General features: G+C 72.9%; 197 protein-coding genes, 2 tRNA genes, 2 rRNA genes and 5 pseudogenes (2 of these 206 only partly in view). 129 read left to right on the top strand and 77 right to left on the bottom strand.

What is annotated here, in order from left to right:
• The 4 genes and pseudogenes from FHX73_RS04900 to FHX73_RS45510 form a co-directional block, all read left to right on the top strand.
• Positions 1-542, top strand: a 23S ribosomal RNA gene (locus FHX73_RS04900) (it extends 2578 nt beyond the left edge of the window).
• A 108-nt stretch (positions 543-650) separates the two neighbouring features.
• Positions 651-767 (top strand): 5S ribosomal RNA (rrf, locus tag FHX73_RS04895).
• Between the two features lie 691 nt (positions 768-1458).
• A pseudogene (locus FHX73_RS47625) lies at positions 1459-2034 on the top strand (DEAD/DEAH box helicase); the annotation flags it as partial.
• Between the two features lie 255 nt (positions 2035-2289).
• Positions 2290-3195, top strand: a complete 906-nt coding sequence (locus FHX73_RS45510) for a tetratricopeptide repeat protein (RefSeq protein WP_246213771.1) — start codon at positions 2290-2292, stop codon at positions 3193-3195.
• 85 nt (positions 3196-3280) lie between these two features.
• Here FHX73_RS45510 and FHX73_RS04885 read toward each other — a convergent pair whose 3' ends face one another.
• Positions 3281-4654: a DUF1015 family protein gene (locus FHX73_RS04885; RefSeq protein ID WP_145903528.1), complete on the bottom strand. Its 1374-nt coding sequence runs from the start codon at positions 4652-4654 to the stop codon at positions 3281-3283.
• A 213-nt stretch (positions 4655-4867) separates the two neighbouring features.
• Here FHX73_RS04885 and FHX73_RS04880 point away from each other — a divergent pair, with 213 nt between their 5' ends.
• Positions 4868-5410 (top strand): tetratricopeptide repeat protein, encoded by a 543-nt coding sequence (locus tag FHX73_RS04880; RefSeq protein ID WP_145903526.1) that lies wholly within the window; start codon positions 4868-4870, stop codon positions 5408-5410.
• Positions 5407-6432, top strand: a complete 1026-nt coding sequence (locus FHX73_RS04875) for an HAD-IIA family hydrolase (protein WP_145903524.1) — start codon at positions 5407-5409, stop codon at positions 6430-6432. Before FHX73_RS04880 ends, FHX73_RS04875 begins: the two co-directional genes overlap by 4 nt.
• 25 nt (positions 6433-6457) lie before the next feature.
• Here FHX73_RS04875 and FHX73_RS04870 read toward each other — a convergent pair whose 3' ends face one another.
• Positions 6458-6805, bottom strand: a complete 348-nt coding sequence (locus tag FHX73_RS04870) for an SCP2 sterol-binding domain-containing protein (RefSeq protein ID WP_145903522.1) — start codon at positions 6803-6805, stop codon at positions 6458-6460.
• A gap of 122 nt (positions 6806-6927) precedes the next feature.
• Between FHX73_RS04870 and FHX73_RS45505 the strand changes: the two genes are divergently transcribed.
• The 4 genes from FHX73_RS45505 (at position 6928) to FHX73_RS04850 (ending at position 9712) form a co-directional block, all read left to right on the top strand.
• On the top strand, positions 6928-7674 hold the full coding sequence (locus tag FHX73_RS45505) for a hypothetical protein (protein ID WP_211786142.1): 747 nt from the start codon (positions 6928-6930) through the stop codon (positions 7672-7674).
• The gene (locus FHX73_RS04860; protein WP_246213354.1) at positions 7667-7900 is read left to right on the top strand and encodes a hypothetical protein; all 234 of its coding nucleotides are present in this window, start codon (positions 7667-7669) and stop codon (positions 7898-7900) included. Before FHX73_RS45505 ends, FHX73_RS04860 begins: the two co-directional genes overlap by 8 nt.
• Positions 7901-7920: 20 nt before the next feature.
• On the top strand, positions 7921-8727 hold the full coding sequence (locus FHX73_RS04855; RefSeq protein ID WP_145908069.1) for a TlyA family RNA methyltransferase: 807 nt from the start codon (positions 7921-7923) through the stop codon (positions 8725-8727).
• A gap of 82 nt (positions 8728-8809) precedes the next feature.
• Positions 8810-9712 carry an NAD kinase gene (locus FHX73_RS04850; protein WP_145903520.1) on the top strand — a complete coding sequence of 301 codons (903 nt, stop codon included), beginning with the start codon at positions 8810-8812 and terminating at the stop codon, positions 9710-9712.
• Between the two features lie 49 nt (positions 9713-9761).
• Here the strand turns inward: FHX73_RS04850 and yczR are convergent, their stop codons facing one another.
• Positions 9762-11264 carry a MocR-like transcription factor YczR gene (gene yczR, locus FHX73_RS04845; protein WP_145903518.1) on the bottom strand — a complete coding sequence of 501 codons (1503 nt, stop codon included), beginning with the start codon at positions 11262-11264 and terminating at the stop codon, positions 9762-9764.
• Positions 11265-11401: 137 nt separating this feature from the next.
• Here yczR and yczE point away from each other — a divergent pair, with 137 nt between their 5' ends.
• The 3 genes from yczE (at position 11402) to FHX73_RS04830 (ending at position 15118) form a co-directional block, all read left to right on the top strand.
• A complete protein-coding gene (gene yczE / locus FHX73_RS04840) occupies positions 11402-12031 on the top strand; it encodes a membrane protein YczE (protein WP_145903516.1) in 630 nt (209 codons plus the stop codon).
• A 75-nt stretch (positions 12032-12106) separates the two neighbouring features.
• Positions 12107-13840: a DNA repair protein RecN gene (gene recN, locus FHX73_RS04835; RefSeq protein ID WP_145908068.1), complete on the top strand. Its 1734-nt coding sequence runs from the start codon at positions 12107-12109 to the stop codon at positions 13838-13840.
• Positions 13841-13945: 105 nt separating this feature from the next.
• Positions 13946-15118 (top strand): glycosyltransferase family 4 protein, encoded by a 1173-nt coding sequence (locus FHX73_RS04830; RefSeq protein WP_145903514.1) that lies wholly within the window; start codon positions 13946-13948, stop codon positions 15116-15118.
• Positions 15119-15162: 44 nt separating this feature from the next.
• On the opposite strand, the gene FHX73_RS04825 is transcribed toward FHX73_RS04830, so the two are convergent.
• Positions 15163-17139 (bottom strand): glycoside hydrolase family 15 protein, encoded by a 1977-nt coding sequence (locus FHX73_RS04825; RefSeq protein ID WP_145903512.1) that lies wholly within the window; start codon positions 17137-17139, stop codon positions 15163-15165.
• A gap of 691 nt (positions 17140-17830) precedes the next feature.
• On the opposite strand from FHX73_RS04825, the gene FHX73_RS04820 reads away from it, so the two are divergent.
• From FHX73_RS04820 to FHX73_RS04775, 10 genes and pseudogenes are all read left to right on the top strand, one after another.
• Positions 17831-19465: a CTP synthase gene (locus FHX73_RS04820; protein ID WP_145903510.1), complete on the top strand. Its 1635-nt coding sequence runs from the start codon at positions 17831-17833 to the stop codon at positions 19463-19465.
• Between the two features lie 97 nt (positions 19466-19562).
• On the top strand, positions 19563-20186 hold the full coding sequence (locus FHX73_RS04815; RefSeq protein ID WP_145903508.1) for an NUDIX domain-containing protein: 624 nt from the start codon (positions 19563-19565) through the stop codon (positions 20184-20186).
• A gap of 144 nt (positions 20187-20330) precedes the next feature.
• Complete coding sequence (locus FHX73_RS04810) at positions 20331-22106, top strand: tetratricopeptide repeat protein (protein ID WP_145903505.1); 1776 nt, start codon at positions 20331-20333, stop codon at positions 22104-22106.
• Positions 22107-22437: 331 nt separating this feature from the next.
• On the top strand, positions 22438-23556 hold the full coding sequence (ald, locus tag FHX73_RS04805; RefSeq protein ID WP_425461361.1) for an alanine dehydrogenase: 1119 nt from the start codon (positions 22438-22440) through the stop codon (positions 23554-23556).
• A gap of 284 nt (positions 23557-23840) precedes the next feature.
• Positions 23841-24998, top strand: a complete 1158-nt coding sequence (locus FHX73_RS04800) for a ParA family protein (RefSeq protein WP_344571208.1) — start codon at positions 23841-23843, stop codon at positions 24996-24998.
• Positions 24999-25039: 41 nt separating this feature from the next.
• Positions 25040-25567 carry a hypothetical protein gene (locus FHX73_RS04795; RefSeq protein WP_425461431.1) on the top strand — a complete coding sequence of 176 codons (528 nt, stop codon included), beginning with the start codon at positions 25040-25042 and terminating at the stop codon, positions 25565-25567.
• 50 nt (positions 25568-25617) lie between these two features.
• Positions 25618-26487, top strand: a pseudogene (locus FHX73_RS04790) (segregation and condensation protein A); the annotation flags it as partial.
• Between the two features lie 215 nt (positions 26488-26702).
• Positions 26703-27260 (top strand): SMC-Scp complex subunit ScpB, encoded by a 558-nt coding sequence (gene scpB, locus FHX73_RS04785; protein ID WP_145908065.1) that lies wholly within the window; start codon positions 26703-26705, stop codon positions 27258-27260.
• Between the two features lie 55 nt (positions 27261-27315).
• Positions 27316-28581 (top strand): pseudouridine synthase, encoded by a 1266-nt coding sequence (locus FHX73_RS04780; RefSeq protein ID WP_145903499.1) that lies wholly within the window; start codon positions 27316-27318, stop codon positions 28579-28581.
• A gap of 189 nt (positions 28582-28770) precedes the next feature.
• Entirely contained in the window at positions 28771-29748 is a 978-nt protein-coding gene (locus FHX73_RS04775; RefSeq protein WP_145903497.1) for a helix-turn-helix domain-containing protein, read from the top strand.
• A 22-nt stretch (positions 29749-29770) separates the two neighbouring features.
• On the opposite strand, the gene FHX73_RS04770 is transcribed toward FHX73_RS04775, so the two are convergent.
• The 3 genes from FHX73_RS04770 to FHX73_RS04760 are packed head-to-tail and all read right to left on the bottom strand — an operon-like array spanning position 29771 to position 33888.
• Positions 29771-30133, bottom strand: a complete 363-nt coding sequence (locus FHX73_RS04770; protein WP_145903493.1) for a DUF952 domain-containing protein — start codon at positions 30131-30133, stop codon at positions 29771-29773.
• A 25-nt stretch (positions 30134-30158) separates the two neighbouring features.
• Positions 30159-31727 carry a mucoidy inhibitor MuiA family protein gene (locus FHX73_RS04765; RefSeq protein ID WP_246213353.1) on the bottom strand — a complete coding sequence of 523 codons (1569 nt, stop codon included), beginning with the start codon at positions 31725-31727 and terminating at the stop codon, positions 30159-30161.
• A 46-nt stretch (positions 31728-31773) separates the two neighbouring features.
• Positions 31774-33888: a DUF4139 domain-containing protein gene (locus FHX73_RS04760; RefSeq protein ID WP_246213352.1), complete on the bottom strand. Its 2115-nt coding sequence runs from the start codon at positions 33886-33888 to the stop codon at positions 31774-31776.
• Between the two features lie 216 nt (positions 33889-34104).
• Here FHX73_RS04760 and FHX73_RS04755 point away from each other — a divergent pair, with 216 nt between their 5' ends.
• From FHX73_RS04755 to der, 3 genes are all read left to right on the top strand, one after another.
• The gene (locus FHX73_RS04755; RefSeq protein WP_145903488.1) at positions 34105-35190 is read left to right on the top strand and encodes a prephenate dehydrogenase; all 1086 of its coding nucleotides are present in this window, start codon (positions 34105-34107) and stop codon (positions 35188-35190) included.
• Positions 35191-35307: 117 nt separating this feature from the next.
• On the top strand, positions 35308-36024 hold the full coding sequence (gene cmk / locus FHX73_RS04750; RefSeq protein WP_145903486.1) for a (d)CMP kinase: 717 nt from the start codon (positions 35308-35310) through the stop codon (positions 36022-36024).
• Between the two features lie 178 nt (positions 36025-36202).
• Entirely contained in the window at positions 36203-37648 is a 1446-nt protein-coding gene (gene der / locus FHX73_RS04745) for a ribosome biogenesis GTPase Der (RefSeq protein WP_145903484.1), read from the top strand.
• A gap of 111 nt (positions 37649-37759) precedes the next feature.
• Here the strand turns inward: der and FHX73_RS47620 are convergent, their stop codons facing one another.
• The 3 genes and pseudogenes from FHX73_RS47620 to FHX73_RS47495 all read right to left on the bottom strand — a co-directional run.
• Entirely contained in the window at positions 37760-38389 is a 630-nt protein-coding gene (locus FHX73_RS47620; protein WP_145903482.1) for a hypothetical protein, read from the bottom strand.
• 163 nt (positions 38390-38552) lie between these two features.
• On the bottom strand, positions 38553-39338 hold the full coding sequence (locus FHX73_RS04735) for a hypothetical protein (RefSeq protein WP_425461430.1): 786 nt from the start codon (positions 39336-39338) through the stop codon (positions 38553-38555).
• Positions 39339-39665 (bottom strand): annotated as a pseudogene (locus tag FHX73_RS47495) (hypothetical protein); the annotation flags it as partial.
• Between the two features lie 593 nt (positions 39666-40258).
• Here FHX73_RS47495 and FHX73_RS04730 point away from each other — a divergent pair.
• From FHX73_RS04730 to FHX73_RS04690, 9 genes and pseudogenes are all read left to right on the top strand, one after another.
• Complete coding sequence (locus FHX73_RS04730) at positions 40259-41002, top strand: LysM peptidoglycan-binding domain-containing protein (protein WP_145903478.1); 744 nt, start codon at positions 40259-40261, stop codon at positions 41000-41002.
• Positions 41003-41378: 376 nt separating this feature from the next.
• Positions 41379-41621 carry a transglycosylase family protein gene (locus tag FHX73_RS04725; RefSeq protein WP_342795280.1) on the top strand — a complete coding sequence of 81 codons (243 nt, stop codon included), beginning with the start codon at positions 41379-41381 and terminating at the stop codon, positions 41619-41621.
• A gap of 69 nt (positions 41622-41690) precedes the next feature.
• Positions 41691-42698, top strand: coding sequence for a ribokinase (locus FHX73_RS04720; RefSeq protein ID WP_145903474.1), 1008 nt, complete (start codon positions 41691-41693; stop codon positions 42696-42698).
• Positions 42695-43435, top strand: a complete 741-nt coding sequence (locus FHX73_RS04715) for an alpha-ketoglutarate-dependent dioxygenase AlkB family protein (RefSeq protein ID WP_145903472.1) — start codon at positions 42695-42697, stop codon at positions 43433-43435. Before FHX73_RS04720 ends, FHX73_RS04715 begins: the two co-directional genes overlap by 4 nt.
• A 192-nt stretch (positions 43436-43627) precedes the next feature.
• Positions 43628-44509 (top strand): acyl-CoA thioesterase, encoded by an 882-nt coding sequence (locus FHX73_RS04710; protein WP_145903470.1) that lies wholly within the window; start codon positions 43628-43630, stop codon positions 44507-44509.
• A gap of 117 nt (positions 44510-44626) precedes the next feature.
• Positions 44627-45409 carry a DUF1684 domain-containing protein gene (locus tag FHX73_RS04705; protein WP_145903468.1) on the top strand — a complete coding sequence of 261 codons (783 nt, stop codon included), beginning with the start codon at positions 44627-44629 and terminating at the stop codon, positions 45407-45409.
• A 60-nt stretch (positions 45410-45469) separates the two neighbouring features.
• A complete protein-coding gene (locus FHX73_RS04700) occupies positions 45470-46753 on the top strand; it encodes an MFS transporter (RefSeq protein ID WP_145903466.1) in 1284 nt (427 codons plus the stop codon).
• Positions 46754-46872: 119 nt separating this feature from the next.
• Positions 46873-46946 (top strand) — tRNA-Pro (locus FHX73_RS04695).
• Between the two features lie 246 nt (positions 46947-47192).
• Positions 47193-47555, top strand: a pseudogene (locus FHX73_RS04690) (transposase); the annotation flags it as partial.
• Here the strand turns inward: FHX73_RS04690 and FHX73_RS04685 are convergent.
• The gene (locus tag FHX73_RS04685) at positions 47536-48027 is read right to left on the bottom strand and encodes a hypothetical protein (protein ID WP_145903461.1); all 492 of its coding nucleotides are present in this window, start codon (positions 48025-48027) and stop codon (positions 47536-47538) included. The pseudogene FHX73_RS04690 and the gene FHX73_RS04685 overlap by 20 nt on opposite strands.
• A 102-nt stretch (positions 48028-48129) precedes the next feature.
• Here FHX73_RS04685 and FHX73_RS04680 point away from each other — a divergent pair, with 102 nt between their 5' ends.
• Complete coding sequence (locus FHX73_RS04680; RefSeq protein WP_145903459.1) at positions 48130-48549, top strand: Scr1 family TA system antitoxin-like transcriptional regulator; 420 nt, start codon at positions 48130-48132, stop codon at positions 48547-48549.
• A 153-nt stretch (positions 48550-48702) separates the two neighbouring features.
• Here the strand turns inward: FHX73_RS04680 and FHX73_RS04675 are convergent, their stop codons facing one another.
• Positions 48703-48960: a hypothetical protein gene (locus tag FHX73_RS04675; protein WP_145903457.1), complete on the bottom strand. Its 258-nt coding sequence runs from the start codon at positions 48958-48960 to the stop codon at positions 48703-48705.
• A 765-nt stretch (positions 48961-49725) separates the two neighbouring features.
• On the opposite strand from FHX73_RS04675, the gene FHX73_RS04670 reads away from it, so the two are divergent.
• Both FHX73_RS04670 and FHX73_RS04665 read left to right on the top strand, forming a co-directional pair.
• Positions 49726-51162 carry an amino acid permease gene (locus FHX73_RS04670; protein ID WP_145903454.1) on the top strand — a complete coding sequence of 479 codons (1437 nt, stop codon included), beginning with the start codon at positions 49726-49728 and terminating at the stop codon, positions 51160-51162.
• Between the two features lie 9 nt (positions 51163-51171).
• On the top strand, positions 51172-51699 hold the full coding sequence (locus tag FHX73_RS04665; RefSeq protein ID WP_145903446.1) for a universal stress protein: 528 nt from the start codon (positions 51172-51174) through the stop codon (positions 51697-51699).
• 133 nt (positions 51700-51832) lie between these two features.
• On the opposite strand, the gene FHX73_RS04660 is transcribed toward FHX73_RS04665, so the two are convergent.
• Complete coding sequence (locus FHX73_RS04660) at positions 51833-53062, bottom strand: pyridoxal phosphate-dependent aminotransferase (RefSeq protein ID WP_425461360.1); 1230 nt, start codon at positions 53060-53062, stop codon at positions 51833-51835.
• 327 nt (positions 53063-53389) lie between these two features.
• Between FHX73_RS04660 and FHX73_RS04655 the strand changes: the two genes are divergently transcribed.
• From FHX73_RS04655 to FHX73_RS04575, 17 genes are all read left to right on the top strand, one after another.
• Positions 53390-54154 carry a class I SAM-dependent methyltransferase gene (locus tag FHX73_RS04655; protein WP_246213350.1) on the top strand — a complete coding sequence of 255 codons (765 nt, stop codon included), beginning with the start codon at positions 53390-53392 and terminating at the stop codon, positions 54152-54154.
• A 63-nt stretch (positions 54155-54217) separates the two neighbouring features.
• Positions 54218-55438 (top strand): methionine adenosyltransferase, encoded by a 1221-nt coding sequence (gene metK, locus FHX73_RS04650; protein ID WP_145903442.1) that lies wholly within the window; start codon positions 54218-54220, stop codon positions 55436-55438.
• On the top strand, positions 55435-56979 hold the full coding sequence (gene mtnA, locus FHX73_RS04645) for an S-methyl-5-thioribose-1-phosphate isomerase (protein WP_145903440.1): 1545 nt from the start codon (positions 55435-55437) through the stop codon (positions 56977-56979). The genes metK and mtnA overlap by 4 nt, the downstream gene beginning before the upstream one ends.
• Complete coding sequence (gene mtnB / locus FHX73_RS04640; RefSeq protein WP_145903438.1) at positions 56976-57638, top strand: methylthioribulose 1-phosphate dehydratase; 663 nt, start codon at positions 56976-56978, stop codon at positions 57636-57638. The genes mtnA and mtnB overlap by 4 nt, the downstream gene beginning before the upstream one ends.
• Positions 57635-58213 (top strand): 1,2-dihydroxy-3-keto-5-methylthiopentene dioxygenase, encoded by a 579-nt coding sequence (locus FHX73_RS04635; protein ID WP_145903436.1) that lies wholly within the window; start codon positions 57635-57637, stop codon positions 58211-58213. Before mtnB ends, FHX73_RS04635 begins: the two co-directional genes overlap by 4 nt.
• Positions 58210-58935: an acireductone synthase gene (mtnC, locus tag FHX73_RS04630; protein WP_246213349.1), complete on the top strand. Its 726-nt coding sequence runs from the start codon at positions 58210-58212 to the stop codon at positions 58933-58935. Before FHX73_RS04635 ends, mtnC begins: the two co-directional genes overlap by 4 nt.
• A gap of 31 nt (positions 58936-58966) precedes the next feature.
• Positions 58967-59779, top strand: coding sequence for an S-methyl-5'-thioadenosine phosphorylase (locus tag FHX73_RS04625; protein ID WP_145903435.1), 813 nt, complete (start codon positions 58967-58969; stop codon positions 59777-59779).
• Positions 59780-59832: 53 nt separating this feature from the next.
• On the top strand, positions 59833-60183 hold the full coding sequence (locus tag FHX73_RS04620) for a cupin domain-containing protein (protein ID WP_170304846.1): 351 nt from the start codon (positions 59833-59835) through the stop codon (positions 60181-60183).
• Positions 60184-60195: 12 nt separating this feature from the next.
• Complete coding sequence (locus tag FHX73_RS04615) at positions 60196-61557, top strand: class I tRNA ligase family protein (RefSeq protein WP_145903431.1); 1362 nt, start codon at positions 60196-60198, stop codon at positions 61555-61557.
• A 77-nt stretch (positions 61558-61634) separates the two neighbouring features.
• Positions 61635-63122 (top strand): FAD/NAD(P)-binding protein, encoded by a 1488-nt coding sequence (locus FHX73_RS04610; RefSeq protein ID WP_145903429.1) that lies wholly within the window; start codon positions 61635-61637, stop codon positions 63120-63122.
• Positions 63119-63739: a GNAT family N-acetyltransferase gene (locus FHX73_RS04605; RefSeq protein WP_145903427.1), complete on the top strand. Its 621-nt coding sequence runs from the start codon at positions 63119-63121 to the stop codon at positions 63737-63739. Before FHX73_RS04610 ends, FHX73_RS04605 begins: the two co-directional genes overlap by 4 nt.
• Positions 63736-65670, top strand: coding sequence for an FAD/NAD(P)-binding protein (locus tag FHX73_RS04600; RefSeq protein WP_145903425.1), 1935 nt, complete (start codon positions 63736-63738; stop codon positions 65668-65670). The genes FHX73_RS04605 and FHX73_RS04600 overlap by 4 nt, the downstream gene beginning before the upstream one ends.
• Positions 65667-67082 carry an MFS transporter gene (locus FHX73_RS04595; protein ID WP_145903423.1) on the top strand — a complete coding sequence of 472 codons (1416 nt, stop codon included), beginning with the start codon at positions 65667-65669 and terminating at the stop codon, positions 67080-67082. The genes FHX73_RS04600 and FHX73_RS04595 overlap by 4 nt, the downstream gene beginning before the upstream one ends.
• A gap of 65 nt (positions 67083-67147) precedes the next feature.
• Positions 67148-67552: a cobalamin B12-binding domain-containing protein gene (locus tag FHX73_RS04590; RefSeq protein ID WP_425461359.1), complete on the top strand. Its 405-nt coding sequence runs from the start codon at positions 67148-67150 to the stop codon at positions 67550-67552.
• Positions 67549-70806, top strand: coding sequence for an FAD/NAD(P)-binding protein (locus FHX73_RS04585; RefSeq protein WP_170304845.1), 3258 nt, complete (start codon positions 67549-67551; stop codon positions 70804-70806). Before FHX73_RS04590 ends, FHX73_RS04585 begins: the two co-directional genes overlap by 4 nt.
• Positions 70803-72452 carry an AMP-binding protein gene (locus FHX73_RS04580; RefSeq protein WP_145903419.1) on the top strand — a complete coding sequence of 550 codons (1650 nt, stop codon included), beginning with the start codon at positions 70803-70805 and terminating at the stop codon, positions 72450-72452. Before FHX73_RS04585 ends, FHX73_RS04580 begins: the two co-directional genes overlap by 4 nt.
• Complete coding sequence (locus FHX73_RS04575) at positions 72437-73642, top strand: MFS transporter (protein ID WP_145903417.1); 1206 nt, start codon at positions 72437-72439, stop codon at positions 73640-73642. Before FHX73_RS04580 ends, FHX73_RS04575 begins: the two co-directional genes overlap by 16 nt.
• A gap of 101 nt (positions 73643-73743) precedes the next feature.
• Here the strand turns inward: FHX73_RS04575 and FHX73_RS04570 are convergent, their stop codons facing one another.
• The 3 genes from FHX73_RS04570 to FHX73_RS04560 form a co-directional block, all read right to left on the bottom strand.
• On the bottom strand, positions 73744-74115 hold the full coding sequence (locus FHX73_RS04570; RefSeq protein ID WP_145903416.1) for a hypothetical protein: 372 nt from the start codon (positions 74113-74115) through the stop codon (positions 73744-73746).
• A gap of 12 nt (positions 74116-74127) precedes the next feature.
• Positions 74128-75345: an MFS transporter gene (locus tag FHX73_RS04565; RefSeq protein ID WP_170304844.1), complete on the bottom strand. Its 1218-nt coding sequence runs from the start codon at positions 75343-75345 to the stop codon at positions 74128-74130.
• A 108-nt stretch (positions 75346-75453) separates the two neighbouring features.
• Positions 75454-76044 carry a cupin domain-containing protein gene (locus tag FHX73_RS04560; protein ID WP_145903412.1) on the bottom strand — a complete coding sequence of 197 codons (591 nt, stop codon included), beginning with the start codon at positions 76042-76044 and terminating at the stop codon, positions 75454-75456.
• A 641-nt stretch (positions 76045-76685) separates the two neighbouring features.
• Here FHX73_RS04560 and stsA point away from each other — a divergent pair.
• Complete coding sequence (stsA, locus tag FHX73_RS47615; protein WP_425461429.1) at positions 76686-76814, top strand: StsA family sactipeptide RiPP; 129 nt, start codon at positions 76686-76688, stop codon at positions 76812-76814.
• Between the two features lie 86 nt (positions 76815-76900).
• Here stsA and FHX73_RS47610 read toward each other — a convergent pair.
• Positions 76901-77080 (bottom strand): annotated as a pseudogene (locus FHX73_RS47610) (restriction endonuclease); the annotation flags it as partial.
• A gap of 603 nt (positions 77081-77683) precedes the next feature.
• Here FHX73_RS47610 and FHX73_RS47605 point away from each other — a divergent pair.
• Positions 77684-77875, top strand: a complete 192-nt coding sequence (locus FHX73_RS47605) for an SEC-C metal-binding domain-containing protein (RefSeq protein WP_145903408.1) — start codon at positions 77684-77686, stop codon at positions 77873-77875.
• A 283-nt stretch (positions 77876-78158) separates the two neighbouring features.
• Here the strand turns inward: FHX73_RS47605 and FHX73_RS04545 are convergent, their stop codons facing one another.
• Positions 78159-79418: a hypothetical protein gene (locus tag FHX73_RS04545; protein ID WP_145903407.1), complete on the bottom strand. Its 1260-nt coding sequence runs from the start codon at positions 79416-79418 to the stop codon at positions 78159-78161.
• 344 nt (positions 79419-79762) lie between these two features.
• On the opposite strand from FHX73_RS04545, the gene FHX73_RS04540 reads away from it, so the two are divergent.
• Positions 79763-81220, top strand: coding sequence for a hypothetical protein (locus FHX73_RS04540; RefSeq protein ID WP_145903405.1), 1458 nt, complete (start codon positions 79763-79765; stop codon positions 81218-81220).
• Positions 81221-81354: 134 nt separating this feature from the next.
• Here the strand turns inward: FHX73_RS04540 and FHX73_RS04535 are convergent, their stop codons facing one another.
• Entirely contained in the window at positions 81355-82512 is a 1158-nt protein-coding gene (locus FHX73_RS04535; RefSeq protein ID WP_170304842.1) for a site-specific integrase, read from the bottom strand.
• 649 nt (positions 82513-83161) lie between these two features.
• Positions 83162-83632, bottom strand: coding sequence for a LuxR C-terminal-related transcriptional regulator (locus FHX73_RS47600; protein WP_145903401.1), 471 nt, complete (start codon positions 83630-83632; stop codon positions 83162-83164).
• 5 nt (positions 83633-83637) lie between these two features.
• On the opposite strand from FHX73_RS47600, the gene FHX73_RS44495 reads away from it, so the two are divergent.
• The gene (locus tag FHX73_RS44495) at positions 83638-84021 is read left to right on the top strand and encodes a transposase (RefSeq protein WP_170304841.1); all 384 of its coding nucleotides are present in this window, start codon (positions 83638-83640) and stop codon (positions 84019-84021) included.
• 20 nt (positions 84022-84041) lie between these two features.
• On the top strand, positions 84042-85046 hold the full coding sequence (locus tag FHX73_RS04525) for an IS3 family transposase (RefSeq protein WP_170304840.1): 1005 nt from the start codon (positions 84042-84044) through the stop codon (positions 85044-85046).
• A gap of 216 nt (positions 85047-85262) precedes the next feature.
• Here FHX73_RS04525 and FHX73_RS04520 read toward each other — a convergent pair whose 3' ends face one another.
• Together FHX73_RS04520 and FHX73_RS04515 are read right to left on the bottom strand one after the other, a co-directional pair.
• The gene (locus tag FHX73_RS04520; RefSeq protein ID WP_145903397.1) at positions 85263-85445 is read right to left on the bottom strand and encodes a hypothetical protein; all 183 of its coding nucleotides are present in this window, start codon (positions 85443-85445) and stop codon (positions 85263-85265) included.
• A 255-nt stretch (positions 85446-85700) separates the two neighbouring features.
• Positions 85701-86351 carry a very short patch repair endonuclease gene (locus FHX73_RS04515; protein ID WP_246213348.1) on the bottom strand — a complete coding sequence of 217 codons (651 nt, stop codon included), beginning with the start codon at positions 86349-86351 and terminating at the stop codon, positions 85701-85703.
• Between the two features lie 341 nt (positions 86352-86692).
• On the opposite strand from FHX73_RS04515, the gene FHX73_RS04510 reads away from it, so the two are divergent.
• The 8 genes from FHX73_RS04510 to FHX73_RS04475 all read left to right on the top strand — a co-directional run bounded on the left by FHX73_RS04510 (position 86693) and on the right by FHX73_RS04475 (position 101066).
• On the top strand, positions 86693-87010 hold the full coding sequence (locus FHX73_RS04510; RefSeq protein WP_145908059.1) for a CU044_2847 family protein: 318 nt from the start codon (positions 86693-86695) through the stop codon (positions 87008-87010).
• On the top strand, positions 87007-91206 hold the full coding sequence (locus tag FHX73_RS04505) for a trypsin-like peptidase domain-containing protein (protein WP_246213347.1): 4200 nt from the start codon (positions 87007-87009) through the stop codon (positions 91204-91206). Before FHX73_RS04510 ends, FHX73_RS04505 begins: the two co-directional genes overlap by 4 nt.
• Before the next feature lie 179 nt (positions 91207-91385).
• Entirely contained in the window at positions 91386-93947 is a 2562-nt protein-coding gene (locus FHX73_RS04500) for a Z1 domain-containing protein (protein WP_145903395.1), read from the top strand.
• Positions 93944-94969: a PD-(D/E)XK motif protein gene (locus FHX73_RS04495; protein WP_145903393.1), complete on the top strand. Its 1026-nt coding sequence runs from the start codon at positions 93944-93946 to the stop codon at positions 94967-94969. The genes FHX73_RS04500 and FHX73_RS04495 overlap by 4 nt, the downstream gene beginning before the upstream one ends.
• Complete coding sequence (locus FHX73_RS04490; protein WP_145903391.1) at positions 94966-96948, top strand: hypothetical protein; 1983 nt, start codon at positions 94966-94968, stop codon at positions 96946-96948. The genes FHX73_RS04495 and FHX73_RS04490 overlap by 4 nt, the downstream gene beginning before the upstream one ends.
• Positions 96945-97841, top strand: coding sequence for a hypothetical protein (locus FHX73_RS45500; protein ID WP_211786141.1), 897 nt, complete (start codon positions 96945-96947; stop codon positions 97839-97841). Before FHX73_RS04490 ends, FHX73_RS45500 begins: the two co-directional genes overlap by 4 nt.
• Positions 97841-99703 (top strand): DNA cytosine methyltransferase, encoded by a 1863-nt coding sequence (locus FHX73_RS47490; protein ID WP_342795279.1) that lies wholly within the window; start codon positions 97841-97843, stop codon positions 99701-99703. The genes FHX73_RS45500 and FHX73_RS47490 overlap by 1 nt, the downstream gene beginning before the upstream one ends.
• Before the next feature lie 10 nt (positions 99704-99713).
• Complete coding sequence (locus FHX73_RS04475) at positions 99714-101066, top strand: DNA cytosine methyltransferase (RefSeq protein WP_145903388.1); 1353 nt, start codon at positions 99714-99716, stop codon at positions 101064-101066.
• Between the two features lie 1249 nt (positions 101067-102315).
• On the opposite strand, the gene FHX73_RS04465 is transcribed toward FHX73_RS04475, so the two are convergent.
• Complete coding sequence (locus tag FHX73_RS04465; protein WP_170304838.1) at positions 102316-103218, bottom strand: LuxR C-terminal-related transcriptional regulator; 903 nt, start codon at positions 103216-103218, stop codon at positions 102316-102318.
• Positions 103219-103743: 525 nt separating this feature from the next.
• On the opposite strand from FHX73_RS04465, the gene FHX73_RS04460 reads away from it, so the two are divergent.
• From FHX73_RS04460 to FHX73_RS04425, 8 genes are read left to right on the top strand one after another with little or no spacing between them, the layout of a single operon-like run.
• A complete protein-coding gene (locus tag FHX73_RS04460) occupies positions 103744-104445 on the top strand; it encodes a heme oxygenase-like domain-containing protein (protein ID WP_145903386.1) in 702 nt (233 codons plus the stop codon).
• A 1-nt stretch (position 104446) separates the two neighbouring features.
• On the top strand, positions 104447-105721 hold the full coding sequence (locus FHX73_RS04455; protein WP_342795278.1) for an ATP-grasp domain-containing protein: 1275 nt from the start codon (positions 104447-104449) through the stop codon (positions 105719-105721).
• Positions 105690-107060, top strand: a complete 1371-nt coding sequence (locus tag FHX73_RS04450; protein WP_145903384.1) for an ATP-grasp domain-containing protein — start codon at positions 105690-105692, stop codon at positions 107058-107060. The genes FHX73_RS04455 and FHX73_RS04450 overlap by 32 nt, the downstream gene beginning before the upstream one ends.
• Positions 107057-108175 carry an LLM class flavin-dependent oxidoreductase gene (locus tag FHX73_RS04445; protein WP_246213346.1) on the top strand — a complete coding sequence of 373 codons (1119 nt, stop codon included), beginning with the start codon at positions 107057-107059 and terminating at the stop codon, positions 108173-108175. Before FHX73_RS04450 ends, FHX73_RS04445 begins: the two co-directional genes overlap by 4 nt.
• Positions 108169-109500: an MFS transporter gene (locus FHX73_RS04440; RefSeq protein WP_211786140.1), complete on the top strand. Its 1332-nt coding sequence runs from the start codon at positions 108169-108171 to the stop codon at positions 109498-109500. The genes FHX73_RS04445 and FHX73_RS04440 overlap by 7 nt, the downstream gene beginning before the upstream one ends.
• On the top strand, positions 109497-110057 hold the full coding sequence (locus FHX73_RS04435) for a flavin reductase family protein (protein ID WP_145903383.1): 561 nt from the start codon (positions 109497-109499) through the stop codon (positions 110055-110057). Before FHX73_RS04440 ends, FHX73_RS04435 begins: the two co-directional genes overlap by 4 nt.
• Positions 110050-111033, top strand: coding sequence for a 2-hydroxyacid dehydrogenase (locus FHX73_RS04430; protein ID WP_145903382.1), 984 nt, complete (start codon positions 110050-110052; stop codon positions 111031-111033). Before FHX73_RS04435 ends, FHX73_RS04430 begins: the two co-directional genes overlap by 8 nt.
• Positions 111030-112028: a hypothetical protein gene (locus FHX73_RS04425; protein ID WP_145903381.1), complete on the top strand. Its 999-nt coding sequence runs from the start codon at positions 111030-111032 to the stop codon at positions 112026-112028. The genes FHX73_RS04430 and FHX73_RS04425 overlap by 4 nt, the downstream gene beginning before the upstream one ends.
• A 145-nt stretch (positions 112029-112173) precedes the next feature.
• Here FHX73_RS04425 and FHX73_RS04420 read toward each other — a convergent pair whose 3' ends face one another.
• The 9 genes from FHX73_RS04420 to FHX73_RS04380 are packed head-to-tail and all read right to left on the bottom strand — an operon-like array spanning position 112174 to position 121473.
• On the bottom strand, positions 112174-113685 hold the full coding sequence (locus FHX73_RS04420) for an aminopeptidase P family protein (protein ID WP_145903380.1): 1512 nt from the start codon (positions 113683-113685) through the stop codon (positions 112174-112176).
• Positions 113682-114209 carry a MaoC family dehydratase gene (locus tag FHX73_RS04415; RefSeq protein ID WP_145903379.1) on the bottom strand — a complete coding sequence of 176 codons (528 nt, stop codon included), beginning with the start codon at positions 114207-114209 and terminating at the stop codon, positions 113682-113684. Before FHX73_RS04415 ends, FHX73_RS04420 begins: the two co-directional genes overlap by 4 nt.
• Positions 114206-115561, bottom strand: a complete 1356-nt coding sequence (locus FHX73_RS04410; protein ID WP_145903378.1) for a hypothetical protein — start codon at positions 115559-115561, stop codon at positions 114206-114208. Before FHX73_RS04410 ends, FHX73_RS04415 begins: the two co-directional genes overlap by 4 nt.
• Positions 115548-116531, bottom strand: a complete 984-nt coding sequence (locus tag FHX73_RS04405; protein WP_145903377.1) for an ornithine cyclodeaminase family protein — start codon at positions 116529-116531, stop codon at positions 115548-115550. Before FHX73_RS04405 ends, FHX73_RS04410 begins: the two co-directional genes overlap by 14 nt.
• On the bottom strand, positions 116528-117415 hold the full coding sequence (locus tag FHX73_RS04400; protein WP_145903376.1) for an HpcH/HpaI aldolase/citrate lyase family protein: 888 nt from the start codon (positions 117413-117415) through the stop codon (positions 116528-116530). The genes FHX73_RS04405 and FHX73_RS04400 overlap by 4 nt, the downstream gene beginning before the upstream one ends.
• Positions 117412-118653: an 8-amino-7-oxononanoate synthase family protein gene (locus FHX73_RS04395; RefSeq protein WP_145903375.1), complete on the bottom strand. Its 1242-nt coding sequence runs from the start codon at positions 118651-118653 to the stop codon at positions 117412-117414. Before FHX73_RS04395 ends, FHX73_RS04400 begins: the two co-directional genes overlap by 4 nt.
• Entirely contained in the window at positions 118653-119474 is an 822-nt protein-coding gene (locus FHX73_RS04390) for a cupin-like domain-containing protein (protein ID WP_211786282.1), read from the bottom strand. Before FHX73_RS04390 ends, FHX73_RS04395 begins: the two co-directional genes overlap by 1 nt.
• A 59-nt stretch (positions 119475-119533) precedes the next feature.
• A complete protein-coding gene (gene dmpG, locus FHX73_RS04385; protein WP_145903374.1) occupies positions 119534-120547 on the bottom strand; it encodes a 4-hydroxy-2-oxovalerate aldolase in 1014 nt (337 codons plus the stop codon).
• The gene (locus tag FHX73_RS04380; protein ID WP_145903373.1) at positions 120544-121473 is read right to left on the bottom strand and encodes an acetaldehyde dehydrogenase (acetylating); all 930 of its coding nucleotides are present in this window, start codon (positions 121471-121473) and stop codon (positions 120544-120546) included. Before FHX73_RS04380 ends, dmpG begins: the two co-directional genes overlap by 4 nt.
• Positions 121474-121533: 60 nt before the next feature.
• On the opposite strand from FHX73_RS04380, the gene FHX73_RS04375 reads away from it, so the two are divergent.
• The 3 genes from FHX73_RS04375 to FHX73_RS04365 all read left to right on the top strand — a co-directional run bounded on the left by FHX73_RS04375 (position 121534) and on the right by FHX73_RS04365 (position 124918).
• A complete protein-coding gene (locus tag FHX73_RS04375) occupies positions 121534-121830 on the top strand; it encodes a hypothetical protein (RefSeq protein ID WP_145903372.1) in 297 nt (98 codons plus the stop codon).
• A 361-nt stretch (positions 121831-122191) separates the two neighbouring features.
• A complete protein-coding gene (locus FHX73_RS04370; protein WP_145903371.1) occupies positions 122192-123457 on the top strand; it encodes an MFS transporter in 1266 nt (421 codons plus the stop codon).
• A 60-nt stretch (positions 123458-123517) separates the two neighbouring features.
• On the top strand, positions 123518-124918 hold the full coding sequence (locus FHX73_RS04365) for a hypothetical protein (protein WP_145903370.1): 1401 nt from the start codon (positions 123518-123520) through the stop codon (positions 124916-124918).
• A 91-nt stretch (positions 124919-125009) separates the two neighbouring features.
• On the opposite strand, the gene FHX73_RS04360 is transcribed toward FHX73_RS04365, so the two are convergent.
• Positions 125010-125960 (bottom strand): tryptophan 2,3-dioxygenase, encoded by a 951-nt coding sequence (locus FHX73_RS04360; RefSeq protein WP_170304837.1) that lies wholly within the window; start codon positions 125958-125960, stop codon positions 125010-125012.
• Between the two features lie 729 nt (positions 125961-126689).
• Here FHX73_RS04360 and FHX73_RS04355 point away from each other — a divergent pair.
• The 8 genes from FHX73_RS04355 to FHX73_RS04320 are packed head-to-tail and all read left to right on the top strand — an operon-like array spanning position 126690 to position 133952.
• Entirely contained in the window at positions 126690-127787 is a 1098-nt protein-coding gene (locus FHX73_RS04355; RefSeq protein WP_211786139.1) for a M20/M25/M40 family metallo-hydrolase, read from the top strand.
• On the top strand, positions 127784-128698 hold the full coding sequence (lysX, locus tag FHX73_RS04350) for a lysine biosynthesis protein LysX (protein ID WP_246213345.1): 915 nt from the start codon (positions 127784-127786) through the stop codon (positions 128696-128698). Before FHX73_RS04355 ends, lysX begins: the two co-directional genes overlap by 4 nt.
• Entirely contained in the window at positions 128698-130014 is a 1317-nt protein-coding gene (locus tag FHX73_RS04345; RefSeq protein WP_145903368.1) for a DegT/DnrJ/EryC1/StrS family aminotransferase, read from the top strand. The genes lysX and FHX73_RS04345 overlap by 1 nt, the downstream gene beginning before the upstream one ends.
• Entirely contained in the window at positions 130011-130853 is an 843-nt protein-coding gene (locus tag FHX73_RS04340; RefSeq protein ID WP_246213344.1) for a transketolase, read from the top strand. The genes FHX73_RS04345 and FHX73_RS04340 overlap by 4 nt, the downstream gene beginning before the upstream one ends.
• A complete protein-coding gene (locus FHX73_RS04335; protein WP_145903367.1) occupies positions 130850-131866 on the top strand; it encodes a transketolase family protein in 1017 nt (338 codons plus the stop codon). The genes FHX73_RS04340 and FHX73_RS04335 overlap by 4 nt, the downstream gene beginning before the upstream one ends.
• A 1-nt stretch (position 131867) precedes the next feature.
• Positions 131868-132038: a lysine biosynthesis protein LysW gene (locus FHX73_RS04330; RefSeq protein WP_246213343.1), complete on the top strand. Its 171-nt coding sequence runs from the start codon at positions 131868-131870 to the stop codon at positions 132036-132038.
• Between the two features lie 13 nt (positions 132039-132051).
• Entirely contained in the window at positions 132052-133077 is a 1026-nt protein-coding gene (gene argC, locus FHX73_RS04325) for an N-acetyl-gamma-glutamyl-phosphate reductase (RefSeq protein WP_145908047.1), read from the top strand.
• Positions 133074-133952, top strand: a complete 879-nt coding sequence (locus FHX73_RS04320; protein WP_246213342.1) for a [LysW]-aminoadipate kinase — start codon at positions 133074-133076, stop codon at positions 133950-133952. Before argC ends, FHX73_RS04320 begins: the two co-directional genes overlap by 4 nt.
• Here FHX73_RS04320 and FHX73_RS04315 read toward each other — a convergent pair.
• Positions 133944-135029: an acyl-CoA dehydrogenase family protein gene (locus FHX73_RS04315; RefSeq protein WP_145903366.1), complete on the bottom strand. Its 1086-nt coding sequence runs from the start codon at positions 135027-135029 to the stop codon at positions 133944-133946. The genes FHX73_RS04320 and FHX73_RS04315 overlap by 9 nt on opposite strands.
• The gene (locus FHX73_RS04310) at positions 135026-136171 is read right to left on the bottom strand and encodes an acyl-CoA dehydrogenase family protein (RefSeq protein ID WP_246213341.1); all 1146 of its coding nucleotides are present in this window, start codon (positions 136169-136171) and stop codon (positions 135026-135028) included. The genes FHX73_RS04315 and FHX73_RS04310 overlap by 4 nt, the downstream gene beginning before the upstream one ends.
• 156 nt (positions 136172-136327) lie before the next feature.
• Here FHX73_RS04310 and FHX73_RS04305 point away from each other — a divergent pair, with 156 nt between their 5' ends.
• Positions 136328-137863: an amino acid adenylation domain-containing protein gene (locus FHX73_RS04305; protein WP_145903364.1), complete on the top strand. Its 1536-nt coding sequence runs from the start codon at positions 136328-136330 to the stop codon at positions 137861-137863.
• On the opposite strand, the gene FHX73_RS04300 is transcribed toward FHX73_RS04305, so the two are convergent.
• From FHX73_RS04300 to FHX73_RS44490, 5 genes are all read right to left on the bottom strand, one after another.
• On the bottom strand, positions 137841-138596 hold the full coding sequence (locus FHX73_RS04300; RefSeq protein WP_145903363.1) for an SDR family NAD(P)-dependent oxidoreductase: 756 nt from the start codon (positions 138594-138596) through the stop codon (positions 137841-137843). The two genes, FHX73_RS04305 and FHX73_RS04300, sit on opposite strands and share 23 nt — an antisense overlap.
• The gene (locus FHX73_RS04295; protein WP_145903362.1) at positions 138593-138787 is read right to left on the bottom strand and encodes an MbtH family protein; all 195 of its coding nucleotides are present in this window, start codon (positions 138785-138787) and stop codon (positions 138593-138595) included. Before FHX73_RS04295 ends, FHX73_RS04300 begins: the two co-directional genes overlap by 4 nt.
• On the bottom strand, positions 138784-139566 hold the full coding sequence (locus tag FHX73_RS04290; RefSeq protein ID WP_145903361.1) for a thioesterase II family protein: 783 nt from the start codon (positions 139564-139566) through the stop codon (positions 138784-138786). The genes FHX73_RS04295 and FHX73_RS04290 overlap by 4 nt, the downstream gene beginning before the upstream one ends.
• 34 nt (positions 139567-139600) lie before the next feature.
• Positions 139601-146494 carry an amino acid adenylation domain-containing protein gene (locus FHX73_RS04285; RefSeq protein WP_170304836.1) on the bottom strand — a complete coding sequence of 2298 codons (6894 nt, stop codon included), beginning with the start codon at positions 146492-146494 and terminating at the stop codon, positions 139601-139603.
• A gap of 250 nt (positions 146495-146744) precedes the next feature.
• Complete coding sequence (locus FHX73_RS44490) at positions 146745-146999, bottom strand: phosphopantetheine-binding protein (RefSeq protein ID WP_170304835.1); 255 nt, start codon at positions 146997-146999, stop codon at positions 146745-146747.
• Between the two features lie 476 nt (positions 147000-147475).
• Between FHX73_RS44490 and FHX73_RS04275 the strand changes: the two genes are divergently transcribed.
• Entirely contained in the window at positions 147476-149308 is a 1833-nt protein-coding gene (locus FHX73_RS04275; protein WP_145903358.1) for a RiPP maturation radical SAM C-methyltransferase, read from the top strand.
• A 61-nt stretch (positions 149309-149369) separates the two neighbouring features.
• Positions 149370-150650 (top strand): MFS transporter, encoded by a 1281-nt coding sequence (locus FHX73_RS04270; protein WP_145903357.1) that lies wholly within the window; start codon positions 149370-149372, stop codon positions 150648-150650.
• A gap of 99 nt (positions 150651-150749) precedes the next feature.
• Here FHX73_RS04270 and FHX73_RS04265 read toward each other — a convergent pair whose 3' ends face one another.
• Positions 150750-151913, bottom strand: a complete 1164-nt coding sequence (locus FHX73_RS04265; protein WP_246213339.1) for an FAD-dependent oxidoreductase — start codon at positions 151911-151913, stop codon at positions 150750-150752.
• A 141-nt stretch (positions 151914-152054) separates the two neighbouring features.
• Here FHX73_RS04265 and shc point away from each other — a divergent pair, with 141 nt between their 5' ends.
• From shc to mqnC, 9 genes are read left to right on the top strand one after another with little or no spacing between them, the layout of a single operon-like run.
• Positions 152055-153914: a squalene--hopene cyclase gene (gene shc / locus FHX73_RS04260; RefSeq protein WP_211786138.1), complete on the top strand. Its 1860-nt coding sequence runs from the start codon at positions 152055-152057 to the stop codon at positions 153912-153914.
• Positions 153915-153929: 15 nt separating this feature from the next.
• Entirely contained in the window at positions 153930-154670 is a 741-nt protein-coding gene (gene ubiG / locus FHX73_RS04255; protein ID WP_145903354.1) for a bifunctional 2-polyprenyl-6-hydroxyphenol methylase/3-demethylubiquinol 3-O-methyltransferase UbiG, read from the top strand.
• Positions 154667-155575, top strand: coding sequence for a prenyltransferase (locus tag FHX73_RS04250; protein WP_170304833.1), 909 nt, complete (start codon positions 154667-154669; stop codon positions 155573-155575). Before ubiG ends, FHX73_RS04250 begins: the two co-directional genes overlap by 4 nt.
• Position 155576: 1 nt before the next feature.
• Complete coding sequence (locus FHX73_RS04245) at positions 155577-156626, top strand: polyprenyl synthetase family protein (protein WP_145903352.1); 1050 nt, start codon at positions 155577-155579, stop codon at positions 156624-156626.
• Positions 156623-157957: a cytochrome P450 gene (locus FHX73_RS04240; protein ID WP_145903351.1), complete on the top strand. Its 1335-nt coding sequence runs from the start codon at positions 156623-156625 to the stop codon at positions 157955-157957. Before FHX73_RS04245 ends, FHX73_RS04240 begins: the two co-directional genes overlap by 4 nt.
• The gene (locus FHX73_RS04235; RefSeq protein ID WP_145903350.1) at positions 157954-159210 is read left to right on the top strand and encodes a flavin-dependent oxidoreductase; all 1257 of its coding nucleotides are present in this window, start codon (positions 157954-157956) and stop codon (positions 159208-159210) included. The genes FHX73_RS04240 and FHX73_RS04235 overlap by 4 nt, the downstream gene beginning before the upstream one ends.
• 31 nt (positions 159211-159241) lie before the next feature.
• Positions 159242-160417 carry an aminofutalosine synthase MqnE gene (gene mqnE, locus FHX73_RS04230; RefSeq protein WP_145903349.1) on the top strand — a complete coding sequence of 392 codons (1176 nt, stop codon included), beginning with the start codon at positions 159242-159244 and terminating at the stop codon, positions 160415-160417.
• On the top strand, positions 160414-161283 hold the full coding sequence (locus tag FHX73_RS04225) for a menaquinone biosynthetic enzyme MqnA/MqnD family protein (protein WP_145903348.1): 870 nt from the start codon (positions 160414-160416) through the stop codon (positions 161281-161283). Before mqnE ends, FHX73_RS04225 begins: the two co-directional genes overlap by 4 nt.
• Positions 161284-161321: 38 nt before the next feature.
• A complete protein-coding gene (gene mqnC / locus FHX73_RS04220) occupies positions 161322-162530 on the top strand; it encodes a cyclic dehypoxanthinyl futalosine synthase (RefSeq protein ID WP_145903347.1) in 1209 nt (402 codons plus the stop codon).
• A 29-nt stretch (positions 162531-162559) separates the two neighbouring features.
• Here the strand turns inward: mqnC and FHX73_RS04215 are convergent, their stop codons facing one another.
• The 18 genes from FHX73_RS04215 to FHX73_RS04130 form a co-directional block, all read right to left on the bottom strand.
• A complete protein-coding gene (locus FHX73_RS04215) occupies positions 162560-162832 on the bottom strand; it encodes a DUF6059 family protein (RefSeq protein ID WP_145903346.1) in 273 nt (90 codons plus the stop codon).
• Positions 162833-162909: 77 nt separating this feature from the next.
• Positions 162910-163773, bottom strand: a complete 864-nt coding sequence (locus FHX73_RS04210) for an LLM class flavin-dependent oxidoreductase (protein WP_145903345.1) — start codon at positions 163771-163773, stop codon at positions 162910-162912.
• Between the two features lie 4 nt (positions 163774-163777).
• Positions 163778-164149 carry a SchA/CurD-like domain-containing protein gene (locus tag FHX73_RS04205; RefSeq protein ID WP_145903344.1) on the bottom strand — a complete coding sequence of 124 codons (372 nt, stop codon included), beginning with the start codon at positions 164147-164149 and terminating at the stop codon, positions 163778-163780.
• A gap of 59 nt (positions 164150-164208) precedes the next feature.
• On the bottom strand, positions 164209-164958 hold the full coding sequence (locus tag FHX73_RS04200) for an SDR family NAD(P)-dependent oxidoreductase (protein WP_145903343.1): 750 nt from the start codon (positions 164956-164958) through the stop codon (positions 164209-164211).
• Complete coding sequence (locus tag FHX73_RS04195; RefSeq protein WP_145903342.1) at positions 164955-165947, bottom strand: amidohydrolase family protein; 993 nt, start codon at positions 165945-165947, stop codon at positions 164955-164957. Before FHX73_RS04195 ends, FHX73_RS04200 begins: the two co-directional genes overlap by 4 nt.
• A gap of 44 nt (positions 165948-165991) precedes the next feature.
• Positions 165992-166630, bottom strand: coding sequence for an NAD(P)-dependent oxidoreductase (locus tag FHX73_RS04190; protein ID WP_145903341.1), 639 nt, complete (start codon positions 166628-166630; stop codon positions 165992-165994).
• Positions 166627-167544 carry an NAD(P)-dependent oxidoreductase gene (locus FHX73_RS04185; RefSeq protein WP_145903340.1) on the bottom strand — a complete coding sequence of 306 codons (918 nt, stop codon included), beginning with the start codon at positions 167542-167544 and terminating at the stop codon, positions 166627-166629. Before FHX73_RS04185 ends, FHX73_RS04190 begins: the two co-directional genes overlap by 4 nt.
• Positions 167544-169172: an outer membrane protein assembly factor BamB family protein gene (locus FHX73_RS04180; protein ID WP_145903339.1), complete on the bottom strand. Its 1629-nt coding sequence runs from the start codon at positions 169170-169172 to the stop codon at positions 167544-167546. The genes FHX73_RS04185 and FHX73_RS04180 overlap by 1 nt, the downstream gene beginning before the upstream one ends.
• 45 nt (positions 169173-169217) lie before the next feature.
• Positions 169218-169616 (bottom strand): nuclear transport factor 2 family protein, encoded by a 399-nt coding sequence (locus FHX73_RS04175; protein WP_145903338.1) that lies wholly within the window; start codon positions 169614-169616, stop codon positions 169218-169220.
• Positions 169617-169674: 58 nt separating this feature from the next.
• The gene (locus FHX73_RS04170; protein WP_145903337.1) at positions 169675-171111 is read right to left on the bottom strand and encodes an NAD(P)/FAD-dependent oxidoreductase; all 1437 of its coding nucleotides are present in this window, start codon (positions 171109-171111) and stop codon (positions 169675-169677) included.
• A 7-nt stretch (positions 171112-171118) separates the two neighbouring features.
• Positions 171119-171508 (bottom strand): antibiotic biosynthesis monooxygenase family protein, encoded by a 390-nt coding sequence (locus FHX73_RS04165; RefSeq protein ID WP_145903336.1) that lies wholly within the window; start codon positions 171506-171508, stop codon positions 171119-171121.
• Positions 171508-172755 carry a beta-ketoacyl synthase N-terminal-like domain-containing protein gene (locus tag FHX73_RS04160; protein WP_145903335.1) on the bottom strand — a complete coding sequence of 416 codons (1248 nt, stop codon included), beginning with the start codon at positions 172753-172755 and terminating at the stop codon, positions 171508-171510. The genes FHX73_RS04165 and FHX73_RS04160 overlap by 1 nt, the downstream gene beginning before the upstream one ends.
• Entirely contained in the window at positions 172752-174029 is a 1278-nt protein-coding gene (locus FHX73_RS04155; RefSeq protein ID WP_145903334.1) for a beta-ketoacyl-[acyl-carrier-protein] synthase family protein, read from the bottom strand. Before FHX73_RS04155 ends, FHX73_RS04160 begins: the two co-directional genes overlap by 4 nt.
• Positions 174026-174889, bottom strand: coding sequence for a cupin domain-containing protein (locus FHX73_RS04150; RefSeq protein ID WP_145903333.1), 864 nt, complete (start codon positions 174887-174889; stop codon positions 174026-174028). Before FHX73_RS04150 ends, FHX73_RS04155 begins: the two co-directional genes overlap by 4 nt.
• 5 nt (positions 174890-174894) lie before the next feature.
• Positions 174895-175161: an acyl carrier protein gene (locus tag FHX73_RS04145; RefSeq protein WP_170304832.1), complete on the bottom strand. Its 267-nt coding sequence runs from the start codon at positions 175159-175161 to the stop codon at positions 174895-174897.
• 58 nt (positions 175162-175219) lie between these two features.
• Positions 175220-175552 carry a TcmI family type II polyketide cyclase gene (locus tag FHX73_RS04140; protein WP_145903331.1) on the bottom strand — a complete coding sequence of 111 codons (333 nt, stop codon included), beginning with the start codon at positions 175550-175552 and terminating at the stop codon, positions 175220-175222.
• Between the two features lie 36 nt (positions 175553-175588).
• Complete coding sequence (locus FHX73_RS04135; RefSeq protein ID WP_145903330.1) at positions 175589-176035, bottom strand: ester cyclase; 447 nt, start codon at positions 176033-176035, stop codon at positions 175589-175591.
• A 39-nt stretch (positions 176036-176074) separates the two neighbouring features.
• On the bottom strand, positions 176075-176542 hold the full coding sequence (locus FHX73_RS04130) for a hypothetical protein (protein ID WP_145903329.1): 468 nt from the start codon (positions 176540-176542) through the stop codon (positions 176075-176077).
• Between the two features lie 192 nt (positions 176543-176734).
• On the opposite strand from FHX73_RS04130, the gene FHX73_RS04125 reads away from it, so the two are divergent.
• From FHX73_RS04125 to pqqE, 10 genes are all read left to right on the top strand, one after another.
• Positions 176735-177733, top strand: a complete 999-nt coding sequence (locus FHX73_RS04125) for a thiamine pyrophosphate-dependent dehydrogenase E1 component subunit alpha (RefSeq protein ID WP_211786137.1) — start codon at positions 176735-176737, stop codon at positions 177731-177733.
• A 21-nt stretch (positions 177734-177754) separates the two neighbouring features.
• A complete protein-coding gene (locus tag FHX73_RS04120; RefSeq protein WP_145903328.1) occupies positions 177755-178768 on the top strand; it encodes an alpha-ketoacid dehydrogenase subunit beta in 1014 nt (337 codons plus the stop codon).
• A 38-nt stretch (positions 178769-178806) separates the two neighbouring features.
• A complete protein-coding gene (locus tag FHX73_RS04115) occupies positions 178807-179307 on the top strand; it encodes a quercetin 2,3-dioxygenase (RefSeq protein WP_145903327.1) in 501 nt (166 codons plus the stop codon).
• A 173-nt stretch (positions 179308-179480) separates the two neighbouring features.
• Positions 179481-180110, top strand: coding sequence for a response regulator (locus tag FHX73_RS04110; protein WP_246213338.1), 630 nt, complete (start codon positions 179481-179483; stop codon positions 180108-180110).
• Positions 180111-180234: 124 nt separating this feature from the next.
• Positions 180235-181860: an outer membrane protein assembly factor BamB family protein gene (locus FHX73_RS04105; RefSeq protein ID WP_145903326.1), complete on the top strand. Its 1626-nt coding sequence runs from the start codon at positions 180235-180237 to the stop codon at positions 181858-181860.
• Positions 181861-182054: 194 nt separating this feature from the next.
• Positions 182055-182183 (top strand): pyrroloquinoline quinone precursor peptide PqqA, encoded by a 129-nt coding sequence (gene pqqA / locus FHX73_RS04100; protein WP_145903325.1) that lies wholly within the window; start codon positions 182055-182057, stop codon positions 182181-182183.
• A 10-nt stretch (positions 182184-182193) separates the two neighbouring features.
• The gene (gene pqqB / locus FHX73_RS04095) at positions 182194-183096 is read left to right on the top strand and encodes a pyrroloquinoline quinone biosynthesis protein PqqB (protein WP_145903324.1); all 903 of its coding nucleotides are present in this window, start codon (positions 182194-182196) and stop codon (positions 183094-183096) included.
• Positions 183093-183857: a pyrroloquinoline-quinone synthase PqqC gene (gene pqqC / locus FHX73_RS04090; RefSeq protein ID WP_145903323.1), complete on the top strand. Its 765-nt coding sequence runs from the start codon at positions 183093-183095 to the stop codon at positions 183855-183857. The genes pqqB and pqqC overlap by 4 nt, the downstream gene beginning before the upstream one ends.
• Entirely contained in the window at positions 183847-184116 is a 270-nt protein-coding gene (gene pqqD / locus FHX73_RS04085) for a pyrroloquinoline quinone biosynthesis peptide chaperone PqqD (protein ID WP_145903322.1), read from the top strand. The genes pqqC and pqqD overlap by 11 nt, the downstream gene beginning before the upstream one ends.
• Positions 184104-185240, top strand: coding sequence for a pyrroloquinoline quinone biosynthesis protein PqqE (gene pqqE, locus FHX73_RS04080; RefSeq protein WP_145903321.1), 1137 nt, complete (start codon positions 184104-184106; stop codon positions 185238-185240). Before pqqD ends, pqqE begins: the two co-directional genes overlap by 13 nt.
• Positions 185241-185302: 62 nt before the next feature.
• Here the strand turns inward: pqqE and FHX73_RS04075 are convergent, their stop codons facing one another.
• The 8 genes from FHX73_RS04075 to FHX73_RS04040 all read right to left on the bottom strand — a co-directional run bounded on the left by FHX73_RS04075 (position 185303) and on the right by FHX73_RS04040 (position 200597).
• The gene (locus FHX73_RS04075; RefSeq protein ID WP_145903320.1) at positions 185303-186592 is read right to left on the bottom strand and encodes an erythromycin esterase family protein; all 1290 of its coding nucleotides are present in this window, start codon (positions 186590-186592) and stop codon (positions 185303-185305) included.
• The gene (locus FHX73_RS04070) at positions 186592-187611 is read right to left on the bottom strand and encodes a methyltransferase (protein ID WP_145903319.1); all 1020 of its coding nucleotides are present in this window, start codon (positions 187609-187611) and stop codon (positions 186592-186594) included. Before FHX73_RS04070 ends, FHX73_RS04075 begins: the two co-directional genes overlap by 1 nt.
• 94 nt (positions 187612-187705) lie before the next feature.
• Positions 187706-188872 (bottom strand): RCC1 domain-containing protein, encoded by a 1167-nt coding sequence (locus FHX73_RS04065; protein WP_145903318.1) that lies wholly within the window; start codon positions 188870-188872, stop codon positions 187706-187708.
• A complete protein-coding gene (locus tag FHX73_RS04060) occupies positions 188869-190107 on the bottom strand; it encodes an acyltransferase family protein (RefSeq protein WP_145903317.1) in 1239 nt (412 codons plus the stop codon). Before FHX73_RS04060 ends, FHX73_RS04065 begins: the two co-directional genes overlap by 4 nt.
• An 84-nt stretch (positions 190108-190191) precedes the next feature.
• Positions 190192-192114, bottom strand: coding sequence for a glycosyltransferase family 39 protein (locus FHX73_RS04055; protein ID WP_145903316.1), 1923 nt, complete (start codon positions 192112-192114; stop codon positions 190192-190194).
• Complete coding sequence (locus FHX73_RS04050; protein WP_145903315.1) at positions 192111-193694, bottom strand: MDR family MFS transporter; 1584 nt, start codon at positions 193692-193694, stop codon at positions 192111-192113. Before FHX73_RS04050 ends, FHX73_RS04055 begins: the two co-directional genes overlap by 4 nt.
• 40 nt (positions 193695-193734) lie before the next feature.
• A complete protein-coding gene (locus tag FHX73_RS04045; RefSeq protein WP_246213337.1) occupies positions 193735-195384 on the bottom strand; it encodes a (2,3-dihydroxybenzoyl)adenylate synthase in 1650 nt (549 codons plus the stop codon).
• Positions 195381-200597, bottom strand: a complete 5217-nt coding sequence (locus FHX73_RS04040; protein WP_246213336.1) for a type I polyketide synthase — start codon at positions 200595-200597, stop codon at positions 195381-195383. The genes FHX73_RS04045 and FHX73_RS04040 overlap by 4 nt, the downstream gene beginning before the upstream one ends.
• A 236-nt stretch (positions 200598-200833) precedes the next feature.
• Between FHX73_RS04040 and FHX73_RS04035 the strand changes: the two genes are divergently transcribed.
• Genes FHX73_RS04035 through FHX73_RS44485 form a run of 5 tightly spaced genes read left to right on the top strand, consistent with a single transcriptional unit; the run spans position 200834 to position 205033 of the window.
• Complete coding sequence (locus FHX73_RS04035) at positions 200834-201679, top strand: GNAT family N-acetyltransferase (RefSeq protein WP_145903314.1); 846 nt, start codon at positions 200834-200836, stop codon at positions 201677-201679.
• Between the two features lie 57 nt (positions 201680-201736).
• The gene (locus FHX73_RS04030) at positions 201737-202783 is read left to right on the top strand and encodes a medium chain dehydrogenase/reductase family protein (protein ID WP_145903313.1); all 1047 of its coding nucleotides are present in this window, start codon (positions 201737-201739) and stop codon (positions 202781-202783) included.
• A complete protein-coding gene (locus FHX73_RS04025; RefSeq protein WP_145903312.1) occupies positions 202780-203604 on the top strand; it encodes an SDR family NAD(P)-dependent oxidoreductase in 825 nt (274 codons plus the stop codon). Before FHX73_RS04030 ends, FHX73_RS04025 begins: the two co-directional genes overlap by 4 nt.
• Before the next feature lie 8 nt (positions 203605-203612).
• Entirely contained in the window at positions 203613-204824 is a 1212-nt protein-coding gene (locus tag FHX73_RS04020; RefSeq protein ID WP_145903311.1) for a cytochrome P450, read from the top strand.
• Positions 204821-205033 carry a ferredoxin gene (locus FHX73_RS44485; protein WP_170304831.1) on the top strand — a complete coding sequence of 71 codons (213 nt, stop codon included), beginning with the start codon at positions 204821-204823 and terminating at the stop codon, positions 205031-205033. Before FHX73_RS04020 ends, FHX73_RS44485 begins: the two co-directional genes overlap by 4 nt.
• Before the next feature lie 82 nt (positions 205034-205115).
• Here FHX73_RS44485 and FHX73_RS04010 read toward each other — a convergent pair whose 3' ends face one another.
• From FHX73_RS04010 to FHX73_RS04000, 3 genes are all read right to left on the bottom strand, one after another.
• Complete coding sequence (locus FHX73_RS04010; RefSeq protein ID WP_145903309.1) at positions 205116-206114, bottom strand: hypothetical protein; 999 nt, start codon at positions 206112-206114, stop codon at positions 205116-205118.
• Between the two features lie 189 nt (positions 206115-206303).
• Positions 206304-206711 carry a nuclear transport factor 2 family protein gene (locus tag FHX73_RS04005; RefSeq protein ID WP_145903308.1) on the bottom strand — a complete coding sequence of 136 codons (408 nt, stop codon included), beginning with the start codon at positions 206709-206711 and terminating at the stop codon, positions 206304-206306.
• 65 nt (positions 206712-206776) lie between these two features.
• Positions 206777-207367 (bottom strand): DUF2269 domain-containing protein, encoded by a 591-nt coding sequence (locus FHX73_RS04000; protein ID WP_145903307.1) that lies wholly within the window; start codon positions 207365-207367, stop codon positions 206777-206779.
• 181 nt (positions 207368-207548) lie between these two features.
• Between FHX73_RS04000 and FHX73_RS03995 the strand changes: the two genes are divergently transcribed.
• The 4 genes from FHX73_RS03995 (at position 207549) to FHX73_RS03980 (ending at position 211569) form a co-directional block, all read left to right on the top strand.
• Entirely contained in the window at positions 207549-208706 is a 1158-nt protein-coding gene (locus FHX73_RS03995; protein ID WP_145903306.1) for a sensor histidine kinase, read from the top strand.
• 4 nt (positions 208707-208710) lie between these two features.
• Positions 208711-209376 carry a response regulator gene (locus FHX73_RS03990; protein WP_145903305.1) on the top strand — a complete coding sequence of 222 codons (666 nt, stop codon included), beginning with the start codon at positions 208711-208713 and terminating at the stop codon, positions 209374-209376.
• A gap of 184 nt (positions 209377-209560) precedes the next feature.
• Positions 209561-209986: a COX15/CtaA family protein gene (locus FHX73_RS03985; protein ID WP_145903304.1), complete on the top strand. Its 426-nt coding sequence runs from the start codon at positions 209561-209563 to the stop codon at positions 209984-209986.
• A complete protein-coding gene (locus FHX73_RS03980) occupies positions 209986-211569 on the top strand; it encodes a multicopper oxidase family protein (protein WP_145903303.1) in 1584 nt (527 codons plus the stop codon). Before FHX73_RS03985 ends, FHX73_RS03980 begins: the two co-directional genes overlap by 1 nt.
• Positions 211570-211673: 104 nt before the next feature.
• Here FHX73_RS03980 and FHX73_RS03975 read toward each other — a convergent pair whose 3' ends face one another.
• Complete coding sequence (locus tag FHX73_RS03975) at positions 211674-212249, bottom strand: DUF2269 domain-containing protein (protein ID WP_145903302.1); 576 nt, start codon at positions 212247-212249, stop codon at positions 211674-211676.
• 91 nt (positions 212250-212340) lie between these two features.
• Positions 212341-213480, bottom strand: coding sequence for a sensor histidine kinase (locus FHX73_RS03970; RefSeq protein ID WP_145903301.1), 1140 nt, complete (start codon positions 213478-213480; stop codon positions 212341-212343).
• 562 nt (positions 213481-214042) lie between these two features.
• Between FHX73_RS03970 and FHX73_RS03965 the strand changes: the two genes are divergently transcribed.
• The 4 genes from FHX73_RS03965 to FHX73_RS03950 all read left to right on the top strand — a co-directional run bounded on the left by FHX73_RS03965 (position 214043) and on the right by FHX73_RS03950 (position 219409).
• Entirely contained in the window at positions 214043-215317 is a 1275-nt protein-coding gene (locus FHX73_RS03965; RefSeq protein WP_145903300.1) for a sensor histidine kinase, read from the top strand.
• A gap of 293 nt (positions 215318-215610) precedes the next feature.
• Positions 215611-216054 carry an SHOCT domain-containing protein gene (locus FHX73_RS03960; protein ID WP_145903299.1) on the top strand — a complete coding sequence of 148 codons (444 nt, stop codon included), beginning with the start codon at positions 215611-215613 and terminating at the stop codon, positions 216052-216054.
• A complete protein-coding gene (locus FHX73_RS03955; protein WP_246213335.1) occupies positions 216051-216842 on the top strand; it encodes an ABC transporter ATP-binding protein in 792 nt (263 codons plus the stop codon). Before FHX73_RS03960 ends, FHX73_RS03955 begins: the two co-directional genes overlap by 4 nt.
• The gene (locus FHX73_RS03950; RefSeq protein WP_145903298.1) at positions 216839-219409 is read left to right on the top strand and encodes an ABC transporter permease; all 2571 of its coding nucleotides are present in this window, start codon (positions 216839-216841) and stop codon (positions 219407-219409) included. Before FHX73_RS03955 ends, FHX73_RS03950 begins: the two co-directional genes overlap by 4 nt.
• Positions 219410-219470: 61 nt before the next feature.
• On the opposite strand, the gene FHX73_RS03945 is transcribed toward FHX73_RS03950, so the two are convergent.
• The 4 genes from FHX73_RS03945 to FHX73_RS03930 all read right to left on the bottom strand — a co-directional run bounded on the left by FHX73_RS03945 (position 219471) and on the right by FHX73_RS03930 (position 222270).
• On the bottom strand, positions 219471-219815 hold the full coding sequence (locus FHX73_RS03945) for a phospholipase (RefSeq protein ID WP_145903297.1): 345 nt from the start codon (positions 219813-219815) through the stop codon (positions 219471-219473).
• Between the two features lie 17 nt (positions 219816-219832).
• A complete protein-coding gene (locus FHX73_RS03940; RefSeq protein ID WP_145903296.1) occupies positions 219833-221221 on the bottom strand; it encodes a DUF4331 domain-containing protein in 1389 nt (462 codons plus the stop codon).
• 94 nt (positions 221222-221315) lie between these two features.
• Entirely contained in the window at positions 221316-221636 is a 321-nt protein-coding gene (locus FHX73_RS03935; protein WP_145903295.1) for a hypothetical protein, read from the bottom strand.
• Positions 221637-222199: 563 nt separating this feature from the next.
• A tRNA-Cys gene (locus FHX73_RS03930) sits at positions 222200-222270 on the bottom strand.
• Positions 222271-222772: 502 nt separating this feature from the next.
• Here FHX73_RS03930 and FHX73_RS03925 point away from each other — a divergent pair.
• The 7 genes from FHX73_RS03925 to pdxS all read left to right on the top strand — a co-directional run bounded on the left by FHX73_RS03925 (position 222773) and on the right by pdxS (position 230432).
• Positions 222773-224050 carry a diaminopimelate decarboxylase gene (locus tag FHX73_RS03925; protein WP_145903294.1) on the top strand — a complete coding sequence of 426 codons (1278 nt, stop codon included), beginning with the start codon at positions 222773-222775 and terminating at the stop codon, positions 224048-224050.
• A 3-nt stretch (positions 224051-224053) separates the two neighbouring features.
• On the top strand, positions 224054-224671 hold the full coding sequence (gene pdxH / locus FHX73_RS03920) for a pyridoxamine 5'-phosphate oxidase (protein ID WP_145903293.1): 618 nt from the start codon (positions 224054-224056) through the stop codon (positions 224669-224671).
• 82 nt (positions 224672-224753) lie between these two features.
• Positions 224754-225443: a YggS family pyridoxal phosphate-dependent enzyme gene (locus FHX73_RS03915; protein WP_145903292.1), complete on the top strand. Its 690-nt coding sequence runs from the start codon at positions 224754-224756 to the stop codon at positions 225441-225443.
• Between the two features lie 28 nt (positions 225444-225471).
• A complete protein-coding gene (locus FHX73_RS03910) occupies positions 225472-227610 on the top strand; it encodes an oxidoreductase (protein WP_145903291.1) in 2139 nt (712 codons plus the stop codon).
• Positions 227603-228655: an anthranilate phosphoribosyltransferase gene (trpD, locus tag FHX73_RS03905; RefSeq protein WP_145903290.1), complete on the top strand. Its 1053-nt coding sequence runs from the start codon at positions 227603-227605 to the stop codon at positions 228653-228655. The genes FHX73_RS03910 and trpD overlap by 8 nt, the downstream gene beginning before the upstream one ends.
• Positions 228655-229443 (top strand): indole-3-glycerol phosphate synthase TrpC, encoded by a 789-nt coding sequence (gene trpC / locus FHX73_RS03900; RefSeq protein ID WP_211786134.1) that lies wholly within the window; start codon positions 228655-228657, stop codon positions 229441-229443. The genes trpD and trpC overlap by 1 nt, the downstream gene beginning before the upstream one ends.
• 77 nt (positions 229444-229520) lie before the next feature.
• On the top strand, positions 229521-230432 hold the full coding sequence (pdxS, locus tag FHX73_RS03895) for a pyridoxal 5'-phosphate synthase lyase subunit PdxS (protein WP_145903289.1): 912 nt from the start codon (positions 229521-229523) through the stop codon (positions 230430-230432).
• Between the two features lie 81 nt (positions 230433-230513).
• On the opposite strand, the gene FHX73_RS03890 is transcribed toward pdxS, so the two are convergent.
• Positions 230514-230686, bottom strand: partial view of a B3/B4 domain-containing protein gene (locus tag FHX73_RS03890; RefSeq protein ID WP_145903288.1) — the 3' portion only. It continues 520 nt past the right edge of the window; the window shows 173 of its 693 coding nt (coding positions 521-693); its start codon lies off the right edge, out of view — the gene reads right to left on this strand; the stop codon is at positions 230514-230516.

Raw genomic sequence — 230686 nt, 5'->3', positions numbered from 1 at the left:
CGGGTCGAGCAGGTGCGAAAGCAGGGACTAGTGATCCGGCGGTGGCTTGTGGAAGCGCCGTCGCTCAACGGATAAAAGGTACCCCGGGGATAACAGGCTGATCTTCCCCAAGAGTCCATATCGACGGGATGGTTTGGCACCTCGATGTCGGCTCGTCGCATCCTGGGGCTGGAGTAGGTCCCAAGGGTTGGGCTGTTCGCCCATTAAAGCGGTACGCGAGCTGGGTTTAGAACGTCGTGAGACAGTTCGGTCCCTATCCGCTGTGCGCGTAGGAGTGTTGAGAAGGGCTGTCCCTAGTACGAGAGGACCGGGACGGACGAACCTCTGGTGTGCCAGTTGTCCTGCCAAGGGCATGGCTGGTTGGCTACGTTCGGGAGGGATAACCGCTGAAAGCATCTAAGCGGGAAGCCTGCTTCGAGATGAGCACTCCCACCTCCTTGAGAGGGTAAGGCTCCCAGTAGACGACTGGGTTGATAGGCCGGATGTGGAAGCCCTGTAAGGGGTGGAGCTGACCGGTACTAATAGGCCGAGGGCTTGTCCTCAGACGCTCGCGTTCACTGTGTGGTTCCCGGGTAGCGAACAGCTATCGCCGGCGAACTAGTAACACTACTTTCAACTGAAAAGTGTGTTCGCTGAATACCCGATAGGGTTTCGGTGGTCATAGCGTGAGGGAAACGCCCGGTTACATTCCGAACCCGGAAGCTAAGCCTCACAGCGCCGATGGTACTGCAGGGGGGACCCTGTGGGAGAGTAGGACACCGCCGAACAATTCTTCATAGGCCGTGGCCCCAGCGATGAGCTGGGGCCACGGCCTTTTTGTTTTCCGAACACCTGCTGAATCGGTCCGCCCGCCGCCGCTCCAGGCGCGGGGCCGGACCCGATGCTTGACAATGAAAGTGGTGCCTGGCACCGCCCCTGAGGCGGCCGGCACCCCGCCGCGAAGAACGCACCGCCTTCCAGGCCCGCGGCAACGTAGATGATGTAGAAGGAGTTACCGCGATGCCCAACCCGCCCCAGGACCGCCCCGAACGACGCTCCGGCGACGGCCGAGGCTACGAGCCGCGCTCCCGTGGCGGGTGGTCGAACGACCGCGGCCCGCGCCGGGACGACCGCGACGGCGGCCCCCGTCGTGACGACCGTCCGTCGTACGGCGACCGCGACCGTGGCCCGCGTCGCGATGACCGCCCTTCCTACGGCGACCGTCCGTCCTACGGTGACCGCGACCGTGCGCCGCGTCGTGACGACCGCCCCTCCTACGGCGACCGTCCGTCGTACGGCGACCGCGACCGTGGCCCGCGTCGGGATGACCGTCCGTCGTACGGTGACCGCGACCGTGCGCCGCGTCGTGACGACCGCCCCTCGGGTGACCGTGGTGGGTTCCGTCGTGACGACCGCCCGTCGTTCGGCGACCGCGACCGTGGCCCGCGTCGGGATGACCGTCCGTCGTACGGCGACCGCGACCGTGCGCCGCGCCGTGACGACCGCCCCTCGGGCGACCGTGGTGGGTTCCGTCGTGACGACCGCCCGTCGTTCGGCGACCGCGACCGTGGCCCGCGTCGTGACGACCGTCCCTCCTACGGCGACCGTGACCGTGCTCCGCGCCGTGACGACCGGCCGTCCGGTGACCGTGGTGACTTCCGTCGTGACGAGCGGCCCTCGGGCGACCGCGGTGGGTTCCGTCGCGACGACCGCCCGTCGTACGGCGACCGTGGCCCGCGTCGGGATGACCGCCCCTCGTACGGCGACCGCGACCGTGGCCCGCGTCGTGACGACCGTCCGTCGTACGGTGACCGTGACCGCGCGCCGCGTCGGGATGACCGGCCGTCCGGTGACCGTGGTGACTTCCGTCGTGACGAGCGGCCCTCGGGCGACCGCGGTGGGTTCCGTCGCGACGACCGCCCGTCGTACGGCGACCGTGGCCCGCGTCGGGATGACCGCCCCTCGTACGGCGACCGCGACCGTGCTCCGCGTCGTGACGACCGTCCCTCGTACGGCGACCGCGACCGTGGCCCGCGTCGTGACGACCGTCCGTCGTACGGTGACCGTGACCGCGCGCCGCGTCGGGATGACCGGCCGTCCGGTGACCGTGGTGGGTTCCGTCGGGACGACCGTCCGTCGTACGGCGACCGCGACCGGGGTCCCCGTCGTGAGGGTGGCCCGCGTGGTGAGCGTCGGCCCTATGGCGACCGGCCGTCGGGCGACCGTGGTGGGTTCCGTCGGGATGACCGTCCGTCGTACGGCGACCGCGACCGGGGTGGCTACGACGACCGTCGCGGCACCCAAGAGCCGGTGCACCGCCTTCCGATCCCGGAGGACGTCACCGGTGCGGAGATCGACGCGGACGTGCGCCAGGAGCTGATGAGCCTGCCGAAGACGCTGGCCGACGACGTCGCCCGCAACCTGGTCATGGTGGCCCGCCTGCTCGACACCGAGCCGGAGGAGGCCTACAAGTTCTCCCGGGTCGCGCTGCGGCTCGCCTCCCGCGTGCCGTCCGTCCGGGAGGCCGCCGGCTTCGCCTCCTACATGACCCAGCGTTACTCGGAGGCGCTGACCGAGTTCCGCGCCGCCCGCCGGATGACCGGCCGTGCCGACCTGTGGCCGGTCATGGCCGACTGCGAGCGCGGCCTGGGCCGCCCGGAGAAGGCGCTGGCGATGGCCGGCGAGCCCGAGGTCAAGCAGCTGGACAAGGCCGGCCAGGTCGAGATGCGCCTGGTCGCGGCCGGTGCCCGCGGCGACATGGGCCAGTTCGACGCCGCCGTGGTCACCCTGCAGAGCCCGGAGCTGGCCTCCAACGCGGTGCACCCGTGGACCGCCCGCCTGCGCTACGCCTACGCCGAGGCGCTGATCGCCGCCGGCCGCGCCGACGAGTCCCGCGACTGGTTCGCCAAGGCGGCCGAGGCCGACCCGGAGGGCAGCACCAACGCCGACGAGCGCCTGGCCGAGATCGACGGCCTGGAGTTCGTGGACGCGCTGGACCCCGAGGCCGAGGAGCTCGCCGAGGAGACTGCCGAGGAGCCGGTCCGCCGTCCCGCCCACGACCCCCGCGACGAGGGCACCGACAAGGTGATCTTCGAGGAGGACGAGGACGTCGAGGAGTTCTACGACGAGGACGACCTGGAGATCGAGGAGGCCTCGGCCCAGGAGGTCGACCAGATCGACCGGGACCGCGAGGCCCGTCGCTCCGAGCGCGACTGACGACCGGTCAGCTTGAAACGGGGTGGCCCCCGACCCGCCGCACGCGGGTCGGGGGCCACCCCGTTCTGCGTTCGCGCCCGGGCGCTCAGCCCAGGTCGAGACTGCGCAGCACCAGCCCGGTGGCCGGCTTCGGGCCGAACGAGGTGGACTTGCGCGGCATGGTCACGCCCTGCTCGGCCAGCCGGCGCACCACGCCCTCGTCCACCGGGTGCAGCAGCACCGCCGTGCCGCCGGCCCGCGCGGCCTCGCGCTCCGCGGCGGCGGCCGTGTGCAGGTAGCCGATCTCCTCGGCGCGGTCCGGCACCCGCCAGACGTGCTCCAGCAGCACCTCGTGCAGCACGGTCGCGTCCAGGTGGCGCCACTCCTCGGGCTTGTCCCGGGTGACCGTCGCGTCCAGCAGGGCCCGGTCGGGCCCGGTCAGCAGGAACCGGTCGCCGGTGCCGCCGGTCAGCACGAAGGCGTTGCCGCCCTGCCCCTTGGCCGCCGCCAGCTCGGCCAGCGCCTCGGACAGGTCGCCGGCCAGCCGGCGCAGCTGCCAGCCGTCCTGCTCCTGCTTGAGCGCCGCCACCGCCTGCTCCGGGGGCAGCCGGTAGAGCACCCGGTGGATGGCCCGCACCCGCAGCGGGTAGCGGGCGGTGTCCACCAGCAGCACCATGCCCCGGTCCCACGGGCTGAACGGCAGGTGGCGGTGCTCGCGCTGCAGCCGCAGGTACATCTCCCAGCGGTGGTGCCCGTCCGCGATCAGCGCCCGGCAGGTGGCCAGGTCGCGGCCGATCTCGGCCAGCTCGGCCGGCTCGGTGACCGCCCAGAGCCGGTGCCGGGTGCCGTCCGAGGTGGTGGTGGTGAACAGCGGCTCCCCGGTCACGGCGCGCTCGATCACCCCGGACGCACCGCCCTTGCCCCGGTAGGTGAGCAGCAGCGGCTCCAGGTTGGCCCGGGTGGTGCGCATCAGGCCGACCCGGTCGGCGACCGGCCGGGGCATCACGTCCTCGTGCGGCAGCACCACGCCGACCTCGCTGCCGCTGACCGCGAGCGCGCCGATCAGGCCGCGCTGCAGCAGCTCGCCGCTCGGGCTGTCGGCGGCGGTGAGCTGCTCGTACACGTAGATCGCCGGGCGCGGGTCCGGGGCCAGCACGCCCTCGCGCCGCCAGGCGGCCAGCAGCCGGGCGGCGTGCCGGTAGCGGGTGTCCCGGTCGGGGCGCTCGCCGGTGTCGTCCGGCTCGGGGCGCGGCAGGATGAGCCGGACCACGTTGTGCGGGTCGGACGTCTCCAGGCCGATCCGGCGGTGCGGGTCCACCACGTCGTACGGCGGCGAGGTGACGGCGGCCAGGCCGCCCACCCGCTCCGGCACGTACCGCAGGCCGCGGAACGGCGAGAGCGACAGCCCGGCGGTGGCGACGTGCCCGGGGTCGCCGGGGCCACCGGCGGCGGGCTCGGGTCCGCGGTTCGGTCCACTCATCAATCTCTCCCGAGGGTGTCCGGCCGGTCGGCCGGTGGAGACTCAGTCGGTCCGGTGCCGCGGTGGTGCCGTGGCGCCGGGGGTTCCAGGTGCACGAGGTGTCCACTCCGCTGCGCGGTGGAGCTGGTCAATCTGGGAAGGGTATCGGGGACAGAGGTTGTTCCCAGACCTTGACGAAGAATCCGTCGTCCACGGAACGGAACGAGGGCGGGCATGAGTGCTGGACAGGGGCAGGCCGGCGGCGGGGCGGGCGAAGGGCCGGTGACGGACGAGGGCCGACCCGCCGGCGACGTCTACGAGTGGTTCCGGCGCGGTGAGCAGCTGCTCGCCGAGGGGCATCCGGCGGCGGCCGAACAGCTGCTGGCCAGGGCGGCCGCGGCCGAGCCGGACTCCAAGCGGATCCGCGAGTCGCTGGCCCGGGCGCAGTTCGACGCGGGCGCCTACGCCTCGGCGCTGGAGAACTTCCGGGCCGTCGCCCAGGCGGATCCGGCGGACGACTACGCTCAGTTCGGCTGGGGCGTCACGGCCGCCCGGCTGGGCGACTTCGAGGCCTCGGTGGAGCACCTGGCACTGGCGGTGGCGATGCGGCCCAAGGACGACCGCTACCGCCGGGCGCTGCGGCAGTCCCGGGCCACCCTGGCGGCCCGGGCCGGCGCCTACGGCCCGCTGCTGCCCGGGGCACCGGGCTTCGTGCCCCAGCAGCCCGGGGACTCGACCGCCCCCGACGACCCGACCGACGAGGATGACCAGGCATGACGACCGCTCAGCTGCCCGCCGCCAGCGCCCAGCCGCTGGCCGCCGCCTACGACACCGCGCTGCTCGACCTGGACGGCGTGGTGTACGCGGGTCCGGCGGCGATCGACCACGCGGTCGAGGCGCTGGACCAGGCCCGGGCCGGCGGAATGCGGCTCGCCTACGTGACCAACAACGCCTCCCGGCCGCCCCGGGTGGTGGCCGAGCACCTGACCGAGCTGGGCGTGCCCGCGCAGCCGGGCGACGTGATCAACTCCGCGCAGGCCGCCGCCCGGCTGGTCGCCGAGAAGGTGCCGGCCGGCGCCAAGGTGCTGGTGATCGGCGGCGCGGGCCTGGTCGAGGCGCTGGCCGAGCGCGGCCTGGTGGCCGTCGAGCGGATGGCGGACGGCCCGGCGGCGGTGGTGCAGGGCTTCGACCCGTCGGTGGGCTGGGAGCGGCTCGCCGAGGCCGCGTACGCGGTGCAGGCCGGACTGCCCTGGGTGGCGTCCAACCTGGACCTGTCGATCCCGACCGCGCGCGGCGTGGCCCCGGGCAACGGCACCCTGGTGGCGGCAGTCAGCGCCGCCACCGGCGTCACCCCCGAGGTGGCGGGCAAGCCGCTGCCGCCGATGCACCGGGAGACCGTGCTGCGCACCGGCGCCGTGCGGCCGCTGGTGGTCGGCGACCGGCTGGACACCGACATCGAGGGCGCGTTCAACGGCGGGGTGGACAGCCTGCTGGTCTTCACCGGCGTGACCACCCCGGCCCAGCTGTTCGCCGCCCCGGCCGAGCACCGCCCGACCTACCTGGCCGCCGACCTGCGCGGCCTGCTCCAGGCGCACCCCGAGGTGGCCGCGCTGCCGGACGGCGGCTTCGAGTGCCGTGGCCGGCAGGCCCGGGTGGTCGACGGCGAGCTGCGGCTCGGCGGCACCGGCGACGACCGTTACGACGGGCTGCGGGCGCTCTGCGCGGCGGCCTGGGCGGCGCTGGACCGCGGCGGCGAGCCGGCCGACGGGCGCAAGGCGCTGGCCGAGCTGGGCTTCTAGCCGCCGGCGTCCCGGGCGGTCCGGGTCAGAGCAGGGCGCGCAGTCGCAGCAGGTCGCGGATCCCCGCCTCCAGCCTGACCCGCCCGGCGGCCCAGGCCTTGGCGAAGTTCAGGCCGCCGCCGACCAGCGCGACCAGGTCGTCGCTGGTCATGGTGAGCCGGATCGCCGCCTTGCCGTCCGGGGCGCCCGGGGACTGCACCACGTCGGTGATCCGGCCGTCCCGCAGGTTGCCGGTGAAGGTCAGGTCGAGATCGGTCAACCAGCAGCTCAGCGACCGGTCCAGGGCGGCGGCGCCGCGCACCTTGCCGTCGGCGCCGGCCAGGTTGCTGCTGAGCTTCTCCAGTGCGGCGCGGCACTGCTCGGGGTCGGCCATGGTCTCGCTCTCTCTGGTCCGGGCGGCCAGGTCACGCTAACCCACGGGATCGGTGCCGCGCGGCAACCGGGTCAGGGGGTAGCGTCATGACCGGGCAACGGTCCGTGGAGGAGGCAGCGGGAATGCGGCAGACGATTCGGCAGTGTGTGGACCTGGCCGCCGGCTTGGCGGAGGAGGCCGGCAAGCGGGTCGTGGTGACGGCCGCCGGGCTGCTCGACAAGGCCGGTGTGGACGTGGTGGCGGCGGAGCGCACGGTGAGCACGCTGGCCCAGGAGGTGGTGACCGTCTCCCGGGGCGGCATCGACCTCGCCGTCGGCCTGGCCAGGGCGGAGGCGGAGAAGGCGGTCGAGCGGGTCGGCAAGCTCGGCGACCAGGTGGTGAAGGTCGGCGTCGTCCTGGAGTACCTGGAGGGCAAGCTCCGTTCGCTGGAGGACCTGGGCGGCACGGCGGTCCCGCGGCAGGCGGAGCCGGAGCCGGAACCCGCGCCGGCGGCCCGGGCTGACGGGTTGTTCGGGGCGGACTGGGCGGCCGAGCCGGAGCCCGAGCCGGAGCCGGAGCCGGAGCCCGAGCCGGTGCGCGGGCGGGGTGCGGAGTCGGCCTTCGAGGTGCCGGTGGCGGTGGTGGAGCCGGCCCGGAAGACCGCGGCCAGGAAGGCCGCTGCCGAGAAGCCCGCCGCCAAGAAGAGCGCTGCGAAGAAGACGGCCGTGAAGAAGACGGCCGTGAAGAAGACCGCGGTCAAGAAGACGGCGGCCCCCGCGAAGAAGGCCACCGCCGCGAAGAAGACGACCGCGGGCGGCGCGGAGGGCGCCGTCCGCAAGGCCGCCCCGCGCAAGCGCACCCCGAAGCAGCCGGGGGAGCAGGATGTCTGAGCACCCCGGTACCGAGTCCGTCCCCGCCGCGACCCCGCTGCTCTGGGCCCCCGAGCCGGAGCCGCTGGGCGTGCCGTTCGAGCCCACCGGCCACCCCGAGGTGGACGCCGAGCTGGCCGGTCTGGAGCGGCTCGACGGGGTCCCGACCGTCGAACACCCGGCGGTGTACGAAAATGTGCAGCAGAGGTTGAACACGATCCTCACCTCGCTGGACGAGCACGCTTAGGAGCTGAACCACCCGTGGCAGTGGCACGACGCCGACTCGACGCCGAACTGGTCCGCCGCAACCTGGCCCGTTCGCGCGAGCACGCCAGCGAGCTGATCGCCGCCGGGCGGGTGAGCGTCGGCGGCACCGTGGCGACCAAGCCGGCCACCCAGGTGGAGACCTCGGCGGCCGTGGTGGTCGCCAAGGACGACAACGACCCGGACTACGTCTCCCGCGGCGGCCACAAGCTGGCCGGGGCGTTCCAGGCGTTCGTCCCGCAGGGCCTGGTGGTCGAGGGCCGCCGGGCGCTGGACGCGGGCGCCTCCACCGGCGGTTTCACCGACGTGCTGCTGCGGACCGGCGCGGCCCGGGTGCTGGCGGTGGACGTCGGCTACGGCCAGCTGGCCTGGTCGCTGCAGAGCGACGACCGGGTGGTGGTGATGGACCGCACCAACGTCCGCGAGCTCACCCCGGAGCTGATCGGCGGCGAGCCGGTGGACCTGGTGGTCGGCGACCTGTCGTTCATCTCGCTGGGCCTGGTGCTCCCGGCGCTGGCCTCCTGCGCGGCCCCGGACGCCGACCTGGTGCTGATGGTGAAGCCGCAGTTCGAGATCGGCAAGGAGCGCCTGGGCAGCGGCGGAGTGGTCCGCAGCCCCCAGCTGCGGGCCGAGATGGTCCGTCAGGTGGCGGGGCAGGCCTGGGAGTTGGGACTGGGCGTCCGGGCGGTCACGGCCAGCCCGCTGCCGGGTCCTTCGGGTAATGTCGAGTACTTCCTGTGGCTGCGGCGCGATGCCGGCCCGCTCGATCCGGCCGAGGCGGACCGGGCGGTGGCCGAGGGACCGAAGTAGCCGGACTGGCCCTGGATAAGCTGCCGTTCTGGTGCGGCAGGGGGCCGAGAGGGGGGACCCGGTGGACGTAGGGAGAGGGCAGTTGAGCGAAGCACGTACGGTCTTCCTGATCGCGCACACCGGCCGTGAGACCGCGCTGCGCAGCGTCGAGCAGCTGGTGCAGGGCCTGCTCAAGGCCGGGCTGAAGATCAGGCTGCTGGAGGCCGAGGCGGTCGACCTCGACCTCCCCGAGGGGGTCGAGACGGTGTCGGCCGGGCCGCACGCCGCGGAGGGCTGCGAGCTGATCCTGGTGGCCGGCGGCGACGGCACCCTGCTGCGCGGCGCCGAGCTGGCCCGGGACAGCGGGCTGCCGATGCTCGGCATCAACCTGGGCCGGGTCGGTTTCCTGGCCGAGGCGGAGCGGGACGACCTGGCCGTGGTGGTCGAGCGGGTGGTGGACCGCACCTACGAGGTCGAGGAGCGGCTCACCCTGGACGTGCTGGTGCGCACCAACGGCGACGTGGTGCACCAGGACTGGGCGCTGAACGAGGCCTCGGTGGAGAAGGCCTCCCGGGAGCGGATGCTCGAAGTGGTCACCGAGGTGGACGGCCGCCCGGTCTCCAACTTCGGCTGCGACGGCGTGGTGCTCTCCACCCCGACCGGTTCCACCGCCTACGCCTTCTCCGGCGGCGGCCCGGTGGTCTGGCCGGAGGTGGAGGCGCTGCTGATGGTGCCGATCAGCGCGCACGCGCTGTTCGCCCGTCCGCTGGTCACCTCGCCGGACTCGGTGCTGGCCGTGGAGGTCATGCCGAAGACCCCGCACGGGGTGCTCTGGTGCGACGGGCGGCGCTCCTTCGAGCTGCCGGCCGGGGCCCGGGTGGAGGTGCGGCGCGGGCAGGTGCCGGTGCGGCTGGCCCGCCTGCACCGGGCGCCGTTCACCGACCGGCTGGTGGCGAAGTTCGCGCTGCCGGTGACCGGCTGGCGCGGGCGCACCGGCAACTGCTGACGGGTCGTGGGGCTGACGGACCGTCGGCCCCACGAACGCCCACGGCGCCTCAGAAGGCCGGCGCCGCCGCCTCGCCCGGGCCGCCGGCCGCCCAGCCGCCGTCCCGCAGGGCCAGCTCGGCGGTGGCGGCCAGCCGCTCGACGGTCCGCTCGGCCGCGGCCGGCGGCACGGTGAGCGGCAGCCGGACGTAGCCCTCGAAGGCACCGTCCACCCCGAACAGCGAGCCGGCCGCCACCCGCACCCCGGTGCGTTCGCCGGCCCGGGCCAGTGCCGCGCCGGAGAGCCCGCCGGTGTCCAGCCAGAGGGTGATCCCGCCGGCCGGCTCGGCGAAGCGCCAGTGCGGCAGCCGCTCGCGCAGCGCGGGCAGCAGCGCCCCGGCGGCGGCCCGCAGTTCGGCGAGCCGCAGCTCGCGCAGCTCGTCCACCCGCTCGCCGAGCAGCTGGGCGCAGATCAGCTGCTCCAGCACCGGCGTGCCGTGGTCGCGGCGCAGCCGCTCGGCGGCCAGCCGGCGCACCAGCGCGGGCGCCGCGCGCAGCCAGCCGACCCGCAGGCCGCCCCAGGCGAGCTTGCTGGCCGAGCCGACGGTGACCACCTGGGCGTCGCGGTCCAGCGCGGCGACCGGGCGGGGCAGCGAGTCGGCGGGCACGTTCCAGGCCAGTTCGGCCATGGTCTCGTCCACCACCAGCAGGGTGCCGGCGGCGCGGGCGGCGGCGAGCAGTTCGCGGCGCTGCGCCTCGTCGATCAGCGCGCCGGTCGGGTTGTGGAAGTCGGGGACGACGTAGCCGAGCCGGGGCGCGGCGCCGTGCAGCACCTGGCGCCACTCGGCCAGGTCCCAGCGGGGCAGCGCCTGCGGGGTGTCGCGCTGCTGCGGCACGGCGACCAGCCGGGCGCCGGCGCGGCGCAGCGCGCCGAGTGCGTGCGCGTAGCCGGGGGACTCGACGGCGGCCCGCTCGCCGGGGCGCAGCAGGGTGTGGAAGAGCAGGTCGAGGGCGCTCATCGCGCCGCTGGTGACCAGGATCTGGTCGGGGGTGGTGGGCAGTCCGCGGTCGGTGAAGCGGCGGGCCACGGTCTCGCGCAGCACCGGCAGGCCGCTCGGGTAGTGGCCGTGCCCGTTGGTGTAGGCGGGCAGCTGTTCGACGGCGCGGGCGGCGGCCTCGCCGAACAGGGGCTGCGGGGCGGTGGGGGAGGCGACGCCGAGGTCGACCAGCCGGCCGTCGTCGCCGGGCGGCAGCGGGAAGAGCGCGTCGGCGGGCGGGCGGCAGCCGTCGGGCAGTGCCGTCCAGCTGCCGGCGCCGCGCCGGCTGTGCAGGAAGCCGGTCTCCCGCAGGTCCTCGTAGGCGGCGGCGATGGTGGTGCGGCTGAGCGTGAGGGCGCCGGCGAGTTCGCGTTCGGCGGGCAGACGGGTGCCGACGGGGAGCCGGCCCTCGGCGACCAGCAGCCGCAGTTGCCCGGCCAGGGCCCGGTAGGCGGGGCGCTCGGGGCCGTTGCGGCGGGCGGTGCGGAGCAGCCGGGCGAGCGCCGGCGGGGCGATGGTGCTCTGCCACTCGGTCATGACGACCAGTCCACCTCACTCTGATTGGCCCTGTCGCAGCGGCATGTGGACTTCCCATGATGGCAGAGCGGCCTGCACCGGCCCACGACCAAGACGCTCAAGACGACCAAGAGTCAGAAGGAGCCAAGGAGCCCCAGATGGCGATCTTCGCGCTGCCCACCGACCGTTCCGAACTGCCCCGGCGGCTGCCCCAGCTCCTCGCCGGCCTGCTGCTCTACGGCGCCAGCATGGCCGTCCTCTACCGGGCGGGCCTGGGCCAGGCGCCGTGGTCGGTGCTCAACCAGGGCGTCGCGGACCTGCTGCACCTGGACCTGGGCGCGACCGTCCTCGCGGTGGGCCTGCTGGTGCTGCTGCTCTGGATCCCGCTGCGGCAGCGGCCGGGCATCGGCACGATCGGCAACGTGCTGCTGCTCGGCGTGGCGATGGACGGCACGCTGGCCCTGCTGCCGACCCCGGCCGGACTGCCCGCCCGGGCCGGCCTGCTGGTCGCCGGCCTGCTGCTGAACGGCATGGCCACCGGCCTCTACATCGGCGCCGGGCTCGGCGCGGGCCCGCGCGACGGCCTGATGACCGGCCTGCACCGGCGCACGGGCCGCTCGCTGCGCCTGCTGCGCACCGGCATCGAACTGACGGTGCTGGCCACCGGCATCCTGCTCGGCGGCACCGCGGGCCTGGGCACCGTGGCCTACGCGCTGACCGTCGGCCCGCTGGCACAGTTCTTCCTCCGGGTGTTCACGCCGGCTCCGGCCCGCACCCGGAACGAATGAACTTCGCGGCGAGAGGTTGTCCTTCGTCGCGCTGCGGGTCCGCCTTCTCGTAAGGTCGTCTCCGTGTTGGACGAGATGCGGATACGGGATCTGGGCGTCATCGACGATGCGGTGGTGGAACTGGCCCCCGGGTTCACCGTCGTGACCGGCGAGACCGGCGCGGGCAAGACCATGGTGGTGACCAGCCTCGGCCTGCTGCTCGGCGGCCGGGCCGACCCCGGCCTGGTCCGCGGCGGTGCCGAACGCGCCGTGGTGGAGGGCCGGCTCGACCTGCCCGCCGGCTCGCCGGCCGCCGCCCGGGCCGCGGAGGCCGGCGCCGAGCTGGACGACGGCGCGCTGCTGATCAGCCGCACCGTCTCCGCCGAGGGCCGCTCCCGGGCGCACGTCGGCGGCCGCTCCGTGCCGGTCGGCCTGCTGGCCGAGCTCGGCGAGGACCTGATCGCCGTGCACGGCCAGAGCGACCAGCAGCGGCTGCTGCGCCCCGCCCGCCAGCGCGGCGCGCTGGACCGCTACGCCGGCCAGTCGGTGGCCGAGCCGCTGGCCCGCTACCGCACCGTGCACCGCCGGCTGCGCGAGGTGGCCGACACCCTGGAGGAGCTGACCACCCGGGCCCGCGAGCGCGCCCAGGAGGCCGACCTGCTCCGGTTCGGCCTGGACGAGGTGGCCGCCGCCGAGCCGGTGGCCGGCGAGGAGGTCGAGCTGGCCGCCGAGGCGGAGCGGCTCGGCCACGCCGACGCGCTCTCCTCCTCCGCCGCGCTGGCGCACGCCGCACTGGCCGGCGACCCGAGCGACCCCGACCTGGTGGACGCCGGCACCCTGCTCGGCCAGGCCCGCCGTGCGCTGGAGTCGGTGCGCGGCCACGACGAGCGGCTGGCCGCGCTGGCCGACCGGCTCACCGAGGTCGGCTACCTGCTCGCCGACGTGGCCGGCGACCTGGCGCTCTACGCGGACGACCTGGACGCCGACCCGGCCCGGCTCGCCGTGGTCGAGGAGCGGCGCGCGGTGCTGGCCCAGCTGATCCGCAAGTACGGCTCCGCCGAGGGGGGCACCGCCGAGGTGGTCGCCTGGGCCGAGCAGGGCGCCCTGCGGCTGGCCGAGCTGGACGGCGACGACGACCGGATCGGGGAGCTGGCCGAGGAGCACACCCGGCTGCGCGCCGAGCTGGCCGGGCTGGCCGCCGAGGTGTCGGCCGCCCGGCAGGCCGCGGCGGGCAAGTTCGCCGAGGCGGTCTCCGCGGAGCTCACCGAGCTCGCCATGCCGCACGCCCGGGTCACCTTCGACCTCACCCGGTTGGACGACCCGGCGGGCCTTGAGCTTGACGGCCGCACCGTCGCCTTCGGCGCGCACGGCGTGGACGAGGTCGAGGTGCTGCTCGCCCCGCACCCGGGCGCCTCGCCCCGCCCGATCGCCAAGGGCGCCTCGGGCGGTGAGCTGTCCCGGGTGATGCTCGCCGTCGAGGTGGTCTTCGCCGGCGCCGACCCGGTGCCCACCTACCTCTTCGACGAGGTGGACGCGGGCGTCGGCGGCAAGGCCGCGGTGGAGATCGGCCGGCGGCTGGCCAAGCTGGCCCGCAGCGCCCAGGTCGTGGTGGTCACCCACCTGCCCCAGGTCGCCGCCTTCGCCGACCGGCACCTGGTGGTGGAGAAGACCAACGACGGCACCGTGACCCGGAGCGGCGTCAAGACGCTGACCGACGAGGAGCGGGTGCGCGAGCTCTCCCGGATGCTGGCCGGTCTGGAGGACTCCGAGCTGGGCCGCGCGCACGCGGAGGAGCTGCTGGCCTCGGCCCGGGCCCCCAGGGAGGCCTGAGGCCTCCCGTGGTGCCGACTGTCCAAGAGCACTCGGCACCTGGCATGGTGGCGACCGGACCCTCATCCAACGGGTCCTCAACACAGCGAGTCGGAGCGAGACGACGTGGACCTTTCCTCCGTCAGGAGCGGAGCGGTTGACCGGGAGACGGGTCAGCTGCACGTGGTGCTGGTGCTGTCGGCCGGCAGCGGCGGGATCGGCGCCCATGTGCGGTCGCTGGCCCAGGGCCTGACCGCGCACGGCGTCAAGGTGACGCTGTGCGCGCCCGCCGACTCGGACCGGCTCTTCGGCTTCTCCCGCACCGGAGCGGTCTTCCACCCGGTGGAGATCACCGCCACGTCCGGGGCGCGCAGCGACGCCACCGCGATCGGCGAGCTGCGCCGCGCCTTCACCGGAGCCGACCTGGTGCACGCGCACGGCCTGCGGGCCGGCCTGCTCTCCGACCTGGCGCTGCGCACCGCCGGCCGGCTCCCCGGCCTGCGTCCGCAGACGCCGCTGGTGGTGACGTTCCATCACGCGCTGCTCGCCACCGGCCTGGAGCGTCGGCTGCAGCGGCTGATGGAGCGTCGGGTCGCGCGGGCCGCCGACCTGGTGCTCGGCGCCTCCTCCGACCTGGTCGCCCGGGCCCGCGAACTGGGCGCCACCGACGCCCGGCTCGGCCCGGTGGCGGCACCGCCGCTGGCCCCGGGCGAGCTCTCCCACGAGCAGGCCAGGGCCGCGCTGCTGGGCCCCGGCGAGTCGGGCCGCCCGCTGGTGCTGGCGATCGGCCGGCTGGTGCCGCACAAGGGCTTCGGCCAGCTGCTGGAGGCCTCCCGGGAGCTGCTCGGCGGGCCCGGCCCGGTGCCGCTGGTGCTGCTCGCCGGGGACGGCCCGGAGGCGGCCGAGCTGCGCGAGCGGATCGCCGCCGAGCAGCTCCCGGTGCGCCTGCTCGGCCACCGCACCGACGTGCCGGAGCTGCTGGCCGCGGCCGACGCGGTGGTGATCAGCAGCCGCTGGGAGGCCCGCTCGGCGGTCGCCCAGGAGGCGCTGCGGGCCGGGGTGCCGCTGGTGGCGGCGGCGGTCGGTGGCATCCCGGAACTGGTCGGGGACGCCGCGGTGCTGGTGCCGGCCGGCGACCCGGCGGCGCTCGGCGGCGCGGTGCGCGCGCTGCTGGCCGACCCGCAGCGGCTGGCGGCGCTGTCGAAGGCCGGCCCGGCGCAGGCCGAGACCTGGCCGGACGAGGCCGCCACGGTCGCCCAGGTGCTCAGCACCTACGACGAGCTGGTGCAACACGCCTGAGCCGGGCCCGCCGGTCGGCGGACCCGGCCGCGGTCAGGTCGCGCTCAGACCGGCAGGCGCACCGGCTGGCCGGCCGGCTGGCCCTGCGGCGCCAGGTAGGCCGCGCCGCAGGCGGTCAGCCGCAGCGCGGTGTCGATCAGCGGCACGTGGCTGAAGGCCTGCGGGAAGTTGCCGACCTGCCGCTTGAGCCGGGGGTCCCACTCCTCGGCGAGCAGCCCGAGGTCGTTGCGCAGCGCCAGCAGCCGCTCGAACAGGTCCCGCGCCTCGGCGACCCGCCCGATCATCGCCAGGTCGTCGGCCAGCCAGAACGAGCAGGCGAGGAACGCGCCCTCGTGGCCCGACAGCCCGTCGACGTTCTTGGTGGTGTGGCCCTGGACCTCGTCGTGGGTCGGGTAGCGCAGCACGAAGCCGTCCTCGGTGGAGAGTTCGCGCTGGATCGCCTCGATGGTGCCGATCACCCGCTTGTCGTCCGGCGGCAGGAAGCCGACCTGCGGGATCAGCAGCAGCGAGGCGTCGAGCTCGCGGCCGCCGTAGTACTGGGTGAAGGTGTTGCGCTCCGGGTCGTAGCCCTTCTCGCAGACGTCCGCGTGGATCTCGTCGCGCAGCGCCCGCCAGCGCTCCAGCGGGCCCTCGGTCTCGGTCTGCTCGATCAGCTTGATGGTGCGGTCCACCGCGACCCAGGCCATCACCTTGGAGTGCACGAAGTGCCGGCGCGGCCCGCGCACCTCCCAGATCCCCTCGTCGGGGGCCTTCCAGTGCTCCTCCAGGTAGCTGATCAGCCGCAGCTGCAGCAGGTGGGCGTGGTCGCTGCGGGACAGGCCGGTCATCTGGGCCAGGTAGAGCGCCTCGACCACCTCGCCGTAGACGTCCAGCTGGAGTTGGCCGGCCGCGCCGTTGCCGACCCGGACCGGGGAGGAGCCCTCGTAGCCGGGCAGCCAGTCGAGCACCGACTCGTTCAGCTCGCGCTGCCCGGTGATCGAGTACATGATCTGCAGGTTCTCCGGGTCGCCGGCCACCGCGCGCAGCAGCCACTCGCGCCAGGCCCGGGCCTCCTCCCGGTAGCCGGTGCGCAGCAGCGAGGAGAGGGTGATCGCGGCGTCCCGCAGCCAGGTGTACCGGTAGTCCCAGTTGCGCTCGCCGCCGATGTCCTCGGGCAGCGAGGTGGTGGGCGCGGCCACGATCCCGCCGGTGGGGGCGTAGGTGAGCGCCTTCAGGGTGATCAGCGAGCGGACCACGGGGTCCCGGTAGGGGCCCTGGTAGGTGCACTGGGCGACCCAGTCCCGCCAGAACTCCTCGGTCAGCGCGAGCGAGCCCTCCGGGTCCGGGGCCTCCGGCGGGGCCAGGTGGGAGTGCTGCCAGGTGAGCGCGAAGGTGACCTTCTCGCCGGCCGAGACGGTGAAGTCGGCGTAGGTGGTCAGGTCGCGGCCGTACGTCTCCGCCGCGCCGTCCAGCCAGACCGAGTCGGGGCCGGCCACGGCGACCGTGCGGTGGCCGCCGTCGGGCTCCTCGACCCGGTGCACCCAGGGCACGACCTTGCCGTAGCTGAACCGCATCCGCAGGGCCGAGCGCATCCGGACCCGGCCGCTGACGCCCTCCACGATCCGGATCATCTGCGGCACCGGCTCCTGCTCGCTCAGGTGCCGCGGCGGCATGAAGTCGATCACCCGAACGGTGCCGCGGGGGGTGTCCCACTCCTGTTCCAGGATCAGCGAGTCGTCCCGGTACCGGCGCCGGTCGGCGGGCACGGCGGGGGCGGCGGCGCTGATCGGCGGCACCTTGAGTTCACCCGCATCGGTGAAGGGGGCGCGCGGCGCGGGCGCGATGGACACCGGGCCCACCGGGGCGGCCTCGGCCGGGCCGATCCGCCAGAACCCGTGTTCATCGGTGCCGAGCAGGCCCGCGAAGACGGCGGGGGAGTCGAAGCGGGGCAGGCACAGCCAGTCCACCGCCCCGTCTCTGCTGACCAGGGCGGCGGTCTGCATGTCCCCGATGAGTGCGTAGTCCTCGATACGGCCGGCCACGTGAATCTCCAGTTCGCGGTAGTGCTCGGCGGTCGCCGACCGGGGCGGGAGCGGATTCTGCGGAGCCGGGGTTGACGCGGGCCCGGACCGGGGGTCCCCGGTGTCCGCTGGTGGCGGTGGTCGGGAACCGGCCGCGCGGAGCCGGTCGGGGCTCCTGGGCCTGGGCACTGCGGGGAACTGGTGGTGCGGGGGAGTCCGGTCGCGCAGCGGGGACCACGGGGTGTCGTCCGGTCCCCGGGTCCTCTGCGTTGCTCTGCTGTCGGCGATGCGTCCGTGCAGGATACGACGACGGAACGGGGCTCAGCACCCGGAAACGATCAGGTACGGCCGTCTGCTCACGGTCTCGCCGCGAAAGTAGCTCAGCCGGGTGAGGACGCCTGGTGGACGGGGCATCCGGCGGTGATCATTCCGGGCCAGTGCGGACTGATCCGATCGGCCCCCCACACCCCCTCCACATCACCCGGGCGGGTCAGTGCGGAGGTGTGTGACCGCGTGCCGTTCACCTCGCTGATACCCTGGTACCCCGTGGACTGGTGGGATCAACCGCCCCGGACCTGCTGACTGACGACCCCGGTTACGGCCGGCGGAAATCGAAGGCGTCCGCATCCACCAGCGTCAGCATCGACACGCGAACCACGGGAGCCCCCTCTTGGCACAGCCCCATTCCGGCAAGGCGGCACACGGCCGCGCCGTGACGACCAAGCACCTCTTCGTCACCGGGGGTGTCGCCTCCTCGCTCGGCAAGGGGCTCACCGCCTCCAGCCTCGGTGCCCTGCTCAAGGCGCGCGGCCTGCGGGTGACGATGCAGAAGCTCGACCCCTACCTGAACGTCGACCCCGGCACCATGAACCCGTTCCAGCACGGCGAGGTGTTCGTCACCGACGACGGCGCCGAGACCGACCTGGACATCGGTCACTACGAGCGCTTCCTCGACACCAACCTGCACGGCTCGGCCAACGTGACCACCGGCCAGGTGTACTCGACGGTGATCGCCAAGGAGCGGCGCGGCGAGTACCTGGGCGACACCGTCCAGGTCATCCCGCACATCACCAACGAGATCAAGTCCCGGATCCGCCGGATGGCGACCGAGGACGTGGACGTGGTGATCACCGAGGTCGGCGGCACCGTCGGCGACATCGAGTCGCTGCCGTTCCTGGAGGCCGTCCGCCAGGTGCGGCACGAGGTCGGCCGGGACAACGTGTTCTTCGTGCACGTCTCGCTGCTGCCCTACATCGGCCCGTCCGGCGAGCTGAAGACCAAGCCCACCCAGCACTCGGTGGCCGCGCTGCGCAACATCGGCATCCAGCCGGACGCGGTGGTGCTGCGCGCCGACCGCGAGGTGCCGCAGGCGATCAAGCGCAAGATCTCGCTGATGTGCGACGTGGACGAGGAGGCCGTGGTCGCGGCCATCGACGCCAAGTCGATCTACGACATCCCCAAGGTGCTGCACGGCGAGGGCCTGGACGCCTACGTGGTGCGCCGGCTCGACCTGCCGTTCCGGGACGTGGACTGGACCACCTGGGACGACCTGCTGCGCCGGGTTCACGAGCCCCAGCACATCGTCAAGGTCGCGCTGGTCGGCAAGTACATCGACCTGCCGGACGCCTACCTCTCGGTGACCGAGGCGCTGCGGGCCGGCGGCTTCGCCAACAACGCCCGGGTCGAGATCAAGTGGGTCACCTCGGACGAGTGCGAGACCCCCGAGGGCGCCCGCGAGCAGCTCGGCGACGTGGACGCGATCTGCATCCCCGGCGGCTTCGGCGACCGCGGCGTGAACGGCAAGGTCGGCGCGATCACCTACGCCCGGGAGAACAAGATCCCGCTGCTCGGCCTGTGCCTGGGCCTGCAGTGCGTGGTCATCGAGTCGGCCCGCAACCTGGCCGGCCTGCCGGAGGCCAACTCCACCGAGTTCGACCCCACCACCAAGTTCCCGGTGATCTCCACCATGGCGGAGCAACTGGCGATCGTGGACGGCAAGGGCGACCTGGGCGGCACCATGCGGCTCGGCCTCTACCCGGCCAAGCTGGCCGAGGGCTCGATCGTCCGCGAGGTCTACGCGGGCGAGCAGTACGTCGAGGAGCGCCACCGCCACCGCTACGAGGTCAACAACGCCTACCGGGCCGACCTGGAGAAGACCGGGCTGCAGTTCTCCGGCCTCTCGCCCAAGGGCGACCTGGTGGAGTACGTCGAGTACCCGCGCGAGGTGCACCCCTACCTGGTCGCCACCCAGGCGCACCCGGAGCTGAAGTCGCGCCCGACCCGCCCGCACCCGCTCTTCGCGGGTCTGGTGGCGGCGGCCATCAAGATCAAGACCGACGCCCAGTAGGACCGCGTGTTCATCGAACGGCGGCTGCCCGGTACCCCGGGCGGCCGCCGTTCGGCGTTAGATTGTGTCGTACTGACGAGAAGGGGAGAGCTGACACATGGTCAAGGACGTGGCGGAAGAGTGGGAGGTGCGGTCCGCCGAGCGGCCGTTCCAGGGGCGGCTCACCGGGGTCAGCTCGGACGAGGTGCGGATGCCGGACGGCTCCTACGCCCGCCGGGACTACCAGACCCACCCCGGCTCGGTGGCCGTGCTGGCGCTGGACGAGGAGCGCCGGGTGCTGCTGGTGCGCCAGTACCGGCACCCGGTGCGCCAGCGGCTGTGGGAGCTGCCGGCCGGCGTGCTCGACGTGCCGGGCGAGAACCCGCTGCACGCCGCGCAGCGCGAGCTCTTCGAGGAGGCCTACTGCAAGGCGGGCCACTGGCGGGTGCTGGTGGACTTCTACACCTCGCCCGGCGGCAGCGACGAGGCGGTGCGGATCTTCCTGGCCACCGAACTGGGCGAGGCCGAGGGCGAGCGGTTCGACGCGCACGGCGAGGAGCTGGAGATCGAGACCGCCCGGGTGCCGCTGGCCGAACTGGTCGAGCTGGTGCTGGCCGGCGAGCTGCACAACCCCACCCTGGTCAGCGGCGTGCTGGCGCTGAGCGCCGCGCTGGCCGGCGCCGGCCCCGACGGGCTGCGCCCGGCCGACGCGCCCTGGCCGGCCCGCCCGTTCGGCGCGTAGCGGCCGCCCGCCGCCGGGCGGGTGATTCGACACCTGGTCATACCGGTGTCCCCTCGGCACCCGGCCCGCCGCGAACTACGCTTCGCACACGGGAAGCTGGCGACTGGGTCGGGAGTGGCACTGGTGGCGAGGAAGACGGCGACGATGGACGCTCGGCCTGCCCCCGTGCAGGGGGCCGGGCCCGAACCGTTCGCCGGGCGGAGCGCGGAACTCGCCGCACTCACCGCCCAGCTGCGCGCCCCCGCGACCGGCCGCGGCTGCCGGGTGCTGCTGGTGGTCGGCCGGCCCGGCGCCGGCCGCACCGCGCTGGCCCGGCGGTTCGCCCGCACCGAACTGGGCGGCCGGCAGCTGCTGACCGCCCACCTCGCCGACCCCGACGGCACCCCGCACGCCCCCGGCGCGGTGGCCCGCCGGCTGCTCGCCCTGCTCGGCCGGAGCACCCGGGCGCTGCCGCCGGCCGGGCCCGGGGCGGCCGACCCGGCCTGCGCCGAACTGCGCGCCGCGCTCACCGGCCGGGACACCCTGCTGCTGCTGGACGACGTGCCGGACGCCGAGCACCTGGCCCCGCTGCTGCCCGAGGAGCCGCGCTGCCTGGTGCTCGCGGTCTCGGCGGGCCCGCTCACCGCGCTGGCCGACCGCTTCCCGGTGGACCCGGTGATCCTGCGCGGGCTGGACGAGGCGGCCGCTGTCGAGCTGCTCACCGCGCTGGTCGGCGGCACCCGGATCGGCTGCGACCCGGTGGCCGCCGCCGAACTCGGCGAGGCCTGCGCCGAGCGGCCGGCCCCGCTGCGGCTGATGGCCGGCTGGCTGCGGGCGCACCCCAAGGCGGCGGTGCCGGAGGCGGCGGTGGCGCTGCGCGCGGTCGAGGGGGCGGCCGATCCGCTGGCCGCCGCACTGCTGCTGCGCTACCGCGCGCTGCCGGTGGCGCAGGCCCGGATGCTGCGGATGCTCACCCTGGCCCCCGGCGGCCGGGTCGATCCGCGCACGGCCTCCGCGCTGGCCGGCTGCCCGGCCCCCGAGGCGGTCGCCGTCCTGCACGCGCTGGCCGAGCAGGAGCTGCTGGACCAGGCCGATCCGGCGGCCGACGGCACCGCCCGCTACCGGCTGCCCGGGCGGCACTTCGCCCGGCTGCTGGCGTTGCGCGAGGAGCACGACCGCCCGGCCGCCGTGCAGTTGGCCCGGGCCCGGCTGCTGGAGCGGCTGATCCGGCTCACCGACTCGGCGCGGGCGCTGCTCGACCCGGCGGTGCCGGCGCCCGACCCGCTGCCCGGGCCGCTGCGGTTGCGCAGCGCGGAGCACGCCCGGCGCTGGCTGGCCGAGGAGTGCGAGTGGCTGCTGGCCGCCGCCGAGCAGGCGCTGGCCCGGGCGGACCTGGACGGATCGGTGGGGCGGCTGGTCGGCGCCCTGCTGCGGACCCTGCCGCTGGCCGCCGAGCACGGGCTGCCGGCGGGTGAGGCGCACCGGCTGCACGCGCTGGTGCTGGCGCTGGCCGAGCGCCAGGGCGCGCCGCGCCGGGCCGCGGCCGCGCTGCTCAACCTGGGGGACCTGCGGGCCGCGGCCGGTGAGTGGGCGGTGGCGGCGGAGCACTACCAGGCGGCGGTGGCGCACACCCGGCAGCCGCGGGACGACGCCGCGGCGGCACGCGCGCTCGAAGGTGTGGGGGAGTGCAGGAGGGCGCTCGGTGAGGCGGTGCGCGCCGCCGACGCCTACGGGCGGGCGCTGGCGCTGCGCCAGGGGCTCGGCGACGGGGCCGGCCAGGCCAGGCTGCTGACCCGGCTGGCCGAGGCGCACGCCGCCCAGCGGCGGTTCGACGAGGCGGTCCGGGAGTACCGCTCGGCGCTCGGCCTGCTGCGCCGGCTCGGCGACGAACGCGGGGCCGGCGCGGTCGGCCGGGCGCTGAACCGGCTGTCGGCGTCCTGAGCCGGGGGCGAACCGGTCGGCCCCGCCCCGTCGACCGGGCCTGACCTGCGAAGCTCCTCCCGTGACCCTTGTGCACTATGGGAGATTTGCCCGATCTGCCAGAGTTTGCCAGGAAGATCCGATGGGAAGCCTACGAATCTGCCAATGAGCTCAAGAGATTTATTCAGATTGGAAGGCTGACGGATGCGCTGTCCTTCATTACACTCGACATTGGTCGCGCAGTGAAGCGTGCCCCGGCCGGGCCGTGCCCTTGCCGGAGGCATGCCCGTGCGGCCCCCCGCCGGTCTTCCTTCCGGTCGGGGCTCCCATGGCAAGAGGGACGTGTTTAACCGTGACCAAGGTCGGCATCCCCCGCGAGGTCAAGAACCACGAGTACCGCGTGGCCATCACGCCCGCCGGCGTGCATGAGCTGGTCCGCAACGGCCACGAGGTCTACATCGAGGACGGTGCCGGCATCGGCTCCTCGATCCCGAACGAGGAGTACGTGGCCGCCGGTGCCACCATCCTCGGCACCGCCGACGAGGTGTGGGCCACCGCCGACCTGCTGCTCAAGGTCAAGGAGCCGATCGCGCAGGAGTACCACCGCCTGCGCAAGGGCCAGACCCTCTTCACCTACCTGCACCTGGCGGCCGACCGGGCCGGCACCGACGCGCTGGTCGCCTCCGGCACCACCGCGATCGCCTACGAGACCGTGCAGACCGCCAACGGCGCGCTGCCGCTGCTCGCCCCGATGTCCGAGGTCGCGGGCCGGCTGGCCCCGCAGGTCGGCTCCTACCACCTGATGCGCCCGGCCGGCGGCCGCGGCGTCCTGCCGGGCGGCGTGCCCGGCACCCACCCGGCCAAGGCCGTGGTCATCGGCGGCGGCGTCTCCGGCTGGCACGCGGCCACCATCGCGATCGGCATGGGCTACGAGGTGACCCTGCTGGACCGCGACATCAACAAGCTGCGCGAGGCCGACAAGATCTTCGGCACCAAGATCAAGGCCATCATGTCCAACTCCTTCGAGCTGGAGAAGGCCGTCATCGAGGCCGACCTGGTGATCGGCGCCGTGCTGATCCCGGGCGCCAAGGCCCCCAAGCTGGTCACCAACGAGCTGGTCTCCCGGATGAAGCCGGGCTCGGTGCTGGTCGACATCGCGATCGACCAGGGCGGCTGCTTCGAGGACTCGCACCCCACTACGCACGCCGAGCCGACCTTCCAGGTCCACAACTCGGTCTTCTACTGCGTGGCCAACATGCCGGGTGCGGTGCCGAACACCTCCACCTACGCGCTGACCAACGCCACCCTGCCCTACGTGGTCGAGCTGGCGAACCGGGGCTGGAAGGAGGCGCTGCGCCGGGATGCCGCGCTGGCCAAGGGCCTCAACGTGCACGAGGGCCAGATCACCTTCCCGGCGGTCGCCGAGGCCTTCGGCCTGCCGTCCGTCTCCCTGGAGAACGTGCTCGCCTGACGAGCCCTCAGCTCCGCGCGCGTCAGCTCCCAGTGCTGCGCGCACCCGTCGCAGGCCCCCGATCGGCAGCAGCCGGTCGGGGGCCTCGGCGTGCGTCAATCCACCGTGAGTCGGGTCACCCACCTCTTGACAGAACCCGGTCGGATGGCCGACACATCGACTCCACTACCGTGGATTGTGTTGCTGCGAACGCCCGGAACGGCCTAGAGTCGCAAACCGTCGGCATGGTGTCAGGCTGACGAATCGACATAATGCCCTGGATGCCCAAGGAGGTAAGACGACTTGTGAATGAGTCGACATTTGCTCCCGGGGGTGGTCAGCCTGGTCTGGCGGAGCACGGCTCCGGACAGCCGACCGACGACACCGGGGCCGCCCGTTCCACCGTAGGCGCCGAGGAGATCGGCACCGTCGCCGTCCGGACCTTCGAGGCCCGGCAGGCCGCCGCGCACACCCACGTCTACGAAGCCGACCTGTCGGCCCAGCAGCTCGGCTACAGCGACTTCGCCTACGGCTCCTACGACGACCCGGACGCGGAGTACGAACCCGACCCGGAGTACGCCGCCACCCTGGCCCCCGACGCGGCCCGGCAGCGCCGCGAGCGGATCGGCCCCACCGGCCGCCCGCAGCCGTACTTCCCGATCCCCGCGCCGCTGGCCGAGCACGGCCCCGCGCAGATCATCGCGATGTGCAACCAGAAGGGCGGCGTCGGCAAGACGACCTCCACCATCAACCTGGGCGCCGCGCTGGCCGAGTACGGCCGCCGGGTCCTGCTGGTCGACTTCGACCCGCAGGGCGCGCTCTCGGTGGGTCTGGGCGTCAACCCGATGGAGCTCGACGTCACGGTCTACAACCTGCTGATGGAGCGGGGCCTGACGGCCGATGAGGTGCTGCTGAAGACCGCCGTGCCCGGCATGGACCTGCTGCCCTCCAACATCGACCTGTCGGCCGCCGAGGTGCAGCTGGTCAGCGAGGTGGCCCGGGAGTCCGCGCTGGCCCGCGCGCTCAAGCCGCTGCTGCCGGACTACGACTTCGTCATCATCGACTGCCAGCCCTCGCTGGGCCTGCTGACGGTCAACGCGCTGACCGCCGCGCACAGCGTGATCGTGCCGCTGGAGTGCGAGTTCTTTGCGCTGCGCGGGGTGGCGCTGCTCACCGAGACGATCGAGAAGGTCTGCGAGCGGCTCAACCCCGACCTGCGGCTGGACGGCATCCTGGCCACCATGTACGACTCGCGGACCGTGCACTCCCGCGAGGTGCTGGCCCGGGTGGTCGAGGCCTTCGGCGAGCACGTCTTCCATACCGTGATCGGGCGGACCGTCAGGTTCCCGGAGACCACGGTGGCCGGCGAGCCGATCACCACCTACGCCACCAACTCGGTGGGCGCCGCCGCCTACCGCCAGCTCGCCAGGGAGGTGCTCGACCGGTGCCGCCCCGTCGAGTGAGCCTCCCGGGGGCCGACGAGCTGTTCCGCACCACCGGGGGGATGGCGCTCTCGCCCTCCCTGGCAAGCCGTCAGAACGCCGCCGAGCCGGCGGACGGCAGCGGTGCCCAGCAGCCTGACGCCGCCTCGGCTGACGCTCCCTCGGCCGGCACCACCGCCGGACCCGCCGCCGCCCCCGGCAAGGGGGTCCCCCCGGCCGAAGGCTGGGGGAGGGTGCCCGGCGGCCGGACCGCGGAGAGCGCCGCCGCCCCGGCGGCCCGGACGGCCCAGGCCGGCCCGCCGGCCGCCGCCCCCGGTCCGGAGGAGGCCGACGGCAACCTGCGGCGCCGCCCGCGCACCCGGGCGCCGCGCCGCCCCAGCGGGCGGGAACGGCACGACGAGAAGATCACCGTGTACGTCTCCGCCGAGGAGCTGATGGACCTGGAGCACGCCCGCCTGGTGCTCCGCGGCGAGCACGGGCTGGCGGTGGACCGCGGCCGGGTGGTGCGCGAGGCGATCGCCGTCGTGCTGGCCGACCTGGAGCAGCGCGGTGAGGCCAGCATCCTGGTGCGAAGGTTGCGCGGCCGCTGAGCGCGTAGCGGCTCGACCGGGCGGTGGGCGTGTGAAGATGGACCGCCATGCCCAGCACCGCCCCTGACCAGGACGCTTCCGAAGCCGCCGCCGAACAGCCGCGCGCCGGTTTCACCGTCCGGCTGGCCAATTTCGAGGGTCCGTTCGACCTGCTGCTCTCGCTGATCGCCAAGCACAAGCTGGACGTCACCGAGGTCGCGCTCTCCCGGGTCACCGACGAGTTCATGGCGCACATCCGGGCGATGGGGCCGGACTGGGACCTGGACCAGGCGACCGAGTTCCTGGTGGTCGCGGCCACCCTGCTCGACCTGAAGGCGGCCCGCCTGCTGCCCGCCGCCGAGGTCGAGGACGAGGAGGACCTCGCCCTGCTGGAGGCCCGCGACCTGCTCTTCGCCCGGCTGCTGCAGTACCGGGCGTACAAGCGGGTGGCCGCGGTGTTCGAGCAGCGCTGGGCCGACGAGGCCCGCCGCCACCCGCGCACCGTCGGCCTGGAGCCGCAGCACGCCGAACTGCTGCCCGAGGTGGTGATCCACGTCGGGCTGGAGCGGTTCGCCCAGCTGGCCGCGAAGGCGATGACGCCCAAGCCCAAGCCGGTCGTGTACGTGGACCACATCCACACCCCGCCGGTGAGCGTGCGGGAGCAGGCCCAGCTGGTGGCGGAGCTGCTGGCGGCGCGCGGTGCCGCCACGTTCGCCGAGCTGGTGGCCGACGCGGACGGCTCGCTGGTCGTGGTGGCCCGGTTCCTGGCGCTGCTGGAGCTCTACCGGGAGCGCGCGCTGGACTTCGACCAGCCGGAGCCGCTGGGCTCGCTGATGGTCCGTTGGGTGGCCGAGGCGGACCGGGCGGCGATCGAGGTGACCGACGAGTTCGACCGGCCCCCGGGCGAGGACGCCGGCCAGGAGAGGGAGAAGAAGCGGTGAGCGAGCAGCGGCCGGTGCGGCGCAGCCTCGGGCTGCCGGGGCAGGTGCGCGAGGACGAGTGGCTGGAGCCGGCCCACGCCGGCGAGCCGGAGGTGCTGGTGCCGGAGCCGGCGGCCTCGCCGGAGGCGCTGCCCGAGCCCGAGCCTTCGGTGGAGCCCGCGGAGCAGCTAGGGACCGCCGAGGTGGCCCTCAGGCCCGGTCTGGAGGCCGTCCTGATGGTGGCCGACGAGCCGATCCCGGAGGCCCGGCTGGCGGACGTGCTGGAGCACCCCAGGGCCGAGGTGGCCGCCGCGCTGCGCGAGCTCGCCGCCGAGTACACCGCCCAGGGCCGCGGCTTCGAGTTGCGCCTGGTGGCCGGCGGCTGGCGCTACTACAGCCGCGCGGAGTGCTCCGCCGCCGTGGACCGCTTCGTGCTGGACGGCCAGCAGGCCCGGCTGACCCAGGCCGCGCTGGAGACATTGGCGGTGGTCGCCTACCGTCAGCCGGTGTCCAGATCCCGCGTCTCGGCGGTACGCGGTGTGAACTGTGACGGCGTGATGCGTACCCTGGTACAGCGAGGCCTGGTGGAAGAGACCGGGACCGAGCCCGAAACAGGTGCGATCCTGTATCGGACGACGAGCTACTTCCTGGAACGGATGGGGCTGCGCGGCCTGGACGAACTGCCGGAGCTGGCCCCCTTCCTGCCCGAGGTCGACGACGTGGAAGCGGAGTCCCTCGAAGGCACGGCGATCGCGGACGCGGTGGCCGCCGCGAGCGCACGGGAAGTGGAGTGAGGTCGGCCGGCACGACTTGCACTTCCCGATGGAACGACGAACGTACGGACATTTGATGCGTAGTAGCGGTAACGGCAGGAACAGCGGCGGCGGCGGTCGCGGCGGCAGCAGCGGCGGTGGTCGCGGGGGCGGCTCCTACGGCGGGGGCCGCGGCGGCAGCGACTCGCGGGGCGGCTCGTCCCACGGCGGTGGCTCGCGGGGCGGCTCGTCCTACGGCGGCGGCTCCTCGCGCGGCGGCCAGGGCGGCCAGGGCGGGAGCCAGGGCCGCGGTGGCCGCGACTCCTACGGCGACCGGGGCCGGCAGGGCGGTGACCGCCGGGACGACCGGCGGGACGACCGCCGCTACCCCGACCGCCCGCTGCGCCCGGAGGAGCGCCGCTACGACCGCCCCGAGTACGGCGGCGGCCCGAACGCCACCCCGGCCCGCGGCGGCTACGCCGGCCGTCGGCCCGGCCCCGCGCCGCGCCCGCGCCGGGAGGGCCAGGGCGCCCCGGGCGACCCGCGCCGCCAGCCGCCGCAGCGCTCGCGCGAGCTGCAGGCCAAGATCGAGGACGCGGTGCTGCGCCGGCACGACAAGCCGGCCGGCGGCGAGGCCGCCGAGCAGGGCGAGCGGCTGCAGAAGGTGCTGGCCCGGGCCGGCGTCGGCAGCCGGCGGGCCTGCGAGGAGCTGATCGAGCAGGGCCGGGTCGAGGTCAACGGCCGGCTGGTCACCGAGCAGGGCAAGCGGGTCGACGCGCAGAACGACGAGATCAAGGTGGACGGCCTGACCGTCGCCACCCAGTCGTACCTGTTCTTCGCGCTGAACAAGCCGGCCGGCGTGGTCTCCACCATGGAGGACCCGGACGGCCGCCAGTGCCTGGGCGACTACGTGACCAACCGGGAGACCCGGCTGTTCCACGTGGGCCGGCTGGACACCGAGACCGAGGGCATCATCCTGCTCACCAACCACGGCGAGCTGGCCCACCGGCTGACCCACCCCCGGTACGGCGTGACCAAGACCTACCTGGCCGCGATCCAGGGGCCGATCCCGCGCGACCTGGGCAAGCAGCTGGCCAAGGGCATCGAGCTGGAGGACGGGTTCGCCCGCGCCGACAGCTTCCGGGTGGTCTCCAACGTCGGCAAGAACTACCTGGTCGAGGTCACCCTGCACGAGGGCCGCAAGCACATCGTCCGCCGGATGCTGTCCGAGGCCGGCTTCCCGGTGGAGAAGCTGGTCCGCACGCACTTCGGCCCGATCGCGCTCGGCGACCAGAAGTCCGGCTGGCTGCGCCGGCTGACCAACCCCGAGGTCGGCCAGCTGATGCAGGCGGTCGGCCTGTAGGTCTGCCCGTAGGGGCACAAACCGCTGGTGGGGGCCGGGTACCGAGTGCGGTGCCCGGCCCCTTCGCGCTGCTCGGTGGAGTGTCTCGTCGGGGCCGGGTTGAAAAGGCACCCCCCCGTGGCAGAGGATGGCCAGGAAAACCGCAGCAAAGAATTGGCGTGAAGCCGCCAAACCCGGGGGAGGAGCCTCATGTCGGAAGCGTTCAACACGCTCGGGCTCCCCGACCCCGACGGGCTGGTCTACGCCGCGCTGGTGTCCGCCCCGCGCTCCACGGCCGCCGACCTGGCCGAGCGCTGCGGGCTGACCGTGCAGCAGAGCGGCAAGTCGCTGAGCCGGCTCGCCCAGCAGGGCATGGCCACCCGGGCCCCGGTCGAGCGGGACCACTACCTGGCGGTCGCCCCCGACGTGGCGATCGGCACCCTGATCGGCCACCGCGAGGCCGAGCTGCGCAGCGCCCGGGCCGAGATGCACCGGCTGATGGACACCTTCCGGGAGGCCTCCCGGTTCACCGACCCGGCCCGCTCGGTCGAGGTGCTCACCGGCGGCGAGGCGATCGCCCAGCGGATCGAGCACCTGCAGGACACCAGCGCGCAGCAGGTCCGCGGCTTCGACTGCCCGCCCTACGTGCAGGACGTGGCGGCCAACCTCAGCCAGCAGCGCCGCAAGCTGGTCGAGGGCGTGCGCTACCGGACGGTCTACGACCGCGAGGCGGTGGCCTGGCCGGGCCGGCTGGAGAACGACATCCTGATCGGCGTGCGGGACGGCGAGGAGGCCAGGGTCCGCACCACCCTGCCGATGAAGCTGATCATGTCGGACGACCGGATGGCGATCATCCCGATCAGCGTCGGCGACAGCGTGCTGGACGCCGCCTACGTGATCCACCCCTCCGCGCTGCTGCAGGCGCTGGACCGGCTCTTCGAGGCCGAGTGGGAGCGGGCCGTGCCGCTGCAGGCCGCGCTGGACGGCGAGGGCCCCGGCGCGCCGGACGCCGACCACCGCAAGCTGCTCGGCCTGCTGGCGGCCGGCCTGACCGACGAGTCGATCGCGCGCTCGCTCGGCTGGAGCGCCCGCACCACCCAGCGCCGCCTCCAGGCGCTGATGCGCGAGCTGGGCGCCACCACCCGCTTCCAGGCCGGGCTCGCCGCCCGCGAGCGCGGCTGGCTCTGAGCACGCGCCAGCCGGCGGGGCGTCAGCTCCAGGGCACCAGGCGGGCCCAGCGGCCGTCCGTGCCGCGCTCCAGCTTCTCCAGGCCGACCACGGCGGTGCGGTTCAGCCGGCCGTAGATGTGCGGGAAGAGCACGTCCGGCGCGGTGCCCGGCGGGCGGTCGCCCGCCGGGGCCTCCCAGCGGACCATCGGGTCCACCCGCTCCTCGTCGATCAGCAGGGCCATCAGCGGGTCCGGGGTCTTGCCGAAGAACACGTTGGCCACGGCCAGCGTGGTCGGCTCGTCCGGCGAGCAGTGGATGAAGCCGTCCGTCAGCAGCGAGGACGTGCTGTACGGCCGGCCGGGGTCGCGGAGCCAGTCGTCCAGGGGCGCGAGGTGCAGGATCATGAGTCTGTTGTACCTCCGGGCCGGGTCACAGGCCCGCCACCTTGGCCGAAGCGGACACCTCGTAGACCAGGGTGACGGTGCGTCGGGTGTTCGGGGCGAGCGGCAGCTCCCAGCGGACGATGCCCTCGGCGTCCACCGCGTCCGGGCGGGGGTCGCAGGACTGCTCGTGCAGCCGCACCTCGACCGCCGACACCTCGGAGACCGGGATCCGCTCGCGCAGCACCACGGTCTGCTCCCCGGTCGTCCCCGGTGCGCAGAGCCGGGTGACGTGCACCTGCACCGTCCGGGTGCGCACGGTGCGCCGACCGGTGCCCGGCAGGCCCGCGGTGCCCTCCTCCTCGGTGGTCTCGCGCAGCAGCCGGTACTCGTCCGAGCCCGGGAAGGCCAGCTCCGCGACGGCGCCCGGCGCCGTGTAGCGCAGCTCGCCGCGCCCCACGTAGCCGCTGCCCCGGACCAGTTCGACCGGACCGGCGAGCAGCGGCACCGACGCCGTGTTGCGCACCGAGACCACCTCGCTGACCAGCGGCGACAGCTCCGGCGCGGCGACCAGCTCGACCGCCGCCGCGGCGTCGAACCAGCCCAGCGGCACCCGGTGCGCGCGGCCGTCGCCCGGCACGGTGGCCGGCGCCGGGGCGTGCAGCACCCGCACCTCGCCGCCGTCGTCCAGGCCCGGCAGCTCCTCGCCCTGCTCCGGGCCGGCCGGGCCCAGCGTGCGGATCTCCTCCTCGCGCAGCTCCACCTCGACGGTGCGCCGCTCCGCGGAGGAGAGCTCACGCAGCGTCAGCCGGTCCTCCTGGAGCACCGGCGGCTCGGCCGCCAGCATCGAGCGGGCGGTGGACAGGGTCAGCCGGACCCCGGTCCAGTCCTCGCCGGTGGCCTGCCAGACCACCGCGTCCGTGGCCAGCCGGACCGCTCCGCCGCCGAGCACCGCCCGGTAGGCCGGCCGCCAGAGCGCACAGGCCGTCAGGTGGCCCACCGTCAGCACTGCCGGGCCGGGCTGCTCCGCCCGCACCGTCAGGTCCAGGTAGCAGCGCAGCTCGGGCTCGGGCGGCTCGGCGGACTCGACCGCGCGGTCGAGCTCGGCCTCCTCCAGCGCGAGCTCGTGCCGGTGGCTCTCCAGCGCCCGGGCGCGCTCGGCCAGTTCGTCCTGCTCGGTGCTGATCCGGTCCAGCTCGGCGGCCCAGCGCCGCGGCTCCGGCTGGTCCAGCCCGGTGCCCTCGGCCACCTCGCGCAGCAGTTCCTCGGCGAGCTGGTCGAGCAGCCCGAGCCGGGCCGTGGTCCGCTGCTGGTCGGCGACGGCCGCCCGCAGCGCGGCCCGCGCCGCGTGCAGCCGCTCGCGCAGCGGGGAGTCGTCCGGCGCGGGGCCGACCGGGCGCGGGGTCCAGGAGCGGGTCAGCCGGGCGTCCAGCACCCGGGCGCCGGCACCCGCCAGCTCGGTGCGCAGCGAGTGGTCCACGGCCAGCGGGGTGAGCGGGCCGAGCCGCAGCCGCTGCACGCCGGCGGCCAGTTCCAGGTGCGCGGTGCGCTCCAGCTGGGAGCGGTCCTCCAGGCAGGTGACCGCGGTGACCGGCAGCGGGACGACGGGCAGGGACATGGTGGCAGCGGCTCCTTCGAGGGTTGCGCGGCTGGTGGTCATCGGGTCAGCCACTGCGGCGGTTGCCGCCGGTCAGCGCCTTGCCGGCCGGGAAGCGGATCTCCCAGCCGCCGCTGAGCCGCGCCCGGGCGCCGGGCGCCAGGTCGAGCCGCCAGCAGCGGGTGCCGCGCGCGTGGTACGGCGACTCGGGCGTCTCCCAGGCCGGGGCGGCCGGCAGCTCCTCCACCCGGACGTCCCGGTCCTGGGTGACCGGCACCCGCTCGCGGACCTCGATCCGGACCGGCTGCGACAGGTGGTTGGCCAGCTCCAGGTGGATCCGCTCGCTGACCACCGTGGTGCCGCCGCGCAGGCCGGCCGTCGACTCCTGGGTCTCGGTGCGCCGGGTCGCCCGGACGCCCTGGGCCACGCCCAGCCCGACCCGGCGGACCGCGCCGGGGGCCAGCGTGGGCAGCGCGGTGCTGAGCAGGTGGTCGCCGTCCACGGTGACCTCCAGCGGGCCGGCCAGCAGGGCGTGCGCGGTCTCGTTGGTGAGCAGCAGGGTGGCGAAGACCGACTGGTCGAGCGAGGGCACGCAGACGTACTCGGGCGTCAGGTCCACCGTCAGCTCGGTCAGCGCGACGGTGTGCCAGGCGCCGTCGGCCGGCAGGTCGCAGCGGGCGGCGGCCTGGTAGCGCTGGTCGAAGGAGCCGGCCGAGCGGCGCACCGGGACGGCGTGCCGGGGCAGCGCCGGGGAGGGGGCAGCGGCGGCGTGCGCGAGCGCGCCGTCGCGCGGGGCCGGGTGCAGGCGGCCGCGGCGGGCCGCCGGGGCGTCCGGGCCGGCGAGCAGCAGGGCGCCGTAGTCGAGCTGGTCGGCGGCCGGCGCGGGCGGCGGGGGCGGCGGCGCGGCGGGCGCGTCCAGCAGCTGCGGCACCGGGCCGCCGGGGCCGCCCGGGGCGGGCATCGACGCGCCGTAGCCGCCCGGGGCGGCGCCCGGGGGCGGGGCGTAGCCGTACGGGGCCGGGGCGGCGGCGCCGAACTGCGGGGCGTTCTGCGGCACGGCGGCGCCCGGCGGGACGGGCAGCGGAGCGGGCGGGGCCGGCGGGGCGGCGGAGGCCAGGGAGCGGCTGCGCGGCGCCATCGCCATCACCGGGGCGGCCGCGCCGCCGACCAGCAGCGGACCGCCCTCGTCGTGCGGGCGGTCCGGGGCGCCGTCGAAGTCGGTGAAGAGCTCGGCCAGGCCGCCCGGCGGCTCGCGCCAGCCCGAGGGCGCCGGCGCGGGCTGGCGGCGGCCGATCCGCAGTGAACGCAGCTCGGGCAGCGCGGCCGGGCGGGCCAGGTTGGCGGTGGAGAGGGCCAGGCGCACGCCCGTCCAGTCCTCGCCGGTGCGCTGGGCGACCACCGCGCGCAGCGCCAGGGTGCCGGTCGGGCTGCCCTGGCGGTAGCTCAGCCGGTAGCTCGGCACCCAGAAGGCGCCGGCCACCCGGTACTCCAGCTCCACGGTCACCGGCTCGACCGGCACCGGCAGCCCCGGCTCGTCCGGCGCCAGCACCACCAGCACCGCGACGCCGGTGGCGACCGGCCCCGCGGCCCCGGCCCGGGAGGCCCGCATGTGCTCGTCGAGCAGCCGCTCCGCCTCCCGGCGGGCCTCGGCCAGCTCCTGGCGGACCTGCTCGGCGGGCCCGGCCAGGGCGGTCAGGCGCTCGTCCACGAAGTCGGCGAGCGCCAGCAGGGCGGTCGTAGGCGCCCGGCGCAGGGCCGGTGGCGCGTCCCGCGACGGCTTCGGCGGCACCGCGCGCAGGTCGGCGATCCGGGCGGCGCGGGCGGCCAGCCGCCGCTCGCGCAGCTCCAGCGCGGCCACCCGCTCCCGGGCCGCCGCCAGCCGCTGGTCGAGCTCGGTGGAGCGCTCGGCCCGGTCCGGCCGCAGCTCGGCCTCCGGGTGCGGCCGGACCTCGGTGATCCGCCAGCCCGCCGGCTCGGCCGCCAGCCGGGCCCGCACGGCCCCCGCGTCCAGCCCCGCGGGCAGGCCGGTGAGCCGCAGCCGCACCGCTCCGTCGGCCGGGGCGGGCAGCACGCCCCGCGCCACCCGGGTGCAGAGCGCCCCGGCGGCGTAGACCACCACCGAGTCCAGCGTGCTGGCCCAGGGGGCGGCTGACGGGGGAACAGCTGACGGCGTGTCGGTCACGGGAGCTGGGCTCCTTCCGGGACGGCGGGCTGGCGTGGGTGCTGTGGGGTCAGTCTGCCCCGTGGGACCGACGACTGTCCCGCGGATTCGCCGGGGTGGGGCGGGGGTTGTCGGGGGAAGCCGCGCCGCGTGGTGGGGGCGGGGGAGCGGCGCGGCGGGCGGTGCGCGAGGATTGGGGCGTTCGCAGCGTCCCGCGGTCAGGAGAGGGCCCTCCCCATGCGCACAGCCGTCGTCGTCGGCACCGGTCTGATCGGCACCTCCGCCGCGCTCGCGCTGACCGCCCGGGGGATAACGGTGCACCTGGAGGACGCCGACCCCGACGCCGCCCGGACCGCCGCCTCGCTCGGCGCCGGGATCACCGACGAGATCGAGCAGCCGGTGGACCTGGCCATCGTCGCCGTGCCGCCGGCCCTGGTCGGCCGGGTCCTGGCGGACTGTCAGCGGCGCGGGCTGGCCCGCTGCTACACCGACGTGGCCAGCGTGAAGTCCGGGCCCCGGGCCGAGGTGGCCGAGCTCGGCTGCGACACCACCAGCTACATCGGCGGGCACCCGATGGCCGGCCGCGAGCAGTCCGGGCCGCTGGCCGCCCGGGCCGACCTGTTCGAGGGGCGCCCGTGGGTGCTCACCCCCACCGCCGACACCTCCACCGAGACGCTGAACGCCGCGCTGGAGCTGGTCGCGCTCTGCGGCGCGATGCCGGTGGTGATGGACGCCGTCGCGCACGACCGGGCCGTCGCGCTGGTCTCGCACGCGCCGCAGCTGGTCTCCTCGCTGGTCGCGGCCCGGCTGGAGAACGCCGACGAGACGGCGGTGCGCCTGGCCGGGCAGGGGGTGCGGGACGTGACCCGGATCGCCGCCTCCGACCCGCGGATGTGGGTGGACATCCTGTCCGCCAACGCGGCCGTGGTGGCCGACGTGCTGGAGGAACTGGCGGTCGACCTGAACACCGCCGTGGGCTCGCTGCGCTCGCTGGCCGCCGACGGCGCCCAGGACCGGCAGAAGGGCACCGCCGGGATCGAGGCCGTGATGCGCCGCGGTAACCAGGGCCAGGCCCGGATCCCCGGCAAGCACGGCGCCCCGCCCACCCGCTACGAGACCGTGGTGGTCGCGATCGGCGACCAGCCCGGCGAGCTCGGGCGCCTGTTCAAGGAGGCCGCCCGGGCCGGCGTGAACGTCGAGGACGTGGCCATCGACCACTCGGCCGGCCGGCGGATCGGCCTGGTCCAGCTCTCCGTCGAGCCGACGGCGGTGCACCAGCTGGTCACCGTGCTGACCGAACGCGGCTGGGACGTGCGGGACTGAGGTCGCGCGGGAGGCGGGTCGGCCGGCCCCGGCCCGGGCGGTGGGCGGCCGGGGGAGTGGTGCGGGTCGTCTAACCTTGAGGTATCTCCCCCGGGTGTCGAGAAGAGAGGTTCCCCCGTGGACACTGCCGACCGAGCGCACGCCCCGGTCGTCGTCGCCATCGACGGACCCTCCGGCTCCGGCAAGTCGACCGTCTCCCGTGCGGTCGCGGCCCGGCTCGGGCTCAGCTTCCTGGACACCGGTGCGATGTACCGGGCGATGACCTGGTGGATGCTGACCAACGGGATCGACATCGACGACGCCGACGCCGTGTCGATCGCCTGCGCCAAGCCGGTGATCGTCTCCGGCACCGACGCCGACGGCCCGACCATCACGGTGGACGGCGTGGACGTCTCCGGTCCGATCCGCGGGCCCGAGGTGACCGCGCAGGTCAGCGCCGTCTCCGCGGTGCCGGCCGTGCGGGCCCGGCTGGTCGAGCTGCAGCGCGGCTGCGCCGAGGTGGCCCCGCGCGGGATCGTCGCCGAGGGGCGGGACATGGGCACCGTGGTCTTCCCGGCCGCCACCGCCAAGGTCTTCCTGACCGCCTCGCCCGAGGCGCGGGCCGGGCGCCGGGCCGCCGAGCTGCGGGCCAAGGGCGTCGACGAGGCGACCATCGCCGCGATGGCCGCCGACCTGACCCGGCGGGACGCCGCGGACTCCTCGCGGGCGACCGCCCCGCTGGTCCGGGCCGAGGACGCCGTGCTGGTGGACACCAGTGAGCTGACGCTGCCCCAGGTGATCGACGCCGTGGTGGAGTTGGTCGCGGAGCGGGCCGGTCACCTGACCGCCGCCTAGCCTCACGGGGTCCGGTCGACGACCGGGGCCCTTCTCCGTCCGTCTTTCCGTTCTTCGAGTTTCTTCGAGTTTTCGGTCTTCGAGACTTGTTCTTCGCGCTGCCCGGCCGTTCCGTCCGGGCAGGTACGCACGGTCCGCGCCCGTTCGGCGGGGCGGGCCGGGAAATGGATCAGTGGTAATGAGCAACGAGCACCTCGCCGGTCACGGCGAGCTGGACGACACCGAGTACGCCGAGTTCATGGCGCTCGCCGAGAGCGAGGGCTTCGAGGACGGTGACCTCGACCTGGAGGCCGGCGCGCACCTGCCGCTCCCGGTGCTGGCCGTGGTCGGCCGGCCGAACGTCGGCAAGTCGACCCTGGTGAACCGGATCATCGGCCGCCGCGAGGCCGTGGTCGAGGACCGCCCGGGCGTCACCCGCGACCGGGTGCAGTACGAGGCGACCTGGAACGGCCGCCGGTTCAAGGTCGTCGACACCGGCGGCTGGGAGATCGACGTCCTCGGCATCGACGCCATGGTCGCCGCCCAGGCCGAGCTGGGCATCGAGACCTCCGACGCGGTGCTCTTCGTGGTCGACGCCACCGTCGGCGCCACCGACACGGACGAGGCGCTGGTCAAGCTGATCCGCCGCTCCGGCAAGCCGGTGGTGCTCTGCGCCAACAAGGTGGACGGCCAGTCCACCGAGGCCGAGGCCGCCTACCTCTGGTCGCTCGGCCTCGGCGAGCCCTACCCCGTCTCCGCGCTGCACGGCCGCGGCTCCGGCGACCTGCTGGACGCCGTCATGGCCGCGCTGCCCGAGGCGCCGCCGCAGACCTTCGGCGTCGCGCTCGGCGGCCCGCGCCGGGTCGCGCTGATCGGCCGGCCCAACGTCGGCAAGTCCAGCCTGCTCAACAAGGTGGCCGGCGAGGAGCGGGTGGTGGTCAACGAGCTGGCCGGCACCACCCGCGATCCGGTCGACGAGATGATCGAACTGGGCGGCAAGACCTGGAAGTTCGTGGACACCGCCGGCATCCGCCGCCGGGTCCACCTGACCGCCGGCGCCGACTTCTACGCCTCGCTGCGCACCTCCGCCGCGCTGGAGAAGGCCGAGGTCGCCGTCGTCCTGATCGACGCCAGCGAGACCCTGGCCGAGCAGGACACCCGGATCATCTCGATGGCCGTCGAGGCCGGCCGCGCTGTCGTCATCGCCTACAACAAGTGGGACCAGATGGACGAGGAGCGCCGCTACTACCTGGAGCGCGAGATCGAGAAGGATCTCGTCCAGGTGCAGTGGGCGCCCCGGGTCAACGTCTCGGCGAAGACCGGCCGGCACATGGAGAAGCTGGTGCCGGCGATCGAGACCGCGCTGGCCGGCTGGGAGACCCGGATCACCACGGCCAAGCTGAACGCCTTCCTCGGCGAGCTCGTGGCCGCGCACCCGCACCCGATCCGCGGCGGCAAGCAGCCCCGGATCCTCTTCGGCACCCAGGCCGGCATCAAGCCGCCGCGGTTCGTGCTCTTCGCCTCCGGGTTCCTGGAGGCCGGCTACCGGCGCTTCGTCGAGCGGCGGCTGCGTGAGGAGTTCGGCTTCGTCGGCACGCCGATCTCGATCTCGGTGCGGGTGCGGGAGAAGCGGAAGAAGAAGTGAGCGGGCGTAGGTAGTAGGGGGTAGCGGAGAAGGGGACGTGGTCGGCAACCGCCGACCACGTCCCCTTCTCCGTTTTCTCCGTTCCTTCGATGCGTCTTGATGCGTCGTTGGTCAGCCACGGCCCGGGGGGAGGGAGAGCAGGTTGCCCCGGTGGCGGCCCGGCGACGGGACGGTGACCGGGGCGAGGTAGCCGGTGGCGACCCAGCCCTGGCCGGCCGCGGGCTGCTGGGCGCCCGGGTGCTGGGCGGGGTGGTGCCCGGGGTGGTGGGCCTGGTGGGCGGCCGCCTGCTGGGGGTGCGGGGCGTGCGGGTGCTGCGGCTGGTGCGCATGCTGGGCGGCCGGGGGGTAGCCGGGGGAGTGCTGGGGGTGGGGGTGCGGGTGCTGCGGCTGGGGCTGGTGGGCGTGGGCGCCCTGCGGCGGCACGAACTGCGGGATGCCGGGGAGCTGGCCCGGGTAGCCGGGGAAGGGCTGGTGCTGCGCCAGCGCGCCGTAGGGCTCGGCCGGGGCGGGCGGGGGGAAGCCGGCGTAGGAGTCGTACGGGCGGACGGCGAAGCCGGTGAACCGCAGCTCCTCCTCGCCGGACCGGTCGCCGGGCAGGGCGCGGAAGAGCCGGCGGTACTCCGAGTACAGCTCGTCGTAGATCGGGGTCGGGGCGGGGGCGAACGGATGCTCCCCGTCGTACGACGGCCTCATCGCCGGGATGCTGCGGGTGGCGGTGGTCTGGCGGAAGGCGGAGGTCACGTCGTAGCTGTACACGTAGGGCCCAACGAGCGAACGGGAGCGGGGATGCGGGTCGGCGGTCGGCCGTCGGCGCCCGGCGCGGCGCCGCGCGCCGGAGGGGATCCGGCGCGCGGCAGGGGTGGTGACGACCCGTCGGGCGGTGACGGTTCGTCGGGGGCGGGTATCAGGTGCCGGCCAGCGGGAGGGTGGCCGCGACCAGCAGGCCCTGGGCGGCGGCCCGGTCCAGCGCGTTGCGCAGCAGGTCCTCGCGGGGCTGGCGGCCGATGGTGCCGGCCGGTGCGGCGTACATGATCACGGTGGACTGGCTGTTCGCCGCGTTCCGCCACGCCTCGGTCACCACCAGCGGGGCGTGCGCCTGCCACCACGCGCTGGTGCCGGCCGAGGAGGGCTGCAGGATCGAGTGCAGCCGGCCCATCGCGAACAGCACCGACCAGCCCGGCAGCCGCGCCGGCGGCTCGTTGACGTCGGCGATCCGGGTGAAGCCGTGGTCGGCGAGCAGCGGCAGGAACTCGTCGGTCCCGCTGGTGCTGCCCGGTCGGCCGACCGGCCCCGTCGGCTCCACCACGAGCGCGGCGTGGCCGGTGTCGCCGCAGAGCACCAGACCGCAGGTGACGCCGAGGACGGCCGGCTCGCCCGGGGCCGGGACCCGGCCGCCCGGCTCGGCGGCGGGCTGTCCCGGAGCCGACGGCCGGCCCAGCGGCTGCGCCGGGGAGCCGCCCTGCGGGTAGCCGGCGCCGAGCGGGTCGGCGAGGGCGGCGGCCGAGGCGGCCGCGTAGGAGTCGGCCAGCGGGTCGGTCCGGGGGCTCAGCAGCGGGTCGCCGAAGGGGTCGGCGAGCGGGGCGGCGAGGGGGTCGCCGGGCCGGCCGGCGTAGGAGTCGGCCAGTGGGTCGGTCGCGGCGAAGGGGGCGGTGGACGAGTACGGGTCGCCGGCCGCGAACGCGCCGCCCAGCGGGTCGCCGGCCGGCGCGAGCGGCTCGCCCGCGGCCGGGCTGGTGCCCTGGGTCTGGCTGATGCTGCGCACCGCGCCGAGCAGTTGTTCCTCGGAGACCGGAACCACTTGGGAGGGGATGCAGCGGGCGTGGGCGAAGGCCAGTACGGCCGTCTCGTCGCCGACGAACAGCACCGTGCTGGTGCGCTCGTGGAGGCTGTCACCGGGGGTGCGACAGGAGGTGCAGTCGTAGGTGTCGGGGGTGTGAGCCCCGCCCAGCAAACGGTCGGCCTCGTCGTCGCCGATCTCGGCGCGGACCTCGTCGCTGACATCGAGCAAGCGCGGCAACAGGACTCCTAGGTGTGTTGGCTGGGCGGCACGGACGCCCCGGGGCGGCGCGGGCGGGCCCGGCCGCCATTACCAACGGAGGGGTGTGGTCGGAGTCACGGGTTGGGTGGTGGGGTGTCGGATTTTGCCGTCGATCCGACTGCATGTGGTGAACGTCTGATCGCTCGCTGTTGATGGTGTGCTCGGGCTCACAGCTTCCGGGGCGTGACCGATGCCACGCCGGAAAGATGTTTGACCGGTGGATATGCATCCAAAACGGACATTGGACCTTGGAAACCCGTGATCGTTACCTCGGGTAACACTGGGCTGACCTGGATGGATCCTGAACGGATCATGAATTTGTTGATTCCGTGCCGGAGAGCCACCTACCTTCATCCCCGGTGCAACGAGCACCACCCGGGCTCATCCCCGATGCACCTCTCACCAGGTGCCCGCCGCGCGGCCACTCGAACAGGCCGCCCGGTGTGCGGAGGGTGGCCGGGGCGGCGCGGTACGTCGGACACGTACTCGGCCGCCCGCAGGACGCGGCACGGCGAAGCAGGCCCCCAGGGCCTGGTTCCGCATGCCCGCCCGGGGCTGTCGAGAGGGAATCCATGTCTTTCCGTAACGAGAACGCCGCTGCCACCAACGCCGACGCCGCCCCGACCAAGCGCAACTGGGTCCGGCTGGCTGTCCTGGGTGGCGCTGTCGCCGCCCTCCCGGTGGCGGGCCTCGTCACGGCCACCACGGCCTCCGCCGCGTCCACCGCGACGTGGAACGCCGTCGCCCAGTGCGAGAGCACCGGCAACTGGTCGATCAACACCGGCAACGGTTTCTACGGCGGCCTGCAGTTCACCCCGTCCACCTGGGCGGCCTACGGCGGCACCCAGTACGCCGCGCAGGCCAACCAGGCCACCCCGGCGCAGCAGATCGCCGTCGCCGAGAAGGTGCTCGCCGACCAGGGCCCCGGCGCCTGGCCGGTCTGCTCCGTCAAGGCGGGCCTGACCGCCGGTGGCGCCGCGGCGCAGGTGGACACCTCCACCCCCGCCACCAGCGCCCCCGCCCCGGCCGCCCCGGCCCAGAAGCCGGCCGCCCCGGTGCAGCAGGCCCCGCAGGCCCCGGCCGCCCCGGCCAAGCCGTCCGCCCCGGTCGCGCCGAAGTCGGACAACGGCCACCGCGGTGGCGGCCACAAGGCCGCCAAGGGCACCAACGGCAGCTACACCGTCAAGAGCGGTGACACCCTGAGCGCCATCGCGGCCGCCCACGGCACCAACTGGCAGGACCTGTACCAGAAGAACGCCTCCGTCATCGGCGGCAACCCGAACCTGATCCTCCCGGGCCAGGTGCTCTCCTTCTGATCGGTGCCACCGGTCCGGACCGGGCACCGCGTGCCCGGCGCCGCGTGACGAACCGTCGTTCCCCTTGCGGGGGACGGCGGTTCGTCGTTTTGGGTGCTGCTGTCCGGCTTCGGTGGCGTTGCTCGGCGGGCGCGCGCTGGTTGGTCGGCGGGCGCGCCCTGATGGGGGAGTCCGGCTCGCTCCGGGGTGGGGCGGCGGCGAGAGTCGGAGGATGCGAGATCGAATAGGTGCGGTGGTGGCGGGGGTCGGGGTGTGCTGGTGCTGCGTCGTCGGGGCGTCGGTGGGGCCGACCGCACCGACGCCGGTGCCGGCACCTGTGGTCGTGCCGTCGCCGTCGCCGTCGCCGTCGCGGGGCTCGGATACGGTGCCGGACGGCGTGTGGGACCAGGTCGCGGACTGCGAGAGCGACGGGGACTGGGCCGCCGATACCGGGAACGGGTACTACGGCGGGCTGCAGATCTGGCCGCCGACCTGGCGGGAGGCGGGCGGGCTGGACTACGCCGCGCGGCCGGACCTGGCGAGCCGTCGGCAGCAGATCAGCGTGGCGCGGGAGATCCTCCGGGAGCAGGGGTGGGAGGCGTGGGGCGGCTGCGCGCGGGACCTCGGGCTGCTGAAGTGAGGCTCGCCGATCGTCCGTTGGGACCGGCCGCGCCGGTCGGGGGCGGGTGCCCGGGGTGAGAATGGGCGGATGGTGGACCGAACGGATACGACCGTGCGGGTCGTGGTGGTGGGGAGCGTCAACCTCGACCAGGTGATCGAGGTGGCGGCGCTGCCCCGGCCGGGGGAGACGGTGACCGGCGGCCCCGTGCTGCGGCTCGGCGGGGGCAAGGGGGCCAACCAGGCGGTCGCGGCGGCCCGGCTCGGTGGGGCGGTCGCGCTGATCGGTGCGGTCGGGTCCGATGCGGACAGCGCCGCGCTGCGTGCGGAGTTGGCGGGCGAGGGGGTGGACGTCGGCCGGCTCGCCGAGGTGCCCGGGCCGCCCGGGCACGCGGTGGTGCTGGTGGACGCGGGGGCGGAGAACTGCATCGTGGTCTCGCCCGGTGCCAACGCCGCCGTCGGGGAGGCGGAGGTGGCGGCGGCCCGGGAGGTGCTCGGTGCCGCCGCGGTGGTGCTCGCGCAGTTGGAGGTGCCGATGGCGGCGGTGCTGGCCGCGGCCCGCTCGGCCGGCGGGACCTTCGTGTTGAACCCGGCGCCGGTGCCCGTGTCGGTTCCCGGCGGAGCGGGTGGGTTGCCCGGGGAGCTGTGGGGACTGGTGGACGTGCTGGTGCCGAACCGGACGGAGCTGGAGGGGCTGAGTCCGCTGGACGGATCCGTCGGCTCGGTCGACGAACCGGTCGGTCCGGTGAACGGACTGCCCACTCCCGAGCTGCGCCGCGTCGCGTGGCAGGCGCTCGCCCTGCCTTGCCCTCGTGTGGTGGTCACCCTCGGCGCCGAGGGCGTCCTGGTGCGTGACGGTTCGTTCGTCGAACTCGTACCCGCCCCGAAGGTCGCCGCAGTGGACACCACCGGGGCCGGCGACACGTTCTGCGGTGCGCTCGCCGTCGCGCTGGCCGAGGGCGAGCCGCTCGCCGGTGCGGCCCGGTTCGCCGTCCGGGCCGCCGCGCTGAGCGTGACCCGGACCGGTGCGCGCACCGCGATGCCCACCCGGGCGGCGCTGGGTAGCGCGGCACCAGGCGGCTCGGGGGGCCTGGCGTGACCGGCGAGCTCTTCCCGCGCGAGCGCCGCGAGATCGCCCCCGGTGCGGTGCTGGTGCCCGATTGGCTGGACCTGGAGCAGCAGCGCGAACTCGTCGAGGCCTGCCGGGCCTGGGCCCGCCCGCCGGCCGGCCTGCGCCGGGTGCGGCTGCCCGGCGGCGCCGAGATGTCGGTGCGCCAGGTGTGCCTGGGCCGGCACTGGGCGGTCGTCCCGCGCTGCCCCGTCTGCGGCGTGGCCCGCAAGACCTCGCCCGGCTGCCCGCGGCACTCCTATCCCTACGCCTACCTGCGCACCGTCGCGGACGGCGACGGCGCGCCGGTCAAGCCGTTCCCCGCGCTGCTCGACACCTTGGCCAGGCGCGCCGTCACCGAGGCCTACGGCCCCCGGCTCGACGGGATCCCCGGCGCGGTGGGGTACGCGCCCGACGTCGCCCTGGTCAACCACTACGGCGAGGGCGCCCGGATGGGGCTGCACCAGGACCTGGAGGAGGTCCTGGACGCCCCCGTGGTCTCGCTCTCGCTCGGCGACTCGTGCGTCTTCCGGCTCGGCAACCCGGTGACCAGGACCGGTCCGTTCACCGACGTGGAACTGCGCGGCGGCGACCTGCTGGTCTTCGGCGGACCCGCCCGCCGCGCGTACCACGGCGTGCCGCGCACCCTCCCCGGCAGCGGCGACCCGGCCCTGGGCCTGACCGGCCGGCTCAACATCACCGTCCGCAGCACCGGCCTGCCCGGCTGAGCCGTCCGGTCGTTTCCGTCATGCCCGTCGCGCAGGTCGAGCAGGTCACGCGCGTGATGCACGGGACAGGAGGGACCAGTGGTACAGATGGTTTGTCAGGGGAATTCCCCGGTCGCCGGCGGACTTCTGGACTGACAGCAGTGGTGTGCGCACCGGGCTGGGCCGGAGCACGCTCGCGTAGAGGGAGACGTCATGGGAACGCCCGTCGACCAACTGGTGGACCTGCTGGATCTGGAGCAGATCGAGCTCAACATCTTCCGCGGGCGCAGCCCCGAGGAGTCGCTGCAGCGGACGTTCGGCGGGCAGGTCGCGGGCCAGGCGCTGGTCGCCGCCGGCCGTACCGTCGCCGACCAGCGCCCGGTGCACTCGCTGCACGCGTACTTCCTGCGCCCCGGCGTCCCCGGAGTGCCGATCGTCTACCAGGTGGACCGGATCCGGGACGGCCGCTCCTTCACCACCCGCCGGGTGCTCGGCATCCAGCAGGGCCGCAGCATCTTCGCGCTGACCGCCGACTTCCACCGCCCCGAGCCGGGCGGGATCGAGCACCAGGAGCCGATGCCGCAGGTCGCCCCGCCGGAGGACCTGCCCAGCGCGCTGGACGAGGTCGGCCAGCGCCTCGGCGAACTGCCGCCGTTCATCAGCCGCCGCCAGCCGTTCGACATCCGCTACGTCGAGCGGCTGCGCTGGTCCAAGGAGGAGTTGGTGGACGTGCCGGCCCGCAGCGGCGTCTGGCTGCGCACCAACGGCCCGCTGCCGGACGACCCGCTGATCCACGTCTGCGCGCTCACCTACGCCAGCGACATGACCCTGCTGGACTCCGTCCGCGCCCCCGTCGAGCCGCTCTGGGGCCAGCGGAACTTCGACATGGCCTCGCTGGACCACGCGATGTGGTTCCACCGCCCGTTCCGCACCGACGAGTGGCTGCTCTACCAGCAGGAGTCGCCGATCGCGCACGGTGCCCGCGGCCTGGCCCGTGGTCAGATCTTCGACCGCAACGGCCAGTTGGTCGTTTCCGTGGTGCAGGAAGGCCTGTTCCGGCCGATCGCCCCCGCGGCGACCGAGGACCGCGACTGACCGCCGGAGCGCGGGGGAAGCATCCGACCACGGTGGGACACAGCACAGTTCGAGACGAGACAAGACGAGACAAGACGAGACAAGACGATTCCGAGACGAGACAAGGGGAACCTGGCGATGACCACCGACGCCGAGGAATGGCAGCGCTGGACCGAGGCCCGCACCGCCGGGGCGGGTGCCCCGCACGGCACGCTCGCCCTGACCGGCACGCACTGGCTGGTGGCGGAGCCGGCGCCGATCAAGGGCGTCCCGGGCCTGTGGGCGGCCGCCGGCGACCGGATCCGGGTCACCGCCGACGCCGGTGAGGGCCTGCTGCTCGGCGACCGGCCGGTGGACGGGGAGGTGCTGGTCCGCCCCGACACCCACCCCGACGCCGACCGGCTGCGCCACGGCGACCTGCTGCTGGTCCCGATCGAGCGGGAGGGCGAGCTGGCGGTGCGGGTCTACGACCCCGCCGCCGAGACCCGGGCCCGGTTCGCGGGCATCGCGGTCTTCCCGTACGCGCCGGAGTGGTCGGTGCCCGCCGTCTACACCGCGTACGACGAGGGCGACGCCGCCGTGACCGTGCCCAACGCCGACGGCCGCGACCGCCCGCTGGTCGTCTCCGGCCGGATCGCCTTCGAGCTGGCCGGAGAGCCGTACAGCCTGACGGTCGGCCGCGGCGGCCCCGACGGCACCCAACTCAGCGGGGTCTTCGCGGACGCGAGCAGCGGGACGGACACCTACCGGTTCCGCTTCATCAACCTGCCGGCGCCGGACGAGCACGGCCGCACGGTGCTCGACCTGAACCGGGCCTACCTGCCGCCCTGCGCCTTCGCCGACCACTACGTCTGCCCGTTCCCGCCGCCCGGCAACCGGCTGCCGATCCCGGTGCGGGCGGGCGAGAAGTCCGTCCTCTGAGTCTGTCTACCGGTACCCCGCCGGAACGCGGTCGGCCCGGTGGGGTGACCATAGGTCGCTATGTCGACCAATCATCCAACGAATGCCACGCTGGCACCCCCACCCACCCCACCGCGCCGCCGGGTCCTCGCCGACCTGACCCCGCTGCGCTCCAGCGCCGACTACCGGCGGATCTGGTTCGGCCAGTCGGTCTCCTCGATCGGCCAGCAGATGACCGCCGTCGCGGTCGCCGTCCAGGTCTACGCCCTGACCGGCTCCGCCTTCGCCACCGGCCTGGTCGGCCTCTGCTCGCTCTTCCCACTCGTCGGCTTCGGCCTCTACGGCGGCGTGATCGCCGACCGGACCGACCGCCGCAAGCTCGGCCTGATCGGCTCCGCCGGCCTCGCCGTGGTCTCCGCCGTGCTCGCCGCCCAGGCGCTGTTCGACCTGCGCCAGGTCGGCGTGCTCTACGCGTGCGTCGCGCTGCAGGGCGCATTCTTCGCCATTTCCAGCCCCGCCCGCGCCTCGATGATCCCCCGCCTGCTGCCCGCCGAGCAGCTCCCCGCCGCCAACGCCCTCAACACCATGAGCATGAACCTCGGCATGACCGTGGGCCCCATGCTCGGCGGCGTGCTGATCGGCGCCTTCGGCGCGCAGTCCGCCTACCTGGTGGACACCATCGCCTTCACCGCCGTGCTCCACGCGATGTGGCGGCTGCCCGCGATGCGCCCGCTCGGCACCTCCGGTGCGCGCGCCTCGGTGCTCGACGGGCTGCGGTTCCTCAAGCAGCAGCCCAACCTGAGGGTCAGTTTCCTGGCCGACCTGGCCGCCATGGTCTTCGGCCTGCCGCGCTCGCTCTTCCCCGCCCTCGCCGCGAGCCACTACGGCGGCCACGCGGGCATCGTCGGCCTGCTGGTCGCCGCGCCCGCCGTCGGCGCCCTGGCCGGCGCCCTGTTCTCCGGCTGGATCAGCCGGATCCACCGCCACGGCCTGGCCATCCTCGCCTCGGTCGCCGCCTGGGGCCTGTCCATCGCCGCCTTCGGCCTCACCGGCGGCCACCTCTGGCTCGGCCTGCTGCTGCTCGCCGTCGCCGGCTGCTCGGACACCGTGAGCATGGTCTTCCGCAACACCATGCTCCAGGTCGCCGCCCCCGACGAGATGCGCGGCCGCCTCCAGGGCATCTTCATCGTCGTGGTCGCCGGCGGCCCCCGGCTCGGCGACTTCGAGTCCGGCACCGTCGCCGCCCTCACCACCCCCACCATCTCCGTCATCACCGGCGGCCTCGCCTGCCTGGCCTGCGTCCTGCTCCTCGCCGCCCGCCGCCCCGCCTTCCTCCGCTACGACTCCCGCCACCCCACCCCCTGACCAGCCCGCATACCTGGCAGCGAGCACCCCCCGCCGTGCTGTATTGTTTTCCACGTCGCCGAGAGATCGACGACAAGGTCGAAGAGCCGAAGCCCGACGAGGGTGGGGCAGTGAGACCACGGGACGTGGCGCAGCTTGGTAGCGCACTTGACTGGGGGTCAAGGGGTCGCAGGTTCAAATCCTGTCGTCCCGACTGTGAAGTCGGTTGTGAGAGCGGGTACTTGGGAAACCGAGTGCCCGCTCTTTCGGGTTTTTGAGGCCCGCTTCTTGGTCCCGAGTGGTTCCAAAATGGTCCCCAGGTTTGGCCGCGTATGCGTCGCCAGCCGTTGCTCCAGTGGCTGACGTGAGGATTGTTCTTTGATCTCAAGGTGACGTGCGAGAGCGCATTGCCGTTTGCTGGAGCGAGGCGTGGTAGCGCACTTGACCTTCGGTCAAGGACAACGACGCCGGCCGCGAACTCCTGGAACAGCTGCGCGCCGAGCACCACCGTATCGCCCTGGTATGGGCCGACGGCGGCTACACGGGCTGGCTGGTCACCTTCGCCGCCGCTGTCCTGGCCCTCGCGCTGACCGTCGTCAAGCGCAGCGACGACGTCAAGGGGTTCGTGGTGCTGCCGCGCCGCTGGGTCGTGGAGCGTAGTTTTTCCTGGCTGATCCGGGCCCGGCGGCTGGCCCGGGACTACGAGACCCGCATCGACAGCGCCGAGGCGATGGCCTGGTGGGCCGCGAGCATCCCGGCCACCCGCCGCCTGGCCCGCTCGGGAGTCCCCGCGCCCCGCCGCGTCAAGCGGTCCGCGGCCTGAACAACCCCGGCCCCACCTCACGAAGCCAGCCCCGCTCCACCAGCCGCTTCGCCCGGAAGCGCGCGGCCCGCTCCTTCGCATCACCGGCCGGCCGGCCCAGATGCTCACGCATCCGCCGGGCCCGCACCCCGTCCCCGCCACCGGCTGCGTCAACCTCGACCAGGGCCACGATCGCCGCGCAGTCGCCCGGCAGCACCCCGGCCCCCAACCCTTCGCGCCACAACGGAACTTCAACCCGCGAACCGGCGGCCCCCGCTGCCGGCACGACCACCGGCACAACAGACGCACCGGCCTCATCGGCTGCCTCGGCCAGGGCCGCCACCGTCTCCTCGCGCGCGATGACCGCGCGCCGCGCGGCCTCATCCGCCTCCGCGACAGCGGCCTGAACCCGCCCCAACTCCGCCCTCAACTCCTCCGCCCGAGCCAGCGCCACCCGCTCGCGCCTCTCCAACACCCCCAGCACCGACGGCATCCGTAACCTCCCGACACGCCCCGCACCGACACGACGATCCGAGCGTGCCTACCGAGTGACGGCCACACACCTCACCTGGGAAAACGTGACCCTACCTTCGATTTGGGAATCGCTTCTGACGACATCCAGGCCGGCGTCGCGGCTCGGACCGCCCGCGCCCAGTTCATCGGCCAGGAAGACCGGACCTATCACGTCCTGCTCGGGGAGCAGGCCCTGCTGACCAACATCGGTGGCCCCGAGGTGATGCGCGGTCAGCTGCGCAGGCTGACCGAGGCGCTGTCCCTGCCCGGGCTTCGGCTCGGAATCCTGCCGGCCAGGGCCCGACTGCTGATCTACCCGGGCGACGGATTCGCGATCTTCGACGACCACCGCGTGGAGGTGGAGGGCTTCCGGGGCAGCGAGACCATCACCGACCCCGACCGCCTCGCGGTCTTCCGCAAGGCATTCGACCGTCTCCAGCAGTCTGCGGTCTACGACGCGGCCGCACGCGACCTCATCGAGACCGCACTCAGCGGAACCTGACAGCAACAGGCCGAAGATGCGGCGCTTACCCGGGGTCCGGCACTCCAGAGCCAGGGCGGCCGGACCCAGGCAGCCTGCTGTGAACGGACCGCCGGTCACCGGGACGTGGGCGGCTTCGGCCACTGGGTTCCGTGAGCGGCGGCGTCGAGGACCTCACTGTCCAAGGGCGAGGGCAGCCAGTTCGACGCTCGTGCGGGCGAGGTAGTCGGACTCGTCCCGGTGCAGCCCCTCCGCCACGGCGGCCGTCAGCATCCAGCCTGGCGCGCTCTTCTGGAAGGGGCCGCGCAGGAGCGCCTCCAGCAGCTGCCCGATCTGCCGGTCGTCGGAGCGCTGCTGGGCCTCCTGTGCCGCCATCAGTGCGGCAGCCGAACCGGGCTCGGCACCCATCGCGACGGCGATCAGGAACCCCATAGGCAACCGGCTACCGCTGGCGGGCATTTGCTTTCCTCCTGCGAAGGCGAAATCGCCGCTCCATCCTGCCGCAGCAGTCGGACAGCGCGCAGGTGCACGCCGCCGCCGGAACGGCCAGAGGATCCGCGTCCCCGGCCTTGATGTGGATGGGGTCAACGGCGGTGAACCCGGTGATCTGTACGTCGCTGTTCAGGTTCTGTCCTGACCCAGCCTGTCGGCAGCCGCGGTGTGGCCGTGAGGCTACCGGGTGGAGATGCTCGACATCGAGGAACCCCACGGGCCGGCGCCCGCAGTTGGTTACCGGCGGACGTGGTCGTGGTGCGCCGCGGCTGCGATCGGGCGTGCGCCGCCGTTAGACGGTCGCTCGGATCGACTGCCCGGGGATCACGCTGTGTCGTTGCGGCGGGGTGGCGGCGTGCCGCTGTCGGGGGCGGAGTGGGTCGCCGCGGGTGCCGGTCCTCGCTGTTGCCGCGGATTCGTTCCCGGAGTACGCGGCCCAGAGTTGCCGAAGTGGGGGTGGAGTCCGGTGGAGGGGCGCTGAGCTGCACCGATTCGAAGTGTGACTTGCATCACTTCCAATCGGGCGTGCGCAGATCGAAACACTGAGCCAAAATATCCTACAGACACACCGAGTGACGGTTTAGTGGCTCAGGGCGGATGGTTCGGTACATGCCACCGCGCCGGGCGAAAACGGGGGTACGGCTTCTCGCCGACTGCATGACGCGTCATCAGTCGGCCGCCGGCCGGACAGAGAAGGACAGTGAGATGCAGCCACAGTTAGTCGGAGAACCGCCAGGCGTCCAGGAGGAGGGGCCCGGCACGGGCACGACGGCGGCCGGCGCGGAGTACCGGCGCGGGCTCGGCACCCGGCACGTCCAGATGATCGCCATCGGCGGGACCATCGGCACCGGGCTCTTCCTCGGCGCCGGCACCGCGATATCGCAGGCGGGCCCGAGTCTGGTCATCTGGTACGCGATCGCCGGCTGCGTGCTCTTCGTCGTCATGCGGGCGCTCGGCGAACTCCTCACCCACCGCAGCGATTCGGGGGGATTCGTCAGCTACGCGCAGGAGTTCCTGGGGCCGTTCTGGGGCTACGCCACCGCATGGACCTACTGGATCATGTGGGTCACCACCGGCATGGCCGAGATCACCGCGGCCGGACAGTACGTCAGGTACTGGTACCCGCAGGTCCCGCAGTGGCAGACGGCTCTGGTCGCCCTGGTGGTGCTCTTCGCGGTCAACCTGATCTCGGTCAAGTCCTTCGGTGAGCTGGAGTTCTGGTTCGCCCTGGTCAAGGTCGTCGCCATCGTCGGCATGATCCTGGTCGGACTGGCGATCCTCACCCTGGGCGTCGGTCCGGCCGGGCACTCGGCCTCGGTGACCCACCTGTGGCGGGACGGCGGCGTCGCACCTCACGGCGTCTGGCACTCGCTGATGACCCTGCAGATCGTGCTCTTCGCCTACCTCGGGGTGGAGCTCGTGGGCGTCACCGCGGGCGAGGCAGAGAACCCGCGCCGCAACATCCCGCGCGCCATCAACAGCCTGCCGGTGCGGTTCGGCCTCTTCTACATCGGCACCCTGCTGGTGATCCTCTCGCTGCTGAGCTGGAGCGCCTTCCAGCCCGGCGTCAGCCCCTTCGTCGCCGTCTTCGCGAAGGTCGGCATCCCGGCGGCGGCCGGGATCGTCAACTTCGTCGTCCTCACCTCCGCGCTCTCCTCCTGCAACGCGGGCGGCCTGTACGCCACCGCGCGCATGCTGCGCACGGCCGGGCGCAACGGCCACGCGCCGGCAGCAGTCGGCCGGCTGACGCGGCGCGGTGTACCGGCCCGGGCGCTGGCCGTCTCGGCGGCGGTGATGGCTGTCGGCGTGTGGGTCAACGCGGTGGATCCCGAGCACGCCTTCGCCTACATCACCTCCGTGTCGACCGGCGGAGCGATCCTGGTCTGGAGCACCATCCTGGTGACGCACCTGCGCTACCGCCGCGCGGTGGCGGCGGGCCGGTCGGCGGGGTCGGACTACCGGCTGCCCGGCGCCCCGTACGCCAGCTGGCTGGCGCTCGGCTTCTTCGCCCTGGTGACCGTGCTGATCGCCTGGCGGAGCGACACCAGGATCGCCCTGTACGTGATGGCCGCCTGGGGGGCGCTGCTCTGCCTGGGCTACGCCGGGCTGCGCGCCAACCAGCGGCTACGACAAGCTGGTTGAGCCGGAACCGTGACACACGGCGGAGCACGGGTCATCGTCGGGGTGAGCGGTTCCCCGGGCGGCCTCGCGGCACTTCACCAGGGCGCCCGGGAGGCCCGCAAGAACGGTGGAGTCCTCGTGGCCGTGCACGAATGGCACCCGCCGGGCGGCCGGGGGCCGGACCGCGGCCGGATCCCTCCGTCGCTGGTGGAGCTGTGGGAGAACCTCGCCTCGGCCCGGCTGGAGACGGCGCTGGACACCGCCTTCGGCGGTCGCCCGGCAGGGGTGCGGACCGATCTGGTGACCATCGAGTCGCTACCGGGCCGGGGGCTGTGCGCGGTCGCCGACCGGAACGACGACCTGCTGGTGATCGGAGCGGGCGGGCGCGGCCCGTGGAAGAGGCTGCGCGGCCGGGTCCGCCGCCATGTCCTGGCGAAGTCGTGCTGCCCGGTGCTGACCGTGCCGACGCCCTTCGTGCCGTGGCGCGAGGGCCGCAGGCTCCGGCGGGCCAGCCCTTCGGACTTCGCGCCGGCCGGGCCGGGAGGCCGTGACGGGTGAGCGTCGACACTCACCCGTCACGGCGCGCCGGCCGGCCTCCGGTCGACTGACTCCGGCCGTTTCACGGCCAGTTGCTACTCATAGGGGGATGCAAGTGTGGTGCGCGGAGCGTGCAATCCGGCTGGCCGATCCGTCAGAGCTCTGGGTCCGACGACGACCCGTCACCGACTCGTCGGGACTGCGCCGGCGCCCTCAACCGGTCGGCCGTCTCGGCCAGGACCTCGGGGCGCTTGCAGAAGGCGAACCGGATGAACGGCGCCCCCGCCTCCTTGTCGTCGTAGAAGACGGCGCTGGGAATCGCCACCACACCGTGGCTCACCGGCAGGGCGCGGCAGAAGTCCGGCCCGTTGGACGGGAGTTCGACCCCCGCCGCGACGAGCGGACGGATATCGGCGGTCACGAAGTAGGTGCCCTGCGGGACGAAGACCCCGAAGCCCGCGTCGCGCAGTCCCGCGCAGAGCAGCTCCCGCTTGGCCCGCATGTCGTCCCGGAAGCCGGTGAAGTAGGAGTCGGGCAGTCGCAGCGCCTCCGCGAGGGCGTACTGGAACGGGCCGCCGCTCACGTAGGTGAGGTACTGCTTGGCCGTCCGCACCGCGCGCACCAGCGGCTCGGCCCCGGTCACCCAGCCGATCTTCCAGCCGGTGAACGAGAAGGTCTTGCCCGCGGAGCCCACCGTGAGCGTCCGCTCCCGCATGCCGGGGAACGAGGCGATCGGCAGGTGGTCGCCGTCGAAGACCAGGTGCTCGTACACCTCGTCCGAGATCACCAGGAGGTCGTGCTCGCAGGCGAGTTCGGCGATCTCGGCCAACTCGCCGCGGGTCAGCACGGTGCCGCTGGGGTTGTGCGGCGTGTTCAGCAGGAGCAGCCGGGTCCGGGGGGTGACGGCCGCCCGCAGTTCCGCGAGGTCCAGGGTGAACCGCTGCCCGTCCGGACGCAGCGGGACGGTGACCCGGGTGGCCCCGCTCATCGCGATGCCGGCCGCGTAGGAGTCGTAGTAGGGCTCCAGGGTGATCACCTCGTCGCCCGGTTCGAGGAGGGCCAGCAGCGCCGCGGCGATCCCCTCGGTGGCACCGGCGGTGACCAGGACCTCGCCGTCCGGGTCGTAGCTGAGGCCGTACCAGTGCTCCTGGTGGGCGCTGACGGCCGTGCGCAGCTCGGGGACGCCGGCGGCCGGGGGGTACTGGTTGCCCCGGCCGTCCCGCAGGGCGCGCACCACCGCCTCGCGCACCTCGGCGGGTCCGTCGGTGTCCGGAAATCCTTGGCCGAGATTGATCGCCCCGGTCGCCGCGGCGAGTTCGCTCATTTCCGCGAATATCGTCGTGCCGAAGCCGGACAGCCGCTGGTTGAGTAGCGGTCGGGTCAACTTGATCCTCCTGCTGAATCACGTCGGTCTATACCGTCCGGAGTTGGGCGGCCTCACCTTGATATCAGAGACGGGAGCTCCGGCATGAGATCCGCGAAAAACATGTGGCCCGCATCACACCACCCGCCCGGGAATATTTGCTACGCTCCATTCGGTCACCATTGTTCTGGCCGCCGAGAAGAGCTTGGGCCCGGGATCTGAGTACCGCCGCAAAGGCGGGCGGACCGGCTCCGCCGAACTGGTTGTTCGACCTCGTGGACTATTCCGCCAGCCGTTTCTGTGCGATCTGATGATTCTCTGCTCGGACCCTCGCAAGAGCCCATTGCCATGCTTCTCGTTTCCCTTGTCTCGGAGGATTCCATGCATGCTGCTCAAGTTGGTGTGACAGCACGGCAAGAGGCCCCCGGAAGTGACGACTTCTATCGCGACCGAGGCGCCTCCGCGATCATGAGAGCCGCACACTTCCCCGACGAGTTGCTCGCCTTCCTGCAACTGGAGTTACTGGTCGCCCGCGAGACGGTGGCCGGCCACGGCTGCGACACCCTGGTCGAACTGGGGTGTTACGACGGTCGCGCGCTGGAGGTCGCCCGGGTCGCGGGCGTCAGCTACCTCGGCATCGACGTGAACCGCGAGGGGATCGAGGCCCTCAAGCAGCGCATCTTCGACGAAGGGCTGCACGGGCGGGCCGACGCCGTCCACGGGGACGCGCTCAAGAGCGACGAATGGCAGTACCGCATCGCCGGGGTGAACCCCCTGCACGTGGTGCCCTTCAATCTCATCGGCAACTTCGCCGAGCCCGCGGAACTGCTCCGCGAACTGGCCAAGGTGGGTGGGATCGCACTGGTCTCGGTATTCAACGCCGAACCGTGGACCACCGGGGTTCGACGGGCCTACTACTCGGCCTGCGGTATCGCCGGACTGATGGAGGAACCCGGCCGCTACGGCGGTGTTCGATTCCGTGGGGACGACGGCTTCGAATCCGAGTCATTTGGCAGCGAAGGATTTTCCGAGCTGCTCGCGGAATCCGGTGTCAAGGTGCTCGATGAATCGGCGAATCGCTATGGGCGGTGCATCACCATCGGCCTCGGCTGAGATCGGCCGAGATCGGCCGAGATCGGCCTGAAATCGCACGACAAACGTCACGGAGGAGCAGTAGTGGCCCACCGCCTTTTCACCTCGGAATCGGTCACCGAGGGACATCCCGACAAGATCGCCGACCAGATCAGCGACACGATCCTCGATGCCATGCTGGCAGCGGACCCGCACTCCCGGGTCGCCCTCGAAACGCTGGTCACGACGGGCCTCGTGCACATCGCCGGAGAGGTCAGGACGCGGGCCTACGTCCCGATCGCCGCGCTCGTCCGGGAGAAGATCCTGGAGATCGGCTACGACTCCTCGGCCGCCGGCTTCGACGGCGCCAGCTGCGGCGTCTCGCTGTCGATCGGCAGCCAGTCCCCCGACATCGCCCAGGGCGTCGACACCGAGGGCAAGACCGGGGACGAGCTGGCCCGCCAGGGCGCCGGCGACCAGGGCCTGATGTTCGGCTACGCGACCGACGAGACCCCGGAGTTGATGCCGCTCCCGATCCACCTGGCCCACCGGCTCTCGGCGCGGCTGTCCGCGCTGCGCAAGGACGGCACCCTGCCGTACCTGCGCCCCGACGGCAAGACGCAGGTCACCATCGAGTACGACGGCGACAAGGCCGTGCGGCTGGACACCGTGGTGGTCTCCACCCAGCACGCGCCGGGCGTCGACCTGGCCACGACGCTGCCCGAGGAGATCCAGCGCCACGTCGTCGACGCCGAGTTGAAGGCGCTGGCGGAGAGCGGGGCCGTGCCCGGCTTCGACACCGACGGCTACCGCCTGCTGGTCAACCCCACCGGGCGGTTCGAGATCGGCGGCCCGATGGGCGATGCCGGGCTCACCGGCCGCAAGATCATCATCGACACCTACGGCGGCATGGCCCGCCACGGCGGTGGTGCCTTCTCCGGCAAGGACCCGTCCAAGGTGGACCGTTCGGCCGCCTACGCGATGCGCTGGGTCGCCAAGAACGTCGTCGCCGCCGGCCTGGCCGCACGGTGCGAGGTCCAGGTGGCGTACGCCATCGGCAAGGCCGAACCGGTGGGCCTGTTCGTCGAGACCTTCGGGACCGCGAACGTCGACCCCGGGAGGATCGAGCACGCCATCGGCGAGGTCTTCGACCTCCGACCGGCCGCGATCATCCGCGACCTCGACCTGCTCCGCCCCGTCTACGCGCAGACCGCCGCCTACGGCCACTTCGGCCGCGAGCTGCCGGACTTCACCTGGGAGCGCACCGACCGGGTCGACGCGCTGCGCGCCGCGGCGGGCACCGGCTCGGGGAGCGGGGCCCGATGAGCGCGTCCGCGCTGCCCGCCGCCCTCGACTGGGAGGACGGGGTCGTCGTCGCCATCGACCAGCGGGCGCTGCCCGGGGCGCTGCGGCTGCTGCGGCTCGAGACGGTCGACCAGCTCATCGACGCGATCACCAGCCTGGCGGTGCGCGGCGCGCCCACCCTGGGGCTCGCCGGCGCCTACGGCGTCGCCCTCGCCGCGCACACTCACGACCTCGGGACCCCCGCCGGCGAGGCCGCGCTGCGGGCCGACGCGGCCAGGATCGCCGAGGCCCGGCCCACCGCGGTCAACCTGGCCTGGGGCGTGCGCCGCGCGCTGAGCCGGCTGGCGGCCGGGCCGCAGGGCGTGCTCGCCGAGGCCCGGGTCATGGTCGCGGAGGACGCCGCGGCCAACCGGGCCGCGGCCGGCCGGGCGGCCGACCTGGTGGCTGAGCTGGCGCCGGGCCGGAAGCTGCGCCTCCTGACGCACTGCAACACCGGACGGCTGGCCACCGCCGCGGAGGGCACCGCCATCGGCACCATCCTCGAACTGGCCCGCCGCGGGCTGGTCGAGGAGGTGCTCGTCGACGAGACCCGCCCGCTGCTGCAGGGGGCGCGGTTGACGGCGTGGGAACTGGGCGCGGCCGGCGTGCCCTACCGGCTCTGCGTCGACTCCGCCGCCGCCGCGGCCATGGACCGGTCGATGGTGGACTGCGTGCTGGTCGGGGCCGACCGGATCGCGGTCAACGGCGACACCGCCAACAAGATCGGCACCTACGGCCTCGCGGTGGCCGCCGCCCGGCACCGGATCCCCGTGGTCGTGGTGGCCCCCGAATCGACGTGGGACCACGAACTCCCCGACGGCTCCGGCATCGTGGTCGAGGAGCGGGATGCCGCCGAGGTCACCGGCTTCGGTGGCACCCGGGTGGCACCGTCCGACGCCAAGGCCTTCAACCCCGCCTTCGACGTCACCCCGGCCGAGCTGATCACCGCGCTCGTCTCCGAACGGCGCACCGTGCGCCCCCGGTTCGGGGTGACCGAGCCGACCAGCGCCGAAATCGCGGCGCTGCTCACCGAGTTCCCCGACTACCCGAAGCCGGGGGTGGTCTTCCGCGACCTGGCCGGGCTCTACGCCGAGCCGGGGATGCTGTCCCGGCTGGCCACCCGGGTGGCGGACCGCTTCGCCGGGGAGTTCGACCGGATCCTCGCCATCGAGTCCCGCGGCTTCGTGCTGGGCGCCGCGCTGGCCACCCTGACCGGCCTGCCGCTGACCCTGGCCCGCAAGCCCGGCAAGCTCCCCGGCGCCGTCCACCAGGCCGAGTACCAGCTGGAGTACGGCAGCGACCGGATCGAGGTGCAGGAGGGTGCGGTGTGCCCCGGCGAGCGGGTGCTGTGCGTCGACGACGTCCTCGCCACCGGGGGCACGCTGCAGGCCGCGGGCCGACTGGTCGAGCTGAGCGACGCCAAGGTGGCCGGGCTCGCCACGATCGTCGCCCTGACCGGGCTCGGCGGCCGGGAGCGGCTCGCCGGCCATCCCGTCCTGGCGCTGTGCGAGGTGCCGGCATGACCACCGCGACCTTCGCCCAACGCGGCGCCGAGCTGGCGGAGTTCTCCGGCCGGCTGTACGAGCGGGGCTGGCTGCCCGGCACCTCCGGCAACCTGTCGGTCCGGCTCCCGGGAGCGGGCGGCCGCGCGCTCATCACGGCCAGCGGCTTCGCCAAGGGCGAGCTCACCGGCGCCGACACCGTGGTGGTGGACATCGCGACCGACGAGGTGGCGGAGCCCACCGCGTTGCGGGCCTCCGCCGAGACGTCGATCCACACCGCGATCTACCGCACGACCGGCGCCGAGGCCGTCATCCACGTCCACTCGCCGTACGCGACCGCCCTCGCCTGCCGCATCGCCCCCTCGGACCGGCCCCAGCGGCTGCGGTTGGAGCGGTTCGAGCTGCTGAAGGGGCTCGGACTGGCGGACCCGTCCGCCATCGAGCTGCCGGTCCTGCCCAACTGGCCCGACGTCGCCCGCATCGCGGCCGACACCGCCGACCACCTCACCCGCACCCCGCAGGCGCCGCCCGCACTGCTCATCGCCGACCACGGGATCACAGCCTGGGGACGCAACCTGGCCCAGGCCCGGAACCGCCTTGAGTGCCTGGAGGCGATCTGCCAGGTGCTCACCGTCAACGGCGGCGCGGTACCCGTACTCACGACAGGAACGAGCTCGTGACTCTGCTCCAGGTCATGCCCGACGACGCCCCCGAGGTCGTGCTCCTGCGCACCCGGGACCGCGCGCAGATCGCCGATGTCCTGCTCGACTGCTCGGTCCGGCTGCGCAGTTGGCCGGTGCGCGGGGCGGTCGAGCCCGGCACCGCCAACGACGCGCTGATCGAGCTCTACCGGGCGGAGGTGGACGAGCTATGCGCCGAGGAGGGCCTGAAGGTCACCGACACCGTCCAGTTCCACCCCGAGGACACCCCGCAGTGGCGGACCCGCGCCGAGCAGGCGCGGCTCACCTTCCTCGAAGAGCACCGGCACGGCGAAGACGAGGTCCGCTTCTTCGCCCAGGGCACCGGCTGCTTCTACCTCCACGTGCAGGACCGGGTCCTCGCCGTGGTCTGCGAGGCGGGCGACCTGCTGTCGGTGCCGGCCGGCACCAGGCACTGGTTCGACATGGGACCCCGCCCCGATTTCTGCGCCATCCGGTTCTTCGAGGAGGAGGACGGCTGGGTCGGCGACTTCACCAGTGACCCCATCGCCCGGAGCGTCCCCCGGTTGGACGCGCTGCTGGCGGGTGACCGGTGAGCGCCGTGACCGCCGGTCCGTTCGCGGTCGACGCCGTGGTGCTGGACATCGAGGGGACCGTCGGCTCGCTCGCCCACGTCCAGGAGGTGCTGTTCCCCTACGCGCGGGAGCGGCTCGCGCACTGGACGGCGGAGCACTGGGACGACCCGCGGCACGCCGGCATCCGCCGGGAGATCCGGGAGGCGACCGGCGATCCGGCCCTCGGCGCGGCGGCCGCGGCCGCCGTCCTGGGCGACTGGTCGGACCAGGACCTCAAGACCGCGCCGCTCAAGGCCGTCCAGGCGCTGATCTGGGCCGACGGATACGCCGACGGGTCGCTGCACGGGCACGTCTACCCGGAGGTGCCCGGGGTGCTGGCCGACTGGCAGCAGGCCGGCATCGCCCGGTACGTCTACTCGTCGGGCGCGCTCGCCGCGCAGCGCGACTGGTTCGCCCACAGCGACCTCGGCGACCTCTCGGCACTGCTGGACGGCTACTTCGACCTGACCACCGCGGGCGGCAAGCGGGAGCCCGACTCCTACCGGCGGATCGCCGCCGCGGTGGGCGCCGAGGGCCGGTCCGTCCTGTTCCTCAGCGATGTCGACGCGGAACTGGACGCGGCCGCGGCCGCCGGCTGGCGCACCGCGGGGGTCCGGCGCGCCGGTGACCCGCGGGGCACGGCGGTCGGCGCGCACCCGACCGTCGACTCCCTCCACCTGCTCCGGGTCACCAGCACCCGATGAGCACACCACGAACCGACAGGGGCGGACAGCAATGACCGAAGCAGGGAACACGGCCGAGATCGGAGTCATCGGCGGCAGCGGGTTCTACGAGCTGCTCACCGAGGTCCAGCGGGTCGAGGTGGAGACGCCCTACGGCGCCCCGTCCGACGCGGTGTCCGTCGGTGTCGTCGCCGGGCGCCGCACCGCCTTCATCCCCCGGCACGGCAGCCACCACGAACTCCCGCCGCACAAGATCAACTACCGGGCCAACCTCTGGGCGCTGCGCTCGCTCGGCGTGCGGCAGATCCTCGCCCCCTGCGCGGTCGGGTCGCTGCGCAGGGAGCTCACGCCGGGCACGATCGTCGTGCCCGACCAACTGGTCGACCGCACCAGCGGGCGGGTGCAGACCTTCTACGACACCGGCGCGGTCCATGTGAGCTTCGCGGACCCCTACTGCGTCGAGGGCCGCGGCGCCGTGCTCAAGGCGGCGGGCGAGACCGGCAGCGCGGTGCGCGACGGCGGCACCATGGTGGTCGTCGAGGGGCCGCGGTTCTCCACCCGCGCGGAGTCCCGGTGGTTCGCGGCGGCCGGCTGGTCGCTGGTGAACATGACGGGCTTCCCGGAGGCCGTCCTCGCCCGCGAACTCGCCCTGTGCTACACGTCGTTGGCGCTGGTGACCGACCTCGACGCGGGGATCGACGCCGATGAGAGCGTCGACCAGGAATCGGTCTTCCAGGTGTTCCGGCAGAACACCGAGCGCATGCGCGACCTCGTGCTCCGCACCGTCGAGGAGCTGCCGGCGGAGCGGAACTGCCACTGCGCCACCGTCCTCGACGGCTTGGAACTCCCCTTCCAGCTCCCCTGATCCCGCGATCCACCCCCACCACCCACCCCTCCCAGACGATCGGAAGGTCCATCGTGCGATACACCTACGAGCCGCAGACCGAGGACAGCTACAAGCCCGAGTACGGCGTCCGGATCCGCCGGTTCACCGAGCTCCTGGCCAAGACCGGGCCGGCCAACACCAAGCTGGGTTCCGCCGTCTCCTACATCCAGCCCGGCGAGTCGGTGCAGGAGCACCAGCACCCGGTGACGGAGCTGCTGTTCCTGATCAACGGCAAGGCCCGGGTCCGGGTCGAGGACACCGTCCAGGAGATGTCCGAGGGGGACGTGATCGTGATCGAGGGCGACCAGGTCCACCAGGTCTCGAACGCCGGCGACGAGCCGATCCGCTTCTTCAGCTTCTGGTGGAGCGAGCCGGAGAAGTAGGGGAGCGATTCCGTGGTCCACGTCATCATCACCCCGCCGCCCACGCCCAACGGCGGCCTGCACGTCGGTCACGTGGCCGGTCCGTACCTGCGTGCCGACCTCAACACCCGGCTGCTGCGGATGTTCGGTGCGCAGGCCGTCCACGCCTCCCACATCGACAACTACCAGACCTACGTCAAGCGCAAGGCGGACGAGAAGCAGCGCGACGTCGAGGAGTTCCGCCTCGACATGATCGCGGCCATCGAACGCGACTACGCCGCCCTGGACATGGAGTTCGGTTCCCGCATCGACAACACCGCGGCGCCCTACGTGGCGTACCTGCGCGGCTGCGTCGAGGAACTGCTCGGCGACCCGCGGGCCGTGGCGAAGGACGAGTGGGTAACCGCCGAGGGCCGGTCGGCGGTGGAGGCGTTCGTGTCCGGGCTCTGCCCGGACTGCCTCCAGCAGGCCGCCGCCAACGTCTGCGAGAACTGCGGCCGTCCGCTCACCCTGCCGGAACTCCTCGCGCCGCGGGCCGAGCCCTCCGGCAGCGGCGAGTTCAAGCAGCTGCCGAGCGGGGTGCCGACGGTCCTCTCGATCGGCGCCGAGGACCTGCGGGAGCTGCGCCGGCTGCACCGGTCGATCACCCGCGACGACGTCTTCATCGACGAGCTCGTCGACGGACTGCGGCCGCACGACCTGACGTTGACCCTCCGCAGCGAGTACGGCTTCCCGGTCGGCCAGGACCGGGTCGTCAATCCGTGGATCGAGATCTTCTTCGCCCACATGTACGCGCTGGGCCAGATCCTGGGCCTACCGCAGAGCTGCACTCTGGACGACGTCAGGCAGGTCGTCCGCAGCCGCGAGGACCTGCGGCTGACCTACTACTTCGGCACCGACAACACCTACTACTACGCCGCGGTCCTGCCGCTGCTGGCCGTCGTGTTCGGGCTTCCGGGTGCGGTGCCGGTGGCGCTGAAGACCAACCGGTTCCTGCGGCTCGGCGGCCGGAAGATCTCCTCCAGCCGCAACAACGCCGTCTGGGCGGCCGACTTCGGCACCTCCGTGCCGGTGCGGTCCGCCCGGTCCGCGCTGGCCCGCTCCTGCCCGGAGTACGGCGAACGGGACTTCGTGCCGCCGGACGAGGCGGACGAGGCGGACCAGCGGGACTGGGCGGTGGGCCGGACCGAGTTCCCCGTGGCCACCACCCCCGCGGGGCGCGCCTTCGCCGCCGCCCTGGAACGCCTCGCCGCGCCGGAGCGCTTCACCGTCCGCGACGTCCTCAACCGGCTCACCCGGGCCCGGGACGCGATCGACAGCGGGCGGCTGTCCGCGGCGGAGGCCGCGGAGCTCGCGCGGATGGCGGACGCGGTCGAGAGCCACCTCCTGCTCTGAACATCCCCACCCCACCCGCCCTCCGGACCGGTCCCGGCCCGGAGGGCGGCCCACCTACTGCCAGCGGAGGATCAGCGATGAGAATCGCCGTCATCGGCGCGGGAGCGGCCGCCACGTCGGTGCTCCACGAACTGCACCGGGCGCTCCGGCCGGAGCTGCCCGAGGTGCACGTGATCGACGGCGCGCCCCGGTTCGGGCCCGGCGGCGTGTACCGGGAGGACCTGACGAGCGCGCTGGTCAACCGGCAGGCCCGGTGCATGTCGGTCAGCTACGACGACCAGGACGACTTCGTCACCTGGCTGCGCACCCGCGGCCTGGTGTCGGCCGCGGTGCTGGACGGCGAGTACTACAGCCGGGCGCTGTTCGGCGGTTACCTGGCGGAGCGGTTCGAGGAGGCCGCGCGGGCCTGGGCGGCCGACGGCGCGCCGCTGCGCCTCGTGCGCTCCTACGTGGACACCGTGCGGGAGACGCCCGACGCGGTCCAGCTCCACACCGCCGACAACGGCTGGGAGTCGTACGACCACGTCATCACCTGCACCGGCCACGGGCGCCAGGACCGCGCGGGCGCCGACCGGGACGGGATCGCCGCCCCGTACCCGCTCGCCACCCTGGTGGAACGCGCGCGCGGCGCCCGGGACATCGGCATCGTCGGTCTCGGCCTCACCGCGATGGACACCGTGACCGCGCTGCTAGAGGCCGGCCTCGACGCCCGCATCACCCTGCTCTCCCGGTCGGGCTTCCTGCCCGACGTCCGCGCCGACTACCCGGTCGACCTCCCGCTCACCACCCCCGAGGTCTCGCCCGCCGGCCGGCTCACCATGGCCGCCCTGCGCGCCCAACTCTTCGACGAGCTGCGGGCGCACGGCATCGGCCACGGCGAACTCCGCAGCTACCTGGACCGGTTGCGGCTGGGCATCACGGGCTTCGTCCGCTACCCCGAGATCCCCGCCGAGCACCGTGCGATCCAGAACCTCTGCATCTCCCTGGCCAACCGCGACCTGCCCGCGTACTGGTACGCCTTCGACGACGGCGACCGCAAGCTCTTCCACGACCGCTACTTCCGCCACCTGCAGGCGATCACCGCGCCGGTGCCGCACAGCACCGCGCGGCTGATCACCGACGGCTACCGGAGCGGTCGCGTCCGGATCATCCGCGGCACCCTCGGGACGGCCGACAGCGGGCCGGTCGTCGTCGGCGAGCACGGCACCGAACGCTTCGACCTCCTGGTCGACGCGACCGGCCGGGCCACCAGCGCCGGCCAGGTCGAGTTCGAACTCGGCCTCGCCGCCACCGCCGGAGCGCAGTTGGACGCCTATGGTGGCATCCGGACGCAGCGCGCCACCGGACGGCTGGTCAGTGAGGGCGGGACCCGCTCCCGCATCTACGTGATCGGCTACGCCACCCGGGGCTCGCTGCTCTACTCGTCCTCGCTCTACCAGGCCACCCGCAACGCGAAGGTCGTGGCCGCGGACCTGAGGGCGGAGACCCTCGACCCGCAGCACCCGCAGCACCCGCACCATCCGCAGCACCCGCACCACATCGCACCGAGGAGTTCACTGGCATGAGCCGTTGGCAAGAGATCCCCACCCTGCAAGGCGAGTTCGTCATGCTGCGCCCGCTCGCGGAAGACGACTGGCAGGCACTCGCCAAGGCCCACGACGGCCTCGGGATCCTGGAGTACTTCCCCTACGGTCCGGAGTCGGAGCCGCCGTCCCCCGAGAACGTTGCGGCGGCGGTGCGCAGCCCCGGCCGCAACGTGCTCCTGCAGATCGACCGGGCCACCGGCACCGCGGTGGGCACCACCTCGATCTACCAGGTGGACGAGGTCAGGCGCCAGCTGACCATCGGTTACACCTGGCTCTCGGAGGCCGTCCAGGGCGGGCCGATCAACGCCGAGGCGAAGCTGCTGCTGTTCCGGCACGCCTTCGACACGCTCGGTGCGGTGCGGGTCCAGCTGTACGTGGACGACCTCAACTCGCGCTCGCAGCGCGCCGTCTTGCGGACCGGCGCCCAGCGCGAGGGGGTGCTGCGCAAGCACGCCCGGCGGCGGGACGGCTCCTGGCGGAACACCGTGGTCTTCTCCGTCATCGACGAGGAGTGGCCGCAGGTCGCCGAGCGGCTCGCGCAGACCGTGCGCGAGCGCGCCCGCGCCGCCGGCGGCGACCGGACCCTCCGGTCATGACGGACCATCAATCCCCGTATCGGGTGGCCGTGGTGGGCACCGGCCCGCGGGGCCTGGCCGTGCTCGAACGCGTCGCCGCCCGGCTCGCCGGCCGGCGGGCCGGGCGGGCCGTCGAGCTGTACGCCATCGACAGCGCGGAGCCCGGCTGCGGCCGGATCTGGCGGCCCGCCCAGCCCGAGCAGTTGCTGATGAACTCCATGGCCGCCGACGTCACCATGTTCTCCGGCCCGCGCGACGACGGCCCGGCCCGGCCCGGCGCCGGCCCCTCACTCTTCGAGTGGTGGGCGGTGCAGGAGCCCGGCAACGCCTCGGCGCAGCCCGGGAGCTACCCGCCCCGCGCGGTCTTCGGGCGCTACCTGCGGTTCGTCCTCGACGCCATCGAGGACGACCTGCCGGCCGGCGCCCGCCTGCACCGGGTGCGCGACACCGTGCTGCGGATGGACCGCCCGGACCCCGGCTCCGGGTGGCTGCTGTCGCTGGCCGGCGGCCGCACCCTCGAAGCCGACCGGGTGGTGCTCAGCACCGGCCACCCCGAGCTCGAACCCACCGCGGCCGACCGGGAGTTCGCGGCCTTCGCCGCGACCGGCCGGGGCCTCGCCTACGTGCGCGGCGACTCGGCGGCCGACATGCCGCTCGACGACCTGGCCGCCGGCAGCACCGTGGGCGTCATCGGCCTCGGGCTGACCTTCTTCGACGTCGTGAGCCTGCTGACCGAGGGGCGCGGCGGCCGCTTCGTCACCGGCCCTGACGGTGCGTCACTACGCTACCTGCCGAGCGGCCGCGAGCCCCGGCTGGTGGCGGGCTCGCGCAGCGGTGCCACGCTGCCGCCCCGGCCGCGGGACGAGCGGCCCACCGGCCACAGCCACCGGGCCAGGATCTTCACCCGGGAGCGGGTCGAGCGGTTACGGGCCCACGGCCGGCTCGACTTCGCGCGCCAGGTGCTGCCCTGGCTGTCGGCCGAACTCACCCTGGTCTACTACGCCACCGAGATCCGGGAGCGTACGGGGCCGCAGGCTGCCGGGCTCTTCACGGAGCGGGCCGTGCGGGCGGTGCACGCCCTCGCGCCGACCGCTGGCACCGGGGACGCTCCCGAGCGCGTGGTGGCCCGGCAGGCGGCCGGGTTCGGGTGCGCCGACCCGGCCCCGCTCGACCTGCGCGGGCTGGCCAAGCCGTTCACCGGGCGGGAGTTCCCGGACCGGGCCGACTACCAGCGGGCGGTCACCGAGCTGCTCCGCCGCGACATCGCCGACGCGGAGCAGGGCAACGTCCGCAACCCGCTCAAGGCGGCGATCGAGGCGCTGCGCGACGTGCGGGGATCGATCCGGGCCGCCGTGGACTTCTCCGGGCTGACGCCCCGCTCCCACCGGGAGGACTTCCTCGGCTCGTTCGCCCCGATCGGCCACCACCTGTTCGCCGGACCGCCGATCGCCCGGGCGCGCCAGCTGCTGGCGCTGATGGACGCCGGGGTCCTCCAACTCATAGGCCCTGAAGCGCGGTTCGCGGCGGACGAGGGCCTGGGCCGGTTCACCGCTGGCTCGCCCCGGGTCGCAGAGCCGCCCGTGCCGATGGACGCGCTGGTCGACGCGCGGATCCCTGCCCCGGACATCCGCCGGGACACCTCCCCGCTCATCCGCCAGCTGCGGCGGGAGGCGGTCGTCACCGACCACGTCAACGCCGACGGGGCGGAGCGGTTCGAGACCGGCGGCCTGACCGTCACCCCGTCGCCGTTCCACCCCGTCGACGGGCCGGGGCGGCCGGTGCCGTCGCTCTACGCGCTGGGGATCCCCACCGAGCACGTCCGCTGGCTCACCCAGGTCGGCAGCAGCCGCCCCGGCCCCTGGGGCGAGTACCTCGCCGACGCCGACGCCATCGCGGGCGACCTGCTCGCCGGCGCGACGGAGCTGCTCGCCGCCGTGGAGGTGGGGGCATGAAGGCGACGCTTCCCACCGGCACGCCGAGCGGGACCGGCACCGCGGCACCCCGGCCCGCCCGGCGGCGCGGCCTCGGCCTCGCCGGGATGTGCCTGGGCACCGGTCTGATCATCACGGAGGCGAGCGTCGTCAACGTGGCGGTGCCGACGATCCGGCTCGAACTCCACGCCGACGCGGCCACCGGGCTGTGGGTCGTCGACGCCTACGCCCTGGTGCTGGCCTCGCTGCTGCTCTCCGCCGGGCGGCTCGGGGACCGGATCGGCGCCCGGTCCGGCTACCTGCTCGGGCTCGCCGTCTTCAGCCTGGGCTCGATCCTGTGCAGCGCGGCGCCCGACGCCACCCTGCTCATCGCGGCCCGCGCGGTCCAGGGGCTGGGCGCCGCCCTGATCGCCCCCGCCCCGCTCACCCTGATCACCCGCACCTACACCGAGACGGTCGCCCGGACCAAGGCGGTGGCGGCCTGGGTCAGTATGGGCAGCGTCGGCTTCGCCGCCGGGCCGCTCCTCGGCGGCCTGCTGGTGGAGAGCCTCGGCTGGCGCAGCATCTTCCTGATCAACCTGCCGATCGCCGCCGTCGCGGCGTGGCTGATCGTCCACCACGTCGAGGACTCGCCGCGGCAGTCGGTCTCGTTCGACCTGTGGAGCCAGCTCCTCGCCGTCACCGCCCTCACCGGCTTGGTGTGGGGGTGCGTCACGTCGAGCCTGCACAGCTGGTCCTCGCCCACCGTGTTCGGCCCGCTGGCCGGCGGCACGGTGGTGCTCGTCGTCTTCGTCCTCGCCCAGCACCTGGGGGCGCGCCGCGGACGCGAGGTGCTGCTGCCGCCGTCCATCCTGGCGGCCCGGCCGGTGCAGGCCGGGCTGTTCTGCGGCGCGGTCTACAACCTCACGCTCTACGGGATGCTGATCGTCTTCACCTTCGACTTCCAGGACCTGCGGCACTACTCCGCGTTCCGGACCGGCGTGGCCTTCCTGCCGCTGACGCTCGCCGCCACCGCGGCCTCGACGCTGGTCAGCGCACGCGCCATGAACGCCTTCGGGGCCCGGCGCTGCCTGGCCTACGGCATGAGCACCTCCGGCCTGGGCCTGGCGGTCCTCGGCATCTCCCCGGCCAGCGCCCCCTACTGGCTGGTCGCCATCGGGTTCGTGCTGTTCTCCCTCGGCATGGGCCTGTCGGCCCCGGCGCAGACGCTCGCGGTCATGTCCTTCGCCCCTGACGAGCACCGGCACATGGGCTCCAGCGCCCTCAACACCGCCCGGCAGACCGGCGGTGTCGTCGGTGTCGCCCTCCTCGGTGCCATCGTCTCGGGCCACCTGGCGACCGGGACGACCGCGGCCATGGCCGTCGGAGTCGCCGGCTGCCTCCTGGCGCTGACCGCCGCCCTGCGCCTCATCCCACCACCCCAGCAGTCCTGATGACGAAACGGAGCACTGCCTTGGCCGGCTTAGCGACACCCAGGAGACGCATCGTCCTGTCGACCGTGTCGTCGGACTCGCACACCTGGAACCTCGTCTTCCTCCAGCTGCTGCTTGAGGAGAGCGGGTACCAGGTGACCAACCTCGGGCCGTGCGTGCCCGATTCCGAGGTCATCGAAGCGGTCCGCGAGATCAGGCCGTTCGCGGTGGTGATCTCCTCCGTGAACGGGCACGGGCACCTGGACGGCGCACGCCTGGTCCGCGCGCTGCGCGCGGACCGGGACCCCGGGGTCGCCGGGGTCCTGGCGGTCATCGGCGGCAAGCTCGGCATCCACGGCACCGGGAACGCCGAACTGGCGGCGGAGTTGAGCGCCGCCGGTTTCGACGCGGTGCTCGGCGAGGTCGCCGAGCCCGCCCGCGCGCTCCGCCTCGCGCTGGACCGGGCGGCCCCCGCCGGGGTGGCCGCATGAACCGCCCCGGCACCCGGACCCACCGGCCGGCGGCCCCGGCCGGCCACCCCGACCTGCACGACTACGTGATGCGGGCGGCCCGCGCCGGGGAGCTCGTCGTGCAGCCGCGGATGGGCATGTCCCACCCCGAGGCCATGGCCGCCGGACTGGGGGCCGTCGCCGCCGCCCGGGCCCGCACCCTCGCCACCATGACCATCGACTCCTACACCCGGGTCGAGGACATCGCGGGTGCGCAGGCGGCCCTCAGCGCGGGCGAGCCCCTCAACGGCTTCCCCATCGTCAACCTGCCCGCCCCGCTCACCGCTCGGGTGGCCGCCGCCGCCGGCTCCGTCCCGGTGCAGGTGCGGCACGGCTCGGCCAGGCCCGGCCACGTCTTCCGCGCGATGATCGGCGCCGGACTGGCCGCCTCCGAGGGCGGCCCCGTCTCCTACTGCCTGCCGTACTCGCGGCTTCCCCTCACCGAGTCGGTCCCGGCCTGGGCGGACGCGTCCCGGGAACTGGTGGCCGGCGCGGCGGCGCTGGGCGCCCGGGCCCATCTGGAGACCTTCGGCGGCTGCATGCTCGGCCAGCTCTGCCCGCCCTCGCTGCTGATCGCCCTGAGCCTGCTCGAAGCCATGTTCTTCGTGCAGAACGGGCTCACCTCGATCTCGCTGTCGTACGCCCAGCAGACCAACGCCGTCCAGGACATCGAGGCCCTGGCGGCCCTGCGCGACCTGGCCGCTGACCACCTGCCGCCGGCCGTGGACCGGCACCTGGTGCTCTACACCTACATGGGCGTCCACCCGCGCACCGAGGGCGGCGCACGCCTGCTGCTGGAGGACTCGGCGCGGATCGCGGTGCGCGGCGGCGCCCACCGGCTGATCGTCAAGACCGCCGCCGAGGCCCACCGCATCCCCACCGTGGCGGAGAACGTCGCGGCCCTGGAGCGGGCGGCCGGCGCCGCGGCGGCGGCGCACGGCGAGCGGTGCCGCCTGCCCTGGGCCCACCAGGTCGACCACACCGCGGTCCACGGGGAGGCGCGGTCGCTGATCGAGGCGGTGCTGGAGCTCTCCCCGGACGTCGGCACCGCCCTGCGCAGGGCGTTCGCCGCCGGCCTGCTCGACGTCCCGTTCTGCCTCCACCGCGACAACGCCGGCGCCGCCCAGGGCACGATCCGGGAGGACGGGCGGCTGGTCTGGGGCCGCACCGGAGCGCTGCCGCTCGGCCGGTCCGCCGCGCAGGCGGCACCGGTGACCTCCGCCGAGTTGCTGAACCTGCTGAACCGCACCGCCGACCGGTACGACAACGCCGCCCTCGGGGCCCTGCTCCGTTCCCCCGGGCCGGACGCTCCCCGGCCGTACCGGATCGCCATCGTCGGCTCCGGTCCCCGCGGGCTCGCGGTGGCCGAACGGCTGGCCGCCCGGCTCGCCCAGCACCCGCCCCGGCAGGAGGTGTCGATCAGCCTCGTCGACAAGGTCCAGGTGGGTTCCGGGCGGGTGTGGCGCACCACGCAGGACGAGTGCTTCCTGATGAACACCGCCTGCGGCGAGGTGACGATGTACTCCGGCCCCGCGCAGGGCGGCCGGGCCCGGGCGGGCGCCGGCCCGACCCTGGCCGAGTGGTGGGCCGAGGAGGAGCCCGACTACCCCGGCCCGGGCGGCTACGCCTCCCGCGCGCTCTACGGCCGGTACCTCCAGTCCTTCCTGGACGCGATCGAGTCCTCGCTGCCCCCGGCCGCGCAGCTGCAGCGCGTCGTCGGTGAGGTGGTGTCCATCGAACGGCTCGGCGACTGCTACGAGTTGGTGTTCGACGACGGCCGGCGGCTGACCGCCGACCGGGTGGTGCTCAGCACCGGCCACCCCGTGCCGGAGCTGTCCGGGCACCAGGCCGCCCTCGACGCCTTCGCGACCGGCCGGCCGTGGACCCGCTACGTGCGGGGCGACAGCGCGGCCGACATGCCGCTGGCCGGGATCGCTCCCGACCGCAGCGTCGCCGTGCTGGGCATGGGCCTCTCCTTCTACGACGTCGCGGCGGCGCTGACCACCGGTCGGGGCGGCCGCTTCGAGGAGGACGGGCGGGGCAGCCTGACGTACCTGCCGTCGGGGCGGGAGCCCCGGCTGATCGCCGGATCGCGGTCGGGTGTGCCGATGCCGGCCCGGGGCCGCAATCAGAAGAGCCCCCAATGGCGTTACACCGCACGCCTGTTCACCGCGCCCCGGATCGCCGCGCTGCGCGAGTCGGGCCCGCTGGACTTCAGGTCCGAGGTCTGGCCCTGGCTGGACGCCGAGATGCAGCTGGTCTACCACGCCACCGCGGTCCGCCTGCTCTGCGGCACCGCGGCGGAACGCGCCTTCACCGACCGGGTCGTCCGGCAGGTCGAGCGCACGGGCGCACCGGCGGCGGAGCTCGCCCGCGCCGAGGCGCAGCGGCTGGGCGCGCACCCGCCCGCGCTGGACGTCGCCGCGCTGGCCCGCCCCTTCGCGGGCCGGCGCTTCGCCGGTCCCGAGGAGTTCACCCCGGCGCTGGTGAAGCTGCTGGAGGACGACGTGGCCCAGGCCGAACTCGGCAACCACTCAGGCCCGTTGAAGGCCGCGCTGGACGTGCTGCGGGATGTCCGGGGCACCATCCGGCGGGCGGTGGACCACGGTGGACTGACCGCGGCCTCGCACGAGGAGTTCCTCACCCGGTTCGTGCCGATGAGCTCGTTCCTCGCCGCGGGCCCGCCGATCGTGCGCCTGCGGCAGACGCGGGCGCTCATCGAGGCGGGCGTCCTGGACGTCGTCGGACCCGCCGCGCGGTTCGACACCGACCCGGCGACCGGCTCCTTCACCATCGCCTCGGACCAGGTGTCGGAGTCGCTGCGCCACTGTGACCTGCTGATCGACGCCCGGGTGCCCGAAGCCGACCTGGCCAGGGACCGCGCACCGCTCAGCCGGCAGCTGGCGAGCGGCGGGGTGGTGACGGAGTGGGCCAACACCCACGGCCGGCGGCCCCTGCGCACCGGGGGCATCCGGGTCACGGCCGCCACCCACCACCCGGTGGGGGCGGACGGGACGCCGGACACCGGCCTGTACGTGCTGGGCATCCCCACCGAGGGCCAGCGCTGGTTCATGCAGGTCGGCTCCACCCGCCCCGGGCCGTGGACCGAGTTCACCAAGGACGCCGACGCCATCGCCGCCGACGCCCTCACCGGGCCGGCAGCCACCGCCCCGGACGCCGGTGCTTCCCGTCCCCGGGTCGCCGGCGCCCTCCTTCTTCTGCAAGGAGCACGATGACCGCCGGAAACGGCGCACACCACCGGCTGCGCCGCACCGCCGCGCACGCCGCCTTCGCCGTGCAGCGGCAGGTGCTGCTGGACCTGCGCACCGACCTGGCCGCGGCCCGCGCGGCCTTCGCCTGGCCGCGTCCGGCCGAGTTCAACTGGGCGCTCGAATGGTTCGACGTCGTCGCCGAGGCGAACGACCGGACCGCGCTGGAGGTGAGCACCCCGGACGGCGGCGTCGACGCCGTCTCGTACCGCCGTCTCGCCGAGGAGTCCGACCAGGTGGCCAACTGGCTCACCGCCTCGGGCGTGGCCCGGGGCGAACGGGTGCTGGTCTGCCTCGGCCAGCAGACCGAGCTGTGGACGACGCTCCTCGCCGGTCTGAAGACCGGCGCGGTGGTCATCCCGGTCTACACCTCGCTGACCGCGAGCGAGGCGGCCGACCGCGTGGCGCGGGGAAGGGTGCGGCACGTGGTCTGCCGCAGCGAGCTGACGCCGCTCTTCGCCGGGCTCCCGCTCGCGACCCGGGTCGTGGTCGGTGCGCCGGTGCCCGGCTGGGCGGCGTACGCCGACTCCCGCACCGCCGACCGGCGCTACCTGCCCACCGCGGCGACCCGGAGCACCGATCCCGCGATGGCCTACTTCACCTCGGGCACCACCTCGGCGCCCAAGCTCGTCGTCCACACGCACGCGTCGTACCCGATCGGCCACCTGTCGTCGCTGTACTTCAACGGCCTGCTCCCCGGCGACCGGCACGTCAACGTCTCCGCGCCCGGGTGGGCCAAGCACTCCTGGTCCAGCCTGTTCGTCCCCTTCACCGCCGAGGCGACGGTGGTCGCGCTGTCCGACGCGCAGGCCGCGCCCGAGGCGCTCGGCGGCGTCCTGGAGCGGCGGAACATCAGCACGCTGTGCGCCCCGCCGTCCGTGTGGGCCGCCCTGGTGGGCCACTTGGGGACGGCCGCGCCGAAGCTGCGCGAGGCCACCACCGCCGGTGAGCCGCTGCCCGCGCCGGTCGCGGCCGCCGTCGAGGCCGCCTGGGGGGTGACGGTCCGTGAGGGCTACGGCCAGACCGAGACCACCGCCCTCGCGGGCACCACGCCCGGCATGGTCCACAGGCCCGGCTGGTTGGGCAAGCCGCTGCCGGGCTGGGACCTGCGGGTCACCGACGGCCACATCGAGGTCGACCTGGCCGGTGACCCGGCCGGGATGCTGGCCGGTTACGACGGCCGCGAGGTGCTGGTCCGGACCGCGGGAGGCTCCCGCCGCTACCGCACCGGCGACATCGGCGAGGCCGACGCGGACGGCTACCTGCGGGTCCTCGGCCGGGCCGACGACGTCTTCAAGACCGGCGGCCACCTGGTCTCCCCTTACGAGTTGGAGGCCGTGCTTCGCACGCACCCCGCGGTCCGGGACGCCGCCGTCGTGCCCGTGCCGCACCCGCGACTCGGGCAGGTGCCGCACGGCGTGGTGGAGGTCCGGCCGGGGTGCGACACCGGCGCGCAGGAGCTGCTCGCCCACGTGGCGGCCCGCGTCAGCGGCGAACTGGCCGTGCGCTCCGTCGAGTTCGTCGACCGGCTGCCCCGGACCCCGTCCGGGAAGATCCGCCGAGCCGCCCTGACCGTGCCGACCAGTGAGGAGCGCCAGTGCGCTCGGCCATGACCTCGGCTCCCGCCGCTGCCGCGTCCCCCGCGCGGCCGGCGCGGGGGGCGCTGACCGTCGTCACCTACGTGCTGTTCGCCGTCATGCTCGGCGGCACGGCGCCCACCCCGATCTACGCGATCTACGCGCACCGCCTGCACCTGGCGCCACCCGCGATCTCCGTCGTCTTCGCCGCCTACGCCGCCGGGATCCTCCTCGCCCTGCTGCTCTTCGGCGGGGTGTCGGACTACGCCGGGCGCCGGATCACCCTGGGCACGGCCTGCGCGGTCTCGGTCGCCAGCAGCACCGTCTTCGCCCTCTTCCCGGTCCTGCCGGGCCTGCTGGCAGGGCGGCTGCTCTCCGGGGTGTCGGTCGGCCTCTGCACCGGTGCCGCCACCGCCTACTTCGCCGAACTGCACCCCGACCGGACCCGGGCCGCGCTGATCGCCTCCGTCACCAACATGGCGGGGCTGGGCGTCGGGCCGCTGCTCTCCGGCTTCCTGGTCCAGTACCTCCCGCACCCCACGGCCGTCCCCTACCTCGCCCTGATCACCCTGCAACTGCCCGGCCTGCTACTGGTCCGGCTGCCCGAGCCCGTCGCCGACCGCCGACTGCGGATCAGGCCGCAGCGGCTGCGGGTGCCGGCCTCGACGCGCCGGCCCTTCACGGCCGCCGCGGTCGCCGTCTTCGCCGCCTTCGCCCTGCTCGGCCTGCTGGCGGCGCTGACCGGGGACTTCCTCACCGACGGCCTGCACGACAGCAGTCATCTGCTGGTCGGCGCCGTGGTGTTCAGCGCGTTCGGGGCCGCGGGCGCGGTGCAGCTCCTGGTGGTCCGGCTGCGCCCGTCGACGGGTTCCGTGCTGGGCATGGTCGCCATCCCGGTCGGGGTGGCCCTGCTCGTGCTGGCCCTGGCGGCGCACTCGCTGCCGCTCTTCCTCACCGGGGCGCTCGTCGGCGGCTCCGGCGCCGGCGCGGCCTTCAAATCGGGGCTCGCCATGGTGGTCGCGGCAGCCTCGAAGCAGCAGGCGGGCGAGGCGGCCTCCGGCTACTTCTTCGCCGCCTACCTCGGGCTCACCCTGCCGGTGATCGGGGTCGCGGTGCTGGTGACCCGCAGCAGCCTGCTCACGGCGGCGGGCTGTTTCGCGGGCGTGATCGCCGTCCTGTCAGCGGTGAGCGTGGCCTGCACGGTGCGCCTGGACCGGGTCGGCTGAGCGCTGGGCGTGCGACCGCCGGCTGAGCGCTGGGCGTGCGACCGCCCGACGGGTGCGGCGACCGCCGCCGCACCCGTCGGCCGGCCGGCCCTGACGGTGACTCAGTAGATGCAGTCCCCGGGCCGGGCATCGGCCGCGACGAAGAGCGGCGTCGCCTGCGCCTGGTCGGCCGGCCCCGACGGGTGCGGCGCGCCCAGCACGAGGGCCTCCGAGGTGAACTCGCCCATCGGGCGCGCCCCCAGGTTGACGCAGGCCACCACGTTCCGGCCGGTCAGCTCGGCCTCCTCAAGCAGCGCGTACTGGCCCACCGAGGTGCGCCGGCCGAGGTGGCCGAGGTCGAGGGTGAGGACGCGGCAGGGGAACCGGGTTCCCTCGGCGAGGGGCGCGGACAGGACACGAGCGACGCGCAGATCGACGTTCTGGAACTTCCCGAACGTGATCTGGACCTTCTCCGGCTGCATTGGCTGTTCCATGCCCACAGCCTACTATCGCGATGATCGCCAGCCCTCGCCGGCAACCGACATCTCGCCTCCACCCGTACTGAATTGACGTGACATCAGCCCGCCGGCCATCGCCCAGGTCAGACCCGCGGCCGCGAGGCTCACGGCGGCCGCGACGGCGAAGGCCGGGCCGTAGCCGAGCCATCCGGCCGTCGCACCGCCCACCGGCCCGGCGACCACCACGCCCAGGTCCCAGAAGGAGGTCATCGCGCCCATCGACACCCCGGCCTGCCGGGAGCCGGTGCGCTGCAGGGTGATGGCACTCACCGAGGGGTAGATCAGACCGAGCCCCACGCCCGTCACCGCCGTGCTCGCGAGCGCCGGCAGGGCGCTGCGCGAACTCCCCAGCGCCAGCAGCCCGAGCGCCTCGATCACCAGGACGACCCGGGCCACCCGGACCCCGCCGAGCCGGTCCACCAGCGGGCTCCCGACCGCCCGGGTGACGAGGAAGGTGAGCGAGAAGACCGTCAGCCCCATTTCCTCGCCGCCGATGTGCTCGCGGGACAGGTAGAGGACGAGCAGCGAGACGAGCATGCCGTACCCGTAGGAGGATAGCCCGAGGCACAGCCCCGGCAACGTCACCCCGCGCGGCACCAGTTCGCGCCAGCCGCCCGGCCGGCCGGCGTCCGGCGACCGGGAGCCGGCGGGCTGCGGCCGCACCACCGCGATCAGCACGGCCGCCCCCGCGGGAAGAGCGACGGTCAGGTACCGCAGTGGAGCCGCCCCGCCGGCGGGGACCACCGCGTCGGCGAGCAGCGGGCCCAACGACATGCCGGCCCACATGGAGAGCCCGAACCAGCCCGTCACCCGCCCCCGGTGGCCCGTCGCCGCACCCCCGAGCACCCAGGGCAGTGAACCGGAGAACACGGCCGCCCCGCCGACCCCCATGAGGAAGCGGCACGCCACCAGCACCGGCAGGTCGGGTGCCGACCACTGGCCGGCCGCGCCGAGCGCGGCGAGCGCGGCTCCGCCGAACGAGACGCGCTGGGCCAGCCCCGCGTCGCCCGCCCACCCGGCCGGCGGACGGGTGAGTGCGGTACCCGCGTAGGCGGCACCGACGGCCACCCCCACCGCCGTCGGGCCGCCGTGGAACCTCGCGCCCACATAACCGGGGAGTTCCTGCAGCGTCGCACCGAGGGCGAGATAGGTGAGGAATACGGCGCACCAGAGTCGCCGCACCGGAATCGGCCGTATTTTGGTCACGATCCGAGCGTAGTGACGGACCGGGGGCCGGGCAGGCGAAATGGCCTCTTCCGCTTGCGGTGGGGTTGTGGCACGGAGACGAACCACCCGCCGCGACCGGCCCTGCGGTCAGTAAAGCCGCGAAGAGAGAAACGCGGTCATCCGGGCCGGCTCCGTCCCGTCATTGCGGAAGGAATGCGTGTACCCCGCGGACCAGCTGCCGCAATCCCCCTCGTGCAGCACGTAATCGCGGCCGTTGTAGCGGACGGTGAGGGATCCCGCGGTCACCACGATCATTTCGGTGCCCTCGTGCTGGATTTCCTCCGCGAGGCTGGCGCCGGGTTCGAACTCGCCCTGAACCACCTGATAGCCAGCCTGCGGCACGTTCAGCACCAGGTACCGGACTCCCGGCGCCCGCTCCAGCGTCTTCTGCTGCTCCGCCCGGTAGACCGACGGCATGGCCTCCTGCCGGGAGAATCCCAGGAAGGAGCCGATGTCGTGACCGAATACGTTCGCCAAGCGGGCCAACCGCTCCAATGCGATGTCCGTGTCACCCCGTTCGAGGGTGGACAGGAACGAGACCGAGAGCCCGGACGCCGCGGCCACCTGGCGCAACGACATCCCGTGCGCCGACCTCAACCGGTACAGCACATCGCCCGGCCGGGGAAAGCCCAGCTTGGAATCGCCACGCCCAGTTCCCGGTACTGCGCTATCGGCCATGATTGGTCCACTCCTGTCCGTCCGGCGCACAGGATATGAACGGCTGCGCCAACGAAAGCGATTGTGACAGACAATCGGCTGTTCGCCGACCCCCGTTTGCCTCCGCCGGCAGGCCCCGGCCCGGCGCACCCTCCGTCACCGGGCGCCGTCGTGCGGCACGGTCCGCCGCGCCAGGCGCCGGAGCGCACCTCGGCGGTGACGTAGCCGTGGACCGGGCGGCCGTGGCAGCGGAGCAGACGCAGGATGTGCGCCGTGATCGGGCCACCGGCCACCGGATACGCGGCGGCCACGCACCGCCACGACGCTCCCACGGAGCCGCGACCCTGCGAGGCGAGTCCTGACGGGTCCCTGTTCCCGCATGTCGCTGTTCGGACAGTTGCCGGCGGGGCCGCCGCCGCTACGTCGGTCCTGCGACGGCCGGCTCCCGACGCAGGTGCTCGAAGGCGCGCTGGCAGGAAGATGCCTGGCATGGTCTTGAAGTTCCGGGCTGCGGACAGGGTCTGCGGCCGGGTGGTTTGCTCGTCGGCACGGGGAGCCCGCTGAAGCCCCCGCCCCCACGAGAACCATCCAACTCCCGAGGATGACTCGCCCGTGGTTCTTCGCGCACCATTCGGTTCGATCCGGTGCAGGAGGTGAAAGAAATGAAGAACCCTCAGTGGATCACGCCCGAGATTTCTCCCGTCGATTTCCCGGCGCTCCTGGGATGCAGCTGCGACTGCAACGGGGCCGGTGCGGGTGCCGGTTCCGGTAACGGCATGGACACCAGCTGACCGGCGCCGTTGCGTCCTTTTCCTGTCAACGACCAAGGAGGTACCGAGCGATGACGAACACGACCTGGATCACGCCCGACGACTTCGGGGCTGACGACGTTCTTCGTGCGCTTGGCCTGGACCGCGATCACGGTGACGCCCACCGGGTCGCGCCGGACGGCGACGGCGTCGAGGCCGTCGTCGCGGGAGTTCTGGGTGCGCCAGGTCTCGTAGCCCATGGCGGTGAACAGCTCACGCACCAGGCGCTCGAACGCGAACGGGTCCATCTGCAGCAGGTCGGGGCGGCTGTCGAGCGGGCCGACGACGGCAGTGTCCGCCGCGATCTTGAACCGAGCCGGGTCGAAGTCGACGATCGGCGGTACGGGTTCCAGGTCGTGCGGGTGCTGGGAGACCACTGCGCCGAGGTTGCGCAGACAGCGCTGCGGGTCCAACCTCGGCTCGTCCAGGACGAGTTCGGCGAAGTCCGCGCGCTCGACCACCATGCTCACCACGCATGGGCGAACAGCCCGCCCCGTAGCGGGGTCGGTCGTGGCGACGTGTCCGTTGAGGACGACCGTGCCCACCAATTCGACCGGCGTCACCGAGAACGCCTCGTCCAGCGCCCGCAGGGCCAACCTCGCCAGTAGCCGCCGGTAGGTCCGCTTCAACACCACCAGTACGCCACCAGGCGAGGACGGCCCCGGCGCGACGGTCACCGGCGCGGCCGTCATGGCGGGGGCGGGATACGCCCGCAACGTCTTCCGCCTGAGCGGGATGAAGACCTTCCACGGGTCTTCGTACGCCACCATCGTGGCGGCGTTCCTCACCGACGACGGGCTGCGTGGGGCAGCGGAGACGTTCCCCGATGAATCCGGTCGAGCGGCGGCCCAATGGCTGTTGAACAAGGTGACCACCTTCCTCCGGCGCTTACTCGCTGGCGGGCGCACGGCAGTGCACAGACGACTGGCTGTACGGTTCCCAAGGCCAGGCCCACGGGACCAGGACGTTCGGTCCCGAAGAACGCCGCGTGCCCCTGCGGCTCTGGTCGGAAGGCCGGCCGTTGCCATCCGGCGGGGTTGTGAGGAGCTGAGTACGCCGGGAGTGATAGCGGTCGGCTGGGCACGTCGGCCAGGCCCGACGGCAGCGGGTGGGCGCGCAGGCTGTTGTCGAGCGCCTCTCGTTCTGTTTCCCCCCGGTCGGCCCGCCGCGTCGGCCGACGACCCGGAGCGGCGTCCAGGCGGTGACAGGGCCGGGACGGCGCGGGACCCGCCGCCCGCGCGCTGGCTCTGCAGGCTCTCCGCCGATGATCTCCTTTGTCGAACCTGCCGGGCGCAGCCATGCCATCTGCCGGGCCCGGCCCACCGGTCACTCTTCCTCGTCGTCTTCCGGCTGCCAGGCTCGGAGCAGCGCGTGAACGGGAAGTGCGGAGTCCGGCACCGCGAGTCGGGTGACCGGCATGGCCGTAGAGGCTCCTGCTATGAGGTGCTCGCCGATCAGATGCGGGACGAGGAGTGCCGCCGTGCCGGCCGGCCAGTCGACCGCAACCTGGTAGGTGGCGATGACGGCTGCCTCCCACGCGGTCAGCGGATCGTGGGCCCGTTCCTCGTAGGGCTCCTTCTCGGCGGCGGGGACCTTGACAGCGACGAGCTGCCGCGGGGCTTCGCTGCGCAGGGCGACCTGCCGGCGGACTTCGGAGATCCAGTCCGCGACGAGTTGCTCGAACGCGGCCTCGGCTTCCGGCCGACCCTTGCGGCGGCGGCCGAACGCGTCGTTCACCACGGAGGACACCGCGAAGCTGTTGTCCTCCAGACGGTGCCACGACCAGGACGCCCGGCGCTCCCAGGCGTGCCAGGCACGTCGCCCCACCTTGGCCGCATCGGCTCCGAGACCCGCGAACTCCGGGCCCGGTGTGAACTCCGGATCCGGGAGCAGCCTGACCGCCGCGGCCTCCACCAGCGGCACCGGCTGCACCAGGGCGGCGAACGCCCGGCGCTCTTCGTCGATGACCTCGGCGAGCCGGACCTGCAACGGTTCGGCCCAGGGCCGCAGAACGGGGAACGCCTGGACGGCCTTGTTGCTCCTGAGCAGGTAGGTTTGCAGGCGTCGCCAGTGCTCATGGTGGTGGCGCCGCGTCTCCCAGGCGCGTGAGTAGCGCTCCCAGGCCTCGTCGTCGAAGTCCTCTTCCGGCTCCCCGGGTTCGCCGTCCGTCTCGTCCGACGGCTCACCCGTACTGCCCGGGGGGTATTCGCCAGTGGCCAGGGCGAGGGCAGCGTCCGCTTCCTCCGCCTTCTCCTCCTCAGAGTCGGGTTCGCGGTCGAGCCAGATCTTGAGGGTGCCGATGTCGATGACCGCCGCCAGGAGTTTGAGGAGCGGGCTATCGGCGGGAAGTGGCCAGCGGCAGGTCCCGCACAGCCGTCCCACAGCCTCACCCAGCGGGATCTCGGCGCTCCGGACGGAAGAGGCTGACCGCAGCAAACCGCAGTGTTCGTCGCCGTGAAGCTTGCCCTTGCCGGACGCCGTGGCGTAGCAGGTGAGGGGGACGTTCCCGACAGGGCCGAGAGGAATCTCCGGAGTGAACGTGTGGCCGAGCGGAACAAGACGGACTGCGGCGGTAGTCGACGGCATGCTGGCACGCTAGCCGTTCCCACTGACACCCGTGCCGATATCCTTCCGCTGCCCTCCAACAGCGGCGAGAGGCCACACGCCAGGGAATCCCCGAGACCGCGGCCGACCGGGCTGCTGGACCGTCAGAGCACAGCGACATCGCGGGGGACAACTCCTCGGCGACTCGGGTACGGTGTCGGACAGGACCAGGTCCGGGCCGCCGACAGCATCGGCGGAACCAGCTGCGGTCAGCAGACTTCCTCACCGTCCGGAGGCGCGTCAGCAGCGCGCCCACCAGCGGAACTCCACCATCTTCCGCGCCGCCATCGGCATGGCGCGCCCTCCACCGCACCGGAGTTCCTCGCATGCCCGAGCACCAACTCACCGCCTCACCCCGCGACTTCCTCTGCGAACACACCCCCAGCAAGAGCCGCGTCCTCGCACTCCTCGCCCACGACGACGGACCGGATTCACTCCAGGCCGTCCTTACCTGCCGCGACCCCGAACTCGCCTACCGCGCGGCCGAATTGCTGCGCCGGACCCTGAGCCGGGCGGCGGGTGCCCGGCATACGGAGTCCGTGGACGGGCTGTGCGGGCAGTTGCCGGACGCTCCTGGGTCCTCGCTCCGGCAGGCCGTGGCCCACGTGCTTGCCGGGACCTGGCCGGCTGCCGCCGGAACGCTCATCGCCTGGCCCGAAGGATCCGCGCACGAGGAACCCGACCAGGAGGACGGCGCCGATAGTGAGGGCAGCGGCGACAACGACGCGGCCCCGGAATCCGGCGCTCCCGCGCGAGGTGAGGCGCGGCTGCGTGACCTGCCGGGCCAGGTCGTACGGATCGCCACGCTCCGCGAGTTCCACGTCCACGACCGGCAGGCCCTGCTGGACGCGGCGGGCGAGCAGGGGTGGGAGCCGATGCCGGCCGACCAGCTCGACGAGGACGACCCGCACGACGTGGTCGGCGCGGTCATGTGGCTCGCGGACCCGCCTGCCGACGTCGACGGGGCGGACGCCCTGACCGAACGCAGCCATATCTCTCTGCTGCGGCGGAACAAGGGCGACGAGGTCGCCGAGTGGAGTGCGGAGCCGGTCGTGGCGGACTTCGGCCCCGGCCCGCGTGCGGCCAAGGCCGGGGAGTCCCCTGAGCACAGCCGCGGGGAGGAACTTCCCGATTTCGCGGCGCTCTTCCCTGTGGAGCCTCCGCACTGCGAGGACCCGGAGTGCGAGGAAGAGAGTTGCTTGTGGCAGCTGACTCCTCGCACGGCCGACCTCCTCCACACCGCGCTGTCGCTGCTGGCCGACGAGGCGTACGACGACGCGGAGGGCCTCGGTGACGGGCGCCTCGTGCCGGACAAGCACGAGGGCGATTGGGGAGTGTTCTCGCGGCTGCCGAAGCTGACCTTCGCCACCGACCTCCAGTGGCGGCGCCGCTTCGCCCGCGCCGCCGACGACCTCGCCGACGACCTCGAACGCGGCCACTGGCCGCGGCCGACCTGCACCGCCGAGGAACTCGCCCTGCACCTCGCCATCGCCGACGCCGGCGAAAGCGCCGACGAACTCGGGGACGACTCCGACGGCACCGAGCACGGCACGCACAGCACGCTGCCGACGCACCGCGACGACTACGACTTCGGCGCCTGCACGGACATGTTCTTCCAGGACACCGATGTCCTCATGCTCTACAGCTCCCGCTTCGACGGCATCGAGGACCCCGACGACGACGCCAACCGGCAGCTCGGCGTGGGGGACCTGCGCGCGCAGGCCTGGTTCGAACCGTTCGGGAACATCACGGCCCGCGACCCCCACCGCGGCTTCCGCCGCTGAACGGCCGAGCCCGCGCCGGACGGTGGGCGGAGGCACCTTGTGTGCCTCCGCCCACCGTCCGCGACAACCGGCGAGGAAGGCCGGCGGCGCACATTCGGCCCGGCACGGTAGCTCGGGGCGACCGTGCCGGGCGGCTATGCGGCGAGCGGCAGGTCGTCGTCGCCACGGGGGACGGCTCGGAGCCGGTCTCGCTGTGCTTGGTCGAGTGCTCGGGCGAGGGCGTTGACGGCATGGTCGGCGGAGTCCTTGAAGAGGTGGCCGTAGAGGTTGATCGTGGTCGCCAGGATGGCATGGCGCAGAGTCTTGGACACGATCGCGATGGGGATGCCCTCGGCGATCATGATGCTGGCGGCGGTGTGGCACAGGTCGTGCAGGCCGATCTTCGGTAGGTCGAGTTCGGTGGTGCGCTTGCGGAGCTGGTCGAGGACCCACTGCGGTCGCAGGGGCGATCCGTCCGGGTGGGCGAAGACCAGGCCCTCCAGCCGGCCCTCCGGGTCGGCGGACATCTGGAGGGCGGCCTGGCGGTGGAGGGCGGTCATGACTCTGGGGGAGAGACTGATCCAGGCGCAGCCGGCCTCGGTCTTCGGCTCGCGGAGGTGGATCTTGCCGTTGTCGATGGCGGCGAGGGTCCAGCGGACGAAGAGTTTGCGGTCCATGAGGTGGACGTTGGACCAGTGGAGGGCCAGGACCTCACCGCGACGCATGCCGGTGCCGAGCATGACCTCGAACAGGTCGGCCAGCTGGTCCGCGTAGTGCTCGGCGCTGTGGCGCAGGAACGCTGCGGCCTCGTCGGGGGTCCAGCAGGTGCGCTCTTCCGCGCGGGGCCTGGGCGGGACGGAGTGCTTGGCGGGGTTGTAGCGCAGCCCCCAGGAGCGCACCGCGTGGTTGAGGGCGTTGCGCAGGGTGGAGACGATCCGGTAGACGGTGACCTTGCCGCGCTCGGCCTTTCGTTGGGTGGCGATCCAGCGCTCGATGTGCTTGGGGCGCAGGTCGGGCAGCCGGAAGTGGCCGAAGGCGGGGATCAGGTCCCGCTCCACGCACGCCTCGTAGCCGGCGTAGGTGTTCGGAGCGAGCTCCCCCTTCCGCGCCGCCAGCCACTGCCGCAGGAAGCTCGCCACCGTGACGCGATGGTCCTCGTAGACCCCGCGCAGCTCGCCGTCGAGCACCGCCTTCATCTCCCTGGCCGCCTCCGCGCGGGTGGCGAAGCCGCCCCGCCGGCGGGTGCGGCGCCGGCCTTCCTCTGGGGCGAGGTCGACGCAGTACGTCCACTTCCCGTGGCTTGCCTCTGCCACCAACCTCAGGCACCACGGACCGAGCTGCTTTCCGTGCCCGTCCATGCAGCCGCACCGCCGGTAGCCCCGACCACGCTGCGCTCGCTGTCCCATGGGCTTCCTCCTTCGAAGAGTGGTTGACCTCCTGGAGCCAAGGTTCGTCGGGCGGCTGGGTGTGTCGGCAGAGCGTGAGGTCAGAGGCGCGAGGCACGGCGGGGCAGGGCGGGCAGGACACGCTCCAGACGACATACCGCTTGGAAGGTGACGATCCGTAGCCGATGGGTAAGCGACCATGATCCGCCCACAGCCGCAGCGCCGGACCTGCGCCCACCTGCACCGCCGTCTCCGCAACCATCTGCGCCTCGCAATGGTGGTTCCTGAAGGTCCGACAGATCCTCGTCACCGGCAGTAGTTGGAGCGGGGTCTGCTGCCGTGGGACCACTTTGGGACCAGGCCCCGAGGGCACAACTCGGCGCCCACAGGCCGAATCGGGCAATCGTGTACAAAGTAACAACTGGCAAACGGTCAGCTCGTTCGATGGGTGCGCCTGAGTCGGAATACCAACTCATGTTCACCTCAAGCTAGTTGGACAACAAAAACGCTGAAGCGGTGATGCTCCGACTGTCGACAATAAGTGAACCCCTTGACTGGGGGTCAAGGGGTCGCAGGTTCAAATCCTGTCGTCCCGACCAGCGTTTTCGCAGGTCGGAGGCCGTTTTCGCCTAAAGGCGGGAGCGGCCTTTTTGTTGTTGTGGTCGCGATGTGCTCGGGTGGGTGCCAGTCGCCGTGGCCCGGAGCGTGCTTGAGTGAGCGTCACTGGTCCGGGCGACGCCGGGATCGTGGGCTGACCTGTCGTCAGTCGGTGGTCCCTGGTTCGGGGCGTCTTCGGCGAGCTTTGTTGCGACGTTTTTGCGGTGGTGTTGAGCCTGCGCAGGGCGTTGGCGACGTGCTGCTCCACTGTCCTCGGGGACAGGAGGAGGGTGTCGGTGATCTGCTGGTTGGTGGCGTTCTTGGCGAGCGGTTCGGCGACCTGGCGCTCGGGGGGCTCCGTAGCTGCGGTGTCCGGCCCCTCTCTGTCAGCCTTGGGTGAGACATCCCGCTTTGTCGGGTTAGCCTGAGAGGGCCCGAGTAGGAGTTTCACCCCTGATGACCAGCAGTAATCCGTCCGCCACTGACCCGGCTCCCCGGCCGAAGCGCCGCACGTTCAGCCCCGAGTACAAGCTGCGGATCGTCGCCGAGTACGACGCCGCGCCCGAGGGCGAGAAGGGTGCGGTCCTGCGCCGCGAGCGCCTGTACCACTCGCACGTCACCGAGTGGCGGGCCGCGCGCGACGCCGGGGCCCTGGAGAGGCTGGTCGACCACCGCACGAGCCCGGCCCGCCCGAAGAAGTCCGCCGCCGAGGCCGAGAACGAGAAGCTGCGCCGGCAGGTGGAACGGCTGGAGAAGGAACTCGCCCGGAACAAGGCCGCGCTGGAGGTCCTGGGAAAAGCGTCGGCGCTCTTGGAAATGATCTCCGAGAGCGCGGACTGACACACGCCGCCGACCCCGTCGTGGACGAGGCGTTCACCGCCGTCGAACACGAGTTGGGCACCACGGCCGCATGCCGGCTGACCGGCCGCTCCCGGGCCACCCACTACCGAAGACTGAAACCGCCGCCCGCGCGCCGGCCCCGATCTCCGCAGGTCCAGCCCTCCGCCCTGACGGCCGAAGAACGGCATGCGGTACTGGCCTTGATGAACAGCCCCGAGTACGCCGAGCTGCCGCCCGCGCAGATCTGGGCCCGCGAGCTGGACACCGGGCGCTACCACTGCTCGGTCTCCACGATGTACCGGATCCTGCGCGAGCGCGGGCAGTCGGGCGAGCGGCGCAGGCAGGCCACCCACCCGGCCAGGACGGTTCCCGAACTGGTCGCCACCGCGTCCTCGCAGGTGTGGTCGTGGGACATCACCAAGGCCGCCGGCCCCCGCAAGGGCATCTGGTATCACGCCTACGTCATCATCGACATCTTCAGCCGCTACATCGTCGGCCATACCGTCGAGCCGGTCGAATCGGCCGAACGGGCCGAGGAGTTGATCCGCGAGGCCATCGAGCGCAACGGCATCGTCCCCGAGACCGTGCACGCCGACCGCGGCACTTCCATGACCTCCAAGAAGGTCTCCCAGCTGCTGACCGACCTCGGCGTCACCAGGAGCCACTCGCGCCCCAAGGTCTCCAACGACAACCCTTACAGCGAGGCCCAGTTCAAGACCGTCAAGTACATGGCCGACTTCCCGCCGCGCTTCGATTCCCTGGCCCATGCACGTGAATGGTTCGACGCCTTCATCTCGTACTACAACCACGAGCACCGGCACTCGGGCATCGGCCTGCACACGCCCGCCAGCGTCCACTTCGGCACCGCCGAACAGGTCCGCGACCAGCGGGCCGTCACCCTCGCCGAGGCATACGCCCGGCATCCCGAACGCTTCGGACGCCGTCCCCGGCCGCCCGAGATACCGCAGACAGCATGGATCAACGACCCCAGCAAGCGCAGGGAACCCACACCACAAACCTCATAGCATCACGACCGTCTCACTGGACTTGAAATCTTCCGGGCGGGTTCGGGTTTTGGTGAGCCCGAGGCTGCGGGAGAGCCGGCCAGTGCGCGCGAAGTCGGCGGTGGTGTCGAGCGAGGTAAAGGTAGCCGTGGCTTCCGCGAGTGGTTGGGCGGCTTCGGCGGGGTCGGTTTCGGCGCGGGCGGGGGCGCGGGCGTGGTGTTCGGCGGCTTGGGCGGTTTAGTACGGGTGGTCGATGTCCTGCCACAGGTGTTGGGCGGCGGCGAAGTGGCCGGCGGCGCGCGGGGGTTGGGCGGGCGTGGCCAGCAGGCCTCGGGCGAGGTGGAGTTCGGCGGTGGCGGCGGGGGCGCCCCGGCTGGCCAGGGCGCGTGCGGCGTCCTCGATGAGCTCACCTTGGGGCACAGGGTGGCCGCTGCTCCGACTCCAACGCAGACGGCCCGTGCCGAGCTTCGCGGAAGGGGCACTGAAGACCCGTCAGGCGACGGTTGCTCCTCGTGGCCCGGATTTCGAGGCTGGGGCAAGCTGCCGTGAGCGCCCATGAGTGGATGCGGAGCAAAACGGAGGCTGATGTACATGTCTGACGCCACGCGTACTGGAACAGTGGTCGAGAGAGTCGGCCCTGAGCAGTTCGGCGAGATCTCCAATTTGTCTACAGAGTCACTCCGAGGCCGCGCTGTTCCGCTTGGCCGCGGTGACCTGGTCGATCACCAGACGGGCGGCTTCCTCGGGCGGCACATGCTCCCAGATCCGGAGCACCTTCCAGCCGGCCTCCTCTAGCAGGCGGACCGTTTCCTTGTCACGGACCATGTTCCCTTCGAGCTTCGTGACCCAGAACTCCCGGTTCGTCACGGGTACGCTCCGATGGTCCGGACAACCATGCCAGTAACATCCGTCCACGAAGACCGCCACCTTGACCTTCGGGAACACCACGTCAGCCGTACGACGGATGGTGGAGACCGGCCGAGCCGAAACCTTGTAGCGGAGTCCCTCGCGATGCAAGAGCGAGCGAAGCCGCATCTCGGGTTTCGTGTTCTTTCCCTTGTTCGCGCGCATCGACTTCCGTGTTGCGGGAGACGATGCCCACGAGTCCTCCGGGACCGACGCTTTGGAGAGCATCCCCGCTTCATCGGCCAGTCGCCAGCCTTCGCGCAGGTTTTGGGCTCGGGTGGGGTGGCCGACCACCCCGAGTGAACGGCTTGTCTCCTGGCCGTCGACGGACCAACGGAGGACGGCGGTCACTAGTCCGGTGCGGGTGGAAGCCTTCAGAACCACGCGCGCCGACCGGAGCCGCCCTTCGCCGGCGTCCACCAGTCGATGCTCGGCGCCCCCGGCGGCACGGTCCTGCTCGCGCGAACGCCGGGCCCGGTCGAGGCCCGGGCCAGGACACCAGGCGCGGTCCGGCGCAGCAGCCGTCCGCGTCGTCTGGCCCGTCCTCTTCGCTGTCACTGACCGGGCTCCTGCCTATCGAGCGTGTGCTTCGCCACGACGATACGACCTGTGAGCCGGAGCGGGGTAGCGTCGTCGGAAGTGGCTCCGATCGCGTTCCGTGCGCTTGTGTGACACGCCCCCGGGTCTTCCGATCTCAGGGGCTACCGGTAACCTCTCTGCCACGCAGCGCTAGCGAAGAGGGGCTCGTGGAATCTCAGTCGGTGTCGTACGAGCTTGACTCGGGCACAGTGGTCCAGTTCGAGATCGAACCGGTGGACGGATGGCGCCCGGTCGGTGCCGAGCGGGTCCTAGGTCGGATCGAGGAGGCGGTCCGACCGGTTGTCGAAGCCGCAGGAGCTGTCCTGGATCAGGTCGTGAAGCTCAGTCCCGCCGAGGTCGAAGTGTCCTTCGGCGTCAAGGTCACCGGATCGGCCAACTGGTTGGTCGCCAAGGCGGCCACGGAGGCCAACTTCGGGGTAACCCTCAAATGGCGACCTTCCGTGGACCGGGACGGAGGCGAGGGCGGAAACTCGGAATGACCGCGGCGTTTCTGGAGGCTCTTCGCCCGGAGATGGACGGTTGGGTGGCGGCCGTTCACAGGGCCGAACATGATCGGAGCCCGATCGGATCCGGCTTTTTGATCGATGCCGATCGGGTACTCACCTGCGCTCATGTGGTCTTCTCCGGTGGTCAGCCGCTTGACGACCTGTGGGTGGCGTTTCCCAAGGCGGATGAGCTGATGTACCGCCGGGTGAAAGTGCGTCAGGTGTCGGCGCCTCCTCCGAACGTTCAGGACGAACAGGACGTGGCGGTACTGGTCCTCGATCAAGCAGTACCAGAGGACTTCGCCGCACGGCTGCGCATTCCGAAGGGCGGTGACCTGGTCGGTGGGCAATGGTGGTCCTTCGGATTCCCGGACGGCATGCTCGGAAACTCCTCGGGGGGCACGGTCGGTGAGGCGCTCGGCTACGGGTGGGTCCGCCTGGACACCGAGTCGCGCTATTCGGTCGGGCCCGGGTACAGCGGTGGTGCGCTCTGGTCGGCGGACTACCAGGCCGTCGTCGGGATCGTTGGCCAGGCGCAAGGCAGCCGCGGAGACGCTCGTGCCTTGACGCTGCGGGCGATCGACCAATACCTGCCGGACGAGAAGTTGAGTCTCCTCACGGACTGGTCCGCCGAGGCCGCAGGTGACGCCGCGCTGTCCGCTTGGGGATGGACCCTGGCAGACGATCCGGAGTCCGGGCGACACTGGCGCCCTCGCGCCCGAGGTGTGAGCACGGAGGCCGAGCAGGGTTTCCGTTTCCGTGGTCGAGCAGCCGCGCTCGACGTGATCGTCGCCTGGATCACGGGTCGTCGCGGTGACCGCCGCCAGGTGTTGCTCGTCACCGGTTCGCCGGGCGTGGGCAAGTCCGCCGTGCTCGGACGCATCGTCACCACCGCTGACAGGGGGATCGCTGCGTCCCTGCCGCCCGAGGACGACGCGGTGCGGGCGCCCGAGGGCTCGGTGGCATGTGCGGTGCACGCCAGGGGGAAGACAGCGCTGGACGTCGCCGGGGAGATCGCGGCTGCGGCCTCCGCCGCCCTGCCCGAACGCGTCGACGACCTTCCCACCGTGCTGCGCGACGCTCTCAAGGAGCGTTCCCACGGCAGCTTCGCGATCGTCATCGACGCCCTGGACGAGGCGAGCACGCCGGAGCAGGCCCGGGTGATCATGCGAAGCGTCGCGATCCCCATGGCGGAGACCTGTGCGGACCTCGGCGTGCGGGTGGTGGTAGGAAGCCGGCGGACGGATGACGCCGGTGACCTCCTGGCACCCTTTCGAACCGCCGTCGAGACGGTGGACCTCGACAGTGAGGAGTTCTTCGCGCCGGAGGATCTGGTCGCCTACACCTTGGCGACTCTGCAGTTGCTCGGCGACGAGCGTGCGGACAGCCCGTACACCGAGGTCTCCACAGCTGTCGCGGTGGCCGAGCGGATCGCCGTCATGGCAGGCGGTAACTTCCTGATCGCCGGGTTGGTGGCGCGTACCCATGGCATGCACGACCGGGCGCCGGCGGCTCCGGAGGAACTGTCCTTCACCTCGACGGTCGACGCCGCCCTGAGGGAGTACCTGGTGCTGTTGTCGAGTGTGGACGGAATCCCGGCCGTCGACGTTCTCACGGCGCTGGCCTATGCGGAGTCCCCCGGACTGACGGTCGCTTTGTGGCGCACTGCGGTTCAGGCTGTGACCGGTCACGCACCCGACAGCGAGGCGCTGACGGCATTCGCCCGCTCCTCGGCGGCCAACTTCCTGATCGAATCGAGCGACGACACCACTCGGGCGGGGTCGTTTCGACTGTTTCACCAGGCGCTCAACGACTCACTCATCGGGGGGCGGGCCGCGAGCAGGGCGGATACGACCGACGAACACGCCATCACTCGTGCGTTCATGTCCCTTGGCAGAGCAGGCGGATGGGAGAACATCCCCGCCTACCTGCTGCGTGCACTCCCTCGCCACGCCGTCCGCAGCGGCGTGATCGACGACCTGTTGGCTGACGACCTGTATCCCCTCCACGCCGATCTGCGCCGGCTCATCCCGGCCGCCAAGGCGTCGTCCTCGGCCTTGGCACAAGCCCGCGGTCGTCTGTTGCGCAGAACCCCGCACGCCCTCGACGCGGCACCGGCGGACCGGGTCGCGTTGTTCAGCGTCACCGAGACGCGTGAGCATCTGGGCTCCACCTACCGTCAGAGCGGGCTGGAGGCGCCGTACCGGGCGGCATGGGCCGTCGGCACACCCCATGCAGAGGAGATCGTCCTCGAAGGCCACACCGACACTGTGAACACGATCTGTGCGATCCCGGTGGGCGACACCGTGCTGCTCGCCACCGCCGGCAACGACAACACCGTTCGCCTCTGGGATCCGGCGACAGGTGGTGCACTCCGGATCCTCACGGGCCACACCGCTGCGGTGCTGACATTGTGTGTGGTGGCGACGGGCGGTCGCGTACTGCTTGCCACGGCCGGGTCCGATGGGACGGTGCGTCTCTGGGACCCCGAGACGGGCTCGGCACTGCGCGTCCTCGAAGGGCATACGGGCGCGGTGCGGGCCGCTTGTTCGGTGCCGGACGGCGACCGTGCGCTGCTAGCCACCGATGGCGCCGATAGGACCGTACGTCTCTGGGACCCGGAGACGGGCGCCCTGCTGCGCACCTTTGAAGGCGGTACCGACCTCGTCGGTACCGTGTCCGTGGTGCCGGTGGATGGTCGGATGCTCCTTGCCACCAACGGCAACGACAACACGGTCCGCCTCTGGGACTGCCAGACGGGTGGCACCCTGCGGACCCTTGAAGGTCACACCGGCTGGGTCCGAGCTGTCTGTGTGGTGTCGGTGGTTGGCCGGACGTTGCTCGCCAGCGCCGGTAACGACCACACCGTTCGCCTCTGGGATCCGGAGAGCGGGGCCTTGGTGCGGACCCTTGAAGGTCACACCGACTGGGTCAACACGGTTTGTGTGGTGTCGGTGGTTGGTCGGACGTTGCTCGCCAGCGCCGGTAACGACCACACCGTTCGCCTCTGGGATCCGGAGAGCGGGGCCTTGGTGCGGACGCTCGAAGGTCACACCGACTGGGTCAACACGGCCTGCGCGGTGTGGATGGACGGCCACCAGCTCCTCGCGACCGCCGGAGCCGACAACACGGTCCGTCTCTGGGACCCGGAGATCGACGGATCCTCCAGTGCCCTCGAAGGCAACAGCGGCGCGGTGTTGGCCCTTTGCGCGATCTCGGCGAGGGAGGACACGCTCCTCGCCACCGCGGGAGCCGACCACATGGTCCGGCTCTGGGATGTGGAGACGGGTGGCGTCCTGCTTACATTCGAAGGCCACACGGACTGGGTCAGGGCCGTGTGCGTGGTCCCCACGGAGGGTCGACGTGTCGTCGCCACCGCCGGTGACGACGGTACGGTGCGGCTCTGGGAACCCGAGACCGGCGAGATGCTGCACGAACTCCAGGGCCAAATCAACGGAACCAACGCGCTCTGTGTTGTCCCGTCAGGTGATCAGATCCTGCTCGCCACCGCCGGTGACGACCACCTCGTCCAACTGTGGGACCCCGAAACGGGGACGATGCTGCGCACGATCGACGTGCCGCGGAAGCATGACGGCGAGCGCCGCCTCAACTGGGTCAACAGTGTCTGCCTGGTTCCGGTGGACGGTCGCAACCTCGTGGCCACCGCCGGCGACGACGAGACGGTCTGTCTTTGGGATCCCGAGACCGGCGAGATGCTGCGGGCCTTCGAGGGCCATGGCAGCTGGGTCAACAGTGTCTGCGTGGTTCCGGTGGACGGTCGCAACCTCGTGGCCACCGCCGGCGAGGATCGGACGGTGCGTCTTTGGGATCCCGAGACCGGCGAGATGCTGCGGGCCTTCCGAGACCACACGGGTCCGGTGCGGGCAGTGTGCCCGATCGTCCTGGGCGATCGCACCCTGCTCGCCAGCGCGGGAAAAGACAACACGGTTCGGCTCTGGGATGCCCGATCGCCGCACTCGGTCCTGGTGATCCCGGTACGCTCTCCGGCATTTTCAGTCATCCAGGCCAAGGGACTCCTCCTGGTCGGTCTGAGCGACGGGCTCTTGGCCCTGAACGTCTCATCACCGCCGTCGCGGGTTCCCACTCCTGCCGCCGCACGCGGTTCCGCCGGTCCGGCAAGGACCGGACTCGGCAGCGATCCGGAAGCCGGTCGTATTCGTGAGAGCTGATCTTGATTTCGTGCCGTGGGCGCCTTCGTGCCCGCTAGCGTGTACTTACCGCCTGATGGGCGTGTCCTCACCCGGCTCCACCGGGTGTTCGGACGGCGTGTGGGGCGTGCCGAGGGAGCTGGAAGCACTCGGTGATGAGACTGGTTGCAGCGAACGAGAGCGGAGAACGGTCGATTCCCATGACCGATGAATTCGACGGAATGTACGAGACGTTCAAGGCTCTCGTTGAGACCTTCACTCCCGCGGAGTCGGTCAAGCGGTTGGAGCAGCTCGGGATCAGCGCCGACATCGTTGAGCGGATCCGTGAACGGCACGAACAGCAGACCGTCCGCATCAGGGAGATGGAGGAGCCGCACGCGGTGATCCTCGGCAATCGCGACACCTGGTACACGGGCCCGCAGGCCAAGGACAAGTGCTGGCCGAGGATCGTCAACCTGCTCCGAGAGGACGGGTGGCCGCAGGAACCGGCTATCAGCAGTCTCGACGATTCCTCTACCCGGATCGTCTCGTTGCTTAACCACCCGCGAGAGAAGGCGTTCTCCACTCGTGGCCTCGTCGTCGGCTACGTGCAGTCGGGAAAGACGACCAACTTCACCTCGGTCGTCGCGAAGGCCGCGGACCGCGGGTACAAGTTGTTCATCGTGCTTGCCGGTATTCATAACGGTCTGCGTCGCCAGACCCAGGCGAGGCTGATTCAGCAGCTGGTGGAACAGAACCCCACAATGTGGCACCAGCTGACCGGGCTCGACAAGGACTTCACGCCGAGTGAGAACCCTGCCTCGTTCTTCGGGAAGAGCAACCGAACCCATGTGCTCTGCGTGGTGAAGAAGAACGCCACCGTGCTGCGCAAACTCGCCCGCTGGCTCGGCAAGGCGTCCGACTACCTCCAGGACTGTCCGGCCCTGATCATCGATGACGAGGCCGACCAGGCGACGGTCGCGACGAAGTCGATCAACCCGCTCATCCTGAGCATCATGGGTGCTCTGCCGAAGTCTGCATATCTGGGATACACCGCCTCGCCTTTCGCGAATCTGCTAATCGACCCGAGTGCTGAGGATCTTTATCCGAAGGACTTCATCGTCAACTTGCCCAAGCCTGCAGGGCATTTCGGAACAGAGGTCCTTTTCGGCCGCTACGCGCTCGATGGGGAGGATCCGGAGCAGGTCGACGACGGACACGACATGATCAGGTCGGTTCCCGAGGACGACGTGAATTGTGTGCGCCCCAAGTCGAAGGCGGATGTCGACGGTTTCGAGCCGATCATCACCGAGACTCTTCGTCAAGCCGTTGAGTATTTCTGGTTGGTCACGGCGGCCCGACACGTGCGGGCCACGGGCAACCCGCACAACACGATGCTGATCCACACCAGCGTCAACACGTCCGTGCACAACAGCTTCAGCCGGCCACTCAAGGAGCTACGAGACCGATCCGCGGATGCCCTTGGGGACCCCGACTTCATCGCGCGGCTGCGTGACCTCTGGGAACGGGAGACGGCACGCGTCTCCGCCGAGGACTTCGGAGAGAAGACGGTGGAGTTCGAGCGGCTTCTGCCGGAACTGCCGGGTGTCCTCGCCAACTGTCGGGTCATCATGGACAACTCCAGTAGTGAGGACCGGCTCGACTACGAGAATGGTCCGGTCGTGGCCATTGCCGTGGGCGGTAACACCCTCTCCAGGGGGCTGACCTTGGAAGGTCTGTCCGTGAGTTACTTCGTCCGCGCCGTCTCGGCGTATGACACGCTTCTCCAGATGGGGCGCTGGTTCGGATTCCGGAACGGCTACGCCGACCTGCCCCGGATCTGGATGACCGACGAGCTCGCCGAGTGGTTCCGCCACCTCGCCACGGTCGAGACCGAGATGCGCAAGGACATCGACATCTATATGACGGAGGACGAGACGCCTCTCACCTTCGCCGTTCGCCTGCGCACACACCCGGCCCTCCGCGTGACGGCGGCAGCCAAGATGCGGGATGCCGTCAGGGCGTCCGCCGCCTACGGCGGGCAGCGGGTGCAGACCCACTACTTCCACACCAATGCCGAGTGGTTGAAGGTGAACCTCGGTGCCGCTCGTACCCTCGTGTCGGCATCCGCTACGCATGCGCTTCGAACGGATGACCGTTCAGCGGATGGCCGTTTCATCTTCCGTGACGTGCCGTACGATCTCGTCATCGATTTCCTGTCGACGTACCGGTTCCACGAAAAGGCCCCCGAGAACGAGGCCGAGCTCGTCATCGACTACATTCGCAAGCGAGTCGATACGGCCGGCTCACTGCGCCGATGGAATGTGGCGATCGTGGGAAATCCCATCGGGGTGGAGCAGCGGAACCTCACATTCGCGGCCGGTGTGACGGTCGGTCGGATCACCCGTGCCCGAATCGCCGTGGACAACCCTCCGGCGGATTTCGCCGACATTAAGACTCTGATGAGCCGCCGCGATGCGGCGATCGACCTGCTGGGGGACACGGCCAAGCTCCCGGAGGACGCCATCAAGGCCGAGCGCCAGCGGCAACTTCCGGACACCGGCCTGCTGGTGCTGTATCCGATCGACAAGGAATCCGTGCCAACCCCGTCGAAGAAGCTGCGTGAGGCATTGAACGCGGAGGAGCACGTCATCGGCGTGGGTCTGGTGTTCCCCGAGGCGAGGGGTGCCGATAGCACGGTGGCGAACTACATCCGTGCCGATCTCTCGCGCATTCAGATCGAGGACGAGGACTACAGCATGCTCGACGGAGAGGGTGCATGACCGACAGCGCACTCCGTGGGGTCGTCGAGGAGCACTGGGCCGCGCTCGGGACCGGGCAGATCACGAGCGACCGCAGGCTACGAGTCGCTGAACTGCCGGTAGTCACGGACAGCGGGCCCTTGGTGGTGGCCATCGACCATGAGGGTCACCGCCACGTCCTCGTACCGATCCACGCTCACCAGAAGGTTCGACGCGGACTGGACGGGCCGGTGCTCCGGCTGCGCAAGCGGGACCTGGAAGACGAGGAGACCTACCAGTCCTACGCCGATCTGGTATGCCTCCGCCCGGATCTCGACTATCTGTTCACCGAACTGTGCGCCGACGTGCTGGGGACGGCCGAGAGTATGCCCGCGCACCCCGTGAAGGCGCTCTACCGCGTCCTCGACAGGTGGCGGGCACTGTTCCGGACGGAGGGGCACCCGCTTAGGCCGGAACAGATTGCTGGTCTTTTCGGTGAGTTGACGGTGTTGAACCGGCTTCTCGAACGAGATCCGAGTGCGCACCGACTCTGGCGCGGCCCCCACGGTCACCGGCATGACTTCTCTACGGCGGCCACCGCGGTCGAGGTGAAGGCCACTACCGACAGCGAGGGTCGTAGGCCGCGGATCCACGGGCTCGACCAGCTCGAACCACCGACGGACGGTCTGCTGAGCCTGGCGTGGTTCCGCCTACAACGTGTGGCGGCCCGCGGCATCGGTACCGGGCTGGTCGAGTTGATCGGGCAAGCGCTGGAACGGTGCGACGACGAGAGCTCGCTCCTTGACCTACTCGCTGCGGTCGGCTACCGCTCCTCCGACGTCGATCTCTACGGTGACGTGCGGTTCGCGATCATCGAGGAGAGGTGGTATCGGGTCGATGCGCAGTTCCCCGGGCTGACCGGTCATGCCCTCGCGGTCGCGGGTCTACCGGTATCGGTTCTGGACGTCGAGTACACGATCGACCTGTCCGGTGGTACTCCCGTGCCTATGACACCGGATGAAGCCTCCCAACTAATCGAAACGATGATCCAGGAGTCCGCGTGACGGAGCCCCGGTGGTTCTCCCAGCCCTATCCGCCGGAAGGCGCCAGTGCGGCCGAGGGCATCCGCAATCAGCTCGGGCGTCCAGAACTCGACCTGCTCACCATCCTGGTTCGGGAATCCGCGCAGAACAGCTGGGATGCCAGGATGCCCTCCTCCGCCGAACCGGTTGACTACCGGATCGACCTGTCGGTCGTGGGACCGGCTCACGTCCTGGCCTGGCGTGAGCTCCTCATGGCCGGCGCGCCCTCGCGTGTGGAGCACTTCCCACTTCGTGAGTCCCTCAGGCAGCCGACCATTCGCCTCCTGACCGTTTCCGACCGAGGGACCCGGGGGCTTGGCGGTCCCACCCGGGCGGACAGCGCCGTCGGCGTCGAACGCGACTTCGTCTCCTTCATCCGGAACATAGGCGAACCGCGTGACACTCCGCTGGGTGGCGGCACCTATGGGTTCGGCAAGGGAATCTTCTACCTGCTGTCCAAGCCGGGAACGATTTTGGTGCACTCCCGCTGCCGCACCGGAGGTGGGGACCTTGAGACGCGACTAATCGGCTGCACCCTCTGGAAGAGCTACGTGGCCTCCGAACCGGAGGGAGACCGCCGGTACACCGGACGGCACTGGTGGGGCGACACGTCCGGGGACGTCGTGGAGCCTTTGGCCGGCCCCGAGGCCGAGGCGATGGTCCGACGCCTCGGTCTCAAGCCCTTCGGTCCCGACGAAACGGGCACCTCCGTGGTCATTCTCGACCCGAGTCTGGACGGGCTGAGCCCAGCCCAGAGCGCCGACTACCTGGCGGAAACCATCACCTGGCACCTGTGGCCCAAGATGCTCTCCAAGGGTGACGGCCGTCCCGCGATGCAGTTCTCGGTCACCTGCGACGGCCGCGGCCACGACGTGCCGGATCCGCGGGAGACTCGCCCGCTGAACATGTTCGTCGCCGCGTACGAGACGATGGAGGGCTCGGACGGCATCAGACTCGATTGCCTGAGGCCCAGTCGCTTTCTCGGCCGGTTCGGGCTGGTCAAACGGATCATGCCGTCACTTGAGCCCACGCACGCATCCCGGATGCTCGGGATCGAGACCCTCGTCCACCACGTCTGCCTGATGCGGCCCGCCGAACTTGTCGTCACCTACTACTCGGGGCCGAAGCCATCGAGTGAGAATCAGGGTTACGCCGGGGTGTTCCGGGCGGACCAGAGTATGGACGAGATCTATGCCCGGGCCGAACCTCCCACCCATGACGCCTGGAATCCGCAGTCGCTGGAGAAGCCCGAGAGCACCTATGTGAGTAGCACGTTCCGGCGCATCGACGAGAACCTGGCACGGGTCCTTTCACTCGGCGGTGCTGCTCGGCCAGGTGCCACCAACATCGCTTTGGGGGCGGCGAGTTCGCTCTTCTCCGGCCTCGTTGGTGGAGCCTGGGGCATCGGCGGGGCCACTGCCTACTCGAAGCCGGGCAGCACCGTGCGGGCATCGACGCGATCGAGGCTCGGTGGTGGCGATCGGCACCCCACGCACGGTCAGGCCGCGAGCTCCGGCGCTCATGCGCAGGCACCTGGCGAGAATGATGACTTCGCCGGCGGGGGTGGTACGAACGAGCCGGCCGTCGCCGGTCAACCTGAGGGCGGTACGGCGCCAACGATTCGCCGGCGCCCTCGGGTGCAATACGTCGGTTCCCCTTACTACGCCGACCGCGGCGACACCACTGTGCTCGTTCAGGAGTTCCGACTTCCCATACCGGGTCCGCAGCGCGTCCGGGTGGATCTCGCAGTCACCGTACCCGGTGGCGGCCGTGAGACTGAGGCACCGTTCGGCGCGAGCGTGCCGGTCCTCGTCGGTTGGGAGGACGGCAGTGGACTCCTACACACGACTGAGGCATGCGAACTCGATGGCGGTGACGCGGTCTGCCGAGCGCTCGTGCGTCCGGCCCCCGACACCATGACCGAGATCGGTATCAAGGTGGAGGCGGTGGAGGCCCGGTGAGCATGCGCGCCCTCCCGTATCGCGTTCCTTCGGAGGACATCATCGTCGCCGAAGCCTGGGTGCTCGTGACCGAGGACGGTGATATCGCAAAACCCGAGTCGCTGCCCGACTGGGACTACCACATGGACCTGCACCTGCGCAGAACCGTTCGGGTCGACCTGGGGCGGGCACGCTCCGAGTCCGGCCTGCCGACCGATGCACCGCTCGTACTGGCCGCGGTGTGGACGGCCACCGGGTCCAACCTCGGTGGCCCGGCCCAACACCTGCGCCTGGTCGGGGGCGGAACGTGCACGGTCGAGCTCGACGTCCGACTCCGTGGATCCGATCTGGGGGGTCTCCTCCTCCTCGACACCGCCCTTGTACTGGCCGAGCGCCGTCCCGATGCTCGGCCCTCTTCGCCACGTCGGGCGGGTTCCGTGCTGTGGAGCGATCGGGAGTCGTTGCGTCTTCAGGGGGACGCGCCCCAGTTCCCGATGGCGGTGATCGACTTCGCTCGCACCTCCTTCCCCGAAGGCGCGGCCTGGCATCTGCAGATCAGCGGTGGTCTTGAGAACGCAACGATGGGTTCGCTGCTCCTACTGGTCAATGAACAGAACTCCGTTACCGCGTCCGCGTTCGAGAACGCCGCCAAGCCCCGCCCTGTCGATCGGGTCGTGCTGTCCGCGGTGTATGCGGATGCCGCCAGGATCATGATCGAGCACGCTCTCAGCCTTGACGACTTCGTCGACGACGCCGACTTCCCGGACGGTTCGCTGGGGGCAACGCTGATGAGTCTGTTCGACCAGCTCTTCCCGAGCCGGTCGATCACCGACGTCCGTCTGCGCCATCGGCAATCGCCCAGCCTGTTCGCCTCGGAGCTGCAGGCCGCCGTCAAGATCTTCGAGGTATCGTGATGAGCTTCCTGTACCCGCGGTTGCTCGCAGAGCAGGCAAAGCCCCTTTTCGAGAGGTACCGGCATCTGACGGTGGTCGACTTGACCGCCAGAGTCGCCACCACCCACGAGGCCGCCGTCTATGTGGCCACCGGTGGTGATCGGGTCTCCGCCGACCGGCTCCACGAGCTACGTGCAGCCGTCGTGGACCTCGCCAAGAACGCGGGGTTCCCCGCCGAGACGAGTCGTGGGGGGAACACTGACTTCGATCTCCGGCTGGCCGCTCTGCTGCACGCGGAGATGGGCATGGTTCCCGCAGAGGCCGCCTCACGGGACGTCTGGGCCTTCCTCGCGCTGATCCTTCTTCCGGATGTCGCCTACTGGCGCTACCCGCAGCCACCGACGGATCGTGTACTGGGCACAGACCTCACCCGACATGTCTTCGGTCGCCTGTGGTGGCGGGCTCAGTTGGTCCGGTCCTCCGACGACCTCGAACCGTACGGCGCCCTTGAGATCCTCGGAGAGGCCGCCTTCGACCAGATCTACGCACGTCGTGCGGCGCTCGGCGGAAGCCCGCACCTGGTCCGGGCCATCCTCCGGGTGTGGAACGACCTCGACCTGCAGGGACTCAACGAACGGGACACCCTTCGCGATTTCCTCAAGCGTCTGTTGCGACTCGCACCGTTCGTCCTGTTCGACGGAATCGAGCAGGGCCCGTTGGATGACGAGCTTCGTGCGGTCGCTCGGGAATCGGTGGATGCTCAACGACACCTGCGGTCGACGACTGTGGACGGCGCCCTTCCGACCAGGCCGGTCCCCGAGATCGCCATGCCGGTCCCCGACATCGTTCGTGGCGATTTCGATGAGACCGTGGCTTCGGCATCGGAGGCGCCTGCGACATCGGGTGCTCCCTCGGAGCGCGGGGCCGGTCCGCAAACCCTTACGTCGTTGGAGCTTTGCGCCGGCTCGGGCGCACAGGCCCTGGGACTTGAGCGCGCCGGCTTCCACCCGGTGCTGCTGATCGACAGCAAGCCCGATGCCTGCTCGACGATTCGTTCCAACCGGCCGCAGTGGAAGGTTCTCTGCGCGGATGTGACGGAGTTCGACTCTCGTGCCGAGGCGCAGGTACTGGGCGTCGACCTGCTCAGTGCGGGACTTCCCCGGGTGAAGTCGACGGCCGCCGCCGGCCGGGCCGAGGACACGGAGGAGCGGAGGGTCCTCAAGGCGGCGGTGTCGCTCGTCGACTCCATCAGGCCCAAGGCCCTGCTACTGGAGAATGTCCCGGATCTGGTCGATGGCTCGGATTTCGCCGAGGACCGCTCCTGGATCGAGGAACGGTTGCGACTCGCCGGCTACCAACCGAGCTGGAAGGTCCTCAACGCAGCCGACTTCGGCGTCCCCCAGAATCGTCGCAGCGGATTCTTGGTGGCGCTGGCGGCCCCGTACCACGCCGCGTTCTCCTGGCCCGAGCCGTCTCCCATGCCCTCGCCGACGGTCGGTGAGGTGCTCGGCTCCTCGATGGCCGCGGGCGGCTGGCCGGGCGCCGGCGAATGGGCCAGGTCGGCCAACCGGATCGCCCCGGCACTCGTCGGTGGCTCCGACCGGCGGGGTGGCGCCGACCTCGGCCCCACGGGCAGCAAGAAGGCATGGGCTGCGCTCGGGGTGAACGGTGACAGCCTCGGTAACGATGTCCCGGACACGGAGTTCCCGGTCGGAGGCCAGCCCAAGCTGACCGTCGACCAGGCCGCGATGATCCAGGCCATCCCGGATGACTGGATCGTCTTCGGCGGCAAGACCTCCAGATACCGTCAGATCGGTCACGCGATGCCCCCACCTCTGGCAACGGCGGTCGGCCGTGCCATCGCAGCCGCCCTCCAACGCTAAGATCGGATCCATGCATACGCCCGGCCCCCGCAAGCCCGAGCCCATCACAGTCGTTGATCTCTTCTCCGGCTGTGGGGGCTTCACTCAGGGGTTCCACGAGTTTCGGCCCGTCGGTGCCGAAGACTCGGGGCCGGTCTTCCACAGCCTTGCCGCAGTCGAGCACGACGCCGCGGCGGCCGCCACCTACTCCGCGAACTTCGGTAGCGGGCGGCCGGACACCACCGTTCCGGCTGCCCGCATCCACTTCGGTGACATCGAGAAGTGGGAGCCGGCTCCCGAGGACCTGCACGCCGATGTGGTGGTCGGAGGCCCTCCCTGCCAGGGCTTCTCGGCGCTCAACCGGAACAAGAAGGGCAGCGAGCGCAACCGCCTCTGGGAGGAGTACGTCCGGATCGTCGCCAAGATCCGCCCCAAGGTGTTCGTCATCGAGAACGTCGACCGGTTCCTCAAGTCGGACGAGTTCCAGAACCTGTTGAGCGAGCTGCAACAGACTGGCTTGCTGGCCGACTACCGGCTTGTCGACCCGCCCGGTTACACGCCGGCCGACAGTGAAGCGACGAAGAACAGTCGATACCTTCTCAACGCCGCCAACTATGGGGCCGTACAGGCGCGTCGGCGAACCATCGTCATCGGGGTACGCCGTGACGTCGGCGATGGGCGCACCATGTCATACCCCGTTGCGACACACACGCGGCGTCCGAAGGGCGGCGTCGACGGCTCGGCTCGGCCGTTGCCGGGCACCGAGCCGCCCCTGCCGTCATGGCGTGCCGTCGACAGTGTCTTCGCGGAGTCCGCGGTCCTACAGCTCCGCGGTACGGAACTGCCGGAGCGGACCGCGCTCATCCCGGAGGTGGACGACGTGCTTCCGGGGGTGTTCACGACGGGTGAACTGCACATCGGTCGCAACCCGGAGATGCTGTCGATGGCCCGGTACGCGGCCATCCCCCCGAACGGAAACCGCAAGGACCTGCGCGACAGGTGGTACACGGTGGACGAGCGGAACGAGATCCGGATCTTCGACACGGCGAACCCGCCGGGCATCCGAACCGCGGTCAGGTACCTCTCCACCGAGAGCTGGGACAAGCACAACACCGGGACCGGCGACGTCATGGGCCGGCTCCGGCTGGGCGAGCCCTCGGTCACCATCCGAACCGAGTTCTTCAAGCCTGAGAAGGGCCGCTACCTCCACCCGACCGATCCCCGGCCGATCACACACTTCGAAGCCGCCCGGATCCAGGGTTTCCCCCTGGACTTCCGCTGGTGCGGGTCGAAGACCGATGTGGCCCGCCAGATCGGCAATGCCGTGCCCATCCCGCTGGGCATGGCCATCGCCTCGGCCATCCACGGCTTCCTGCGAGCCTGATCGGGGTCTATACGCTCGGCCACGATGTCCCGTAGTCCATGGTGGCGTCGAGTGGTGTGCACGACCTTTGCCAAGCCGGCCGATGGACGAGTGACCAGGCATCCGCACCTCTGACGGGCAGCCCGGGCGCCTGGGCAGGTCGGACTCGATCTTCTTCGCCTGTTTTGCGGGAGCCCCCTCCCCGCGGGTGAGGATCCTCTCGCCCGCGGCTGGTGGGCGTACCCGCTCGGCCTCAGAGCCGGACCTTGCACGGCTTGCGGGAGGTTTTGCGGAAGAGATTCTCGTTGTCGGCGACGGTCCGGGGCCAGCGGACGTAGGGCTTGGACGTCGGCCCAGCGGCGCGCCGGCCTGCGCTGCAGGCATGCTCGTGCTGAGCGTGACCAATGGATCGGGGAGCTGCTCTACGTTGAGGTGCAGGAAGGTTGCGGCCTCCTTGTAGGCCGGGAGGTGCGCTCCGCGGCCTGGGGCTTGGCCGGATGTGGCGCAGGCGTCAGGGAGTAGGCATCGGCGTTGAGCGCGTTGCACAGGGTTGGCCTGCTGCCAGGTGGTGACCCCGGGGGTGACGTGCGTGGGGTGCAGGTCGGGTTCGACGCAGTCCGCGTGGCAGGGGGCGGGTGTTCGGCGCGAGCCGCTCTTTTCTGTGGGGCGTTGTGGGGTTGGGGGTTGGTGGAGTCGAGGTGTGGCACGTCGGCTGGAACATGGCGTTTGGGCGCCTGGGTGCTGGTGGTGGCAGGGCCGAGTGGGAGTTGGGTACGGATCGGCGGGCTCGGCTGGAGTTGCCGGCGGGGGGTGATTTCGGTCGCGGGGGGCTGATGGTTCATCAGAATCGGTGGATCCGGGGCGGGGGTGGCGGTGGTGAACGGGTTCGTGGGGGAAAAGGGTTACGTGGTGTAGTTGGGGGTGGGGCGGGGAGGGTGGGTAGGGGTGCGAACTCTGTCGACGTTGAACGCTATTCCATGACGTGACAAATCGGGCTTATCGCGCCATTCGGTCCGCCGTTATGAACGCTGTATTAAATACTTCAAGGAATCCTTTGCCGGGCATTGCGGGAGGGCGGATACTGTGATGGATCCGCTGGGTGACGATCCACCCGGGCGGCAACTGTCAAAGGCCGATAGCGACTCCCCGGACATCACGCGGAGTTGATGTCGCGATATCGGCGAGCCCGGAATGCCGGAACTCCTGTCCGCGCTCAACGCGCGTAGTGCCGCCCCGCCCGAATGGCCGGCGGCTCGACGGCCGGGCCGGCCTACTGGTCCTGGTCCTGGTCCGGCGCGGGGGCGGTGGGCTGCGGGTTGGTGGCTCCCTCGGCGCCCCAGAGCACGCCGTTCAGGGCGATGAGGTAGCCGAGTTGGGCGCGGCTGGAGCTGCCGAGCTGCTCGGAGATGCGGCGGACGTGCTCGGCGATGCTGCGGCGGCTCAGGCCGACGCGGCGGGCGATCCACTCGTCGGTCTGGCCGGAGACCAGGTGGTGGAGGATCGCCCGCTGGGTGTCGGAGATCTGCGGGGCGTGCCTGGCGCTGGCGGTGCCGACGTCGATCGCGCGCTCCCAGATGTGGTCGAAGATCTTGCCGAGGTAGCGGACGATCCCCGGGTGGTGGATCTGCAGGGCGGTGACCTCGCGCTCGTCGTCGACCGGGATGAAGGCGGTCTCCCGGTCGATGATGATCAGCCGGTCGAAGAGTTCGCTGGTGGTCCGCACCTGTGCGCCGACCGCGGTGATCAGGTTGATGTAGTCCATGGTCGGGGCGTCGAAGCGGATCTTGTGCTGGTAGATGGTCCGCTGCCGGATCCCCTGGCGCAGTCGGGGGATCTCCGACTCCAGGGCCCGGGCCAGGAGTTCGGCCGGTCGGCTCGCTCCGGGCTGGGTGGTGAGGAGCTCGGAGCGGCAGGCGGCGACCGAGGTGCTCAGCACCTCGCTGATGGTCTCGCTGCCCCTGATCAGCGAGTAGCCCGCGCCGTCGCGCATCGAGGACTCGGCGTGGATCGACTCCAGGGCCGAGAAGGCCGCCTGGGTGCTGCGGATGGCCGCCTGGTACTCGGCGACGCGTTCCTCCATCCGGCCGACCGCGAATCCGGCCGCGGTGCCCGGGGAGAGCGCGTAGACGTAGTCGGGCGCGTCGGGCAACGGGGGGGTCAGGCCGAGGGCCACCAGGCACCCGGGGATTTCGGAGCGGGGATAACGGGGCTCCTGGAGAACCGCGGCGTAGGCCTTGAGGGCCAGCTCGCACAGTGCAAGGGCATGGCTATCGGGGGAATTGCCTGTTTCCGGGCAATCTGCACAGCACTGCATGAGTGAGCGGTTCACAAGTGTGAAGGCTAACTGATCATGCGGTGATCCGGTCCTGCGTGTCAGGATCGGCACATCGCCAAAGGATCTTTGTCCGGCGGCCTAAACGGGGTGTTGAGGGGACTGGAACGTGCGTCGGTCGGCTAATCGCCTTCTTCGCTTCGCGACCGTTGTCGCGAGCTGCGTGGTACTCACAATTCTGGTGACTGAGGGGTCGTCGGCCGACGACTGGTTCCGGTCGACCACTGTCGCGGGTCCGGCGGTGGGTCATCCCGCCGACTCCCAGTGGGGACCCTGATCGTCCGCGCCCGGGCCGCGGTGCGCCGCGCGCCTGTGGCTGAGGTCACACCACACGTATGACGTCCAAAGGAAGGTAGTAGTCCAGCCATGTCCAAGCTTGACCGCGAGTCGTTCGAGGCGCTCGCCGCGCAGTTGATGGAGAAGCAGTTCCAGCGCGTCCCGAAGCTGCGCGAGCTGCACCAGGGCGAGTGGATCGACCGCGAGTACTACATCCGGCACATCGCCGAGACCGTGCTGCGCATCCGGCTCAACAACGAGGTCGACGCCTACGCCCTGTACCGGGTCGGCTCGCAGGACGACGTGCTCGCCGCGAAGCTGGCGCGCTACCTCGCCGAGGAGTACGGGCACGAGCACATGTTCACCCGTGACCTGGAGCGGTTCGGCATGTCGATCGAGCAGCTGGACGCCACGCCGGTGTTCACCTCGACCGCGATGCTCATGGGGTACCTGCGCCTGGAGGCCGACCGGTCCGGCCCGGCCCCCACCACGATCTGGGACTGGTTCGTCGAGTGGTACTCGGACCGGTACAACCCGGTCATCACCGAGAAGGCCGCGGCCGAGTTCGGGGCGGACTTCGTCTACGGCACCCGGGCGCACATCGCCTTCGACGAGTCGCACGACCACGACGACCTGATGTTCCGCACGGTCTCGCGCGCCGTGGAGAAGTTCAGCACCGCCGAGCAGGCCGAGGCCTACCTCACCACGCTCATCGACCTGATCGGCGACTACTTCACCGAGCTCTACGAGAGCACCGTGGGCGCCCGCGAGGCGCAGCCGGTCGGGGTCTGACGTGAGCACCCGTCGCGAATCCCCGGTCGGGCCCGGCCGCGTTCTCATCATCGAACCGGCGTCGTCGGGCACAGCGTTGGTGGGAGCGGCCAGGGGTCTCGGATTCGAGACCGTGGTGGCCTCCTACGACGCGGACGACCGCACGCTGCCCGACCGGGTGCGTCAGGAGGCCGGTGAACTCCTCGTCGTCGACACCAACGACGAGGAGGCGCTGTACCGCGCCGCGGCCTCGGCGCACGGGGCCGACCCGTTCGCCGGGGTCCTCGCGGGCTTCGAGTTCTACGTCCCCGTCGCCGCCCGGCTCGCGGCGCGGCTGGGGCTGCCCGGCCTGCCCGCCGACAGCGTCGAGGGCGTCCGGGACAAGGCGGTGATGCGGGCCGCGACGGCCGCCGCCGGGCTGCGGGTGCCGCGGTTCGCGGAGGTGTCCGACGAGGCCGAGCTGGCGTCGGCGGCCACCCGGGTGGGCTTCCCCTGCGTCCTCAAGCCGGTGGACTCGGCCGGCAGCGTGCACGTCAGCCGCGCCGACGACGCTCACCAACTGCTGGTGGCCTACCGGGCGTTGGCCGATGACCGGCGGCCGGACATGGGTCGGCTGACCGACGGCCGGGCACTGGTCGAGGAGTACCTCGACGGCCCCGAACTGTCGGTGGAGGGGTGTGTGGGGGCCGACGGGCGAGTGGTCGTCGTCGCGCTCACGCACAAGGTGCTCGGCCCCGAGCCGTCCTTCGTCGAGATCGGGCACGTGGTCCAGGCGGACCTGCCGCCGGCGACCCGGCGCGCCGTCGAGGACTACGTCCGCGAGGTGCTCGGCGCGCTGCGGGTCACGGTCGGTCCGTTCCACTGCGAGCTGCGGCTCGTCGCGGACGAGCCGGTGCTGATCGAGCTGGCCGCCCGCCTCGGCGGCGACCGGATCCCGGACCTGGTCGAGGTCGCCACCGGGGTGCGGCTGCCGGAGCTGGCCGTCGCGGCCCACACCGGGCTGGGCGTCGAGGCGCTCCCGTCCCGGGCGCCGCAGGCCAAGTACGCCGGGATCCGCTTCCTCACCGCACCCGGCGAGAGCGGCCGGCGGACGGTCGAGGGGCTGGACCGGATCGCCGCGCTGCCCGGCGTGCTGGAGACCGAGCTCACCTTCGACGCGGACACCCCGCTGCCGGGGGACCAGGACTACCGCAGCCGCGTCGGCCACGTCCTCTACACCGCCGACTCGTACCAAGACGCCCTCGACCTGGGCGGTCGGATCACACATGGAGTCACCTTTGTCCTGCCACTGGCCTGATCAGTCCCCGAGCGAGCCGCCCGTCCCGCCGGTCCCGGGCCAGGAACCGCTGCTCCTGGTCATCAACCGGTTCGACGACGAGTTCGGCGAGTACCACCGGTTCCTGCCGGAGGGCAGCTTCCGGCTGGCCTACCTGGCCACCGCCGACGCCCTCGACCCGCTGGACCGCGAAGGGGCCGTGGCCACCGTCGTGGTCCCCGACCTGCGGCTGGAGACCCTGCTGCCGCAGGCCCGCCGGATCGCCGAGGAGCACGGTCCGCTGGCCGGGGTCGTAGGGCTCTCCGAGTTCGACCTGGAGGTCGCCGCCCGGCTCCGCGAGGAGCTGGAGCTCCCGGGCTGGGGCACCTCGTACGTGCAGCGCTTCCGGGACAAGACCGTGATGAAGGAGTGGGTCGCGGCCGCCGGGGTGCGGGCACCGCGGTTCCTGGGCCTGGCCGCGGACACCACCGCCGAGCAGGTGCTCGAAGCCATCCCGCTGCCGCTGATCCTCAAGCCGAAGGACGGCGCCGCCTCGCGCGGCGTGCGACTGCTGCGCGGCGAGGAGGAGTTGGCGGCCGCGCTGGCGGAGCTCGCCGAGGAGGGCAGCAGCCCGGGCCACGAGGTGGAGGAGTACGTCGAGGGCCCGATCTTCCACGTCGACGGGATCAGGGTCCAGGGGCAGTACCACTGCGTCACCGTCTCGCAGTACCTGAACACCTGCCTCGACTTCGTGCACGGCGCGCCGCTCGGCTCGTCCCTGCTCGACCCGGGGCCGCTGCGGGACCACCTGGCCGGCTTCGCGATCGACTGCCTGGACGCGCTGGAGCTGTGGACCGGGCCGTTCCACCTCGAACTGATCACCGACGCCGCCGGGGAACCGGTGTTCCTGGAGGTCGGCCTGCGGCCGGGCGGCGCCGGCGTGCCCTTCGTGCACCGCGACCTGTACGGGATCGACCTGTACTGCGAGGCGTTCCGCACCAGCGTCGGCCTGAAGCCGCTGAGCGCCGAGCACGTGCTGCCCGCCGAGGCCGCCGCCGGCGGCTGGCTGGTGTTCCCCGAGCCGCAGGCGCAGCCCGCCCGGGTGGTCTCCCGGGCGTCGCTGGTCGAGGCGGTGCCCGAGGTGTACGGCGAGGCGCTGCCGGCCGTGGGGCACGTCTTCGACGGCAGCGGTGGCTACGACCACGCCGGTGGCCGCTTCCTGCTGCGCGGGGCGGACCAGGCGTCCGTCAACGCGGCGATGCTGGCGGCGATCGCGCACTACCGGGTGGACGTCGAGCCCGCCGAGGCGGCAGCGGTGGCCGAGGCGGTCGAGGCGGTCGAGGCGGTCGAGGTTCTCGACGGTGAGCCGGTGGCGCTGTGAACGCGAACTCGAACTCGAACTCGAACGTGGACGTCCGCCCCGGGGAGCTGCGGTTCCACTGGGGATCGGCGCTCGACGACGGGCAGAAGAAGTCGGCCGAGCGCTACGACTTCCGGGTCCTGGACCTGGAGGGCGCGATCGACTTCGCGCGCGAGGCGGACAAGCTGGGCGTCGAGTCGCTGCTGATGGCCCAGAGCTACGACCTGCCCGACCCGCTCCCGCTGCTGGGCGCGCTGGTCCGGGAGACGGAGAACGTCAAGTTCATCCTGGCCTACCGGCCCGGGCTGCTCTCGCCGACGCTGTTCGTCCAGATCGTCAACACCCTCTCCTGGATGTCCGGCGGCCGGATCGCGCTGAACCTGATCTCCGGCATCTCGCCGGTCGAGCAGGGCTACTACGGTGACTTCGTCGCGCACGACGGCCGGCACGAGCGCTCCCGCGAGTTCCTGCACGTGCTGCACGAGCTGTGGCGCGACGACCAGCCGGTCAACTTCGAGGGCGAGCACTACCGCATCGCGCAGGGGCAGTTGGGCCTGCCGCACTACGGCGGCGGCCGGCCGAAGATCTACGTCAGCGGTGCCTCGCAGATCGCCCAGGACACCTCCCTGGAGTACGGGGACTGCTGGTTCCGGTACGCCGACACCCCGGAGAAGATCGCGCAGGAGGTCGGGCCGCTGCTCGCCCGGGGCGGTCGGGTCGGCCTGCGGATGCAGGTCCTGGCCAGGCCCACCCGCGAGGAGGCGCTGGCCGACCTGGCCGAGGTGATGGGCGGCGCGGACGAGGCGCACCGCGAGTGGGTCGCGCAGTTCGTGGCGGCGGCCGACTCCGAGGCCGTGAAGAACTCCTTCCGGCTCGCCGACGAGGCCGGCCACGGCTGGATGTCGCCGGTGCTGTGGTCCGGTGCGGTCGCCTACCGGGGCGGTCCGGCGCTGTGCATCGTCGGGGACTACGAGGAGGTCGCGGACTACCTGATGCGCTACAAGGCCGCCGGGGTCAGCGAGTTCATCTTCTCCGGCTGGCCGGCCCGGGACGAGATGCAGCACTTCTTCACCCGGGTGCTGCCGCTGGTTCGGGAGCGGGAGCGGGCCGCCGCGGCGGCGGACGCGCCGTGCTGAGTGGCGCCAACCCGTCGCGGACCCGGTCGGCCCGGATCCTGCTCTTCGCCGCCGGGATCATCGTCGGCCTGATGGCGGAACAGGTGGTGCTGTTCGCAGTGCCGCTGATCATCTATCAGGACAGCAAGCGGGTGTCGATGCTGGGGCTGGCCTACGCCCTGGAATGGGTGCCCTACCTGCTCGCCTACCCGCTCGGCGGGGTCCTCGCCGACCGTGACGGCGGCCCGCGCCTGTTCCGGTTCGCGAACTGCGGCCGGGCCCTGGTGCTGGCCTCGACGGTCGTCCTGTGCCTGGCCGAGCCGGGCTGGAGCATTCCGGTCCTGATGGTCAACGGGGCGCTGCTGACCACGCTGGTGGCCCCGATCCACATGGCGATCGAGAAGGTCGTCCCGCAGCTGGGCCAGGGCGAGGCCCTGGCCCGGATGCAGGGCTTGGTGCAGAACATGGAGCTGCTCTCGCTCGCGCTGGGGCCGGGGCTCGCGATGGCCGCGGTCGTCCTGCTGGGCAAGGTGTGGCTGCTGGGCCTGGCCGCGGGCATGTTCGCCGCGGCCGCGGTCAGTTGGCTCAGCGTGCCGCGGACCGCGGTGGCGGCGAGCGCGGCCGGCGCGCGGGCGGCGCTGGCCGAACTCCGGCTGGGCTGGACGCTGTTGTTCGACAACCGGCCGGTCGTGCTGCTCGCGGCGGTCAACTTCACGATGAACCTGGCGCTCGCCGCGACGATGGGCGCGAACGCCGCCGTCGTCACCGGCGTCTTCGGGCAGTCGCAGTCCGCGTTCGGGATGCTCAACGTCTTCGCCGGGCTGGCGGGCCTGCTCAACCTGGCCGTGACGCCGCTGCTGCTGAAGCGGTACCCGGCGAGGGTGGTCGGCGCGGTCGGGTTCGCCCTGGCCTGCTGTTCGCTGCTGGTGCTGGGCCTGGCCCGGTCGTACCCGGTCTACGCGATCGGGTTCGTGGCGGTCGAGGTGGGCGTCGCCTACTACAACACGTTCAACCGGACGCAGCGGGTGCAGGTGATCCCGAGCGAGCACCTCGGGAAGGTGATGGGCCCGTTCTTCCTGATCAACGTCCTGGCCTTCCCGATCGGCGGGTTGCTGATCTCCACCGTCGGCTCGTGGGCCGGCCCGCAGCACCTGGTGGCGGCGCTGGCCGTGCTGCTCGCCGCGGTCGGGGCGGTCCTCGTCCCGCTGACCGCGCGCAGCCTGGCGCGCTCGATCGCCGGCCGGGAGCGGAGCCCGGCGGACACCTCGGACACCCTGCACACCCTGAAGGACACCGTGGCGGACACCCTGACGGACGCCCTCGTGGAATCGGAGGCGAAGGCATGAGCACCTGGACGTACCCGGACCCGGACCCGTTGACCCGCGCGGTCCGGCCGGCCGAAGAGCCGCTCCCCCCGGCGGAGTTCCGCGAGGCGATGTCCCACCTGGCGGGCGCGCTCACCGTGGTCACGACCCGGGACGCGCTGGGCAGGCGCTGGGGGTTCACCGCCACCTCCGCGCTGTCGGTCTCGCAGAGCCCGCCGCTCGTGCTGGTCGGCGTGGGCAACACGTCGAGCTGCCTGGAGGCGATGCTCGGGTCCGAGAGCTTCACCGTCAACGTGCTGGGCGAGCGGCAGCGCGAGGTGGCCGAGTCGTTCGCCCGCAAGGGCGTCGACCGGTTCGCGGGGCACGAGTTCGTGCCGTGGTCCGCCGACGGGCCGCCCCGGCTGGTCGACGCGCACGCCGCCTACCGCTGCCGCACCGCCGGCAGCATCCCGGTGGGCGACCACCACCTGCTGATCGGCGAGGTGACCGGTTTCGCGGCCCAGCCGGCCGACGGGCCGCTGCTGTGGCACCGTCGGGACTTCGTGGCCCTGAGCGAGAAGGAAGCCGTCCATGCCTGAGCAGCGCGTCGTGATCACCGGAGCGTTCCCCGAAGCCGCCGAGGAGCAGCTGCGCTCCCGCGGCCTCGCCGTCACCCGGCTGCCGGGCGACGCCGACGAGGACCTGGTGCTGGGCGAGTTGGACGGCGCCTGGGCGCTGGTGCACGGCGGCACCGCCCTGCTGTCCAAGCGGGTGTGGGAGCGGGTGCCCTCGCTGGCGGCGGTCTGCGTGCTGGCGACCGGGTACCGCTCCTTCGTCGAGCTGCCCGACGAGCCCGGTGCGACCCGCTTCACCTACACGCCGCACGCCAACGCCGTCGCGGTCGCCGAGTTCGCGCTCGCGCAGCTGCTCGACCTGGTCCGCGGGGTCTCCCGGGGCGCCGTCGGGGTGTCCCGCGGCGAGTGGGACGAGCAGCCGACCCGGTCGCTGACCGGTGCCACCCTCGGCATCGTCGGCATGGGCCACATCGGCCGCGAGCTGGCGCGGATGGCGAGCGCCGCGTTCGGCACCCGGATCCGCTACTGGAACCGGACGGACCGTCCGGAGCTCGCCGAACTGCCGTACCAGCGCGAGGAGTCGCTGATCGGGCTGTTCGAGGGCTGCGACTTCGTGTCGCTCCACGTCGACCTGGTGCCCGGCCGGACCGAAGGGCTGATCGGGGCGGAGCACCTGCGGGCGCTCGACGGCGGGTTCCTGGTGAACACCGGCCGGGCCGCGCTGGTGGACCCGCAGGCGCTGCGCGAGGCGCTGCGGGAGGGCCGGCTCGCCGGCGCCGCGATCGACGGGTACTACGCCGAACCGGCGCCGCACCCGCGCGAAGACCCGTTCGGGCTGCTGGAGTTCGTCCCGGACCGGCTCCTGGTCACCGGGCACAACGCCTACCACACCCACCAGGCGTTGCGGACGATGGCCGACATGGCGGTCGCGAACCTGCTGGCGGTCGCTGACGGCACCCCGCCGCCGCACCCGGTGCCCCGGGGAGCGGTCGAGCGATGAGGACGCTGGAACTGATCGAGGACCACGGCCTGCGGATCGCCCTGCTGGGCGCCGAGGAGGCGCTGGAGTCCGACCCGGTCAGGCTGTACGCGCTGTCCGCGCAGGACGGGGTCGGCGTGCTGCGGGTGGTGGATCCGCCGGCGGCGCTGCACGCCGACCTGGAGCGGGCCGGCTTCCTCGTCACACCGAGCTGGGTCACCTGGCTGGCTCCGGTGCGGGCCGCGGACGAGACGTTCCTCGCGGCCATGACCTCGGGGGAGCGGAGCAACGTGCGCCGGGCGCTGCGGGAGACCGCGAAGCGCTCGCTGCGGATCACCGTGCACGCCCCGCTGAGCCGGGCGGTGTTCGACGACTTCCTGGGACTGTACGAGGACCAGGTGGCGCGGATGCGCAACGGCAGCTCCTACGCCGCGAGTTGGCGCGAGGAGATCGCCGCCGACCCGGACCTCTACTACGTGGTGGCGGCCCGGGACGCGGACGGCGAGCTGCTCGGGGCCTGCCTGTGCTGGGACCAGCCCGAGCTGTCGATCACCCGGATCGCCTTCACCGCCCAGGCGGCGGCGGAGCGCCAGGGCCGGGTCGTCCGGGCGCTGTACATGACGGCGACCGCCGAGGCGCGCGGGCGCGGCCGGGAGTGGATCTCGCTGGGCAGCGACCCGACGCTGTACGGGCACATCACCGAGCCGGGGCTGTTCGGCTTCAAGGCGCGGCTGGGCTTCCGGCCGGTGCCCACCCGGTTCCTGCAGCCCGCGGAGCCCGACCAGGCCGACGCCGTGCTCAGCCTGCGCGGCCTCACCGACCCGACGCTGCTGCTGTCGTACGCCGCGCCGGGCCGGCCGGCGGCGGGAGCCGTGGGCACGGCGGTGGCCGGCGACCTGCCGGTGCCCGAGCCGGCGCTGCGGCTGACCGTCATGTCGGCGGCGGCGGACGTCGACCTGTCCTCGCACCGGGCGGGGTTCCTCGCCGGCCTGACCACCCGGACGGTCTCCGGCTGAGGTCCCCAGCCGGGCGGTGCCGGTGGTGGCGCAGGAGGACGAGCAGTGCCCTCCCGCGCCAGGTCGACCGCCGGCCCGACGCGCACAGCCCCCGCACGCGACCGGGTCCTCCCGGGCGTGCGGGGGCTGTGCGCGTGCTCGCGGGTCAGCTGGTGGCGGTGGGGCCCGAGATCCGGGCGATCCACTGCTCCACCTCGTCGGAGGTGCTCGGCATCGCGGCGGACAGGTTCTCGTAGCCGTCCTCGGTGACCAGGACGTCGTCCTCGATGCGCACGCCGATGCCGCGGAACTCCTCCGGGGCCAGCAGGTCGTCGGCCTTGAAGTACAGGCCGGGCTCGACGGTGAGGACCATGCCCGCCTTCAGCTCGCCGTCCAGGTAGTCCTGGCGCAGCAGCAGCTGGCAGTCGTGCACGTCCATGCCCAGGTGGTGGGAGGTGCCGTGGACCATCCAGCGGCGGTGGAAGCCGCCGCGCTCGGGGTCGAGGGTCTGTTCGAGGGTGACGCCCTCGGGGAGCAGGCCCCACTCGTGCAGGTGGCGGGCGATGACCTCGTTGGCGGCGGCGTGGATGTCGCTGAACTTGTTGCCGGGCTTCACCGCGGCCATGCCGGCCTGCTGGGCGGCGTACACCGCGTCGTAGATCCTGCGCTGGACGTCGGTGAAGCGGCCGTTGACCGGGAGGGTGCGGGTGATGTCGGCGGTGAACAGCGAGTCGATCTCGATCCCGGCGTCGATCAGGATGAGGTCGCCCGCGCGGACCTCGCCGGTGTTCCGGGTCCAGTGGATGGTGTTGGCGTGGTCGCCGGACGCGCAGATCGACTCGTACCCGACGCCGTTGCCCTCGTGGCGCGCGTACAGGCCGAAGACGCCCTCGACCCAGCGCTCGCCGCGGCCCTTGCGGACGGCCTCCGGCAGGGTGTCGATGATCGCCTCGAACCCCCGGTGGGTGGCGGCGATCGCCTTGCGCATCTCGCCGACCTCCCACTCGTCCTTGACGATCCGCATGCCGGACAGCTCGCGGGCGAGCTCCTCGTCGGCCTCGTGCTGCTGCTCGGTGGTGAGGGTGCTGCCCGCCTGGGTGCGGGTGGTGTCGACGAGTTCGGCGAGCTGCGGGTCGGCCGAGCGGACCACGCGCAGTCGGGCGGCGGCCTCGTCCTTGGCCAGGTCGGCCTGGAGCGAGTCGATGTGGCGGGCCGTCAGGCCGAGTTCCGACTCGACGTCGGCGACGGTCGGGCGGTAGCCGACCCAGAACTCCCCGTACCGGGAGTCGGTGTAGAACTCCTCGGTGTCCCGCGGGGCCGGCGGGCGGAAGTACAGCACGGCCTGGTGCCCGCCCTCGGCCGCGGGCTCCAGGACGAGCACGCTGTCGGGGTCGGCGGCCGAGCCGAGCCCGGACAGGTGGGCGAAGGCGGTGTGCGGCCGGAAGGTGTAGTCGGTGTCGTTGCTGCGCACCTTCAGGCCGCCGCCGGGGATGACGAGCCGCTCGCCGGGGAAGCGCCGGGACAGCGCGGCGCGGCGGCGGGCCGCGTGATCGGCCACCTCGGCGCGGGGCGCGGGCGGACGGTCGTCGGCCGCCCACCCGGCGGCCATGAACTCGCGGAACTCGGTGCTGACGGGAGTGTCGCGGTGGCCGGCCTTGGGCTGATTCTCGCTGGTCATGTCAGACATCCTGTCGTATCGGAAGATCGAGGGTCGACCCCCTCGCGGCAGCGCACCATGAACGACCGTTCGAAGACGATGACGGTCTCTCCCGTCGACTTCGTGCCCGTGGTCTCCACGGTGACGATCCCCTGCCCCGGCCGGGACCGGGACAGCCGCTTGTCGAGGATCCGGCTGGTCGCGTAGAGGGTGTCGCCGACGAAGACCGGGTCCTTCAGGCGCACCCGGTCCCAGCCCAGGTTGGCCACCGCCCGCGCCGACAGCGCCTGCACGGTCATCCCGCCGACCAGGCAGAGCGTGATGCCGCTGTTCACCAGGACCTTGCCGTACTCGGCGCCGGCGCCGTAGTGCTGGTCGAAGTGGAGCGGGTGCTGGTTCATCGTCAGCAGGGTCAGCCAGGTGTTGTCGGCCTCGGAGAGGGTGCGGCCGGGCCAGTGCCGGATCACCATGCCGGGCTCGAAGTCCTCGTAGTCGCCGCCGTGTTCCTCGACGAACTCGTTGTCGCCTACCTGACGCAAGGTCATATCGCCACCATCACGTTGTCGGAGCTGCTGGTGTTGCCCCGGACGCTGACGATCCCGGCGGTGCCGTCGCCGAAGAACCGGCAGAACAGCCCGGCCGCGCGGCCGCCGAACACCAGCGGGCCCAGCACCGGGGCGACGTCGACGTCCTGCGGCCGGTCCGCACCGTCGGCGATCAGCGCGACCCGGCAGGTCTGCGGCTGCACGAACTCCTGCACGATGCTGCCGGCGCCGACGGCCTCGCCGACGGCGGACTCCCAGGCGCCCTGGTCGACCTGACGGCCGATCACCACCTGCTTGCCGCACTCGCCCAGGCCGGCCTTGAGCACCAGCAGCTCGCGGTTGGCCAGCACGAACGGGAGCAGGTCGACCTGCTCGCCCCGGCGGTCGGTCTTGCGCTCGGCGAGGATCCGGGTCCACGGCAGGTACCGCTCGACCAGCCCGCGCTCGCCCGCGGTCATCCACGGCCGCCCCTCCGACAGCAGGCCCATGGTGAGCTTGTTGTGCAGGAAGGTCGAGGTCTGGGTGCCCACCAGCACGCAGCCGTTGTCCAGCGCGTGCTGGACCGGCGTGGTGTCGAGCCCGACCTCCAGCCAGTCCGGGATGGTGAAGTTCCGCAGCCCGATCGGGTGGCGCAGGTGCGGCGCGCAGTCCCACGCCTGGTGCAGTTCCTCCGGCTCGAAGAAGCGGGCGGTCAGGCCGTGGCTGTTGTAGTAGTCGGTCTCCAGCTCGAAGTACCGCCGCTCCACGCCGATCACCCGGGAGCTGCCGACCACGGCCACCCGCGGTGCCAGCGCCAGCTCCGCACTGAGCGAGCGGAACATCTCGGCGCGCACGGCGAGCGGGCTCGGCGAGCGGTACGGGGTCCGGCCCTGGTCGTCGGCGTGCAGCCGGTTCCACACGCCCAGGCGGCTGTGCGTCTCCACCACGCCGCCGAGCGCGCCGCTGACGTTGAACTCCAGGAACTGCGGCCCGTTCGGGCCGATGACCAGGTCCGGACGGACCACGCTGTCGGCGTACCGCTCCTCGATGAAGGGGTCGGCCAGCCACAGCCGGTCCTCCTCGGCGGGCATGCCGTAGGCCGCCAGCCGGTCGGCGGTGGTGCGCCCGGTCTCCAGGGCGGTGCGGCGCAGCAGTTCGATCAGCGCGACGCTGACCCGGAAGACCTCGGCGTAGGCCGCGCGCGGGATCGCCATCGGCGCCGCGGGCAGCACCGCCTGGTACGGCCACCCGGTGTCCCGGAGCTCGTGCCGCAGCAGCTGCCGGATGGTGTCCGCCGACGCGGCCGGCCGCAGCCGGTGCTCCCCGAACCACGGGTGCCCGGTGCCGGTACCGGGGCTCTCATGCGTGTCCATCCGACGAACCTCTCTCTGTCACGTGTCCGAACAGCGCCACCGCGGCGGCCGTGTCCTCGATGGCCATGCCGACCGTGCGCAGGACCGAGGTCCGGCCGGCGACGGCGACCTCGCCGCCCGCCAACCCGCCCAGCTCGTACAGGTCCTCGGCCTCGATCAGGCCGCCGGCCAGGGCCGCCCGGACCTCGCCCGCGCCGTCCAGCGCGGCGGTCCGGTCCTCGACCACGGTCAGGGCGCGGGCCAGCAGGGCCGGGTCGAGCTCGACGGCGTCCGGGTGGGTGCCGCCGATCACGTTCACGTGCGCCCCGGCGGCCACCCAGTCCGCGTGCACCACGGGTGCGGCGTCGTCGGTGGAGGTGGCCGTGCAGATGATCGCCGCGTCGGTGACGGCGTCCCGTGCGGTGTCGTGGACCGTCGCGCGGACCGGGCCGGGCGCGGTGTGCCGCACCCAGTCCGCGAGCCGCTCGGCGCCGGCCCGGGTGCGCGAGTGGATCCGGACGGTGCGGATCGGGCGCACCGCCGAGACCGCCCTGATCAGGGCGCGCGCCTGCACCCCCGCGCCGATCACGGCCAGCTCGTCGGTGTCGTCCGGGGTGCAGCAGCGGGTCGCCAGCGCGGCGACCGCGCCGGTGCGCACGGCGGTGAGCTCGGCGCCGTCGAGCAGGGCGGTGACCTGACCCGTGGTCAGGTCGGTGAGCGCGACGATCCCGTGGATCAGCGGCAGGCCGCGCGCCGGGTTGTCCGGGGTGAGCGTGGTGACCTTCACGCTGCCCACCCCGCGCTGCTCCCAGACGGCGGGGCTGACCAGCAGGACCCGCCGGTCGCCGTGTTCGAGCACGGTGCGGGCCGGGGAGCGGGTCAGGCCGGCGGCCAGGTCGACGAACATCTCGCCGAGCACGTCGACCACCCGGGTCATCGGTGCGGCGCCGGCCATGTCGGCGGCGCGGATCATCAGCGGTTCGGCGGTCATGCCTCGCCACCGTCTGCGGTCCCGGTGACGCAGACGCCGAACCGGCTGGTCCAGGCGTCGCCGCGCGCGACCGTGTCGCGGGCCAGCCGGGCGAACGGCGGGCCGACCATGTTGCCGTCCAGGACGGCGATCCCGCCGTCGGCCGCGGCCACGGCCCGCGCCACCCGGCGGGCCAGCGCCAGTTCGTCGGGCCGGGGCCGCAGGATCCGGTTGATCACGTCGAGTTCGCGCGGGTGCACGGTCGCCTTGCCGTGGAAGCCGAGGGCCCGCACCCGGGTGGTCTCCTCGGTGAGGACCGCCGGCTCGGCGAGCCGGTAGTTGGCCGTGTCGATGCAGGCCGTGCCGAACCGGGCGCAGGCCATCGCCATCGCCTGACGGGCCGCCTGCATGGCCTCCCAGCCGATGTCGACGCCGAGCGTGGCGGCCAGGTCGGCGGAGCCGAACACCAGGCCGTCGGCGGCGCCGGCGATCGAGTCGATCCGGGTGACCGCCTCGACCGTCTCCACTGTCACGTAGACCTCCGGGAACGCGCCCGCCGAGGCCAGCATCCGGCGCAGCAGGTCGACCTCGTCCGCCGAGGTCACCATCGTCATCAGCACGATGCCGGGCCTGATCTGACTGTCCGTCAGCATCAGGAGGTCGTGCAGCGCGGCGAGGCTGCCGAGTTCGTTGATCCGCACGGCGAGGTTCTGCGGTCGCGGCGCCTGCTCCAGCGCGGCCCGGCAGACCGCGCGGGCGGCCGGCTTGTCGGCGGGCGGTACGGAGTCCTCAAGGTCGATCAGGTGGACGTCCGCGTCGTACGACCAGGCCTTCACCACCCGCTCCAGCGACAGGGCGGGCGTGTACAGGATGCTGCGCGGCACCGCCCTGGCCGTGCCGGTCACTCGGCCACCCCGGCCCCCGGGCGGGCCCCGGCCCGGACCAGCGCGGCGGCGAGCCGCCTGATCTGGTCCTCGGTCTGGCCGGCCCGCAGCATCACGCGCAGTCCGGCGGTGCCGCGGGCGACGATCGGGAAGAACACCGGCGAGGTGTAGAAGCCGGCCGCGAAGACCTGCCGGGCGGCCTCGACGACGGTCTCGTCGGTCATCGGCACGACGCGGATCGGGAAGGTGCTCTCGGCCTGCTCGGTGGTGACCAGCGAGTCGAACAGCGCGATGTTCGTGCGCAACCTCCCCTGCAGCTCGGTCAGTTCCTCGGTGCGGTGGATCTCGGCGGAGGCGAGCGCCGCACCCACCGCGGCGGCGTTCATCTTCTGCGAGTAGCCCAGCGGGCCGGCGAAGCGCTCGATGAGCCGCCGGGTCTGCTCGGGGTAGCCGTCGAGCAGGATCGCCGTGCCGCCGGCCCCGAAGCCCTTGGTCAGGGTCGCCACGGTGATGGTCCGCTCGTCCAGCACGGGGGAGTGCGAGCGCACGTAGCCGATGCCGCGCTCGCCGTAGGCGGAGAGCGAGTGCGAGTCGTCGTAGAAGACCAGCAGGTTGTACTTCTCCTGGAGTTCGGCCAGTTCGGCGACCGGCGCGTACCCGCCGAGGCTGTCCGAGCCGTCGACCACGTAGCAGACCCGCTGGTAGCTGCGGCACATGTCGGCGAGGAAGTCGAGGTCGTGGTGACGGCTGGTCACCACCTCGGTCTCGTCGGCGCAGTTCGGCTTGGCGTTGCCCATCGAGACGTGGGCGTTCTTGTCGAAGACCATCAGCGGCCGGGTGCCGTCGCCCAGGTGGCCCGAGGCGATCAGCGGGAGCAGGCCGGTGCTGGCCGCCGCGGTGGAGAGCGCGCTGATCACCGTCGCGCCGAACAGCTCGCCGAGCGACTCCTCCAGCTCCAGCAGCACCGGCGTCTGGACCCGGGTGCGCGGGATGCAGTGGTCCAGCACGCCGAAGCGGCGCAGCGATTCGACCGCGCCGTCGATCACCTTGGGGTGGGTGTCCAGGTCCAGGTAGGAGCAGACCGTGAAGTTGACGAACTCGTGCCCGTCGGGCATGTGGAACACGCCGTCCTGGAGGTCGCCGACGATGCCGGCGACCCCGTTCTCGTAGGACGTGTTCCAGAACGCGTTGCCGATCCCGATGAGTTTGTCGTTGTTGCGGTACCGGTGGGTGGGAGTGATGGACTTGCGCTCGCTCATCAGGAGTTCACCTCGGTGGGCTTGTAGCTGTAGACGCCCTTGAACCTCCGGTAGGCGTACGTGTACAGCGCGATGCCGAGCACGTGCGGCCTGCGGAGGATCTTCTTGGACTTGAGCCAGAAATTGACGTTGATGTTCAGGTCGTCCAGCGACTCGGCCTGGTGCCACCAGCCGAGCGGCAGGTAGAGCATGTGGCCGGGTTCGAGGACGAAGTCGCGGCGCTGCGCGAGCTTGGCGGCCAGCCTCGGGTAGCGCGCCAGGTCGGCGTCGTCGAGGTCGACCACCTGGGACTTGTCGCCGTACCCGCGCAGCACCGACCTCGGGTAGTAGTCCCGCACGCCGGGCGGCGCGATGATGAACCGCTTGCGGCCTTCGAGCGCGATGTTGAAGTTCTCGAACTCGTCGAAGTGGCTCTTGGTGAAGACGCCCTGGTGGCTGATCCACAGGTTCGCCGCGTACAGGGCGTTGCCGTAGCCGAAGAGCTCCTCGGCGTCGAACCCGATGACGGCGTTCACGTCGGCCGGGCTGCTGCGGATGTTCGACACCACCCGGTGCCAGGTGTCCGAGGCGGTGAGGTTCCGCTCGTCCGCGAAGAACTCGCGGAGCTTGATGTCCCGGGTCTCCCAGCGGCCCGGGAAGTTCTTGTCGCCGGGCTCGGTGAACAGCGTGACGGTCATCTCGGCCAGCCGCGCCGCCACCTCCTCCCGGCCGAGTCCCTGCACGCTGCTCGGGAGTCGGACCACCACCGGGCGGTCGGCCGCGTACAGCCCCCGGGGGCCGACGGCGGTGAACTCCTCGAACGACATCCGGGCGACTTCCACGCCCGCCGTCCCGTTGGTCCCGGGCACGCTCTGCGGTACTGCCACGTCGTCCGTCCTCCTCAGCTGTCGGTGGCGCGGCTGCTCAGCTCCGCCACCACGTCCACGATCAGGTCCTCCTGGCCGGCGATGGCCTGGCGCCGTCCGAGTTCGAAGAAGACGTCGCGCGGGTCCACCCCGGTGCCGGCGCAGAGTTCGACGACCCGGTGCTTGAAACCGGAGAACACTCCGGCCAGCCCGCTGACGATGCTCATCGAGCCGGTCACCGGTGGCGCCGGCATGAGCTCGCGCTCGGCGAGGTCGGCGGCGTCCAGCAGCGCGTACAGGTCGATGCCGGTGGTGTACCCGCTGCGCTCCAGCACCGGTACCAGCACTTCGAGTTGGGTGTTGCCCGCGCCGGCGCCGAAGCCGCGGGCGCAGCCGTCGAGGATCCCGGCGCCGGCGTCCGCCGCGGCCACCGAGTTGGCCACGGCCATCCCGAGGTTGTCGTGCCCGTGGAAGACCACCGGGACGGTGCCGACCGCCTCGACGATCGCGCCGATCCGTGCGCTCACGTCGGCGGGGAGGAAGTGGCCCGCAGAGTCCATGATCCCCACGGCCTGCGCCCCGTACCCGACGGCCCGCGCGGCCTGCTCGGCCAGCACCTCGGGGGAGGCCATGTGACTCATCATCAGCATGCACTGGGCCTCGACGCCCGCGTCCCGCAGGAAGCCCAGGTGGCGCTCGGCCAGCGTCACCTCGGTGGCGTGCACGCCGATCCGGAAGACCTCGGCCCCGTGGCCGATCGCCCGCCGCAGGTCCGCGGAGGTGCCCCAGCCGGGCAGCATGAAGACGCCCAGCCGGCTGTGGCCCAGCGCCTCGCGCACGGTCGAGAGCATCTCGTCGTCGCTCACCGCGGCCTGCCCGACCTGCAGCGAGGAGGCGCCCAGGCCGTTGCCGTGGCCGACCTCCACCACCGGGATCCGGGCGGCGTCCGCCGCCTGCGCGTAGCGGCGCAGCGCGGTGAGCCCGAGCCCGTGCCGGACCGCGTGCTGGCCGTCGCGCAGCGTCGGGTCGTGGATCACCAGCCGCTTCATGAGATCACCCCCGTGCGGGACGCCCGGTCCGGCCGGGTCGCGTACTGCTCGGCGACCATGACGGCGGCGGAGTTGATGATGTCGAGGTTGCCGGCGTACGGCGGCAGCACGTCGCTGTGCGCCAGCACCTGGAGGGTGATCGTCACCAGGTCGCCGGCCGCCGTGCAGGCGACGACCTGGTAGCCGGGGGCGAACGACCGCACCCGCTCGGCCACCCGCTCGGCCACCGCGCGCACCGCCACCGGGTCGGCGCCGGCCAGTCGGGCGTGGACGGCCGTGCGGAAGGTGGCCGGCGGCACCGCCGGACTGATGTTGAGGATCGCCTTGACGTCGGTCACGCCGGAGAACGCCGTCACGGCCTGGCCGGTGGTCGCCACGTACTCGTCGAGGTTCATCCGGGTCGCGCGGCCCGCGACCTCGCTGGCCACGGTCGAGACGACCTCGAAGTAGGTCACCGGGAACTCGGCGGCGAGCGCGTGCACGATCGGGACGGCCGCCTGGCCGCCGCAGCTGATCAGGTTGACGTTGCGTCCGGTGGCCGGCGACACGCCGGTCACGGTGGGCGCCACCATCTGCCCGACCTTGCTGGGTGTCAGGTCGATCACCAGCGTCCCGAGCGGCTCCAGCAGCGGCCAGTGCTCCCGGTGGGAGGCGGCGCTGGTGGCGTCGAAGACGACGTCGAACGGGCGCGGGGCCGCCAGCACGGCCTCGATGCCGCCGGCCGTGGTGGCGAGGCCGAGGCCCTCGGCGTACCGCAGGCCGGCCGACTGCGGATTGCGTCCGGCCACCAGCCGGCACTCCAGGGCCGGCGACCGGTCGATCTTGCTCACCAGGTCCCGGCCGATCGCCCCCGTCCCGATGACGGCGACCGTCACGGGTTCGGCGACCTCGGGACGGGCGCCGCGCAGACCCGCCGCGGGACTCAAGGTCTGCCTCCGGGGGACCCGGGGCGGCAGGTCCGCCGACGGCCTAAGGGGCAACGGCGAGTGGTGGTGGTGTTCCTCACCGCATCCGGTTCGCAGGTTCCCATGAACGTTGCCCTCATCCTTCGATGCGCGCGGCTGCTTGTGGCGGCCCTGATTGCAGACACTCAGGTGATGTGTGGGGATGTCCTCGGTGCCGGACGGTGCGTCGACGCGTTTCGCGAGGAAGAGGAGGTCGACGAGCGGTCGCGTGCGGAGGACGCGGAAACTCAAGAATTCGCGGACGTTCGTCGTCGCGCCGAGTCGATCACGCGCAAGCACGAACTGCGTGTCAATACACAGTGTGTGAAAGGCCGTTGAGCGGCATGCCCTCCCCATCATGCACATCGGCCGCGTCGATTCAGCGCCCAGCGGCGGCGAACATATCAGAAGACTGCGGGGCACGACCCCCCTCCAGTCAGACGGAATTCGATCTTCTCCGGAGGCGTTCGGCCAGCTCGGCCGGTGGGGCCGATCTTTCCCTCGACGCCGCCGTGGACGCCGACTATTGTCGGCAACCGCGTGCTCCTGACCGGACGGGCCTCGGTCGATGACGACGGACCGGTGCACGGACCGGTGTACGGACCGATACGGACCGATACGGACTGATGGGGCGTCAACAACGCTGCGGCACCTCGGAGGGGAAACCAATGGACTGTCGGCTGCACCGCCGCACGGCGTCATGAGCGCATTGACGACGGAGCGGGCCGGCACCCAACGGCTGCGCCTGGGCCGTGACTTCTCCAAGCTGTGGTGGTCCGCCGCCGTCTCCTCGCTCGGTGACGGGGCCACCATCGCCGCGAGCCCGCTGCTGGCCTCCCGGTTGACCAGCGACCCGCTGCTGATCGGCGCGGCCTCGGTCGCCTTCACCGCGCCGTTCGTGCTGTTCGGCATACCGGCCGGGCTGGTGGGCGACCGCGTCGACATCCGCAAGATGATGGTGCGGGTCGACGTCACCCGGGCCCTCGTGCTCGCGACGCTCACCGCCGGGATCCTCGGCGGCTGGGGCGGGCTGCCGCTGCTCTACGGGTGCATGTTCCTGCTCGGCACCGGCGAGGTGCTCAGCCGCAACGCCGCCCAGGTGCTGGTGCCGTTCATCACCCCGCAGGACGGGCTGTCCGTCGCCAACGCCCGCATCATGGGCGTGCAGGAGGCGGGCACCGGGTTCATCGGCCCGCTGCTCGGCGCGCTGATCTTCGGCGTGGCCGTGGCCCTGCCCTTCGGCGTGGACGGGGCCAGCTTCCTGTGCTCCGCCGCCCTGATCAGCCGGATCCGCCGCACCCGGCCGATCGAGCGCGGACCGGCCGGCGCGAGCGTGCTGTCGGAGATGATGGCCGGCGCCAAGTGGCTGTTCTCGCACCGCCTGATGCGCAGCCTCGCCCTGGTGTCCTGCGTCATCAACCTGGCCGGGAACGCGATGCTCGCCGTGCTCGTGGTGTACAGCGGGAAGGTGCTCCACCTGGGCGCCTTCGGGTACGGCGTGCTGCTCGCCTGCCAGGCCCTGGGCGCCGTCCTGGCCGCCCGGTTCGCCCCCGCGCTGAGCCAACGCCTGGGCCGGGAAGGCGCGTTGGTCGCCACCGCGGTGCTGATCACGGTGAGCGAGACGGTGCTGGCCGCCGTGCCCTCGGCGTACGCGGCCGGCGCGGCCCTGATGATCTTCGCCTGCGGGACGGTGACCTGGAACGTCGTCGTGGTCGTGCTGCGGCAGACCCTGGTGCCGCAGCACCTGCTCGGGCGGGCGAACAGCGTGTACCGGCTGGTCGCCTGGGGCGGACTGCCCGTCGGTGCGGCGGTCGGCGGCCTGGTCGCCGCCGCGGTCGGCACCCGCGCCGTGTTCGGCGCCGGCGCGGTCGTCATGGCGGTCGTCGCGGTGGCGCTGCTGGTCGGCGCCCGGCACCGCTGGATCACCCGGGCCGAGCAGAGCGCCTCGCTCGCGCAGCCGAACTGAGCCGGGGCCGGCCGGAGACCGGCCCGAGCCGAACCACCTACTAGCGAATCCGGACCTGCCATGACGACCACGAGCCCGCCCGAGCCGCCCAGATCGCGCCTGGGCCACGCGTACGGGGAGCAGCTCGCGCAGCACCCGCTGACCGGCAGTCAGCACCCCGCGGCCGCCGCCCGGGACTCGGCCACCCTCACCCTGGCGTACCAGGACCGGTTCCTGAACGGCCCCGCCTTCCTCGGCGAGGGCGAGCGCCGCACCGTCGTCGCGGACCTCCAGACCGTCTACCGGCTGCTGCGCTCGCTGCCGGAGCGGGTGTTCGGCGGCAGCACCACCGCGCTGGCGGCGGCCGTCGGCCTGGACCCCGGGCAGTCGGCGCTGATCACCCGCAGCGCCCGGACCGGGACGCTGCTCCCGCTGGGGCGGGCCGACCTCTACCACGACGGCGCCGGGTTCAAGCTCCTGGAGTTCAACCTCACCAGCGCGCTCGGCGGCTTCGAGAACGCCGACATCAACCGCGCGATGCTGGCCTACCCGCCGCTCGCGGAGTTCGTGCACCGGCACGGGCTCCGCTACCAGGACACGCTGGGCCACATGGTGCGGACCATGCGCGCCGAGTGCGCCGCCCACGTTCCCGCCGACCGGCCGCCCGTGGTCGCCGTGGTCGACACGGTGGACAACTTCGCCGTCGTCGGACCCCGACTGCGGGTGTTCGCCGCGAAGTTGGCCGACCACGGGGCCGAGGGGATCGCCTGCGACCTCGGCGAGCTCAGCTACCCGAACGGCCGCCCGACGGTCGGCGGCCGGGCCGTCGACGTGGTCTTCCGGTACTTCCTGCCCGAGGACCTCACCGACCCCGTGGCGACCGCCCAGCTGGAGCCGCTGCTGCTCGCCGTCGAGCGGGGCCGGGTGGGCCTGTTCAGCCGGCTGGACGCCGAACTGTACGGCAACAAGGGCACCCTGGCGATCCTCTCCGACGAGCGGCACCGCGACCTGTTCGACGCCGCCGAACTGGCCTGCGTCGACCGGCTGCTGCCGTGGACGCGGTACGTGCGCCCGCGGCTCACCGCCCCCGACGGCGCCCGGGTCGACACGCTGGCCCACGCCCTGGCCCACCGGCACGAGTTGATCCTGAAACCGACCCTGCTGCACGGCGGCCACGGCATCACCGCCGGCTGGGAGAGCGACCCGGCGGCGTGGGAGCGCGAGGTCGCCGCGGCCATGGACGGCCCGTTCGTGCTCCAGCACCGGGTGCGGCCCGCCGCCGAGCCGTTCCCCGACGGCGCCGGCGGGCTCCAGGAGCTCTTCCTCAACTGGGGCCTGTACGTGGGCGCGCGCGGTGCCGGGGACGACGGGGACGACGGGTACGCCGGGGGCTTCGTCCGGGCCAGCGCCGATCCGGCGGTGGGGGTGGTCAGCGTCGGCAGCGGCGCCGCGGTGGGCTGCGTCTTCCACGGCGGCGACTGAGCGGGCGGGACGGGGCGGGGCAAGACGGGGCGGGCAGGACGGCTCGGTGTCCGTCCTGCCCGCGCACGCGGTACGGGTCAGGCAGTGCGAGTCAGGCGCTGCCGTGCAGGAAGGGGAACAGCGGGATCACGGACCGCGTCGCGAGGTAGTCGGCCCCGGTGGTTCCGCCGGTTCCGGCCACGCTTCCGATGATCTTCAAGGTGATGCCCCAGTGGGTGCGCTTGGCCGTGGTCCAGCTCGTGTCCATGGCCTTCAACACCGTTACCAGGTCGTGCAGTTGAGCGTCGTCGAGGCGAGGCGAGCGCCGCTCGAAGGCCTCCTGCACCGTCGAGGTGCTCAACTGCTCCACGCGCCGGTGGGCGAGCGACTGGATCGCGCTGCGGCCGTCGGTGTTGTTCCGGATCACCGAGAACGCCTCCGGCGGCATCGTGGTCAGTACCCGGTAGAGCATGCGGGTCGCCTGCATGCGGCCGGTGGCCTTGGCCAGCACCGCGCACGCGGCCTCCACCTCGCCCCGGTCCAGCAGTTCCGCCGCGTCCGCCAGGCCGTTCCCGACATGGGTGTACAGGATCTCGAACACCTGGATCATCCGGATGAACATCAGCTCGTCGTGCATCCGGGTGACGGGGAGCAGGGTGAGGTCGACCAGCCGCCGGGTTCCGGCGGTGGTGGTGTCGGCGACCGCGGCGGCGACGGCGGACGCCCGCTCGGCGAGCGCGCCGTCGTCGAGGCGGCCGGCCAGCGGGCCGGCCAACTCGGCGGCGGTGAGCAGCTCGTGGCCCGGCGCCCGGTCCGGTGCCAGCTCGGCCAGGCCGGCCAGCGCCTGCAACGCCGCCCGAGTGCGGGCGCGTTGGCGGTCGTTGCCGGGCGCCGAGCCGAGTGCCCGGGCTTCCAGGGACACCAGGTCGGCGATCAGGGCGATGACCACCTCGTCGTCGATCGCGTCGTCGCCGCGCCGCTCGCCGGTCCGGCCCGCGTGCCGTTCGTAGAGCTCGCCGCCGAGGTAGGAGGCGTAGTCGCCGTCCTCCTGATCGACCGTCATCCGCAGCCATGCCGAGAGCTCGGGATCGCGCTCCGCGGCCAGCGTTTCCCGCAGGGCCGCCAGTAGCGACGGATCTGCGGCCAATCGACCCGTATGCCGGAAGTGCGCGAGCAGTTCGGCAAAAGGGAATGTCCCGAAAGGCGCGGATGGAGCGGATGCCGGAAACGTCTTGACATAACCGCGCCATGTGTCGAGACTGCGGACCGCGCGTTCGAGAATTGCGGATTCTGTTCGCTCGTCGACGGTATGAAGGTTCAGGCCGCCGACTCCGCGGCGGGTGTCAAGGGCGACTGACCCCTGCCTGTTTGCCGCTAACTGGTCCATTTGTCCCCCAACTTTCGCTTGGACGCCGCGCGAAGAAGCCGCTCTCCCCAGAAGTCCCCAGAGTGCCAGCCGAGTTGATCCTAACCTCGGCCGCCCGTCGTTTGTCGAACGCAAATGGCTTCGTATCACTGGTAGTTACGGCGCCGTTGCGCAGATCGGAGCGGGTTCGGGGTAGGGTGCGGCCATCGTGCCGAACTGTCGTGAGAAGGCCCACTATTTTCCGTTGCTCACGAAGTTCCTGGTCAACGTCGTGGAACCGAGCCGTGCAGACGATCATGCCTTGACCGAATCGGTGGTCCGCCTCTAGCGTCACGGCAGGGACGGATGCCTGGCGCGGATGACAGCGGACGGCGACGGACGACACGGGGGAAGTAAGCAATGACGATTCCGGCTGGGGGCTGAGTCGTGGGCGGATACGACGAGGTCGGGCTGCTCCGGCGGATGGTGGAGATCCCGTCGACCACCGGCAACGAGGACCGGTTGGTCAATCAATTGGTCGATGAGATGAGCCGGTTGGGCTTCCGGGCCCGCGTCGACGGCGTCGGGAACGCGATCGGCGAGCTGGGGAACCCCGGTGCGCCGCTCATCCTGCTGCTCGGCCATCTGGACACCGTGCCCGGCGACTTGCCGGTGTACGAGCGCGACGGCAAGCTGTACGGCCGCGGGACGGTCGACGCCAAGGGCCCGCTCGCCACCATGGTGTGGGCGGCGCTGCGCGCGTCGGCGCTCTGCGACGCCCACCTCATGGTGGTGGGGGCCGTCGGCGAGGAGGGCAACTCGCCCGGCGCCCAGCACCTGCGCGGCGAGGTGCGGCCGGACGCCGTGGTGATCGGCGAGCCCAGCGGACTGGGCAACGTGGTGCTCGGCTACAAGGGCATCGTGCGTTTCACCGTCGACGTCTCCCGCCCGGGTGCGCACACCAGCTCGCCGGCGCCCAAGGCGGTGGAGGTCGCGGTGGAGCACTGGCAGGCGGTGCGCCGCCGGCTCGACCCGGACGACGCCGGACAGCCCGCCTTCGACCGGGCGATCCCGGCCCTGGTCGCCCTGGGCGGCGATCTGCTGAACGCCCGGCTGGAGGTCTCCTGCCGGATCCCGATCGGCTTCGACCGGGACGAATTCCTGGGCTGGCTGCGCGAGTTGGTGGCGCCGGACCGGCTGACCGTGATCGAGAGCCTGCCGGCCGTCCGGTCGCGCGGCACCGACCCGGTGGTGGCCGCCTTACGCGCGGGGATCCGGCGGCACGTCGGGGCGCCCACCGCCAAGGTGAAGCTCGGCACCTCCGACATGAACGTGGTCGGACCGGAGTGGAACGTGCCGATCGCGGCCTACGGCCCGGGGGACTCCCGGCTGGACCACACCGACGAGGAGCACGTGGAACTGGCCGACTACCTGACCGCGATCGACGTGCTGACCACGGCGGTCGAGGAGTTGGCCGAATCCCTGGCCGCCGCACGCCGACCGCTGCCGGCCGGTGCCGGCCGCGACCGGGAGGCGTTGCGGTGAACGCCCCCGAGCATGCTTCCGAGCACGACGCCGAGCACGCCCCCGAGCACGACGCCGAGCTGCCGCCGCGGCTGGCCTTCGTCGCCTCGCGCATCGCGTTCGAGGAGAAGCGCATCCTCGACGAGCTCGACCGCCGCCGGGTCTCGTACCAGGTGCTCGACCCGCGGACCGCGGTCTTCCGGCTGGACCGGCCGACCGTGCCCTGGTCGGTCGCGGTGGCCCGCGAGGTGTCGCACCACCGGAACCTGAACACGGCGCGGCTCCTCGAACACGCGGGCGTGACGGTGGTCAACAGCGCCGCGGCGATCGCCCTGTGCGGCGACAAGCTCCTCACCACGCTCGCCCTCCAGGCCGCGGGCCTGCCCGTGCCGCGCTGCCTGGTCACGCTCACCCCGCAGGCCGCGCTGGACGCCCTCGACGACTTCGGGTACCCGGCGGTGGTCAAGCCGCTGACCGGCTCCTGGGGCCGACAGGTGGCCAGGCTCGCCGACCGGGACGCCGCCGAGGCGGTGCTCGAACTGCGCGAGGCGCTGCCCGATCCGCAGCAGCGCATCACCTACCTGCAGGAGTACGTCGACAAGCCCGGACGGGACATCCGGGGGCTGGTGTTCGGCACCGAGGTGGTCGGCGCGGTGTACCGCACCTCCGCGTCGTGGCGCACCAACACCGCCCGCGACGCCCGCACCGAACCGTGCCCGGTCGGCCCGGAGCTGGAGAAGCTGCTGGCCGCCACCGCCGCCGCGATCGGCCCCGGCGTCTACGGGATCGACGTCCTGGAGGACGGCGAGGGACGACTCCTCGTCAACGAGGTCAATCACACACCCCAGTTCCGTGGCGCCGCCGAGGTCCTCGACATCGACCTGGCCGGCTGTTACGTGGACTACCTGGTCGAGCAACTGGTGAGGAACTGATGGCCGACTCACGGCTGGCAATGTTCGGCGGGACCCGCACCGTGGACGCCGACGCGGGAGCCTCCGAGAGCACCGCGTGGCCGATCGTCACGGACGCCGAGCGCGAGGCGGTGCTCGGGGTCCTCGACAGCGGGCGCCTGACCTCGGTGGAGCACGGCGAGGTGCAACTCCTGGAGCAGGAGTGGGCGCAGTACGTCGGGGTCCGGCACTGCGCGGCGCTCTCCTCCGGCACCGCCGCGATCGAGCTGGCACTGGTGGCGACCGGGATCGAACCGGGTGCCGAGGTCCTGGTGCCGGCCTTCTCCTTCATCGCCACCGCGTCCGCGCCGGTGCTGCGCGGCTGCGTGCCGGTGTACGTGGACATCGACCCGGTCACCTACACCATCGACCCGGTCGCGGCGGCCGCCGCGATCACCCCGCGCACCCAGGCGATCCTCGCCGTCCACCTGCACGGCCTGCCCTGCGACATGGACGCGCTGCGGGCCCTGGCCGACCGGCACGGCCTGGTGCTGATCGAGGACGCGGCACAGGCGCACGGCGCGACCTACCACGGCCGGCAGGCGGGCGCGCTGGGCGACGTCGCGGCGTTCAGCCTGAACGCCTCGAAGAACCTGCCCACCAGCGGCGAGGGCGGGCTGATCACCACCGACGACCCGGAGATCCTCCAACGCGTGCTGCTGCACCGGCAGTTCGGCGAGGAGCTGACCGGCCGCGGCGAACGGGCCTACCTCTCCACGGTGGTGGCCGGCAACGCCAAGCTCAGCACCATCCAGGCCGCCTTCACCCGCTGCCAACTCGCCCGGCTGGCCGAGCGGCACGAGCAGCGGGACCGCAACGTGCGCCGGTTCCTGGACCGGCTGGCGGCACTCGACGGGATCGTCACGCCGCACTGCCCGCCGGACCGCACCCACGCCTGGTTCCAACTGCGGCTGCGCTTCGACAACCAGCGCTCGGGTTGCCCGGACGTCAGCCCCGGCGCGCTGCGCACGATCCTGCAGCGCGCGCTGCGCGCCGAGGGCGTGCCGGTGCGGCCGTACCAGTCGCTGCCGCTGCCGGCCCAGCCGGCGCTGCGCGCGGTCCGGCCCGCGGACCAGCCCTACCGCCCGCAGGACCACCCGACCACGCTGGCCGTGATCGAGGACTCGCTGACCATCCAGCGCTGGCACCTCAACCCGGCGGCCGGGCCGCTGCTGGACCGTTGCGCGGACGCCTTCGAGAAGGTGTGGGAGCAGCGGGAGCTGCTGCTGCCCGCCGCCCGGTCGATGACCTACCGGCCGCTGTGGCAGCAGCTCGACCGGACGGCGGCGCAAGCGTGACGGAACAGCCGGTCAGCACCGCCGAGTTGGCGGACCGGGCGCACCGGGCCCGGGAGAACGTGCTGGCGATGGGCGCGACCGAGCACGGCACCCACGTCGGCGGCAGCCTGTCGGCCGTCGACATCCTCACCGTGCTGTACGGCTCGGTGCTGCGCTACCGGCCGGAGGAGCCTACCTGGGCCGACCGGGACTGGTTCGTGCTCAGCAAGGGCCACGCCAGCGCCGCGCTGTACGCGGTGCTGGCCGAGCACGGCTACTTCCCGCCCGAGGAGTGCGCCAGCTACGGGCAGCGGCGCAGCCGGCTGGCCGGGCACCCGCTGCGCCGGCTGCCCGGGGTGGAGTTCCCGACCGGCTCGCTCGGCCACGGGCTGTCGCTGGCCTGCGGGGTCGCGCTGGCGATGGCCCGCACCGGCCGCGACAACCGGGTGTTCGCGCTGCTCGGCGACGGCGAACTCCAGGAGGGCTCCAACTGGGAGGCGATCATGTCGGCCGCCCACTTCGGCCTCGGCAACCTGACCGCCGTGATCGACCGCAACGGCTGGCAGATCACCGGCCGCACCGAGGACGCCATGGCGCTGGAACCGCTCGCCGACCGCTGGCGCAGCTTCGGCTGGTCGGTGGTCGACGTCGACGGGCACGACCTGGAGGCGCTGCGGGCGGTGTTCGGCGCGCTGCCGGCCGCACCGGACCGTCCCACCGTGGTGATCGCCAGGACCCTGAAGGGGCGTGGTGTGCCGATCTTCGAGGACAACCGGAAGAGCCACTACGTCCGGCTCACGCCGCGGCTCCACGAGCGGGCGGTGGCGGGACTGAACGCACGACGGAGGAACCGGACATGACCACGGCCGAAGAGCGGCCCGCGCCGGTCGAGGACTCCTGGGCGGCGCTCTACCAGGGCGCGGCCCGGGACACCTACCGGCGCACGCTGCTGGAGCTGGCCCGCACCGACGAGCGGATCCACTGCGTCGACTCCGACATGGGCGGGTTCGAGGACGGCTTCGCGGCCGAACTGCCGGGCCAGTACGTGAACGTCGGGATCGCCGAGGCGAACCTGTTCGGCCTGTCCGCCGGGCTCGCCGCCGCCGGGCTGATCCCGTTCGCCAACACGATGAGCGCGTTCGCCACCACCCGGGCGGCCGAGCAGCTGAAGCTGGACGTTGCGGGCAGCAGCCTGCCGGTCCGCATCGTGGCGACCCACGGCGGCCTGTCCGCCGGCCACTACGGGCCCTCGCACCACGCCCTGCAGGACCTGGCGATCCTGCGGACCATGCCGCAGCTGACCGTGCTGGTGCCCGCCGACGCCGGTGAGACCGCGCTGGCGGTCCGGGCCGCCGCCTACCACCCCGGCCCGGTGTTCATCCGGCTCGGCCGCAACCCGACGCCGCAGGTCCACCCCGAGCCGTACGCCTTCACCATCGGCGAGGCGGTGCGGCTGGTGGACGGCGACGACGTGGCGCTGCTCGCGACCGGACCGCTGCCGGTGCACTACGCGCTCACCGCGGCGCGGTTGCTGGCGGAGCGCGGGATCTCGGCCCGGGTGCTGAACATGCACACCATCAAGCCCCTGGACCGGGCGGCCGTGCTCGCCGCGGCCCAGGAGACGGCCGGCCTGGTCACCGTCGAGGACCACCTCGTGGTGGGCGGGCTCGGCGGTGCGGTGAGTGAACTCGTCACCTCCGAACACCCTTGCCGGGTGCGGCGGGTGGGGATCGAGGACCGCTACCTCGACAGTGTCGGTGACGAGCGCGACCTGCTGGAGGACGGCGGAGTGACCGTGGACCGGATCGTGACCGAGGCGCTGACCCTGCTGGGCGCCGCCCGGTCGGACAGCCCTGATCAGAGGAGGAAATGACATGACCACAGTGATGTGCCCGAGCTGCGAGAGCGACGTCGAGCTCACTGCCGCGCCGCGGCAGAACGAGATCATCGAGTGCGCCGACTGCCGCAGCGAGCTTGAGGTCCTCAGCGTCGACCCGGTGCTGCTGGCCCTCGCGCCGGAGGCCGAGGAGGACTGGGGTGAGTGACACCCGGGAGCGGGTGGTCCGGGCCGGGATCGTCGGCGCGAACGGCTACATCGGCGGGGAGCTGTGCCGGATCCTGCTCGGCCACCCCCACGTCGAGCTGGTCGCGCCGGTCTCCCGCAGCCTGGCCGGCAAGCGGGTGGACGGCGTGCACCCGAACCTGCGCGGCCTGACCGACCTCACCTTCACGGCCCCCGACGACGCGCCCGACTGCGACGTGCTGTTCCTGGCCACGCCGCACCGCGAGACCATGGCGATGGTGTCGCGGTGGGCGGGTCGGGCCGGTGTGCTGATCGACCTCAGCGCCGACTTCCGGTTGCGCGACCCGGCGGTGTACCGGCGGTACTACGGTGCCGAGCACACCGCCCCGGAGCTGCTGGCGGAGTTCGTCACCGGGCTGCCCGAGCGGCACCGCAAGGAGCTCGTCGGCGCCGACCGGATCAGCGTCCCCGGCTGCATGGCGACCGCCGCCATCCTGGCGCTGTACCCCTTGGCGGCCGCCGGGCTGATCGCCGGCCGGGTGAGCGTCGACGGCCGGATCGGGTCCAGCGGTTCCGGCTCCGGCGCAGGGCCGATGAACCTGCACGCCGAACGCAGCGGCGCGATGCGGGTGTTCGCGCCGCTGGGCCACCGGCACGAGGCGGAGGTGGCCCAGGCGACCGGCCTGGACGTGACCATGGGCGCGACCGGCGTGGAGGCCGTGCGCGGTGCCCAGGTGGTGTGCCGGGCCCCGCTCGCCACCGAGGTCCGCGAACCGGAGCTGCGGCGGGTCTACCGCGAGTGCTACGGCGACGAGCCGTTCGTGCGGATCGTCGCCCAGCGGCGCGGGCTGTACCGGCTGCCCGAGCCGAAGATCCTCAGCGGCTCCAACTTCTGCGACGTGGGCTTCGCCCTCGACGCGGAACGCGGCGAGGTGGTCGCGGTGGGCGCGCTCGACAACCTGGTGAAGGGCGCCGCCGGCAACGCCGTGCAGTGCCTCAACATCAGGCAGGGCTGGCCGGAGCGGCTGGGGATCGAGTTCCCCGGCCTGCACCCGCTGTGAGCGCGCCGGCGCCCGCCGGCGGCGCGGAGACCGTCGTGGTCAAGTGCGGTGGCAGCGGGGCCCTGGACGTGCAGCGGCTCTGCGAGCACGTGGCCGAACTCACCGCCGCCGGGCGCCGGTTGGTGCTGGTGCACGGCGGATCCGCCGAGATGGCCCGGCTCGCCGGACAGCTCGGTCTGACGCTGCGTCAGCTCACCGCGCCCGACGGCGTGGTGACCCGCTACACCGACGCCGCCACGCTGGACGTGCTGACCATGGCGCTGGCCGGCCGGGTCAAACCCGCCCTGCTCACCGCCCTGGACCGGCACGGCGTGGCCGCCGTGGGACTGACCGGCCTCGACGCGGGCCTGCTGCGGGCCCGCCGCAAGAAGGCCGTGCGGGCCGTCGTGGACGGGCGTCCCACCGTGGTCAGGGACGACCGCAGCGGCCGGATCGTCGAGGTGAACGCCGCGCTGCTGCACGGGCTGCTCGCCGCCGGTGTGGTGCCGGTGGTGTCGCCGCCGGCCCTGGCCGAGGACGGCGAGCCGGTCAACACCAACGCGGACCGCGCCGCGGCGGCCGTCGCGGTGGCCCTGCGGGCGAGCCGGCTGCTCTTCCTCACGGGTGCGCCCGGCGTGCTCACCGACCCCGCCGACCCGGCCAGCGTGCTGGACACCCACCGGCTGCCGCCGGCCGGCGAACCGGCACCGCCCTGGGTGGGCGGCGGCATGACCATCAAACTGGTCGCGGCCAGGGAGGCGCTGGTCGGCGGGGTGGAGCAGGTGTGGATCGCCGACGGCGGGGCGGCCCGTCCGCTGGCGGCGGCCTGCGGCGACGGCCCGGGCACCAGGATCGTGCTGCCCGAGCCGGCGCCGGTCGGCCGGACGTCACCGTAGTCGCAGGGCCCCGGCCTCCCGCCAGAGCGCGGCCGGGGCGCCCCACCGGGTCGCCTCCACCGCGGCGGCCCGGTAGTGCCGTTGGACGGCTGAGCTGGTGGCGATCCCGGCCGCGCCGTGCACGTGCACCGCGTGCGCGGTGACCTGGAGCGCCAGTTCGGCGGTGCAGGCGAGCGACTGGGTGGCGCCGAGCGCCGCCGAGCCGCTGCTGTCGCCACCGCCGTCGCCACCGCTGTCGCTGTGCCAGCCGGCCTCGTGCACCAGCAGGCGGGCCGCCTCCAGTCGGGCGAACTGCTCGGCCAGCGGGAAGGCGACGGCCTGGTTGTCGCCGATGCTGCGGTCGAACTGACGGCGCGTCACCGCCCGGGCGACCGCGAGCCGGTGGGCGCCCGCCGCCAGGCCGAGCAGGTACGCCGCCTGGCGGATCCGGGCCCGCACCAGCAGCGGCGAGGGCAGGCCGTCGGCGTCGTGCAGCGGCGTGGACAGTGCGTGCGCGGTGACACCCGCCAGCCTCAGCCGCCGGACGCCGTCGCGGCCGGTGGGCGCGCAGCCCAGGCCGGGGGAGTCGACGGCCACGACGGCGAGGGCGGTGCCGCCGCCGTGGCGGACCGGGACGAGGTGGAAGGCGGCCTCGGGCGGCGGATCCGGCAGGGCGCAGTCGCCGTGCAGGCGCCAGCCGCCGGTGCCGGGGGTCGCGACCACGCCGGTGCCGGCGGCCAGGCCCGCGGTGAGCTTGCCGGTGGCCAGCAGCGGCAGCAACTCGTCCAGGTCACGGGGCTGGTGCTGCGCACCGTCGGCCCGCGGTGCCCGGAGCAGGTCGGCGAAGAGTGCGCCGGCCCGGTAGGGGTCGGCCGCCGCCCACTGCCCCAACTCCTCGCAGACCGGCGCCGCGTGGTCCAGGCCGAAGGCCAGTCCGCCGGCGTCGTCCGGCAGTTCCAGGGCGAACAGGTCCAACTCGGCCAGGCAGGAGTGCACCTCGGCCGGGTCGAGTCGTCCGTCGGCTGCCGCCACCCGGCCGAGTCCGGCCCGCAGGGCCAGCAGCAGGTCGCGCTGTACGTCGTCGAGTTCGAGTCTCATGTGGTTCCACCGGCGAGCAGGAAGCTGGAGATGGTCTGGAGCATCATTTCGGAGGTGCCACCGGAGAGGGTCAGCCCCGGGGCCTCCCGGTAGGCGCTGTCCAGCAGCGCGGCCAACTCCGGTGGGGCGTCGAAGTCGTGGGCGGCGGTGGCCCAGCGGGCGACGGCGGCCGCCTGCTCGCTCGCGTACCACTTGGCCGTGGAGGTGCCCAGTTCGTCCAGCCGCCCGGCCTCGGCCGAGCCGACGCAGCGCCAGGCCAGCAGGCGGGCCGCGCTGGTGGCGGCGCCGTGCCGGCCGATGTCGGCCAGCTGGTCCGCGGTCGGCCCGGGCGCGGCGGCGCGGTCGTGGCCGTCGGAGCCGGCGAGGCCCTCGGGGGCGTCGAAGCCCCCGCAACCCGCCCGGTACCAGCGCTCGGCGCGCAACGCGAAGTCCAGGCCGGTGCGTTCGAGCGGCAGCGCCTCGGCGAGCACCGCCCACCCCTGGCCCAGCCCGCCGACGACATCGGCCCCGGTGACCCGCACGCCGTCCAGGGCGACCCGGTAGAACTGCTCGTCGGACATGGTGTCCAGGCGCTCGGCCAGCACTTCGGGCGCGCGCATGTCGACCAGGAACAGGGTGAGCCCCTCGTAGCGCGAACCCTCGGTCGAGGTGCGCGCCGCGCACAGCCCGTAGTCGGTGATGCCGCTCTTGAGGTTGAACATCTTGACGCCGTCGATCCGGTGGCCGCCGTCGACCGGGACGGCGCGGGTGGTCAGCGCGCTCAGGTCGGAGCCGACCCCGGGCTCGGTGTAGAGCACGCTCGCGAAGCACCGGCCGGCCGCCAGGCGCGGCAGGATCCGCTGCTTCTGCTCCTCGGTGCCGGCGAGCAGCAGCAGGTTGCCGACGGTCTGGACGCCGTTGACGAACAGCGTGTCGGGGACCCCGGCCCGCATCATCTCCTCGACGGCGATGGCCGCGTGGACGGCGGTGCGGCCCTGCCCGCCGTACCGGCGGGGCCAGTCCACCCCGAGCAGCCCGTGCTCGCCGAGCAGCCGGTACACCCCCCGTTCGTCGGGCTCCCGTTCCGCGCTGCCCAGCAATGCGGCCAGGGCCGCGCCGAGGTCCGGAGAACGGAGTTCCTCCTTGACCCGTTCACGGAACATCAATTCATCGTTGGTATGGGAAAAGTCCATATGTCCCCCCGTATGCGGACCTTCTGTGCCGCGTCGCCGGTGGTGCGTGGGCGTGGGCTCCCAACGAGCCTATTGCACAGGCCTGATGGATGTCCCGCCGTTGTGCCCGAGTGATAGCGTGCACGAATGCCGATATCCGAAACGGTCCTCGACCTGTTTGCGCGGCAGGTGTCCGCGCGGGGTGCGAGCACAGCGCTGTGGAGCCCGCCGTACCGCCGTTCCTTCGGTGAACTCGACGCACAGGCACAGGAGCTGGCGGACCATCTGGTCGGCCTCGGGATCCGGCCGGACGACCGGGTGGCGATCCTGCTGCCGCGCGGGCCGGAACAGGTCGTGGCGATGCTCGCGGTGCTCAAGGCGGGCGGCGCCTACGTGCCGCTCGACCCGGCCCATCCCGTCGAGCGGATCGACTTCCTGCTGCGGGACAGCGGGGCCCGGCTGCTGGTGACCGATCAGCGGCTCACCGGCCGGCCCACCCACCCGGTCGAGCGGCTGCACATCGACCTGCCGCTGCCCGCCCGGCCCGCGGCGGCCCCGCCGCAGCGCCCGGCGGTCGCACCGGACAGCCTCGCCTACGTCATCTACACCTCGGGATCCACCGGCACGCCGAAGGGCGTCGCGGTCACCCACCGCTGCGTCGTGCGGCTGGTGCGCGGGCTCGACGAGGTGGCGGTCGGCCCGGACGACACCCTGCTGATGCTGGCGCCCACGGCCTTCGACGCGTCGACCTTCGAAGTGTGGAGCGCCCTGTGCAACGGCGCCCGGCTGGCGATCCACCCGCCCGGGCCGGTCGGCCCGCGCGAGCTCGGCGCGGAACTGCGGCGCACGGGGGTCACCGTGCTGTGGCTGACCGCGCAGTTGGCCAACCTGGTGGCGGACCTGCACCCGCAGGCGCTGGAGCCGCTGCGCACCCTGGTGGTCGGCGGCGAGGTGCTGTCCGTGCCGCACCTGCGGCTGCTGCTGGCGGCCAACCCGCAGCTGCGCATCGTCAACGGCTACGGGCCCACCGAGACGACCACCTTCGCCACCACGCACCCGGTGGCCCCGGCGGACCTCGACGAGGCCGGCGGCGTGCCGATCGGCCGCCCGATCGGCGACACCCGCTGCCACGTGGTGGACCCCGAGGGCCGGCCGGTGCCCGCCGGGGTGCTCGGCGAACTCCTGGTCGGCGGGGCCGGGGTGGCCCGGGGCTACCTGGGGCGGCCGGGCCTGACCGCCGAGCGGTTCGTGCCGGACCCGTTCGGGCCGCCGGGCGGCCGGCTGTACCGCACGGGCGACCTGGTGCGCCGGCGGGCCGACGGCGTCATCGAGTTCGCCAGCCGGATCGACGACCAGGTCAAGCTGCGCGGGTTCCGGATCGAACCGGGCGAGATCCGCGCGGTGCTGACGCAGCATCCGGCGGTGCGCGACGCCTTCGTCACCGTCTCCGGCAGCGGACTCGCGACCGAGCTGGTGGCCTACGTGGTCCCGGTGGCCCCGGGCGGGCCGGCCGGCGGCGTGGACGCCGCGCAGCTGCGGACCCACCTGGGCGAACGGCTGCCCGAGCCGCTGGTCCCGGGCAGGTTCGTGCTGCTGGACCGGCTGCCGCTGACCAGCAACGGGAAGGTCGACCGCCGGGCCCTGCCGGACCCGGCCGCGCCTACCGCATCGGGCCGCCGGTGACGTACAGGGTGTGCCCGGAGACGAACCCGGCCTCCTCCCCGACCAGGAACGCGACGGCGTTGGCCACGTCCTCGGGCTGACCGACCCGCCGCACCGGGGTCTGCGCGGCGACCATCTGCTGGAGCCTGGCGAAGTCCATCCCCATCCGGGTGGCCGTGTGCGCCGTCATGTCGGTGACGATGTAGCCGGGGGCCACCGCGTTCACGGTCACCCCGAGGGGGCCCAGCTCGATCGCCAGGGTGCGGGTCAGGCCGTCGATCCCGGCCTTCGCGGCCGAGTAGTTGGCCTGGTCGCGGTTGCCCAGCGCGGAGGAGCTGGAGAAGTTGACGATCCGTCCCCAGCGCTGTTCGCGCAGGTAGGGGACGATCGCCTGGCACAGCAGGAACGGTCCGCGCAGGTTCACGTCGATGACGGTGTTCCACTCGTCCAGCGACAGCTCCTGCACCGGCCGGTCCCGGATCACACCGGCGTTGTTGACCAGGATCACCGGCGGCCCGAGCTCGGCCGCCACGCTCGCCAGCGCGCCCTCGACCTGGGCCGGGTCGCCGACGTCGGCGACCACCGCGTGCGCGGTGCCGCCGGCCGCCCGGATCCGCTCCACCGTGTCCGCCGCGGTGTCCGCGTCGATGTCCAGGACGCCGACCTTGGCGCCGTCCCCGGCCAGCCGCAGTGCCGTGGCGGCGCCGATGCCGCGCCCGGCGCCGGTGACCACCGCCACCCGTGCTGACGTCATGCCCCCGCCCCTTCCATCCGTCGACGCAGGCTCAGCGGCCGCATGTCGGTCCAGACCTCCTCGATCCGGGCCAGGCACTCCTCCTTGGTGCCGCGCGTGCCGGCCTCCCGCCAGCCGGCCGGGACGTCCCGGTCCAGCGGCCAGATCGAGTACTGCTCCTCGTCGTTGACCACCACCGCGTACGAGGTCATCCGGACACCTCCGCGTCCTGCAGGGCGGTGCGGATGATCCGGGCCACCCGGTCGCCCTGCTCGGCCAGGTAGAAGTGGTCGCCGGGCAGCAGGTGCCGCTCGCAGCGCCCCTCGGTGAGGCCGGCCCACTCGGCCGTGTCCCACTGGGCCAGGATGGGGTCGTCCTGGCCGTTGATGACGGTGATCGGCGCCTGCACCGGCGGTCCGGCGACGATCCCGGACAGCACCAGCCGCAGGTCGGACCGGAGCACCCGCAGGACCATCTCGCGCAGCTCCGGATGCTCCATCAGGGCCTCGAAGTTGAGCGCGCCGTTCTCCCGCAGGGCCTCCAGCAGCTCCTCGTCGGAGGAGTCGGTCGGGAAGTCGGCGACCGGCCGCTGGGACGGCCCGCCGTGCCCGGAGACGAACAGGTGCGCCACCGGGACGCCGGCGGCCTCCAGCGCGCGGCAGAGGTTGACCGCCAGCACCGCGCCCATGCTGTGCCCGAAGAGGGCGATCCGCCGGAACGGCGCCGCCTCGACCACCCGGGCGAGTTCGGCGATCAGGGTCGGCTGGTCGGTGATCGCCGGCTCGGTCAACCGGGTCTCACGGCCCGGTAGTTGCACCGGCACCACGTCGACTTCGGTCTCGGCCCCGGCCAGCCAGCCGCGGTAGCTGGACGCGTTGCCGCCGCTGTGCGGCAGGCACAGCAGCTGGGTGCCGCGCCAGGCGCGCCCGAGGCCGGCGAGGAACCATCGGTCCAGGTCGCCGGTGGCGCCCGGTTCGACGTCGGTTCTCATCCCACTTCCTCCGTGATCACATGGTTCGGAATCGTCACGACAGCCGGTCCGGGCCGAGTTCGGACAGCCGCCGCCCCGGGTCGGCCAGCGCGGCCCGCAGCGTCCGCCCGAGCTCCTGGGCCAGCCGGCCCGCGCTCGGAGTCTCGAACACGTCGGTGCTGAACTCGATCGTGCAGCTCAGTCCGGTGTCCCGGCGGACCACCGCGATGTCCAGGTCGAACTTGGCGGTGCCGGTCCCGACCTCGGCCACCCGGGCCGTCAGCCCGGGCAGTTCCGGCGCCGCCGCCGCGGTCTCGTCGACGTGCAGCACCACGTCGACCAGCGGGGTGCGGCTCAGGTCGCGGGCCGGCAGCAGTTCGTGCACCAGCCGGTCGAACGGCAACTCCTGGTGGCTGTAGCCCTCCAGGGCGGTGCCGCGGGTGCGGACCAACAGCTCGGCGAAGGTCGGATCGCCCGACAGGTCGGCCCGCAGCACCAGGGTGTTGACGAAGAAGCCGATCAGGGGCTCCAGTTCGGGCCGTGACCGCAGGGACACCGGGGTGCCGATGCCGAAGTCCCGCTGACCGCTGAGCCGGCCGAGGGTGGCCTGCGCCGCGGCCAGCAGCACCATGAACCGGGTCGTGCCGTGGGCCTGCGCCAGCCCGTCCAGCCGGGCGGTGTCCGCCGCGTCCAGCAGGTCGGCGGTCAGCCGCCCGCCGGCTCCGCTGCGCACCCGCGGTCGCGGCCGGTCGAGCGGCAGCTCCAGCGCGGGCAGGTCGCGCAACCGGTCCCGCCAGTAGCCCAGGTCCAGCTCCTCGACGGCGGCAGCGCGCTGCCGTTGCCAGTGGGCGTAGTCGGCGTACTGGACCGGCAGTGCGGCCAGGGCGGGCGGCCGCCCGTCGCCGCGGGCCCCGTACAGCTCGCCGAGCTCGGCGAGCAGGACCCGGAACGACTCGGCGTCGGCGGCGGCGTGGTGCAGCACGAGGGAGAGCAGGTGCTCGTCCGCGCCGACCCGCAGCAGCCGGGCGCGGATCAGCGGCCCGCGGTCCAGCCGGAACGGCAGTCGGGCCTCCCGCGCCGCCGACTCCTCGGCCGCGGCCCGGGCCCGGTCGGCGGGCAGGGCGGACAGGTCCTCCTCGGGCAGCTCGAACTCACCGCCAGGCTCGACCAGTTGGACCGGCAGCCGGTCCTCGTCCAGGACGAACCTGGTGCGCAGCACCTCGTGCCGGCGCACCACCTCGGCCAGCGCCGAGCGCAGCGCACCCGGGTCCAGCGGGCCGTGCAGCCACAGGCTCATCGGCACGTTGTAGTCGGCGCTGCCCGGGTGGAGCTGGTCCAGGAACCACAGCCGCTGCTGGTCGACCGAGAGCGGTGCCGGGCCGCCGTCCGGCCGGCGGCGCAGCGGGGTGTCCCCGTCGTCGTCGGCGGCGGGTGCGGCCGTCAGGGCGGCGGCCAGGTCGGCGACGCTCGGGTGCTCGAAGAGCATCCGGACGGTGAGCTCCGTGCCCAGCGCCGCGCGCAGCCGCGCGACCACCTGGGCGGCCTGGTAGGAGTTGCCGCCGACGGCGAAGAAGTCCTCGTCGACGCCGAAGCCGTCGCGGCCGAGCACCTCTGTCCAGGCCGAGTGGACCGCCTGCTCCAGCTCGGTGCCCGGCGGCCGGCCGCCGCCGTCCCGCGCCGGTTGCCGGCGGGGCTCGGGCAGCCGGGCACGGTCGACCTTGCCGTTGGGCGACACCGGCAGCGCGGGCAGCGGGGTGATGGTGGCGGGCACCAGGTAGCCGGGCAGTTGCTCCCGCAGCCGGTGGAACAGGTCGTCGACGTCCACCGCGGCGGCGTCGGGCACGACGTAGGCGGCCAGTTCGGCGGCCGCGCCGTCGCCGTGCCGCAGCACGTGGGCGTCCCGGACCCCCGGCAGCCGGCGGATCGCGGTGGCGACCTCGCCGAGCTCGATCCGGTAGCCGCGGATCTTGACCTGGTCGTCGTCGCGGCCGAGGAAGTCCAGGGTGCCGTCCGGCAGCCAGCGCACCAGGTCACCGGAGCGGTACACCCGTTCCCCGGCCGGGCCGAACGGGTCGGGGACGAAGCGCTCGGCGGTGCGGGCCGGCGCGTGGAGGTAGCCGCGGGCGAGGCCGCGCCCGCCGATCCACAGCTCTCCGGGCACCCCGACCGGGACGGTTTCGCCGTGCACGCCGACGACGTAGACCCGGGTGTCGCCGACCGGTCGGCCGAGCGGGATCGCGGTGGTGTCCTCGGCGGGTGCGGCGGCCACGTGGTGCACGGTGGTGTTGGTGGTGGACTCGGTGGGCCCGTAGCAGTTCAGCAGGCGCAGCCCGGGCAGCTCGTCCAGCAGCCGGCGCAGGTGCGGCACCGAGGGGGCCTGTCCGCCGATGCCCAACTGTCGCACTCCGGCGAGCAGTTGAGGATCGATGTCGACCGTCATCTGGGTCATGGTGGCGGACAGCCAGAGCACCGTCACCCCGTGAGTGCGGATCAGCTCGCCGAGCTCGACCGGGTCGACCGGCCGCCGCGGCGGGATCACCAGGGCCGCGCCGTGCGCCAGCGGCAGCCAGATCTCCAGGTTCGACGGGTCGAAGGTGGTGGGGTGCACCAGCAGGAACGTGTCGTCGGGGCCGACCGGCGACCGGTCGGCGCCCAGCACCAGCCGCACCAGCGCGCGGTGCGGCACGGCGACGCCCTTGGGCCGCCCGGTGGATCCGGAGGTGTGCAGCACGTAGGCGATGTCCTGCGGGTCGGCGCCGGGCGGATCGCCGGCCGGCCGCGCGTCGATCGCCGCCCGCTCCTCGTCCAGGTCCACGAACCGGCGCAGGCCGACGGGCAGGTGCTGCCACGCCGAGCGGCGGCCCACCGCGATGTCCACGCCGCAGCCGTCCAGCAGCAGCCGGATCCGGTCGGCGGGGTGGTCGGGGTCGAGCGGCAGGTAGCCGCCCTGGGCCTTGAGCACCGCGAGCATGGTGACGACCAGCTCGGTGCCCGGCGGCAGGCACAGGGCGACCAGGGTGTCGCGGCCCACGCCGAGCTCGATCAGGTGCCGGGCCAGGCGGTTGGCGCGCTCGTTCAGCTCAGCGTAGGTCAGCTGCCCGGCGGGATCCGTCACCGCGATGGCCCCGCCGCGCGCGCGTGCCTGGCGCTCCACCACCGCGGTGATGGTGTCCACCGGGGTGGTGACGGTGCTGTTGAAGGTCTCCAGCAGCCGGTGCCGTTCCTCCTGCCCGAGCATGTCCAGCTCGGACAGCCGGCCGTCGGGGGTGTCCAGGGCCGAGCGCAGCAGCCGGTGATAGTGCTCCGCGAGGCGGGCCACGGTCTCCCGGTCGAAGAGATCGACGCTGTAGTTGATCCGTCCGCCGAGCTGCCCCTGCCGGTTCATCCGCAGTTCCAGGACCAGGTCGAAGGCGGCGGCCTGCTCCTCCATCGGGATCTTCGCCGTCTCGATCCCGTCCAGCGACAGCTGCTCCTCCGGGGCGTCGATCACCTGGAAGAGCACCTGCACCAGCGGGTTGACGCCGAGTTCGCGGGCCACGCCCAGCTCGCTGACCAGGTCCTCGAACGGCACCTCGGAGTGGTCGCCGGCGGCCAGCGAGGTCTCGGCGACCTGGCGCAGCAGCGCGGCGAAGGTCGGGTCGCCCGAGCAGTCGGCACGGATCGGCACCGTGTTGACCAGGAAGCCGACCAGGTCCTCGACCTCGCGCCGGGTGCGGTTGGCGAACGGGGTGCCGACCACCACGTCCTTGTCGCGCCCGTACCGGGAGAGCAGCGCGAGGAAGGCGGTGAGCAGCGTCATGAACGGGGTGACGCCGGTTCGGCCGCCGAACGCGGCGAGGTCGGCCGCGGTGCCGGACGGCAGGTCGAAGTACAGACTGCCGCCCCGGGTGCTGGGCTGTGCGGGCCGGGGGCGGTCGGTGGGAAGCTCCAACCTGGCCGGCGCACCGGCCAGTTGGCGCCGCCAGTAGGCGAGGCCCTGCTGGTGCGCGAGGTCGCCGAGGGCGGCCCGCTGCCAGCGCGCGTAGTCCCGGAACCGCAGCGCGACGGGTGGCAGGTCGCCGGGCAGGCCGCGGCGGAACGAGCCGTAGAGCACGCTGAGTTCGGACAGCAGCACCTCGGTCGAGCGCCCGTCGGCGACCATGTGGTGGATCACCCAGGCCAGCACGTGCTCGCGGGGGCCGCGGCGGATCAGGGTGACCCGGATCAGCGGACCGCCGGACAGGTCGAAGGGCTCGGCCGCCTCGGCGGCGAGCAGCGCGTCGAGATCGGCCCCGGGGGCGCCGGTCAGGTCGCGCAGTTCGAGCTGCGCCGTCGGCTCCGGGTCCACCACCTGGCGCGGCACGCCGGCGCTCGCCACGTAGCGGGTCCGCAGGATCTCGTGCCGTTCGACGAGTGCGTGCAGGGCCCGGCGCAGCGCGTCGGAGTCGAGCTCGCCGCTCAGCCGGAAGACCTCGACGACGTTGTAGGAGGCGTCGCCCGGCTGCAACTGGTCCAGGAACCAAAGCCGTTGCTGGGAGGAGGAGAGCGGTGCGTCCTCGTCGCCGCCGAGCTCGGGGGTGCCGAGCGGACCGCCGGCCGTGGCCCGCGCGCCCGAGGAGCGCAGGCCCTCGATCATCCGGGCGAGGGCCTCGGGGGTGGGGTCGCGGAAGAACCGGCTCATCGGGACCTCGACCGCGAAGGCCTCGCGGACCCAGGCCAGCAGCCGGATCGCCCGGATGCTGTCGCCGCCGGAGGTGAAGAAGTTGGTGTCGCCGCCGAGTTGGGCGCCGAGCTGCGCGCCGGGCAGCACGGCGGCGAAGCCGTCGGCCGCGATCCGGTGGGCGAGGCCGGTGGCCCCGGCCGGACCGTCCGCGGCGGCGGACCCGGGTTGCCGGGCGGCCGGGGCGGGCCCGGCCGGGCGGTGGGCCGCCAGCGCGGCCAGGTCGACCTTGCCGGAGGCGGTGATCGGGATCTGCTCGACCTCGACCAGCAGCGTCGGCACCATGTACGAGGGCAGCCGGTCGCTGAGCCGGCGGCGGACGGCGTCGAGGTCCGGCCGCAGGCCGTCCGCCGCCACCAGGTAGCCGACGAGCACGGTGTCGACGTCGGCGACGACCGCCGCGGAGACCTCGGGCAGGCCGGTCAGCGCCGCCTCGATCTCGCCCAGTTCCACGCGCTGGCCGCGCACCTTGACCTGGCGGTCCCGGCGGCCGAGGAAGACGATGTCGCCTTCCGCCGACCAGCGGGCCAGGTCGCCGGTGCGGTAGAGGCGGCCGCCCGGCCGGAACGGGTCGGGCAGGAACCGCTCGGCGGTGCGGGCGGCCTGGCCCAGGTACCCGCGGGCGACTCCGGCGCCGCCGACGAACAGCTCGCCGACCGCTCCGGGGGGCACCGGGCGCAGGTCCTCGTCGAGGACGTAGGCCTGGTGGTTGTCGACCGGCCGGCCGATGGGCGGCGCGGACCGCCACAGGCCGGTGCACTCCTTGTAGATGACGCCGATGGTGGTCTCGGTGGTGCCGTAGCCGTTGACGAACCGGCGGTCCCGGGACCAGCGGGTGGTCAGCCGGCCGGAGAACGGCTCGCCGCCGACCGAGACCAGCCGCAGCAGCGGCACCCGGTCCGGGTCGAGCAGTTCGAGCAGGGCCGGCGGCAGTTCGGCGACCGTGATCCCGCCCTCGTCGAGCGCGGCGGTCAGCCCGCCGACCGAGCGCCGTTCGTCGTCGCCGATCATGTGCAGCGAGGCGCCGCTGAGCAGGGCGCAGAAGATCTCGAACACCGAGACGTCGAAACCGGGGGAGGCGTACTGCAGCATCCGGTCGTCGGGGGTCAGTTCGAAGAGGCGTTGCAGGGACTCGACGAAGTTGACCGCGCTGTCGTGCTCCACCAGCACCGCCTTGGGCGCACCGGTGCTGCCCGAGGTGTACATCGCGTAGGCGAGGCCGCGGGGGTCGGTGGGCGCCGGGGCGAGGTCCGCCGCGTCGAGCGCCGGGGCGGTGTCCGGGGTGCCGGCGGGATCGTCCAGGTCCACCACGCGCCAGTCGCCGGCCGGGACCCGCCCGCGCAGCGCGGCGTCGGTGACGACCGCGACGACGCCGGCGTCGCGCAGCAGGGCCGCCAGCCGTGCGGGCGGTACCGCCGGATCGATCGGCAGCCAGGCGGCGCCCGCGTGCAGCGCGCCGAGGCAGCCGACCACCCAGCGCTTGTCGGCGCGCGTGACGTAGACGGCGACCAGGTCCTCCGGCGTGACCCCGACCGCGTCGCGCAGGCGCCGGCCGAGCAGGGCGGCGGCCGCGGCGGTCTGCCGGTAGCTGAGGGTGCCGGCCGCGTCCACCAGCGCGGTGCGGTCGGCGAAGCGCTCCCGGGCGCGGTCGAAGGCGGCGGTCAGGGTGTCGGCGGGGCGGGGCCGCGCGGTGCGGTTGGGCTCCTCCGTGACCTTGCGCAGTGCCGCGCCGGACAGCGTGCGGAGCGCGACCAGCGGGAGGTCCGGGGTGGCCAGCACGGCTTCGAGCAGCGCGCCCGTGCCCTGGAGCAGGCCCTCGACCAGTTCGGTCTCGTGGCGGTCGGGGTCGTACCCGGCGGTCACGGCGCCGGCCGCGGTGAGTCCGAGGTGGACGTCGCCGACCGTCTCGGCCGCCAAGTCCTGGTCGGGGTCGAGCCGCACCAGGATCGGCGCGTTCGCCGGGTCGGGCAGGCGGGTGTCGGCCGACCGGATCCCGGTGAGCGCGCGGTGCACCGTGCGGACCAGCTCGGTCATGCTGCGGGTCGGATCGACCGTCAGCGCCAGCTGCCGGAGCGCGCCGTCGCCGTCGCGCACGGCCACCAGCAGGTCCGGCTCGGCGCAGTACTGGGCGACGCAGGCGAGCAGGGCGGCGAGCACGACGGAGTCGGCGGGCGCGACGGTCCGTGCGGCGCAGTCCCGCACCGCCTTCAGCGCGTCCTCGCCGATGTGGTGGACGACCGTGCGGCGCAAGGGAGTTCCGGCCGGCCCGTGGGCCATGGCGCGTGGCAGGGCGGTGGGCAGCGCCTGCGCTGCGACCGGGGGTGCCCCGGCCGGCCCGCCCTGGCCGGCCCGGCGGGCGGCGGCGCGGATTCGATTCAGGAACCGAGCTCGTCGGTCTTCGAGAGGGATCTCCGGGGGCATCTGACCGCTTTCTTCGGCGCAGGGATCAGCGCGGGTCCGCACCGGTGTACGGCGCGGACCCGACTGGGCCTTGTGGATATCAGCCGGTGACGGTGTCCGAGCCGACGGAGTCGGCCTTGGCCCGGTCGATGACCGACGCGAGGTCGCGGACGGTGGAGTGCTCGAAGATGAGCGAGAGGGGGAACTCGATGCCCCATTCGTCGCGGAGCCGGTAGGTGACCAGCGTGGCGAACATCGAGTGCCCGCCGACGGCGAAGAAGTTGTCCTCGGGGCCGAACTGATCGTGCTTCAGCGTCTCGACCCAGATCTGCGCAACTCGGGATTCGGTCGTCATGGGCTCGCCGGCCCCGGTGTTCAACAAGTTACTTCCCCCTGAAGTGTTGACCCGTGGAAGTCGGCCGTCATGGACGGCAGTCGGCTTCGAACGCACATCGTACGTCACGAAGTTGGACCGCGCGGGTGCGAACTTCCTGCTCATACGGGGCAAACCGGGTCACCGCAGGGCGAGTTGACGTGCCGTTATTCAACCGTGGTCCGAGGCGGCCGGGGAATACGAGCCTTGACCGGCCAGAGTCGGTGTGCTTAGCCTGCTCCCGGCATTCAGTTGAACGGGGAGGGTCAAACGGGGCCGGCTCTTGTCTGCGGCTTGAGGCGGAGTCAGGGCGGCCCGGTCCGGCGCGAAAGGCCCGCTCCCCGGAGCGAGCGGTGCCGACGGCTTGTCCGATTCGGGAGACTTCCGGCACCTCGTGTGGGGCGTCCTTGGATCGCCGCCCCCTTTCCGAGAGGTTTCCTGTGCTTCGCGTCGCTTTCGTGAACATGCCATTTGCCGACTGGAACCGCCCTTCGTTCGCCCTGAGTCAGCTCGCCGGACTGATCGGCCAGGAGTACGCGGACCGGGTGTCCGCCGAAGTGCACTACCTCAACGTCGATTTCACCGGATACTTCGGTGTCCGTGCGTACGAGGAAATCTCCGGCGACATGACCCACCTCTACAGCGGGGTGGGGGAGTGGCTGTTCCGGCACATCGCCTTCCCGGACGAGCCGGACAACTCCGAGGCCTACTTCGCCCGGTACTACCGCGAGCCCGCGTGGCAGGAGTTCCGCGCGGACCTGGCGCGGCAGCGCGAGGGCGTCGAGGCGTTCCTGGCCGAGCTGATCGACCGGTACGACCTCGCGAGCGCCGACGTGGTCGGGCTGACCACGATGTTCGCCCAGAGCGTCCCGGCGATCGCGCTGGCCAAGATGATCAAGGACCGGAACCCGCGGGCGGTGGTGCTGCTCGGCGGCTCCAACGTCGAGACCTCGATGGGCGCCGTGCTGGCGGCCGAAGTCCCCTCCCTGGACTACGTCTTCTCCGGTCCGAGCCTGGTCAGCTTCGCGGCGTTCCTCGACTGCGTCCTGGAGGGCCGGATCGCCGACATCTCCGCGATCCGGGGCGTCATCAGCCGCGACAACTGCACCCAGCCCCAGGTCCGGTTCGGCGTCGGCAAGGACCGGGACATCAACGACTACGTCCCGCTCGACTACCGGGGCTTCGCCGCCGCCATGCGCGACGCCGCCGACGTGGTCGCCGAGGGCCGGCTCGAACCCACGCTGTTCTTCGAGACCTCGCGCGGCTGCTGGTGGGGCGCCCGCAGCCACTGCACCTTCTGCGGCCTGAACGACGAGACCATCGGCTTCCGGCAGCTGGAACCCGACCTGGCGGTGCGCCAGTTCGAGTGGCTGTTCTCGTTCCACCCGGAGTTCAAGCACTTCATGTGCACCGACTACATCCTGCCCAGGAACTACCCGGCCGAGGTGTTCCCGCGGGTCGACGCCCCGGACGACGCGTCTGTCTTCTACGAGATCAAGCTCCCGCTCAGCGAGACCCACATGCAGACGCTGGCCCGGGCGCGGGTCAACCGGGTGCAGGCCGGGATCGAGGCGGTCAACTCCGAGGTGCTCAAGCTGCTCGGCAAGGGCACCACGGCGTTCCAGAGCCTGCAGTTCATGAAGCTCTGCCTGCGCTACGGCATCCACCCGGAGTGGAACCTGCTGATCGGCGCGCCCAAGGAGCCCGAGGAGATGTACGCCAAGTACGAGCGGGACTTCCCGCTGCTGGCCCATCTCACGCCCCCGACCGGCGCGTTCTTCATCCGCTTCGACCGGTTCAGCCCCTACTTCAACCAGCGGCTCGACTACGGGCTGGACCTGCGGCCGATGGACTTCTACTCGCTGGTCTTCCCGTTCGCGCCGCAACAGCTCGACCAGCTGGCCTACTTCTTCGCCGATCACGGCGCCGCGCCCTACGCCGCGACCGCGTTGAAGTGGTACCCGTCGCTCCAGCGGGTGGTGACCGACTGGCAGCAGAGCTGGGAGGAGTCGGCGCAGCGCCCCAGCCTGGAGCTGCTGCGGGAGGACGACGGGTACGTCATCCGGGACACCCGGTTCGGTGAGCCGCGGCGGATCCCGGTCGGCGACCAGCTGCTCGGGCTGCTCCGCGAGCTCAACTCACCCAGGCGCCCCGACCAGTTGACCGTCCCGGACGGGGCGGCGCCGGCCGAGCTGGACGGCCTGGTGGAGACCCTGCGGCAGCACCGGGTCCTCTTCGAGGAGGACGGCCGGATGCTCAGTCTGGTCACGGGCGTCGACGCAGTCGTTTAGCACGGTTCGGGCACCGGAACCCCGGTGCCGCCGGAGTACGAGGATCACGGAAGCGAGCAGCATGGAAGCGAGCAGCACGGACGATTCGACGCGTGCGCCGTCGAAGCAGGACCCGCCGTCCGGCCTCGGCGCGGCGGACGGGACGTGGCCCCACTTCGGCCGGCTGTGGCTGGCCAACGCGGTGTCCTCGCTCGGTGACGGCGTGCGCAACAGCGCCCTGCCGCTGCTGGTCTTCTCCTTCACCCACAACGCGATGCTGTTGTCGCTGACGACCATCGTCACCGCGCTGGGGATGATGATGGCGCCGATCGGCGGCGTCTGGGCGGACATCTTCAACCGGCGGGCGCTGCTGGTCTTGATCGACCTGTGCCGCTTCGTGCTGGTGTCGCTGATCGCGGTGGGCGTGCTCACCCACTCGCTGAACCTGGTCATGCTCTACGTGGCGGCGGCGGTGCTCGGCATGGGCGAGTCCGTCTTCCTGGTCACCGCACAGGCCTTCCTGCCCAAGGTCGTTCCGGTCGAGCAGATGACCAAGGCCAACGGCCGGCTGCACGCGGTGCAGGTGGTGCTGCGCGACAGCCTCGGGCAGCCGCTGGGCGGTCTGCTCTTCGCGTTCGCCGCGGTGGCGCCGTTCCTGCTCGACGGCGCCTCGTTCCTGCTCGGCGTGCTGCTGATGCTGTTCCCGGTGCTGCGCACGCTGCGCACGGAGTCGACCGGGCCGCGCACCAGTTGGGGGCAGATGATCAAGGAGGGCATGACCTACCTGCGGTCGGACCGGCTGCTGATCCGGCTGGCGCTGATCCTGGGCGTGCTGAACTTCTTCACCATGAGCCTCGGTGTGCTGATGGTGCTCTACATCGTCACCTGGCTGCACCTCCCGGAGAGCGCCTACGGTTTCTTCCTCGCGGCGAACGCGATCGGCGGGGTCATCGGCGGGCTCGGCAGCGACTGGGTCCGGCGCCGGCTCGGCGTGCTGCGCGGTGCCGTGCTGGCCCTGGTCATCATGGGTGTCGCCTGCCTGCTGCTCGGCGCCACCCGGCAGACCGCGGTCGCCGTGGTCTCGTTCGGGGCGGTCGGCTTCGGGATCGCCATCTGGCAGACCCTGATCACGGCCTTCCGCCAGACCACCATCCCGCCGGAGCTGTTGGGCCGGGTGAACGGGGTGTTCCGGCTGCTGTCGGTGAGCGTGTCGCCGTTCGGCGCGATCACCGCCGGTGCGGTCGCGACGGCCACCGCGGTCAACGTGCCGATCGTGGTGTCCGGTGTCGGCATCCTCGCGCTCGCCGTGGCCGGCGGGCGGACCCTGCTGCGGATGGGCCGGGAGCAGCCGGTCGCGTTCTGAGTCCGGTGCTCAGCCAGTAACCTTCTTGCACATCAATACAGTTGACCGTGGCGGCACTCGGGATCGGGTGCCGCCACGGTCGTTCGCGCGGTGCGGTGGTCAGCCCGCCAGTGCGCGCGCCGCGGGCCGGCCGCTGCGGGGGCGGGCGCGCAGGTAGTTGCTGGTGCGGTGGATCCAGAGGGCGTAGGCCCGGGTCGCCAGGGCGCTCGGGACCAGGCGGTCGTAGCGCGGCGGGCGGTAGCGGTAGGTGTACTCGGTGGCCGCGAGGCGCGAGATCGGGGCCACCCGGCGGGACCGGATGCGCTCGTAGTGGCGCAGGACGGCGGCCGGGTCGCCGCGCCGGGTGACCAGCAGCCGCACCAGCGTCCAGGCGTCCTCCAGCGCCTGGTTGGCGCCCTGGGCGACGATCGGCGGCATGGTGTGGGCGGCGTCGCCCAGCAGTGTCGAGCGCCCGGTGCCCCAGGTCCGCGGCACGCGGTGGGTGTGGTGCGGGAACATCTCGATGTCCGACTCGGTGAGTCCGTCGAGCACGGCGGGCACCGGCGCGGCCCAGTGCGCGAACCGGGCGCGCAGCTGCGGGAGGTAGGGGCCCTCGTCGCCTGGGCTCCAGGGGAAGCTGAACCACCACTGGAGCGTGTCGGGCCCGGCCGGCAGCAGGCCGCAGAAGCCGGTCCGGCCGTTGATCATGAGTCCGTGGTGCGCGCCGGTGATCCGCTCGCGGCCCTGCGCGAGGCCCTGCCAGGTGGCCCAGCCGGCCGGCCGGGCCGCGTCGTGGCCCCACAACTGCCTTCGTACCGCCGAGTGATGGCCGTCGGCCCCGACGAGCACGTCGCCCTCGGCGGTGCTGCCGTCGGCGAAGTGGGCGGTGACGCCCTTGTCGTGCTCGACGGCGCGGACGAACCGCCGGCCGTAGACCAGCGCCCCGTCCGGCAGGCCCTCGGCGAGCCGGGCCAGCAGGAGGCGGCGCGGGCTGGTGAGGCTGGTGTGCCCGAGCCGGCGGGCCGCGAAGGAGACGTCGATGGAGTAGAGGCGCTCGCCGGTGTGGGTGCGGTTCTCCAGGTGGTCGATCCGCGCGCCGAGGCCGTCGGTCCGCACTCCGAGTTCCTGGAGGATGCCGACGCCGCCACTCCATACGGTAACCGCCGCTCCGGTTGTGCGCGGCTCGGGAGCCTGTTCGTAAGCGGTCGCTTCGTGGCCTGCGGCGAGCAGGCCGCGGACCGTCGCCAATCCGCCGATTCCGGCACCAACTACTAGTACTCGCACGTAAAGTGATCCCCCGTCGATCGCCTTCGCAGTCGCTCTGGCCGCGGCTGTCACGAGGCCCTATAGTACCGACCGGGGGCTAGAGGGTGTCATGTCCCCTTTCAATTCTGCTCCGACATTCAGCTACCGAGGGTTACCTCTGTGAGCATTGACGTCAAAGCTGCCATTTCCGGCGGGGTCGAGCACCTGTTGTCCATCCAGGAGCCCGATGGCTGGTGGTCCCGTTGTCCCGATGCGAATGTGATGGTCGACGCGGTCGACCTGTTCATTCGCGAACTCCTCGGAGTGCGTGACGAACGGGTCTTCCGGGCGACCGCCCGCTGGATCAGATCCCAACAACTCCCCGATGGTTCTTGGGGGCTGTATCCCGGAAGTTCCGGTGACCTGTCGACCACGGTCGAGGCCTATCTCGCGCTCAGGCTGGCCGGTGAACGGCCGGAAGCGGCGCACATGGCCGCGGCCGCGCGATTCGTCCGGTCACAAGGCGGCGCCGCGCAGTGCAGGTTGGAAGCACAGATCTGGATGTGTCTTTTCTCCCAGGGGAGTTGGGACAACATTCCGACCATCCTGCCGGAAGTCATCCTGCTGCCGCGCCGGGTGCCGCTCTCGCTCTACCGATTCTCGACCTGGGCCCGATTGACGATGGTGCCGCTCGGGCTCGTGCACCAGACGCGGCCGCGCGTCGACCCGGGCTTCCGGCTGGACGAACTGTGGACCGAGCGTCCCGGGCCGGCCGCCGGCGGGCCCGTGCTGCGCACGGTGGACCGCGCCGTCCGCTGGTACAACGACAACGCCTGGGCGCCGCCGCGCCGGCTGGCCGTGCGCCGCGCCGTCCAGTGGATCACCGACCGCCAGGAGGCGGACGGGGCCTGGCTGGCCTGCAGCGTGGCCTCGGCCTTCTGCCTGCTCGGCCTGTACGCGGCCGGGCTCGGACCCGAACACCCGGCGGTGCGGGCCGGGTTGCGCGGGCTCGACGGCGTCGCGGTGTGGGGCGAGAGCGCGGACGGCCCGACCCGCCGGATGAACTGCATGCCCACACCGGTCTGGGACACCGCGCTCAGCGTCTGCGCGCTGTCCGACGCCGGAGTCGGCGGCGACCACCCGGCGATGCTCCGGGCCGCCCGCTGGCTGCTGGGCCAGGAGGTCACGGTGCAGGGCGACTGGAGCGTGGCCCGGCCCGGCCGGGCCGCCGGCGGCTGGTCGGTGGGGTTCGTCGAACAGTCCTTCCCCGACTGCGACGACACCGCCCTGGTCATCGAGGCGCTCTCCCGGGTGGCCCCGGCCGATCCGGGCGAGGCGGCGCGGCTGCGCGGCGCCTCCGCGCGCGGCCTGTCCTGGCTGCTGGCCATGCAGTCCGGCGACGGCGGCTGGGCGGCCTACGACGCGGACAACGACTCCTGGTCGGCGTCGAAGCTCTCCAGCCTCGACTTCACCGAACTGACCGACCGGCCCTGCCCGGACATCACCGCGCACGCCCTGGAGAGCGTGGCCGGCCAGGGCCTGGCGAAGGACCCGCGCTCCCGGGCGGCCGTGCGCTGGCTGGTCAAGGCGCAGCAGCCGGACGGGTCCTGGTTCGGCCGGTGGGGCGCCAACCACCTCTACGGCACCGGCGCGGCCGTCCCCGCGCTGCTGCGGGCCGGCGTCTCGCCCGGCAGCCGCCCGATCCGCCGCGCCGTCAGTTGGCTGATGGAGCATCAGAACCCGGACGGCGGTTGGGGGGAGGACCTCAACTCCTACCTGGACCCGGCCTGGCGCGGGCGCGGCGAGTCGACGCCCAGTCAGAGCTCCTGGGCCCTGCTCGCGCTCCACTCGGCGGGCGTGCCCGCCGACGACGCGCGGGTCCGGCGCGGCCTGGCCCACCTGGTGGAAACCCAGAACGACGAAGGCGGTTGGGACGAGGAGGCCTTCACCGGCACCGTCCTGCCCGGCCAGTTCTACATGAGCTACCCCATGTACCGGCACCTGTTCCCGGTCATGGCACTCGGCCGTTATCAGCGTTAGCCCGAACGGAGGCCCGTGAAGAAGCCCAGAGTTCCCGCCAACGACCTCACCCAGTACGACTCGCTCGCCGACCAGTGGTGGGACCCGCGCGGTCCCTTCGCCGCACTCGGATGGATCGCGGCGAAGCGCGGCCAGCTCATCCCGCAGGCCGACCGGCCCGGCGCGACCCTCGTCGACGTCGCCTGCGGCGGCGGTCTGCTGCACCCGCACATCGCGGGCAAGGGGTACAAGCACGTCGGCGTCGACCAGTCGGAGCGCTCGCTGGAGGTCGCCCAGGCGCACGGCGTGGACGAGACGATCCTGGCCGACGTGGCCAAGCTCCCGTTCGAGGACGAGAGCGTGGACGTCGTCGTCGCCGGCCAGTGCCTGGAGCACGTGCCGGACCCCTACGCCGTGGTCGCCGAGTGCTGCCGCGTGCTGCGGCCCGGCGGCACCCTGCTGCTCGACACGATCGCGGACACCTTCCTCGCCCGGATCCTGATCGTGACGCTCACCGAGAACCTCCCGCTGCCCGGCATGGCGCCCAAGGGGTGCCACGACCACCGGCTGTTCGTCAACCGGGAGCGGCTGGCCCGCACCGCCCGGCAGGGCGGCGTGCCGCTGCGGATGTACGGACTGTGGCCCGAGGCGAAGGCCCTGATCCCGTGGTTCTTCAAGCTGCGCACGACGGTGCCGATGTTCCCCACCAAGTCGACCAACGTGATGTTCCAGGCGATCGGCACCAAGACCGCGGCCCCGTCGGGGAACGGGAGGTGACGGCGGCCTCGCCCGCGGCCGCGCCCGGGCACCAGCGGGCGGGACTGCGGGCGTGGGTCGTCGCGGCCGGGCCGCCGCTGGTGCTGGTGATCGTGCTCCAGGGCCTGTACGCGGTGGCGGCGGCCCGCCACGTCCACCCGCTGACCGACTGGCGCGTGCTGCTCACCCTGCTGGTGCTCGTGCCGGACTGCATCGGCCGACGCTACGTCAACGACTACGAGGACTACGTCCGGGGCCTGGACCGGCCGGACGGGGTGCGGCCGGAGAGCGCGCTCGCCCAGGGCCTGGACATGCGCCGGCTGCGGCTGGCCGGCCTGGGGTGCTTCGCGCTCGCCTGGGTCGGGCTGGCCGTGCTGGCCGCCGCCACCAACCTGTGGCTGCTGCCCGCGATCGCGCTCTGCTACCTCGGGTACTTCGGCTACGCCGGCGGGCCGCGGCCGCTCGGGCACCGCGCCATGGGCGAGTTGCTCGACTTCGTGGTCACGGGCACCGGCGTCACCCTGATCCTCACCTGGCTGAACGCCGGGCGGATCAGCGCGGACCTGGTGCTCGCCTCGCTGGGCCCCGGGTTCCTGTTTGCCGCCCTGATGCTGCACAACAACGCCCGGGACGTCGAGAAGGACCGCGCGGCCGGCAAGACGACCCTGCCGCACGTGGTGAGCGCGGCGACCACGAAGATCCTCTACGCCGGCTGCCTGGCCGGGTTCTACGCCGTCGACGGACTGCTGGTGTGGCGCTTCGACTCGCCGGCGATGCTGCTCCCGCTGCTCACCCTGCCCTGGGCCGGCGCGCTGGTGTGGTCGTTCTCCCGGTCCCGGATCGGCCCGTCGCTGATCTCCTGGGCCTGGCTGTACTACCTGATGATCGCCGACTTCGTGCTCTTCTCGATAGGAGCGTGGCTCTGAGATGGCGCCTACGGGGCCGACGGGTCCGACCGGTCCGAGCCAGGAGTTCCCGCAACTCCTCGGCGACCTGTCGCGGGTCCATGACCGAGTGATCAAGGAGCTGACGCTGGATGACGCGGACTTCGAGGAGGCGCTGCAACACCTGCTGCGGCGCCCCGGGAAGTTCCTCCGGCCCGCTCTCGCACTGACCGCCGCCTACCTGGTCGGGGGCGACGCACCGGCCGCCGAACAGGTCGTCACCGCCGGCGCGGCCGTCGAACTGCTGCACACCGCGACGCTCTACCACGACGACCTGTGCGACCAGGCCGTGGTGCGGCGCGGCCGGCCCACCGTCAACGCGCGCTACGGCGACAGCACGGCGCTGGTCCTGGGCGACTACCTGCTCAGCACCGCGCTGGGGCTGGCCGCCTCGCTCGGGCCCGAGGCCGCCGCGGCGGGGGTCCGGTGCGCGCAGCGGATCTGCCTCGGTCAGCTGACCGAACTGCGCGAGGCCGGGCGGACCGACCGCTCGGTGCACAGCTACCTGGCGGCGATCGCCGGGAAGACCGCGGCCCTCACCTCCTACAGCGCGCTGCTCGGCGCGATCGCGGCCGGCGCCGACGAACGCCAACGCACGGCGATCGCCGCCTTCGGCCACCACCTGGGCCTGGCCTTCCAGATCTGGAACGACCTCGGCGACCTGCACGGGCCCGCCGAGGCCGGCGAGCCCGGCAAGGGGCGGGACCTGTGGAACGGCGTGTACACGCTGCCCGTGCTGTACGGGCTGGAATCCGCCGGTGATGCCCTGCGGCCCCTGCTGGGACCCGAGTTGAGCGAGGACGCGGCCGCCGAGGTGGCCGAGGTGCTGCGCCGCAGCGGAGCCGTCGCCCGCGCCGCCGAGGCCGCCGACGAACACCTGCGAACCGCCTTCGGGCACCTCGACGGCCTCGGCGACGCGGCCCGCGGCGGTGTGACGGCGCTGCGCGGGGCGCTCGGCGGTCTGCTCCCCGAACTCGCGGACTTCGTCGGCGCCGCCGCCGGGGCCAACGGCCGCCGGACGGAGGGAACATGACGGCCCGGACCGTGCCCAGGCTCTCCCCGGGCGAGGTGGCCAGGTTCGCCGCGGACCCGTTCACCGGCATGCTCGACGCGCTGCGCAAGCACGGACCGGTGGTCGGCGTGGGCTACGGCTCGCAGCGCAGCACCTTCTTCTTCGGACCGCAGGCCAACTCCTTCGTCTTCGCCAACCCCGAACTCTTCTCCTGGCGCGAGTCGTTCGAGGTGATGCTCCCGGTCCTGGGGCAGACCGCGCTGCTGGTGACCGACGGCGAGGAACACCGCAGGCGGCGCCACCTGGTGCTCCCGGCCTTCCACCGCCGGCGGATCGACGGCTACGTGGAGCTGATGGCGGCCAACACCGTCGCGACGATCGGCCGGTGGACGCCGGGGACGCGGATCGACCTCTACCGCGAACTGCGCTCGCTGATCCGCCGCAACACCATCGAGACCCTCTACGGCTCCCGGCTGGCCGCGCAGAACGACGCCATCGGCGCCCGGCTGCAGACCGCGCTCGACGCCACCGACCTCCCGCTCGGGCTCCAGCTCTTCCTCACCGGCATCCCCAACCCGATCACCGCCCGGGCCAAGCGGGCCCGCCGCTGGGTCGCCGAGCGGGTGCAGGGCGAGATCGACCACCGGCGGCGGCACGCCGTCGAGGGCCGCGACGGGCTGACCGCCCTGCTGGAGCCGGCCGCCGAAGGCACCTGCCCGCTCGACGACTCCGAGATCCAGGACCAGGTGATCAGCCTGATGGTGGCCGGGTACGAGACCACCAGCGCCGCCATGGCCTGGGTGGTCCACTCGGCCCTCAGTACCCCCGGGGTGTGGGAACGGGCCCGCGTGGAGGTCCGCGACGTGCTGGGCACGGACGAGAACAGCGTGGACGCGCTGGACAAGCTCGACTACGTCGACGGCGTGGTGCAGGAGGCCCTGCGGCTGCACCCGCCGGTGGTGGTGCTGCCCCGGGTGACGGCTGGTGAACTGGAGTTCGAGGGCGTGCGGTTGGCACCCGGCGCCCGACTGGCCATCAGCCCCTACGTGACGCACCGGATGGCCGGGGTCTGGCCCGAGCCGGACCGCTTCCTGCCGGAGCGCTGGCAGCCGGACCACCCGCTGCACCGGCCGGCCACCCCGAGCACCTACCTGCCGTTCGGCGGCGGCCGCCACCGGTGCATCGGGGCGCCGTTCGCCACCGCCGAACTGAAGACCGTCCTCGTCGAGTTGCTGCGGCGCACCGAGCTGACGCCGGCCGGCGAGGTCACGCCCGTGAGCATCATGGCCATGCGGCCCCGGCGAGGGGTTCCCGTGATCGTGCGCCGCCGCAAGGCAGAGGGAGAGCAATGAGGATCACCATCGTGGGCGGGGGCATCGCAGGCCTTGCGACCGCGCTCAGTCTGCACGCCGCCGGGTTCGAGCCCGAGGTGTGGGAGTCGGCCCGGGCACTCAACGCCGTCGGCGTCGGGATCAACCTGTTGCCGCACGCCGTAAGGGAGTTCGCGGAGCTCGGGCTGGCCGACGAGCTGGCGGGGATCGGGCTCGCCCCGGAACGCCTGCTCTACTGCGACCGGCAGGGCGAACCGGTCTGGGAGGAGGCGCTCGGGCGGCACGCCGGGTACCGGTGGCCGCAGTACTCGGTGCACCGCGGCCTGCTCCAGGTGCTGCTGCTGGAGGCCGTGCGACGGCGGATCGGCCCCGACGCGGTGCGCACCGGCATGGCGTTCCAGCGCTTCGAGCAGACCGGCGACGAGGTCCTGGTGCACTTCCTGGACCGGGAGCACGACACCGTGACGGTGGAGCGCACCGAGCTGCTGATCGGCGCCGACGGCATCGACTCCGCCGTGCGGGCCCAACTCAGCCCGGGCGAGGGCCCGTCCAACTGGAACGGCGTGCACATGTGGCGCGGCGTCGCGGAGTTCCCGCACGTGCTCGGGGGCCGCTCGCTGGTGGTCGCCGGCGGGGAACCGGGCGACAAGTTCGTCGCCTACCCGATCGCGGACCCGCCGGAGCCGGGCGGCAACGCGCTGATGAACTGGGTGCTGGAGGTCCGGCACGAGACCGCCGGCCTCGAACTCGACCGCTCCAACCGCCGGATCGACATCGCGGAGGCCCGGGCCGGCTTCGCGAAGTGGAGCCTGCCGTGGATCGACCTGCCCGCCCTGCTGGAGAGCTCCTCGGACATCTTCGAGTACCCGATGCTCGACCGCGACCCGCTGCCGAGCTGGAGCTCCGGACGGGTCACCCTGCTCGGCGACGCCGCCCACCCGATGTTCCCGATGGGCATGAACGGCGGGTCGCAGTCGGTGGTCGACGCCCGGGTGCTGGCCTCCTGCCTCGCCCAGGACGCCGATCCGGTGGCGGCGCTGCGGCGCTACGACCGGATCCGCCGCGAGCCGGTCAACCGGATCGTGCTGCGCAACCGGGAGTTGGGGCCGGAGAAGATCATCGCCGAGGCCGCGGCGCGCGGCGGCGAACTGCCCGCCGCGCAGGCGTCGGAGATCTCGCAGGGCTACAAGCAGCTGGCCCAGGCCACCGTCGAACACCTCAACTCCCGTTCTTCCCTGACCGTTTCGCGAACGGTCGGGCAACCCGCCGAATGACGCCGGCCACACTCATGGGGGACGCAGAAAGATGGACGCAGGGCTGAAGCGCGAGTTGGAGGCGAAGGTCTACGAGGGCGAGCGGCTGAGCCGGGAGGACGGGATCGCGCTCTACGCGAGCGACGACCTGGCCTGGCTGGGCGGTCTGGCGCACCACGTGCGGACCCGGATGAACGGGGACAAGGTCCACTTCAACGTGAACCGCCACCTCAACATGACCAACGTCTGCTCGGCGAGTTGCGCGTACTGCTCGTTCCAGCGCAAGCCGGGCGAGAAGCACGCGTACACGATGCGGATCGAGGAGGCGGTGCGGCTGGCCAAGACGATGGAGAGCGAGTCGCTGACCGAGCTGCACATCGTCAACGGCCTGCACCCCACGCTGCCCTGGCGCTACTACCCGCGCTCACTGCGCGAGTTGAAGGCCGCGCTGCCGAACGTGTCACTGAAGGCGTTCACCGCGACCGAGATCCACTGGTTCGAGCGGATCAGCGGCCTGAGCGCCAGCGAGATCCTGGACGAGCTGATCGACGCCGGCCTGGAGTCGCTGACCGGCGGCGGCGCGGAGATCTTCGACTGGGAGGTCCGCCGGCACATCGTCGACCACGAGACCCACTGGGAGGACTGGTCGCGGATCCACCGCCTGGCGCACGAGAAGGGCCTGAAGACCCCGTGCACCATGCTCTACGGCCACATCGAGGAGCCCCGCCACCGGGTCGACCACGTGCTGCGGCTGCGCGAACTCCAGGACGAGACCGGCGGCTTCCAGGTCTTCATCCCGCTGCGCTACCAGCACGACTTCCACGACTCCAAGGACGGCGTGGTCCGCAACCGGCTGATGGCGCGCACCGAGATGGCCACCGGCGCCGAGGCGCTGAAGACCTTCGCGGTCTCCCGGCTGCTCTTCGACAACGTGCCGCACGTGAAGGTCTTCTGGGTGATGCACGGGGTGACGACGGCCCAGCTGGCGCTCAGTCACGGTGCGGACGACATGGACGGCTCGGTGGTCGAGTACAAGATCACCCATGACGCGGACAACTTCGGCACCCCGAACAAGCTGGGCCGTGACGACCTGTTGGACCTGATCCGGGACGCCGGTTTCCGGCCGGTCGAGCGCAACACCCGGTACGAGATCCTCCGCGAGTACCCGGGCCCGGACCCGATGCGCCGGGAAACCCCGCAGCTCATGCGGGAGTTCGAGGCGTCATGAGCACCGACCTGCCCCGCAAGCCCCGGGTGGGCCACATCCGCTTCCTCAACTGCCTCCCGCTGCTGTGGGGTCTGAGCCGCACCGCGGGCCTGCTCGACCTCGACCTCAGCTGCGACACCCCGGAACGGCTCGGAAACGCGCTGGTGGCGGGCGAGTTGGACCTCGGCCCGATCAGCCTGGTCGAGTACCTGCGGCACGCCGACGAGCTGGTGGTGCTGCCGGACCTCGCGGTCGGCAGCGACGGACCGGTGCTGTCCTGCCTGATCGTCAGCAAGGTGCCGCTCGACCGGTTGGAGGGCGAGGTGGTCTCGCTCTGCACGACCAGCCGGACCTCCACCCGGCTCGCCCGGCTGATCCTCGCCGAGCGCGTCGGCGTGAACCCCGTCTACCGGGACCGGGCCCCGGAGCTCGCCACCATGCTCGACCAGGCGTCGGCCGCCGTCATCATCGGCGACCCGGCGCTGCGGGCGACGGTCGAGGCCTCCCGGACAACGGGGTTGGCGGTGCACGACCTCGGGCAGCTGTGGCGCGAGTGGACCGGACTCCCGTTCGTCTTCGCGCTGTTCGCGGTCCGCCGGGACTACCTGCGCCGGCACCCCGAGCGGGTCCGCCAGGTCCACGCGGCGCTGCTGGCCGCGCGCGACCTCGGGCTCGCCGAGGTGGACCGGGTGTGCGAACACGCCGCCCAGTGGGGCCCGTTCGACGAGCCGATCCTCAAGCGCTACTTCACCGAGGCGCTCGACTACGGATTCGGCGACCGCCAGCTGCGCGGCGTCGCGGAGTTCGCCCGCCGGGTCGCCAAGGCGGACGGCGGCTTCCCGACCGGCATCCGCCTGGAGACGCTGCACACCACCGAGCAGTTCTGACCCGAGTTCTGACCCGCACGGACGAATCGAGCCTCGACATGCCATTCACCACCGAGCAGCAGACCGGCCTGCAGGCCGTTCTCGACCGGGCCGCGGCCGGCGGTCGGATCAGCGCGGAGGAGGCGCTGGAGCTGTACCGTTCGGCGCCGTTGCACGCGTTGGGTGCGGCGGCCGACGCGGTGCGCCGGCGGCGGTACGCGGGTACCGAGCACATCGCCACGTACATCATCGAACGCAACATCAACTACACCAACGTGTGTGTGACGGCGTGCAAGTTCTGCGCGTTCTACGTGGCGCCGAAGAGTGACAAGGGCTGGTCGCGGAGCCTGGAGGAGATCCTGCGCCGCTGCGCGGAGACGGTGGAGCTGGGCGGCACGCAGATCATGTTCCAGGGTGGGCACCACCCGGACTACGGGGTGGAGTACTACGAGGAGCACTTCGCGGCGATCAAGCGGGAGTTCCCGCAGCTGGTGATCCACTCGCTGGGCGCGTCCGAGGTCGAGCACATGGCGCGGCTGTCGGGGGTGTCGGTGGAGGAGGCGATCGGCCGGATCCACGCGGCGGGCCTGGACTCGTTCGCGGGTGCGGGGGCGGAGCTGCTGCCGGAGCGTCCGCGCAGGGCGATCGCGCCGTTGAAGGAGTCGGGGGAGCGGTGGCTGGAGATCATGGAGACGGCGCACCGTCTGGGGGTCGAGTCGACGTCGACGATGTTGATGGGCACGGGTGAGACGAACGCGGAGCGGATCGAGCACCTGCGGATGATCCGTGAGGTGCAGGACCGCACGGGTGGGTTCCGGGCGTTCATCCCGTACACGTACCAGCCGCAGAACAACCATCTGAAGGGGTCGACGCAGGCGACGGTGTTCGAGTACCTGCGGATGATCGCGATCGCGCGGTTGTTCCTGGACAACGTGGCGCACATCCAGGGCTCGTGGCTGACGACGGGCAAGGAGGCGGGCCAGCTGTCGCTGCACTACGGTGCGGACGACCTGGGCTCGGTGATGCTGGAGGAGAACGTGGTCTCGGCGGCCGGTGCCAAGCACCGCTCCAACCTGACCGAGCTGATCCACCTGATCCGCACGGCGGGGCGGGTGCCGGCGCAGCGGTCGACCACGTACGAGCACCTGCGGGTGCTGGACGACCCGGCGAACGACCCGGTGGACCCGCGGGTGGCCTCGCACATCGCCTCCACCGCGATCGAAGGAGGCACCGCCCACCCGGAGTTGAGGATCCTCCCGACGCAGTGACGTCGGAAGGATCCTCGACCGGAGGTGAGTCACCGTTCCACGTCGTCCAGGTCGACCCCGAGCTGGGCCCAGAGCCGGCGCTCGGTCTCGGTGGGCGGCGGCCGGTAGCCGTTCTCCGGGTGGCCCAGGGGCGGACCGCTCAACGGGACCAGCTGGAACGGGGGTTCGCTGGGCAGGGGCGGCGGCTGGTAGGTGTTCGGCGGGTAGCCCTCGCCCAGGTGGAACTGGATGTTGCCGAACGCGGTCAGGCTCCTGGCGACGGCCAGGGCGCACCGTCGCAGCAGGGACAGCACGAGACCCATGCGCCTGCCTCCTTCCCCTGGGTGTGGTGATCGGGTGTGGTGATCGGTGGTGGTGATCGGTGGTGGTGCGACCGGGCTCAGCCGAGGAGTTCGGCCAGCCCGGCCACCTGGTCGGTCCGCGCGGCGCACGGCACGAAGATCAGCTCGTCGCAGCCCTGATCGGCGAACTGCTTGGCCCGCTCGCGGGCCTGCTCCAGGCCGAAGGCCGCCGCGCCCAGCGCGATCTGGGCGAACGGGCCGGCGTTGCGGTAGTAGGTGCGCAGGTAGCCCTCGGCCTCGGCCTGCGCGTTGTCGCCCAGCGCGAAGTAGCAGAGCGAGTACAGCCGCGGCCGGCCCGCCCGCTCGTGCTGCTGCCAGCGGGCGGTGAAGCCGCGCGAGGCCATGCCGAACAGGTCGGGGCCGGCGCCGCCGGCGATCCAGCCGTCGGCCAGCCGGGCCGCCCGGTCCATCGCGGCCGGGGTGTGCCCGCCGAGCACCAGGCCCGGACCGCCGGGGCGGCCGGGGGCCGGCCCGGTGCCGAGCGCCTGGTGCTCCCCCTCGCCGGCCCAGAGCCGCTGCAGCTCGGCCACCTGGCGCTCCAGCCGGGCGCCCCGGCCGCGCATCGGCACGTCGCTGACCTGGTAGTCGTCCGGCCGGGCGCCGACCGCCAGGCCCAGGGTCAGCCGTTCGCCGGAGAGCCGGTGCACGGTGGCCGCCTGCTTGGCCAGCAGCGCCGTGTTGGTGTGCAGCGGGCTGAGCAGCACGGCCGTCATCAGCCTGATCCGCTCGGTGACGGCGGCCGCCGCGGCCAGCGCGGTCAGCGGCTCGAAGCTGTCGTAGACCAGTCGGTCCAGGGCGGCCAGCGAGGTGAAGCCCGCCCGGTCCGCGGTCCTGGCCCAGTCGACCAGGAGGCCGGCGTCAGCGCCCGGGATCGAACCGGGCAGCGCGATGCTGATGTCCATCGGCTCAGATCGCCTGGTCGTGGCGGCGGTTGAGGACGCACTCCAGCGCGGCGCGCTGGAAGAACTCGCGGGCGCCCTGCGGGGTGACCATGTCGCGCGGGACGCTGAGGTGCTCCTCCAGCTGCCGCTCGAACTCGCGGACCTCCGGCTGGCGGCTCATGTGGGCGGCCACCACCGGCAGCGGGCCCTCCACCTCGATCACCCGGACGGCCATCTCCCGGCCGACGAAGGCCTGGGTGCCCAGCAGGCGGCCGACCACCTTGCCGTCGCCGTCGGTGACGTCGAACTGCGGGCGCCCGCTCTTGCGGAACAGCTCCTTGACCGTCTCCTCGCTGCCGGCCCGGAGCGGGTAGAACAGTGCGTGCACCTGCGACATGTCGTTCTCCTCAAGGTGAGACGTGGAATCGGGAAGGGGGGATCCGGCGGTTCGTGCGGTCACTGGCTGGAGCTGACGCCGCCGTCGACGTAGAGCACCTGGCCGGTGACGAAGGCGGCCCGCTCGGAGGCCAGGTAGCAGACCGCGTCGGCCACCTCCTGCACCTCGGCGGTGCGGCCGAGCGGGGTGCGCGCCGTGACGGTGCGCAGGAACTGGTCGTCCCGGCTGGCCTCGGCGACGAAGTCGGTGCGCACGAAGCCGGGGGAGACCGCGTTGACGGTGATGCCGTGCCGGCCCCACTCCGCCGCGAGCTGACGGACCAGCAGGTTGACCCCGGCCTTGCTCGCCCCGTAGGCGGTGAAGCCACGGCGGGCGCCGAGCGCGCCGCGGACCGAGGAGAGGTGGACGATCCGGCCGCCGTTCCCGGCGGCGATCATCGCCCGCCCGGCGGCCTGGGAGATCCAGAACGCCCCGGAGAGGTTGGTCGCCAGCGTCTGCGCCCACTCCTGCGGGCCGAACTCCTCGGCCGGCACGGTGACCAGCACGCTGGCGCCGTTGATCAGGACGTCGATGCCGCCCCAGGCGTCCACCACCGCCCCGACGGCCCGCTCGGCGTCCTCCCGGTCGGCCACGTCCAGCCGCAGGCCCATGGTGCGGTGGCCGTGCCCGGCCAGCTCCTTGGCCAACTCCTCGGCCCGCTCCGCCGAGCGGCCGGCCACCGCGACGTCCGCGCCGTCGGCGGCCAGGGTCGCGCAGACGGCCCGGCCGATCGCGCCGTAGCCGCCGACCACCAGCACCCGGGCCGTCACGACAGCACCTCGGCGTCCAGGCCGAACAGCTCGGCCGCGTTGCCGCCGCCCACCAGGGCGCGGTCGGCCTCGGACAGCCCGAGCCGGTCCAGCAGCGCCAGCGCCTGGCCGAGCGGGGCGCCGAGCGGCGGGGTGTCGGTGCCGAACAGCAGGTTCCGCGGTCCGAACGCCGCCAGCGCGGCGGCCAGTGCGGGCAGGCTGGGCGTGGCGGTGTCCACGTAGACCTGCCCCAGCGAGGCGGTGGGCGGCCGCTCGGCCAGCGGCGGGGTGTCGGGGCCGGCCGGGTCCAGCGGCGGCCGGCCGGCGGCTGCGGGCGGGCCGGGGCGGCGCGGCAGCCGGTGCGCCAGGTCCAGCTTCTCCAGCAGCAGCGGCAGGCCGCCGCCCGCGGTGGGGGCGATGATCCGCAGCTGCGGGTGGCGCTCCAGCCAGCCGGCGAAGAGCACGGCGGCGGTGCCGACCGCCACGTCGCTGGGCCGGGCGACGTGCTCGACGAGACGGGGATCGCGCAGCCGGGCGCCGGCCGCGGGCTCCGCCGGCGGGTGCAGCAGCACCGGCGCGCCGCTCTCGGCGGCCATCGCGAAGAAGTCGGCGGCCCGCGGGGTGTCCAGGAACTCCCCGTTGACGCTGGAGTTGACGATCAGTCCGACGAACTCCGGCTGCTTGAGCAGCTGGGCCGCCTCGGCGAGCTCGGCGGCCCCGCCGAGCGGGTTGACGTAGACGTAGCCGCGCAGCGCCGTCGAGCGGGCCCGGATCTGCTCGGCGAGCCAGTCGTGGAAGGCCCGCAGTTCGTCGGCCGGCTGGCGGTAGTTGTCCAGGCCCGGCACCGGCACCATGGTGCCCGCGCCGACCGGGCTGCCGACCACGGTCAGGGTGATCCCGACCGCGGCCTTGGCCTCGATCATCCCGTCGATGTCGGCGAGGCTGGGTGGCATCGGGAAGCGCTCGAAGAGCCTGGGCGAGGTGACGTGCCCGTGGACGTCGATCGACACGTCCGGGCCTCCTTCCAGTTGATGGGGTGTCAGATGACTGGGGCTCAGTAGGCGATCTCGACGGTGCGGCCCACCACCGCCGGGTTGTCGATGCTGTCCAGCAGGTAGGCCGCCAGGTCGCCCCGGGAGACCGACCAGGCGCCGGGCAGCCGGCCGTCCACGGCGGTGCGGGGCCGGCGCTCGGCGGCGCGGCCGTCGGTCAGCCGGGCCGCCCGGATCAGGGTCCAGTCCAGCCCGCTGTCCCGGACGTGCTGCTCCATCAGCCGCATGTCGGCGTACGGCCGGCGCAGCATCGGGTGCAGCAGCCCCCGGACCAGCAGCGACTGCACCGGCGCCGACCAGGGCGGCGGCGCCATGCTGGTGGTGGAGACCACCGCCAGCCGGCGCACCCCGCCGGCCCGCATCGCCGCGATGACGTTGGCGGTGCCGGCGGAGTAGACGGTGGTCGCGGCCCGGCTGTAGCCGATGCCTAGGGCCGAGACCACCGCGTCCGCGCCGGCCACCGGTTCGAGCAGGGCGGCCGGGTCCAGCACGTCCCCGCCGACCACCCGCAGCCGCGGGTGGTCGGTGGCGAGCGCGGCCGGCCGCCGGACCACGGCCACCACCTGGTGGCCGTTGTTCAGCGCCCGGTGCACCGCGGCCCGCCCGGTGCCGCCGGTGGCGCCGAGGACGACCACCTTCACGGCGCCGGCTCCGGCTCGCCGACCATCCCCTCCAGGACGGTCAGCACGGCGGCGCAGTCCAGTTCGCCCAGGCCCCGCCGCAGGCCCTCCGTCAGCACCGCGTGGGCGCCGTCGGTGGCGGCCAGCGGGACGCCGAGGGCCTGGGCCTCGGCCCGGACCAGCCCGAGGTCCTTGTGCATCAGGGCCAGCCGGAAGTCGGCCCGCTCGAAGGCGCGCCGCCCCATCACCCCGCACTTGAACCGCATGACCGGGGAGCTGAAGCCGCTGGCGGCGATCGCCTGCAGCACCGACTCCGGGGCCAGCCCGGCCTGTTGGCCGAGCACCACGGCCTCGGCCAGGGCCTGCATCTCGATCCCCATCAGCATGTTGAGCAGCAGCTTCAGGGTGGCGCCCTGGCCGTGGCCGCCGACCAGCCGGACCTCCTTGCCCAGGCTCGCCAGCAGTGGTTCGACCCGCTCGTACACCTCGGGCTCGCCGCCGACCATGAAGCGCAGCTCGCCGTCCTTGGCGTGCTGGCCGTTGCCGAGCAGGCAGGCGTCCAGGATCCGGTGGCCGGTGCCGGCCAGCCGCTCGGCCAGGGCGCGGGCGAAGGCCGGGGCGACGGTGCTGGTGTTCAGCACCACGCCGCCCGGGGCGAGCGCGCCGAGCACGCCGTCCGGCCCGAACAGCACCGACTCGACGGCCGCCTGGTCGGCCAGGCTGACCAGCACGGTGTCCACCCGGGCGGCCAGGGCGGCCGGGGTGGCGGCCACCTCGGCGCCCGCGGCGGCGAGCGGTGCCGCCTTGTCCGCACCGCGGTTCCACACCACGACCGGGGTGCCCTGGGCGAGCAGCCGGTGGGCCATCCCGCCGCCCATGACGCCCAGTCCGACGACGCCGACCCTCCCCGGCGCCCGGTCCTCCCCGGCGGCCATCAGTGGCCGCCCGGGGTGAAGGCGTAGAAGTCGGTGGCGTGCGAGGGGCCGCCCAGCCAGTTGCTGTAGCCGTCGCCCCAGTAGGCGGTGCCGTCGACGACCGCCGGGCCGGCGACCGAGGCGCCCGGCGCCTGGTAGTCCCAGAGCACCGTGCCGGTGGCCGCGTCGAAGGCGTACAGGTGGCCGCTGAGCGAGGCGCCGTAGACCACCCCGTTGGCGACCGTGAGCGCGCCCATCGCGTGGCCGCCGCTCGGGTCGGCGACCTGCCAGAGGATCTTGCCGGTGGCCGGGTCCAGCGCGGCGAACGAGCCGTAGGTGATGGTCTGTCCGTTCGGCAGCGTGTAGGGCGAGCTGGCCGCGTCGACCCCCGCGACGTAGATCCGCTTGCCGTCGGTGGCGCTGCCCCACATCATCCCGCCGTCGGCGGAGCCGGGCAGCACGGCGGAGCTCCAGACCACCGCGCCGGTGTCCCGGTCCAGCGCCCAGTAGACGCCGCTCTTCTGGCCGGCCCCGACCAGGTCGTGGCTGCGGCCGTCGGCGCCGACCACGGTGAACAGCTGGGCGCCCTGGGCGAAGTCCCAGTCCTGGCCGAGGTCGGTCGGGCAGTTGTTGGGCGGCGGGCCGGTGAAGCAGCCGCTGTTGTAGGCGTCGAAGGTCGGCGAGCCGGACGACCAGCGCAGGGCGCCGGTGCGCAGGTCGAGCGCCAGGATCGAGTCGATGTGGTTGTTCGGGTCGGTGCACTGGTCGGCGGTCTTGCCGCCGGCCTCGCAGGCCTGGACCGAGGCCGGCACCTCGTAGTTGTTGCCGGTGGTGATGTAGACCAGGCCGCGCCGCGGGTCGATCGCCGGGGTGGAGCCCCAGACCGCGCCGCCGCTGTAGCCGTTGGTGGCACCGCCGTTGTCCGGGATGGTGTAGGTGCGCCAGAGCAGCTTGCCGGTGTCCGCGCTGATCGCGTTGAAGCTGCCGCGGAACGAGCAGCAGGGGTAGGAGGGGTCGCCGGCCAGTTGCTCCTCGCTGGAGGAGACGCCCTGGTAGACCACGCCGTCGAAGACCACCGGGGACTGGGTGAGGATCGCGCCGGTGTGCGTGTCGAGCTGGGTGCTCCAGACCAGTTGCCCGGTCCGGGTGTCGATCGCGTACAGGTGGGCGCCGTTCATGTCGCCGATGTAGAGCCGGTCGCCGACCACGGCGGGGCTGGTGCGGGAGATCGCGCCGGTCACCCCGGCGTAGTCGGAGACCTGGTGCGACCAGATCACCTGGCCGGTGTGCGCGTCGAGCTTGGAGACGTAGCCGCCCCAGTCGGTCAGGTAGACCGCGCCGCCGACCACGGCGGGGGTGGCGGAGACGTCGCCGTGCGTGGTCAGGTGCCACTTGGCGGCCAGCTGACCGGCGTTGGCGGTGGAGATGGTGTGCTCGAAAGGGTTCGACCGGGTGTTGGCCAGGTTCTGGCCGCCCATCGTCCAGTCGGGGCCGGCGAAGCCGTCGGTGCTGCCGACGGTGCTGCCGACGGTGAGGGCGGGGCTCGCGGCGGCGCCCTGGGCCGGCGCGCCGGCCAGGCTGCCGGCGGCGAGCAGCGCCGCGGCGGCGAGCAGGGACGCGCGCCAGCGGCGGGCGGTGGATTGGGGCATCGGGTCCTCGTATCCGGGGTTCGTCGGGGCGGGCGGTGGCCGCGGTCAGTCCGTCCAGAACTCGTCGACGGCGTACTGGTCGTCCGGGTAGGTCCAGAACTCGGCGATCTTGCCGTTCTCGATCCGGGAGATGTTGATGAACGGCATGTCCTTGAGCGACTTGCCGCCCCGGCCGTAGGAGGTGCTGACCAGCGCGAACGCGTGGTCGTCGCTGGCGCCGATGTCGAGGATCTCCATCTGCACGTCGCCCTGGCAGAGTTCGAACATCCGCCCGGCGAAGGCCAGGGCGCTGTCGATGCCCTGGTGCGAGCCGGAGAGCGGGTTGCGGCCGGGGTAGTGGTGCACGCAGTCGGGGGTCCAGTAGCTGGCCGCCTTCTGCACGTCGCCGACGGTGAAGGCGGCGTAGACGTTCTTCATCAGGGTCACGTTCGGGTGCTCGGTCATCGGAGTCCGTTCCTGGGTCGGGCCGGTCGGCCTGGACTGGGGGTGGGGTGACGGTGCGTCAGGAGTCGCTGTTCGCGGCGGCCTTGGCCACCGCCTCGACCAGCTGCGCGCGGGAGGCGCCGGGGAAGCCGGGGCGGCTGCCGCCGGACAGCGCGCGGAGCACCCGGTCGCGGACCTCGCCGTCCGCGTAGACCGTCTCCGGCGTGGCGAGGGTCATCATCATCCGGGCCACCCGGCGCCAGACCACGGCGTCGGTGCCGCCGGCCTCGGCCACCTGGCCGAAGGTCAGCACCCCGGGCGGCGGGCCCAGCGGGCGCACGCCCTCGGCGGTGGCCCGCCAGAGCCCGGCACGCCCGGCGTCGTTCTGCACCGAGTCCTCGAACCAGGGCCGCAGCAGCCGCTCGGCACCGGCCGCGTAGGCCGCCGACTGCTCGGCGCCGACCTGCGGGTGCTCGGTGAGCACCTGCACCAGCAGCCGGACCTGGGCCAGCGCCAGCGAGACGCCGCGCCCGTAGGCCGGGTTGGTGGTGGCCGCCGAGTCGCCGACCGCGAAGAGGCCCTGCACCGGCTCGGCCGGCGCGGTCCGCAGCGAGTTGTCCAGCCCGCCCATCGCGTACACCGGCGAGATCGGCTCGCTGACCGTGGGGGCCAGCCAGGGCGCCAGCAGCGGGGTGGCGGCCACCGCGGCGGTGAACGCCTCCTCGGTGCGCAGGCCCTTGAGCTCCTTGTCCTGCGGCAGCACGCCGAGCGAGATCGAGAAGGTGTCGTTGTCGCCGAGGAAGAGCACGGCGGTGTAGCTGTCCCACAGGCCGCCGGCGCCGAAGCCGCGGTTCAGCGGGCCGGCCGGGGCCTTGGTCAGCGCCCGGTAGTGGCGGGTGTAGTAGGTGATCTCGCAGCTGCTGCTGCGCACCTCGCCGGCCGGCAGGCCCGCCGCGGCCAGCCAGTCGCCCACCGGTGAGCGGCGCCCGGCGGCGTCGATGACCAGGTCGGCGGCGACCTGCTCGCCGTCCTCCAGCCGCACCCCGGTGACTCTGGGCGAGCCCTCGGCGGCGAACTCCAGGCCGCGCACGGTGCACCCGGTGCGCAGCACGATGCCCGGGTGGTTGGCCACCGCCTGGCGCAGCACCAGGTCGAAGAGCGAGCGGCGGCAGGCGAGCATGTTCAGCTCGGCGTCCTCGGGCCGGTCGCTCGGGTCGTCCAGGAAGGGCGGCTTGCGGTCGCCCAGCCGGATCTCGGCCGCCCCGGCCGCGACCAGCTCCCGGTAGACCTCCGGGTACTCCTCGCGGAGCAGGTTGACGCCGAGCGAGCCGAACGCGTGCGAGTGCACCGACTGCGGCACGGTCGGCCGCTGCCACTGCGCGGGTGCGTCGGCCGGCCGGCCGGGGGGAGTGCCCGGGTCGCGTTCCAGGACCTCGACCCGGTGGCCGGCCCGGGCCAGCGCCAGCGCGCCGGCCAGGCCCGCGGTGCTGCCCCCGATGATCACTGCTGTTGCCATGGTGTCCTCAGCTCCGTGCGGTGGTGGTGGCGGGCGCCGCGGTGCGGCGGCGGGTCTCCTCGTGGATGACGAAGCGCACCGAGCGGCGCTCGGTGATCTGCTCGGCCAGCGGGCGCACCAGGTCCCGGTGCTCCGGGCTGCGCTCCCAGGCCTCGAAGTCGGCCAGCCGGGCCCACTCGCTGGTGATCAGCCACTGGGCCGGGTCCTCGGTGGACCGGCAGACCTGGTCCACCAGGTGGCCGGGCACGCCCTCGGCCACCGCGTAGCGGATCCGCTGGTAGGCGGCCAGGAAGGCCTCGGTGCGCTCGACCGGCACCCGGACCAGGAAGAGCACCCGGGCCCGCTGCTGATCGTCCGTCGGGTTGTCCTGACGGGGTGTCGGTTCGGTGTCGGTCATCACGGTCCCTCCGTCGACGTGACCTTGCGCAGTACCAGGGAGCTGTTGAAGCCGTCGAAGCCGCGGGCGTTGACCATCACGGTGTCCAGCGGCCCGCGCCGCGCCTCGGTGACGAAGTTCAGCTCGCACCCCGGGGCCGGGCGCTCCACCCCGGCGACCGGCGGGACGATCCCGTAGCGCATGGACTGCAGCGCGGTGGCCACGTCCAGCGCGGAGCCGCCCTGGTAGAGCCGGCCGGTCAGCGCCTTCTGCGAGGTCACCCGGGTGCGCGGGGCGTCGCCGAAGACCGCGCGCAGCGCCTCGGCCTCGGTCCGGTCGTAGGCCGGCACGCCGACCGCGTCCGGGAAGACCAGGTCGACGCCGTCCGGCTGCAGGCCCGAGCTCTCCAGCGCCCGCCGCATCGCCCGGCCGTAGTGGTGCGCCGAGCCGCCCGCGCCGGGCCGGTCCAGCTCGCCGTCGTGGGTGGCGCCCCAGCCGGTCAGCTCGCCGTAGATGTGCGGCGCGCCGCGGTCCAGGGCGTGCTGCAGCTCCTCCACCACCAGCACGGCCCCGCCCTCGCCGGGCACGTGCCCGTCGGCGTCCTCGTCGAACGGGCGGTAGGCGCGGTCCGGGTCGGTGCGCTCGCTGAGCCGCCCGCTGCGCAGCTGGCAGGCCAGCGCGTAGGGGCTGAGCGGGCTCTCGGTGCCGCCGGCCAGCACCACCGCGCTGCCGCGGCGGATGCTGCGGGCCGCCTGGGCCAGGCTGTCCAGGCCGCCGGCGCTCTCCGAGCAGAGCACCCCGGAGTGGCCCTTGAGGCCGTGCCGGATGGTGACCTGACCGACCGTCGCCGCGTAGAACCAGGCGATCGACTGGTAGGCGCCGACCGCCCGGGCCGGCGAGGACCAGAGCCGCTGCAGCTCCCGCTGGCCGAACAGGTTGCCGCCGGAGGAGCTCGCCATGGTGGCCGAGACGCTGGCGGCCGGCAGCTCCGCCGGGTCCAGCGCGGCGTCCGACAGCGCCTCGGTGGTGGCCGCCAGGGCGAGCCAGCTCCACCGGTCGGTCTGCACCGCCAGCCGGCCGTCCAGGTGGTCCTCCGGCGCGAAGCCGGGCACCTCGCCGGCCAGTGTGACCGGGTAGCCGCTGGGGTCGAACAGGGTGATGCGGTCCACCCGGTTCTCCCCGCGCAGCACGGTCTCCCAGTGCGCGGCCGCGCCGAGCCCGGTGGGCGCGGTCACGCCGATTCCGGTGATCACCGCCCGGCGCGTCATCGGACCAGGTCCTTCGGTCGGGCGAAGACCATCGCCGACTGGAACCCGCCGAAGCCGCTGCCCACCGACAGGGCCACGTCCACCTTGGCCTCGCGGGCCGTGTTGGGCGTGTAGTCCAGGTCGCACTCCGGGTCCCGGGTGTTCCAGTTGGCGGTCGGCGGGATCACGCCGGTGTCGATCGCCAGGGCGCAGGCCGCCATCTCGATGGCGCCGATCGCGCCCAGCGAGTGGCCGATCATCGACTTGATCGAGCTGATCGGCACCCGGTAGGCGTGCTCGCCCAGGGCCCGCTTGAACGCGGCCGTCTCGTGCCGGTCGTTCTGCTTGGTCCCCGAGCCGTGCGCGCTGACGTAGCGCACCGCCGAGGGGTCGAGCCGGCTCTGGTCGAGCGCGTCCTCGATCGCCTCGGCCAGCTCCCGGCCGTCCGGCCGCAGGCCGGTCATGTGGAAGGCGTTGCCGCGCCCGGCGTAGCCGGTCACCTCGCAGTAGATCCGGGCGCCGCGGCGCACGGCGTGCCCGAGCTCCTCCAGCACCAGCACGGCGGCGCCCTCGCCGAGCACGAAGCCGTGCCGGTCCCGGTCGAACGGCCGGGAGGCGTGCGCCGGGTCGTCGTTGTCCGGGGTGGTGGCCTTGATCGCGTCGAAGGAGGCGACGGTGACCGGGGAGATCGGCGCCTCGGAGGCGCCGGTCAGCATCACGTCGGCCTCGCCGTCCTGGATCAGCTGGAAGGCGTGGCCGATCGCGTCGATGCCCGAGGTGCAGCCGGTGGAGACCACCTGGGCCGGGCCGTGGGCGCTGTGCCGGGCGGCGATCTCGGCGGCCAGGGTGCTGGGGATCAGCGTCTGGTAGAGGAACGGGGTGGTGCCGTGCGGGTCGACCAGCCAGTCGCGGCCGGACTCGCTGGCGACCACGTACTCCTGCTCCAGGGTGGTGGTCGCGCCGACCGCGGTGCCGAGCACCACGCCGGTGCGCTCCAGCAGCGCCTCGTCCGGCTCGATGCCGCTGTCGTCCACCGCCTCGGCGGTGGCCACCATGGCGAGCTGCACCAGGCGGTCGGTGCGCCGGACCTCACGGTGGGTCAGGCCGGCCGCCAGCGGGTCGAAGTCGATCTCGGCGGCGATCTGCGAGCGGAACGGGCTCGGGTCGAAGAGGCTGATCCGGCGGGTGGCCGTGCGGCCGTCGGTGACCATGCTCCAGAAGTCCTTGCGGCTCGCCCCGCCCGGGGCCACCACGCCCACCCCGGTCACCACCACCCGCCGTTCGCCGGCGGTCACCGCTCCACCAGTCGGGCGGCGTCCGCGGCGGTCTCGGTGTCCACGTGCCCCAGCTCCGGGCGCGGGGCCAGCGGGCCGAGGTGGAAGACCCCGAAGGCGGTCTCCTGCCCGGTGTTGCGCAGCCGGTGCCGGGTGCCGATCGGGACGTAGAGGCCGGTGCCGGAGGGCAGTTCGGACGGCTCGCCGTCCAGGTCCACCGTGATCGACCCGCTCACCAGGAAGAGGAACTCCTCGCTGTACGGGTGGTAGTGCTCGGCCACGCTCTCGCCGGGCTTGAGGGTGACGGTGCCCATGAAGCCGGAGGTGCTGTTCACCGTGCCCGGGCTGAGCACGGTGCGCACGTCGCCGCCGCGGCGCCGGTTGGCCGGCACCTCCAGGGTGGAGACCAGCCGCGGGCCGGCCGGCCCGCGCCGGGCGGCGGCCTCCACCAGCTGGCGGATGTGGGCCATCTGCACCGGGCTGTTGGCGTTGATCCGGGCGGTCATGGCGGCGTCGTCCACCGGGGCCTCGGGGCGCATCGCGAAGTCCTGCACCCAGGTCATCACGGTGGCGTCCGGGCCGTCCTCGCGGTAGGTCCAGTGGATGTTCATGTGGGCGAACGGGCCGGTCTCGACCCGGCGGGCGGTGACCGTGCGGGCGGCCGGGTCGAGCACCCGCTCGCTCACCCAGCTCCAGACCTGGCCGTTCTCGTCCGGGTGCATGGTGAGCCGGAACAGGACCCGGTCGCCCTCCTGCTCCAGCACCTCGGCGCGCGCGTACTCGGTGAACAGGTGCGTCCAGGAGGGCACGTCGTTGGTCATCTCCCAGACCAGGGGGAGCGGGGCCTCGATCCTGACGCTGTTCTCGGTGTGTCCGGCCATGGCGTTCAGCCCTCCTGACCGGTGTTGGCCAGGGCGGTGAGCTCACTGACCGTCAGCTCCAGCCCGTGGTCGGGGATCTCCAGGGCCAGCCGCTCCTTGGCCACCACCTGGATCTCCAACAGGGCCAGGGAGTCGAGCCCGAGCTCGACCAGGGAGCTCTCCTGGTGCGGGCCGTCGAACAGCTCGGGGGCGGCACCCGTGGCGGTGATCACCAGCTGGGTGATCTCGGCCGCGGTGATGACACGACGGCCTTCGGTCGATGCGGAGGTCATGACTGGCTCTCTCCTTCGTGGTCGGTGGTCCATCCGGCCGCGGCGCGGGCCGGGGCGTTCACGCCTGGTCCGGCGTCCGGCTCCAGTCGTAGAAGCGGGCGGCGATCGCGTCCTGCGGGGACCGCCAGGTCGGCAGGTACGGCGAGATGAACGGGTCGAGCCGCTCGCTCAGCAGGGCGAACTCCGGGTGGCTGCGGGCGGCCGCGATCACCTCCGGGCTGGGCGCGTCACTCTCGATCAGGTGCACGTACAGGTCGCCGAGCCGGTAGAGCGAGCGGCGCTGGACGTGCGCGACCGTCGGCAGGTCGCCGCGGTCCGACTCGGCGAAGATCTCGGCGACCTGCTGCTCCGCGCCGGGGGCGATCTTGGCGATGATCAACGAGCGGTGCATGGGCGGGCTCCTGTTCCTCGGCTGGGCGGGACGGGGTCAGGACCGGGTGAGGGCGCCGACCTGCTGGAGGATGCTGGGCACGTTGTCGCCGATCCAGGACTCCACGACCTTGCCGTCGACGATCCGGTGGCAGGACATCTCGTAGACCGTCACCGGGCGGCCGGTGGGGGCGATGTCCATCAGCGGGCCGGTGTGGGTGCCGCGGGTGGTGAAGCGGGCGTAGACCAGCTCGCCCTCGCAGCTGATGTCCTCGATGGTCACGTGGATGTCCGGGAAGGCCCGGCGGAACAGGCTCACCGCGGCGTGGAAGGCGCCGGCGCCCGGCGGCAGCGGCGGGACGCCGGGGGCGTTGACCCGGTAGTCGGCGGTGAAGTAGGGCGTGATGCCGGCCAGGTCGCCCTGGTTGAAGCCCTTCTCGGTGAGGTCGCGCACGATGCTCTTGTTGAGTTCGACGGCCGAGGCGTCGATGTCGTGCAGGGTCATGGTTCGGCTCCTGGGGGAGGGGTGGGAACGGACGGGGGGTCAGGCCGCCAGGACGATCGCGGCGGCGGCGTAGGCGCCGACGGCGCCGATCGCGCCGTAGGTGCGCACCTGGTGGGCGACGTGCCAGCGGTAGCGCTTCTCGGCCCAGTCGGTCGCGGTCAGCCGCGGGTCCCACTTCTCGATCTGGCGCCAGATCGGCCGGTTGAAGCCCTCGGAGGCCAGCCCGACGATGGTCATGCCGACCGAGCCGAGCAGGAAGAGCACCGCGACCGCGGCGCCGCCGCCGGCGGTGAAGGCGAGGTAGGCCCCGATCCCGGCGGCGATCACGCCGTTCCAGACCGCGATCGGGTGGAACACGTGCATGTCGATCAACTGGCAGACGTCGACGTACCGGCTGTACGGAAGGCTGTTCAGCATGGGCAGGATCGACAGCTTCATGATCCACAGCGTGCCCAGCTGGATGCCGGCCGCCGCGAGTACCCAGACGATCAGGATGTGGGTCCCCATGTCATTCACTCCTTGAGGGGGACGGCGATGTGCGCCAAGTCTCGGCGCGGGCCGGTCCCCGGGTAGTGAGCCACCCGTCCCACCGCGGACCGGGAATGTGCATGGGAGCGAGGGGACTTCGGGCTCACGACAGGGGCGCGCGGTGCGGGTGATAGTCGGGACTGCTGAACGAACCTGCAGAGAGGACGCGTCATGGGCACCACGGCCGCCGCCGGCGCCGGCACCACCCTGACGAAGGACCGGTTGGCCGAGGCCTACCGGGTGATGCGCACCATCCGAGCGTTCGAGGAGCGGCTGCACGTGGAGTACCGGACCGGGGAGATCCCCGGCGCGGTGCACCTCTACGCGGGGCAGGAGGCGATCGCCGCCGGCGTCTGCGCCCACCTCGGGACCACCGACTACGTCGGCAGCACGCACCGCGGCCACGGCCACGCGATCGCCAAGGGCAGCGACACCACCGCGATGATGCTGGAGGTCTACGGCCGGGCCGGCGGACTGTGCGGCGGGAAGGGCGGCTCGATGCACATCGCCGACCCGCAGCGCGGCCTGCTCGGCGCCAACGGCATCGCGGCCGGCGGCGTGCCGATGGTCTGCGGGGCGGGGCTGTCCGCCCGGCTGCGCGGCACCGGCCAGGTCGCGGTCGCCTTCCTCGGCGACGGGGCCGCCAACCAGGGCGCCTTCCTGGAGAGCCTCAACCTGGCCGCCGTCTGGCAGTTGCCGGTGGTCTTCGTGGTCGAGGACAACGGCTACGCCCAGGCCACCGGCACCGCCTACCACCTGCGCGGCATCGAGGTGGCCGAGCGCGCCCGGGCCTTCGGGATCCCGGCCCGGACCGTGGACGGCACCGACTACTTCGCGGTCCACGACGCGGCCGCCGAAGCCGTCGGCCGGGCCCGCACCGGTGGCGGCCCGACCCTGCTGGAGGCCCGCGCGATGCGGTTCTTCGGTCACATGGAGGGCTGGGACGAGCAGGGCTACCGGGCCGAGGACGAGGTCGACCGGCTGCGCCGCACCCAGGACTGCCTGACCCGGTTCACCGACCGGGTGCGGACCGAGGACCTGCTGCCGGCGGCCGAACTGGCCCGGATCGACGAGGCGGTGCTGGCCGAGATCGACGCCGCCGTCGCCGCGGCCCGGGCGGCCGAGCCGCCGGCGGCGAGCGAACTGACCACTGACGTCTACACGGTCTGACGACCGGCCGGGAGTTTCGTGATGACGCGTTCGATCTCGTACATGGAGGCGATCGGCGAGGCCCTCGCCCAGGAGATGCGCCGCGACCCGACGGTGGTGGCCTTCGGGGAGGACAGCATCGGCGGCATGGGCGCCTCCGGGAAGCTGGGCAACGCCTGGGGCCCGACCAAGGAGCTGCACCGGGAGTTCCCGGACCGGGTGCTGGACACCCCGATCACCGAGGCCGCCTTCGTCGGCGCCGCGGTCGGCGCGGCCGCCACCGGCCTGCGGCCGGTCGCCGACATCCTGTTCACCGACTTCATCGGGGTCTGCTTCGACCAGATCCTCAACCAGGCCGCCAAGTTGCGGTTCATGCTGGGCGGCACGGTGTCGGTGCCGATGGTGGTCCGCACCCTGTGGGGCGCCGGGATGCGGCGCGGCGCGCACCACTCGCAGGCGCTCTACCCGCTGGTCACCCACGTGCCCGGGCTGAAGGTGGTCGTGCCGGCCACCCCGTTCGACGCCAAGGGCCTGATGGCGCAGGCGATCCGGGACCCCGACCCGGTGATCTTCTTCGAGCACAAGATGCTCTACTGGACCCGCGGCGAGGTCCCCGAGGAGCCCTACACCGTGCCGTTCGGCCAGGCGGCGGTGGTCCGCGAGGGCGCCGACTGCACCATCGTGGCGATCGGCGCGATGGTCCAGCGGGCCCTGCAGGCCGCCGAGTCGCTCGCCGCGGCCGGGATCGACTGCGAGGTGGTGGACCCGCGCACGCTCTCCCCGCTGGACGAGGGGACGATCTACCGCAGCGTGGAGAAGACCGGCCACCTGGTGGTCGCCGACGAGTCCAACCCGCGCTGCGGGGCGGCCGCCGACATCGCCGCCCTGGTCGCCCAGAACCGGTGGGCCGCGCTGCGCGGTCCGGTCCGGATGGTCACCGCGCCGCACGCCCCGACCGCGTACAGCCCGCTGCTGGAGGACCTGTACGTGCCCGACGCCGAGGCCGTCGCGGCGGCCGTCCGGCAGACCCTGGGCGCCGTCCCGGCCGCCGGCTGACGCACCGTCAACCCATCACCTCATCAGGAGGATCGAACGTGTCCATCCCCTACCACCTCGCCGCCGGCAAGGACCAGGCGCTCTGGCACATGGGCGCACTGCTGAAGTTCAAGCTGACCGGCAAGGAGACCGGCGGGCAGTTCTGGCTGGCCGAGCAGACCTCCGACCAGGGCTACGCCTCCCCGCTGCACCGGCACACCCGCGAGGACGAGACCTTCGTGGTGCTCGACGGCGAGCTGCGGGTGCAGGTCGGCGACGAGGTCTTCGAGGCCGAGCCCGGCTCGGTCACCTTCGCCCCGCGCGAACTCGCCCACACCTTCCAGGTCGTGTCGCCCTCGGCCCGGTTCCTGATCCTCACCACCCCGGCCGGTTTCGAGCAGTGGTTCTTCGAGACCGGCGGCCCGGCCCAGTCGCTGACCGTGCCGCCGCCGGTGACCGAAGTGCCCGACATCGGCAGGCTGATCGGCTCGCTGGCCGCGCACGGGGTCGACCTGGTCGGACCGCCGCCCGGAATGGGTGCGCCGCCGCTCGGTGGCTGACCCGTCCCGAATCGCGCGTTATCTCCTGTCCCCCCTCGTACATGACTACCTACAAGTTCATTGCCTCACTCGGTGGCTGTCATGGAGAGTGTCAGCACGAACCACCGTCCGTAGTGTCAGATCGTTGCAACGGCAGGGGCTGATGCATGATGTCGAGTTCGCCCGCGGTAAGAGTGCTCATCGCAGACGACCACCCGGTCTTCGCGGCCGGCCTGCGGATCCTGCTGCAGACCATGCAGGGGGTCGAGGTGGTCGGCGAGGTCGACACCGGGCGGGCCGCGGTGGCGGCGGCCCGCGAGACCCGGCCCGACGTCATCTTCATGGACGTCGACATGCCCCAGATGAACGGGATCGCGGCCACCCAGGCGATCGTGGCCCAGGGCACCGGGGCCGCCGTGCTGATGCTCACCATCCTGGATGACATCGACACGGTCCTCGGGGCCCTGCGGGCCGGCGCCCGCGGCTACCTGCTCAAGGGTGCCGGGCCGGAGGACATCACCAGAGCGCTGGCCGCCGTGCGGCAGGGCGCGCTGATCTTCGGCCCGCAGGTGGCCGGCCTGGTGGTGGACCACATCACCAAGCCGGTCGCGCCGCCCTCGGTGATCTTCCCGGAGCTCACCGACCGCGAGCGCGACGTGCTCCGGCTGGTCGCCGACGGCCGCGGCAACGCCGCGATCGCCAGCGAGTTGAGCCTCTCGATCAAGACGGTGCGCAACTACCTCTCCAGGATCTTCGCCAAGCTCCAGGTGACGCACCGCACCGAGGCCGCGATCCGTGCCCGCCAGGAGGGACTGGGGGCCTGACGAACCGTCAGCCCGACGGACCGATAACCTGACGGACCATCAGGCCGGCGCCCCTGCGCGCCGGTCCGGTCCGGCGCGCCGTCGGCCGGCTCCTCCTCATTTCACTCCCATACCGAGGTGAACCATGACCGTGAACAGATGGCGGGCCCTGCTCGGGGCCCTGCTCGGGGCCGCCGCGCTCATCGCGGCCGCACTCGCACCGGCCGATCCGGCCCTGGCCGACGCAGGGGCCCGGCACGGCGCCTCCTGGCCGACCTGGCAGCACGACACCTATGGCAGCCGGTCCAACCCGGACGAGCACCAGATCACCCCGGCCACGGTGTCCGGGCTCAAGCTCAAGTGGGCCTTCACCTACGCCAACCTGCCCTACGCCCGGACCGGCAGCCAGCCCGCGATAGTCGACGGCGTGCTCTACGTGGGCGCGCCGGACGCCAAGTTCTACGCGCTGGACGCCAAGACCGGTGCCACCAAGTGGGTCTACGACACCACCCCGGTGGCCGGCCCGGCCGACGCCTCGCACCAGAACCTGATCCGGGACGGCGCCGCGGTCTCCGGCGGCCGGGTCTACTTCGGCGACAGCCGCGGCTACGTCTACGCGCTGGACACGAAGACCGGCAAGCTCGACTGGGCGGCCAAGGCCGACGACCACCCGCTGGCCGAGATGACCAGCTCCCCGCTGGTCTCCGACGGCAAGGTCTACATCGGCGTCTCCAGCGGCGAGGCCGGCGCCGCCGCCAACCCGAACTACCCGTGCTGCACCTTCCGCGGCTCGGTGGTCGCCTTCGACGCCCGCACCGGGAAGATCGACTGGAAGTACTACACCCTGCCGCCCGCCCAGCGGACCGGCAGCTGGCCCAGCGGGGCCGCGCAGTACGGCCCCTCGGGCGTCGCGGTCTGGGGCACCCCGGTGATCGACCCGGCCAGCGGCACCCTCTACGTCGGGACCGGCAACGACTACACCGGCGCCACCGGGGCCTCCGACAGCCTGCTGGCCCTGGACACCCGCACCGGCAAGCCGCGTTGGACCTACCAGCTGACCGGCGCCGACACCTACACGCTGGCCTGCTCCGGCCCCGACCCGGTCGGCTACTGCCCCAGCCAGGGCCAGGGCACCGCACTGGACGAGGACGTCAGCCCCGCGCCGAACATCTTCAAGGTGCACGGCCGCACCCTGGTCGGCGTCGGCCAGAAGGGCGGTGCCTACACCACCTTCGACGCCCGCACCGGCAAGGTGATCTGGCAGACCCACCTCTCCCCGCCGCCCGCCCCCGGCAAGCAGGACCCGGGCGACGCCGGCATCCAGTGGGGCACCAGCTACGACGGCAAGGCGATCTACGCGGCCACCTGGCGCGGCAACCCCGGCAAGCTGTTCGCCCTCGACCCGGCCGACGGCCACGTCCTGTGGAGCACCCCGGCCCCGGCCGACGGCTGCACCACCGGCGGCGCCGGCCTGACCCCCTCGCTCTGCACCCCGGCCTTCACCCCCGCCGTCACCACCACCCCCGGGCTGGTCTACGAGGGCGGCTACGACGGCAAGTTCCGGATCTACTCGTCCCGCACCGGCACCCAGCTCTGGTCGTTCGACGCGGTGCAGGACTTCCAGGGCGTCAACGGCCTGCCCGGCCGCGGCCTCGGGATCTCCGGCAACGGCGGCGCGGTGGTGGCCAATGGCATGGTCTACGTCCAGGCCGGCTACTACCCGTACTACCCGAGCGACCGCGGCTACGTGCTGCTGGCCTTCGGCCTCTGACCGACCGTCGACTCCGCTCCACCTCGGCCCCGTCCCCGCCAGGGACGGGGCCGACCCGCGTTCCGGAGGGGCGAATCCCAGGCGGCCGGGACGGATGACTCACGACATGGGACCGGGCCGCTGGGACGGTTGGTGCTGCACCGGACGGCGCGAACCGCCCGCCCGGACCGACACCCGACCCGACGGAGGACACCATGACCGAGCAGACCGAGACCCGCACCGCCGCCGCCCCGGCCACCGAGCCGCAGGACTGGGCGGCGCCCGGCTACCAGATCGTCGAGACCTCCCTTGAGGTCACCGGATACGCGTTCACCCAGCGCTGACCGCCCCGCGATGCGGTTGCGCGTTCTGGGCACCGCGGCGGGCGGCGGCGTACCCCAGTGGAACTGTGCGTGCCCGGGGTGCGCCGCCGCCCGTGCCCGTCCCGGGCTCCGCCGCCGGCACGCCTCGCTCGCCGTGCAGGCGGGCGACGGCCGCTGGTACGCGGTCAACGCGACCCCCGACATCGCGGAACAGACCGAGGCGTTCGCCGAGCTCCACCCGGGCCCCGGCCTGCGGGACACCCCGCTGGCCGGGGTCCTGCTCACCGACGGCGAACTCGACCACACCACCGGCCTGTTCCGCCTGCGCGAGGCCCGCGGCCTGCGGGTGCTCGCCACCCCCACGGTGCGCGGCGCGGTCACCGAGGGCCTGCGGCTGGACGCCGTGCTCGGCCCCTACACCGCGCTGCGCTGGGAACCCCTGCCCACCGACCGGGCGGTGCCGCTGGACGAGGAGGGCAGCATCGAGGTGCGGGCCCTGCCGGTCTCCGGCAAGCGCCCCCGCTACGCGGCCGAACTCGACCCGCCCGGCGCGGACTGGTCGGTCGCGCTGTGCCTCACCGACCGGCGGGACGGCCGCACCCTGGTCTACGCCCCGGCGCTGGCCGACTGGCCCGCGGACTTCGACGAACTCGTCCGGCAGGCCGACTGCGTGCTGCTCGACGGCACCTTCTGGGACGACCAGGAGCCGGTGCGCGCCGGCTTCGGCACCCGCACCGCGCGACAGATGGGCCACCTGCCGATCACCGGCCCCGGCGGCACGGCCGAACGCCTGGCCCCCCTGACCGGGGTCCGCCGGCTCTACACCCACCTCAACAACACCAACCCCCTCGTCGACCCCGACGCCGCCGAGCACCAGGTGCTGGCCGCGCTGGGGATCGCCGTCGCCCAGGAGGAGGGCGTGATCACGCCATGACCACCGCCACCACGGACCCCGCGCCCACCGACACCCCAGGGCGCACCGACACCCCCGGGCGCACCGAGCCCTGGCACCCCGCCGAGCTGGAGCGGCGGCTCGGCGAGCTCGGCGACGCCCGCTACCACGCCCGGCACCCCTTCAACCAGCGGATGCACCAGGGCCTGCTCAGCCCTGCCGAGATCCGCCGCTGGGTGCTCAACCGCTTCCACTACCAACGCAACATCCCGGTCAAGGACGCCCTCATCCTGGCCAAGTTCGACGACGCGCAGCTGCGCCGCAGCTGGATCCGGCGGATCCGCGACCACGACGGCGAACGCGCCGGCGAGGGCGGGATCGAGCGCTGGCTGCGGCTCGGCGAGGCGGTCGGCCTCGACCGCGACCTGCTGCTCTCCGGCGAGGGCGTGCTGCCCGGCGTCCGGCTGGCGGTCGGCGGCTACGTCGGCTTCTGCCGCGAGCGCCCGCTGCTGGAGGCCGTCGCCTCCTCGCTCACCGAGCGGTTCGCCCCGAACCTGATGCGCACCCGGATCAGCGCCTGGGAGACCCACTACGACTGGGTCGAACCCGTCGGACTGCGCTACTTCCAGGCCCGGGTGGCCCAGGGCACCCGGGACGGCGAGGAGGCGCTCGGCCTGGTGCACGCCTGGTGCCGGACCCGCGAGGACCAGCAGCGGGTGCTGGACGCCTTCGCCTTCAAGTGCGAGGTGCTCTGGTCCCTGCTGGACGCGGTCGAGCTGGCGGGGAGCACGGATGAGCACTGAGACCGAGCCCTGGCGCCCGGCCCTGGCCCGCTCCCTGGTGCTGCGGCACGACCCGGTCCGGGACGCCGACCTGCTGCTGATGCCCGAGCGCGCGGTGCTGCTCACCGGCGGGGCGGCGCGGATCCTGCGGCTGTGCGACGGCAGCCGCACCGCCGGCGAGATCGTGGCCGAGCTGGCCGCCCGCCACCCCGGCGCGCCGGTCGCCGAACAGGTGCCCGCCTTCCTCGGCCGGGTGCGCGGCGAGGGGTGGCTGCGGTGACCGGGCCACAGGCGCCGGCCGCCCCGGGCGCGCCCTGGGCGCTGCTCGCCGAACTCACCCACGCCTGCCCGCTGCACTGCCCGTACTGCTCCAACCCGGTCGAGCTGGTGCGCCGTTCGGCCGAGCTGGCGACCGAGGACTGGACCCGGGTGATGGCCGAGGCCGGTGCGCTGGGCGTCGTGCAGACCCACCTGTCCGGCGGCGAGCCGCTGCTGCGCACCGACCTGGCGCCGATCGTGGCGGCCGCCGAGGGCGCGGGCATCTACACCCAGCTGGTCACCAGCGGACTCGGGCTGGACCGGGCGCGGCTGGCCGAGCTAGTCGCGGCCGGGCTGCGCTGCGTGCAGCTCTCGGTGCAGGACGCCCGCAAGGGCGAGTCCGAACTGATCGCCGGCCGCCGCTCGTTCGCCGCCAAGGAGCGGGCCGCCGCGCTGGTCGCCGAGGCCGGCCTGCCGCTCGGCCTCAACGTGGTGCTGCACCGCCGCAACCTGGACCGGCTGGACGAGATCATCGAGCTCGGGGTGCGCTGGGGCGCGGAGCGGATCGAGCTGGCGAACACCCAGTTCTACGGCTGGGGCCTGGTCAACCGCGCGGCCCTGCTCCCCACCCGGGAGCAACTCGCCGCCGCGCAGCGCACGGTGGCCGACTGGCGGGAGCGCCTGGGCGACTCGGTCGAGCTGGTCTGGGTGGTGCCGGACTACTACGAGGGCGTGCCCAAGCCGTGCATGGGCGGCTGGGGGGCGCTGTCGATCACCGTCGGCCCCGACGGCAGCGCGCTGCCCTGCCCCGCCGCCTACGCGATCGACGGCCTGGACCCGGACAACGTCCGGGACCGCTCGCTGGCCTGGATCTGGGAGCACTCGGCCGCGTTCAACGCCTACCGCGGCACCGACTGGATGACCGGTCCGTGCGGGGGCTGCCCGCGCAAGGAGATCGACCTCGGCGGCTGCCGCTGCCAGGCCTTCGCGCTCACCGGCGACGCCGCCCGCACCGACCCGGCCTGCTCGCTCTCCCCGGACCACGGGCTGGTCGCCGCGGCCCTGCTGGAGCCGGCCGCGGGGGCCGGCGCCGAGCTGGTCTACCGGCGGCCCAAGCGGGTGCGCGAAGCCGTCCGCCGCTCCTGACACACCGTCCGACAACGCCGGAGCGGGGTGCGCCCACCTGGGCGCACCCCGCTCCGGCGTGCTCACAGCACCTGGCTCGGCGTCAGTTCCTGGCAGTGCACCAGCAGGTCGAACCACCCGGCCAGCGAGCCGCCGGACATCCGGTACGCCTCGGCCGGCTGGTGCTCCGGGTCGTAGATCGAACCGATGATCCGGGTCGGGGCCGGCGCGTCCAGCCAGGCCCGCACCGCCGGCGGCACCTCGCCGCGCAGGTCCAGCAGGTAGCGGGGCAGGCCCGCCTCGGCCAGCGGCCGCTCGGCGAACCCGGCCGGCCCGCTCGGCGCGGGCAGCGGACGGGCGGTGAACGGCGGCATGCTCCAACCGGAGTTGACCGTGCCGCGGTCGAAGGTCAGGCCGATCGACAGGTAGCCGGCGCCGTAGTGCTCGCGCAGGTGCGAGCCGGTGGTGCGGAAGGTCAGGGCCGGCCGGGGCGGCACCGCGACCGCCAGCTGCGCCGCGTCCGCGCTGTGCGCGGTGGTCGACCAGTAGACGATCCGGCTCCCGGTGCGCTCCCGCCACCAGCGCAGGTTGTCGGCCATCCGGGCGTCCCGGTAGCCGTCGTCGATCAGGTGGTGGGCGTAGTGCTCGTAGAAGTAGAGGATCTGCCGGGTGTCCTGCACGGCCCAGGCGTGCTCCTCGTCGCCCTCCTCGTGCGGCAGCTCCTCGACCAGCCGCAGCGCCGCCCGGGCGTGCTCGACGTACGGCTCCTTGTCCGCCACCTGGCCGATGAACCAGCCCACGAAGCCCGGCCGGTCCGGCCGCAGCACGGACAGGTGCCCGGTCAGCTCCGCCAGCGCCGCCGGCGCCGCCTTGGCCACGTGCGCCAGCACGGCGTCGTAGAGCTGCGGACGGGTGTCGAAGGCGCCGACCCCGGCGAACCGGACCGGCTCGGCGTGGGTCTCGTTGTACCGGCGCAGCCAGCGCAGCACGTCCCGCACCTCGGCGGTGCGCCACGGCAGGTTGGCGGTGGCCATCAGCGCGTCCAGGTCGCCCTCGCCGGTGAGCACGTAGCGGTCCAGCTCGCGGCCGAACCCCCAGTCCTCCTCGGTGGCCACGGTCCGGAAGCCGCGCTCCTCGACCAGGTGACGGATGATCCGCTCGCCCAGCGTGAAGTGCTCGTGCCCGCCGTAGCTGGACCCGCCGACCCCGACCACCACCGCCGGGGCGGTGGCCTCGCCGAGCGGGCGCAGGTCGGTGGCCGGGGCCGCCGGGTCGGTCGAGTCCAGCGGCAGCGCGTGCTGCCGCACCCAGGCCGCGGGCTCCGGCCCGAAGTCCGCCGCCGGCTCCGGCGGTCGGATGCTCCCGGCGCCCATCAGTCGACCGGCTCGGCTTCGATGACGGAGAACGCGGTGCCGGTCGGCAGCACCCCGGTCACCCGGTAGCCCGCCTCGGTGAAGACCCGGGTGAAGTCGGCCGCGGTGCGGATGGTGCCGGCCATGGTGACCAGCATGACCAGGTCGAAGCTCTTGGTGAACCGCGAGGTGTCCTGGGTGTGCACCAGCTCGGTCATCGCGATCTTCGCGGTCGGGGAGGCCTTGCGGCAGCGGCGCAGCAGCTCGACCAGCTTGGCGTCGTCCCAGGAGTGCGCGATCTGCTTGGTGGTGTAGAGGTCCACGCCGGCCGGCACGCCGCCGAAGAAGTCGCCGGGGGCGAAGTCCAGTCGGCCGGCCGCCACCAGCGGCGCCAGGTCGGCCCGGGCCCGGGCCTGCTCGACCACCGGCTCCAGGTCGGCCAGCACGCCGCGCTCCACCGACGGGTGGGCGGCCAGGATCGCCGCCAGGTAGCTGCCCTGGCCGCCGCCCAGGTCGGCGACCACCTTGGCCCGCCCGAAGCCCTGGTAGGCCGCGGCCACCGCCGGGCCGAGCGCCTCGGAGAAGCTGGTCATCGCCTCGTTGAAGAGCCGGCCCTGCTCCGGGTTGCGGCCCAGCCAGGCCCAGGTGTTGAGCTGGTGGATCTCGTCGAAGGCGGCCTTGCCGGTGGTCACGCTGTGGTCCAGCCCGCCCCAGCAGTCCCACAGCCACTTGGTGCCGACCAGCCGCGCCATCGCGTACTGCGAGCCCGGCACGTCGGGCCGCAGCAGCTCGGAGAGCGGGGTGTTGGCGAACACACCGGGCTCGGTCTCGGCGAAGACCTGGTCCTCGGCGAGCAGCTGGAGCACCCGGTGCAGCGAGTGCTGGTGGGTGCCGGAGGCGGTGGCCAGCTCGGCCACCGACTTCGGGCCGTCGGCCAGCAGGTCGGCGATCCGGTGCTCGGCGGCGACCGCCAGGCTGGGCACGGTGGCCGGCCACATCAGTTCCAGCAGGTCCATCGGGGAGGTACGCGGTTCGGTCATCGGAATTCTCCTCGTCGGTGCGCGGGTCGGTAGGTGGGACGGTTCGTGGGTCGGTGGGTCGCCTGACGGGTGGTGCGGGGCCCGGGCCGGGCGGTCATCGCAGGGCGAGGCCGTAGCCGCCGCCCGGGTTCTCCCGGAAGTGCGGCACCTCGCCGCCGGCCGTGATGTGCCGGATGTCGGACAGCGCGGGGATCCGGACCGGGGTCTGGTGCTCGTCGGTGCTGCCGTCGCCCAGCTCGCCGTGGTCGTTGCAGCCCCAGGCCCAGACGGTGCCGTCGTCGAGCAGCGCCATGCTGTGGCCCATGTCGCCCGGGTCGACGTCGCCGCCGCCCCCGCTGGCGACCACGGCCTTGGCGCCGCGCAGGCCCAGCACCCGCACCGGGCTGGTGCGGTGGGTGGTGGTGCCGTCGCCGAGCTGGCCGCGGTCGTTCACCCCGAAGGCGCGGACGGTGCCGTCCTCCAGCAGGGCCAGCGTGTGGTGGTAGGCGCAGGCCAGCGAGGCCACCCCGGACAGCTCCAGGGTCTTGACCGGGCTGGAGCGGTGGTTCATGGTGCCGTCGCCCAGCTGGCCGCGGTCGTTGCAGCCCCAGGCGGCCAGCGAGCCGTCGGCCAGCACGGCCAGGCTGTGCCCGCCGCCGGCCGCGATCGACCGGACCTCGCCGAGCCCCTCGACCAGGGCCGGCACGTAGCGGTTGGGGTAGCTGCGGCCGTTGTGCTCCTGCACCGAGCGGCCGGGGCGGGAGTCCGCCCCGGGGCCGTCGCCGAGCTGGCCGAAGTCGTCCCGGCCCCAGCTCCAGACCGTGCCGTCGTCCAGCAGGGCCAGCGCGTGGCCGCCGCCGGAGGCGATCTGGCGGACGCCGCTCAGCTCCTCCACCCGCACCGGAACCGGCTGCACCGCGCGGTACTTGGGGCCGAGGCAGCCGAAGAAGCCGGCCCCGGCGGCCCAGACGGTGCCGTCGTCGAGCAGGAACAGGGTGTGGCCGCCGCCCGGCTCGATCTGCTTGATGCCGCGCAGGCCGCGCACCGGCACCGGACGGGACTGGTTCTCCACGCTGCCGTCGCCGAGCTGGCCGAAGGCGTTGCGGCCCCAGGCGACGGCCGTGCCGTCCTCCAGCAGGGCCACCACGTGGCCGCTGCCGGCCTCCACCGTCACCACCCCCTCCAGGCCCTGGACGGTCAGCGGGCTGCTCTGCGTGGTGGTGCTGCCGTCGCCGAGCTGCCCGTTGGTGTTGTCGCCCCAAGCGGTCAGGACTGCGTTCATTGCGTCTCCCTAGGAGTAGACGTACCGGGAACGGTTGCCGCCCGCGTGCCGCGGCGGGCGCCGAACAGTGCGCGGAGCCCTCGCTCCAGCGGCTGCTCGTAGAGCAGGTGCAGGGCCCCGGCCAGGGCGACCGAGATCACCAGGGCCAGACCGGCCCAGCCGAGGTTGGCCCAGGTGGCCGGGACCTGCTGGTAGAAGAAGTCGTTGAGCGAGTGCCGGTGCAGGGCCAGCGAGCCGACCACGTAGAGCACCAGGTAGTGGAAGAGGAAGAAGGCGTACGACCAGTTGCCGAGTGCCACCACCGGCCGGGAGCCGAGCACCGACCGGACGCCGGCCAGCTCGCGGGTGGCGACCGAGACGATCAGCAGCGCGAAGATCGGCGCGCAGACCGGGTCGAGGGCGTCGTACAGGGTGATGGTCCGCCAAGGCGCGTTCTGGTAGTGCATCAGCACGCCGAGGGCCACCACCAGCAGGGTGACCGGCACCCACGGGCGGACCGGGCTGCGCCAGCCCTTGCGCATCGCGGCCGCCGCGGCGACCCCGAGCAGGAACTCGTTCACCCGGGCCGGCGGTGACATCGTGCCCAGCACCATCGCGTTCAACCCGGTCGTGTCGAGCCGGGTGCCGACCGGCCAGTTGAGCCAGAGGTAGGTCTTGATGCCCCAGCCGACCAGCACGAACAGCACGGCCAGCACCGCGAGCTGACGCAGCGAGCGGCGCAGCATCGGCCGCACCACGGCCGGGAAGAGCAGGTAGAAGGCGGCCTCCACGGAGACCGGCCAGCTGACCGGGTCCGGCGAGGTCAGCAGGCCGTTGCGGTTCCAGGCGTGCACCAGCAGCACGCTGGCGGTGCCGAGCAGCAGGGTCTCGTCGGTGTCGCTGCCCTTGGCGAACCAGAGGGCCAGCGCCACCCCGGCGACCGTGGCGGCCAGCATCAGCGGCCAGATCCGGGCGAACCGGCGGCCGTAGAACCGCCGGGCGGTGTCCCGGTCGCTGAACGACCAGGCGATCACGAAGCCGGACAGCACGAAGAAGTAGGGGACGCCGGCGCCGCCGAGGCCGAACCAGCCGTGGGTGCCGGGGACCGGCAGGAAGACGTTCAGGTGGGCCAGGAAGACGCCGAGGGCGGCCAGCGCGCGCAGGCCGGTCAGCGAGTTCAGTCGGGTGCCGTTCTGGGCCTGCGCGTCGGCAGGCGCGGGTCTGGTCGCGTCGGGGGACAGGATCGCGTTGGACATCGGAACCTCGTTCGGTGACGGGCGGTCAGGGACGACCGGCGAAGCGATTGGTGAAGGTTGATCAGGTGGTGCGGTTCGGTGAGGTCAGTGCGGGGCGCAGTCGGTGAGGACCGGCGTCCCGGGGGGCGCGGGCGTGCCGCCGCCGAGCGGGGTGCAGTGGGCGGTGATCCAGGCGCTGCGGGCCACGCCCACCGGGTCCGGCCGGACCCCGCCCAGCGGCGGCCCGTTCAGCACGAACCGCAGCTCGCCGGAGGCCACCAGGGCCTGCAGCCGGTCGGCGGTGAGCGCCGGGTCGGTGCCGCGGAAGCCGCCCATGTCGAGCACCGGCTGGCCGGTGCCGAGGATGAACGTGCCGGCCGTCGGGCCGTCCGGCACCGCGAGCAGCCAGCGGGCCTTGCCGCGGTTCTGCTCCAGGAATCCGGTCATCCGCGGGTCGAGGCCCTGGTGCTTGCCCAGGATCATCGGCAGCGACTCCCAGACCACGGTGGGCAGCACCGGCTGCTGCAGCGGGCCGGCCTGCGACAGCCCGCCCGGCGAACCCACCCGGACCGTGGTCACGTCGTAGGCGGCCGGTCCGGCCAGCGCGGCGGCCATCGCCACCGCGGCCGCGCCGGCGGCGAACCGGCGGCCGTTGGTGGTGCGGCCGGCCAGCCGGGTGGTGAGCAGGTCGGCGCCGGCCAGCAGCACCGCCACCGCGCCGACCACGCCCACCGCGGGGCGCAGCCAGGGCAGGTAGTGCGGGGTGCGGTCCAGCAGCAGCAGGTCCCAGCCGACGGTGGCGCCCAGGCCCAGCGCGGTGAGCAGGGCCAGGCGGTGACGGATCATCACCGCGAGCCCGCCGCCGGCCAGTGCGGCGACCGCCGGGGCCAGCGCGACCGTGTAGTACGCGTGCCACTGGCCCTGGGCGAAGCTGAAGACCAGCAGGTGCAGCGCGGCCCAGCCGCCCCACATCAGGAACGCGGCCCGGCCCGGGTCGGTGCGCACCGCCCGCCGGGCGGTCCACAGCCCGGCGGCCAGCCCGGCGGCGGCCAGCGGCAGCAGCCAGCCGATCTGTCCGGCCACGTCCGGGGCGAACATCCGGCCGAGGCCGGGGGTGGCGCCGAGCACCTTGTCCGGCACGCCGGGCGGCAGCACCGAGGCGGGCGAGTCGGCGCCGAACAGCCGGCCGGGCCCGTTGTAGTCCCAGAAGCTCTGCAGGATGCTGTTGCCGTTGGTGCTGCCGATGTACGGCCGGTCGGCCGCCGGGGTGAGCGCGACCACCGCGATCCAGGCCCCGCCGACCACCACCAGGGCGGCGGTGGCGGCGGCGAGTTGGGCCAGTCGGCGGCGCACCGGGCCGGGCGCGGCCAGCGCGTACACCACGGCCAGCGCCGGCAGCGGCAGGCAGGCCGCCCACATCTTGGTCATGAAGCCGAGGCCGAGCGCGACGCCGGCCCAGACCAGCGGTGCGGTGCGGCCGGTGCGCACCGCCGAGACCCAGCCCCAGGCGGCCAGCGTCATCAGCAGGGTGAGCACCATGTCGGGGTGGTTGCTGCGGGCCATCGTCACCGTGACCGGGGTCAGCGCGAAGGCGGCGGCGGCCAGCAGGGCGGCCACCTCGCCCCAGACCAGCCGCACCGTGCGGGCCAGCACCGCGGTGGTGCCGACGGCGGCCAGCGCCTGCGGCAGCAGCACGCTGAACGCGCCGAAGCCGAGCGCGTGGGCGGTGAGCGACTCCAGCCAGTAGGCCAGCGGCGGCTTGTCGATGGTGATGAAGTTGCCGGTGTCCAGCGAGCCGAAGAAGAAGGCCTTCCAGCTGTGCGCGCCGCTGAACGCGGAGGCGCCGTAGTAGCTGTCGAAGCCGGTGCCGGAGAGCGACCACAGGTCGAGCCCGGCGGCGAGCAGCAGGATCGCCAGCAGGGCGATCCGGTAGCCGTTGCCGGTGCGGCGGGCGGTGCGATCGGGGGTCGCACCGAGGGTGTCGCGGGTGGCCGTGGAAGTTGCGGAGGACGTGAGTGCGGAGGTCATGGGGTGGGGATCCCCTCGGGTTCGTCGGTGTGCGGGTGGGCCGCGGCGCGGTGGCCGCCGGCCGCGCTGAGCTGGGTGTCGGGGAGGAACAGCGCGAGGGCGAAGGCGATCAGCATCACCGGGACGGCGACCAGGAAGACGCTCTGCAGCGAGTGCGCGAAGGCGTCCACCACCCGGCGGTGCGCCTCCGGGTCGGTGGCGGCCAGGGCCCGGACCGCCTGCGGGTTCTGGAAGACGACCTGCTGGCCGTTGGGCAGCGAGCCGGCGCCGCCGCCGAAGAGCTGGCCGCGCCAGTGCCGCAGCCGGCCCTCCAGCACCGCACCGAAGACCGCGGTGCCGATCGCCGCCCCGATGATCCGGAAGAAGGCGGCCTGCGCGGTGATGGTGCCGATCTCGGACCGGCCCGCGCTGTTCTGCACCAGGATGATCAGCTTGGAGACCACCATGCCCATCCCGGCGCCCATCACCGCCTCGAAGAGCCACAGCTCCCAGCGCGGCGTGCCGGCGTCCAGCCGGCTGAACAGGTAGAGGCTGACGGTCATGGTGGCGATGCCCAGCAGCACCACCCGCTTGGTCCGGCCGAGCACCACCGCGATCAGCCAGCCGCTCAGTCCGGAGCCGGCCATCACCGCGATCATCAGCGGCAGCAGTTGCAGCCCGCCGGTGGTCGGGCCGTCACCGCGCACCACCTGGAGGTAGAGCGGCAGGAAGACGAAGGCGCCGAACATCGCGGTGCCGACCACGAAGGTGATCGCCATCGCCAGGCCGATCTCCGGCTTGCGGAACAGGTGGAGCGGCAGCAGCGGTTGGGCCGCCCGCCGCTCGTTGACCACGAAGGCCACGGCCAGCACGGCCGCGCCGGCCAGCAGCGCGAGCACCTGCGGCGAGGTCCAGGACAGCGTGGAGCCGCCCAGCACCGCGGCCACCAGCAGCGCCGACACGGCCGCGGTGAGCAGCCCGGCGCCGCGGTAGTCGACGCGGCGCTCGGAGCGGGCCACCGCGGGCAGCCGCAGCTGGAGCGCCACGGCGGCCAGCGAGGCCAGCCCGATCGGAACGTTGATCAGGAAGCACCAGCGCCAGGACAGGTACTGGGTGAAGGCGCCGCCGACCAGCGGCCCGACCAGTGAGGCCAGCGCGTACATCGCGCCGACCAGCCCCTGGATCCGGCCGAGCAGCCGTGGTGGCACCACGGTCGCCGAGATGGTGAAGGCCAGCACCACCAGGCCGCCGGCGCCCAACCCCTGGAGCGCGCGGAACAGGGTCAGTTCGACGATGTTCCCGCTCAGCCCGACGGCCAGCGAGCCGGCCGTGAAGAGGCCGATCGAGGCCAGGTAGGCGGACTTGGGTCCGTACCGGTCGGCCAGGCTGCCGTAGAGCGGGGCGGCCACCGTGGAGGTGGCCAGGTAGACCGTCATCACCAGGGTGAGCTTGTCCAGGCCGCCGATCCGGCCGACCAGGGTGGGCAGCGTGGTGCCGACCACCGTCTGGTCCAGGGCGGACAGCAACTGCCCGGTCAGCAGCACGGTCAGAACGGACTTCAGCTGCCAGCTGTTCAGTTTTCCCGGTTGGTCGGTGGCCATCGGGGCTCCTTCGCGGGTGTCAGGCCCTGCGGGCGGGCTGTCAGGAGGGGGTCTGGGCGGCGAGCAGTCGGCGGATTTCCTTCTTGTCGATCTTTCCGACGGGGGTGAGCGGGAGCCGGGGGAGCACCAGCAGGTGCTCGGGGGTGCGGAAGCCGGCCAGGCCGCGGCGGCGGAAGGCCTCGCGCAGCTCGCCCAGCGTCAGCGAGGCGCCGTCCCGCAGGGTGACCGCGAGCCCGACCCGTTCGCCCAGCTCCGGCTCCGGCACGGGCACGGCGGCGGCCTGGCGGACCTGCGGCAGCGACTGGGCGGCCTCTTCCAGCTCGGCCGCGGCGATCTTCTCGCCGCCGCGGTTGATGATGTCCTTGATCCGGCCGGTGACCACCAGGTTGCCGCTCGGGTGACGCAGCACCAGGTCGCCGGTGCGGTACCAGCCGTCCGGCGTGAAGGCCGCGGCGGCGCCGGCCGGCGCGCCGTAGTAGCCGCGCACGGTGTACGGGCCCCGGGTGAGCAGTTCGCCGGGCACGCCGTCGGGCACCGGCCGGTCCTCCTCGTCCACCAGCCGGATCCGGTCGCCGTCCGAGATCGGCCGGCCCTGGGTGGTGGTGCGCAGCTCGGCGGGGTCGCCGGGGCGGGTGTAGCAGAGCAGCCCCTCGGCCATGCCGTACACCTGCTGCACCTGGCAGCCGAGCACCGCCTCGATCCGCTCCGCGGTCTCCGGCGGGAGCACCGAGCCGCCGATCTGCAGGGTGCGCAGGGTGGCGGGCGGGGTCGCGCCGGCGGCCACCGCCTCGGTCCAGCGCTGCGCGATCGAGGGCACCACCGAGCTGACCGTGGCCCCCTCGCGCTCGGCCAGCGCGAAGGCGGTCTCCGGGCGGGGCGAGGGGGAGAGCACCGCCCGGCCGCCGCGGCCCAGCGCGCCGAGGATCCCGGGCGAGCCGAGCGGGAAGTTGTGCGCGGCCGGCAGCACCGCCAGGTAGACGGTGTCCTGGTCGAAGCCGCAGACCTCGGCGCTGCGGCGCAGGTTGTACTCGTAGTCGTCGTGGGTGCGGGGCACCAGCTTGGAGTGGCCGGTGGTGCCGCCGGAGAGCAGCAGCAGGGCGATCCGCCCGGGGTCGGGCCGGTGCGCGTCCAGCCGGGCCCGGCGGGCCGCGGCGGCCTGCGGCGCCTCGTCGGCGAGCAGCGGGCCGAGCGCCAGGTGGCCCGGCCAGACCCGCTCGCCGAGCACGAACACCGGGTGCGGGCCGGCCACTTCGGCGGCCAGCGCCTGGTGGTCGAAGTCGTTCCAGCGCTCCGCGACCAGCAGCGCGCGGGTCCCGGCCTGCTCGGCCAGCGCGTGCAACTCCCGTCCGCGGTGCGGCATCAGGGCCAGCACCGGCACCGCGCCGATCCGCTGGCAGGCCAGGAAGGCGGCCACGAACTCCCAGCTGTTGGGGAGTTGGACCAGCACCGGGTCGCCCTGGCGGATCCCCGCGGCGCCCAGCGCCTCGGCCAACCGGTCGGCCCGGCGGGCCAGTTCGGCGAAGCCGAGCCGGGCGTCGCGGTCCACCAGGGCGGTCCGGTCGCCGTACCGGTCGGCCCACTGCCACATCAGCTCGCCCAGCGGAACGCCCCGCCAGTAGCCGGCCGACCCGAAGTCGGCGGCGCGGTCGGCCAGCCAGGCCGGCTGCTCGTGGTCGGTCGTCGTGGTCACGGGGCCACCTCCTCGGGGACGGAACCGGACAGCAGCCCGGTGATGAACTCGCTGATCGCCTCGACGGTGGGCCGGTTCCACAGCAGCGTGGCGGGCAGCGCGGTGCCGAAGTGCCGCTCCAGCCGGCGGCGGATGATCAGCGTGGCGACCGAGTCCAGGCCCGCCTCGGTGAGCGGCACCCTGGGGTCGATCCGGCCGGTCAGGTGGGTCTCGGCGCAGACCTGCTCCCAGACCGCCTCGTGCACGTGCTCGGCCAGCTCCGCGCCGGTCAGGCCGGCCCAGGCCGGCTGGTCGGCCGCCTCCCCGGCCGGCTCGGGCACGGCGGCCTCGGCCAGCAGCACCGGCCGCCGGGCCCCCGGCTCGGGCGCCAGGTGGCGCAGCACGGCGAAGAACGGTCGGCCGCGGCCCTCGGCGTACTCCCAGGCCGCGAAGGCCTCGGCGGCGGTGATGTCGCCGGTGCCGCGGGCGGCCAGTTCGGCGTCGATCAGCTCGGAGGAGGTGGACATCCCCAGCCCGCGCCAGGAGGTCCAGGCGAGGCTGACGGTGTGTCGGTCGCCGACCTCGGCGCGGTGCCTGGCCAGCCCGTCCAGGAAGGAGTTGGCGACGGCGTAGGCGGCCTGGCCGGGCAGGCCGAGCAGTGGGCCGGCCGAGGAGAACAGCACCAGGAAGTCCAGCGAGCCGGGCGGGAAGAGCCGGTGCAGCACCAGCGCACCGCCGGCCTTGGGCCGCAGCACCCGGCGCAGCGAGGCGCGGTCGGTGTCCACGGCCAGCCGGCTGTCCAGCGCACCGGCCGCGTGCACCACGCCGCGGATCGGCGGCAGGCCGAGCGCGTCCGGGTCCAGCAGCCGGGCCGCCTGCGCCGGGTCGGCGATGTCCAGGGCGATCGGGTGCACGGTGACGCCGGCGGCCTCCAGCTCGCGCACGGCCGCGATCCGGGCCCGCTCGGCCGGGTCCTCGGCGCGGTCCCAACTGCTGCGCGGCGGCAGGGCGGTGCGGCCGGCCAGGATCAGCCGCCGGGCGCCGCGGGCGGCCAGCCAGTGCGCGGTGCGCAGGCCGAGCACGCCGAAGCCGCCGGTGATCAGGTAGCTGGCGTCGGGCCGGCAGGCGACCGGCTCGCGCTCCTCGTCGGCGGCCACCGGGACCAGTCGCGCCACCTCGGCGCGGTCCCGGTGCAGCGCGATCACGTCCTCCTCGGGCCGGGCCCGCAGCACCTCGACCAGCCGCGCGGCGGCGGCCACCGGGTCGTGGGCGTCCAGGTCGACGATGCCGCCCCAGCTCTGCGGGTGTTCGCCGGCCAGCACCCGGCCCAGGCCCCAGAGCGCGCCCTGGGCGGGGGAGCCGGCGGCGGTGGCGGCCCGGGCGCCGCGGGTGAGGCACCAGATCCGGCTGCCGTCGGCGGCCTGCCGCACCGCCGCCAGCAGCAGCTCGGCGGCGGCTTCGGCGGCCTCCTGCGGGTCCGCCGAGTCGTCCGGGCGCGGGGCCACCAGCACGGCGGCGGGCTCCGCGATCCGGGCCAGCTCGGCGGGGTCGTCGAGGGCCAGGCAGCGCCGGCCGGCGGCGGTGAGCGCCGGGCCGAGCCCCCGGGCCAGCGTCAGGTCGCCGAGCACGACGACGAGTTCGGGCAGCCGGTCGGTGTCGTCGGCCGGCAGGTCGAGCGGGCGCCAGGCCAGCTCGTGCACCAGGTGGCGCGGGCCGATCCGCCCGCCGGCGTCCTCCTCCGGCCGGCCGTAGCGCAGGTCGCGCAGCCGGGCCAGCAGGGTGCCGTCGGGCGCGGTGACGTCGAGGTCGACGGTGTCGGGGCCCGCCTCGGCGGGCTGCACCGCGACCCGTACCAGGGCCTGCCGCGGTGCCTCGCCGAGCAGTTCGATCCGGCCCAGCGCGGCCGGCATCCGCAGGGCCGCCGGGCCCTCGAAGACCACGGAGGCGAGCGAGAGCGCCGCGTCCAGCAGGGCGGCCCAGCCGGTCGGTCCGGGCACCGGCTCGGCGGGCAGGTCGACCCGGGCCAGCATCGCGTCGGGGCCGGCCAGCAGTTCGGTGATCCGCCACTCGAAGCCCATCGAGGCGACCTCGACCTCGGCCAGCCGGCCCACCACGAAGCCGGGGTCGAGCGGGCGCGGGCAGTCGGCGGCGGGCAGCCGGTCGGAGAGCTCCGGGGTGGCGGCGCGGGCGGTGGAGTGGGTGAGCCAGCCCTGTTCGGACTCGTCGCCGACCGGGCGGGAGCTGAGCCGCAGCCCGCCGTCCTGGCTGATCACCTGCACGGTGCGCGGGACTTCGACCGGGACCGGCACGCGCAGCGCGATGTCGCTGAGCGCGCCGGTGCCGGCGGCGGTCAGGTAGCTGGCCAGGGTGACGGCGGCGGGCACGATCTCGGTGCCGCGCACCGGGTGCTGCCCGGGGTAGGGGCGGTTCTCCAGGTCCAGGTCGGTCAGCCAGAACCGGATCGGGGAGGCGCCGTGCACGGTGACGGGGCTGCCGAGCAGGGTGTGGGTGGCCGGGTCGTGGGCCCGGCCGCCCGGTGCCCGCAGCCCGCCGGTGCGCGCCTCGTAGTGCTGGCGCAGCCAGGCGGTGGTGGGCAGGTCGACCAGGGTGGCGGGGTCGCCGGCGGCGGGTTCGAGGGTCAGGCCGGCGCAGTGCAGCAGGCCGCGGTTGGCCAGCATGGTGGCCCGCTCGGGCCGGTCGCGGCGCAGCGTGTGGGCGACCACCGCGTCCTCGATCCCGGCGGCGGCGAGCGTCTCGGTGATCGCGGGGACCACCACGGGGTGCGGGGAGATCTCCAGGAAGACCCGGTACCCGTCGTCGATCGCGGCGCCCACGGCCTGGGTGAAGCGCACCGGGTTGCGCAGGTTGGCGGCCCAGTAGGAGCCGTCGCGGACCGGGGTGGCGCGCGGGTCGTCCAGTGCGGTGGTGTAGAGCCGCAGCCGGGGCGGGCGCGGCGCGATGGTCTCGGCGGCCTCCACCAGCAGGTCCAGCAGCGGGTCCATGTGGCGGCTGTGGAAGGCGACCTGGGAGTCGACCCGCTGGACGTGCAGCCGGTCCTCGGTGCGCCAGCGGTCGACCACGGTCTGCAGTGCGCCGGAGTCGCCGGCCAGCACGGTGGAGCGCGGGGAGGCGGCGATCGCCGCGACCACGTCCTGCCGGGCGCCGAGCCGTTCGGAGACCTCCTCGAAGGGCAGGTTGACCATGGCCATCGAGCCGCGCCGGGCCACCAGCCGCAGCAGCCGGGAGCGGCGGCAGACCAGCCGGGCGCCGTCCGCGAGGTCGAAGACCCCGGCGGTCACGGCGGCCGCGATCTCGCCGACCGAGTGGCCGATCACCGCGGCGGGCCGCAGCCCCTGGGCGGCCCAGACCTCGGCCAGCGCGACCTGGACGGCGAAGATCAGCGGCTGGATCAGGCTGGTCTCCTGCTGCTCGCCGTCCAGCAGGGCCTGGCGCGGGGAGAAGCCGATCTCGGCCTGGAAGACCGGTTCCAGCTGGTCCAGCACCGCGGCGAAGACCGGTTCGGTGGCGAGCAGTTCGCGGCCCATCCCGCTCCACTGGGAGCCGTGGCCGGAGAACACCCAGACGGCGCCGGGGTCGGCGGCGGCGGGCAGCGGCCGGCCGGTGGCCACGCCGGCGGCGGACCGTTCGGCGGCCACCGCGCCGAGCCGCTCCAGCAGTTGGGCCCGGTCGGCGGCCACCACGGCGGCCCGCTCGGGCAGCAGTTCGCGCCGGGCGGTCAGGGTGTGGGCGACGGCCGCGAGCGGCAGCCGGTCGCCGCGCTCGCTGCCGAGTTCCTCGGCGAGCCGGGCGGCGGTGGCGGCCAGCGCCTGCGGGGTGGCGGCGGAGAGCGGGAAGAGCCGGGGGGTCCGGTCCTCGGCGGGTGCGGGCACGTCGGCGGCGGGCACGGTCGGCGGTGCCTCCTCCAGGATCAGGTGGGCCAGCGTGCCGCCGTAGCCGTACCCGCAGACGCCGGCCCGCCGGACCCGGTCGCCGCCGGGCCAGGGGGTGGCCGCGGTGACCACGCGCAGGCCGGAGGCGGCCCAGTCGACCGCGGGGTTGGGCTCGTTGTGGTGCAGGGTCGGCGGGATGGTGCGGTGCCAGAGGGCGAGCACCGCCTTGATCGCGCCGGCGATGCCGGAGGCGGCCTCCAGGTGGCCGATGTTGGACTTCACGGAGCCGATCAGGCACGGTCTGCCGTCGGGTCTGCCGGCGCCGAACACCTCGGCCAGCGCGCCGGCCTCGATCGGGTCGCCGACCCGGGTGCCGGTGCCGTGCGCCTCCACGTAGTCGACCGAGTCGGGGGAGACGCCGGCGGCGGCGCAGGAGCGCCGGTAGAGCTCGGCCTGGGCGGCCCCGTTGGGCGCCATGATCCCGTTGGTGCGGCCGTCCTGGTGGACGGCGCCGCCGCGGATCAGCGCGAGCACCCGGTCACCGTCGCGCCGGGCGTCGGCGAGGCGCTTGAGCACCAGGACGCCGCAGCCTTCGCCGCGGCCGTAGCCGTCGGCCGCCGCGTCGAAGGACTTGCTGCGGCCGTCCGGGGCCAGCGCCCCGGCCGACTGCATCACCATGGTCAGGCCCGGTCCGGCCATCAGCATCACCCCGCCGGCGATGGCCAGCGAGGCGGTGCCCAGCTGGAGCGCCTGGCAGGCCAGGTCGACGGCGACCAGCGAGGCGGAGCAGGCGGTGTCCACCGCCATGCTCGGCCCGCGCAGGTCGAGGGCGTGCGAGACCCGGTTGGCGACCGCGCAGAGCGAGGCGCCGATCCCGGTCCAGGCCTCGATCCGGGGCAGGTCCTCCAGCAACTGGCGCCCGTAGTCGTCGCAGTTGACGCCGAACCAGACCCCGGTGGTGCTGCCGGCCAGGTCGGCGGGGCGCAGGCCGGCGTGCTCCAGCGCCTCCCAGCTGACCTCCAGGGCGATCCGCTGCTGCGGGTCCATCAGGGTGGCCTCGCGCGGCGGGATTCCGAAGAAGCTCGCGTCGAAGCCGTGGATGTCGGGTAGGAATCCGCCCAGCCGGGTGGTCGCGCGCAGCGCCGCGGCGTCCTCGCCGCCGCGCTCGCGGTAGTTCGCCCAGCGCTCGGCGGGCGCCTCGCCGATGGCGTCGCGGCCCGCCAGCAGGAGCTCCCAGAACGCCGCCGGGGAGTCGGCCGCGCCGGGGAACCGGCAGCCCATCCCGATCACGGCGATCGGTTCCCGGCCGCCGTACTGGTCATGACCCTCGTTCAGGTCGTCCACCTGAGTGTCCTCTCCTGCCGTCGCAGTGCCGCCGTCCTCCGGGGCCGGTCCTCGAAGCCGCTGCTCAGCCTCCTGGCGGCGGTGTCCCAGCCACGTCTGGCAGCGATCCCAGCCGGGGCGGGAATTCGGCCCGTCCGATCGGTGATGCGCGGACCTACTGGGGTGACCGGGTGGCTCCTAACGTGGCGGGTGAGACAACCGACCCCCGTCGGACGACCCGATCGGAGCGAACCGCGATGGACGTGTCCACCACTCCCGAGCCCGCCGTGTTCTCCGCTGCCGCGGAGAAGTGGCTGCTCGGCGACCCGGTGTCGAACAACCTGCTGCTCAGTCACGCCACCGATCCGGACGGGCAGTTGCCCGGGGACGGGCAGCCGGCCGTCTTCGCCTGGGTGTCCGACGGCGGGCAGCCGGTGGGCGCCGCCTGGGTGATGTCGCCCTACCGGATGACCATTTCGGCGATGCCCGCGCCGGCCGCCGCGGCCCTGGCCGAGGAGCTGGCCGGGCGGCTGCCCGAACTGCCCGGGGTGAACGGCCCGGAGGAGTCGGCGGGCGCCTTCGCCGAGCGCTGGCGCGAGGTGCGCGGCGGCACCGCCACCCGCGAGCGGGACCAGTGGCTGATGCGCTGCGACAGCACGCCGCCGGCCTCGGGTGCGGCGGGCGCGGCCCGCCCGGCCCGGGCCGACGAGGTCGAGCGGATCGGGCAGTGGTACGCGGCGGTGATGCGGGACAGCGGGCTGGCGCAGGAGAAGATCGCCCGGCACACCGCGCACATGGCCCGCACCCAGTTCGCCGGCGGTCGGCTGATCGTCTGGGAGGTCGACGGCGAGCCGGTCGGCGCGGCCGGCTGGGCCAAGCCGATCGGCGGCGTGGTCCGGCCGTCCGGCGTCTTCGTCTCCCCCGACCACCGCAACGGCGGTTACGCGGGCGCGCTGCTCGGCGAGGTCACCGCGCGGGCGCTGGCCGCCGGCGCGCAGGCCTGCGTCTGCACCCACTTCCTCGACTACGCCGCGATGCAGGCTGTGGTCGAGCGGGTCGGCTACCGCCGGGTGCGCGACCTGACCGAGTACCGCTTCAACTGACCGCCGGCGGGCGGGCGGCGGTCTCGTCGCGGCGGACCCATCGACTGAGAGGGCACCATGGGATACACACGTGTCATCGTGAGCCGGCGCGGCGGCGCCGAGGTCCTGGAGACGATCACCGAGCAGGAGCAGCGGCCGGGCCCCGGCCAGGTGCTGGTCCGGGTGCTGGCGGCCGGCGTCTCCTTCGGCGACATCCTGCTGCGGGTGGGGGTGATCCCCGGCGGGCCCAAACCGCCGTTCACGCCCGGCTACGACGTGACCGGCGTGGTGCAGGAGGTCGGCCCCGGGGTCACCCGGCTGCGCCCGGGTCAGCGGGTGGTCGCGCTGGTGCGCGAGGGCGGCTACACCGAGCGGCTGGTGGTCCCCGAGGACCGGGCGGTGCTGCTGCCGGACGGGATCGACCCGGCGGACGCGGCGGCCGTCGCGCTGAACTACTTCGTCGCCTACCAGATGCTGCACCGGGTGGCCCGGGTGCGCGAGGGCCAGAGCATCCTGGTGCACGGCGCGGCCGGCGGCGTGGGCACCGCGCTGCTGCAACTCGCCCAGCTGGCCAAGGTGCAGGCGTTCGGCACCAGTTCGGCGGGCAAGGCCGACCTGGTGGCCTCGCTGGGCGCGCAGCACATCGACTACCTGGCCGAGGACTTCATGCGGGTGGTCAAGGACCGGCCGGAGAACGGCGTGGACGCCGTCTTCGACCCGGTGGGCGGCACCCAGTTCATGCGCTCCTACATGTCGCTGCGGCGCGGCGGCTTCCTGGTCGGCTACGGCCAGAGCCAGGCGATGCAGAACGGCCGGCCGCGCCGCGACCTGGCGGTCTTCGGCTTCGTGGCCGGCCTGTTCCTGCCCAAGCTGGCCCCGGACGGCCGCCGGACCACCTTCTACAACGCCTGGAGCCTGGAGAAGAAGGTGCCCAGCGCCTACCAGGAGGACCTGGCGGCGGTGCTCGACCTGCTGGCCACCGGCGCGGTCAAGCCGGTGCTCTCCCGCACCCTGCCGCTGGCCAAGGCCTCCGAGGCGCATCAACTCCTGGAAGCGGCTGCGGTGACGGGCAAAGTCGTGCTGCGATGTGACGAAGCGTCAGAACCTGTGAGGAGTCACCCGTGAGCACTGACAACACCAACGACAACACCGCCGACAACACCGCCGCCGCCACCGCGAACGGCTACCCGGTCTACCCCGACCTGATCGGCCGGACCGCGCTGATCACCGGCGCCTCCCGCGGCATCGGCGCCGAGACGGCGCGCGCCCTGGCGGCGAACGGCGTGCGGGTGGTGCTGGCGGCCCGGGACAAGTCCGCCGTCGAGGAGACGGCCGAGGCGATCCGGGCGGCCGGCGGCAGCGCGGTGGGCTTCGCCGCCGACTGCACCGAGCAGGCCGAGTTGGAGCGGCTGCGCGAGCTGGCCACCGAGGCGGTCGGCCCGATCGACGTGCTGGGCGCCTTCGTCGGCGGCGGGGGCGACCCGGTGCCGATCGAGCGGATGGACCTGGCCCAGTTCCGCTCCGTGGTGGACCTCAACCTGACCTCCACCTTCCTGGCGGTGCAGACCTTCCTGCCCTCGATGATCGAGCGCCGGCGCGGCTCGATCATCACCATGGCCTCGACGGCGGGCCGGCTGCCCGGCTTCGCCGCCGCCTCGTACGCGGCCGCCAAGGCCGGGGTGCTGATGTTCACCCGGCACGTCGCGGGCGAGGTCGGCAAGCACGGGGTGCGGGTCAACTGCGTCTCGCCGTCGGCGATCATGACGGAGAGCCAGCGGGAGCGGATCCCCGCGGACCGGCTGCCGATGATCGTCAAGCAGTTCCCGCTGGGCCGGATCGGCGAGCCGGTCGACGTGGCCCAGGCCGCCCTGTTCCTGGCCTCCGACGCCTCCTCCTGGCTGACCGGACTGACCATCGATGTGGCCGGCGGCCGCATCATGATCTAGGAGTTCCGATGACCGTTGAATCACAGGCGCCGGACCTGCCGGGGCTCCCGATGGTCCGGCTCTCCCCGCTGGCCGAGCCCCCGCAGTACGCGGGGCTGCGCGAGCAGGCGCCGATCAGCCGGCACCGCTGGCCCAACGGGGTGGAGGCCTGGCTGGTCACCCGCTACCAGGACGTCCGGGCGCTGCTCGGCGACCCGCGGGTGAGCGTCAACCGGTTCCAGGCCATGCCGCCCTCGCTCTCGGTGGGCCGCAAGTCCACGGTGATGCTGCCGAAGTCGCTGATCGGCATGGATCCGCCCGAGCACACCACGCGCCGCCGGCTCTACATGCGGGAGCTGACGGTGCGTCAGGTGGAGCGGCTGCGTCCGCGGATCGGGCAGATCGTCGACCAGCACCTGGACGAGCTGCTCGCCGCCGGGCGGACCGCCGACCTGGTGCGGCAGTTCGCGCTGCCGATCCCCTCCCTGGTGATCGCCGAGCTGCTCGGGGTGCCGGCCGAGGAGCGCGCGGAGTTCCAGCGGCACACCCAGACCATCCTCGGCGTGGACACCCCCGCCGAGGAGGTGCAGCGGGCCACCACGGCGCTGATGGACTGCCTGCGCGCCCTGGTGCGGCTGCGCCGCGACGAGCCGGGCGAGGACATCCTCAGCCGGCTCGGCGCCAGCGAGGTGGACGGCGCGCCGCTCACCGAGGACGAGCTGGTCGGCCACGCGATGCTGCTGCTGATCGCCGGCCACGAGACCACCGCCAACATGCTGGCGCTCGGGGTGGCCACGCTGCTCGGCGCGACCGAGGCGCCCGGCCCGCTCACCGCGGACCCGGAGCGGCTGGAGCAGGTGGTGGAGGAACTGCTGCGGTTCCACGCGGTCATCCAGTTCGGCCTGGTGCGCCGGGCCGCCGAGGACATCGAGATCGCCGGGGTGACCATCCGGGCCGGCGAGTGGCTGGTCTGCTCGCTGGTCTCGGCCAACCGCGACGCGGGGCTGTGCCCGCACGCCGAGCGGTTCGACCCGGAGCGGTCCGGGGCCAAGCACCTGAGCTTCGGCTACGGCATCCACCAGTGCGCCGGGCAGAACCTGGCCCGGCTGGAGCTGCGGATCGCGCTGGCCCGGCTGTTCGCCCGGCTGCCGGGCCTGCGCCTGGCCCAGCCGCTGGAGACCCTGCCGTTCCGCGCCGACGCCTGGGTGTACGGCCTGTACGAGCTGCCGGTGCGCTGGTGACCGCCGTCGAGGTGGTGGTGGACCGCCTGCGCTGCGCGGGGGCGGGCCAGTGCGCGCGGACCCTGCCCGAGGTCTTCGACCAGCGGCCGAGCGACGGCCGGGTGCTGGTCCTCGACCCGGCGCCGCCGGCCGCCCTGCTGGAGCGCCTGACCGACGCCGAGGACGGCTGTCCGGTCCAGGCGATCCGGTTGGTGCGGCGGGCCGGCTGACCGGCCGGCCCCGCTGCCCGAGATCCAGCCGACACAACGTCAGCCGTCAGCCGCCCGTCCGCGGCTGACGGCTGACGTGCTTTCAGGGGTTGGCCAGCACCCAGGCGAAGGCCTCCAGGCACTCCGGATCGCCGGCCCGGGCGCGCAGCACCCAGCTCTCGGCGTCGCGGAACAGGTAGCCGCGGGGGGTGGCGGGCGCGTGCCGGCGCAGGGTCTGGTTGTAGGCGCGCAGCAGCCGCTCGGCGGGTCGTTCGGCGGGCCGCCAGGCACCGCTCCAGGGCGCGGCGGGGGAGGGGTGGCCCGGGCCGATCCCGACCAGGGCCGTGGCCCGCTGGTCCGCGGCGGGCGGGCCGGGGCGCCGCCAGGGGCGGCGGGTCTGCCGCGCCGGTCCGGCGAGCAGCACCGGGCGGTCGGGGTCGGCCCGGCGCACCGCCTCGGCCTCCTGGCGGGCGAAGTCGGCGGCGGAGCGCCAGCGGGCCTCCAGGCCCAGCGGGTCCGGCGGCGCCCACTCGACCTGCCAGGCGGCCACCGCCGGGTGCGCGCGGTACTGCCGCACCACCCGGGCGCTGAAGGCCATCGAGGCGTCGAGCAGCCGGCGGCGGCGTTCGGCCCGCAGCAGCCGGCCCTGCGGCAGTGCCCGGGTGAGCACGTGGGCCGGGGCGCCGCCCGCCGTGCCGCCGCCCGAGGTGACGCCGCCGACCGAGAGGACCACCCGCTTGCCGGCCCGCGCGGCCGCGTCGAGCTGCCAGTCCAGGTCGGCGCCGGTGAAGCTGAGCGGCTCCGGTTCCATCCGGTGCCAGCAGGCGGTCAGTTGGACCAGGTCGAAGGGGTAGCGCAGCAGCCGCAGCAGCGCGGCGCGCGGCTCCAGGCCGAGCGACTCGGCCCGTTCGCCGCGGAAGCAGACGCCGATCTGGCTGCTGCCGCGCGGCTCGACCGGCAGGCGCCGCCAGCGGGCGCCGGGGTCCGGCGGGGCGGTCGGCCGGCCGGCCGGGGTGGTGCGGGTGCGGGGGCCGCGGACCGGGAGGAGCAGGGCGGCCGCGAGGGCCTCACCGGTGTCGAGCCGTCGCCGCGCGCGTGCCATGCCAGCCTCCCAGGAGGGGTTCGGAAGTCTCGTGCGACCGCGCCCGCCACCGCCTGCCCGCCGTCCGGCCGTACCGGGCCGTGACCGCCGACAGGCGGACCCGGGGGCAATCCGGGTCCGCCTGTGGCCCGGGCGCGTCAGGGGATGCCACGCCCGTGGTCGGCGGACCAGCCGCCGGGGGAAGCGGTCCTATGCGGCGGGCGTCCGGGGGGCGTCGAGGGCGCTGAGGTGCACGCCCGCGATCACCCACCGGCCGTCCAGCCGGACCGCGGTCTGAGTGACCCGGAAGGATCCGGGGATCGGCCGACCCTGGAAGGTGGCCTGCTGGGCCTGGACCGCCACGCTGATCACCGTGTCGCCGAAGACCCGGACCACGGCCTCGTCCCAGCCGACCTCGGTGTAGCGCAGGTCGCCGGAGGAGTGCCGCCCGATCCACTGCTCCTTGGTGAGCAGGAAGCCGCGCGGGCCGACCGCCAGGAAGTCCGGGTGCAGCAGCTCGGCCAGGGTGCCGGTGTCGCCGGTCAGTTCGGCCTGGCACCAGACCTTGGACAGCTGCTCGATCTCGGCGACGGCCGTGCTGGTGTTCTCGGTGGTCATGGCGGGTTCTCCTGTCGGTCGGTCAGCTGCGTGGTGGTGGGTGCGGAGCGGTCGGCCGCGGTCGGTCAGGAGCGCCGGTTCTTGGCGACCCAGCGGGGGCGCAGCCCCCAGGGCTTGAAGACCGACAGCCAGACGTTGATCACGTACACGGTCAGCGCGATGGTCGGCACGATCACCAGGTTGTAGCGGACGAAGCCGAGGTGCATCGCGGAGACCGGCCCGGTCGGGTGCGTCACCGCCAGGTGGGCGGCTTCGTGCAGCCGGGCGGTGAGTTGGAAGATGGAGGCCGCGGCCGCCGCCAGGGACAACCAGAACTTGACGGTGATCCAACGGTACTTGAAGATCCGCCAGGGCGTGCCGAGCGACAGCGCGAGCCCGGTGAGCACCGAGAGCAGGCTCAGCGGGAGGATCAGCGTGTCGCCGAGCACTGGCATCGCCCGGTAGAGGGCGCGCACCGTGTCGGCGTCGTCGGTCAGCAGCGCGGTGGTGCTCATCGCGAGCACGCAGAGCATCAGGGCCAGCCAGCTCACCGAGGAGATCACGTGCAGGACCACCATGGTCTTCCGCACCGGCGGCGGGAGTTGGACGCCCGACGGCTTGCTGCGCGGGCCCCGGGGGCCCGGCGTGGCCGGTGCGGGTGCGGTGGGGACGGTCATGCCTGGTTCCTCCGGGAACGGGCTGCTGGTTCTCCACAAAGGTCCCTCACCAGCCCTTCGCATGTCGTCAGCGCCTCGCGGTAACCCTGGTACGCCGACGAACGTATGACCGGTACCGGGGAACGGCAGCCGACCGGCCGGGGCGGTTGAGACCGGGCCCGGCGCCTCCTAAGGTCGGGGCGTGGATACCTCCGAAGCGAGCAGTTCGCCGTCCGCCGAGAACCTGCGCACAGCCGCCTTCGACATGGTGCTGGCCGTCCTGCTGGGTGCCGGGGTGGCGCTCTCCCCACTGCTCTTCTCGCACCGCGGCACCACGGTGCCGGGCGACGCGCTGGGGGTGGTGACGGCGGCGGCGCTGCTGGTGCGGCGCTCCCGGCCGCTGCCCGCGCTGGTGGTGGTGACGGCCGCGGCGGCGGCCGCGCTGGGCATGGGCGACCACCCGACCCCGGCCGCGCTGGCGGTGGGCGCCGCGCTGCTCTCGGTGGCCGGCCGCACCGAGTGGTGGGTGGCGCTGAGCGCCAGCGCGCTGGCCCTGGCCGTGGTGCTGCTGCCCTACCTGGTGCGGGCGTTGGGCTCCGGAACCCCGTTCGACGAGGTGTGGGGCTTCTCGGCGCAGCTGGGGGTGCTGCTGCTGGTGCCGGGCACGCTGCCGGCGGCGGTGCGGCTGCGCCGCCGGGCGGTGGCCCGGGCCGAGGCCGAGGAGATCCGGCGCCGGGTGGCCGAGGAGCGGCTCGGCATCGCCCGCGAGGTGCACGACGTGGTGGGCCACGCGCTGGCGGTGATCAGCATGCAGTCCGGGATCGCGCTGCACGTGAGCGAGAAGCGGCCGGAGCAGATGGCGGACGCGCTGGACGCGGTGGGCCGGGTCAGCCGGGAGGCGATGACCGAGCTGGACGCCACCTTCGGGGTGTTCCGGGAGATGCCGGCCGAGCCGGACCTGGGCCTGCAGCACCTCGACGAGCTGCTGGCCACGGTGCGCCGGGCGGGCGTGGCGGTGGAACTGACGGTCAGTGGGGAGCGGGTGCCGCTGCCGGCCGAGGTGGAGCGGGCCGCCTACCGGATCGTCCAGGAGTCGCTGACCAACGTGCTGCACCACGCCGAGGCGGACGCCGCCTCGGTGGAACTCGACTACTCGCCCCGGGCGTTGCTGGTGCGGGTGGGTAACGGCGCGGGCCCGCCGGCCGGGGCCGAGCCGGCCCGGCCGCGCTCGCGCGCCTCGGGCGGCCACGGGATCCAGGGGATGAAGGAGCGGACCGAGGCGCTGGGCGGTCTGTTGGAGGCCGGTCCGCGTCCGGGCGGAGGATTTGTTGTGACCGCGCGGCTACCTCGGGCAAGCTAGCCCCATGATCCGTGTACTGGTGGCCGATGATCAGAGCCTGGTCCGGATCGGGCTGCGCGTGCTGCTCGATTCGGAGGACGACATGGAGCTGGCCGGGGAGGCGGTGGACGGCCGGGCCGCGGTCGAGCTGGTCCGGCGGACCCAGCCGGACGTGGCGCTGCTGGACGTCCGGATGCCGCAGATGGACGGCCTGGAGGCGCTGCGGGTGATCACCGCGGACCCGCAGCTGGCCACCACCAAGGTGATCATGCTGACCACCTTCGACCTCGACGAGTACGTCTTCGAGGCGCTGCGGGCCGGCGCGAGCGGCTTCCTGGTCAAGGACACCGAGCCGCAGGAACTGCTGCGCGCGGTCCGGGTGGTGGCCTCCGGCGAGTCGCTGCTCTCGCCGAGCGTCACCCGCAAGCTGATCAGCGCCTACGTCTCGCGCCCGGCCACCGCGCTGCGGCTGCACCCGCAGCTCTCCCAACTGACCGACCGCGAGCGCGAGATCGTCGCGCTGGTGGCGGACGGGCTGTCGAACGAGGAGATCGCCGCCCGGCTGTTCATCAGCCCGGCCACCGCCCGCACCCACGTCTCCCGGGCGATGATCAAGCTGCACGCCCGGGACCGCGCCCAGCTGGTGGTCTTCGCCTTCCAGTCCGGCCTGGTCAGCGGCGACGCGGACTGATCGCCGGGCCCCGTTCGCCGACGCACCCGCCGTACGTCCACCGGCGTACTGGGTTGCCGTTCAGCAGCGGATGTCCGCGAGGCGCCGCACCCCGATGCTGGTCCTGATCATCGGTCACCGACCGCTGCGAGAGCGGCCGGTGGTCCGACCCGGACCCAGCGATCGTGGAAGAAGGCAACAGCGGATGAGCGCAGAGAAGACCGCATACGGAGCCCCGGCCGGTCCGGCCGGCGGGGCGGTTCGGCGGACCGGCCTGGCCAAGGCACTGGCCGTGGTGGTCGCCCTGGAGTGCCTGTCCATCGTGGTGCAGGCGATCACCGCGGGCTCGTTCCTCAACGGCAACGACTCGATGAAGGACGTGCACGCCAAGGGCGCGGCCGCGGTGATCGTGCTGGCCCTGATCCAGCTGGTGCTGTCCGTGGTGCACTGGCGCAAGCGCGGGCCGGGCTGGCTGGCGCTGGCCAGCACGGCGCTGCTGGTGCTGGTCGTGGCGCAGGCCGCGGTGGGCGGCTCGCACAACCTCGCCGTGCACGTCCCGCTCGGGGTGATCACCTTCGGCGTCGCCGTCGCGCTGGCCACCTGGGTGTGGCAGCCGCGCCGGGGCGCGTGATGTCCCCCTCGCGCCGGCAACTGCTGGGCTGGGCGGCCTCGGCCGTCGTGCTCAGCCCCCTGGCCGCCGCCTGCTCCTCCTCGGGGGCGGGCGGCGGTCCCAAACTGCTGAAGAGCGCGCTGCCCCTCCCCCAGCCCTTCCAGGTGCCGCTGCCGATCCCGCCGGTGATGAAGCCGACCCGGACCGACGGCGGCACCGACTACTACGATCTGACGGTCCGTCCGGCCGACGTGGAGATCATTCCCGGCCACAAGACCACCATCTGGGGCTACGACGGCCGGTTCCCCGGGCCCACCTTCGAGGCCCGCAGCGGGCGGCGCGCCGTGGTGCGCCAGACCAACGCGCTCTCCGTGCCGATCGTCACCCACCTGCACGGCGGGCGGACCGCCCCGGAGAGCGACGGCTACCCGACCGACCTGGTGCTGCCCGGCGGCGACATGGCGGGCATGGCGGGCATGTCTTCGGCCGCGCCGAGCATGCCGGGCATGCCCAAGGACCCGCGGGCCTCGGTGGTCACCGGGGTGCGCAACTACGAGTACCCGCACGAGCAGCGGGCGGCCACGCTCTGGTACCACGACCACCGGATGGACTTCTCCGCGCCGCAGGTGTGGCGCGGCCTGGCCGGCATGCACCTGATCCGGGACGACGTCGAGGCCGGCCTCGGGCTGCCGGACGGCGACCGCGAGCTGCCGCTGCTGATCTGCGACCGCTCCTTCGAGGCCGACGGCTCGTTCCGCTACCCGGCCAAGGACCCGACGCTGCTGAAGACGCCCGGCGTGGACGGCGCGTACCGCGGCGGGGTGCTGGGCGACGTGATCCTGGTGAACGGCGCGCCCTGGCCGGTGGTGGACGTCAGCGCCACCACCTACCGGCTGCGCCTGCTGAACGCCTCCAACGCCCGTGAGTACACCCTGGCGCTGGACCCGCCGCCCTCCGGCGGCCAGGCCTTCCAGCAGATCGGCGGCGACGGCGGACTGCTGCCCGCGCCGATCGCGCACGACAGCATCGACATCGCCCCGGCGGAGCGGTTCGACGTCGTGGTGGACTTCTCCCGCTACCGGGTGGGCACCCTGGTCACCCTGGTCAACCGCAAGGACACCGGCGGCCCCGGCTCGGTGATGCGCTTCCACGTGGCCAAGGACGGCCCGACCCCGGCCCCGCTGCCGGCCAAGCTGGCCGGCGACTTCGAGCGGCTGGCGCCCCCGTCCGGCGGGGTGACCCGCAATTTCGACTTCACCTCCGGCCTGGTCGGCGGAGTGATGGGCTGGGTGGTGAACGGCAAGGGGTTCGACCCGAACCGCAGCGACGCCGACCCGACGATGGGCGTGGTGGAGACCTGGAAGCTGAAGAGCGACCTGCGCCACCCGATCCACGTCCACCTGGGCAACTTCCAGGTGCTCTCGCGCGGCAGCGGGGGGCCCGGCGCCTCCGACGCGGGCTGGAAGGACACCGTGCTGGTGCGCGACGGCGAGACGGTCACCGTGGCGATCCGGTTCGACGGCTACCGCGGCCGGTACATGCTGCACTGCCACAACCTGGAGCACGAGGACATGGCGATGATGGCCAACATCGAGGTCCGCTGAGCCACCACGGACGCACGGGCGCACCGACGGCCGCCGGCCCGGCCCCCTCGCGGGGGACCGGGCCGACGGCCGTTCGAGCTTGCCGGGCGGTGGTTGACTCGGCGTCAGGAGGCCTTGGCCTTGGCCTTGTCGCGCCGGCCCCAGGGCTTGACCACCGAGAGGGTCACGTTGGCCGCGTAGATGGCGAGCGCCACGACCGGCGCCACCACCAGGGTGGAGCGCAGCGAGCCCAGGTCCATCGCCGAGATCGGCCCGGTCGGGTGCGTGGCGACCACGTGCGCGGCCTCGTGCAGCCGGGCCCGCAGCTCGAAGATCGAGGCCGCGGCCGCCACCAGGGTCAGCCAGAACTTGGTCGCCACCCAGGTGTGCTTGAACAGCCCCCACCGGGTGCCCAGGGCCAGCAGCAGGCCGGTGAGCAGGGCGAGCAGCGCGAGCGGGATGATCAGCGCGTCGCCCAGCAGGTCCGCCGCCCGGTAGGAGAAGCGCAGGGTGTCGGCGTCGTCGGTGAGCAGCGCGTTGGCGCCCAGGGTGAGCAGACAGAGCATCAGGCCCAGCCAGCCCACCGAGGAGACCACGTGCAGCACGGTCACGGTCTTGCGGACGGTCGGCGGCATCAGCGGCACCGTCGGCCGCTCGGTGCGGCCGCGGGCGGACGGTTCCGCGGTCTTCGAGGGGGTCATGGCAGCCTTCCGGGAGCGGTCGCGGACAGCGGTCGGGGGATGCGTCGGGGTATCTGACGGGGTGTGCGGCGGTGCGCGGACGGCGGCACGGTCAGCGCCGGGGCAGCTTGGCGCAGACCCGGAACCCCGGGCCGTCCGCCGCCGGACCCAGGTCCACCTTGCCACCCACCGCGGCCGCCTGCTCCAGGATCCCGGTGGAGTCCTGCTCGGAGCTGCGCACCTGGGCCTCCGGGTCGCGGTTGTCGGTGATCTGCAGCAGCAACTGGTCGTCGCCGTACTCCACCTCGACGGTGGCGACGGTGCCGGAGGCGTGCCGCAGCACGTTGGCCAGCGAGTGCTGGACGATCCGGAAGGCGGCCAGGTCGACGGCCACCGACAGCTCGCCGCGGCAGCCGCTCTCCAGCACCCGCACGTAGAGCCCGCTGCTGCTCATCGCCGAGATCAGCGAGGGCAGGCTGCTCAGCCCGGGCAGCGGGGCGCGCGGCACGGCGCGGTCGCCCTTCTCCAACGTCCCCAGGGTGGCCCGCAGTTCCTGCAGCGCCACCTTGCTGGTGGTGTTGATGGTGCGCAGGATGTCCAGCGCGCCGCGCGGGTTGCCCTCGGCCAGCCGCAGCGCCGCCGCGGACTGGATGTTGATGGCGGCCAGGCCCTGGCCGGCCGTCTCGTGCACGGCCCGGGCGATCCGCAGCCGTTCGGCGTAGGCCTCCCGCTTGACCGCCTCGGCCCGGGACTGCGCCAGGTCCTCGCGGCGGACCCGGAGCACCACCCCGAGCAGGCAGGGCAGCGCCATCCAGCCCACCGCGCCGCCCACCATCACCTGGGACATGGCCAGCCGGGAGTCCCAGGCGGCCACCACCACGGCTCCGGTCAGCACCCCGCAGGCGGCCACGCACAGCGCCACCGAGCGGGGCCAGGGCAGCGCGGCCGCGACGAAGTACATCGCCAGGCCGGCGGCCAGGAAGGAGGGTCCGTACGGGTAGTGGAGCAGCAGTGTCACGGCGGTGGCCGCGGTGGTGCAGGCCAGCACCAGCTGCGGTCGGCCGCGGCGCAGCGCCAGGGCGGCGGCGCCCAGGGCGATCAGCAGGTAGCCGACCGCATCGGCGGAGCGGGCCGGGGCCGCCTGCCACGACGAGGTCTGTCGCAGACCCGCGGCCGCGGCCAGACCGACGGCGACCGCCAGCGCGGTGTCGCGGACGACACGGCGCTGTGCGAGGCCACGGATGCTTCTCATTCGCCAAGACTACGAGCCCGGCCCCGCCCGCGAGATCCGCCCGTCGTCGTATGCGCTGGGGTTTTCGGTGCACGTTCAGGCATTCGCAACCGGGTCGGTGGACGATCGGGGGGTAGTGGCAAGGTGCCTCGTGGAGAACCTACCTGACGGCTAGTCAGGATGAATGGATGTGGGCCACCATTGCTGGCACTGCTCCGGTTCGTACGCCCGAGGAGCTAGCTGCGCCCACCGGAGTACGCTCCCGGACGTAGTCGCGAGTCGCTGTTCGCCGGACGATCAGCCCGGGCCGTTACGCCGATGATGGGTGTCGGCCGTTCATCGGAGCACGTTAGCGGAGTGAGAGATGCGGATGCGGGAGCGGAGTACGTCGAACTTCTTACATTGATCTCGATTTGTCGCAGGAGGGTTTCACCAGATGATCAAGTTGGTGCACTGGTTCGCTGCGGCGAGCCAACGGGGGAGTGTCCCGCCTGCGGGCGATGTTCCAGAGGCCGGGCCGTCAGGCTCCGCGTGTACCACTGGGACCGCCGAGCAGGGTCTGGTGCTGTCGAGGGAGATGGAGGTGGGCCGGCTCCTCTTCATAGCGGCCACCCTCGCGGCACTGATGCTCGTCTGGACCGATCTGTCCGGAACCATGCACACCGCCGGGGCGATCTCCGGCACCGTCACCCTGGCCGGCTGCGCCTGGTACCTGCAGAGCAGGCTGCGCGCCCGCCGGGCGAGCTTCCGCCGGGCCCTGCTGCACGCCGGCGCCCACCGCATCGTCCAGCAGTGGCGCTCCGGGTCGCGCGACGAGGAGGTGCTGCGGTCGCTCGCCGAACTCCTCGGCGTCCCCGCACTGCGGGTGGACCTGCGCCCCGCCGACCGCGCCGGCACCGATCCGGCGGGCCGCGGCGAGCCGGACGGCCACCCGGTGCAGATCCGGTTCGCCGACCGCTGCTACGGCGCCCTGGTGATCCCCGGCGCCGCGGCCGGACCGCCGCCCGGCACCGAGTTGACCCTCCTGGCCGAGTTCGCCCGCGAACTCGGCTCGGTCATGCACGAGGCGGTCGGCGCGCAACAGCCCGCGCCCGCCGCCGACTCCGCTCTCGACTCCGCCGCCGACCCTGCCGCCGTCCCGGCGGCCGGCGCGGAGACGGACAGTGGCAACGCCGTGCGCCGCCAGCTCCAGCGCGACCTGCACGACGGGATCGGGCCGATGCTCGCCGCCGTGAAGATGCAGCTCGACTCGGCCCGGGTGCTGCTCCCGATCGACGCCACCGCGGCCGCCGCCCTGCTGGACAAGGCCTGCGCCGACGCCAACGTCGCGGTGACCGACGTCCGCCGGCTCAGCCGCGAGCTGCGGGCCGGGCAGGTCGGCGACCTGGTGCCGGCGCTCTCCCAGCAGGCCGCCCGGTTCGAGCGGGCCACCAACGGCCATCTGCGGGTCCGCGTGGTGACCCGGGGCCGGGGCCTGCCGCGGCTGCCCGACCGCACCGCCTCGGCGGCCTACCGGATCGCCACCGAGGCGCTGACCAACACCGCCCGGCACGCCCGGGCCAAGCACTGCACCATCTCGCTGGCCGCCGTCGGCGGCAGCCTGCTGGTCGAGGTCACCGACGACGGGATCGGCATCCCCGCCGACCCGTTCCCCTCGGGCGTCGGCCTGCTCTCGATGAGCGGCCGGGCCCGGGACCTCGGCGGGGACTGGCAGCTGACCCGCTGTCAGCCGCACGGCACCAGGGTCACCGTCCGGCTGCCGCTGCGCGCCGCCTGCGCCGAGGAGACGGCCGCGGCACCGGCACCGGCCGAGGACCGCGGCCCGGAGTTCTGCGGCGCACCACCGGTCGCACCCTGAGGGCATCCCTGCGCCAAGTGCACACGTGTGCCCGGACAATTGACGATCCACCGACACCTCACCGCCCGATACCTCACCGCCCGGCAGCCGGACCCCGCGTCCGGCTGCCGGGCGCCGGCCTGCCCGGGTGCCGGTCCGTCCGGGCGGCGGGAGTAGGGCGCGGCGCGGCCCCTACTCCCGGTGAGGTACTCGAACTGCCGTCGGGAGCACGACGCGCCGCGCGGGCCGCGGCGGCAGTCTTCTGAGGGACGGACCCGGGCCCACCGGGGCGCACCCCGAGGAGATGGTTTCCGATGCATCCGACGACGACCGCAGCGGTGCTGCTGGCCGATGACACCTGGCGGTGGCACGGCGGCGGCTGGACACCCTGGTTCCTGTTCTTCCCCTTCCTCTGGCTGGTCCTGCTGGGCGTTGTCCTGGTGGCGGTGCGCCGGGGCCGGGGCCGCAGGTTCGGGCCGCCCTGGCAGGGCGGTCCCGGGGGTCCGTTCGGCGGACCGCCGTGGGCGGCCGGGCGGGGTGCCCAGGCGGGTCCGCTCCAGGTGCTCGGCGAGCGGTTCGCGCGCGGCGAGATCGAGGCGGAGGAGTACCGCGCCCGGCGCGCCGTGCTGACCGAGCAGCCGGGCCCGGCGGGCTCCGGTCCGGTCCCCGGTCCGGTGTCCATGACCAAGACCGACGCGCCCACCGCTGACGGCACCGACGGCACCGACGGCGACGACACCACGGGAGAGCGGCGATGAACGGCACGGAGTTCGACCTCATGGAGGCCGTCGAGGTCCGCCCGGCCGCCCGGGTGGAGGAGGCGGTGAAGATCTACGGTCTGGGCGCCACCGAGGTCCGGGCGCTGAACCACGTCTCGGTGGAGTTCCCGGCCGAGCGGTTCACCGCGATCATGGGCCCCTCCGGCTCCGGCAAGTCGACCCTGCTGCACTGCGCGGCCGGCCTGGACTCGCTGACCGCCGGCAGCGCCTACCTCGGCGACACCGAGCTGGGCAGCCTGCCGGACCGCAAGCTCACCCTGCTGCGGCGCGAGCGGATCGGTTTCGTCTTCCAGGCCTTCAACCTGGTCCCGACGCTGACCGTGCGGGAGAACATCACCCTGCCGCTGGACCTGGCGGGCAGCCGGGTCGACACGGACTGGCTGACCACCCTGATCGACGTGGTCGGCCTGGGCGACCGGCTCGCGCACCGCCCGACCGAGCTCTCCGGCGGCCAGCAGCAGCGCGTCGCGGTGGCCCGGGCGCTGGTCTCGCGGCCCGAGGTGGTCTTCGCCGACGAGCCCACCGGCAACCTGGACTCGCGCAGCGGCGCCGAGGTGCTCGGCCTGCTGCGCCGCGCGGTGGACGAGATCCGGCAGTCCGTGGTGATGGTCACCCACGACCCGACCGCGGCGGGCCACGCCGACCAGGTGGTCTTCCTGGCGGACGGCAAGCTGGTGGACACCATGCAGCAGCCGACCGCGGACCGGGTGCTGGACCGGATGAAGGAGTTCGACAACCGCGTCGCCACCGTCGGGAGGCGGGGGTGAACGCCGCCGTCCGGATCGGCCTGCGCTCGCTGCTGGCCCACAAGCGCCGGCTGGCCGGGACGGTCCTCGCGGTGCTGCTCGGGGTGAGCTTCCTGGCCGGCACGATGATGCTCGGCGACACCATGAAGGCCAACTTCAGCACGCTGTTCGCCAACGCGGACGCGGGCACCGACGCGGTGGTCCGCAACGCCGACGTGCTGGACGTGCCCAACACCCCGGGCGGCGTGCGGGCCCCGATCGACGTCACGCTGGCGGACCGGCTGCGCGGCCTGCCGCAGGTCGCGGCGGTCGAGCCGGCCGTGCAGGGGGTGGGCCAGCTGGTCGGCTCGGACGGCAAGCCGGTCGGCGGCCAGGGTCCGCCCACCGTCGCCGGCAACTGGCTGGCGGACAGCCACCTCAACCCGTACCGGCTGGCCGAGGGCCATGCGCCGAGCGCGCCCGGCGAGGTGGTGGTGAACCGCGGCGCCGCGACCGCCGGCCACCTCAAGCTCGGTGACACCACGGTGCTGCGCACCCCGGACCCGGTGACCGTGCACATCGTCGGCATCGCGACCTTCGGTCAGAACGCCGACGGCATGGGCCAGATCACCTACGCCGGCCTGACCCTGGCCGACGCCGAGCGCTACCTGATGCCGCAGGGCCACGACCAGGCCTCCGAGCTGCGGCTGCGGGCGACCGGCGGCACCTCCCAGCGGGCCCTGGTGGCCGCGGTCACGCCGCAACTGCCCAAGGGCGTCGAGGCGGTGACCGGCACTCAGGCGAGCGACGAGAGCAACCAGCAGGTCTCCGGCGGCTTCCTGAACATGTTCACCACCCTGCTGCTGGTCTTCGCCGGGATCGCGCTGCTGGTCGCGACCTTCTCGATCTACAACACCTTCGCCATCGTCACCGCGCAGCGGACCCGGGAGAACGCGCTGCTGCGGGCGCTCGGCGCGGCCCGCGAGCAGGTGCTGGCCGCGACCCTGATGGAGGCGCTGGCGGTGGGGCTGATCGCCTCGGTCGGCGGCCTGGTCGGCGGGGTGCTGGTGGCCACCGGGCTCAAGGCGCTGTTCCAGGCGGTGGGCTTCCCGCTGCCGACCGGCGGGCTGGTGGTCTCGGGCTGGGCGATCGCGCTGCCGGTGCTGGTCGGCACCGTGGTGACGCTCGGCTCGGCCCTGGCACCGGCGGTGCGGGCCGGCCGGACGGCGCCGCTGGCCGCGCTGCGCGCCACCGACGTCGACCGCACCGCGGGCGGCCGTTCGGGGCTGCTGCGCTCGGGGTTCGGCCTGCTGCTGCTGGCCGGCGGGGTGGCGCTGGCGGTCAGTGGGGCGACCAACGGGCCGTCGGTGCAGCTCACTTCGCTGGGCGCGCTGGCCGCGCTGGTCGGGGTGATCGTGCTCGGCCCGGTGACCGCCTCGCTGGCGGTCCGGGTGCTGGGCGCGCCGCTGCCGCGGCTGCGCGGGGTGTCCGGCGGGCTGGCCCGGTTGAACGCGGGCCGCAACCCGCGCCGGACCGCCGCCACGGCCACCGCGCTGATGATCGGCGTGGCGGTGGTCACCCTGTTCACCGTCTTCGGCGCCTCGCTGAAGGCGACCATGGACAGCCAGGTGCGGGCCTCCTTCGCCGGCGACCTGGCCATCACCTCCTCGGGCTCCGGGGCCGGCGGCAGCGGGCTGAGCCCGCGGCTGGCGGACGCGGTCGCCGGGGTGCCGCAGGTCAGCCAGGCGGTCGGCCTGGGCAAGGGGGTGGCCCGGCTCGACGGCCACAGCCGGCCGCTGGAGGTGGCCGACCCGGCCCGGCTGGCCGGCGTGGTGGACCTCGGCCAAGTGGACGGCAGAATGGACGAGTTGGGCACCGACGGCCTGGCCGTCTCGCAGAACGAGGCGGGCAGGCAGGGCTGGACGCTCGGCCGGACCGTCACGGTCTCCTTCGCGGACGGCACCAGCACGCCGTTCACCGTCCGGGCGATCTACCAGGACACCGGGGTGACCGGTGACTACCTGATCAGCCGTCAGGCCTGGGCTCCGCACCGGGTGCAGGACAGCGACACGCTGGTCGCGGTGGCGCTCAAGCCGGGCGTCTCGCTGTCGGCCGGCAAGGCGGCGGTGCAGCAGGTGGCGGCCGGCCTCGGCAACCCCCAGGTGCAGACCCGGGACGAGTTCGCGACCAGCGCCGCCAAGGGCATCGACACCATGCTCTCGCTGGTCTACGCGCTGCTGGCGCTGGCGGTGCTGATCGCGCTGCTGGGCATCGCCAACACGCTGACCCTGGCGGTGCACGAGCGGACCCGGGAGCTGGGCCTGCTCCGCGCGGTCGGCCAGACCCGCTCCCAACTGCGCGCGATGGTGCGCTGGGAGTCGGTGCTGGTGGCGGCGTTCGGCTCGGTCGGCGGGCTCGGTCTGGGCGCCTTCCTGGGCTGGGCCCTGGTGAAGGCCTCGGACGACTCCGGCACCGGCTCGTTCGCCATCCCGTCCACCCAGCTGGTGGTGGTCCTGGTGGCCGGCCTGGTCGCGGGGGCGCTGGCCGGCCTGCGCCCGGCCCGCCGGGCGGCGAAGCTGGACATCCTGCGGGCGATCCAGTCGTCCTGACGCTCAGTCAGAAACACTGTGGGCCCTCCCCGTTCGGGGAGGGCCCACAGTCGTGTGCGCGCTAGCGGCCGGGCCAGAGCTGTTCGGTCACCGCGCCGCCGCGCACGGTGCAGCTGCCGAGCGGGGTGGTCGGCGTCCGCCAGATCGTGTAACCGCCCTCGGGCAGTGGGGAGATGACGGCGCAGTGGGTGGTGCGTCCGGCCAGGTGGCGGGGTCGGACGGCGGCGTGGGTGCGGGCGGTGTCGTCGCCGGTGGGGCTGACCTCGATCTCCAGGCCGTCCTCGTCCGGGCCGGTGTAGATGATCAGGGCGCCGAGGGTGCCGCCGATCTCCAGGACGACGCTGCCTTCGCGCGACGGGGCGGGCAGCGGCGCGTGGGTGTGCGGTGGGTGGGTGTGCGGGGCCATGGGTGCTCGCTCGCTGGTCAGTTGGCCGGGTGGCTGTAGCCGTCGTACGGGACGCCGAGGTAGGGGAAGGTGTCCAGGTAGGGGGTCGGGGTGTCGGCCGGAGTGGTGCCGGTGGTGAGTCCGTCGGTGATGCCGCCGGTGGCCTGGTCGGGGGTGAAGGACGGGTCGACCAGGTGCAGCACCAGCCCGGCGATGGCGCGCAGTTCGATGGTCACGACGTCGTCGTAGACGCGGCGGCCGTTGGGGAAGCCGGCCGGGTCGCCGGCGACCAGGCCCAGGATGTTGGGGCTGCCGGCCGGGGGGACGGCGACGTTCAGGCGCAGCATGTCGGCCTGGGTGTCACCGGTGTAGTTCTGGAAGCCGGGCACCACGCCGTTCGGGATGCCGGTGAGCAGGATGGCGAGCAGGTCGGCGCGCGGCTTGGTGTAGGCGGCCAGGTTGGGGAAGACGCCCGGGTACAGGGCCGGGAGCAGCTTGGCGAGTTCCGGCATGGCGACGTACTCGGCGAAGTTCTTGTCGTCGGCCGGGGGCTGGGTGTTCCACAGGTCCTTCTTCCCCATCGGGATGACGACCTCGTTGATCAGCGGGTTGCCCAGCCGCGAGACCTGGACGAAGGGGCCGGATTCGGTGTCCTGGCCGCTGGTGTTGATGATGCGGGCCTGCCGGCGGGAGGCGGTGGTCCACACGCCGATGGTGGCGTGCGGGTCGAGCACGTCGGTGGGCCGGCGGCCGCTCCTGGTCAGGTCGGTGATCGGCACCTGGAGGGCGATGCTGTGGACGTTGAGCGCCTTGGTGGTGTCGACGCCGGGCGCGGGCTGGGTGAAGGCCGGCATGACGTGCAGTTCCTGGAACGGCCGCAGGGTGCCGAGGTCGAAGATCGCGCCGAGGTCGACGTAGAAGCCCTCGGCCCGCTGACCGGCGAACACCTTGCGGCCGTCGTCGAGTTGGTGCACGGCCGCGGCGGCCAGCGAGGCGTAGTCCGGGGTGGAGAGCGGACCGATGTTGCACGGCGGGCAGGCCAGGCCCTCGGCCAGCACCCGGCGGCGGTCGCCGCCCTCGACCCGGGTGATGCTGTAGGTCTGGCGGCGGTTCCAGTTCGGGTCGTCCAGCGAGCTGATCGAACCGGTGTTGTAGAGGAAGGAGTTGGGGTTGCGCACCTCGACCGCGAAGCGGAACTCGTAACTGACGTCCGGGCGTCCGTCGTTGTCGTTGTCGATGTGGACGGCGTAGAGCACGTCGTCGCCGAACTCGTAGAAGTTCGGCCCGCCGGCCGGTCCCTGGAGCGGGATGTAGTTGGCGATCAGCGTGACGGTGTCGCAGTCGTCGGGGCTGACGAAGGCGTAGACGTCGGTGCTGTCGGCGACCGGGTCCTTGGAGATCTCGGGGGCTTCGCGGTGGGAGGACACTGGAACCTCGCAGGGGGTGGGGGCGGGTGGTCGGGCGGGAGGGCCGGCCGGCTCCTGCCGGTGCCGTCGGGAGCCGGCCGGGGCTGACGGATCGTCAGGTCAGGCTGAGGGCGCGGACCAGGGCGGCGGCCAGCTCGGGGTCCTGGATGCGCTGGTGGCGTTCGCCGCTGAACAGGTCGAGGTGTCCGGAGCGGACGTCGCGCAGGTGCACGACCATCGGCTCGTCGAGGGTGGGCGCCGGCCCCTCGGCCGCGGTGGTGGCGGTGGCGGCCGTCGTGGCGGCGTTCGCCGGGGTGGCGCCGGTGACCAGCGTCGAGGCGAGGCCGGCGGCGCCGACGGCCGCGGCCTGGCGCATCAGCAGGCGGCGGGACAAGCCTTCTGACGGTGTGTCGGCTGCGGTGGGTTGCGGGGACATGGGTTCTCCTTCGCGTCGGTGGGCCGAAATGGCGGGCCGCCGGCTCGGCCTGAACTGCCGCCCGCATCGGTGGACGATCCCGTCTCCATGACGCGCAGAGCCGGAAAGGACGATTGAGGTGACGGCCTTGGCCCCAGGCGCTGCTAGGCGGTCACCGGGAAGTGAAGTGGCGGCGCAATGCCTGGTCAAGGCGGCGCGCGAGGGCCGGACCCAGGCCGCCACCCGGCCGGCCCATGGGCGCTCGACCGAGCGGGTGATCCGTGAATTCGGGCCGCCGGGAACCCATCCGGAAGGCCGCGGGGCACGAACACCGTGCGACGGCGGCGGATTCGACGCGGGCGCGCGGCAGCGCGGGCGCGGGAAGGCGGGAGCGAAGGGCGGGAACGAAGGCGAGTGCGAACGGCGAGCGCGCTGAACAGCTGGCGCGCACCGCTGAGTTGGCCATTACCGCCGCCCGAGGAGCGGCGGGTCTTTCGGGTGCCCGGAAATGACGGGCGGTGCGTCGGCGCGTTCGGCCGACCCGTAATCACGGGTGGCGCGGTGGAGCCGAAAAGGCGATTTTGAGGCCGCGACCGGATTCGAACCGATGTGAACCGCTTTGCAGGCGGTCCCCTAACCACTCGGGCACACGGCCGTGTGCAGTACTGCTTCGTTGCTTTGTCTTCGTGCTGTGTTGCCGTCCTGCTGAGCAAAACCCTAGGCGATGGCAGCGGGGGGCTGTCAATGGTTTCCGGGAGCCGGGCAACGGCCTTCCGGTATGTCCAAGTTGGCGGCAAACGGGATGATGTGACGCACCGTCACTCAAGTGGAATCGATTCCTTCGATTTGTTCACAGTGGTTGACATGGGGCCATATCGGACATCGGAAATCTCATCATGTGAGAGGTTCTGACCGTTCATCGGAGATCAAAAACCCCCGCTGACCAGCGACGAACGCCGAACCATGACGGTCAGTCAGGTCGGCTGCGGAGGTAGCTTCTTGTGATCATGGGATCACCGCCATACGCTCGGCCATGAATTCGAGGACGCCTGCCGCATCCGGCATCTCTGCGTCCGCCGGCTTCGTCGGTTCTTCTCCTTGGGGCAGGGGTTGGCCTACCAAGGAGTCATTGGACAATTCACTCTGGGGGTTCTTGGATGTCTTCCGGTATTTCCCTGGCCGGCGAGGCCGAGTCGAAGCTCGGGCACAGCTGGCTCGGCTCAGTGGACCTGAAGACGATCGCCGAACAGGTCGGCTCGCCGGTCTTCGTGTACAGCGAAGCGCAGTTGGTCCGGAACATCGAGCGGGTCATGAGTGCCGCCGAGGCGGCCGGCCTGCGTGACCGGGTCGACCTGTACGTGCCGTTCTTCCCGAACTCCAACCCGCACGTGCTGCGGCCGTTCCAGCGCCTGGGCGTCGGGCTGCTGGTCCAGCTGCCCGGCGAGTACCGGATCCTGAAGCAGTTCGGCTTCGAGCGCTTCATCGTCTCGCCCGGGCACGTCTCCGACGAGGAGATGACCTACTGGGCGCAGACCGGTCACCCGACCTTCCTGTCCAGCCTGGACGAGGTGCTGTTCGCGCTGAAGGCCGGCGCCCCCTCGATCAGCGCGCGGATCGACAGCCTGGACTCCGGCAAGCCCGGCATCAAGCTGCGCGAGCTGGACCAGCTCGCCGCGCTGCTCGCCGAGTACGACCGCGAGCTGGAGTGCTTCGAGGTCTACTGCGGCAGCGGCAACTCCCGCGAGGCGATGACCGAGATCATCGAGACGCTGTTCACGATCTTCAACGACCACTTCCCGCAGGCCAAGTCGATCAACTTCGCGGGCGGCCACGGCTTCGTCTACGAGGCGTGGACCCAGGAGGAGAAGCACTTCGACTGGGGCCAGTACTTCGGCGCGCTGCGCGAGATCGCCGACCGGATGGGCATCCCGGAGCACGTCCGGTTCATGTTCGAGCCGGCCCGCGACGTGCTGGCCGACACCGGCGCGCTGCTGCTGGGCGTGGAGCGCAGCGTGATCACCAACCCGGTGTCCAACATCGTGGTGACCAACGGCACCCGGATGCTGATGCCCTCGGCCCAGCTGCGCGACCGCCACCACCACGTGGTCTTCCTCGACGGCGAGCTGGCCGAGATCCCGACCGACGGGCAGACCAACGGGTGCATGGCCGCGCTGCGCGGCCGCACCATCCTGCGGCACGACTACGTGCTGCCCGGCGAGGTCTGGGTGCCCGAGGGCGTGGACGGCTCCAGCCACCTGCTGATCCTCGACGTCGGCGCCTACTGCGCCACCCAGCACATGGAGTTCCTCAACGTGCCGCCGGCCGCCGAGGTGCTGGTGGACGCCGACGGTGTGCCGCACCTGATCACCAACCGCGGCCCCGAGTTCGACAAGTGGCGGCACGTGCTGCCCGAGAAGCAGCAGCTGAAGGGCTGAGCCGTGACCGACAGCACCCAGACGACCGAGACGATCGAGCCGACCGACCCGTTCGAGCTCTTCGGTCAGTGGCTGGCCGAGGCCGAGCGCAACGAGGTCAACGACGCCAACGCGATGGCGATCGCCACCGCGGGCATGGACGGGCTGCCGGACGTCCGCATGGTCCTGCTCAAGGGCTTCGACCCGGACGGCTTCGTGTTCTTCACCAACACCCGCTCCCGCAAGGGCGCCGAGCTGGCCGAGAACATGCAGGCGGCCGGTGTCCTGCACTGGAAGTCGATGCGCCGTCAGGTCCGCTTCCGCGGCCCGGTGGAGCCCGCCACGGCGGCCGAGGCGGACGAGTACTTCGCCTCCCGCGCGCGGCAGAGCCGGATCGGCGCCTGGGCCTCCCAGCAGTCCCAGCCGCTGGCCGACCGGGCCGAGCTGGAGGCGGCGGTGGCCCGGGAGACCGAGCGGTTCGGCGAGGAGGACATCCCGCGCCCGGAGCACTGGAGCGGCTACCGGATCCGGCCGGTCTACCTGGAGTTCTGGGCCGACCGCCCGTTCCGGCTGCACGAGCGGCTGGTCTTCGAGCGGGCCAAGCCCGACACCGAGTGGCAGCACGGCCTGCGCTACCCCTGAGCCGGCCCACCACCCGCACCGCGGCTCCCCGTGCCACCGGCCGGGGAGCCGCGGCCTGCCCCGCCGATCGAGAGAGGTTCCCTTGAACGCCACAGAAGCAAGCGGGCGGCCCGATCCCGCGGTCGGCCTGGCCGAGGTGCGCGCCGCGATCGCCGCGGCCTGCCTGCGCGCGCACCGCACCCCGGAGTCGGTCACGCTGGTCGCGGCCTCCAAGACGGTCTCCGTCGAGGGCCTGGAGCCGGCCGTCGCAGCCGGCCAGCTGGTCTACGGAGAGAACCGCGTGCAGGAGGCCCAGGGCAAGTGGCCGCTGCTGCGCGAGCGCCACCCCGAGGTCGAGGTGCACCTGATCGGCCCGCTGCAGACCAACAAGGCCAAGGACGCCGTGGCGCTGTTCGACGTGATCCACTCGGTGGACCGGGTCGACCTGTGCCGCGCGATCGCCCGCCGGTGCGCCGAACAGGGCCGCCGGCCCAGCCTGTTCATCCAGGTCAACACCGGCGCCGAGGTGCAGAAGGCGGGCGTGCTGCCGCAGGAGCTGGACGCCCTGCTGGAGGCCTGCCGGTCCGAGTACGACCTGGACGTGGCCGGCCTGATGTGCATCCCGCCGGTCGACGAGCCGGGCGAGCCGCACTTCGAGGTGCTGGCCGCGGCCGCCGACCGGCACGGGCTCAAGTCGCTCTCCATGGGCATGAGTTCGGACTACGCCCGGGCCATCGAGTACGGCGCCACCCACGTCCGGGTGGGCAGCGCGATCTTCGGCTCCCGGGCCTGATCAACCACCAGGGAAGGTGTCACCCACAGTGCAGAACCCGCACGTCCGGCCCGCCCGGTACGACATCCTGTTCGAGCCGGTGCGGATCGGCCCGGTCACCGCCAAGAACCGCTTCTTCCAGGTGCCGCACTGCAACGGCATGGGCCGGGCCTACCCCAGCGCGATGGCCGCGATGCGCGGGGTCAAGGCGGAGGGCGGCTGGGCGGTGGTCTGCACCGAGCAGTGCGACGTCCACTACTCCGGCAACCACCTGCGCGAACTGCGGCTGTGGGACGCCAAGGACATCCCCGTGCTGGCCCGCGCGACCGAGCAGATCCACGGCCACGGCGCGCTGGCCGGCGTGGAGCTGGCGCACAACGGCTCCTTCGTGCCGAACCTGGACACCCGGGCGATCCCGATCGCGCCCAGCGCCACCGCCACCCGGGGCAACTTCCCGGTCACCGCCCGGGAGATGGACAAGGCCGACATCCGGGCGTTCCGGCGCTGGCACCGGGAGGCCGCGCTCAACGCCCGCCGGGCCGGCTTCGACGTCATCTACGTCTACGCCGGCCACGACATGGCGCTGCCCGCGCACTTCCTCTCCCGCCGGCACAACCAGCGCACCGACGAGTACGGCGGCAGCCTGGAGAACCGGGCCCGGCTGCTGCGCGAACTGGTCGAGGACACCAAGGAGGCCGTCGGCGACACCTGCGCGGTGGCGATCCGGCTGGGCGTCGGCACGCTGCTCGACACCAGCAGTGCGAGCCCCAGGGACGAGGCCGAGGACGTCCTGGAGATGCTCGCCGAACTGCCGGACCTGTGGGACGTCAACCTCTCCCCGTTCGAGCGGGACGGGCAGACCGCGCGGTTCGCCCAGGAGGGCTTCCAGCAGGAGTACGTGCGGTTCGCCAAGAAGGTGACCACCAAGCCGGTGGTCGGCGTCGGCCGGTTCACCTCGCCGGACACCATGGTCGCGATGATCAAGAGCGGCACGCTCGACTTCATCGGCGCGGCCCGGCCCTCGATCGCCGACCCGTTCCTCCCGAAGAAGATCGAGGAGGGCCGGTTCGACGACATCCGCGAGTGCATCGGCTGCAACATCTGCGTCGCCTCGGACAAGCTCAGCGTGCCGCTGCGCTGCACCCAGAACCCGACCATGGGCGAGGAGTGGCGGCGCGGCTGGCACCCCGAGTACCTGCCGCCCAAGGACACCGACGACACCGTGATGATCATCGGCGCCGGGCCGGCCGGCCTGGAGGCCGCCGTCTCGCTCGGCCGCCGCGGCTACCGGGTGCTGCTCGCCGACCGGGAGCGCGAACTCGGCGGCCGGGTGCTGCGGGAGAGCGCGCTGCCGGGCCTGGCGACCTGGCGGCGGGTGGCCGAGTGGCGGCTCGGGCAACTGCGCAAGCTGCCCGGGGTCCAGCTGCTGCCCGGCAACGAGATCACCGCCGAGATGGTGCTGGAGGCCGAGTGCTCGCTGATCGGCGTGGCCACCGGCGCCCGCTGGCGCGCCGACGGGGTCGGCCGCAACCACCGCAGCGAGATCCCCGGACTGGCCGACGGCCCGCCGGTGTACACCCCCGAGGACCTGATGGCCGGTCGGCTGCCCACCGGCCGGGTCGTGGTCTTCGACGACGACCACTACTACATGGGCGGGGTGCTGGCCGAACTGCTCGCCGAGCGCGGCTGCGAGGTCGTCTTCGTCACCCCGGACAGCCTGGTCTCCTCCTACACCCAGAACACGGCCGAGCAGGGCGCGATCCAGCGGCGGATCCTGGAGCAGTGCGCCGAGGTCCGCACCTCCACCACGGTCAGCTCGGTCGAGCCCGGCGGGGTCCGGCTCGGCTGCGTCTTCACCGGCCGGCAGACCCCGATCGAGGCCGACGCGCTCGTGCTGGTCACCGGCAGCCTGCCGGTGGACGGGCTGTACCGGGAGCTGGAGGCCATGGAGCCCGGCGTCCTGGAGGCGGCCGGCATCCGCAAGGTGGTCCGCCTCGGCGACTGCCTCGGGCCCGGCATCATCGCCGCGGCCGTGCACAGCGGGCACCTGTTCGCCCGCACCCTCGACACCGGGCTCACCGACTGGACGCCGTTCCGCCGGGAGAACGTCGAACTCGGCTGGGACCAGCCGCTGCCGCCCGGCAGCGAGACCCTGCGGCTGCTCGCGGAAGGCCCGAACCATGGCTGACACCACCACCGTCGACCTGAAGGCCGTGCTCGGCCGGCTCGCCGAGGGCGAGCGGCTGACCCGGGAGGAGTCGGCCCGCACCTTCGGGCTGATCATGTCCGGCGAGGCCACCGCCGCCCAGATGGGCGCCCTGCTGATGGCCCTGCGGATGCGCGGCGAGACCGTGGACGAGATCATCGGCGCGGTCACCAATCTGCGCTCCCGGATGCTGCCGGTCGTGGCGCCGCCCGAGGCGATGGACGTGGTGGGCACCGGCGGCGACTCCTCCGGCTCCTACAACATCTCCACCTGCGCCGCCTTCGTGGTGGCCGGGGCCGGCGTGCCGATCGCCAAGCACGGCAACCGCGCGCTCTCCTCCCGCTCCGGCTCGGCCGACGTGCTGCGCGCGCTCGGCGTCGAGATCGACCTGACGCCCGATCAGGTCGCCGACTGCATCGCCGGGGCCGGGATCGGCTTCATGTTCGCCCCGGCCCACCACCCGGCCCTCAAGCACGTCGCCGCCACCCGGGTGGAGCTCGGCACCCGGACCGTCTTCAACCTGCTCGGCCCGCTGCTCAACCCGGCCGGGGTCCGCCGCCACCTGGTCGGCGTCTTCGCCCGCCAGTGGCTGGAGCCGATCGCCGAGGTGCTGCACGAACTCGGCTCCGAGCGGGCCTTCGTGGTGCACGGCAGCGACGGCCTGGACGAGGTCACGCTGACCGGCCCGACCTCGGTCGCCGCGCTGGAGGACGGGCGGGTGCGCAGCTTCGAGATCCGCCCCGAGGCGCTCGGCCTGACCCTGGTGGACCCCGCCCGGCTCAAGGGCGGCGACGCCGAGCAGAACGCGACCGCGCTGCGCGCCGTGCTGCGCGGCGAGCCCGGGCCCTACCGGGACGTGACGCTGCTCAACTCGGCCGCGGCGCTGGTCGTCGGCGAGCGGGCGGAGGACCTCGTGGACGGCCTGGCGCTGGCCGCGAAATCGATCGACTCGGGCGAGGCGCTGGCCCGCCTGGAGAGCCTCGTCAGCGTGTCGAACACCACCACCCCGAACGGACGGACCGCCTGATGAACGTGCTGACCAGGATCGAGGGCTACAAGCGCGAGGAGATCGCCGCCGCCAAGCAGGCGGTGCCGCTCGCCGAGCTGCGCCGCGAGGCCGAGGCCGCCGCCCCGCCGCGCGGCTTCCTCGCCGCGCTGCGCCGCCGGATCGACGCCGGCGAGCCCGGGCTGATCGCCGAGATCAAGCAGAAGAGCCCCTCCAAGGGCCTGATCCGCCCCGACTTCCAGCCCGCCGAGCACGCCCGCGCCTACCAGGCGGGCGGCGCCGCCTGCCTCTCGGTGCTCACCGACGGGCCGTCCTTCGGCGGCGCCCGCGAGCACCTGGCGGCCGCCCGCGAGGCCGCCGCGCTGCCCGCGCTGCGCAAGGACTTCTTCTTCGACCCCTACCAGGTGGTGCAGGCCCGGGCCTGGGGCGCCGACTGCGTGCTGATCATCCTGGCCGCCGTGGACGACGCCACCGCGGGGGAGTTGGAGGACACCGCGCTCGGACTCGGGATGGACGTGGTGATCGAGGTGCACGACGAGGCGGAGCTGGAGCGGGCGCTGCGCCGCCGCTCGCCGCTGATCGGCATCAACAACCGCAACCTGCGGACCTTCGAGACCACCCTGGACACCAGCGAGGCGCTGATGCCGCTGGTGCCGGCCGACCGGACGGTGATCGGCGAGAGCGGCATCGCCGACGCCGCCGACCTCGCCCGGCTGGCCAAGGTCGGCATCTCGGCCTTCCTGGTCGGCGAGACCCTGATGCGCCAGGCCGACGTCGAACAGGCCACCCGAGCCCTGCTCGGCCGCTGAACTCCTGCCCGGTCGACAGCTCCGGCTGCCGACCGGGCAGTTGACATTCCACCACCAAAGCACAAGTGAGGTTCCACGTGTCCAGCAGCCCGATCACCGAAGACCAGCCGCAGATCGGCACCGCCCGGGTCAAGCGCGGTATGGCCGAGCAGCTCAAGGGCGGTGTGATCATGGACGTGGTCAACGCCGAGCAGGCCAAGATCGCCGAGGACGCCGGTGCCGTCGCCGTCATGGCGCTGGAGCGGGTTCCGGCCGACATCCGCAAGGACGGCGGGGTCGCCCGGATGTCCGACCCGGACATGATCGACGGCATCATCAACGCGGTGTCGATCCCGGTGATGGCCAAGTCCCGGATCGGCCACTTCGTGGAGGCCCAGGTCCTGCAGGCGCTCGGCGTCGACTACATCGACGAGTCCGAGGTCCTCACCCCGGCCGACGAGGTCAACCACTCCGACAAGTGGGCGTTCACCACCCCCTTCGTCTGCGGCGCCACCAACCTGGGCGAGGCGCTGCGCCGGGTCGCCGAGGGCGCGGCGATGATCCGCTCCAAGGGCGAGGCCGGCACCGGCAACGTGGTCGAGGCCGTGCGCCACATGCGCCAGATCAACGCCGACATCCGCCGCCTGACCACGCTGGACGAGAACGAGCTCTACGTCGCGGCGAAGAACCTCCAGGCCCCCTACGAGCTGGTCAAGGAGGTCGCGCAGCTGGGCAAGCTCCCGGTCGTGCTGTTCTCCGCCGGCGGCGTGGCCACCCCGGCCGACGCGGCGCTGATGATGCAGCTGGGTGCCGAGGGCGTCTTCGTCGGCTCGGGCATCTTCAAGTCCGGCGACCCGGCCAAGCGCGCCGCCGCCGTCGTCAAGGCCACCACCTTCTTCGACGACCCGAAGATCATCGCCGATGTCTCGCGCGGTCTGGGCGAGGCCATGGTCGGCATCAACTGCGACACCCTGCCCGAGACCGAGCGCTACGCCAACCGCGGCTGGTAGTCCGGGCTCCGGACGTGGCGCGGGGCGTGCTGCGGGGCGTGGTGTGGGGGTCGGCCCCCGCACCACGCCCCGCCGTGTTGCTCAGAACTCGAACCGCGGTGCGGCCGCGCTCAGCACCGCCGGCTTCGACTCGACGGTCCACAGCGCGGAGAGCTCGCGGGTCAGCGTCTCCAGCAGCCGCTCGACGTCGGCCGGGGCGGTGTCGTGCAGCGCCTCGGTGACGATCAGCGCCGAGCCGGTGCCGGGCTGGATCG

It is taken from the genome of Kitasatospora viridis, assembly GCF_007829815.1.
In the GTDB taxonomy this organism is placed as follows: domain Bacteria; phylum Actinomycetota; class Actinomycetes; order Streptomycetales; family Streptomycetaceae; genus Kitasatospora; species Kitasatospora viridis.
Note: the sequence above shows the minus strand (reverse complement) of the source record. Positions and strands in the feature narration are given on the sequence as shown.

Bases quoted from the DNA above. Each gene is read 5' to 3' on its own strand.
- FHX73_RS04140 (WP_145903331.1), bottom strand. From the start codon at position 175,552: ATGCACCGCTCGTTGATCATCGCCAAGATCGCCCCCGGCGCGGAGCAG.
- FHX73_RS04240 (WP_145903351.1), top strand. From the start codon at position 156,623: ATGACGGCCCGGACCGTGCCCAGGCTCTCCCCGGGCGAGGTGGCCAGG.
- FHX73_RS04885 (WP_145903528.1), bottom strand. From the start codon at position 4,654: ATGAGTGGACCGAACCGCGGACCCGAGCCCGCCGCCGGTGGCCCCGGC.
- FHX73_RS04810 (WP_145903505.1), top strand. From the start codon at position 20,331: ATGGACGCTCGGCCTGCCCCCGTGCAGGGGGCCGGGCCCGAACCGTTC.
- mtnB (WP_145903438.1), top strand. From the start codon at position 56,976: ATGACCACCGCGACCTTCGCCCAACGCGGCGCCGAGCTGGCGGAGTTC.
- FHX73_RS04130 (WP_145903329.1), bottom strand. From the start codon at position 176,542: ATGGGGACCCACATCCTGATCGTCTGGGTACTCGCGGCGGCCGGCATC.
- FHX73_RS04540 (WP_145903405.1), top strand. From the start codon at position 79,763: ATGCCCGAGCACCAACTCACCGCCTCACCCCGCGACTTCCTCTGCGAA.
- FHX73_RS04060 (WP_145903317.1), bottom strand. From the start codon at position 190,107: ATGTCCAACGCGATCCTGTCCCCCGACGCGACCAGACCCGCGCCTGCC.
- FHX73_RS03955 (WP_246213335.1), top strand. From the start codon at position 216,051: ATGAACGGCACGGAGTTCGACCTCATGGAGGCCGTCGAGGTCCGCCCG.
- FHX73_RS04170 (WP_145903337.1), bottom strand. From the start codon at position 171,111: ATGGCAACAGCAGTGATCATCGGGGGCAGCACCGCGGGCCTGGCCGGC.
- FHX73_RS03990 (WP_145903305.1), top strand. From the start codon at position 208,711: ATGATCCGTGTACTGGTGGCCGATGATCAGAGCCTGGTCCGGATCGGG.
- FHX73_RS04670 (WP_145903454.1), top strand. From the start codon at position 49,726: ATGCAGCCACAGTTAGTCGGAGAACCGCCAGGCGTCCAGGAGGAGGGG.
- FHX73_RS04000 (WP_145903307.1), bottom strand. From the start codon at position 207,367: ATGACCGTCCCCACCGCACCCGCACCGGCCACGCCGGGCCCCCGGGGC.
- FHX73_RS04205 (WP_145903344.1), bottom strand. From the start codon at position 164,149: ATGTCGCAGGTGCACGCACTGTTCTACCCGCTCCGGGCCGGCAGCGAG.
- FHX73_RS04150 (WP_145903333.1), bottom strand. From the start codon at position 174,889: ATGGCCGGACACACCGAGAACAGCGTCAGGATCGAGGCCCCGCTCCCC.
- trpC (WP_211786134.1), top strand. From the start codon at position 228,655: ATGAACGTGCTGACCAGGATCGAGGGCTACAAGCGCGAGGAGATCGCC.
- FHX73_RS04070 (WP_145903319.1), bottom strand. From the start codon at position 187,611: ATGACCGAACCGCGTACCTCCCCGATGGACCTGCTGGAACTGATGTGG.
- FHX73_RS04860 (WP_246213354.1), top strand. From the start codon at position 7,667: ATGTCTGAGCACCCCGGTACCGAGTCCGTCCCCGCCGCGACCCCGCTG.
- FHX73_RS04310 (WP_246213341.1), bottom strand. From the start codon at position 136,171: ATGTTCCGTGAACGGGTCAAGGAGGAACTCCGTTCTCCGGACCTCGGC.
- FHX73_RS04175 (WP_145903338.1), bottom strand. From the start codon at position 169,616: ATGACCGAGCACCCGAACGTGACCCTGATGAAGAACGTCTACGCCGCC.
- FHX73_RS04795 (WP_425461431.1), top strand. From the start codon at position 25,040: ATGGCGCTCTCGCCCTCCCTGGCAAGCCGTCAGAACGCCGCCGAGCCG.
- FHX73_RS04720 (WP_145903474.1), top strand. From the start codon at position 41,691: ATGGTGGACCGAACGGATACGACCGTGCGGGTCGTGGTGGTGGGGAGC.
- dmpG (WP_145903374.1), bottom strand. From the start codon at position 120,547: ATGAAGCGGCTGGTGATCCACGACCCGACGCTGCGCGACGGCCAGCAC.
- FHX73_RS04610 (WP_145903429.1), top strand. From the start codon at position 61,635: ATGAGAATCGCCGTCATCGGCGCGGGAGCGGCCGCCACGTCGGTGCTC.
- FHX73_RS03925 (WP_145903294.1), top strand. From the start codon at position 222,773: ATGTCTTCCGGTATTTCCCTGGCCGGCGAGGCCGAGTCGAAGCTCGGG.
- FHX73_RS03960 (WP_145903299.1), top strand. From the start codon at position 215,611: ATGCATCCGACGACGACCGCAGCGGTGCTGCTGGCCGATGACACCTGG.
- FHX73_RS04425 (WP_145903381.1), top strand. From the start codon at position 111,030: ATGAGGACGCTGGAACTGATCGAGGACCACGGCCTGCGGATCGCCCTG.
- recN (WP_145908068.1), top strand. From the start codon at position 12,107: ATGCGGATACGGGATCTGGGCGTCATCGACGATGCGGTGGTGGAACTG.
- FHX73_RS04600 (WP_145903425.1), top strand. From the start codon at position 63,736: ATGACGGACCATCAATCCCCGTATCGGGTGGCCGTGGTGGGCACCGGC.
- FHX73_RS04410 (WP_145903378.1), bottom strand. From the start codon at position 115,561: ATGGACACGCATGAGAGCCCCGGTACCGGCACCGGGCACCCGTGGTTC.
- FHX73_RS04075 (WP_145903320.1), bottom strand. From the start codon at position 186,592: ATGGGCGCCGGGAGCATCCGACCGCCGGAGCCGGCGGCGGACTTCGGG.
- pqqC (WP_145903323.1), top strand. From the start codon at position 183,093: ATGACCACCGCCACCACGGACCCCGCGCCCACCGACACCCCAGGGCGC.
- FHX73_RS04475 (WP_145903388.1), top strand. From the start codon at position 99,714: ATGCATACGCCCGGCCCCCGCAAGCCCGAGCCCATCACAGTCGTTGAT.
- FHX73_RS04595 (WP_145903423.1), top strand. From the start codon at position 65,667: ATGAAGGCGACGCTTCCCACCGGCACGCCGAGCGGGACCGGCACCGCG.
- FHX73_RS04365 (WP_145903370.1), top strand. From the start codon at position 123,518: ATGACGACCACGAGCCCGCCCGAGCCGCCCAGATCGCGCCTGGGCCAC.
- FHX73_RS04295 (WP_145903362.1), bottom strand. From the start codon at position 138,787: ATGACCTCGTACGCGGTGGTGGTCAACGACGAGGAGCAGTACTCGATC.
- FHX73_RS04585 (WP_170304845.1), top strand. From the start codon at position 67,549: ATGAACCGCCCCGGCACCCGGACCCACCGGCCGGCGGCCCCGGCCGGC.
- FHX73_RS04135 (WP_145903330.1), bottom strand. From the start codon at position 176,035: ATGACCCTGCACGACATCGACGCCTCGGCCGTCGAACTCAACAAGAGC.
- scpB (WP_145908065.1), top strand. From the start codon at position 26,703: ATGGTGGCCGACGAGCCGATCCCGGAGGCCCGGCTGGCGGACGTGCTG.
- FHX73_RS04755 (WP_145903488.1), top strand. From the start codon at position 34,105: ATGCGCACAGCCGTCGTCGTCGGCACCGGTCTGATCGGCACCTCCGCC.
- FHX73_RS04165 (WP_145903336.1), bottom strand. From the start codon at position 171,508: ATGACCGACACCGAACCGACACCCCGTCAGGACAACCCGACGGACGAT.
- FHX73_RS03985 (WP_145903304.1), top strand. From the start codon at position 209,561: ATGAGCGCAGAGAAGACCGCATACGGAGCCCCGGCCGGTCCGGCCGGC.
- FHX73_RS04675 (WP_145903457.1), bottom strand. From the start codon at position 48,960: ATGGGGTTCCTGATCGCCGTCGCGATGGGTGCCGAGCCCGGTTCGGCT.
- FHX73_RS45505 (WP_211786142.1), top strand. From the start codon at position 6,928: ATGCGGCAGACGATTCGGCAGTGTGTGGACCTGGCCGCCGGCTTGGCG.
- FHX73_RS47605 (WP_145903408.1), top strand. From the start codon at position 77,684: ATGGCTGTTGAACAAGGTGACCACCTTCCTCCGGCGCTTACTCGCTGG.
- pqqA (WP_145903325.1), top strand. From the start codon at position 182,055: ATGACCGAGCAGACCGAGACCCGCACCGCCGCCGCCCCGGCCACCGAG.
- FHX73_RS04120 (WP_145903328.1), top strand. From the start codon at position 177,755: ATGACGCGTTCGATCTCGTACATGGAGGCGATCGGCGAGGCCCTCGCC.
- FHX73_RS04655 (WP_246213350.1), top strand. From the start codon at position 53,390: ATGCTTCTCGTTTCCCTTGTCTCGGAGGATTCCATGCATGCTGCTCAA.
- FHX73_RS04030 (WP_145903313.1), top strand. From the start codon at position 201,737: ATGGGATACACACGTGTCATCGTGAGCCGGCGCGGCGGCGCCGAGGTC.
- FHX73_RS04300 (WP_145903363.1), bottom strand. From the start codon at position 138,596: ATGACGTCAGCACGGGTGGCGGTGGTCACCGGCGCCGGGCGCGGCATC.
- FHX73_RS04180 (WP_145903339.1), bottom strand. From the start codon at position 169,172: ATGCCCCAATCCACCGCCCGCCGCTGGCGCGCGTCCCTGCTCGCCGCC.
- FHX73_RS04700 (WP_145903466.1), top strand. From the start codon at position 45,470: ATGTCGACCAATCATCCAACGAATGCCACGCTGGCACCCCCACCCACC.
- FHX73_RS04495 (WP_145903393.1), top strand. From the start codon at position 93,944: ATGACCGACAGCGCACTCCGTGGGGTCGTCGAGGAGCACTGGGCCGCG.
- FHX73_RS04370 (WP_145903371.1), top strand. From the start codon at position 122,192: ATGAGCGCATTGACGACGGAGCGGGCCGGCACCCAACGGCTGCGCCTG.
- FHX73_RS47490 (WP_342795279.1), top strand. From the start codon at position 97,841: ATGAGCTTCCTGTACCCGCGGTTGCTCGCAGAGCAGGCAAAGCCCCTT.
- yczR (WP_145903518.1), bottom strand. From the start codon at position 11,264: ATGACCGAGTGGCAGAGCACCATCGCCCCGCCGGCGCTCGCCCGGCTG.
- FHX73_RS04815 (WP_145903508.1), top strand. From the start codon at position 19,563: ATGGTCAAGGACGTGGCGGAAGAGTGGGAGGTGCGGTCCGCCGAGCGG.
- FHX73_RS04625 (WP_145903435.1), top strand. From the start codon at position 58,967: ATGACCGAAGCAGGGAACACGGCCGAGATCGGAGTCATCGGCGGCAGC.
- FHX73_RS04780 (WP_145903499.1), top strand. From the start codon at position 27,316: ATGCGTAGTAGCGGTAACGGCAGGAACAGCGGCGGCGGCGGTCGCGGC.
- FHX73_RS04505 (WP_246213347.1), top strand. From the start codon at position 87,007: ATGACCGCGGCGTTTCTGGAGGCTCTTCGCCCGGAGATGGACGGTTGG.
- FHX73_RS04870 (WP_145903522.1), bottom strand. From the start codon at position 6,805: ATGGCCGACCCCGAGCAGTGCCGCGCCGCACTGGAGAAGCTCAGCAGC.
- FHX73_RS04005 (WP_145903308.1), bottom strand. From the start codon at position 206,711: ATGACCACCGAGAACACCAGCACGGCCGTCGCCGAGATCGAGCAGCTG.
- FHX73_RS04020 (WP_145903311.1), top strand. From the start codon at position 203,613: ATGACCGTTGAATCACAGGCGCCGGACCTGCCGGGGCTCCCGATGGTC.
- FHX73_RS04210 (WP_145903345.1), bottom strand. From the start codon at position 163,773: ATGGACATCAGCATCGCGCTGCCCGGTTCGATCCCGGGCGCTGACGCC.
- mtnA (WP_145903440.1), top strand. From the start codon at position 55,435: ATGAGCGCGTCCGCGCTGCCCGCCGCCCTCGACTGGGAGGACGGGGTC.
- stsA (WP_425461429.1), top strand. From the start codon at position 76,686: ATGAAGAACCCTCAGTGGATCACGCCCGAGATTTCTCCCGTCGATTTC.
- FHX73_RS04405 (WP_145903377.1), bottom strand. From the start codon at position 116,531: ATGACCGCCGAACCGCTGATGATCCGCGCCGCCGACATGGCCGGCGCC.
- FHX73_RS04305 (WP_145903364.1), top strand. From the start codon at position 136,328: ATGCCGATATCCGAAACGGTCCTCGACCTGTTTGCGCGGCAGGTGTCC.
- FHX73_RS04560 (WP_145903412.1), bottom strand. From the start codon at position 76,044: ATGGCCGATAGCGCAGTACCGGGAACTGGGCGTGGCGATTCCAAGCTG.
- FHX73_RS04125 (WP_211786137.1), top strand. From the start codon at position 176,735: ATGGGCACCACGGCCGCCGCCGGCGCCGGCACCACCCTGACGAAGGAC.
- FHX73_RS04215 (WP_145903346.1), bottom strand. From the start codon at position 162,832: ATGGGTCTCGTGCTGTCCCTGCTGCGACGGTGCGCCCTGGCCGTCGCC.
- FHX73_RS04235 (WP_145903350.1), top strand. From the start codon at position 157,954: ATGAGGATCACCATCGTGGGCGGGGGCATCGCAGGCCTTGCGACCGCG.
- FHX73_RS04435 (WP_145903383.1), top strand. From the start codon at position 109,497: ATGAGCACCTGGACGTACCCGGACCCGGACCCGTTGACCCGCGCGGTC.
- FHX73_RS04145 (WP_170304832.1), bottom strand. From the start codon at position 175,161: ATGACCTCCGCATCGACCGAAGGCCGTCGTGTCATCACCGCGGCCGAG.
- FHX73_RS03935 (WP_145903295.1), bottom strand. From the start codon at position 221,636: ATGTCCCCGCAACCCACCGCAGCCGACACACCGTCAGAAGGCTTGTCC.
- FHX73_RS04415 (WP_145903379.1), bottom strand. From the start codon at position 114,209: ATGACCTTGCGTCAGGTAGGCGACAACGAGTTCGTCGAGGAACACGGC.
- FHX73_RS04730 (WP_145903478.1), top strand. From the start codon at position 40,259: ATGTCTTTCCGTAACGAGAACGCCGCTGCCACCAACGCCGACGCCGCC.
- trpD (WP_145903290.1), top strand. From the start codon at position 227,603: ATGGCTGACACCACCACCGTCGACCTGAAGGCCGTGCTCGGCCGGCTC.
- FHX73_RS04245 (WP_145903352.1), top strand. From the start codon at position 155,577: ATGGCGCCTACGGGGCCGACGGGTCCGACCGGTCCGAGCCAGGAGTTC.
- FHX73_RS04050 (WP_145903315.1), bottom strand. From the start codon at position 193,694: ATGGCCACCGACCAACCGGGAAAACTGAACAGCTGGCAGCTGAAGTCC.
- FHX73_RS04290 (WP_145903361.1), bottom strand. From the start codon at position 139,566: ATGAGAACCGACGTCGAACCGGGCGCCACCGGCGACCTGGACCGATGG.
- FHX73_RS03970 (WP_145903301.1), bottom strand. From the start codon at position 213,480: ATGAGAAGCATCCGTGGCCTCGCACAGCGCCGTGTCGTCCGCGACACC.
- FHX73_RS04105 (WP_145903326.1), top strand. From the start codon at position 180,235: ATGACCGTGAACAGATGGCGGGCCCTGCTCGGGGCCCTGCTCGGGGCC.
- der (WP_145903484.1), top strand. From the start codon at position 36,203: ATGAGCAACGAGCACCTCGCCGGTCACGGCGAGCTGGACGACACCGAG.
- FHX73_RS04710 (WP_145903470.1), top strand. From the start codon at position 43,628: ATGGGAACGCCCGTCGACCAACTGGTGGACCTGCTGGATCTGGAGCAG.
- FHX73_RS03980 (WP_145903303.1), top strand. From the start codon at position 209,986: ATGTCCCCCTCGCGCCGGCAACTGCTGGGCTGGGCGGCCTCGGCCGTC.
- FHX73_RS04225 (WP_145903348.1), top strand. From the start codon at position 160,414: ATGAGCACCGACCTGCCCCGCAAGCCCCGGGTGGGCCACATCCGCTTC.
- mqnC (WP_145903347.1), top strand. From the start codon at position 161,322: ATGCCATTCACCACCGAGCAGCAGACCGGCCTGCAGGCCGTTCTCGAC.
- FHX73_RS04460 (WP_145903386.1), top strand. From the start codon at position 103,744: ATGTCCAAGCTTGACCGCGAGTCGTTCGAGGCGCTCGCCGCGCAGTTG.
- FHX73_RS04450 (WP_145903384.1), top strand. From the start codon at position 105,690: ATGGAGTCACCTTTGTCCTGCCACTGGCCTGATCAGTCCCCGAGCGAG.
- FHX73_RS04055 (WP_145903316.1), bottom strand. From the start codon at position 192,114: ATGACCTCCGCACTCACGTCCTCCGCAACTTCCACGGCCACCCGCGAC.
- FHX73_RS04685 (WP_145903461.1), bottom strand. From the start codon at position 48,027: ATGCCGTCGGTGCTGGGGGTGTTGGAGAGGCGCGAGCGGGTGGCGCTG.
- FHX73_RS04395 (WP_145903375.1), bottom strand. From the start codon at position 118,653: ATGAGCGAGCGCAAGTCCATCACTCCCACCCACCGGTACCGCAACAAC.
- FHX73_RS44490 (WP_170304835.1), bottom strand. From the start codon at position 146,999: ATGACGACCGAATCCCGAGTTGCGCAGATCTGGGTCGAGACGCTGAAG.
- FHX73_RS04185 (WP_145903340.1), bottom strand. From the start codon at position 167,544: ATGGCCGCCGGGGAGGACCGGGCGCCGGGGAGGGTCGGCGTCGTCGGA.
- FHX73_RS04345 (WP_145903368.1), top strand. From the start codon at position 128,698: ATGGCCGACTCACGGCTGGCAATGTTCGGCGGGACCCGCACCGTGGAC.
- FHX73_RS04035 (WP_145903314.1), top strand. From the start codon at position 200,834: ATGGACGTGTCCACCACTCCCGAGCCCGCCGTGTTCTCCGCTGCCGCG.
- FHX73_RS04420 (WP_145903380.1), bottom strand. From the start codon at position 113,685: ATGACCAGCGAGAATCAGCCCAAGGCCGGCCACCGCGACACTCCCGTC.
- FHX73_RS04500 (WP_145903395.1), top strand. From the start codon at position 91,386: ATGACCGATGAATTCGACGGAATGTACGAGACGTTCAAGGCTCTCGTT.
- FHX73_RS04430 (WP_145903382.1), top strand. From the start codon at position 110,050: ATGCCTGAGCAGCGCGTCGTGATCACCGGAGCGTTCCCCGAAGCCGCC.
- FHX73_RS04705 (WP_145903468.1), top strand. From the start codon at position 44,627: ATGACCACCGACGCCGAGGAATGGCAGCGCTGGACCGAGGCCCGCACC.
- pqqB (WP_145903324.1), top strand. From the start codon at position 182,194: ATGCGGTTGCGCGTTCTGGGCACCGCGGCGGGCGGCGGCGTACCCCAG.
- yczE (WP_145903516.1), top strand. From the start codon at position 11,402: ATGGCGATCTTCGCGCTGCCCACCGACCGTTCCGAACTGCCCCGGCGG.
- FHX73_RS04775 (WP_145903497.1), top strand. From the start codon at position 28,771: ATGTCGGAAGCGTTCAACACGCTCGGGCTCCCCGACCCCGACGGGCTG.
- FHX73_RS04335 (WP_145903367.1), top strand. From the start codon at position 130,850: ATGACCACGGCCGAAGAGCGGCCCGCGCCGGTCGAGGACTCCTGGGCG.
- FHX73_RS04880 (WP_145903526.1), top strand. From the start codon at position 4,868: ATGAGTGCTGGACAGGGGCAGGCCGGCGGCGGGGCGGGCGAAGGGCCG.
- FHX73_RS04545 (WP_145903407.1), bottom strand. From the start codon at position 79,418: ATGCCGTCGACTACCGCCGCAGTCCGTCTTGTTCCGCTCGGCCACACG.
- FHX73_RS04315 (WP_145903366.1), bottom strand. From the start codon at position 135,029: ATGAGACTCGAACTCGACGACGTACAGCGCGACCTGCTGCTGGCCCTG.
- FHX73_RS04360 (WP_170304837.1), bottom strand. From the start codon at position 125,960: ATGACGGTCGATCAGGAGGACGGCGACTACGCCTCCTACCTCGGCGGC.
- FHX73_RS04065 (WP_145903318.1), bottom strand. From the start codon at position 188,872: ATGAACGCAGTCCTGACCGCTTGGGGCGACAACACCAACGGGCAGCTC.
- FHX73_RS44495 (WP_170304841.1), top strand. From the start codon at position 83,638: ATGACCAGCAGTAATCCGTCCGCCACTGACCCGGCTCCCCGGCCGAAG.
- FHX73_RS04765 (WP_246213353.1), bottom strand. From the start codon at position 31,727: ATGTCCCTGCCCGTCGTCCCGCTGCCGGTCACCGCGGTCACCTGCCTG.
- FHX73_RS04270 (WP_145903357.1), top strand. From the start codon at position 149,370: ATGGAAGCGAGCAGCACGGACGATTCGACGCGTGCGCCGTCGAAGCAG.
- pqqD (WP_145903322.1), top strand. From the start codon at position 183,847: ATGAGCACTGAGACCGAGCCCTGGCGCCCGGCCCTGGCCCGCTCCCTG.
- FHX73_RS04580 (WP_145903419.1), top strand. From the start codon at position 70,803: ATGACCGCCGGAAACGGCGCACACCACCGGCTGCGCCGCACCGCCGCG.
- FHX73_RS04010 (WP_145903309.1), bottom strand. From the start codon at position 206,114: ATGGCACGCGCGCGGCGACGGCTCGACACCGGTGAGGCCCTCGCGGCC.
- FHX73_RS04605 (WP_145903427.1), top strand. From the start codon at position 63,119: ATGAGCCGTTGGCAAGAGATCCCCACCCTGCAAGGCGAGTTCGTCATG.
- FHX73_RS03975 (WP_145903302.1), bottom strand. From the start codon at position 212,249: ATGACCCCCTCGAAGACCGCGGAACCGTCCGCCCGCGGCCGCACCGAG.
- FHX73_RS04570 (WP_145903416.1), bottom strand. From the start codon at position 74,115: ATGGAACAGCCAATGCAGCCGGAGAAGGTCCAGATCACGTTCGGGAAG.
- FHX73_RS04330 (WP_246213343.1), top strand. From the start codon at position 131,868: ATGACCACAGTGATGTGCCCGAGCTGCGAGAGCGACGTCGAGCTCACT.
- FHX73_RS04875 (WP_145903524.1), top strand. From the start codon at position 5,407: ATGACGACCGCTCAGCTGCCCGCCGCCAGCGCCCAGCCGCTGGCCGCC.
- FHX73_RS04770 (WP_145903493.1), bottom strand. From the start codon at position 30,133: ATGATCCTGCACCTCGCGCCCCTGGACGACTGGCTCCGCGACCCCGGC.
- FHX73_RS04160 (WP_145903335.1), bottom strand. From the start codon at position 172,755: ATGACGCGCCGGGCGGTGATCACCGGAATCGGCGTGACCGCGCCCACC.
- FHX73_RS03945 (WP_145903297.1), bottom strand. From the start codon at position 219,815: ATGGCCCCGCACACCCACCCACCGCACACCCACGCGCCGCTGCCCGCC.
- mqnE (WP_145903349.1), top strand. From the start codon at position 159,242: ATGGACGCAGGGCTGAAGCGCGAGTTGGAGGCGAAGGTCTACGAGGGC.